The organism is Arthrobacter crystallopoietes (assembly GCF_002849715.1).
Taxonomy (GTDB): Bacteria; Actinomycetota; Actinomycetes; order Actinomycetales; family Micrococcaceae; genus Crystallibacter; species Crystallibacter crystallopoietes.
Window position 1 is genome coordinate 115,343 of sequence record NZ_CP018863.1, and the last position, 226,833, is coordinate 342,175.

The window sequence follows — 226,833 nt, forward strand, 5'->3', positions numbered from 1 at the left end:
TGATGCCGCCGTTGGCGCGGTAGTGATGGGAGACCTCTTCGAGCCGCTCATCGGGGATGCCGCGGCCGCGCGTAACATTGCGCAGGAACGGGATGACGTCTTCCTGGCCCTCGGGGCCGCCGAAGGACGCCAGGATGATGGCATCGTAGTTCTTCGGCGCCATCCTGCCGTTTTCGTCCACGCCCGCGCGCGGATCGAAGTTTGTTTCAGCGGTGGTCACCGCAGTACCTCGGCAATCTCGGCGGGGCTGATGCGGCGGCCGGTGTAGAACGGGATTTCCTCGCGGACGTGGTTGCGGGCATCGGTGTAGCGCAGGTGGCGCATCAGGTCGACCAGGTCGATCAGTTCCGGTGCTTCCAGGCCCAGGATCCATTCCCAGTCGCCCAGCGCGAAGGACGCCACCGTGTTGGCGAGCACCTGCGGGAAATCGCGGCCGAGCATGCCGTGGTCGCGCAGCATCTTGCCGCGCTCCTCGGCCGGGAGCAGGTACCACTCGTAGGACCGTACAAACGGGTAGACGCAGAGCCAGGCTTCCGGCTCCTTGCCCAGCGCGAAGGACGGGGAGTGGCTCTTGGTGAATTCGGCGTCGCGGTGGACGCCCATGGCGGACCAGACGATGTCCGTCTCTTCGAACAGGGCGGTGCGGCGGATGGTGCGCACTGCTGCCTGCAGCTCATCCGGCTTGGGACCGTGGAGCCAGATCATGACATCGGCGTCTTCGCGCATGGCCGAGACGTCGTAGGCGCCGCGCAGGGTCACGCCGGCATCGCCGAGGCGCGCGATGGCGGATTCGAAGTCGGCAACGGCGGAGTCCGCAATGTCAGCACCGGACCGCTTGAACACCGTCCAAAGGGTGTAGAAGAGTTCTTCTTCGCCAGCGGTTTCGACGGCGTTGGCGGATCCGGACGTGGACGTTTCACTCATGCTTACAGTCTGCCTTCTTCAGTAGTTATTAGTCGAAAACGGATCTTCTACCCATTGTAGAAGAAATTCAGTACGACGACGGCGCCGCGGCCTTCAGTTCGGCTGCCAGCTGACGTGCGCGGGTCCGGCTGTCGGCCACCACGGCCACCAGCCCTGTTCCCGCCAGCCAGGCACCGGTCAGCTGCAGGTGGCTGCCGTCGGCAGCGAGCTCGCGCACCCGGGCCACCCGGTCCCGATGTCCCACGGTGGCCGAGGGCAGCGCGCCCACCCACCGGACCACCTTCCAGCCCAGCACGTCCGGTTCGGTGATCGGGGTGCCCATCAGCGCCGTGGCATCGGTGAGCGCCTGACTGTACAGCTTCTCGTCGGGCCAGCCGGTGAAGTCCTCCGGCTTTGCGGTACCCGTCTGGCCTACCGCCCTGCCATAGGACAGGCGCAGCACGTGGCTGCCCGGGCCCGTTTCGTCCGCCAGCCAGGGCCACTTGGCCGTGGCGTGCGTGAGCGCCTTCGCCTTGATCCCTTCGACGCCCTGCGCCACCAGCAGCCCGGTGCCGCGCGGCTTGGCATCCAGCTCCGGCTGGTCCACCACCAGCGTCACCAAGGCCACCGATGGCCCGGGGGCCGGCTTCAGGTCGGCGATCCCGGGGATGCTTTCCTGCAGCAGCGTCACGGCGGAAACACCGTCCGCCGCCATCACCAGACCGTCCGCGTCAAAGGTTCCGTCCGCGGACGCAACCCGCCAGCCGCCGTCGTGCTTTGCAATGGTTCTAACCGGCGAGGAGGCGTGCAGCTGGACTTTGCGCCGCTTCAGATCCGCCAGCAAGGCCTCGGTCAGCCGGCCCATGCCGCCCGCTATTCCGGCCACCGCAGAACCGGCGGGGGCCGCTCTGCGCATGGCGCCCACGGCGGCCTGCAGCGAACCGTGGGTTGCCACGGAAGCACGCAGGCCCGGAGCCACCGAGTCCACATCCAGCACATCGGGATCGGCGGAATAGACGCCGGCCACCACCGGGGCCACCAGCCGCTCGAGCACGGTGCTGCCCATCCGGGTGCGGACCAGCTCGCCCAGGCTCAGCTGGTCTTTGCCCAGCAGGTTTCCCAGCGGCAGCACGCGATCCGCCGCCGCGCGCAGGGAAGCCTTGCGTCCAATCGCGGCCACGATCTGCGGATCGGCAGGGTCCGCCGGAATGCCCAGCAGCCCGGTCTTGGGCAGCCGCTGGGCCGAGCCGGGCAGCTGCACCCAGGCACCGGCCGGGTCAGGGGCCACGATGCTCTCCCCCAGCCCGAGTTCCGCGGCCAGTCCCGAGACGGCTTGCGAGCGTGTTGCGAAGGACTCCGCACCGGCGTCCAGCGTGAACCCTGCCACCTCGTGGCGCGCCACGCAGCCGCCGAAGTCCGCGGCTGCTTCCAGCACAGTGACCTGCACGCCCTGCATGGCAAGTTCGCGCGCGGCGACCAGCCCGGCGATCCCGCCGCCAACAACGACGGCGGTGGGAGCCTTCAGTGCCGGAAGGCGGCCAGTCCATGGGTTGCTGCGGGGGGCAGCGCGGTCCGGGTGGCCGGCATCGGGACGCTGGTGCGGCATGGCTACAGGTCCACCGAATGGATCAGCTTGACCACGCGGGTCAGCACTTCCGGATCCGTCTCCGGCGGGACACCATGCCCCAGATTGACCACGTGGCCCGGAGCCGCGGCACCGGCGGCGAGTACTTCGCGGACGTGTTGCTCCAGCACTTCCCATGGGGCCGACAGCAACGCCGGATCGATGTTGCCCTGCAGCGGGGTCTTGCCGCCCAGCCTGCGGTTGGCCTCGTCCAGCGGCAGACGGTAGTCCACGCCGATCACGTCGACGCCGACATCGCGCATGGCGACCAGCAGTTCGGAAGTCCCGGTGCCGAAGTGGACCAGCGGAACGCCAAGGTCGCGGACGTGGTCCAGGGCGCGGGTGGAAGCCGGCGCCACATGGCGGCGGTAGTCCTCCAGGCCCAGCGAGCCGGCCCAGGAGTCAAAGAGCTGCCCGGCGCTGGCCCCGGCTTCAAGCTGGGCGCGCAGGAACTTTCCGGAGGCGTCCGCCGCCCAGTCGGTGAGGGCCCGCCAGGTTTCCGGTTCGGCATGCATCATGGTCCGCGGACCCAGATGGTCACGCGACGGCTTGCCCTCCACCATGTAGGCCGCGAGAGTGAACGGAGCACCGGCGAAACCGATCAACGGCTTCTTCCCGAGTTCATTGACGGTGAGCCGCACGGCTTCCCGGATGGGCTCCAGCGCTTCATCGGTCAGGGTGGGCAGGTTCGCGACGTCGGCAGCGGTCCGCACCGGGCTGCCCAGCACAGGCCCAACACCGGGAACGATGTCTACGTCCACCCCCGCCAGCTTCAGCGGAATAACGATGTCGGAGAAGAAAATTGCGGCGTCCACATCGTGCCGCCGCACGGGCTGCAGCGTGATTTCGGCGGCCAGTTCCGGGTTCAGGCAGGAATCGAGCATCGCGATCCCCTGCCTCAACTCGCGGTACTCCGGCAGCGAGCGGCCGGCCTGCCGCATGAACCATACCGGCCGCCGGTCGGGCTTCCCGCCGCGGTAAGCGGTAATCAGGGCAGAATCCGAGGTCCGGCCATCCATCAAGGGGTGGGAAGCATTCAACGTCATGCTTATAGATTCTGCTCCACCCGCGCGCTCAAGGCCAACGCGGCCGTTTCAGAACAGGGATGGTGGCAAAAGTCACCCCACCAAATTGGGTAAACCCAAGGTAAACAGGCAATCCTAAGAAGAAGCTGAAGTCCCTACGGGCTAAGATATGAGGCGTTGTGGTTTTATTATCCTTGGTTGCGACCCATTCCGATCTTGATCTGGAAACGGTAGCCCGCCTGAGTGCCGGCTCCTCCCAGGTCGCTTCCAGCGTGCTCAAGGACGGAAGCCCGATCTCCGGCGCCGTGGTCCTTGCCACCTGCAACCGCGTCGAGATCTACTGTGAGACCGGCTCCGAAAACGACGTCGATGCCGCACGCACGGCCGTGATTTCCGAGATCAGCGACCGTTCCGGGCTGGACGAAAACCTGGTTGCCCGCTCCTTCACCACCAATACCGGCCCCGAGGTCTCCCGTCACCTCTTTGCCGTCGGCGCCGGCCTCGATTCAGCCGTTGTGGGCGAGCGCGAAATCGCCGGCCAGGTACGCCGCGCCCTGAACGAAGCCCAGCAGGAAGGCACCGCCAGCGGGGCACTCGTGCGGCTGTTCCAGACTGCTTCCCGCACCGCCAAGGACGTTGGCGCACAGACCGCGCTGGGCGGCCGCGGGCTTTCCATCGTCTCCGTTGCCCTGGACCTGGCCACCGATCTGGCCGAAGACCGCGACTGGGCGTCCAAGAACGTCGTCGTTTTCGGCACCGGGGCGTATGCCGGTGCCACCATGGCGCTGCTGCGCGAACGCGGCTGCACCAGTATTTCCGTCTATTCATCCTCCGGCCGTGCACGGACGTTCACCGAGACCCGCGGTGGATTCCCATTGACGGAAGAGACGTTGGGCGCTGCCGTCGCGGCTGCGGATGTTGTCATCGGTTGCAGCGGCAGCGACCGCCAGATCAGCGCGGCCGAGGTTGCTGCCGGCCGTGAAGCCGATGCCAAACCGCTGACTATCATCGACTTGGCCCTGACCCACGACTTCGATCCCGCTGTTGGCGAACTGGACGGCGTCGAGCTCATCACGCTGGAGTCCGTGCGGCTGGCCGCGCCGGAAGAGCAGGCAGAGTCGGTCAACCAGGCAGCAAAGATCGTGGATCACGCCGCCCGGGCCTTCGAGGAAAGCCAGCAGGCCCGCTCGGTGGATGCCGCCATTGTTGCGCTGCGCCGGCACACCATGGCGGTATTGGAAACGGAGCTGGAAAAAGTCCGTAACCAGCACGGCTGCACCGGCCCTGCGCAGGAAGTGGAATTCGCCATGCGGCGGATGGTCAAGCAGTTGCTTCATCTGCCGACCGTGCGTGCCCGCGAGCTCGCCGCCAGCGGCCAGCAGGACCAGTACATCGCGGCCCTTGACGCACTTTATGGCATCAGCGTCGCAGAACCCGCCGCAGCGCCGGCCAGCTCCGGCAGCGAGGACAGCTGCCCCGTTGACCATACGGCCGGCAGCCGGGACCAGGCCGCCACAGCCTGAGCCTTGCGGCTCAGTACCCTGCGGGCAATGCCTGCGGCTCAATACACCGGCTTTTCCGGCTCCACTTCACGCACCCAACTGAGGATGCCGCCGTCGAGATGGCGCACACGGGTATAGCCATGGTCCAGCAGGTTCTGCAGCACCTCGGCCGACCGCGTCCCCGCCTTGCAGTGGAAGACCAGGTCCCGGTCCCTGGGCAGCTCGCCCAATGCCTCGCCGGACAGGATCCTTCCCTTCGGAATCAGTGTGGCACCGGGAATGCTGACGATCTCGAATTCGCCCGGCTCGCGCACATCGATCAGCTCAAAGTCTCCCAGGCCTTGTCCGCGGGACTCAAGCATGGCCGCCAGCTCGGGCGCCGAGACCGTATGGTCGGCATCCACCGTGGTTCCCTGCGCCACGCCGCAGAACGCTTCGTAGTCCATCAGCTCGGTGATCGGTTCGCCGTCCGGGTCCTTGCGCACACGCAGTTCGCGCCAGCTCATCTGGAGCGAGTTGAAGATCAGGACCCGGCCCAACAGCGTCTGTCCGATGCCGGTGATCAGTTTGATGGCCTCGTTGACCATGACGGAACCGATCTGTGCGCAGAGCACGCCCAGCACGCCGCCCTCGGCGCAGGACGGCACGGAACCGGCCGGCGGTGCTTCCGGGTAGAGGTCGCGGTAATTCGGCCCGTACTTGTCCCAGAAGACGCTGACCTGTCCGTCGAACCGCAGGATCGACCCCCAGACATAGGGCTTGCCCAGGATTGCGGCGGCGTCATTGACCAGATAACGGGTCGCGAAGTTATCCGTGCCGTCCAGAATCACGTCATAGCCGGCAAAGATCTCCAGCGCGTTCGACCTGTCCAGTCGCACTTCATGGAGCACCACGTCCACTCCGGGGTTGAGGTTGAGGATGCTCTCCCGCGCTGACTGCGCCTTGGTGCGGCCCAGATCGGCAACGGTATGGATGACCTGCCGCTGCAGGTTGCTGGTCTCGACCACGTCATCATCAATAATGCCGATCCGGCCCACTCCGGCCGCCGCCAGGTACAGCATGGCCGGAGAACCCAGCCCGCCGGCACCGATGACGAGGACCTTGGCGTTCTTCAGTCGGAGCTGTCCAGCCATGCCGACTTCGGGAATGATCAAGTGCCGGGAGTACCGCTCCATTTCGGCCTGCGTCAGCTCTGCCGCGGGCTCCACCAATGGCGGCAACAACACTGATTCCTGCGTATTCATAGAGCCAATCTACGCCGACGCGCGCGGGTTGGCAGAATAGATGAATTGTTCCGTATTACTGACGCGTAAACTGGCTGGAGAACGATAGTTAAGATTTCCTGCTATATCGGCGCACGGCCACAATCCGGTGCCAGATGAGGTCCGAAGACAGTGAGTACTGATTCCCGGCCGGCCGCCAAGCCTGCCCGCCTGCCCCGTGAGGAGCGCCGGCGCCAGCTGCTCCAGGCAGCGCACGAAGTTTTTGTCGCCAATGGCTACCACGGCGCCGCCATGGACGAGATCGCGGAGACGGCCCGGGTCAGCAAGCCCGTGCTGTACCAGCATTTTCCGGGCAAGCGGGAGCTCTACTTGGCACTGCTGGACCATCATCTGGAATCGCTCACGGCCATGTTGATGGCTGCCCTGAACTCCACTAGCGACAATAAGCTGCGCGTCCATGCCACCATGGACGCCTACTACCGCTTCATTTCCCAGGAGAGCCAGGCACACCGGCTGGTGTTCGAATCGGACCTGAACAATGATCCCGACGTCAGCAAGCGCCTGGAGGACTTCAACGCCCAGCTGGCCAGCGCCATAGCCGCCGTCATCGCCGATGACACGAAGCTTTCGGAAGTGGAGGCAACGCTGCTGGGGCGGGCGCTGGCTGGCATGGCACAGATCAGCGCCCGTTATTGGCTCCAGGCCGATGACGAGCTTGAGCGTGATACCGCCGTGGATTTGATCTACCGTTTAGCTTGGCGCGGAATTTCACGGTTCCCCAAGGAATCCTAAGATAGATTTCGAACCAGACATCGTTCGCACACCAGGAGGCATCAGTAGTGGAAATCAAGATTGGTATTCAGAACGTCGGCCGCGAGATCGTCGTCGAGTCCGACGAGTCCGCGGATGAAGTTGCCGAAATGGTTTCCCGTGCCATGAACGGCGGCGCCGAGCTGCGCCTGAAGGACAGCAAGGGCAATCTGGTCATCGTCCCGACCAATGTCCTCGGCTATGTGGAAATCGGCGCCGAGGAGCCGCGTAAGGTCGGCTTCGGGGCCCTCTAACCCCTAACAGCACCGTGGTCCAGTTCGTACTGATCATTCTGGTGGCAGCCGCCGTGGGCATGAGCGCGTGGGGCATAGACAACAAGCGCCACGCCTACGGCGTCCTGCTGCTGCCGGCATCGGCCATCCTGGCCGCCACCATCTTGTGGCTCATCCTGATGTTCGCAGACCTTGGCTCTCAGCCCGGCGCGGAGCATCTGAGTTGGCTGCTGCCCATGGTGCTGGCCGTTCCCGTGGCCTGGCTGACGGCGCTCCTGGTCGGACGACGTCGCGTCGCCGCGGACGTGGAGCGCCTGACCGAAGCCTTGCGCTGACCCGCCGGAGGGTACCTGGCCGTCAGGCCGGGTACTTGTCCGGTTGGGCCGTGGCTCCCAGCCGGATGGCAAGCTCACTTAACGAAGTGGCTGCAGCGACGTCGCGGGTTGTTACCGCGGACCCTGCATCATGTGACGTCAGCCGGATGAAGACCTTGTTGTAGCGCCAGTCGAGGTCCGGATGGTGATTGGCCTCCTCGGCCAGCTCTCCCGCCCCGGCAATGAAATCGAGCGCAGCCCGCCCGTTCTCGAGCTTGAAGACGGTGACCAGCGCGCCTTCGCTGTGGCGCCAATCCGGCAGCGTCCTGAGCTGTTCATCGATCTGCTTGCTGTCCAGCTTGTCCTCGGCGCCCATTGCTCCTCCTGTGGCTAGAGATCAGGGCGGCCTGCAAACGATGATGAAGCCAAAGCGTGCTCCCGTTTGGGGATCCGGCCGCCTGTTGCCGCCAGCCTACCGGCCATGACCGCATGTTTGAAGGCTTCGGCCATCCGGACCGGATGCTGGGCCCTGGTCACTGCCGTGGCCAGCAGGACGGCGTCGCAGCCCAGCTCCATGGCCAGCGCCGCGTCCGACGCCGTGCCAATGCCGGCGTCCAGCACTACCGGAATCCCGGCGCGCGAGACAATCAACTCGATGTTGTGCGGATTGAGGATCCCCAGTCCGGTACCGATCGGAGCACCCAGCGGCATGACGGCGGCAGCACCCAGCAGCTCGAGCCGGCGGGCCAGCACCGGGTCGTCATTGGTGTACGCGAAGACCTTGAACCCGCGGTTGACCAGTGCCTCGGTTGCTTCCACGAGTTCCACCGCGTCGGGCAGCAGTGTCTCTTCGTCCGCGATGACTTCGAGTTTCACCCAGTTCGTTTCCAGGGCTTCACGCCCCAGCTCGGCGGTCATTACCGCCTCCCGCGCCGTGTAGCAGCCTGCCGTGTTCGGCAGTACCCGGATACCATTGCGTTCCAGCAGGTCGAAGACCGAGGTGCCAGTGCCGGCGGCGTAGCGGCGCATCGCTACCGTCGTGAGTTCCGTTCCGGAAGCCAGCAGGGCCTCGCCCAAACCATCCAGGCTCGGCGCGCCGCCCGTGCCCATGATCAGGCGCGATCCGAGCCTGACTCCGTCGATCATCAGTTCATCCATTATTCAGCCTCCCTGTACTGCGGTCACGAGTTCCACGCCGTCGCCGTCGGCGAGCACGGTCCGGGCCCAACTGCCGCGCGGCGCCACCTCAGAGTTCAGCGCTACAGCCACACCGAGCCGTCCGCCGTCGGCCGGCCGCCCGTCCTCCGTCAATTCGCGGCCGGTGGTCCCGGCCACCAGTTCGAGCAGTGTCGGCGCGGTCGGCAAGGTGTGCGGACTGCCGTTGACGGTGATCTTCATACGTGACTCTCCTTGGTCATATTGCTGAACCTGTCGGGATTGAATTGCAGTAGCTCGGCGGAGATTTGCACCCCGTCGATGAGATCGGCGCAGATCCTGGCCGCAACCGGCGTCAGCAGCACTCCGTGGCGGAAGAATCCGGTAGCAACTACCAGCCCCGGAAGCTCCTCCGCCCCTGCCGCCACCCGCCCAAGCAACGGCGCGTTATCCGGTGTTCCCGGCCGGGCGCGGCAGGTCATCTGTTCGAGCGCGAGTTCCGCAACTGCCGGCACCAGCGTCTGGGCGTCACGGAGCAACTGGTACACCCCGCCCGCCGACACGTCCGCGGAGCCGTCCTCACGCTGGGTGGCTCCGATTACCACCGTGCCGTCCCCGCGCGGGACAAGATAAACAGGGTGCCCGCGTACGATGCCCCGGATTGTGGAGGTGAGGAACGGCTGCAGGCCTGCCGGCACGCGCAGCCGCAGAATGTCCCCGTACACCGGACGCAGCGGCAGCCGCAGCCCTTCGGGCAGGCCGGAGAGTGCGGCGGCCGCAAGCCCGTTCGCCACCACCGTTTCGTCTGCCTCGATGGCCTCGCCGCCTGCCAGCTGCACGCCAGCAACGCTGCCGTCAGCATCCGTGAGGAGTCCGGCCGCCTTTTCACTAACGACGGCGGCGCCTGAGTTCCGCAGCATCTTCAGTAACGCTGCGGCAAGGGCCCGTGGATCCACCTGGTGGTCTCCCGGTGCGTAGAAGGCGCCGGTCAGAGCCGGGCCCAGGCTGGGTTCGAGCCGGCGGGCCTCGCGGCTGGTGATCTCATGAACCTCGAGCCCTTCGGCCAGCTGTGCCTGTTTCAGGTCTGCGAGCGCGGCGCGGTCCGCGGCGTCGAAAGCGGCCACCAAGGTCCCGGTTTCCTGGTAGCCGGTCTCCCCCAGCCCTGCAATGAACCCGGGGTAAAGCCGGGCGGACTCACGGGTCAGCGCGAGCAACCGCTCTTCCTGGTAGTGCAATTCGCTGACCGGGGCCAGCATGCCGGCGGCGGCGTAGGTGGCGCCCGCGCCGGGAGCGGGATCGATGACGGTGACACGGTGGCCGCGGCGGGTGGCTTCTGCGGCGATACCCAGTCCCACTATGCCCGCACCGATGACGGCAATATGTTTGGACAACTTTGAGCTTCCTTCCCTACGCCGGCATGACCCGGATCAGGTTCGACGGTCGGTGCCAGGCACCCTCTCAGCCTGTCGGCCGCCGGCAATTGCCGCACGTGCCGCGTATCAGGCTCCCGCAGTGTTTTCTCCAGTGTAGCCATAGTCGCGGCTTCGCCGTCGTCACATGCTGCCGCAAGCCGGCGTCCCGCCACCGCGGAGTTCCTTGCGCGGTTTGCCTTATGGTTGCAGGTATGGATTTTTCCTCTGCCCAGCTTTACCTTTGCACCGACGCGCGCCGCGACCGTGGGGACTTCGAGCAGTTCCTCGATGCTGCCTACTCCGGCGGCGTGGACATCATCCAGTTGCGGGACAAGACCCTCGACGCCGCCGAGGAGCTGGAGCTGCTCGGCGTGCTCGCCGACGTTGCCGCCCGGCATGCGAAGCCGTGGTCCGTCAATGACAGGGCGGATCTGGCTGCGGTGGCCGGGGCGCCGGTCTTCCACGTCGGCCAGCAGGACCTGCCGCCGGCCGCGGCGCGCTCTTTGCTCGGGCCCGCTGCCGCCATCGGCCGCTCCACGCACACTCCGGAACAGGCAGCAGCCGCCCTGGCCGATGACACCCTGGACTATTTCTGCACCGGTCCGCTCTGGGCCACTCCGACCAAGCCGGGCCGGGCCGCCGTCGGTCTTCAGCTGGTGGAATTTACTGCCGCCCAGCAGGGGCAGACGGGTTCCGGCAAGCCGTGGTTTGCGATCGGCGGCATCGATCTGGACAACATCGACCGGGTGACGGAGGCCGGGGCCAAACGCGTGGTCGTCGTCCGTGCCGTCACCGATGCCGATGATCCCGCGGAGGCCGCCCGGGCGCTGAAGTCCGCGCTGCCGCCGCTGTAGCCGCTGGTTCCACCCGCCGGGCTGCCTGAACGCTTAGGCGGTCAGGCCCAAGGCATTCATCCGGCGGGAATGGTTCCGGGTGAGTTCCGCAAAGAGTTCCGCCGTAACGGTCTGCTGGGCGGCCGGGTCATCCAGCCCCAGCAGGGCGCCCAGGAAGGCGCGCTCGATCCCGATGCGCTGCGCCTGCGTCAACGCCTCGCCGACCAGCCGCCGGCCCCACAGGGCAAGCCTCGAGGCCAGCCGCTCGTCATGTTCCAGCGCCCTGCGCAGCCGGGTGGTGAGCAAGGTCAGCTGGTCTTCGTTTTCTTTGATCCTGGACACCAGCGCGCGTGTATCGGGATCCAGCCGGTCGGCGATCGCCCGGTAGAAATCTCCCGAGACGGCGTCGGTAACATAGGCCTTCATCAACGATTCGTACCAGTCTCCGGGCCGCGTCCGCTCATGGAACGCGTCGATCGAAGCTTGGAAGGGCGCCATGGCAACTTGCACGTCGACGCCGAGGCGGGCCAGCTCGGCGCTGACAAGTTCAAAGTGCCCGAATTCGACAACGGCTAGGCGTCCGAGATCAGCGCGGTCTTTCAAAGTCGGTGAGAACCGGGCGTCCGAGGAGAACCGCTCGAAGGCGGACAGCTCGCCGTAGGCCATGACGCCGTAAAGATCAACGACATGCTGCAGCTGTTCCGCTCCTGTCCCATTGCTGGTGGCCGGACGATCAGCGGGGAAGGATCCTTCGGAACTCATGAGCACTACCCTAACGCCCCACCTGCGGCGCTGTGGCGATAGGCTGAGCCTGTGCCGTATTCACACGTTGACGCCAGAGTTAATGAATCGCAGCATCTGCTCGCCCGTGTGCTGAAGGAACTGCGCACCGAGCTGGAACTTCCTGCGGCGTTCAGCCCTTCGGTCATCGCGGAGGCCGAGAAGGCCGTGGCGCAACTGCCCATGCCTGCCGCGGATCTGACCGCCCTGGACTTTGTCACCATCGATCCACCGAGCTCCACCGACCTGGACCAGGCGATGTACATCGAGCGCGACGGCGGGGGCTACCGGCTCTGGTATGCCATCGCCGATGTTCCCGCTTTTGTTGCTCCCGGCGGTGAACTTGACGCTGAGACGCGACGGCGCGGCCAGACCATCTACGCTCCTGACGGACGCATTCCGCTTCACCCGCCGGTAATCAGCGAAGACGCCGGCAGCCTCCTCCCGGACCAGGACCGCAGCGCCTTCGTGTGGGAATTCGAGCTCGACGCCGCCGCGGTCGTCAGTACGGTCTCGTTGCGCCGGGCCAGAATACGCAGCCGCGCCAAGCTGAACTACGAACAGGTCCAGCAGGACATCGATTCCGGCGAAGCGCCGGTCTATCTGCAGCTGCTCAAAGAAGTAGGGCGGAAGCGCATCGAGCTGGAGCGGCAGCGCGGCGGCGCCAGCCTGAACCTGCCGGACGAGGAAATAGCCCATGACGGCCGCCATTACTTCATCGTGGCGAGGCCCGCACGGCCGGTCGAGGACTGGAACGCCCAGATTTCGCTGATGACCGGCATGGCGGCAGCGGAAATCATGCTCGAGGGCAAGGTAGGGATCCTGCGCACCATGCCCGCTCCGGACGAGGAGTCGGAGGCCCGCTTCCGCCGCCAGACCAAGGCGCTGGGCCACCCCTGGCCGGAGGGAATTGCCTACGGCGAATATCTGCGCGGCCTCAACACCGCGGATCCGAAACAGCTGGCATTGATGAACGCCGCCGGGTCGCTGTTCCGCGGTGCCGGCTACACACCGTTCGATGGCGAGGTGCCGCAGGAACAGACCCAGGCGGCGATCGCCGCGCCATACGCCCACACCACCGCACCGCTGCGCCGGCTGGTGGACCGTTTCGTGCTGGTCATCTGCGAGGCGTTGTGCGCCAAGACCGAGGTGCCCGGCTGGGCCCGGCAGGCCTTGCCCGAACTCCCCCAGCTGATGGCTGCCTCGGACCAGCTGTCCGGACGGTTGGAACGTGCGGCACTGGACGCGGTGGAAGCGGCACTGCTCAGCCACCGGGTGGGCGAGGAATTCGACGCCGTGGTGATCTCGGCCCGCAATTCCAGCAATCACTCGAACCATAATTCCAATGGCAATGGCCGTCAGGACGCCGTCCCGCACGGCACTATCCAGATCAGTGATCCCGCTGTCAGCGCGCGTTGCGACGGGGAACTGCAGGCCGGCACCGCCATCAGGGCCCGTCTGGTCGAGGCGGATATCGTGAAGCGCACTGTACGGTTCGAGCTGATCAGCCCGGCCTGAGCGGTCCGCCTCATCCGCCCCACGGAGCCAACCCGGGAGACGATTTGGTGCCAGCCGGTAGACTGGTCATTGTAGAACTGGATGCCCGGTCGTTGATTGTTAGTAAATTTCATCAACAGATCCGCACCTACGCGATCTTTAACCCGCCGGCATGGCCACGATGGCTTGCACCGGCACGCAGTTGTTAGCCCGCGATCGGCTTCCACTGGCTGCGTCACGCAACCGGACAGTTCCGCACGGCCGTCAGATGACCGTGTCGTTGAGCACCGGGGCCCAGGCGCCTTATTTGAATGGTATTTAATTGAACACTGAGAATTCCCTCGTGGACCAGAACAACCTGCTCCATGCGGAAAACAGCCTTGAAGAGATTGAAGTAGAGGCAAGCCTCGCTTCCGATGAACGTCCGCACGAGATTCCGCAGCAGACCTTCGCCGATTTCAACGTCCGCGCCGACATTGTGCGCTCGCTCTTCGACGCCGGCATCACGCACCCTTTCCCCATCCAGTCCATGACCCTGCCCGTGGCGCTCGACGGCCATGACATCATCGGCCAAGCCAAGACCGGTACCGGCAAGACTCTGGGCTTCGGAATTCCCGCGCTGCAGCGCGTTGTCGGTCCCGAAGACGACGGTTATGACAAACTGCCCGTCCCCGGTGCCCCGCAGGCCCTCGTCATCGTTCCGACCCGCGAGCTTGCCGTACAGGTGGCCAAGGACCTCACCACCGCTTCGCGCTACCGCAATGCGCGCATCGCCACCATCTATGGCGGCCGGGCCTATGAGCCGCAGACTGAGATGCTGGCCAAGGGCGTCGAAGTGGTTGTGGGAACTCCGGGACGTCTGATCGACCTGCACCGGCAGCGGCACCTGAACCTGAAGAACGTGCGCATCGTGGTCCTCGACGAGGCGGATGAAATGCTGGATCTGGGCTTCCTGCCCGATGTGGAAACGCTGATCGCCGCCACCCCTGCCATCCGGCAGACCATGCTCTTCTCTGCAACCATGCCCGGCCCCGTTGTCGCCATGGCGCGTCGCTACATGACGCAACCGACGCACATCCGCGCGGCGGACCCGGACGACGAGGGCATCACCAAGAAGGACATCCGCCAGGTCATCTACCGTGCGCACAACCTGGACAAGACCGAGGTTGTCTCGCGGATCCTGCAGTCCCGCGGCCGCGGCCGGACCATCATTTTCACAAAGACCAAACGCACCGCTGCCAAGGTCTCCGAAGAGCTGATTGACCGTGGGTTCGCCGCCGGCGCCATCCACGGCGACCTGGGCCAGGGCGCCCGTGAACAGGCCCTGCGTGCCTTCCGCAGCGACAAGGTAGACGTGCTCGTCGCCACCGACGTCGCTGCCCGCGGTATCGACGTCGACGACGTCACCCACGTGATCAACTACCAGTGCCCGGAAGACGAGAAGACCTACCTGCACCGTGTGGGCCGTACCGGCCGTGCCGGCAACAAGGGCACCGCGGTCACCTTCGTGGACTGGGACGATGTCCCCCGCTGGGGCCTGATCAACAAGGCTCTGGGCCTGGACCAGCCGGAGCCGGTGGAAACCTACTCCTCATCACCGCACCTGTACACGGATCTGGATATTCCCGAGGGCACCAAGGGCCGTCTGCCCCGCAACCAGCGCAAGCTCGCCGGCATCGACGCCGAGGAGCTGGAAGACCTGGGCGAAACCGGCAAGAAGCACGGCGGGCGTGATTCCGGCCGTCAGGGCGGACGTGGTTCCGAACGCGGTGGCGCCCGTAGCCGCGGCCGCAGCGAAGACCGTTCCGAAGGTGGATCCCGCGCCACAGAGCCGTCGGACGGAAGCCGCCGGCGCCGCCGTCGTTCTTCCGGAACCGAAGAAGCTGCTGGCCGTACGGCCACCGAGCGTCCGGCCCAGGCCGAGAACACCACCAAGACCGAGGGCGAGAGCGTTCGTCCGCGCCGCAGCCGCAGCCGTACCCGGCGGCGCAACGGCGAAGTGGTCAACGCGCCGGATACCTCCGGCGCCGGCAACGCCGAATAACCGGCAGCACCGGACGAGAAAAGGCTACCTCTTCAGTTATGACGGAGACTGTCTGCGGGCATGGGCCCGGTTCTTTGTGGTCGCCGGACGGCAGTAACCTGGTGGTGCACGCGGACAACGCGGAGTTCCTGCCGACGCTGCCGGACGGCGCCTTCACGCTTATCTACGTCGACCCGCCGTTTAACACCGGCCGGTCCCAGCGGCGGCAGCAGCTGTCCATGGTCCGCAGCGCCGACGGCGAGGGCGACCGGGTGGGCTTCCAGGGCCGCTCCTACCAGACCATCAAGGGCATGCTCTCCAGCTACGATGATGCCTTCGACGACTACTGGTCCTTCCTCGAGCCCCGGCTGGCCGAGGCCTGGCGGCTGCTCGCCGACAACGGCACGCTGTATCTGCACCTGGACTACCGCGAGGTGCACTACGCCAAGGTGCTGCTGGATGCCCTGTTCGGCCGCGAGTCCTTCCTGAACGAAATCATCTGGGCCTACGATTACGGCGGCCGGGCGAAGAACCGCTGGCCGGCGAAACACGACAACATCCTGGTCTATGTGAAGAACCCCCGCACGTACCACTTCGACAATGCCGAGGTGGACCGCGAGCCTTATATGGCTCCGGGCCTGGTCACTGCGGAAAAGGCTGCCCGAGGCAAACTTCCCACCGACGTCTGGTGGCATACCATCGTCTCCCCCACTGGCAAGGAAAAGACCGGCTACCCCACGCAGAAGCCCGAGGGGCTGCTCCGGCGTGTTGTCGCCGCCAGCAGCCGCAAGGACGACTGGGTACTGGACTTCTTTGCCGGTTCGGGCACCCTGGGCGCCGTGGCGGGGCAGTTGGGACGGCGCTTTGTCTGCGTGGACCAGAACCCGCAGGCCATCGAGGTTATGGACAAGCGTCTCTCACCCCTGGCTTCTGTGGTTCGCTTCGGAACGACACCTGCACCTGTGCCATAGGGCCTGAACATCCGCTAAGCCCCTGCTGGAGGCATAACAAAGGCGGCCGAACAGTTGGTGAAACTGTCCGGCCGCCTTTGTTGTCAGCGGGTGGCTAAATGATCGAGCGGCCCTCTCTACGGGCCTCGACCCAGTCGCGGAAGAAGCCCTTGCAGATCATGAACAGGGTTCCGCCGACGATCACCGGCCACATCAGTACATAAACGGTCAAAAGGATGGTATCCATTGGTGTCTCCTTTACTTTCCTGCGCCGCTGGCAGCGGCGCCGGTAGCAGTAGCGTCGAGCTGCGGCTCGGTCTCGGCATCCGTGTCGTAATCGCCGATGCGCTGCTTGATCAGCGCGAAGTCGAAGTCCTGCTTGCTGCGCACCGACATGGCGTAGCAGATCACGGTACTGATCGCGTAGGCCACCAGCGAACCGGTCAGGACCGTGTAATCATGCAGGAAACCTATGACGAAAGGCGCCGCAGCCAGCGCGCCGATAGCGCCGATGATCCTGGCCGCCTTGAGTCCGAAGAACCCGAAGGACATCAGGCCCAGCACAACGCCAATACCCACCACGGAGACCACGTCGAAGACGATGCCGGTGGCGCCGTCCATCGGGAACCATTCGAAACGGACCGGGATAAAGACGGCCAGTGCCGCCAGTACCGAAACGGTGAACGCCTTGTTGGTGACCTTGTTCCAGTAGAAGCTGGCGATCACCGGGAAGACCAGCGCGCCCCAGAGTGCACCAACGAAGACCAGCAGGTCGAGGATGTTCATCTGCCCGCTGGCGAAATACAACGCAGCGGCGGTAGCAACGATCATCGAGATGCGGCCGACCATCAGCATGGTCTTCGGGTTGGCCTTGCCCTTGGCAATGTTCTGTCCGTAGACGTCCGCCATCATGATCGAGGACAGGGCGGCCAGATCAGAGTCGGCCGTCGAAGACAGAGCACCGATGATCATGATCAGGAAGACACCCAGCAGGATCGGCCCCAGGAAGGTGGAGGCCATCTGCGGAATCAGGTTGTTGGTGTCGCCGCCGGACGGTGAAATGCCGAGGTACAGCGCCATGACGCCGAGCATGCCGATACCGATGATGGTGGCACCGTAGCCGATCGTCGCGGTGACGAAGGTCTTCTTGATCAGATCCTCACGCACGGCAAAGAGCCGCTGGGCGATGGTCTGGTTGCCGATGGCGTAGGCCAGCACGGCGGCAATGTACGGCGCGCCCTGGTTAAGGAAGGCATCCGAAGAGAAGAAGTTGGACTGCTGCGGCGTCAGATTCGCGGCACCCTGGGCGAACATGTCGGGGCCGCCGGCGGAGAAAAAGACCACCGGGATAATAACGACGACGGCGCCGAGCATGGCGACGACCTGGGCAAAGTCCGTCATGACGGAAGCCCGGAAGCCGGACCACAGCGTGTAGAGCAGTACACCGGCGGCAATCACGATGATGCCCTGGGAGAAGCTGAAGGGCGACAGCAGCGCAATCAGCGCGCCGCCGGCAATGAAGTTCGAGGTGAGGCTGATGAGGCTCCCGACGACGTTCGAACCGGCCAGCATGAGCTGGCTGGAACGACCGTGTCGGGCATGCATAACCTCAGCGAGTGTGTGGGCTTTCGGCGCTACCTTGCGGATGCGCTTGCCGAAGGGGTAGATGAACAGAATCATCAGTGCGCCCCAAAGACCGTAGTGGATCGGCCCCGAAATGCCGTAGGTGTAGCCCGACGTTGCCGAGGCGTACATGGAGGACGCCCAGATCCAGGTCGCCGTCATGCTGGCCGCGGAAATTCCGAAGCCGACTTTGTTGCCTGCGGTCATGTAACCGTCGGCATTTTCCTTCTTTTTCCCGATGAGTGTGGACATCAGGAGTGTGCCGCCGTAAAACAGCACCAACAGCAGGATTACTGTCCAGCCGCTCAGTTGATAGAACTCCGCCTCAGGCGTCATTCGTTTCCTCTCCTCATGACAGGCTCACCGGGCACCTGCCAGATTCAACGCGCGCCGGCCGTCAAGGCTCTATTTCCACGTTTCGTCCGGCGGTTCCTCGTCAAAAGGCCGCGGACATTCTGAATCCGGTGATGGATTCGAGGCGCGCACTCCCGTCCGGCACGATGCCGGACCCAAAACAAGCTGCATTCGCTGCAGCACACAAAAATGCGGCCGGAATCCCTCCGCGCCGCAAGGCAGTGGCTGTTCTTCAGCCGACTACGGGATTAATAATGCTTCCTGCTTGTGCGTTTTCCGGCTCAAAGACATCGGAAGATTGCTACAAGCAAGCATCGTGCTTTCAATACTTTAGCATCATTGTGCCTGATAGCCGCCTTTTGTGTCCCGCTGCGGGAGGTAGGCAGCACTTCCCGTGCCCAGTTCGAGGATCCTTTCGAGCACCTTGACAGAGGTCGTATTCTCCCCCAGCCGGTTGGGTTTCCCCGCCCCGTGGTAGTCGCTGGATCCGGTGACCAGGAGCCCGTTTTCGGCGGCCAGCCGACGGAGCCAGGCCTTGCCTTCCTCCGGATTATCCCGGTGGTCGACCTCCACGCCGTCGAGCCCGGCATCGATCATTTCGCGGAAGACTTCTTCCCCGACAACCCTGCCGCGGCTGGAGGCCACGGGATGGGCGAAGACGGCCACGCCGCCCGCCTGCTTAATCAGTTCGACGGCGCGCGCGGGTTCCGGCGCGTAATGCGTGATGTAATACCGCGATCGGGCCGTCAAAATATGGGCGAACGCCTCGCTGCGGTCGGAAACGATGCCGGCCGCCACCAGGGCATCAGCGATGTGCGGGCGCCCCACCGTCGCGCCGTGGGCGGTATGGGCATTAACGTCCGCCCATGTGATCGGATAGTCCTCTGCCAGCAGTTCGACCATCCGTTCGGCCCTGGTCAGCCGTGCGTCCCGGGCCTTGCCGATTTCCGCCAGCAGCCCTGGGTGGTCCGGGTCGTGCAGGTAGGCCAGGACGTGCACGCTGATCCCCTGCACGGAGTGGCAGGTCACTTCCATGCCGGGCACCAGCCCGACGCCGCACTCACGCGCGGCCGCGAAAGCGGGCTGCCAGCCCGCTGTCGAGTCGTGGTCGGTCAGCGCGACAACGTCCAGGCCTGCGGCGGCAGCCGAACGTACGACGTCGGCGGGCGGTTGCGTGCCGTCCGAGACTGTGGAGTGTGCGTGCAGATCGATTCTCACGCCACCAATCTACCGCGCACCGGCACCGGAATGCTGTGCTGTGCTGGAACGTTTGGCAGGTCTTGGCGCCGGTGAGACGATGGTTCGGTGAGTACAGACGTCAATAACAGCGCCCCGCTGCAGGCTTCCGAAGGGCAGCCGCTCGAAGAGCGCGGAAACAACCGATCGCAGCGCCCGGAATCCGATGCTTTTAAGGACTTCATGGGCAGCAAGTGGGCCCCAAGTACCGCCCAGGCCCCCGCCAAAGCCGAGGTGGCAGTGCACGCCGCGCGCCGCCGTCGTGCCATCTCGGAGAAGTTCCAAGGCGAGCGGCTGGTCATCCCCGCCGGTCCGCTCAAGGTCCGCTCCAATGACACGGACTACCGGTTCCGCCCGCATTCCGGCTTCGCTCATCTGACCGGTCTCGGACTGGACCATGAGCCCGAAGCCGTCCTGGTTCTGGAACCGACGGCAGAAAGCGCAGGCGACGACGGCGGCCACCACCATGCCACGCTCTATTTCCGCCCGCTGTCGGGCCGGGATACGCCGGAGTTCTACGCCAACGCACGCTACGGCGAATTTTGGATCGGCCCGCGGCCCACCCTGCCTGAACTCAACCAGCTGCTGGACCTGGATACCGCGGACCTGAGCGAGCTCGAGGTAGCCATCACCAAGGACGCCGGCGTGGTCGGGGTCGGCGGCATGCGTATCCGGCTGCTGCGCGAAGTGGACATGAACGTGGACGCGCTCGTCGACACCTCGCGCATCAACACCGGGGTGGATCTGGAGGAGTCCGACAAGCTTGACGCCTTGCTGGCCGAAGCGCTGTCCGAGCTGCGCCTGCTCAAGGACGAGTGGGAAATTGCGGAAATCAAAAAGGCAGTAGCCGCCACCATTAACGGCTTCCATGAAGTGGTCAAGGTCCTGCCGCGCGCGATCACCCATGACCGGGGCGAGCGCGTGGTCGAGGGGGCGTTCTTCGCCCGCGCCCGTGAAGAGGGCAATGATCTCGGCTACGACACGATTGCCGCAGCGGGCAACAATGCAACGATCCTGCACTGGATCCGCAACAACGGCCGGGTCAACGCCGGCGATCTGCTGCTGCTCGATGCCGGGGTAGAAGCCGATTCCCTGTACACCGCGGACGTCACCCGTACCCTTCCGGTCAACGGCAGCTTCAGCGAGATCCAGCGCAAGATCTACCAGGCCGTGCTGGACGCGGCGGACGCCGGATTCGCCGCCGCCCAGCCGGGCGCGAAGTTCCGCGATGTGCACACGGCTGCCGTGACGGTACTGGCCGAGCGGCTGGACGAGTGGGGTGTGCTGCCCGTTTCGTTGGACGAGGCGCTGTCGGAGCACGGCCAGCATCACCGGCGCTGGATGCCGCACGGAACCAGCCACCACCTGGGTCTGGACGTCCATGACTGCGCGCAGGCCAAGCGCGAGCTCTACCTGGACGGCATCCTTACGGAAGGCATGGTTTTCACCATCGAACCGGGCCTCTACTTCAAGAACGAAGACCTAGCGGTGCCGGAGGAATACCGCGGCATCGGCATCCGGATCGAGGATGACATCCTGATGACCGCCGACGGCCCTGTCAACCTCAGCGCAGCGCTGCCGCGAAAGCCGGACGAGGTCGAGTCCTGGATGGCCGGCATTTACAGCCCCACCGGGGAATAGCCGGCCCGGGCCTGGGCAGCCGCTGCCCGGCTCCGCGCCGCGGGACCAGACGGCAGAAACAGTTAGGGGACGGATCCGCGATGGATCCGTCCCCTACTGTATGTTTTCTTCGGAGACCGGCGGCCTTACTGGCGCGACTGCTCCGCGGGGCCCTCTGGGTTCTGGTCCTGTTTCGGCCCTTCCGGGTTGCCGGCAGGCTCGCCGCGGTCATCCGGCTGGCCCTGCTCGTGCTCCGGCGTGATCCGGACACCGTATTGGGGACGGCCGTCCGGCAGATCCGGGAAACGTCCCCGCACCGGCATTCCCGTTGTCTCGGCGCCGTTTTCCTCGGCGGCACCTGCCGACGGCTGGCTGTTCGGCTGCGGCGGGATGCCCGGCTGGCCGGACTGGTTCTGGCCGGGCTGCTGGTACGGATCGCCCCACTGCGCCGGACGGTCCGGCATCGGCGGCTGCTGCTGGGGTTGCTGCCCATGGCCCGGCCCTTGTGCACCAGGGTGGAAAGCATGACCGGGCATCGGCAGCTGCGACGCCAGCCGGCGCGCCTCATGCGCCACCTCGGTGGCAACAACGACGTCGTAGCTGGTAGCAACCGTCTGCTGGGTCGAGGTGAAGTCCCGCTTGCCTCGGGTAAACGCGTAGCTGACCACGCCGAACAGGATCCAGAATGCGGCGCCCATCGCCATCGAAGACAGCACCAGCATGTAGCTTCCGCCACCGCCGAACAGCATCAGCAGGAGCCCGACGAACAGACCGAACCATGCACCCGTTGCCGCCCCGGAGAGCGCAACCTTCGGATAACTCAGCCGTCCGGTGACGCGTTCCACGGACTTGAGGTCATTGCCTACAATCGTCACGTGCTGGACGGGGAACTCCTGGTCCGCCAGATAGTCCACCACTTTCTGCGCGTCCAGGTAAGTCCGGTAGTTGCCGAGCAGCTCGCCTTGGGGAAGCCCTGGCTTCAGGTCACGTGATTCGGTACGGCCAAGCATTGACATACCCTCATTGTCTCCCACTTTGTCCCGGCAGTGTGCCCGGTATCGCTTCAGGTGAACGTCTGTGCCCTGTGGCGCGCCCCGGTGCGGCTTCGACGGCATATACCACGTAGCCTAATGGGGTGAGCACAAATCCAACCAGAGTCTTCGTTGCACGCCTGCTCGGCCTGGACGTTTTCGATCCTTTGGGCGACCGTCTGGGTCGGCTGCGTGATGCCGTAGCGCTTGACCGCGGCGGGGCCAAACCGCCCCAGGTCGTGGGCATTGTCGTCGAGGTCCCCGGCAAGAAACGCGTCTTTGTGCCTATGACCAGGATTACCTCGATCAACGCCAGCCAGATCATCTGTACGGGATTGGTCAACCTGCGCCGGTTCGAACAGCGCGGCGCCGAAATGCTGATGGTCGCGGAGATGTTTGACCGCCGGGTCATTTTGGCGGACGGCAGCGGCGACGCCACCATCGAAGACATCGCGATGGAAAAGTCCAGGAACGGCGACTGGTACGTCTCCCAACTGTTTGTCCGGCGCGGCCACTCCAATTCCCCGCTGCGCAGCCTGCGCCGCAATGAGACGCTCATCATTGACTGGAACGAGGCCCAGCAGGGCGCCCGGAACGAGCCGCAGGCCGCGACGGCGTTCGTGGCCAGCCACGAGGACCTCAAAGCAGCGGACTTTGCCGAGGCCCTGCATGAGATGACGGGCAAACGCCGGATCGAGGTAGCCAGCGAGCTGCAGGACCAGCGGCTCGCAGCGGTGTTGCAGGAGCTTCCGGATGACGACCAGGTCCAGATCCTGTCCTCGCTGGACATTGAACGCGCCGCCGATGTCCTGGAAGAAATGGACCCCGACGACGCTGCGGACCTGTTGGCGGAACTGCCCGAAGAGCAGAAAGAAGAACTGCTCCAGCGCATGGAGCCCGAGGAAGCCAAAGATGTCCGACGGCTCATGGAGTATGAGGAGAACACCGCCGGCTCCATCATGACCCCGGTTCCGGTCATCCTGCCTCCGGAAGCCACAGTGGCCCAGGCCCTGGCCCACGTGCGCCGCGAGGAACTGACGCCCGCATTGGCGTCGGCCATTTTTGTCTGTCGGCCGCCGCTGGAAACACCCACAGGTCGCTATCTCGGCGTCGTGCATATCCAGCAGCTGCTGCGCTATCCACCGCCGGAGGCCTTGGGCAACATTGTGGATACGGACCTTGACCCGGTGTCGGATCAGGCGGACGTCAGCGAGGTGGCGCGGATGCTGGCCACCTACAACCTGAACTCGCTCGCGGTGGTGAATGAGGACGACAGGCTTGTTGGTGCGGTTACGGTGGATGATGTGCTCGACCATCTGCTGCCAGATGACTGGAGGGCGCAGGATGATGATGTATCGCTGAGCCGGAAGGTGGGCCGAAATGGCTGAGAAGAAGAATACCGCCGGTGCGCTGGACATCCCCCGTGAAGCGCGCGCCCGTCTGCTCCCGAGGTTGCGGCCCAACCCGGATGCCTTCGGCAGCGCCACCGAGAACTTCGCGCGGTTCATGGGGACACCGCAGTTCCTGGTCTGGATGTCGGTCTTCTGCCTGATCTGGCTCGGCTGGAATACGTGGGGGCCGCCGTCGCTGCGCTTCGACAGTGCGGCGCTCGGTTTCACCGCGCTGACGCTGATGCTTTCCTTGCAGGCGTCCTACGCGGCACCGTTGCTGCTGCTGGCGCAGAACCGCCAGGACGACCGGGACAAGGTCTCGCTCCAGCAGGACCGCCAGCGGGCCGAGCGGAACCTCTCCGATACGGAGTACCTGACGCGTGAGCTGGCCGCGCTGCGCATCGCGCTGCAGGAAGTGGCCACCCGCGACTTCGTCCGCAGCGAACTTCGAAGCGTCCTCGAGGAACTCCTCGAGTCCGACGACGGCGAAGAGCGTCCCGTCCGCAGGGGCAAGAAGAAGGTCTCGGACGCGACTGCCGCCTTGCCCAGAATTTCCGCGCGTCCCCAGAAACAACCCGAAAGCTAGGCCGTGACACCGCATCATCCCCTACCCGACCGGCAGTCCGTCCAGCGGGCCCTGGAAAAAGTCATCGACCCCGAACTGCGCCGGCCGATCACCGAACTGGGCATGTTGAAGGGTTTTTCCATTGACGACGGCGGCGCTGTCACCGTGGAAGTGCTGCTCACCATCGCCGGATGCCCCCTTCGCGACACGATTACCGGCGATGTTGAGAAGTCTCTGGCAGCCTTACCCGGAATCAGCGCGGTTTCGGTGGTGCTGGATGTGATGACCCAGGAACAGCGGACCGCTTTGAAGGAACGGCTCAAGGGCCCCGGCGCGGAGCGCGGCATTCCCTTCAACGACCCGTCCTCGCTGACCAGGGTCTACGCCGTGGCCAGCGGCAAGGGCGGCGTAGGTAAATCCAGCGTCACCGTGAATCTTGCGTGTGCCATGGCTGCCCAGGGGTTGCGCGTGGGGATCATCGATGCGGACGTTTACGGTTTCTCCATCCCCGGCTTGATGGGCATCACCGGTGCCCCCACGCGTGTGGACGAAATGATCCTGCCGCCGGTGGCCTACGGCGTCAAAACCATTTCCATCGGCATGTTTGTTTCGGGAAACCAGCCGGTGGCGTGGCGCGGACCGATGCTCCACCGCGCACTGGAGCAGTTCCTGACCGACGTCTATTTCGGCGACCTTGACGCGTTGTTCCTGGACCTGCCGCCGGGAACCGGGGACATCGCCATTTCCGTGTCGCAGCTGCTGCCCGAGTCCCGGATACTCGTGGTCACAACGCCGCAGAGCGCTGCGGCCGATGTCGCCGAACGCGCCGGGTCCATCGCGGTTCAAACCGGCCAGCAGATCGCGGGCGTCATCGAGAACATGTCCTGGCTTGAACTGGAGGACGGCAGCCGGGTGGAGGTATTCGGTGCCGGCGGCGGGCAGGTGGTGGCCGAGCGCCTGAGCAGCACCCTGGACAAAGACATCAAACTGCTGGGCAGTGTCCCCTTGGATCCGCGGCTTCGCGAAGGCGGCGACCGCGGCGAACCCATCGTCCTGGCGGGCGGCCCGGCAGGGTCTTCACCGGCGGCCAAGGCTTTGCGGAGTATCGCGGCGGAGCTGGCAACCCGTCCACGCGGCCTCGCCGGCCGCCCATTGGGGGTCAGCCCTGCTTAGGTGGCCTCGACGTCGAAAGGTGCAGCCTGGCCCGGCTCGAGCCGCTCGATCCGTCTGGCCCCGGGGCCTGCTCCGGGACCCGCTGCGGCCGTCGAAGTTCCGGCAGTTTTCGTCGCCAGAGCGGCTCCGGCGGCACCAGCGGCTCCGGCCGCCAAGGCAGGAGTTGACTTCGTTGTGCTGCGCTGCGGGCCAAAATCGTCGTCTTCATCGTCGTCAAGCAGAGCTTCCTTGATGATGCGGCGCGGGTCATACTGACGTGGATCGAGCTTTCGCCAGTCCATATCAGCAATTTCGTCGCCTACTTCTTCGCGGAGCTGGTCCTTGGCCCCTGCCGCCATCCTGCGCAGCTGCTTGACCAGCCGGCCCAGCTGGGCGGCGTATTCGGGCAAACGCTCAGGACCGAGCACAATCACGGCAATTACCGCGAGAATGATCAGTTCCGATCCGTTAATTCCGAGCACGTTTGAAGATTACCTGTTCCGGCCCTGTAACAGCCAACTTTGGTCACAGCTCATCGCTCGCCCGCAGGCTCGATCAGCTTGCCCAGGCCCCGGATAATCCGGCTGACCGGATCGTCGGCGGGTTCTTCTTCCGGAAGCATCAGCCGCGACTTCTCAGTCACGATGATCTGGTTGACAGTCTCCGGCAGGGCCGAGAGCGGGATATCGGCCCATACCGTGTAGGTCACGTTCTGCGAGTCCAGCACAACGGTCCAGTCATTGGCCGAGTGCACCCACATCTCCCGGTCCATGCCGTCCACCGGATGGAACCCGTCGGCTGCCACCGTGTTTCCGGTCACGGCATTCACTGCGGCCTCGGCGCGCGTGGCATCAGGCGCCTCGTTCCTGATCCGCTCCGTGCCGCGACGTTGTTCTGTAACGACAACGGTCCCGGTCTCTTCATTCACGAGCTCTATCCGGACGGCCGGTGTACCGGAAATTTCGATTTTTCGTGCGGAGACGAACTCATAACCCATGCCGACAAGCTGCGGGCAGTTCCACCCGTCGCCACGGAGTTCGGCAAGGCCTTCGCGGTCCACTTCTTGGACGCTGCCGGCGAGACTGGACTGCAGTTCCTGTGTTCCCTGCCAGTCCGCGCCGGAGGAACCGGCGCCGCTGGCAACGGAACTGGAGTTTTCACCGCCGAGCACATAGGCCGTCCCCGCAGTCAGGGCCGCGAAGCCGGTCAAGACACTGCACACTGTCAGCGCAGTGCGGTGCCGCGGAGACCCTGCTGATTCACTCTCCGTGTACGGGGTTGCGGCCCCGGGCGAGGCCGGCGCAGCATCGGGCGTACCCGCGGAGACGGTTATGAAGGCGTGGGAACTGCGGCTAAGGATTCTACTGGCCAGGTCGGGGCCGGGCGGCGGCACGTCCAGGGCACGCAGGCGCTCCTGAATGGCGCGCTGTTCCGCAACAGACTCACGGCATCGCGCGCAGCGTTGCAGGTGGCGTTCAAAACCCGGCCGGCGCTCGTCAGCAAGTTCGCCGTCCAGATACTCCGCCAAATCACGTTCGGGGTGGCGCATGGTGGATTCAGTGTGCTCCGGCCACGCGGGGTAGTTTCAGCCGGGAAGGGCGTTTCACAGCCGGGTCGCGGTGCGCCAGCTTCTCACGCAGCATGGTCCGCCCGCGGTGAATGCGCGAACGGACAGTGCCGAGCTTGACGCCCAATGCCGCGGAGACTTCGTCGTAGGAAAGACCCTCCAGATCGCACAGCACAACCGCCGCCCGGAAGTCGGGTGGAAGATCTTCAAGCGCTGCCTGCACATCGACGTCGAGGTTGTTGAATTCGAAGCTGCGTTCCGGCCCCGGATCGCGGCCGGGAATACGTGCTTCGGCGTCATCGGCGAGCCCGTCGAAACGGATCCGGCTCTTCCGCCGGGCCTGGTCCAGAAAGAGGTTGGTGGTGATCCTGTGCAGCCAGCCGTCAAGCGTGCCCGGTTTGAAGTTCTCAAGGGAGCGGAACACCCGGACAAAAACTTCCTGGGTGAGGTCTTCGGCGTCGTACTTATTACCGGTAAGGCGGTAGGCGAGCCGGTAAACCTTGGCCGAGTGGTTGGTCACTACTTCTTCCCAGGTCGGAGCAACCCATGGCGTCTCCGCCCCGGCAGCGGCCGGCTCTTCAGTGGCGTCCTGCTGCAACTTAGTCATAGCTACTCCCCTCGGCGGTTGCCCGTTCGCTTCAGCCCCTTGGCTACGTTCGGGTCTGAGGTACGTCCCCCGGCAACCGTGAAACACATTTGACCTACGGATGTCCATCCTCACCCAGAAAGCTGGGAGAATTCTGTTAGCCACCTGCACGAAGGCGCAACACTGGAGCGTCTCGCTCTCCCGCGGCACGGATACGCGGCAGTAGCAGTAGGCTGGGGCTGGAATATGAAGATTCTTCCTGAGAAAGTGATGGTTCATGAGCGCCGATAAGCAGACCAGCTGGTCCTACACGGAGGGACTGCCCACCGAGGATGAGGTATTGCTCCGCGCACGTGAACGCTCCTACGAACTCGGCGTCGCCACGGTGAGTCCCGGTGTTGCCGCCGCCCTGACGGTATTGGCCGCGGGTTCCAAGGCACATACCGTGGTGGAGATCGGTTCGGGCGCGGGCGTTTCGGGCGTCTGTCTGTTGCGCGGTCTGCCCGCCAATGCCGTGCTGACCACCATCGATTCCGATGTGGACCATTTGCGCGCGGCCCGCGAAGCCTATGCGGAGGCAGGAATTCCGAGCAACCGCACCCGGACCATTTCCGGCCGGGCGGCCGACGTGCTGCCGCGGCTGACCGACGCCGCCTACGACCTGGTCTTTGTGGATGCCGATAAGCCTTCCTACCCCCTCTATGTGGAGCGGGCCGTGCGGCTGCTCAAGAGCGGCGGAATGCTGATCATCAACGACGCGCTGGACAAGGACCGTGTCTCGGACCCGGCCATCCGGGAGGAGACCACCAATACCTTGCGGCAGGTGGGCAAGAGCGTCCGGGAAAACGAGGACCTGATCTCAACCGTCCTGCCCACCGGTGACGGACTGTTGCTGGCCGTCAAACGCTGAGGCTAGCCCCGGTAGCCGGCCAGGAATGACAGGAGCAAGCGTGCGCCGTAGCCGGTAGCGCCCTTGGTGACCTCTGCTTCATCGGCGGTGGACCGGGCCGGACCGGCGATGTCCAGATGCACCCACGGTGTCTGTCCGACAAACTCCCGAAGGAACAGCGCCGCAGTGATCGAGCCGGCCTGTACCTTGGACTTCGGTGACGAAATATGGGACAGATCCGCCACCGTGGAATCCAGCGAGGACCGGTATTCCTCCGCTGCCTCCGCGAGGGGCATATGCCAGACCTGCTCCCCCGACAGCTCGGCTGCACGTTCGAAACCGCTGACCAGATCCTGTCTGGTCCCGTACAACGCGGCGTGCCGCCGGCCCAGTCCTAGTGAAGCCGCGCCCGTCAGTGTTGCAATGTCGATCAACACATCCGGTGCCAGTTCGTCACGGGCAAACGCAAGGGCATCGGCGAGCACCATGCGTCCTTCGGCGTCGGTATTCCCGATTTCAACGGTGGTGCCGTCATAGGTCCTGACGACGTCACCGGGGCGATAGGAGGCGGCTCCGATGGAGTTCTCGGCCAGCGCCAGCAAGCCGGTGACACGGTGTGGAACGCCAAGTTCGGCGGCGGCATTCAGCACGGCCAGTACGACGCCGGCGCCAGCCATGTCCGTTTTCATCGGCACCATTGCTTCACGCGGCTTCAGTGATACCCCGCCGGTGTCAAACGTGATGCCTTTGCCGACCAGGACAATATGCTGCGCATCCGGGGCGGCATCCGCCGGGGTGTAGGACAGCTGGACCAGACGGGATTCATGCTCGGACCCCCGACCCACGGCAAGCAGGCCGCCAAATCCGCCGGCTGCGAGTTCCGCGTCATTCCAAATGCGCACTTCGAGCCCGCTCTCGGCGGCGAGACGTTCGGACTGCCCTGCCATCCACGCCGGGTTCTTGACGTTGGAAGGCATGTTCGCCAGGTTGCGGGCCAGCCAGACGGCCTTGGACATGGCAACGGCCGCAGCCAAAGCCGTCCCGGACGCCCCCGTCAGTTCAAGGGTGCGGGCCATCGGCTTCGGGACAGGCGACGTGCCTGCCCTCGGCGGGCGGTAACCACCGAGCAGGAAACCCTCGACAAAGGCCCTCTGTTCCGGCTCGTCCAGACCGTCGACGACGCTGGCGCGGATGGTTTCCACGCCGAAAGTCGCCTTGGCCAAGGCCGCTCCGGCCTTGCGCAGACTGGCCGGCGATTCGTCTCCGACACCGAGGAACAGCAGCCGTTGGGGCAGGCCAGGTTCGCGGCGAGGCGCAGTGACGGCCAGAATTTCGGCGGCCCTGCCGGTCACCGAGTTCACCTCTGCCAGGACAGCTACGTCGACGTCGTACCTTGCGGCAGCTTCCGCTGCCCCCTGCCGCGGCTGCGGAGTTGCCCGCTCGTCGGAATTCCCGCTTGAGACGCCCGGGACGCCGGAGGTGCCGATAGGAACCACCAACACGCTGACGCCCGTGCCCGATTCCGGTACCACGTGGTCCTTGTCCAGCCCAGTCCCCGCCACGATTGTGGAGAGCCTGGGTGCGACCAGCGCCTCTTCGAGCGTCCTGGTTGTCAGTTCGTCTGATGTAGCTGCAGGGTGGCCCACTCGCTCAGGCCTTAGCTGGCGACGCTGTCGGTGACACCGAGCAGGCAGTCCTTGAGATTGCCGGCCTCTTCGGCGTTGAGTTCCAGTACCAAGCGGCCGCCGCCGTCGATCGGAACCCGCAGAATGAGGCTGCGCCCCTCCTTGGTGACTTCCATGGGTCCGTCACCTGTACGCGGTTTCATCGCAGCCATTTGGTTTTCCCTTTCACCGTGGGCGGACAAGTCGGTGACCTGTTCGCCCGTCAACATGTCAGCACGGCAAGATTTGGCAGTCGGCCGTGCGTCATCCATTCACCATTATCGCGTACATCACAGGCCGGTGCTAATCACCGCGCCACGTGTCAGGCTTCGTGTCGGAACGCTACGGCCAGCGTTACGGCGGGTAGTCTCCTCCACCGGGCAGTTCTGCCCAGGACCACAGCCAGGCCACCCAGACAATCTGTCCGGCAAGGAACATCACGCACAGGCACACCCGGTAGGCGGTACTACGCGAGGCCATCGCGGCCACGAGCGCCAAAGGGAACAGCGGCAGCAGCAAGCGGAACGTGCTGGTTTGCGGATGCAGGAACGCGAAAAGGTAGGCGGCATAGGCAACACACCACAACCGCAGTTCCATCCCGATTCTCCGCGCCGGCCCGCTGCTCAGGCACAACACTGCCGCTGCCACCAGGACCAACGGAGCGAGTACGCCGCCTACGGGACCGAACAGATCCTTGCCCATGTCGAACCACGGCATGAAGAGCACCAGGTCATCCCCGCGCCACGCAGTTTCCGTTGCCGTATACGCGTCCATTTCGCCTGTGACGGCCCAGGCGAGCGCAGGCCAGATGAGCGCACCGGCGCAACTGACAAGCGCCAGCGCTACGATGCGCAGGAATTCGGGCGTCTGCAGTTCGCCCTGTTGCCGGCGCCAAAGCCGCCACAACAGATACGCCCCCATCATCGCTGCGAACGGCACGCCTGTCGGCCGGGACAGGCACATCAAGAGAACCACCGGGACCGCCATCAGATAGCGCCGGCCAATGACCAGATACAGACTGCCGGCCAGCAGCGCGAGGTTCAGTGACTCGGCATAGGGAACCTGCAGTATCGGCGATACCGGAAAGACGGCCACAAACCCCACGGCCCAAAGCGCTGTGCCATGCCCGGTGTACAGCCGGAACAGCCTGTAAATGATCACTGCCGCCACGAAACCGGCCAGCGTCGCCGCAACAGGGGCCAGAACCTCCCAATCCAGACCAGTGGCAGCGTTCAGCCCGCGGATGATCGCCGGAAACAATGCGTAGAACGCCCACGGATTTTCCTGTGCCTGACCATCCCCGGCGCGGGGGATTTCGGATGGATACCCGTCCCGATAGATCTGCTCATACCAGGCGCTGTCCCAGATCCCGATGAAGGACAGGTAGCCGGGATGGGAACCGCCCCAGGGGCTCGGTCCTTGTTGGCGCGCAACCGCGAGGAAGACAAACAGCGAGTAGAGCCGGGCCAGTGCGTAAAGGACGACCACGTGGACCCACCAAGGCCAGGCCGCGACCCGCTTTTTCCAGAACGCCAGTTCGTCCCTGAGAAAGCTGCCGGCTCTGCCCTGGCGCGGCGGACCAGTCATGAGACCGGCGGGAGCGGAGTTCCGTCGTCGTTCTTCCAGTGTCTTTCTCTCCTGAATTCGCTGATGAGTTCGTCCTTCGCCGCCAGCTCCCGGCGCAGCCTGTCCAGGACCTGGTCCACCTGATCCATGCGGTAGCCGCGGAAGGCCACCGAGAACCGAAGCCGGTCGATATCTGAGGCAACCGGGTGTTCGGGCAACAGCACAGCCGGCAGCCGCGGATCGGATTCACTCAAACCGTCCAGCGCCGGAACTTCGCCTCGTTCCCAGCCCTGGCCGGCTTCCGTCCTGGCGCGCCGGCTAACCCGTCCGGAGACGACCAAGGCCACGGCGCCTGCGGCGGCTATGGCGAGGAAGACCAGGAACAGGCTCACGGAACCATCGTGCCAGATGCGGCCATGGCCTTACACGTCCACAATGCTTTCAGAGGGGCGGCCGCGGCTATGCAAGAGTCCCTCCAGAATCCCGTCCACAGCGTCCTCAGCGGTGTCCACCACGCGCACCAGGTCCAGATCGACCTCCGCGATCATGCCCTCCTCCAGCAACGTGCCGCGGACCCATTCGATCAGCGGGCCCCAGAAGGCACTTCCCACCAGCACGATGGGAAACGACGTGACCTTCTGCGTCTGCACCAGCACCATGGCTTCGAACAGCTCGTCCATGGTTCCGAGGCCGCCGGGCAACACGATGAAGCCCTGCGCGTACTTGACGAACATGGTCTTGCGGGCGAAGAAGTAGCGGAAGTTGATTCCCAGATCAACCCAGTCGTTCAGGCCCTGTTCGAAGGGCAGTTCTATCCCCAGTCCCACGGAGAGCCCGCCGGCTTCGCTGGCACCTTTGTTCGCCGCTTCCATCGAACCGGGACCGCCGCCGGTGATGACCGCGAAATTCTTCTCCACCAGCCGTCGTCCGATCTGTTCGGCGATGTCGTAGTGCTTGGTGCCGGGGCGGGTGCGGGCCGACCCGAAAACACTGACGGCAGGCCCCAGCTCCGCGAGCGTGCCGAATCCTTCCACAAATTCACTCTGGATCCGGAGCACTCGCCAGGGGTCGGTATGGGTGAAATCCGCTTTATCCCGCGTGTCCAAAAGATACTGGTCGGCCTGCGGAATATTCGCCTGGGAACGGCGCAGTTCAACGGAACCTTTATGCCGTGAAGGCATCCGAGCCGCGATCTCGGACGGCAGCGGAATTTCATGCTGGTGGTTACTCATTCCCCAAGGCTACCTACCAAACCCGCGCGGCGACGCGGTTTTAGCGACGTTTATCCAACCGATAGCCGAATCGGCCACATTAAACTTCAATCACGATTCGGCCATTCGTTCCCCCAAATGCATTGCTCCATGGGAATCTTTCGCTAGATTCAAGTCATGACCCGTGACGCCCAACACAGTGAATCGATGCCGACGGCTTCCAGCAGCGCGGCTGCCGGCCGTTCTCCACACGCAACCCAGCCCCTGGTCCTGCTCAAAGACGTCAACAAGCACTTCGGTCCGCTGCATGTGCTGCAGAACATCAATCTTGAAGTCACCAAGGGCGAAGTCGTCGTCGTTATTGGTCCTTCGGGGTCGGGTAAGTCCACGCTGTGCCGTGCCATCAACCGCTTGGAAACGATCGACGACGGCGACATCCTCATCGACGGCAGGAAGCTTCCGGCCGAGGGCAAGGAGCTGGCCAATCTGCGCGCCGATGTCGGCATGGTGTTCCAGTCCTTCAATCTGTTCGCGCACAAGTCCATCCTGGAAAACGTCACGCTGGGGCCGCTGAAGGTCAAGAAGATGAAGAACGGCGAGGCAAAGGAACTGGCCATGAGCCTGCTCAAGCGCGTTGGCGTGGCCAACCAGGCTGATAAGTTGCCGGCCCAGCTCTCCGGTGGCCAGCAGCAGCGGGTCGCAATTGCCCGCGCCTTGGCGATGAAGCCCAAGGTCATGCTGTTCGACGAGCCGACGTCCGCGCTGGACCCGGAGATGATCAACGAAGTGCTGGACACCATGGTCCAGCTCGCCAAGGAAGGCATGACCATGATCGTGGTGACCCACGAAATGGGCTTCGCACGCAAGGCGGCGGACCGGGTGATCTTCATGGCCGACGGCCAGATCGTGGAGCAGGCCGCGCCGGAAGAATTCTTCACCAATCCCAAGAGCGACCGCGCCAAGGACTTCCTAGGCAAGATCCTCAACCACTGACCTCCCCGACCGGAAATTTCATCCGAAGTAATCACTAACAAGGAGAAAACATGCGCAAGACCCGCTTTGCAATGGCGGCAATGGGTGCCATTGCCGCACTGACACTGTCCGCCTGTGGCGGCGACGGCGGCGAGGGGGGCGAGACGGCCGGCAGCGGAGAGGGCGAAACGCTCCGAGTCGGCATCAAGTACGACCAGCCGGGCCTCGGCTTCTCCTCCGGCGGCGAGTTCACCGGTTTCGATGTCGACGTCGCCAAATACGTCGCCAACGAACTGGGCTACACCGAGGATCAGATTGAGTTCGTCGAGTCTCCTTCGGCCAACCGTGAGAACATGCTGGCCAATGGCCAGGTCGACATGATCTTCGCGACCTACTCCATCACCGATGAGCGTAAGCAGACCGTGGACTTCGCCGGACCGTACTTCGTCGCCGGCCAGGACCTGCTGGTCCGGGCCGAAGACACCGAGATCCAGGGCCCGGATGACCTCAACGGCAAGAACCTCTGCTCCGTCACCGGCTCCACCTCCGCCCAGCGCATCAAGGACGAACATGCCGAGGAAGTAAACCTTCTCGAACGCCCGGGCTACGCCGAGTGCGTGACCGCTATGCAGAGCGGCCAGATCGACGCCGTGACTACCGACGACATCATCCTGGCCGGTCTGGCCGCCCAGGAGAACTTTGCCGGGAAGTTCAAGGTCGTCGGCAACCCGTTCTCAGAGGAGAACTACGGCGTGGGTCTGCCCAAGGGAAGCGACCAGTGTGCCGCCATCAATGCGGCAATCAACAAGATGGTCGAAGAAGGCGCCTGGGAGGAAGCCCTTGCGGCCAATACCGAAGGTGTTGACTACAAGTTCAACGAGGCGCTCAACCCGCCGAAGCCGGGCGATTCCTGCGCGTAGTTCCAGATGCTGTGGGGCAGGCCTCCTGGCCTGCCCCACAGTCAAGCAAAGTCACTCCCATGAGAGGGGATGGACAGTTTGTCAGAGTATTTCCAGAGCTATCTGACGGCGCTGGAGACCTATGATGTCGTTGCGGCGCTGTGGGTCAATATCCAACTCACCTTCTGGGCCGGCCTGTGCTCGCTGGTACTCGGCACCATTCTGGCCCTGATGCGGATATCGCCGGTGCCGAGTTTCCGCTGGGCCGGCACTGCCTACGTCAACATCTTCCGGAATACGCCGCTGACCATCATCATGGTCTTCTGCATCCTGGTTGCCATCTTCCAGCTCCAGCTGAACCTCTCCAGCGACTTCAATTTCAACTTCTTCCTCTGGGCGATCATCGGTCTGTCGGTGTACCACGCCGCATTCGTCTGCGAAGCCATCCGAAGCGGCGTCAACACCGTGCCCCTGGGACAGGCCGAGGCGGCCCGCGCCATCGGCCTTAGCTTCCTTCCCGCAGCACGTCTGGTGATCCTGCCCCAGGCCTTCCGAGGCGCCGTCGCTCCCCTGGGCAACACTCTGATCGCGTTGACGAAGAATACGACGGTGGCCACTGTGGCATCGGTCGCCGAAGCAGCCGGTCTGATGAAGACCATGATCGAGTTCCGGCCGGACGTCATCATGGCCATCTTCGCTACCTTCGCGCTGGGCTTCGTCATCATCGTCATACCCATCGGCCTTGTGACAACCTGGCTTTCCTCGAAACTGGCGGTGGCACGATGAAAATCCAGCAAAGCGTCCTCTTCGATGCCCCCGGTCCAAAGGCCCAGCGTCGCATCCTGGCCACCAATGTGCTGGGCATCATCATTTTCCTCGGCACCGCAGCCTTCGTACTCAAAGGACTGAACGACCAAGGGCAGCTTGAGGCGGAGCTATGGGCACCGTTCCTGACTGCAGATGTCTGGCAGTTCGCCATTCTTCCCGGGCTCATGAACACCTTCAAGGCAGCGGCTGCCGCCATTGTCACGTCCGTGGTATTCGGCCTGCTCTTCGGCGTCGGGCGGCTCGCAGCCAACCGTGCGGTCCGCTGGATCTGCGGCATCATCGTCGAGTTCTTCCGGGCCGTCCCTGTGCTGCTGATGATGATCTTTTTCTGGCTGCTGCTGGGCCGGATGCAAATCGTAGAACCGGCCGACACTCCGTTTTTCGCCGTCGTAATAGCGCTGACGTTTTACAACGGTTCGGTTATCGCCGAGCTGGTCCGTTCCGGCGTCTATGGGCTGCCAAAGGGACAGCGCGAGGCGGGCATGGCCATCGGCATGACGCGCGGACAGTCGCTGCGGAACATCGAGCTGCCGCAGGCGTTGGTAGCCATGCTGCCCTCGCTGATCAGCCAGTTCGTGGTCATCCTGAAGGACTCGGCACTCGGCTCGATCATCACCTACTCCGAACTGCTGCGTGGCATGCAGATCTACGGCTCGGCCGGGCCCATCCTGCAGGCGCTGACCGTAGCCGCGGTACTGTTCATCATCGTGAACTTTGCGCTTTCGTGGGTGGCGCAGAAACTCTCCGGGCTGCTCAGCAGCCGCACCTCCGGAAAGACACGCCCCGCCAGCGCGCCAACGTTGGTAGCCAAGGTCTGACAAGCGGCTTTTAAACACGCAGGGTTCCGGGCAGCATGGCTGCCGGGAACCCTGCGTGTTTGGCCTTGAGGCTAGGCCGAGAGCCACCTGTCCAAGGCCCGGAAGCATTCGCGGATGGCTTCGGCCGGAACATGTTCATTGTCTGTGTGCGCGAGGAGCGCATCCCCGGGACCGAAGTTAACGGCAGGAATACCCAGCGCGCTGAAACGGGCCACGTCGGTCCAGCCGTATTTAGGCTTCGGCTCCGCACCGACAGCCGCCACGAAATCCGCGGCGGCCGGATGGTTCAGGCCGGGACGGGCACCCGCTGCCGCATCGGTACGGATCACGGAGAAGCCGTCCAGCAGGTTCCGCACGTAGGCCTCGGCATCGTCCGGGGTCTTATCCGGGGCGAAGCGGTAGTTGATTTCAACGACAGTACGGTCCGGAATGACGTTTCCGGCGGTGCCGCCGTGGATTTTCACTGCATTCAGGCTCTCCCGGTATTCAAGGCCGTCCACCGCGACCGTGGCAGGCTCGTGGTCCCGGAGCCGGGTCAGAATCTCCGCCGCCGCATGAATGGCGTTCTGCCCCATCCAGGCGCGGGCGGAATGGGCTGCCTTGCCCACGGTGGTCACCTCGAACCGGCTGGTGCCGTTACAGCCGCCCTCAACCGTGCCGTCTGTCGGCTCCAGCAGGATGGCGAAATCCCCCTGCAGCAACTCCGGGTAGTTAACGACCAACCGGCCCAATCCGCTAAGCGAAGCTTCAACTTCTTCATGGTCATAAAAAACATAAGTCACGTCCCGGGCCGGATCGGCCAGTCGGGCGGCCAGAGCCAGCTGGACAGCGACGCCGCCCTTCATGTCCGTGGTGCCGCGGCCATAGAGAACCTCACCGTCCCAGCTGGACGGGACGGTTCCGCGGGATCCGGCCGTCAACGGCAGCGGAACAGTGTCCAGGTGGCCGGCCAGGATCACGCGCTCGTCGCGGCCCAACTCGGTCCGGGCAACAATGGCATCGCCGTCGCGTGTCACCTGAAGGTGCGGCAGTGAGCGCAGCGCCGCTTCAACGGCATCGGCCAGTTCCCGCTCGTTACCGGAGACACTATTAATATCAATGAGCGCCGCCGTGAGGTCGGCGACATCGGAGGTCAGATCCAGGGCAGTAGTGAAAGCAGTCACTCCCCAAGCGTAACCGTGTCAGGGCGGTCTGCTCCCGTCGGTAGACTTGAGTGCATGCCTGAGAACAACACCGCTGCAACTGTCTCCCGCACCGCCTACGGCACCGGCCTTGCCACCGTCGCCTCCAACGGCATTGTTTTGGATGTCTGGTACCCGGCTCCCGGCCTCGGGCAGGCTCCCGCCGCTGCTGAGACCGATAACGACCTGAAGTCCCTCGCAGAGCAGGGCGAGGACGCCGAGCGTGGTACCCGGCTGGAGCTGGTCAGCCGGAGTATTGAACTTGACGCGGCCCCGGCCGACACGGCCGATGCCTATCTGCGGCTCCACCTGCTCTCGCACCGCCTTGTCACTCCCAACTCGCTGAACATGGACGGCATTTTCGGCCTGCTGGCCAATGTCGTTTGGACCAACTTCGGCCCCTGTTCCGCAGAGAACTTCGAGGCAACGCGTCTGCGGCTGCGCCGCCGCGGCCCGGTCACCGTCTACGGCGTGGACAAGTTCCCGCGCATGGTGGACTACGTCCTGCCCTCCGGCGTGCGCGTTGCCGATGCAGACCGCGTCCGGCTCGGCGCCCACCTCGCTGTCGGCACCACGGTCATGCACGAGGGCTTCGTCAACTTCAACGCCGGCACGCTCGGCACCTCCATGGTCGAGGGCCGGATCTCCGCCGGCGTCATCGTCGCGGACGGCTCCGATGTGGGCGGCGGCGCCTCCATCATGGGCACCCTCTCCGGCGGCGGCAAGGAACGCATCAGCATCGGCGAACGTGTCCTGCTCGGCGCGAACTCCGGCGTCGGCATCAGCATCGGCGATGACTGTGTGGTGGAGGCCGGTCTCTACGTCACCGCCGGCACCCGGGTCAACCTGCTGTCGGCCGACGGCGAAGCCCGTCAGATTAAGGCAGTGGAGCTGTCCGGCGTATCGAACCTGCTTTTCCGCCGCAACTCCATTTCCGGCGTCGTTGAAGTCCTGCCCCGCAAGGGCCAGACCGTTGAGCTCAACGCAGCACTGCACGCCAACTAGAAGGTACGTGTAACCACAATGGCCCGTTCACGGCGGCGCCGTCGCAGTGTTCTCGTGCTGCTGGTGTTGCTTGCCCTGGTAGGTGGCGGCCTCTGGCTGGCCGCCACCTCCATCGACCGTTCCCAACTGCTCGTCCGTGAGCGTTGCACTGCCGTAGTGGGTCCGGAGACCTTTGAACTGGCTCCGGACCAGGCCGCCAACGCGGCACTCATCGCCGGAATCTCCATGCAACGCGGGCTGCCCGCCCGCGCTGCCTCGATTGCCCTGGCCACGGCGATCCAGGAGTCGAAGCTGCGCAACATTGGGCATGGAGACGACGCCGGTCCGGATTCACGTGGATTGTTTCAACAGCGGCCCACGCAGGGCTGGGGCACGGAGGAACAGGTCATGGATCCGGTCTATGCGACCAACCGTTTTTTCTCGGTGCTGGAAGAGATTCCCGATTACGAAAGCCTGCCAATTACCGTGGCGGCGCAGCAGGTTCAGCGCAGCGCTTATCCTGACGCCTACGCGGACCACGAAGGCGAGGGCAAAGCCTTCGCCTCAGCGCTGACCGGCCACTCCCCCGCTGCCCTGAACTGCGTGCTCAAGGAAGCCGAGTCGGCCGGCGATGCTGCCGAGGTTGAAGCGGCCCTGGAACTCTCGCACCCCGGGTTGGAAACGGCGGTCGCGAACGGAACCCTGCGCGTGCAGGCAGGCGACAAAACCGGCTGGGCCGTGGCCCAATGGGCGGTGGCGTCAGCCAAGGAACTCAATATCGACTCGGTGTCCTTCGCCGGCCTGAGCTGGCAGCGTTCCGACGGCGAGTGGCTCGCCGCCGGGTCGGAAACCGGGACAGTGGTCATCACGGTGGCGGGCCAGCCCTGAAGCCGGCCCGCTGCAGCCGTGACTAGACGAGCAGTTCAATGATCGGCTGGATGAAGCTGCGGTACGACCCCTCGTCATCGATCAGGTACTGGTTCAGGAGCACCTTGTCCGGTTCCACATACCAGGCGCGGCGTTCCCGCAGCGGCAGTTCGATGAATTTGAGCTCGAACCCGCGGGCATCGCGGCCCAGCTCCATTTCCCGGTCCTGCACCATCTGCCCGACCAGTTTGGTCTTGCCGCTGGCTTCGCGCTCCTCAGCCAGCAGTCGGTAATCGGCCACGCGTTCACTGGACCAGCTCATTGCCGCTCCGAAGTGGGCCTGCAGGAGCTTCTGCAGCGCCGGGCTGGCGTCGAAGGCCGGGAAGGCAGGCGGTACCAAGGCATCCGCCGCGGCAGCGTCCTCCTGGATCAGGAGCGACCACCATTGTTCCCACTCCCGCCGCAACGCCCGCGTACCGCCGACATGCGCGGTCAGCTGGCGCGGATCGGCTTTCCTGACCGGTGGATCAGCACCGCACACGGCAGGCAAGCCCGCGCCGTCCAGACCGGCCACATCATGCAGGTACAAGGCCAGAAGCAAATGCGCCGAGGTGTCGGTTGTTATCCGCCACCCGGGCCCGCCGGTGTGATGCATAGACCAAGATCCTTTCGAACCGCCCTAAGTTCCACTCTAGACCGTGGTGAGGCAGGCGACCACCGCAAAATATCAGCGCATTAGGCATCAGCTACTAGGCTTGATGCTATGAAGATTCTGGTCACCGGGGGCACCGGCTACATCGGCTCGCATACAACATTGGCCTTGCTTGAGGCGGGACACGACGTGGTAGTCGTGGATAATCTGGCCAACTCCAGCGAGGAATCGCTGCGCCGCGTGCAGGACCTGGCCGGACGGAAGGTCGCATTCCATAAGGCGGATCTTCTCGACGAGGTCCGCCTCGGCGAAGTCTTCGATGCCGAGCGCGTCGATGCCGTGATCCATTTCGCCGGGTTGAAGGCCGTGGGCGAATCCGTGGACCAGCCGCTGCATTACTACCACAACAACGTCGCCGGCACGCTCAACCTGTTGCGCACGATGGAAGCGCACAACGTCCGCACCATCGTTTTCAGCTCATCCGCCACTGTCTACGGGAACTCCGATGAAGTGCCGCTGACGGAGAAGATGCCGCTTGATGCCACCAACCCCTACGGCCGGACCAAGGAACAGATCGAGGACATCCTCTCCGATCTCGGCGCCTCGGATGAGCGCTGGCACGTTGCCCTGCTGCGTTACTTCAACCCCGTGGGCGCGCATGAGTCCGGCCGGATCGGCGAGGATCCCACGGGAATCCCCAACAACCTGCTGCCGTTCGTCGCCCAGGTGGCTGTGGGCCGCCGCGACAAGGTGCGTGTCTTCGGCAGCGACTACCCGACGCCGGACGGCACCGGCGTGCGCGACTACATCCATGTGATGGACCTGGCCTCAGGGCACCTGGCGGCGTTGGACTTCATCGCCGGCAGGCCGGGCGTGCGCCGGTGGAACCTGGGCACCGGCCGCGGCTCCTCGGTCCTGGAAGTCCTCTCGGCGTTCGGCAAGGCCACGGGCTTCGAGATTCCCTACGAGCTCACCGACCGCCGGCCCGGCGATGCCGCCATCAGCTACGCCGACGCCTCCGCTGCCTTGGCGGAACTGGGCTGGTCCGCGCACCGGACGCTGGAGACGATGTGCGAAGACCACTGGCGCTGGCAGAAGAACAACCCCAACGGCTACGCCGGATAAAGCCAACAACGACGCCGGCGGCTGCCTCCCAGCGAAGGATGGCTGCCGCCGTCGTCGTCTTAAATCGCCTGCCACGTGTTAACGAGCCAGGGCCCCGGAAAACCGGAGCCCTGGCTCTTGGCGCAACTGCCCGTTAGCGCATGGGGTACTGGCGCTCGCCCTCGCCCGTGTAGAGCTGGCGCGGACGGCCGATCTTGGTCTGCGGGTCCTTCATCATTTCGCGCCACTGGGCAATCCAGCCCGGCAGGCGGCCGATGGCGAACAGGACCGTGAACATCTTCTCCGGGAAGCCCATGGCCTTGTAGATCAGGCCGGTGTAGAAGTCCACGTTCGGGTACAGCTTGCGCTCGATGAAGTAGTCATCGGCCAGCGCCTTTTCTTCCAGCCGCATGGCGATGTCCAGCAGTTCGTCGTTGCCGCCGAGCTTGCTGAGGATCTCGTGCGCGGTTGCCTTCACGATCCTGGCGCGCGGGTCGTAGTTCTTGTAGACCCGGTGGCCGAAGCCCATGAGCCGGACGCCGGCTTCCTTGTTCTTGACCTTCTCCATGAAGTCCTCGGGCTGCATGTCGGAGGACTGGATCTGGCGCAGCATGTTGAGCACGGCCTCGTTGGCGCCGCCGTGGAGCGGTCCGAAGAGGGCGTTGATGCCGGCGGAGACGGAGGCGAACATGTTCGCGTTCGAGCTGCCCACCAGACGCACGGTGGAGGTCGAGCAGTTCTGCTCGTGGTCCGCGTGCAGGATCAGCAGCAGATCCAGCGCCTTGACCATGGTGGGGTCCATTTCATACGGCTCGGCCGGAAGCCCGAAGCTCAGCCGCATGAAGTTCTCCACGAGGTTCATGGAGTTGTCCGGGTACAGCAGCGCCTGGCCAATGGACTTCTTGTGCGCGTACGCCGCGATCACGGGCATCTTCGCCATCAGGCGGATGGTGGACAGTTCCACCTGCTCGTCGTCGAACGGGTCCAGGGAGTCCTGGTAGAACGTGGACAGTGCGGAAACGGCCGAGGAGAGCACCGGCATCGGGTGCGCGTCACGCGGGAAGCCGCCGAAGAAGCCCTTGAGCTCTTCGTGCAGCAGGGTGTGGCGGCGGATGCGCCGGTCGAAGTTTTCCAGTTCGGAAGGGGTGGGCAGGTTGCCGTAGATCAGCAGGTAGGAAACCTCGAGGAAGCTCGAGTTCTCGGCCAGCTGGTCAATGGGGTACCCGCGGTAGCGCAGGATGCCGGCATCGCCGTCAATGTAGGTGATGGCCGACGTGGTGGCCGCGGTGTTCATGAAACCGGGGTCAAACGTGACGGCACCGGTCTGCTTCAGCAGCTTCGAAACGTCGTAGCCGTCATTGCCTTCGGCCGCTTTGAGCCGCGGGAGGTCGAGTTCGCCGCCATCGTAATGCAGGGTAGCACCGGATTGCTCAGTCATTGAGTCCCCTTCAGGAGGTGTATGGAAACTAGCGCACACACGGCGGTATTGGGGCGCCGAACGTATGCATACTCGGGTAAAACGCTACCCGCATAGTGCCCGGGATAACTAATCGTACGGTCACTTTTTGGTCACTAACGCAGGCAACAGAGGCCCGGATTTGTGCTTATGTGACCGCACGAGTCACTTCATATCAGCTCAGCCGCTCGACGGCGGCGTCGATCCGTTCATCGCTGCCGGTTAGCGCAACCCGGATGAACCCCTTGCCCTGTTCGCCGTAGAAGACCCCAGGCCCGACGACGACGCCAAGCTGGGCCAGGCGGTCCACCGTGGTCCAGGTGTCTTCGCCCGCGGTTCCCCAGAGATACAGGCCGGCCTCAGAATGCTGGATGTCGATCCCGAATTTCCGCAGGGCCGGCAGCAAGCGTTCGCGGCGCCCACGGTAGAGATCCTTCTGCGCCTGCACGTGGCCGTTGTCCGCCAGCGCGGTGCGCATCGCTTCCTGGATGGGGTACGGCACGATCATGCCGGCATGCTTGCGGCTGTTGATCAGGTTCGGCATCAGCACCGGGTCGCCCGCAACGAAAGCGGCGCGGTAGCCGGCCAGGTTCGACTGCTTGCTGAGCGAGTAGATGCTCAAGAGCCCCTCATGGCTGCCCTGGGCCACCAGCGGGTCTAGCACGCTGGGAACGGTTTCCCCGCCGCGTTCCGGGTCCCACTGACCCCAGCCCAGTTCGGCATAGCACTCATCCGACGCAACGACGGCGCCGATGGCACGGGCCTTGTCCACGATCTCGCGCAGCGATTCGCGGCTCCGTACAATGCCGGTGGGATTACCGGGCGAGTTCACCCAGACCAGCTTGACGCGCCGACGGACGTCGGGCTCAAGGTCGTCCAGGTTATCGGCGGCAACCGGAGTGGCACCTGCCAGCAGAGCACCGATGTCGTAAGTCGGGTAGGCCACCATGGGCCGCACAACGACGTCGTTCTTACCCAGTCCCAGCAGCAGCGGCAGCCACGCCACCAGCTCCTTGGAGCCAACCGTGGGCATAATGGCCGCTGGATCCAGCCCGGCAACGTTTCGGCGGCTGGCAAACCAGTCCGCGATCGCTTTCCGCAGCGCCGGCGTACCGTGCGTGGTGGGATAGCCCGGGGCGTCCGAAGCTGCCTTCAGGGCATCCTGCACCAAAGCCGGCGTGGGATCTACCGGCGTACCGATGGAGAGATTGACTGCCCCGTCCGGATGAAGCGAGGCCTTTTCGAGATAAGGCTGCATCGTGTTCCACGGGTACTCGGGCAGGCGGAGACCAAAACCTTCCATGCCTACTCTTGGTTCTGGGGAGGCAGCACGGCGATGATCGGGTGGTCCTTGTGGGTGTTGCCGATCTTGGCGGCACCGCCCGGGGAGCCTAGATCGTCGAAGAACTCCACGTTGGCCTTGTAGTACTCGGCCCACTGCTCGGGAGTGTCATCTTCGTAATAAATGGCCTCGACCGGACACACGGGTTCACACGCGCCGCAGTCCACACACTCGTCGGGGTGGATGTAGAGGGAACGCTCGCCTTCATAGATGCAGTCCACCGGGCATTCTTCAATGCACGCCTTGTCTTTGACATCCACGCACGGCTGTGCGATTACATACGTCACGTCCTTGAGCACCTTTCGTTGTCAGCTACCACCAAGGGTATCGCTTGGTCCATTATCCAACAGCGGCCGAGGTCACACGTACTATGAAGGGGTGAGATCGGCTACGCCCTTGGACTTCCTGCGAGGAGCCGCGCCCGGAACCCGGGTAGTGGTACGCTACCGCATTGACGACGGCGTCACGGACGCGCTCGGCTACCTGATCAGCCTCAGCACCGCCGAGTGCACAGTCCGCACACGCCGCGGCGACGTGGTGGTCCCGCTGGCCCGGGTCGAGGCCGCGAAGGAAGTGCCTCCTCCCCCGGCGCCGAGGGCTCCCCGCTACCCGGCCGGCTAGCGTTATTCACAAATCCGGACTTGTGATTGAGAAACATCAATCATCGGCTCTGCCTCACGTATGCTGGAAACATGCCAACGGACCAGGATCTTCAAGCTACCGGACGCGCGCTCAGCTCCCCCGTCCGCCTCCGCATCCTCCGCCTCTGCCTGCACCGCTCGCGGACCAACAAGGAGATTGCGGAACTGCTGGAGATGAATCCAGCCACCTCGCTGCACCACGTGCGGACCCTGCTCAACACCGGGTTCCTCGAAGCGGAAGAACCGCGCAAGGGCAACCGCGGGGCCAAAGAAGTTCCTTATCGGGCCACCCGGATGTCCTGGGGCGCCAAAATGCCCGACGCCGCACCCGTATTGGTAGAGACGTTCCTGCAGGAAATCGACGGACTCGCCCCGGACGAGATCGAAACCACCCGCATGGGCATCAAGCTCAATGATGCCAACCGCAAGGAAATGATGGACAAGCTCCGCGCCGTGCTGGAAGAGTACGCCCGCCGGCCGGCGGATGAGGACGGCACCGCGACGTCGATCTTCCTGGCCCACCACGTGGACCGTACCGCGAACTAGCGCCGCGGCTTGAGCGCCCAGGCGGCGGCCACGATGGCCAGCACGACGGCGACCGCCAGCCCGATCATCCAGATCTTTCCGGCGAGTTCGATGCCCAGCTGCATCTCGGCCGTGGTCTCGGTCACGATAAGCGGATCTCCGAAGAGACTGGTGGCCATGATGCCCACCAGCAGGTACGTCACCATGCCGGTCAGGCCCGTGGCCAGGACATTATCCGCCCGCATGCCGACCCAGACCATCACCGCGAAAGCGAAAACCAGCGCCAGGACCGCTCCCCAGGGGTAAGCCTGGTCCCCCGCGTAGGCAATCTGGCCGTGCAGATTGGTACCCAGCACAGCGGCGATAACGCCACCAACGACGGCGGTGCCCCACCCTGCGAAGGGATGTGGCCGCCGTCGTACTCTGATCTGCGGTTCCTGGGCATCCGGGGATTTAAACGCCGGAGGCAACCCACTTCCATAGTCCGTGGGTTGCCTCTGCTCAGTCATACGACCAGTTTAGGCCTTGGCGCGGGCGCGGTTTGCCTTGGCCCGTTCGTTGGAGTCCAGAATCACCTTGCGGATCCTGATGGACTCCGGCGTGACCTCGACGCACTCGTCCTCGCGGGCGAATTCGAGGGACTCCTCCAGGGTGAGGATCCGCGGCGGGGTCAGGTTCTCGAAGCTGTCCGAGGAAGCGGCACGCATGTTGGTGAGCTTCTTTTCCTTGGTGATGTTCACGTCCATGTCGTCGGCGCGCGAGTTCTCGCCCACGATCATGCCTTCGTAAACCTCGGAGGTCGGCGGCACGAAGAAGGAACCGCGTTCCTGCAGGTTGATCATGGCGAACGGCGTCACGACACCGGCGCGGTCTGCAACCATGGAGCCATTGGTGCGGTATTCGATCGGGCCGGCCCACGGCTCGTAGCCTTCGGAGATGGACGCGGCGATGCCGGCCCCGCGGGTCTCGGTCATGAACCGGGTGCGGAACCCGATCAGGCCGCGGGCGGGAACGATGAATTCCATCCGGACCCAGCCGGTGCCGTGGTTGGCCATGTTGACCATGCGGCCCTTGCGGGCGGCCATCAGCTGGGTGACGGCGCCGAGGTACTCTTCGGGCACGTCGATGGTCATGTGCTCCATCGGCTCGTGGATCTTGCCGTCGATGGTCTTAGTGACCACCTGCGGCTTGCCGACGGTGAGTTCGAAGCCCTCGCGGCGCATCTGCTCCACCAGGATGGCCAGTGCCAGCTCGCCGCGGCCCTGGACCTCCCAGGAGTCCGGACGCTCGGTCGGCAGGACCTTGAGCGAGACGTTGCCGATCAGTTCCTTGTCCAGACGGTCCTTGACCTGGCGCGCGGTGACCTTGGCGCCCTTGACCTTGCCGGCCAGCGGGGAGGTGTTGATGCCGATGGTCATGGAGATGGCCGGGTCATCAACGGTGATCATCGGCAGCGGCTGCGGGTTATCGGCATCCGTCAGGGTTTCACCGATAGTGATTTCCTCGATGCCGGCGACGGCGACAATCTCGCCCGGACCGGCCTCTTCGGCCGGAACGCGGGTCAGGCCCTTGGTAGCCAGCAGTTCGGAAATACGCACGTTCTTCAGCTCGCCGTTCTGGCGGGCCCAGGCAACGGTCTGGCCCTTCTTCAGGGTGCCGTTGTAGATGCGCAGCAGGGCCAGGCGGCCCAGGAACGGGGAGGCATCCAGGTTGGTCACGTGCGCCTGCAGGACGCCGGCCGGGTTGTAAGTAGGTGCCGGGATGTGTTCCATGATGGTGGCGAAGAGCGGTTCCAGGTCTTCATTGTCGGGAGCGGTGCCGTCCGCCGGCTGCTCCAGCGAGGCGCGTCCGAGCTTTCCGGAGGCGTAAACAACCGGCACATTCAGCACGGCGTCCAGGTCAAGGTCCGGCACTTCGTCGGCGAGGTCCGAGGCGAGGCCGAGCAGCAGATCCATCGATTCGGCAACGACGTCGTCAATGCGGGCATCGGGGCGGTCGGTCTTGTTGACCAGCAGCACGACGGGCAGCTTGGCGGCCAGTGCCTTACGTAGCACGAAGCGGGTCTGCGGCAGCGGGCCCTCGGAAGAGTCAACCAGCAGCACGACGCCGTCCACCATGGACAGACCGCGCTCCACCTCGCCGCCGAAGTCGGCGTGGCCGGGGGTGTCGATGACGTTGATGGTGACGTTCTCACCGTTGGCGGAGGGACCGGAGTAGAACACGGTGGTGTTCTTCGCCAGAATGGTGATGCCCTTTTCGCGCTCCAGGTCACCGGAGTCCATGACGCGCTCTTCGACCTCGCCATGGCTTGAGAATGCCCCGGTCTGCTTCAGCATGGCGTCCACCAGAGTGGTCTTACCGTGGTCAACGTGGGCAACGATAGCGACGTTACGAAGGTCGCTGCGGACGGCGCTCTGCGTCGACGTGGTGGTTTCAGACATGCGAGAAGGCTCAATTCAGGTGGAGAACTAAAGGGACGGCGAAATGCGCAGCCGTGCGCCCTCAAAAGGGGGCATGTACATTCTAGCGGCATAGGCAAATCCTCACCTAATGCAGATTTTCGGACACGCCGAACCGGGGCTGCGGATCACGCGCAGCCCCGGCCACCTATTGGGATCCGGGTCAGGCTACCTGGGGAGGCAGCTCCAGAGTTGATCCCGGAATAGCCGCCAGCAATGCGCGAGTGTATTCCTGCTCAGGCTCGTCGAAGACCGCATCCGTCGTGCCAGCTTCGACCACCCGGCCCTTCTCCATGACGCAAACATGATCCGCAATCTGCCGCACCACCGCGAGGTCATGGGTGATGAACAGGTAGCTCAGCCCCAGCTCGTGCTGCAGGTCGGCCAGCAGGTTCAGGATCTGGTCCTGCACCAGCACGTCCAGGGCCGATACCGCTTCGTCGCAGATCACTACTTCGGGATCGAGGGCCAGCGCACGGGCAATGGCAATCCGCTGCCGCTGGCCGCCCGAGAGCTCGTTCGGGAACCGCCGCATGACCGAGGCAGGCAGAGCCACTTGGTCCAGCAGTTTGCGCACTTTGGCTTCGCGGCTCTTTTTGTCGCCGATGTTGTGGACGCGCAACGGCTCCTCGATGGTGCGGAAAATGTTGTACATCGGATCCAGCGAGCCGTACGGGTCCTGGAAGATCGGCTGGACCCGCCGGCGGAAAGCCAGCAATTCCTTGCCCTTGAGCGAGCCCATGTCGACGCCGTCGAACCGGATTTTCCCGCTCGTCGGATCCTCGAGGTTCAGCACCATCCTTGCGACGGTGGATTTGCCTGAGCCGGACTCCCCCACCACCGCCGTGGTGGTTCCGCGTTTGATCGCGAAGGACACATCGTCCACAGCTGTGAAGTCGGTGGACTTACCGAACCCTCCCCGCAGCTTGAACACCTTGGTCAAGTTGCTGACCTCGATAACGTTGTCGGCTGTTTCCGCGGCTGCCTCTGCCGGCGCGAGCAGCTCCCCGGTCTCGATTCCGGCCGCCTTGGCCGACTGGATTCGGCGGGAAGCGAGCGACGGCGCCGCCTCCACCAACCGCTTGGTATAGGGGTGGCGCGGATTGGTCAGAATCTCCTGGGCGGGGCCGGACTCCACTACGCGGCCCTTGTACATGACCACCACTTTCCGCGCGCGTTCGGCGGCCAGTCCCAGGTCGTGGGTAATCAGCAGCACTGCCGTGCCCAGCTCCGCCGTCATGGTTTCCAAGTGGTCCAGGATCTGCCGCTGCACGGTAACGTCCAAGGCGGACGTCGGTTCATCGGCGATCAGCAGCCGCGGACGGCAGGACAGCCCGATCGCGATCAGCGCCCGCTGACGCATGCCGCCGGAGAACTCATGCGGGAATTGCCTGGCGCGCCGTTCGGCGTCCGGCAGCCCCGCTTCGGCCAGCACCTTGGCGACGTCGGAAGGCCCGGCCGGGAGACCGTTGGCCTTCAGCGTCTCCCGTACCTGGAAACCGATCTTCCAGACCGGGTTCAGATTGGACATGGGATCCTGCGGGACCATGCCGATGGAACTGCCCCGTAGCTCCACAATGCGCTTGCTGCTGGCCCCCGTCAGGTCTTCGCCGGCGAAGGTAATCCGGCCGCCGCTGACCCTGCCGTTTCCCGGCAGCAGTCCGATGGCGGCCAGTGCCGTCGTGGACTTTCCCGACCCGGACTCCCCCACGATGGCTACCGTCTCACCCGGCATGACTGTCAGGTGAGCATCCCTGACCGCCTGCACTTCGCCGGTGGACGTGGCGAAGCTGATGGCCAGGTCCCGGATCTCCAGCAGGGGTTCGTTGCTATTGACTTCGTTGATCACTGTCATCGTTTTCTGGCCTTCGGGTCCAGGGCATCCCGCAGCGCGTCCCCAAGCATGATGAAGCTCAGGACGGTCACGGAGAGTGCGGCAGCGGGCCACAGCAGGGTGGAGGGATTCGAGCGCAGGGAAACCTGCGCCGAGGAGATGTCGTTGCCCCAGCTCATCACGTCCGGCGGCAGCCCGATACCGAGGAAGGACAATGTTGCCTCGGCGACGATAAAGATGCCCAGGTTAACGGTGGCCACAACGATGACCGGCGCCAGCGAGTTCGGGATGACATGCCGCACCAGCGCGGCGGGCCGGGAGACGCCCAATGATCTGGCCGCGGTCACGAAGTCCGCGTTCCGCACGGAAAGGACCGCGCCGCGGGTGATCCGGGCGATCTGAGGCCACCCGAACACCGTCAGCGTGATCACCACTGTCCAGACGTTTCGGTTTTCCCGGAAGAACGGCAACTGCATGATGATGATGGCGCCAAGAATCAGCGGCAGCGCGAAGAACACGTCGCCCAGACGCGCGATTACGGCGTCGAGCCAGCCGCCGTAGAAGCCCGCGATGGCGCCAAGGGTTCCACCGATAATCAGTGCGCCCAACGTGGCGAAAATGCCCACCGTGAGCGACGCCTGCGTACCGTAGACGATCCGGGAAAATACGTCGCAGCCCTGCAGCGTGAAGCCCAGCGGGTGTCCGGGTGCCGGGTCGCCGTCGGAATTCGCCAGCAGGCAGTTCTGGTTGGGCGGCGTCTGGGTGAAGACACCGGGGAACAGGGCCACGAAGACAATCAGGACAATCAACAGGGTGGAAATGATGAACAGCGGTTGCTTGCGCAGATTCCGCCACGCCTCGCCCCAGAGGCTCAGCGGCTGTACGTCCTCGGCCACGTTGTCCGTGGCCTGGAGTGGGGTCTCGTCGAGCGGAGCGACGTAGTGTTCGATCTTTTCAGTGGGTTTCTCAGGCATAACGAATCCTCGGATCAAGCCAGGCGTACAGAACATCGACCAGCAGATTGGCCAGGATGTAGACCATCACCAGCACGCTGACAATGGACACGATGGTCGGCCCTTCGCCGCGGAGAACGGACTGGTAGAGCCGCTGGCCGACGCCGGGCACATTGAAGATTCCTTCCGTTACGATCGCGCCGCCCATGAGGGCGCCGAGATCCGCTCCAAGGAAGGTGACCACGGGAATCATCGAGTTCCGCAGGATATGGACGACGACGACGCGTTGCCTGCTCAAGCCTTTCGCCGTCGCGGTACGCACGTAGTCCGCATGCATATTTTCGATAATCGACGTTCGGGTCAGGCGCAGCACGTAGGCAAAGGACACCAGTCCCAGCACGATCGCCGGCAGGATCAGGTCAAACCAACCGGCATCGCCGCCGACTGTGGGTTTGGCCCAGCCAAGTTTGACTCCGACCACAAACTGCATCACAAAACCCAGCACGAAGATGGGGATGGCAATGACGATCAGCGAGGCCACCAGGACGGTGCCGTCGAACAGCTTTCCCTTGCGCAGGCCGGCGATGACACCGAAGATAATGCCGAATACGGCCTCGAAGATCAGTGCCAGGATCGCCAGCCTGATCGTCACGGGGAAAATCTGGACCAGCACCTCGGCAACGGGCCTGCCGGAAAAATCATTGCCCAGATTAAAGGTGACCAGGTTCTTCAGGTACAGGAAATACTGCACCAGAAACGGCTCATCCAGGTTGTATTGCTCCCTGAGCTGGGCGGCGACAGCTTCATTGACCGGACGGTCGCCGAACAGCGCCTGGATGGGGTCGCCTGGCAGCGAAAATACCAGGAAATATACGAGAAAGGTTGCCCCGAAGAAGACGGGGATCATTTGGAGGAACCGCCGGATGATGTACCACGTCATTGTGTAGCTTCTTCCGACGGAACCAGCAGGAGACTAGTCATTCACATGCCTGTTCTTTGCGAGTCCGGCACAGCACGGGGGCCGGCCAAAGGATGGCCGGCCCCCGAACAGCCGCTAGATAATTCTTACTTCCCGGTGATGTTGTGGTAAATCGGAACTCCGTTCCAGGCGGTGTCAACGTTCTCAACGTTCTCGCTCCAACCCACCTGCCGCACCTGGTACCAGAGCGGGATCGCCGGCAGATCCTGGAGCAGAATCTCCTGGGCCTCGTTGAAGATGGCGTTGCCCTCTTCCGGGGTTTCTGCGTTCAGACCCTCGTTGAGCTTCTTAGCGAAAGCTTCGCTGGAGTATTCGCCGTCGTTGGAACCAGCACCCGTGCCGAACAGCGGGCCGAGGAAGTTGTACAGCGACGGGTAGTCCGCCTGCCAGCCCGTGCGGAACGCTCCGGTCATGTCCTTTGCCGTGATCTTGGTCCGGACTTCGGCGAAGGTTGCGTACGGTTCAAACTGGGCGTCGATGCCCAGATCGTTCTTCAGGCCGTTAACCACGGCTTCGATCCATTCCTTGTGTCCGCCATCGGCATTCGAAGCGATGGTGAACGTCTTGTCTCCCCAGGGATCGATTTCCTCAGCCTGTTCCCAAAGCTTCTTGGCTTCTTCGGGGTTGTATTCAAGGACTTCGCTGCCCGGAATGCTCTCGTCGTATCCGTCGAGCACGGGAGCGGTGAATTCCGTTGCCGGCTGGCGTCCGCCGGAGAAAATGACTTCGGTAATTTCGTCCCGGTTGATGGCCATCGAAATGGCCTTGCGGCGCAGTTCGCCGGCCTCGCCGGTCCACTCATCGAGGTACTGTGGAATGGTGATGGTCTGGTTGCCGGCATAGGCCTTTTCCAGCCAGCGGCCCTCGCCGAGGTCCGTCTTGAAGTTTGCCAGCGAGCTCGGCGGGATCGTGTCGAGCAGATCGAGGTTGTTCGCCAGCAGGTCCTGGTACGCGGCTTCGAAGCCGGAGTAGAACTTGAAGGTGATGCCGCCGTTCTTCGGTGTGCGGGTGCCTTGGTAATCAGGGTTCGGCGTCAACGCGATCTGGACATCGTGCTGCCAGGCATCCTCGCCTGCGAGCATGTACGGGCCGTTGCCCACCGGGTTGTTGCCAAAGGCTTCCATGTCTTCAAACGCAACCTTGGGAAGCGGCGAGAAGGCCGTGTAGCCAAGCCGCAACGGCCAGTCGGATTCCGGCTGGGCCAGTTCGGCGGTGAACGTCAGGTCGTCGACCACCTTCAGGCCGGACATCTCCGTCTGGGTGCTGCCTTCGGCACTGACTTCGTCGTAGCCGGCGATGCTCTCGAAGAAGTACTGGCCCAGCTGTGCGTTCTCAGCTGCGGCGCCGTAGTTCCAGGCATCAACGAAGGAGTTGGCAGTAACGGGCTCGCCGTTCGTGAACGTTTGGTCGGCTTTGAGCTTGATTGTGTAGGTCTTCGAATCCTCGGTCTCGATGGACTCCGCCATCTCGTTGACCGGTTTGCCCTCGGCGTCGTAACTGATCAGTCCCTCGAAGAGGAGGTCCACCACGCGGCCGCCGCCGACCTCGTTCGTGTTCGTTGGGATCAGCGGGTTCTGCGGCTCCGTACTGTTGGCGGTAATAACTGCAGCAGCGTTGCCCTCTCCGCCTTCGGTGCCACCTCCCCCGCCGCATGCACTCAGGGCCAAGGCAGCAGCTGCGGCCAGACCAATCAGTTTCGATGTTCGCGCGAAACGCATGTCGATTCCTCTTTGCAGTCGGAACGCCCGGCATCGGATTGCGCCGGACCAGCCAGTGCGAACTTGAATCTGAGTCCGCCCCAACTCGTGGTCGTGATCAGGATAGTCCCGACCTGTGACCTCGGTAACAGTATTGGGTTTTCGATTGGGTTGCAATTTGCCCTGGAGAGGCGCCAGGCAAGCCCTTTCAGCGCCATTCTCCCGCGTCAGTACGGGAAAGTGGGGGCATTAGCCAAAATCAGGATGTAACGTTTTTGCATCGGAGTACGGAGTGCGCATTCGGGCGTGTCATGCCCTTGGTAATCCAGCTAGGAGAGTTGGCCTAGCGTTGCCTTCCAGAAGGACTTCCAATGATCCAGCTGCTCGGGCGTCTCCAGTTTCTCGTGCTGCAGGGACAGCGCTGACTTACCCGGGGCCTTTTCGTAGATGTTGACGTTAACTCGTGAGCCATCGGCCAGGCCGCAGCGCCAGTAGCGCCACTTGTCGGTTTCACTCAGTTCCGGACCTCTGCTTATGCCCACTCCGGAAAAATCCTCAGCGGTGCCTATCAGGGCCACCCACTTGTCCCTCGCTTCGTCCATCGTGCCTGCCACTGTCTTGCTCGCAGAAGTCTGGAACCTGCCATCACAGTCCTGCCCCGGCACGCGCCGCCCAATCAACTGCTCAAAAGCGACTGTGGCAGATTGCGCCCACCAGTCCTTCGCCAAACCGGCATCCTGCAGGGCTTGGGCAATCTCCTTATGGCTCTTCTCTTTGGCATCGATGGAGGCTAGGAACTTTTCGACTTCGGTCCATGACCGGCCGATGCCGCGTTCGATCGCCTCGATGTTCATGGTGCGGATCATCGGTCACTCCTTCGTTTCGAGCATTCAGTGGGGACCACCGGGGTCCGGACAGCATCTTTTCACGGTCCGGACCCCGGGGCTATGGATGGTGGGAGATCCTAAGACGGCCGCCTAATCCGCCGTGGCCAGCAGTTGGGCGCGCAATTCCCTGCGCTCACGCTGTTTATCCGGATCCGGCAGCGGCACTGCTGCCAGCAGACGCTGCGTATACAGCTCCTGCGGATGGCGGAGTATCTGGTCACGTGTGCCCTGCTCAACGATGTTGCCGTGCCGCATAACGCAGATCCGGTCAGCCAGGACATCGATGACGGCAAGGTCGTGGGTGACGAAGAGACAGGCGAAACCAAGTTCACGCTGAAGATTCTGGAAAAGTTCCAGCACAGTGGCTTGGACGGAGACGTCAAGCGCCGACGTCGGTTCGTCGGCAACCATCAGCTTCGGCTCCAGCGACAAAGCCCGGGCAATGCCTACCCGCTGCTTCTGCCCGCCGGAGAGCTCGTGCGGATAACGGTTCCGGTAGCCACGGGGCAGCTCAACTTGATCGAGCAGTGTCTCGATGTTCCGCTGCAGCGTTGCCCCTTTGGCGACGCCGGCCAAAAACATGGGCTCGCCAATGCTTTCTCCAATAGGGAGCCGCGGGTTCAGCGACGAAGAAGGATCTTGGAAGACCATGCCGACTTGACGCCGGAGTGCGTGCAGTTGCTTGCGGCTGGCACCCGCTATCTCGCGTCCGACAACTTTCAGGGAGCCTTCGGCCACCGGCAGAAGTCCGACGGCGGCACGGCCGATAGTCGTTTTCCCGGAGCCCGATTCGCCGACAAGGCCTACGACCTGGCCCGGATAGATCGCCAGGTTCGCTCCCTCCACCGCCCGGAACGCCGGTACTCTGCCTTGTTTGGGGTATTCGATGGCGACGTTGGTCAGTTCCAGGACCGGCTCGCCGTGTGTGCTTTCTCTGGCAGCCATGTCCAGTGCCGCCTCGTTAGCGGCTTCCCTGCGCTGCAACTCCGTCTCATCAACCTCGTGAAGCGCAATGCCTGTTGCTGCCGCGAGGGCTGCGGTGATATCGATGTCGTCGCTGCCTGTGTTGTGGCCTCCCAGGTGAGGAACGGCAGCCAGCAGTTGCTGGGTGTATTCATGCCGCGGATCGTTGAAGATCTCCTGTGCCGTTCCCGTTTCGACGATCCGGCCGCGACGCATCACGGCGATGCGGTCCGCCAGATCAGCGACCACACCCATGTCGTGGGTAATCAGAACGATGGCGCTATCCAGCTTGTTGCGGAGATTGCGCATCAGGTCCAGGATCTCGGCCTGAACCGTCACGTCGAGAGCGGTGGTCGGTTCGTCGGCGATCAGCAGCTTCGGATCGCAAGACAGCGACTGCGCGATCATCGCACGTTGCCGTTGTCCGCCAGACAACTGGTGGGGATAGGACTTGAACGCCTTCTCCGGATCGGGCAGTTCGACCAGCTCGAGCAGGCGAATGGCCCGGTCCTTGGCCTCCTCGGGAGAAATGGCGTTGTGCAGGCGCAGTGTCTCCACAATCTGAAAGCCGATGGTGTAGACCGGGTTCATCGCCGTCATCGGTTCCTGGAAAATAACGGCCACGTCATTGCCGCGAAGCTGCCGCAGTTTATTGGGGTTGAGTCCCAGGATCTCCTTTCCATTGAGCTTCACGCTGCCGCGCACTCGGCTATTGGCCGGCAGCAGTCCCAGAAGCGCCATGGAACTGGCACTTTTGCCCGAACCGGACTCACCGACAATGGCGAGCACCTCCCCTGCCGAGACCTGGTAGTTCAGATCAATGGCGGCCGGCACCCATTCCTTCTCAACACCAAAATCAACGCTCAGATCCGAAACCTCCAGCACCGGCGGTTCTGAGCCGCCAGCGGGGGTTCCGGTATAGATGGGGATGGCAGGATCGATCATTTCAGTCATTGCGGGTTTGTCCTTCCAACTGCTCGCAGCCGGCTTGTTCCATTAGTGATGTGGCGCACGAGCCTGACACGATGGAAGCATGTCCAGTCATGACACCGACCCTCCTGTTGTTTTCCGGCCGAGAAGTGCCGCTTGGTTGACGGGTGTTGTCTGGCTCATCGTGTTGTTCAGCCTGGTCTCTACAGCCGTAACGCATGGTTTCCCGGCTCTCGTGCAGCTTGCGCCGTTGGTGGCCCTCGGGTATCTGGCGTGGTGGCTGGCCTGGTACCCCGCCGTCGTTGTTTCCGACGCCGGGGTGGCGCTGCGCAATCCGCTGCTGACAGTTCAGGTCCCGTGGCCCGCCCTGATCATGGTTGACACGAAATACGCGCTGACACTGGTCACGCCGAAGGGAAAGTTCGCGGCATGGGCGGCGCCGGCGCCTGGCATCTTCGGCGTCCAACGCGCACAGCCGGGGCATGTCCGCGGGCTGCCGGAGGTGACCTATGGGCCGGGCGAATCCGTGCGTCCCGGTGACCTTTCCAATTCGGATTCCGGTGCCGCGGCCTTCCATGTCCGCTCCCGTTGGGCCGAACTGATCTCGTCCGGCGCGGTGGCGGCCGGCGAGGCCGACACTGCCACAGTCGCGAAAAGGCCGAACTGGCTGGTTCTCATTGCGGCAGCAGCCCTGATTGTAGCCAGCGTGCTGTCGTTGACGGGCTGAGCACGGCGCGATCAAAAGATTTTCAGCCGTCATCTCAAACTTTCGTAGGTCGGGAGCCCTCGGCTCCCTGACCATCATCCGGCGCCGTTGCTGCACCGGCCTTCTTGGCATTGAACTTCTTCTGCCGGGGGTCAAAGGCATCCCGCAGTCCGTCGCCGATGAAGTTGATGCACAAGCAGATGGCCACAATGAAAATGCCCGGCCACCAGAAGAGCCACGGACGGGTGGAAAACGCTTCCTGGTTCTGGCTGATCAGCGAGCCCAGTGAAACGTCGGGTGCCTTCACACCCATACCGATATAGGACAGGCTGGTCTCCAGCAGAATCGCAGCCGACATACTCAGCGTCACGCTGACAATGATGACGCCCACGGCGTTGGGAAGAATGTGCTTAAAGATGATCCGGGCGTTTGAAGCGCCGGCGATGCGGGCTGCATCCACGAATTCGCGCTCGCGCAGGGAGAGAAATTCTGCTCGGACCAGCCGGGCGAGACCGGTCCACGCGACGAGCCCGACAAAGAGGCCCAGGAAATAGGGCTGGATTCCGGCTGGAATCCAGCGTGCAGCGAGTTGACCGAGAACGGCTGCAAGAATAATCAGCGGAATCACGATGACGATGTCCGTCAGTCGCATGAGCACCGCTTCGATCCTGCCGCGGAAGAAGCCGGAGACGGCTCCAACCACGACGCCGATGGCGCCGCCGACGACGCCGATGATGAACATCACTGCTACGGAAATTTGCACGCCCCGCATTGTCTGGGCGAAGGTATCCCGGCCCAGCCGGTCCTGGCCGAACGGGTGCTCGCCCAAGCTGAACGGGAAGAGCTGCAGTGTGGGCTTTCCGCCATTGGCCAAGTCATTGACCTCGTTGTAGGTGAATTTCCACCAGCCCGGCAGGCCGAAGAAACCGCCCGCAGAGTAAGCCAGAACCAGAATGAGCAAGAACAGCACCAGGCTGATCAGCGCCGCAGTGTTGCCCATGAACCTCTTGCGGACAATCTGGCCTTGGCTTAGTCCGGCTTTTTCTTGATGTGCCGCAGGTTCGGTTGAAACAGTACTCGTGGTGGTCATGCCTTGACCCTCACTCTCGGATCCAGGGCGGAGTAGACGAGGTCCGCTATGAGGTTGAAGACGAGCGCCAGGATGCCCGTGACCAGGAAAACTCCCATGACGGGATTCGGGTCAACGCGATCCAGGGCCTGGATAAAGAGTTGCCCCATGCCAGCGAACGCGAAGACCCGCTCCGTGATGACCGCACCGCCAATCAGTCCGCCGATGTCATAGGCCACGATAGTGGCAATGGGAATCAGGGCGTTCCTGAACGCGTGGCGCATAACCACCGTCCGCTCGCCGAGCCCCTTCGCCCGCGCGGTACGGATGTAGTCCATGTTCATGATTTCCAGCATCGAAGAGCGCGAATAACGGCTGTAGGAAGCCAATGAAATCAGCAGCAGTGCAATGGTGGGCAGGAGCAGGTGGGTAAAGGTATCGAGGCCGTGCACCCAGAAGTCACCTTCCAGGTTCGGCGTCTCCGCTCCGATGGTAGCGATGGGCCGACCGTTGACTCTGTTGTTGTTGAAGTAAGCGGGCCATGCCTGCATGTACCGGTCCAGAAGGACCAGTCCCGCGGTCAGGAACGACGTAATGACTGCCGCGCTCATGTTCTGGCGTCGGTCGTAGCCACCCATGAGGTATCCAACTCCCAGCCCTAGCAGGATTGTGGCTACGGCCAGCAGGACAACCATCAGGCCCGTTGCCTGAGCCAGCAGCGGCTGGATGGGGAAATACAGCATGATGCCGACGGCAACCATTATCAGGGACGAATACAGCGCGCGCCGATTCTTCAAGCCAGCGGTCAACAAGGTTGCGCCGAAGGCGACTCCTGCACCTGCGACTGCAATAACCGGCAGCCCAAGCCCTGGCGAGCTGAACCAAGACGTCGCCGACAGCAGCCAGAGCACGCCGCCGGCCAGCACGAACCCGATGCCAGCGGCCTTGAGCCTGGCCGGCACTGTTCCACGGGCGCAGATGTACCAGATCAAGGCGCTGACCACGCTCACCATGATTATGGTTACCAAGGGGATTTGCGGTTCCCGCAGAAAGTTGTTGAACCCGATGGCAACGTATTCCTTGAGCAGAACTGCTACCCAGAAAACCGGCAGCGAGAAGAAGAGGAACGCCATAAAGGTGACGCCATAGTCCAGCGTGCTGTACTGACGCAGCGCTGTCACGATGCCGAGCGAAACGCCGATAAGCACGGCTAGAATTGCGGCCGCGCTAACCAAGAGTATCGTCATGCCCATGGCTCTGCCCAGCGCCTCCGTCACGGGCTGTCCTGTGGTGGAAAACCCGAGATCGCACTGGCCGGCGAACGGCACGAGGCATTTTGCTGCGCCTCCTAACCAGTGGAAGTAACGTATGGGTGCAGGCACATTCAGGTCCAGAAGCTCAATACGCTGCTGGATGAGCTCTTCCTTATTCGGCTGGTTGCTCGTGCGTAGGTCAGCAAGCGGGTCGCCGGACAGTGCGGTTAATTGGTAGACCAAGAATGAGGCACCCAGGAGAATCAGTACGGCTGTGAATAGCCGCCGCACAATATAGGTCACCATTGTTTGTATAAACCTCGTTTTCACTTCCCGGACGACGTAATCCGGTTGCCCGCCTCTTGAACTCCGATCCGCGAGGGGAGATTCATGGCCGCAAATAGGTCAGGTAAGTTTCACAAGACTACAAAGGCGCCGGGACCGTTGTTGCATGTGGTCCCAGCGCCTTGCAGTACCCTGCGCGTTAGAACGTTAGGGACTTACTCACCCTTGACTTTCCAGTCCCAGAAGTTCCAGAAGACACCGGTCTGGTTCGGCTGGTAGACAACGCCTTCAACACGTTCGCTGTTGTAAGCATCGAGCCCCACCGACTGGAAGAGCGGCAATCCATAGAATGAGTCCCACACCAGCTTGTCGATCTTGGTGATGATTTCATCCTGTGCGGCCGCGTCCGTGGTGACCATGAGTTCGTCCATCAGCTTGTCGGCCTCTGGATCGGAGAAGCCGTTGTAGTTTGAGCCGCTGTCCGTACGGAAGATCTGCGGTACGCCGCTGACGCCGACACCGGAGTTGATCCAGCCGTAGATGGACGCATCATAGGTGCCGGTTCCCAAGGCAGCACCCCAGTCAGAGGCGCCCAGACCGCCGTCGACAATTTCGAACCCTGCCTGCTCCGCAGATTCCTGGATCAAGGCAAAGGCATCCACGCGGTTCGGGTTGTCCTTGTTGTACATGATCCGCACTTCGGGAGTCTCGCCGTTGAGCAACTCCTTGGCGCCTTCGATGTCAGCTTCCTGGTATGCCTCCGAGCCGTTGGACGCGGCAGAGGCCCCATAGGCCTCCTGGGCAGGAACGAAGAACTGCGAGTCCAGCGGTGCAGCGTCTTCCTTCAGCGGCTTCACGATGCGGTCCACGATGGTCTGCCGTGGAACAGCTTTCATGAAGGCTTCCCGGACGTTTTCATCGGCGAAAACGCCCGTGTAATTGAGGTCGATGTGGTCGTAGGCCAGCTGGTCGTCGACTTCTACTGTGACGCCATCAATCGATTCGAGCAGCTCGACTGTGTCCGCGGAGGGCTGAGGGGCAATGATGTCCACCTCGCCGTTCTCCAGCGCTTGGACCTGGTCGGGGGCGGCGCCGATGAACCGGACGGTAATTTCGTTCACGTTCGGGGTCGGGCCCCAGTCATAGGACTCATTGCGTACCAGGGTGATTGACTGATCCGGCGTGATGCTGTCCACCATGAAAGGCCCACTGGAGAGATACAGCGATTCGTCGCTGGGCAACGACTTCGTGTCGAATCCAGTGTTATAAACGTCGGCAACTGCTTGCAGCTCGGCATTCGGATCGGCAGGATTCGCCGCGTCACCGCGTTCCAGTCCCTCAATCAGGTCGATAAGAGCTTGCTCGTCAGCCAAGCCGGCCTTTTCTGCAATGACATGCGCAGGCATGCCGATACCGCCGTCGTTTAGTCCGCCGAAGACAATCTCCCAGTCGGCGTACGGCTTGGAGTAGGTCAAGGTGATGGAGCGGCCGTCGTCGCCGATCTCGGGGATCTCGGTCAGTGCGAGGCCGCTCGTGTCGCCGGCGTAATCGAAGTAGTTCGTTCCTTCGGTGACTTCACCGGTTTCCGGGTCGACCGTCGCATCATTGGCGTAGCCGGATTCGGAGACCCAGTTCAGCATGAGGTCGGCCGCGTCGACGGCATTGCCATCAGACCACTGGACGCCCTCGTTGAGGGTGTATTTCACGACCAGTGGGTCATCGGAAAGCTTTTCATATGTTCCGAATTCTTCATTCCGGACGACGTTGAGTTCATTATCGATGTGGTAGAAACCGCCGCGGGTCATGTAGGCGATCTTGCCGTTGATATCAACGTTGCCTGCGGCGGTGTCCGAGTTGAACGAACTGAACGCATTGGTCTCAGCGACACTAATGGTTCCACCGGTAGCCGCGGTATCGCCTGCACCTTCGGATGCGGTATTTCCGCCACCCGTCGACGCGCAGGCACTCAGTGCCATGGCCGCAACAGCAGCAACACCGATTGCTTTGGAAGTACGTCCGAAACGCATTCCGCCTCCTAGTTCCTCAGAGTGATTTGTGTGGCCGGTCCGCCGATCGGGATCCGGCAAAAGCACGGATTGGTTGCCCCTGAATTACTGCCGTGAAAGTGGCGTGCCTCACATGCATAAGAGCGTAAACCGTTACACCTACTCTTGGGTATAAAAAAGTTGCTTCACAACGGGTTGTTATCGAGATGCAACCAAACGACGGCGCAACACAACGTCCCAAACGAGCCTCTTCACTCCGAGCGGAAGATCAGCCGATCCGCGTAAACTCGCGGAAGAAACGGGCAAAAAAAGAGCCAGCGGCCCCGCTCTTGTCGAACCGGAACCGCTGGGTGGGACGATTTTTAGTTATTGGTTGCTAACCGGTTCCACGCATTGCGGCAGCAAGCGGGCAAGCTACATCCACTTCACGCCGTCCTTCTCGTACTCCCGGATGCGATAGGCAATCATCCTGCTGAGCACGTCCGTGGGTACAGGTGCGTCGTACGGCAGCTGTATCGAGCCTTTGCCTGTCTTGTATCCAATGAGCTGGTCACTGAAAGCAGCAAGGGTGGACGGCGTAAAGACGAAATTTGCGTGCTTTTGATGGCCGCTAAAGACGAACAGAATTGTTCCCAGGGAGTAGGCAGGGTGGCCCCATTTGAGTCCTTCGGTGGCGTTGGGAGCGCAGTTGCGGCTTATTTCCCGCAATTCCCGAAGCCGCAACTGGACGTCCTCGGCGAACGAACCGATGTACGCGTCAACGCTCTCGTGCTGTATCGCCATAGGACTACCTTGCCATCATCGACACAGACTCAGGTGGTAAAGCGGAACTCCTCCACATCCTCGCGGTGAGAAACCTCCGTTTGCCGACGCGATGAGGTCTAGATTCTCGGCGTGCGCTACGCCGTCATGATCACACCCAACGTGTGTGTGTTGCTGCCGCACCGCGATCATCCGATCATGTAGGCGAATCCACGCCCCTCCGAGGCCACCGCATCGGCGAAGTCTCTAGCTCGATGTAGGAATTGGGTCGCGTAGGCCAGCTCGGACTCCAACGACTGACTGGACGAGCAGAACCCGCCCAGGCCCGCTTCGATGTCGGCGTCGCTGATCGTCTCAAGGTCCCGGGCGATGGGTTCGACCTCATGAGGCGGGAGTGCGCGCACCCACGGCCGCCAGGTGAAACCACCGTCGGTGTTTGTCACCTGCCCTTCGAACATCCGGTAGGCCGCTCTGGCTCCAGCACCCGAAGAGCGCCGAGCAGTTAGCCGCTGCAGGTGCTGCCATGCCTTGTCGAGGTAGAGAAAGTCACGCTCCGGCAAGGATTGCCGGAAGTCTGTGACACCGTGAGTGAAACCCGGCTCAAGGCCCAATGCGTCCGCGAGCGGGTCGGAGCCAATCACCGTGAGTGGGTCAGCGAGTGCCTTCTCGGTCTGATCGCTGTCGAATGCGTATGCGTAGTATCTGATTCCCATACGACGATTTTGAGACAGCAGTACGCCGCCACGGCCAATATCGTGTCGCCTGTGGATAACGAGGCAGGGGACCGACAGTCGTCCGATATGAAAAGGGACTTGACTGCGCTCCGCCACAGCAAAAACGTGTGGCGGCAAACATCGATGTCGTACGGGGAATACCCGGCCCAAACACGACCGGCCAGCCTCAACGAGGCAGATATCGCAGATACGCGGCGCCTTGTCGAAGATTCTGTATTCAGGAGGGGTCGATCGATCCGCACTCCAGGGTGCGCTTTACCCAGCCCGGCGGTCGCTCCTGCAGTTACGGCAGGAGCGACCGCCAGGCCGAGTTATACATTGAACCTAAACTCCACGACGTCGCCGTCGGACATGACGTATTCCTTGCCTTCGATCCTGACCTTGCCGCGGGACTTAGCCTCTGCCATCGAACCGGCATCTACGAGATCGGCGAAGGAGACCACTTCCGCTTTGATGAAGCCGCGCTGGAAATCGGAGTGGATAACACCGGCTGCCTGCGGAGCGGTATCGCCCTGGTTGATCGTCCAGGCGCGAGCTTCCTTCGGCCCGGCCGTCAAGTAAGTCTGGAGACCCAGTGTATGGAATCCGACCCTGGCCAGCTGATCCAGGCCTGATTCGTCCTGGCCGTTCATCTCCAGCATTTCGCGGGCCTCTTCCGGTTCCAGCTCCACCAGATCCGACTCCAGCTTCGCGTCAAGGAACACGCAGTCCGCCGGAGCAACCAGTTCGCGCAACTCGGCCTGGCGCTCGGCGCTGCCCAAAATAGTGTCATCGACGTTGAAGACATAGATAAAGGGCTTGGCCGTCAACAGGCTCAGCTCCCGCAGGTTCTCGACGTCGAGCTTGTCGCTCTCCACGGACGCGAAGATCGTATCCCCGCGCTCCAGCACCTTCCGGGCTGCCTCCATGGCGGCCAGTTCGGCGGCGTCGCGCTTCTTGATCTTCACTTCCTTCTCAACCCGAGGCAGTGCCTTTTCCAGCGTCTGCAGATCCGCGAGGATCAGTTCGGTGTTGATGGTTTCGAGATCGGAGCGCGGATCCACCTTACCTTCAACGTGGACCACATCGGGGTCGTCGAACACGCGGATGACCTGGGCGATGGCCTGGGCTTCACGGATATTGGCCAGGAACTGGTTGCCCAGCCCTTCGCCTTCGGAGGCGCCCCGGACAATCCCGGCGATATCGACAAAAGACACGGTCGCCGGCAGAATGCGCTGGGAGCCGAAGATTTCGGCCAGCTTATCCAGCCGGGAATCAGGCAAGGGCACCACGCCGACATTCGGCTCGATGGTCGCGAACGGATAATTCGCCGCCAGAACCTGGTTCCGGGTCAGTGCGTTGAAGAGAGTTGATTTGCCGACGTTGGGCAGTCCGACGATGCCAATAGTAAGAGCCACGGTATCCAAGGATACCGGTGAGGTACCCGGCTCAGCGATTCGTCCCGAACGGTGGCGCAAACGACGCCCCGGCTTCGCCTAAATTGTCAGAGCCGGCTGGCATGGTTGAGCTATGGATGCGTTTCAGATTGTGCTCACATTGCTCATGCTGGTTTTAGGGGCAGCGGCCGGGGCTGCGGGAACTGCGGTGGCCTACCGCCGCAGGGTCGCAGTGCTGGCGGAAGAAATTGACGACGCCGGTGCGCGGCTTGGCAACGCGACGGCCCGTTTGGCGGCGGCCGAGGCGGAAAGCCGTTTGCTCGCCCAGCAGAACCGGCAGCTTACCGCCAGCAGCGAGCAGGACAACTCTGTCCTTCGTGCTCTGGTCCCGGTGGGGGAAAAGCTGAAGACGGTCCAGCAGCAGGTCAATGTGCTCGAGCGGGACCGCGTCGAACAATTCGGCCAGCTGGCCGAGCAGCTTCGCGCTGCGCAACTCAACGATGAGCAGTTGCTGCGTTCCACTCAGACCCTGACCGCGGCATTGCAGTCCAACTCCGCCCGCGGACAGTGGGGAGAGGTTCAGCTCCGCCGGGTGGTGGAGGCCGCCGGCATGCTGGCCCACGTGGACTTTAGCGAGCAGGTCCATCTGGTGGGAGCCGAGCGTACCCTTCGACCTGACATGCTGATCCATTTGCCCGGCTCCAAATCGCTCGTGGTGGATGCCAAGGTGCCGCTGCGGGCATATCTGGAAGCCCAGGAACTGCCGTCTTTCGGCTCCGCGGAGGAGCGTCAAAAGCGGGCCGGCCTGCTGACTACGCATGCCAAGGCCGTCAAGGCACACGTGGACGCACTTGCAAACAAGAAATACTGGGACGGAGTGGATGCCTCCCCCGAACTCGTCCTGTGCTTCCTGCCCGCGGAGTCCGTTCTATCAGCGGCCCTGCAGAGTGAACCGGGTCTGTTGGATTACGCCTTCTCCCGCAACGTGGCCCTCGTCTCCCCCGTCTCCCTGCTGGCCACGCTGAAGTCGGTTGCCTTTACCTGGCGCCAGGAAGTCCTCACCGAGAACGCCCGGGAGATCTTCGAGCTGTCGCGCCAGCTCTACGACCGGCTGGGCACCCTTGGTGAGCATGTGACGAAGCTCGGCTCGTCCCTGAAGGGATCGGTGGAAAAGTACAACGCCTTCGTCGGAACACTGGAGTCAAGGGTCCTGCCGACAGCGCGGAGGATCAGTGCCTTTGACCCGTCTTCGCTGAAGGAGCCACCCGCGCCCCAGGCCTTGGAGAGTACACCGCGGCTGTTGGCCGCACCGGAGCTCATCGCCGACCAGGAGCGCAGCGCCTAGCCATAGACGCGCCGGTGCCCGTCCCGCCACGTCTAGTGTGCGGGCCGGGCACCCCTGCCGCCGAGGCCGCGTGAAACGTCGCCCTTTTCCTTCAGAGTGGCGCGCAGTTCCTTGGGCAGCGAGAACAGAATGTCCTCTTCTGCGGTAACCACTTCCTCAACATCGGCATAACCGTAGTCTGCGAGCAGGCTCAGAACTTCGCGCACGAGGACCTCGGGCACGGAGGCTCCCGAGGTCACACCGACAGTGGAGATGCCTTCAAACCAGGATTCGTCGACCTGGTTCGCGAAGTCCACGCGGTAGGAAGCCTTCGCGCCGTATTCCAGAGCCACCTCTACCAGGCGCACGGAGTTGGAGGAATTCGCCGACCCCACCACGATGACCAGTTCCGCCTGCGGGGCGATCTTCTTGATCGCAGCCTGCCGGTTTGAGGTTGCATAGCAAATGTCGTCGCTGGGAGGATCCTGCAGGGTCGGGAAGCGCTCCTTGAGCAGGTTCACGGTCAGCATAGTCTCGTCCACACTCAGCGTGGTCTGCGACAGCCAGATCACCTTGTTCGGATCCCGGACCTCGACCTTGTCGACATCTTCCGGGCCGTTGACGATCTGGATATGCTCGGGAGCCTCTCCGGCCGTGCCCTCGACCTCTTCGTGGCCCTCATGTCCGATAAGCAGGATGTCGAAATCGTCCTTCGCGAAACGGACGGCCTCGCGGTGAACCTTCGTCACCAAGGGGCAGGTCGCATCAATCGTCTGCAGTCCGCGATCTTCGGCAGATTGCACGACGGCGGGTGAAACGCCATGGGCGGAGAAGATAACCAGTGCCCCCTCGGGCACCTCGTCCGTCTCTTCGACGAAGATCGCGCCCTTTTCTTCCAAGGTGCTGACCACATGGAGGTTGTGCACAATCTGCTTACGCACGTAAACCGGCGGGCCGTAATGCTCGAGCGCCTTTTCGACGGCGATAACCGCGCGATCGACGCCGGCGCAGTATCCGCGCGGAGCAGCCAGCAGGACTTTGCGGGGCCCTTCGACCAGTGCGGCCGAGGCAATGTCTTCGGGGCTGCGGCGCCTGCGCGGAATGGTGGGCATCGGAACGGACACAGCAGTGGTACTCATACATCCATGCTAGCCGTTAGGCCCTTCGACCCGAGAGTTGACGGGCTGTTACACCAATCACCGCGGCCGCCAATCCTGCCCCGGCGAGCACGACGGTCCAGGGTTGGAATGACGCTGTCGCGAGTTCAACGAACCGCGCGGTGAAGGCGTCGGCAACAGGACCGGCAGCATCATGTTGCGCAGCCACATCGGGTGCCGCCCCCGCAGCCAACCACAAAGCTGCAGCAAGGATAACCGCGCCGATACCAAGCCAGGCAAGGGCAGTCGACGCTCTCCTCGCTACCATCAGTGTCAGCAGCGCACCGGCAAAAGCCCCCGCCGCGATCCAGCGCCACTCGTTGGCAACACGCTGTACAAGGTCGATGGATTGCTGCTGATCTGCCTGGCCGATATCGACGATGAGCTCCTCTTGCACTGGGATCTCCGTCCCTAACGTGTCCGCTACCCGCTGAATCGCCAAGGCAACAATGGGAGCGATATCAAGCCGGAGCGCACCCTCATCCGGGCCTTCTGCCTCCAGCGTCAGAGTATGGGACTTCGCCAAAGCTTCGTTCCATGCCTGCGGGAACTCTTCCAATCCGGTGACGGCTCCGGCCGCCCTGGCGATAATGGGATCAACCAGCTCCTGGAGCCCCGGCGGCAACTGGCTTTGGTTGCGCACTTCTTCCGCGATCGCCGCCGCCAGGGCGCTGCGGAACTGGGGGGCCTGCCCCATGGGTGCCGCCAATTCGACGAAGCCTTGCTGGTTCGTCAGGTTCTGGCTGGCCCACGCCGCAGGCACGGCGACGGCTGTCATTACCAGTGTGACCAGGCCAAGAACCAAGGCAAGGACGGAACGCATCCGCAGGCTCCTCTCCGCCGGCTACCCGAGAGGCGCAGGATGCCTCTTGGGATAAGTAGAACAGAATCAATAATGTCTGCGATAGCTGATAAGAATGTAAGGATCGCTGTACTCTAGCTGCGCCAAGCTTCGCCGAGAGGGACACTACGTGAACCAGAACCCGGGGCCACCCGCCGGTGGCCAATTGGATGCCCCGGCCAAGCCATCCACTCTGCCTGCCACCGCCTTGGAGACCTCGGCGGAGAATCCCTGGCCGCTGCGGCTGCTGTCGCAGAAGCTCAAGAGCCACATTGACCGTGTCCCGCCCACCTGGATCGAAGGCCAGGTGATTGAGCTCAACAGGCGGAACAATGTCACGTACCTCACCCTGCGGGATACGGAAGCGGAAGCATCGTTCAGCCTCGTGGCCTGGGGCAGTGTCATGGCCCGCCTGGAGTTTCCCCTTGAGCCGGGATCGCGTGTCGTGGCGCAGCTGAAGCCGGATCTGTATGTGAAGACCGGCAGGCTCTCGATGCAGACCCGCGATATCCGCCCCGTTGGTCTCGGTGATCTGCTGGCGCGGCTCGAACGGCTTCGCCATGCCCTTGCCGCCGAGGGCCTCTTCGCGCTAGAACGCAAGAAACCGCTTCCAATGCTGCCGCACCGTATCGGGTTGATTACCGGCCGCGACTCGGATGCCATGAAAGACGTTATCCGCAACGCTTCCCTCCGCTGGCCCGCCGTGGCCTTCGAAGTCCGGGAAGTCGCTGTCCAGGGTGTTAATGCCGTAACCCAGATCCAGCGCGCACTCGTGGAGCTGGACGCCCGCGAGGATGTGGAAGTCATCGTCATCGCCCGCGGCGGCGGATCCCTTGAAGACCTGCTGCCGTTCAGCAGCGAGGATCTGATCCGCGCGGTTTCGGCTGCCCATACGCCGGTGGTCAGCGCCATCGGACACGAAGCGGACCGTCCCCTGCTGGACGAGGTGGCGGATCTGCGCGCTTCCACTCCCACCGATGCCGCAAAGCGCATTGTCCCGGATGTCAACGAGGAGCTCGCCAGGATAGCCCAGGCACGGCAGATGCTGGACCGCAGGGTGGACCAGTTGATCCGGGTCGAGAGCGAGCGGCTGACCGCCATCCGTTCCCGCCCGGTCCTGGCCAATCCAGCCAGCATGGTGGAAGCCCGGCACGAAGACCTGCAGCGTTTGTCCTCTCGGGCTTACAACTGCATCTCGGCCGCCGTCCACCGGGACTCGGACCGGATCGCCCATCTCAGGGCACAGGTTCGTTCCCTCTCGCCGCAGAACACTCTGGACCGTGGCTACGCCGTCGTGCAACTGCCGGACGGCAGCGTCCTGCGTGACAGCTCTGACGCTGCGGCCGGAACGCGGCTGCGTGTGCGTGTTGCCGTGGGCGAACTGTCGGCCGACGTCGCTCCCTAATACTGAACAAGACCATCAATCCGAAAGCGGGAACCAGCGTGGATGCCAAGAATTCCGTCGAAAATGCCGATGTCGCATCGCTGAGCTACGAGCAGGCGCGGGAGGAACTCGTCGCCGTCGTAAGCCAGCTCGAAACCGGCGGGGCCAGTCTCGAACAGTCGTTGGCCTTGTGGGAACGCGGCGAAGCCCTGGCGGCCCGGTGCGAAGCGTGGCTGGAAGGGGCCAGGCAGCGTCTCGACGCAGCCAGGGCCGATGCGGCAGGCGGACCTGCGGCAACGGGAATGGCGGAACAAGGCAGGGACTGAGCTCGCGGGTCAGCTTTCCGCCAGTCGCTTTTTCTCTGCCGCCACGTCGAAATCCGCCGTGGGCCATTGGGGATTGATGTCTTCGAGTACGTCGATCAGCAGCTGCTGGACGGCGATGCGTGCATACCATTTCTTATCTGCCGGGACCACGTACCAGGGAGCGCTGTCTGTGCTGGTACGTTCCAGGGCGATCTGGTAAGCCTGCTGGTACTGGTCCCAGAAGGTGCGGTCATCGACGTCGCCGGGGTTGTACTTCCAGTGCTTATCCGGCCGGTCCAGCCGTTCCTGCAGCCGGTCCTTCTGCTCATCTTTGCTGATGTGCAGCATGACTTTGATGATGCGGGTACCGCCCGCGGCGACCCTGGCCTCAAAGTCCCTGATGAGGCTGTAGCGCTGTTCAATCTCGTTGGCCGGAGATAGCTTGCGGACCCGTTGGACCAGCACATCCTCGTAGTGCGACCGGTCGAAGACCCCGATGATTCCGGGCGCCGGCAGCTCTTTTTCGATCCGCCACAGGAAGCCCTTGGACTGTTCTTCCGCCGTCGGCGCCTTAAACGCCTTGTGGTGGATGCCTTGCGGATCGGCTGCTCCGATGACGTGACGGACGATGCCGCCCTTGCCACCGGTGTCCATGGCCTGCAGGACCAGCAGCACGCTGTCGCGGGCGCCGAACCGGCTCTGCGCGAAGAGTTTCTCCTGCAGTTCCGTGAGCTGCTCGTCCTCCCTGTCCAGCAGCTCTTTGCCTGCGTCTTTATCGCCGGTAAACCCCGGGGTCGATCCGGTGTGGACCTGGCTTAGGTCGAAGCCCTTGTGTACTCGCAGCAGGACGGTCGGACTGTGGCTGAACGCGGTAGTTTCCATTACGGTTTGTACGTACTCAGGAACTCGGCGATCCGTTCCACGGCTTCCTCGAGAATGCCGACATTGGGCAGGGTCACCAGCCGGAAATGATCCGGTTTGTGCCAGTTGAAAGCGCTTCCGTGGGAGACGAGGATTTTCTGCTGCTTGAGCAGATCCAGCGCAAACTTCTCGTCGTCCTTGATCGGGTACACGTCCGGATCCAGCTTGGGAAACAGGTAGAGCGCTCCCCTGGCCTGCTGGGTGCTGACACCGGGAATGGCATTGAGCATCTCATAGGCCTTGTCCCGCTGTTCCAGCAGCCGGCCCCCGGGCAGGATCAGATCGTTGATGCTCTGATAGCCCCCGAGCGCTGTCTGAATGGCATGCTGCGCGGGGACGTTCGCGCACAACCGCATGTTGGTCAGCAGGTTGATGCCTTCGATGTAATCCGTAGCCAGGTGTTTCGGCCCGGAGATGGCCATCCACCCGCTGCGGAATCCGCAGACGCGGTAGGCCTTGGACAGCCCGCTGAAGGTCATGACCAGCACGTCATCGGCCAGCAAGGCAGTATTTACGTGCTGGGCATCTTCATAAAGGATCTTCTCGTAGATCTCGTCCGAGAACACCACCAGATTGTGCTTCCGGGCCAGTTCGAGCATGCCCTCAAGCACCTGTTTCGGGTACACCGCACCGGTGGGGTTGTTCGGGTTGATGATCACGATGCCCTTGGTATTGGGCGTGATTTTCCGTTCCAGATCTTCCAGATCCGGCAGCCACCCTTCTTCCTCCACGCACAGGTAGTGGATGGGATGGCCGCCGGCCAGGCTCACGGAGGCGGTCCAGAGCGGGTAGTCCGGCGCGGGGATCAGCACCTCGTCACCGTTGTTGAGCAATGCCTGCAGGCTCATGGTGATCAGTTCGCTGACCCCGTTGCCCAGGTAGACATCGTCAACGCCGATGTCCTGGATACCGCGGGTCTGGTAATACTGCGATACCGCGGTCCTGGCCGAGAAGATCCCGCGGGAATCGCTGTAGCCCTGGGCATCGGGAAGGTTGCGGATCATGTCCACGAGGATGGCATCCGGCGCCTCGAACCCGAAGGGCGCCGGATTGCCGATGTTCAGCTTCAGGATCCTGTGGCCCTCGGACTCCATGCGGTGGGCATGCTCAAGCAGCGGACCGCGGATATCGTAAAGGACGTTATGAAGCTTATTGGACTGCTTGAACTGGACCATTTAAGCATCTTCGCATATTGGAACCGTTTACTTCGTCAGCCCGTTTTCGCTCAGCCAGTCCGCCGCCGCGTCTGCCGGATTGCGCTTTTCGTCCCCGCTGACCTGACGATTGAGGTCCACCAGGTGTTCCGTGGTCAGCGCGGCCGAAACGTCGTTCAGCACTTCTGCTGCTTCCTCGCCGACCTTGTCCTGATTAACCAGGGGAAGCACCTGCTGGGCGATGAAGTTGTTCTTCGGGTCCTCCAGCACGACCAGGTCGTTATCCTCGATTGACGGGGTGGTCGTGTAGATGTCGGCGATCTGGATCTGGTCGTTAATCAGCGCCTGCAGAGTGGCCGGGCCGCCGCCGTCGTTAATCGGTTCGAAGGACTTCGGCTCGCAGCCGTAATTCTCCTTCAGCCCGGGCAGTCCGTATTCCCGCTCGGCGAATTCAGGGTTGGCGCCGAGCACAAGTTCGTCACACACCGGCCCCAGGTCTGCAATGCTCTCGAGCTGGTACTTCTCGGCGGTGGCTTTAGTGACCACCATGGCATCCTTGCTTTCGGCGGACGCCGGTTCCAGGACGCCCAGGCCCTCCGGCAGGGCGGCGGGCAGGGCATCCGTGATCTCCCCCGCGGAGGCGGCCGTTGCCTCGGGATCCAGGAACAGCAGCAGGTTGCCGCTGTAGTCCGGAATGATGTCCACGGATCCTTCTTCGACCGCCTTGACGTACACCTCGCGGGAGCCGATGCCGGGCTTGGTGGTGACCTCGAATCCCGCAGCGGTGAGCGCGCCGGCATAGATCTCGGCGACGATCTGGCTTTCGGGGAAGTTGGCGGAGCCGACCACCAGCGGACCGGTTGCGCCTGAGCTGGCGGCCGTATCGGATGAACCCTCCAACGGGTTGGAATTGGCGCCGCAGGCCGTCAGCGTGACGGTCAGGGCAGTCATGGCTGCCGCCGCCAACATTGCCCGGCGGGAGGATGTCTGGATCTTCAAGGCTTCTCCTTTACTGGCCGGCACCCGGGGCGCCAACATTCTTCGTTCCCTGCCCCGGCGAGGCCGGGGAAGACTTCAAACCTGGTGAGACCGCGTACTTTTGCACCATCGAGAGGATCAAATCGACCATCAACGCCAGCACCGCAATCAGAATAGCGCCCGCAAACAGCCGGACGGGGTCGCTGACGGCCAATCCGTCGATCAAATACCGGCCCAGCCCGCCCAAATTGATATAAGCAACGACGGCGACGGTGGAGATCACCTGCAATACGGCCGCCCGCACACCACCGAGCATCACCGGCAGCGCGTTGGGCAGTTCCACCCGCACGAGAACCTGCCATTCGGTCATGCCGAGACCGCGGGCAGCGTCCAGCAGCTGCCGGTCCACCGCAGCGATGCCCGAGTAGGTGCCGGCCAGCAACGGCGGGACCGTCAGGATGACAAGCGCGTAAATGGGCGGCATCAGGCCCAGGCCCATCAGGATGACAAACAGCGTCAGCAGGCCCAGCGTGGGCAGTGCCCGCAGTGCGCTGGCCACCGAGACCACGGCGACCTTGCCCTTGCCGGTGTGCCCGACGTACATGCCCGCGGGAATGGCGATCGCCGCGGCGATCAGCAGCGTCAGGACCGTATACCAGAGGTGCTCCCCCAACCGGGCCGGAATACCGGCGGGTCCGGCCCATTGCGCGGGGTCCGCGAACCACAGACCAACCTGCTCAAAGAGATTCATGCAGCACCGCCGTTTCAGCCGCATCAGGACGGCGCGCGGTTCCGGCGCTGTCCCCGCTGCCGGAGTTGTCCGGGCCAGGCATGGCAGTCACCTGTTTGCGTCCGGCCTTGCGGTGCCGGTTCCAGGGCGTGAGCAGGTGCTCCAGGCCCACGAGGACAAAGTCCATCAGCAGCGCCAGGACCAGCGTCATCACGATGCCGACGACAATCTCGGTCAGGAAGTGGCGCAGCAGCCCGTCCGTAAAGAGCACACCCAGATTGCGGATGCCGATCAGAGCGCCCACGCTGGCCAGCGAAATATTGCTGACCGACACCACGCGCAGGCCGGCAAACAGGACAGGCACGGCCAGCGGCAGGTCCACGGCGAAGAACCGCCTCAACGGCCGGTATCCCATGGCCACTGCGGCTTGCCGGACGCCGTCGTCAATGGACTCCAGCGCGTCCACGACGGACCGCACCAGCAAGGCGACCGCATAGACGGTCAGGGCGACAATCAGGTTGGCCGTGTCCAGAATCCTGGTGCCCAGGATGACCGGAAGAATGACGAAGAGGGCCAGGGACGGAATGGTGTAGAGCACCGAACTGGCCGACAGGATGATGCCGCGGACCGCCGGAATGCGCCAGGCCAGGTAGCCCAGGGGTACCGCTATGAGCAATCCCAGCACGAGCGGCAGCACCGACTGGTAGAGATGGTGCCCGGAGAGCTCCAGCACAAAGGGCAGGTTGGCCAGGTACCAGTCCATCAGCCGCGGCGCTCCGCGTCCAGCCGCTGGAGCACCTCGCCGGCGTCCACCAGCCCGGCTACCCTGCCGGTCGCGTCCACTGCCACGCCTTGGCCGGAGGGAGAGGACAGCGCGGCGTCCAGTGCCTGCCGGAGCGAACTGCCCACGGTGAACAGTGAGCCGCCGGTGACCGCGGCTGTGGACGTGCGTTGTCCGGGCGGCAGCCACCCGAGGGGAGCACCGCCGTCGTCGGTTATCAGCAGCCAGCCTTCGGCAGGCGCGGACTCCAGCGTCCCAGCCGTCGCTGTGACCGCGGGCTGCAGCGGCAGGTCCCGGGCGGAGGCAAACGAGAGCGAGCGGAAGCCGCGGTCCCGGCCGACGAACCCGGCCACGAAATCGTCCACCGGCGCGCGCAAAAGCTCCTCCGGCGGCGCGTACTGCGCCAGGCGGCCGCCGGTGGCGAAGACCGCCACTTTGTCCCCGATGACCGTGGCCTCGTCGATGTCGTGGGTGACAAACACGATCGTTTTCGCCAGTTCCTGCTGCAACCGCAGCAGCTCCTGCTGCAGTTCCGCGCGCACCACCGGATCCACTGCGCTGAAGGGCTCGTCCATGAGCAGGATCGGCGGATCCGCGGCGAGCGCCCGGGCCACGCCCACCCGCTGCTGCTGGCCGCCGGAGAGCTGCGCCGGGTAGCGCTTGCCCAGCGCGGGAGAAAGACCGACGACGGCGAGCAGCTCCTCGGCGCGGATTCTCGCCTGCCGCCGCGGGACGCCGTTCAGTCGGGGAACGGTCGCAATGTTGTCCAACACGCTCCGGTGCGGCAGCAGGCCCGAGGACTGCAGCACGTAGCCCATGGAACGCCGCAGCGCCGCGGCGGGCTGCGCGGAAACGTCCTGCCCGTCCACCAGGACGGTTCCCTCCGTGGGCTCCACCATGCGGTTGATCATTCTCAGGGACGTGGTCTTGCCGCAGCCGGACGGCCCGACGAACACGGTGATGGCTCCCCGGTCGATTTCCAGGTTCAGGTCATGCACCGCCGGCTGCCCCGAAGCGTAGCTCTTCGACACGTTGCGGAACTGGACCATGGGCGAGCTGCCCGGGCTGGCCTGCGGGGCCACCGACTGTGCTTCGGTCATCGTGTCTCGCTCCCTGTCCTGGTCGGGGAACCGTTTTGCGCCACGGCCTCGGGACTGCTGACAGCTTGGCTGACGGCTGCCGGCGTCGCAGCAGGTTCAGCAAAGTAAAGGTCCAGGCCGACGTCCACCAGGTCCACGCGGTCGAGTGCGGACACCTCGTCCAGCGGGATCCACTTTGCCTGGTCCGTCGAGCCCTGGAGCTCATGCGCTAAATCACCGCCCGTCACCGTAGCAGCGTAAATGATCCGCAGGGCGTGCAGCGGAACCTTGCCGCCATGCAGCCGCCGTTCCGCCGGGATGAACTTACTGTCGACGCCGAGCAAGCGGCCCAGTTCCACGGTGTAGCCGGTTTCTTCGGTGATTTCCCGCAGGGCCGCCGTGGGAGCATCTTCGCCCGCTTCAAGCCCTCCGCCGGGCAGTGTCCAGCGCGGGATTCCGGATCCGGTCCAGCGTGCCAGCAGCACGGCATTCTCCTGAACGATTACGCCGTAGGCGCCGATGCGGGTATCGAAGGACATGCCGTTCAGTCTATGCGGGCTTGCATCTGCGCCCCAGAAGCGCCGGGCCGCGTTTGGCAATGAACCCCGCAGCTATACTTTCGCCAACGTATCTTTGGCTGCCCGAGCGTTGCGTCCGGGGCCAGCGGGGACTACAACTGAATGCATGGGGATCAGGCCAGCAAGGCATCGCGCGGACCCTGTCCCGCCGGATTGGAGCGTGGCTATGCCCGCCATCGAGCGGCGGCTTCTGGAAGTCCTCGCTGCTGCCGGGCCGGATCCTGCCGCAACGCCGGCGAATCCCCGTGACTGCCTGGACCGGGCCTATGAAGCGGCGTATGCGGAGGACCACTATGGCGCGGTTACCCTGGCACGCCTGGGACTTGAGCAGGCTACCGAATCCGACACCGATACCGTGCTGGCGTTGTATTCGGTCCTGATAGCCGTCGCCCAGATCCAAGACCAGACTTCGGACGCCGAGTACTACCTGGCGCAGCGGGTGGAGCGGCTGCGCACAGCTGGCCGCAAAGTCCAGGCCTCCGTCGAGGCTGACCTCGGGACAGTCCTCTTCCGCGAAGCGACCGCCGCGGAACTGCCCGTGCTGGAAGCCGCGCTGGAGCAGCTTCAGGCGACCAAGGCGCCCGTCGGCGTCCTGGCCGACGTCAAGCTGGCCATCGCCGTCGCACATTCGCAAAAAGGGGTCCGCTCCACGGCGGTCGCCCTGCTTGAGGACGCGGTGGAGGGTTATGCCGCCGGCGAGCGCACCGACAGTCTCGCCGGAGCGCTAATGTATCTCGCGCACACCTACCTGCAGCTGGACCAGCCCGGGCAGGCGGTCGCCGCGGCAGACCGGCTGCTCGCCATTCCGGCCAACCGCGCACTGGCGGCCTCCATGTGGCTACTGAAAGCCAACCTCGCCAACACCGGGGAGCACGACGACGAAGCCATCGAGTATGCCCTGACTGCTCTTGAGCTCTACGCTGCCTGCGGCGTCCGCAAGGGCGCCATCTCCGCCGCGGTCGTCGTGGCACAGCTCTGTGCTGCCGCCGGGGACGCGGAGAGTTCGGTACTGGCCTGGCGCGCGGCCGTGCAGCAGGCCGAACGCGGCGAAGTCCAGGAGGAACTGACGCTGCGCCTGGCGCTGGGCAACCAGCTGCTGGAGGCGGAGGAGTATGAACTCGCTGCCCAGGTGCTGGGCAAGCTGCTGCAGCGCCAGCGGCTGACCGACGCTCCGCACTCGGACAAGGCCCGCACCCTGATGAGCCTGGGACATGCGCACCGCCATGCCGAACGCACCGCCGACACCCTGGACTGCTGGCGCGAGGCCGTGGCCGAGTTCACCGGCGGCGGAGAGTACGGCGAGGCTGCACGGTCGCTGCTGGCCATCGGCACCTTGCTGTCGCGGGAAGACCATGACGCGGACGCGATCGTCTGCTTCGAGGCCGCCGTTGCCGCGGCCCGCAAATCTTCCGACGATGCCGCTGCCCTGCCGCAGGCCCTCCACGCCCTCGGCCATGCGATGTGCGAAGCCGGGGATCAGGACGGCATCGCCCAGCTGGACGAGGCGATCCGGCTGGCGCGGGACTACGGGGCGCACTGGTACGAGGCGGACTACAGCGACACCAGGGCCCGCGGGCTTTGGGCCCTCGACCATGGGCCTGCTGCTGTCTCCGCTGCCCTGCAGGCCGCGGACCTGTACTCCGCGGCGGACGACGCTGCTTCGGCCGGCAATTCCGAGCTTTTCGCCGCGCATGTCCTGGCGGAGCTGGACCGTCCCGCGGACGCGGTGCCGATGTTCCGGATGGTGCTGGCCCAGCCCGAGGTCAGCCGGATGCTGCGGGTTGCCGCCAACCTGGGACTGTCATCGGCGCTGGACTCGCTCGGCCGCAAGGATGAAGCCGAGGAGGCACGCCGCGCGGCGGAAGAGGCAGCCGAGAACTGACGCTTCTCATATTCGTCTCATCTTGCGTCGGAATACTTGAAGCATGCAGCGCTCGACCATCCGTTATGTACTCACGGCCGTTGCCATCGTGCTCGGCATGGGGCTGGCAGGCTATGCCGTGGCGAGCACTCTCCGCAGTCCGGACCCCTCCGATCTGGGGCCGTCGATAGTATTCACCCCCTCCCCTTCGGCCTCCACACCGCCAGCTGAATCGCCGGATCCCGGATCAGGAGACAAGCCTTCGGCAAAACCCGCCCCGGACGCCGGACGTACCTCGAAGCCGGAACCAGCGCCGGATCCCGACCCGGCACCTGATCCTGCGCCGGCCCCGGCTCCTGCCCCCGAGCCACCGCCCGCTCCCGCTCCGCCACCGGCTCCTGCCCCCGTCCCGGTGCCGCCCGCACCACCGGTTGATTACGACGACGGAGACGACGATTTCGATGCTGACGACGGCGATGACGATGACGACTAAAATCGAGACGATGATGACCGGGACGGATGTTTAGGCGCCTGGACGGCCTGTCCGTCCGCACCCGTGTCCTCGCGGCCGTACTCGCACTGTCCACCCTGGGCCTCGCGGTAGCCGGCGCCGTGCTCTTCGGACTGCAGCGCGGCCAGATTAATCAGCGCATCGACGATTCGCTGAGGCGGTCCGTCGAAGAATTCGATACCTTGGCCGACATTGGGATTGATCCCGAGACCGGACAGGAATTCACCCGGGGCAGCCAACTTGTCCGCACCGTCATGGCCCGCACCGCACCGGCCGAGAACGAAGGCATGGTCGGCATCGTTGACGGACAGGTTGCGCTGACCGCCAACAACTCGGTCCAGCTGCGTTTGGAAGACGATCACGAACTCATCGACAAGGTCGTGGCCCAACCGGAGACAGAGCGGATCATCCTCACCTCCATCCAAACCGAGCAGACCACTTACCGGGCCGTGACCGTACCTGTTCAGCTGTCCTCGGATCCCACCCACAGCATATTTTTGCTGGCCTTCGACTACGATGCGGAACTCGAGGAGCTCGGCGACAACTTCCGGACCTATACGCTGATCAGCCTGGCCGCGCTCGTGCTCATTTCCGGAGTGGGCTGGCTGGTGGCCGGGAGGTTGCTGGCTCCGATTCGCCTGGTGCGGGAAACCGCCCAGAAGATCACCGAAACCGACCTGTCCCGCCGTATTCCCGTAAGCGGGCACGATGACCTCTCCGAGCTTTCGCGGACCTTCAACGAGATGCTGGACCGGCTGCAGGGCTCGATGACAGCCCAGCGCCAACTGCTCGACGACGTCGGACATGAGCTGCGCACGCCGATCACCATCGTCCAAGGGCACCTGGAACTGCAGGACTCGCGCGATCCGGAAGATGTTGACTCCGTCCGCGCTATTGCCCTCGACGAACTGGACCGCATGCGGCTGCTGGTTGATGACCTTGTTACGCTCGCGGGCGCGGAGCGCCCCGGATTCGTCAAACCCCGCCCGCTGGAGGTCGGGCAGCTGACGGATGATGTGCTGGACAAAGCCTGCACACTGGGCAACCGGCGGTGGGTCGTCGACTCCCGCGCCGAACACACATGGAGCCTCGACCCGAAACGCATGACCCAGGCCTGGCTGCAACTGGCTGCGAATGCCGTCAAGTTTTCGTCAACAGGTTCAACCATTGCCGTCGGATCCCGGGCCGTCGCCGGCGAACTCCGCCTTTGGGTCCGCGACGAGGGCGTCGGAATCGCCCCCGAGGACCAGACCCGGATCTTCGAACGCTTTGCCCGTGGCACCAACGGGACCAGAGCCGAAGGATCCGGACTGGGACTGACCATCGTCAACGCCATCGTCCATGCCCATGGCGGGATCGTTGAACTGGCCAGCGCGCCAGCACACGGTTCCACCTTCACTATCGTTATCCGAGAACGCCAGCCCGAGCAGGAGGATCCAGTATGAGCCAGATTCTGGTTATCGAAGACGAGGACAGGATCAGTTCGTTTGTCGCCAAGGGCCTGAAATCGGCCGGCTACGTACCTACTGTTGCGGCCACCGGCCGTGAGGGCTATCACCTGGCCATGACAGGTGATTTCGAGCTGATCGTGCTGGATCTCGGTCTGCCGGACCAGGATGGTTTTACGGTGCTCCGCCGAATCCGCGAGGCCAGGAACGACACTCCGGTCATCATCCTGACCGCACGCAGTTCCGTCGACGACACGGTGGCCGGCCTCGAAAACGGTGCCGACGACTACATGGCCAAGCCCTTCCGCTTTGAAGAGCTGCTCGCCCGGGTGCGCTTACGGCTGCGGACCGAAGCACCGACGTCGGATATGAGCACTCTCAGCAGCGGAAACCTGCAGCTCGATCTGCGCACCAGACGTGCCACCATTGACGGCAGAGAGATCGATCTGTCGGCCCGCGAATTCGCGTTGGCTGAAGCCTTCCTGCGCAACCCCGGCCAGGTCCTCAGCCGCGAGCAGCTCCTCTCCCGCGTCTGGGGCTACGATTTCGATCCCGGTTCCAACGTGGTCGACGTATATGTGCGCTACCTTCGCAACAAACTGGGAGCCGAGCGCTTCGCCACCGTACGGGGCATGGGTTACCGGCTGGCCGCGGACAGCTGAACCGCTTCGGCCGCAAGCCGCTCCGCGATGGCCAGACGCTCCAGTGCGTCCTGCTGCCAGCCGCCGCCCTGGCCAAAGGTCTTGGCGCCGGCTACCAGGGACAAAGCCACCCCGGCGGAGCGGCCTCTCAGCCCTGCCGGATCAACAGCTTGGTCAAAGGCGCGCAGATAACGCTCCATAACCTGCGGTACGTGGATGTATCCCTCATGAACAGCGGGCAGTACCGCCAGATGGCCGATGAGGCAGGCGAGATCATCGATCCGGTAGCCGGGCCCCAGCGAGTCCACGTCCAGCACTCCGGTGACCGTGCCGCCGTCGATCAGTAGATTCGCTTCGTAAAAGTCGCCGTGCGTTGGTACCAACGGGCCAGGCTTGGTCACCGCCAGCACCTTCGAGATGTTCTCCTCCAGGCGGAAAATCCGTTCCTGCTCCCGCGGTAGAGCGGCCGCGGCGGCCCGCGCGTAGTCCGCCGCGCGTTCGGCCCACGCCGGGCGGCGGGACAGTTTCATCACCCCGGCGGGCAACCGGTCCAGCAGCGCCAGCAGCGTGTCGGGGGCCAGTTGCGACGCACCGTCATCCATGAGCGCTTGGGCCAGCGGCGTTCCCTGAACCTCACGCAGCAGCACCACGCCGGTAGCCGGGCCGGGTATCAGCGCCGGCGACGGGAGTCCGGCCTCCGTGAGCAGCCGATGGCGCCGCAACAGCGCGTCGGCCTTGTCCGGGCGCACAACTTTAATGAACACGCGCGATGCTCCCTGCGAAGCCTCCAGCACTGCCCGGCGGAGCGGCCGGTAGTTGATCATCCGCAGGTCAACGTCACCGCCTCCGAAGGCGGCGCGTGCCATAGCGGCGGAGTCACAGGCAGTTGCCAACCCGGTTAACACCGGATCCGCGGGATACAGCCAGGCGGTCAACGTAATGTTTCCGTCATCCAGCCGGACCACGGGAACGCCGCTGTCCGGAACCATTGAAGTGGTGATGCAGACGTATTCAGTGCGTACAGTCCCGTCGGGGACCCGCACGTCCACGCTGTAGATCCCGGTCGCTCCGGCACCCGGGCGGTGCTGCAGCTTAGCCAGTTTCCAAGACTGGATACTCGTGCCGAGAGTGCCGACCGCGAGTTCCAGCGGCTGCTGCATCTTCATGCTCTCCAGCAGGTCGATGCCATCGGTCTCGGCCCGCATCAGGTCCCGGCTCGGAGCGTTCATACTCCTTTTCATATCATCCCGCCGCAGGAACGGCTCCCTCCAGCCGGGGAAAGGCAGAAGGCCCGCCCCTTACCGGAGCGGACCCTCTGATCGCCAGTTGCCAGTGCTGCGGCCTTCACGCCCGGCGCCGCTGCAGCACCGCATCCAGATTGATCTTGCCCGGCTGCGGCGCCACTTCCTTGGCAGCAGGAGACGCTCCGTCCTTCGCGGCGACCGGCAGGTCTGTCTTCGGAGCCACGGCGGCCTGTTTGATGGGCGTCTTCGCCGTCGGCTTTTTCACTTCCGGGGCCGGCAGCGGTGCTGGGGCCGGCCGTTCCGCTTTGGCAGAGGCAACATAGGTCGGCTTCGGCACTTCTACGGGCTGCCAGGTGGGACCCGATCCGGGCGCGGAAGCCGCTGCGCTTTTTGAATCGGCTTCCGCTGCAACTTTGAGTGCCTCCGCGCGGAGTTCCTCCGCTGTCAGGCGTTGGGGCGCGGCAACCGGTTCCGGCTTTTCCGAAGCGTTCGCTGCTGCGGCGTCTGCGTCGGCCGCCGCGTCGAAAAGCACCGTTTCCCGCTGCGGAAGTGGTGAGAGATGGTGGACCGGCGGATTCATCGCTTCTTCAAAAGCCCTGTTCACGCGTGCGGCTGCACGGCGGCGCCTGTCACGCCGCACCAGCATACGCAGCATAAGAACGACGGCGGCGACAGCCAGCATTGCGACCCCCGGGACACTGCCCGACACCATGCCGAAGAGCGCCAGTCCCCCACCGATGACGAAAGTCAGCAATGCGCCGGCTCCCACCAGGGCCAGAGCAGTACGGCCGTAGCGGATGTTCAGGGGCGCGGGCGCATGTTGCTCCCGGGCAGCGCCCTCCGGGGCGACGCGCGCAGGCCCGGAGGCGGCGCGGGCTGTTCCGGAATGGGCGTTATTTTCCATGATGATCCCCTGAGCTGCACTGCCTGTGGCCGTGACGGGTCCTGAGTCGAATGATATTCCTTGGCCCGGAAGCGCCTCGGCCAGCGTTGCGGTTCCAAGAAAGCGAAGTAAGTACGGTCCTACCCAGACAAGCCAAAGCCCCACGATCACTACGAAGATCACTGAGCTTTGAATGTCCACAATCAAAACCGTAGAAGCTAAAACATGCCGGATGCGGTATTAGTCACGGTGTGTCGGCGAATGTCACCGGAAATTGATAAACCAGCAGGTCAGCACGAACGTCCGCTGCTTTCGAGCCAACCGGGAAGAAGTCCGTCCGGGACTTCCTCCGCAGTCAGCGCGAAAGACCGGTGATCCGCCCATGAACCGTTGATGTGCAGGTAGCGCGGGCGCAGTCCTTCGTCCCGGAAGCCAAGTTTTTCCACTACCCGCAAGCTGGCGGAATTCTCCGGGCGGATGTTGATTTCCATCCGGTGCAGCCCCAGGGCGCGAAAGCAGTGGTCCGTGGCCATCGCTACTGCCGTAGGTGCGATGCCGCGACCGGCCGAAGCCTGATCCACCCAGTAACCGAGGGTAGCCATCATGGCCGATCCCCAGACGATGCTGGATACGGTCAACTGCCCGACGATCACCGGTGCAGGCCGGCCCGGCTGCAGCTCGGTGATGATCCACGGCAGCGCTGTTGCCAGCTTCGCCTGCCGGTTCAGCGATCGAACCATCTCGGCAAACTGCGGCAAGGAACCGCTGGGATCCGGATTGGAGGCTTCCCAAGGGGCGAGCCACGCCGCGTTCTGCTGGCGCAACTGCAGCCACTCGCGCTTGTCCCGGCGGGAGATCGGGCGCAGCGCCAAATTACCGCATTCAACTCTGACGGGCCAGATGGCCGAATTCAGCACCGCCGCCAGCCTGGTCTCAGCCCTGTGTGCCTTCGGTGAATTCCTTCAGCCAGGAGCGCAGGTCCTCACCGATGTCGGCGCGTTCCGAGGCGATGGTCACTACAGCCTTCAGGTAGCTCAGCTTGTCACCCGTGTCGTACCGCCGTCCACGGAAGACCACACCATAAACGCCCCCGCCCTCTCCTTCACGGGACGCGAGTGTCTCCAGCGCGTCGGTCAGTTGGATTTCGCCGCCCCTGCCGGGACCTGTCTCTTCCAGCACGTCGAAGACCGACGGGTGCAGCACGTACCGACCGATGATGGCCAGGTTCGAGGGAGCCTCTTCGGGCGATGGCTTTTCAACCAGCCGGTTGACCTGCACGCAGTCGATACCGTCCATCTCGCTGACGTCGGCACAGCCGTAGGCACTGATCTGCGCGGGCTCGACTTCCATCAGGGCGACGACGGATCCACCAGTCTTCTCCTGGACGTCGATCATCCGGCGCAGCAGCTCATCGTTTTCGTCGATCAGGTCATCGCCGAGCAGCACGGCAAACGGCTCGTCACCAACGTGCTGGCGGCTGCGCAGCACGGCATGTCCTAGTCCCTTGGGATCGCCTTGGCGCACGTAGTGGATATCAGCCAGGTTCGATGCCTCGCGCACCAAGGCCAGCTTGTCGAGGTCGCCCTTTTCTTCGAGGACGAACTCGATGTTGGGCACACGGTCGAAGTGGTCTTCCAGCGGCCGCTTGTTCCGTCCGGTGATCATCAGGATGTCCGTGATGTCCGCGCGGACCGCTTCCTCAACCACATACTGGATGGCCGGTTTATCCACTACCGGCAGCATCTCTTTGGGCATGGCTTTGGTTGCCGGCAGGAAGCGGGTGCCGAGACCGGCGGCCGGAATAACGGCCTTGCGTACGGTGCGATGAGACTTCATGGAAATAAGATTACCCATCCGCGGCGTCAAAATATGAATTAGCATGACAGCTGCCGCCTCAGTGTATTCGACGGCGGCAACGACCCTTCGAACAAGGATTGCCGTGACACCTCTGGATAAAGCCTCTGCCCGTGCACACTTCCGCAAGCTGCGGCAGGATCTGCCCGAGACCGATCGTCGCGCGGCTGCCGAACAGCTGGCCGACCATGTCATGGCGGGACTCGAAGCGGCCGGCGCGGAACGCGGCAGTACCGTTGCCGGTTATCTCTCAACCGGCGCGGAGCCCTCCACCGAACTGCTGCTGCCTGCCCTGACCCGGGCCGGCTACCGCGTGGTCGTCCCCGTCTGCGAGCCGGAGTACCAGCTCAGCTGGGTGCAGTGGTACGACGGCGTGGAACTGGTCCGCAGTCCGCGGGCCTGGGTCTACGAACCGGTCGGGGAACGGCTGCCGTCAGCCATCATGGCCGATGTCCCGCTGATCCTGGTACCCGGCCTGGCGGTTGACGCCGACGGCAACCGGATAGGTCAGGGCGGCGGTTACTATGACCGGTTCCTGGCAGGCGTCGCCCGGCTGCCCGAGCAGCCAAAAGAAGTCGGGGTCTTTTACCCTCACGAAGTTGTGGCTCCCGGCAGCTTCGAGGTCACTGAACTGGACGCCCCGCTGGACGGTGCCGTGACGGCAGAGGGTTGGATATGGTTCGGCCCCGGGACAGTGTAGAATTAGCACTCGGAACTATCGAGTGCCAACCCAGCGGGTGGCCAGGATCTGTTCCCCCGGGAATTTTCAGGAGGATTCAAGTGCCCACGTACGCCTATGCCTGCAAAGATTGCAGCCACGCTTTCGAGATCCAGCAGTCCTTCAGCGACAACTCGCTGAGCGTTTGCCCTGAGTGCAGCGGCAACCTGCGCAAAAAGTTCAACAGTGTCGGCGTCGTTTTCAAGGGTTCCGGTTTCTACCGGACCGATTCACGCGATACCAAGAGCACCAGCACGGTTCCGGCCGCCGGCAAGTCCGAAAGCCCGGCGTCGACACCGGCAGCAGCCCCCGCACCGGCCGCTGCTGCCTCCGCCACCAGCTAGAAAGCTGCTTTAGCAGTACGCCACCCGGGGACGCCACGGCTCCCCGGGTGTTCTGCGTCCGGTGACGTTCCTTCCTCCACAACAGGAACTACCGCTGGCCCCGTGCACAATCTGCCGCAAGCCCCTGCTCCGCTGGCTCCCGGCGTCCTTACTGTGGCCTTATGCAGCATTCACCCAGGGCGGCCATCCCGCTCCTTGTCCGACGTCTGGTCAGGCGCCATTACCGTCTGATCGCAGCCGCACTGCTTTGTGCAGCAGCCGGACTCACCGTCCACGAGCTCACTCCGGCCCCGCTTGAGACCGTTCCCGTAGTCACTGCGGCCGCGGATCTGCCTGCGGGGACCATCCTGGCCAATTCGGATCTGGTGACCGGCAGCCTTCCCGCATTGGCCGTGCCTTCCGGATCAGCTGCTTCGGTCCAGGACCTGGTGGGACAACGGCTGGCCACGGCGTTGCGGGCCGGTTCCCCTGTCCTGGATACCTCCATCGTTGGCCCAGGGCTCCTGGCCGGCAGCCCGCCGGGCACCGTCGCGGTCCCGGTCAGGCCCGCCGACCAGTCGACGGTGCAATTGCTCAGCCCCGGACAACGGGGGGATATCGTTCTCAGCACCGGCAACGGCTATGAAGAACCGGCTACCTCGGAAGTGCTGGCAAACGACGTGCCAGTGCTGTGGAAGGCAGGGAGTACCGCCGACAGTTCCGGGCTGCTGGGCCGCCAGGACAGCGAAGGACTCGTGGTGGTGGCAGCATCACCGGCCGAGGCCACGGCCCTGGCAAGTGCGTCGAGCCGGGGCAAGGTCTTCCTGGTACTTGTGGGTTAGGCGTCAGCCCCAGTGGGGCGGGCGCTGTTCCTTCAGCCAGGCGTCCCGGTCCTCGCGGTTGTCACCCCAGGCCCTCGGATCGTCTTCTTTGGCCCGGTCCGGGATCGCACTCCCGCGAAGGGCCGCCGCGGCGGCCTTCCGTGTTTGCGGTTGCTGGTCCTTGGGTTCTGCCTGGGCTCCGGCGCCTTCCGTGGCGTCGGCGGAATTGTCAGTGCCGCCTGCCTGCCGGTCCGCGGAACGTTCCGCAGGCTTGTCGTCCTTGGCCACGTGCCTCCCCGTCCCTTCTTGATCCGGATCCTGTAGTCCCAAGTATCCTCCGATCAGCTGCGCGCACTTCTCCGGGTCGGCAAAAACTTCGATGGTCCACAACGTGAGCGGACGCCAACCTAGCCGCTCCAGCAGCTGCGGCCGCAGCCGGCTGCGCTCGCGCACACTCATCTTCCGGTACTGCGGTGTGCCGTCCGACTCCAATGCCACCGGCAGGGTCGGATGATGGTCTCCCGGCAGCTGCAAGGGGTCTGCCGCGGCGACAATGTCGAGGATTCCCCGGTAGTGGTCCTGCACCTGCGCGCCACGGCTGCGGATCCGCTCGACCAGGTCCGCGACGAGCGGGTCATCAATGCCGGCAGAGGCAGCTGCTACGGTTACCCCGCCTGTACCGAGCTTGCGGTTGATCAGTTCGTAGAAATCGATGGCGCCATGGCTCAGACGTTCGGGATCAAGGTCTTCCGGGCGGAAACAGGTGAGCACCCGCAGCGAACGCCGCGCCCGAGTCATAGCCATGGCGAACCTGCTCCGGCCATCCGGCTCCGACAAGGGACCAAAGTTATGCACGGCCCGGCCATGCGGCGTGCGGCCGTAACCGAGTGAAAAGATGATGTCGTCCCGGACCAGCCCGGAGGACCGCTCCACGGGAACCACACGGAAGGAATCCTCCGCCCGCTTGAAGAACTCTGAAGCCGCAGGATAATTGGGCATTTGCAGGCGGATCGCCTCCGCCACGCGTGCCGCATGGCGGACGGTGGAGGTGATGACCGCGAGCGAACGCTGAGGCCGGTGGCGTGCGTGTTCAAAGACCAGGTCCACAACCCGGTTGATTTCCGCGGGGACGCTTTCTACGCCCTCGTGGCCGGCACCGGGCAGGCCTGTTCCGTCCGGCAGGTATTCCACCACCAGTCCGTCGCCGCCCGTGATTTCGCAGGCCGACGGGAGCCGGGTGACGGCGCCGTCGTAAAATTCCTTGCTCAACGACTGCGCCAGTTCCATATCGACCGCGCGGTACAAGGTGGTCAAAGGCAGTACCGGCAGGACGCGCGACAGCGCGTGGTAGCTGCTGATGACAGGATCCGCTTCAATGCCGGGGGCCAGGTCACGCTTCCGGTCCACATTGACTTCAAACGGCTCCGCCGAACCCAGTTGGCCGTCCCCGAAGGCGATGACCTGCTCGGCCCGGGCCATGGCCCCGACCGCCGACTGCAGGCTGGTGGCTTCGGCGTCGAGAATAATGACGGCGTCGAATCGTTTCTCGGCCGGCAGCACCATCGGCAGAACCAGCGGGGAGGCGGCCCAGACCGGCATCAACGACGACACCAACTGGCCCGACTGCTCGCTCAGGGAGCGCAGGGTCGGTTCGGAGGTCTTGAGCATCTCCCGCAGCCGCCCCGCCGCCTTGGGCTGGCTCTTGATGGCGTGCCGCCAGTTCTGGGCCAACTCCCACCGCAGGCGTGACGCGCCGGACGCAATATGGGCGTTGTCGGCCAGCCGGTAGACCGCTTCCAGCTTGCGCAGGTTGTCGCCGTCGGACATGGCCAGGTAATCGTCGCCGCTGATCATGGCTTCCAAGGCGGACTGCCACCAGGCGAGGTCCAGTTCGGCGCCGACATTCTCGGTAGCCACTTCACGCTCGGCCAGATCATCCAGCAGTTCGCCCAGACCGTGCTCGCGCATCTGCTCCAGCAGCAGGGTCCGCTCCGGCAGGTTCACCAGCGTCTCGCGGTCGGCCGCCAGTGCTTCCAGCCGCTCCACCAGCGCGTCCTGGTCCAGGTCGGCCAGCAGCACGCCGTCCGCCGGTTCCGCCAGGAGCGCGGAAAGCTTCTGCAGCTTCTTGTGGATGCCGAGATAGAAACTGTTCAGTTCCGCCAGACCGGACGGCACCGACGGGTGACGCTGCGTGGTGGCGTATTCGGCCCACTTGCTGCGCTGCTGCTGCACGTCTGCCAAGGACTCATGCAGGTCCGAGATGTGAACACCGGGACGTACGTACTCCTTGGCCACCCGCCGCAGCCGGGAGCGCGTCATGGAGCTCATTTCGATGCCGCGCTCGCGCCGCCAGCCGGAAGAGGCCGTTGCGGAAATCAGGTCCGTGACCGGCCGGTCGAAGATGTCCGGGGTGAACTTGTCCAGGCTGCCGCGCACGGCGACCAACAACAGGAGCTGCTGCCCCCATTCGCGGAAGCTGGTGCCGAGGGAAATCTGGGAATGCTCTGCCACCCGGTTCATCTGCTCGCGCAGTTTGGGGATGTCGCGGGCCAAATCCACAGAGAGCTGGTGGGCGTCTTCGGTTTCCTTGCGGTTGAGCAGTTTGGCGCCGAACCAGGGGCTGTTGGTCGAGGACTTGCTGAAGCTGCCCAGTTCCGCCGCGCGGCGCAGCCGGCCGGTCAGTTCGGCCCGGTCGGCGATGCTGTCCAGCACGGAGCGCTTGAGCCGGACGGTGGTGGCCGGGGCCGGATCCAGCGAGGTGAGCTTGGCCAGCGACTGCATGGCCTGGTACGGCGAGCAGTTCCAACGCTTGCGGACATTGTGCAGCGACTGCACATGGTCCATCAGCTGGTGGCGGTGGTCGTTGAGCGTGGTGTGCAGTTTCTCCAGCTGCGGCGCCGTGGCCTGCTCATTGCGCATGATGGCCCGGACCAGCTGGTCCTTGAGCTGCTGGCTGGTGATGTTGGCGTTCAGCTGCAGCACCAGGGAGCCGAGCTTGAGCTCGTCGAGCTGCTTGGCGAACTGGTTCAGCGTGGTGCGCCGCTCCGCGACCACCAGGACGGATTTGCCTTCGAAGGCCAGCGTCGCCGCGGCGTTGATGGCGGTCTGCGTCTGGCCTGTTCCCGGCGGCGCGGAGACGACCACCGAGTGGCCGCTCTGGACCAGATCCAGGACATGCTGCTGGGCCGGGTCCGCGTCAAGCACCAGGAACTCGTCCTGCGGTGCGCGCTCGTCCAGCGGCGGCAGGTCCACCGCGGGCACGGGCACCTGGTAGCCAGTTTCCGGATCCAGATCTGCCGCCATCATGGCGTTCAGCAGCGGGTGCGCGGAATCCAGTGCGGAGGTATCGGCAGTGCTCGCCACATCGGCGAAGGTGGAGACCAGCAGGTGATGCTCGATGGTCATGCTGCGCACGTCCTGGGTCAGCGACCGCAGCCGTTCCAGCACCGGGTGCGGATCGAACCGTGCGGTGCTGTACGCCAGCCGTGCGACGCCTTCGGGGTCAATATCGACGCCCTGCTCGGCTTCAAGGTGCCTCACAAGTGCCGGGTTGAGCCTGGCCTGATCCGTGAGCTGGAGTTCGTAGTCATCCTGGCTGGGCCGGACCGTCAGCGCCACCGGGGTAAGCATGATCGGGGCGTTCAGCGTCTCGGACCGGCCTACCTCGGGAACACGCCAGGAGGCGGTGCCCGCCGCAAGATAGCCGACGTCGATGCCGCGCTCCGTGCCGAGCTCGAAGATTTTGGAACGCAGGCTGCGGGCGGTCTTCATGGCCGCCGAGTACTGGGCCTGGTCCCGCAGCAACGTGGACAGCCGGGTGCGCCGGCCGGTCAGCAGCTGGGCAAGACCGGACGGGTGGGCATGGGTGAGGTCGATGCTGTTCGTCGAGGACGGCGCGAAGTACAGCAGGGTATCTGTTCCCGCGTGCTGGCCCAGCTGTTTCAGCCAGTGCGTCAGAATATCCTCGGCAGCCTCGTCAGTGCGATCGCGCGACACGGCTACTCTCTTTTCTTCACTCTCGGGCACAAGCCTTGACCAAATTGGCATGTGTCTCAAACTAGCGGATAGGTGATGGCAAACGGGTGACCGCAACGCTCCCCGGCAGAATTTGCCGGGGAGTTCACAGCTTTACCAGCTGCGAGGCTGCGGCCACCCGTCGGGGTTACTCCCACTCGATGGTTCCCGGCGGCTTGCTCGTGACGTCGAGGACCACGCGGTTCACACCGTCGACCTCGTTGGTGATGCGGTTCGAAATCCGCGCCAGCAGGTCATAGGGCAGCCGGGACCAGTCCGCGGTCATGGCGTCCTCGCTGGAGACGGGGCGGAGCACAATCGGGTGGCCGTAGGTGCGGCCGTCGCCCTGGACCCCGACACTGCGCACGTCGGCCAGCAGCACCACGGGCATCTGCCAGACTTCGTTATCCAGGCCGGCAGCGGTCAGCTCGGCGCGGGCAATCGCGTCCGCCTTGCGCAGCAGCTCCAGGCGCTCGGCCGTGATGTCGCCGACGATGCGGATGCCCAGCCCCGGGCCGGGGAACGGCTGGCGGCCGACGATTTCGGCGGGCAGGCCCAGCTGGGCGCCAACGGAGCGGACCTCGTCCTTGAACAGGGTGCGCAGCGGCTCCACCAGTTCGAACTGCAGATCCTCGGGCAGGCCGCCGACGTTGTGGTGGCTCTTGATGTTGGCAGCACCCTCGCCGCCGCCGGACTCGACGACGTCCGGGTACAGCGTGCCCTGGACCAGGAATTTGATGCTTTCGCCCTCGGCCGCGGCTTCGGCGATGATGGCGCGTTCGGCCTCTTCGAAGGCGCGGATGAACTCGCGGCCGATGATCTTGCGCTTGGTTTCCGGATCGCTGACCCCGGCCAGCGCGCTCAGGAAGCGCTCCTGCTCGTTTGCCACGTACAGGTTTACGCCGGTGGCGGCGACGAAGTCCCGCTCCACCTGTTCGGCTTCGCCTTCGCGCAGCAGACCGTGGTCCACGAACACGCAGGTCAGCTGGTCCCCCACGGCGCGCTGCACCAGGGCTGCGGCCACGGCGGAGTCAACGCCGCCGGAGAGTCCGCAGATCACGCGCGAGGTGCCGACCTGCTCGCGGATGCGCTCGACCTGTTCTTCGAGGATGTTGCCGGTGGTCCAGTTCGGCTCCACCTTGGCGCCCTTGAACAGGAAGTTCTCCAGCACCTGCTGGCCGTGGACCGAGTGCTTGACCTCTGGGTGCCACTGCACGCCGTAGAGCGCCTTCTCCTCGTTCGCGAAGGCGGCAACCGGTGCGCCAGCCGTGCTGGCGAGGACTTCGAAGCCCTCCGGAGCTTCGTGCACCGAGTCGCCGTGGCTCATCCAGGTGTTCTGCGTTTCCGGCACACCTTCGAGAATGGAGCGCGCCTGGCCCACCATGGTGGTGTCCGTGGCGCCGTATTCGCGGAGTCCGGTCTGGGCGACCTTGCCGCCGAGGGCGTTTGCCATGGCCTGGAAGCCATAGCAGATGCCGAGAACCGGGACACCGGCTTCGAACAGGTCGGCGCCCACGCGCGGGGCGCCGTCGGCGTAGACGCTGGACGGCCCGCCGGAGAGGATGATGGCGGCCGGGTTCTTGGCCAGCAGCTGCTCTGTGGTGTGGGTGTGCGGAACGATTTCGGAATACACGTTGGCCTCGCGTACGCGGCGGGCGATCAGCTGCGCATACTGGGCCCCGTAGTCAACGACAAGTACGGGCCGGTGGTCCGTGGCGGCGGGGGCTGGATTAGTCACCCACTAAGGATAGTCGCCGCGCGCGGCTGCTTGCACATTGGCCTCCGGCGGCGCCGCTGGCGTACGGTTCCGGCTGTTAACGCCAAGCGGACGACGGCGGGTGGGTACCCGCCGTCGTCCGCTTGGGTTTGGTGCGTTTTGGCTTTGGTGCGCCTGGGTTGGCCTGCTGGCTTAGTAGCGCTTGGCCGCTTCGGGATGCTCGGCCAGGTCTTCTTCCACCTGCCGGTGGACACGCTTTTCCAGCAGGATTGAGAGGAACGGGATGACGCCGCCCAGGGCGATCAGGATGAACCGGGTGAATGGCCAGCGCATCAGGGACCACAGTCGGAAGTCGGCGATCAGGTACAGCACGTACAGCCAGCCGTGGGCAATCAGCACGGCGATGGAGAGATTGACGCCTTCCACCACCGACGGTTCCGCCTGCGCCAGGCCAAGCGCGAAGGTCTCCCCGGTGAGCGTATTGGTGGCGCCGGCGAAGAGGAACAGGTTGAAGCCGTAGCGCAGGATCATCTCCGCGCAGAGCAGCAGCAGCATGACGCCGGTGATGTAGGAAGTGACCTTGTAGAACGTCAGTGCCGAGCGGATCTGCGCGTGCGTGCCACCGTAGCGCCGCTTGGCAGGCCGGGCCTTGGCGGGAGCCTGCGGGGCATCCGGGTTCGGCTGGTTCACGTTATCTGTCACTTGCTTACCTCGTTGTTTTTATCGGTGCCGCCCTGAAGGCCGGCCAGATAGCGGGCCTCTTCGGCGGCGAATTCTTCGTCCTCGAGCGTTCGGCGGTAGTCGTCAGCGACGAGCCGCCACCAAAGGAAGATGGCGAAGCCGGCGAAGACTACCCACTCCACCGCGTAGAAGATGTTCATCCAGTTGACCGGCGTCTCCTGCGGCTGCGGGCCCACGACAACCGGCTCCATGGCCGTGCCGGCGGTGGCCGTGTCCAGCTCCTCGCCCGCCACGGTGAAGTCGGTGCCGACCACAAAACCTGCATACGCCGGGGCGTTCCAGACGTTGATCAGTTCCGCTACGGACAGCGTGGCCACTTCCCCCGGAGGGGTCTGCCCCGGCGCTGGTGCTTCGGTCGGCAGCAGGCGTCCGACGACGGTCGCCTCACCTTCCGGTGCTGTCGTCGCGTCCGCCGGATCCGCCACCCAGCCGCGGACTACGGGGATGAAAACGTCTTCGCCGTTCTGTTCGGGAGCGCCGTCAACGGTAAACGCGGTAACTACCCAGTACCCCTCCTCGCCGTCCTGCAGCCGGGTCTGCACCAGCACCTGGTCCGCCGGACGGAACCGGCCGTTGAGGCTGACCATCTGGTCTGCCTGCGAGGCATGCATCGGAGTGCCGGGCTCAAAGACCTCGGTCAGCGGCTGGACGGTTTCGGTCTGGCCGGGCGGCGGCGGGGCCTCGCTTTGGGATGCAGAAAACTGCCACTGGCTCAAGAGTACAAAGACTGTCGAAACGACCAGTGCCAGCACCAACGCCGCGATCCAGCGGGGTTTGAGGGCAGTTTTCAGCACCTATTAACCCTACTTCGTGCCCCTGTAGAAAACGAATCTGCCTGCGCGCCCGGAAGCCTTCCCCAGGACCGGCGGTGCCTCAGGAATCGGAGAAGTCGATGGTGGAGTTGATCAACTCGGCAATGACGCCCGGGTCATAGGCCCGGCGGAGCGACTCACGGAAGTTCTCTTTCATCAAGGACCGTGCCAGCGTGGCCAGCACCTCCAGATGCTCCGAAAACGAGGCGGCCGGCGTCGCCATCAGCAGGACGAGGTTGGCGGGCCCGTCCACGGCACCGAAATCGAGGCTGTGGCCGAATTTCGTTACCCCCACGGCGATGGACGTGTGCTGCACGAACTCGCTGCGTGCGTGCGGCAGGCCCACGCCACCGGGCAGTCCCGTGGCCAGCTGGTGTTCCCGGGCATTGACCTGCGCCAGAAAACCGTCCAGATCCGAGATGCGGCCGGCGGCATGCAGAGTCCCAGCCAACTGCGCGGCGGCGTCCTGCTTGTCCACCGCCACCAGGTCCAGCAGCACCAGGGCCGGCGTGGTGAGATCGAGTTCAGTCATGCGCGTCAGCGCCTCCGTCCGTGCTCGCAGCCGGTGCCTCAGCTGAGTGGAACAATGTCGTCCACACCCATGCGCGCGCTGTCGGCGGTGATATCGTCAGGCTGTTCCTGGCTGAGCCGTTCGGCTTCCACCCGCGCAAGGTAGTGCTTGACTTCCCGCGCTTCCTGCTCGCCGCTCCAGTTCAGCAGCGGCGCCATGAGGGCCGCTACCACGGGGGCGGCTGAGACACCGCGGTCCCAGGCCTCGATGGAGATCCGGGTACGCCGGGTGAGTACGTCGTCGATATGGCGGGCGCCCTCATGCGTGGTGGCGTAGACGATTTCGGCCTGCAGATAGTCGTCCGCGCCCGGCAGCGGCTCGGCCAGCTCGGGGCTGCCGGTGATGATGTCCAGCACTTCATCCGTCATGGACCCGTACCGGTTGAGCAGGTGCTCCACCCGGGCCACATGGATTCCCGCACGGTCGGCCATGCGGCTGCGCTTGTTCCACTTCGCCTTGAACCCGGAGGCTCCGAGCAGCGGAACAATCTCGGTGCAGCTCGGCGGCACGCGCTCGTCCAGGGCACGCGCTGCTTCGTCCACCGCATCCCTGGCCATGACCCGATACGTGGTGTACTTGCCGCCCGCCACCACCACCAGCCCGGGAACGGGATGCGCGACCACGTGTTCGCGCGAGAGCTTGGCCGTGTCGTCGTTCTCGCCCGCCAGCAGCGGCCGGAGTCCGGCGTAAACGCCCTCCACATCCTCGCGGGTCAGCGGGCGGCTGAGCACCTGGTTGACGTGCTCGAGCAGATAGTCGATGTCCTTCGACGACGCCGCGGGGTGGGCCTTGTCCAGGTCCCAGCTGGTATCCGTGGTGCCGATGATCCAATGCCGGCCCCACGGGATGACGAACAGCACCGACTTTTCGGTCCGCAGGATCAGCCCCACGGTGGACTGGAAGCGGTCCCGGGGCACCACCAGGTGGATGCCCTTCGAGGCCCGCACTTTCAGCTGGCCGCGCTCGGTGACCATGGCCTGGGTCTCATCGGTCCAGACCCCTGTGGCGTTGACCACCTGTTTGGCCCGGATGTCGAACTCGGTGCCGTCTTCCTGGTTGCGGACGCGCGCGCCGACCACACGTTCGCCCTCGCGCAGGAAGTTGATGACCTTCAGCCGGTTGGCGGCATGCGCCCCGTACTCCGCAGCCGTCCGGACAAGGTTGACCACCAACCGCGCATCGTCGACCTGCGCGTCGTAATAACGGATGGAACCAACGAAGGCATCCTTCTTCAGGCTCGGCGCCGCCCGCAGGGTGCCGTGCCGCGACAGGTGCTTGTGGAAGGGCACCCCGCGGCCGTGGCCGCTGGCCACCGACAGCGCGTCGTACAGCGCGACGCCGGCACCAACGTAGGGGCGCTCGACGAACCGTTTGGTCAGCGGATAGAGGAAAGGAACCGGGCGGACCAGGTGCGGCGCGATGCGCTGCAGCAGCAGGCCGCGTTCCTGGAGGGCTTCACGGACCAAGGCAAAGTCCAGCATCTCCAGGTAGCGAAGCCCGCCGTGGATGAGCTTGGAGGACCGGGAGGACGTGCCGGAGGACCAGTCCCGGGCCTCCACAATGCCGACATCGAGGCCGCGGGTGACGGCGTCCAGCGCAGCGCCGGCGCCGACCACTCCCCCGCCGACAATCAGTATGTCCAGCTCCCGGTCGTGGTCCTGCGTGGCCCGCAGGGCGGCCAGGGCCTCCTCACGGTTTTCAGGACTCATGGCTCCGGAACTCATACTCAGTCAGCCTCCAAGCATCGGCGGATCACTCGTTTGATATGTACGGCGAGAGGACTACCTCGCACCGCTGGAACTCCTTCAGGTCCGAATAGCCGGTAGTGGCCATGGACCGGCGCAGCGCGCCCACCAGGTTGGACGTGCCGTTGGTGTGGTGTGAAGGCCCGTGGAGCACCTCGGCCAGCGGACCCACCGTGCCGATCTTGACCCGGTCCCCGCGCGGCAATTCGTTGTGGTGGGCTTCCTGGCCCCAATGCCAGCCGCGGCCCGGAGCTTCCTCGGCGCGTGCCAGGGCGGCGCCGAGCATGACGGCGTCGGCGCCCATGGCGATGGCCTTGACGATGTCCCCGCTGGTGCCCAGTCCGCCGTCGGCAATCACGTGGACGTACCGGCCGCCGGACTCGTCCATGTAGTCGCGGCGTGCTGCGGCCACGTCGGAGATCGCCGAGGCGAGGGGCGAATGGATGCCCAGCGCGCGCCGCGTCGTCGTTGTTGCGCCGCCGCCGAAGCCGACCAGCACGCCGGCAGCACCGGTGCGCATCAGGTGCAGGGCGGGGGTGTAGCCCGCGGCGCCGCCGACGATCACGGGGACGTCCAGTTCGTAGATGAACTGCTTGAGGTTCAGCGGCTCGTGCTCGCGGGAAACGTGCTCGGCAGAAACCGTGGTGCCGCGGATCACAAAAATGTCCACGCCGGCGGCGAGCACGGTCTTGTAGAACTCCTGGGTGCGCTGCGGCGTCAGGGAACCGGCCACGGTGACACCGGCTTCGCGGATTTCGGCCAGACGGGAGGTGATCAGGTCGGCCTGGATCGGAGCCTCGTAGATTTCCTGCATCCGCTTGGTGGCGGCGGGGCTGAAGCTCTCCTCGCTCAGTGCGGTGATCTCGTCGAGCATCGGCTCCGGGTCTTCATAGCGGGTCCACAAACCTTCGAGGTTGAGCACCCCCAGGCCGCCGAGCCTGCCGACCGCGATCGCCGTCGCCGGGGACATGACCGAGTCCATCGGGGCGGCGATCACCGGCATGTCGAACTGGTAGGCATCGATCTGCCAGCTGACGGAGACATCCTTGGGGTCACGCGTGCGCCTCGAGGGAACAATCGCTACGTCATCCAGGGAGTAGGCTCTGCGCCCACGCTTGCCACGGCCAATCTCAATCTCGTAAGTCACGGCTCTAGGTTATCCCACCGCGGCGCGCACACCGGGCCGGGGCGCGGACTGTGGACAGCCGGGTCCGTCCACAGTCCGGCGCTTGCGGTCCTCCTGAGCGGACGGCTTACCCGGACAGGGAGTTTGCCGCGGCCTCCTCCGCCGCCTGGATGTCCTCCATCCGGTCGGCCAGAGCGGCGAAGTGCGCGGTCCGCTGTTCTGCAGGGCATTGCGGATCGACGGCGTCGGCCAGCTGCTGCCACCGCTCGCCGACGGCCGCGTACAGCTGCGCGGGCTGCCGCAGCCGGTCCAGGCCGTCCAGCGCGGCCGCCTCGGCCAGGAACCGTGCGTAGAGCGGCCGAAGCGCCGCCGGCCCTCCCCAGGCGGTTCCCGCCAGGCACTCCTTGATCCGTTCCAGCCCGAACCGCAGCCGCTGCTCGTCGGCGAACATCGCCGGCCAGCCTTTCTTGGTCCTGGTATCGCACAGCCGGCCGGTCCAGGTCTGCATCCCGACCAGCCCGAAATTCTTCGCGACAGGTGCGGGGATTCCGGCCGGCGGTACCGTTCCCAGCAGCACGCCGGCCGTTTCCGCCACCGATTCCAGTACGCTCCGGCGCAGCTGCTCCACGGTGGTTTCGCCGGGATCGACCACCGAGGCCTGCCAGTGCTTGTCCTTCTTGCGTTTGCCACGCGCGCCCGCCAGCTCCGCCGCCGTAGCGCCACGCAGCTGCAAGCCGCCGTCGTCAATCAGGTACTCGCCGTTGACCTTGCCGGCCACCACCACATCCACGGAGTCGCTGTGCTCCAGGGCATCCGAGTGGTACCAGGGCAAGGCGCCCTGGGTGACTTTGACGACGACGGCGCGGCCCGCGTCCAGCGCGGCGTCCAGATTGACCTGGGCTGCGTTGGTGCTGGTGGTGGACTTCTCCTCCACAAGGGCGCCGCTGCGGTTGATCAGGTTGCCCACGTAGGGGCCGGGATGGAAGCGGGTGACAATCGTCGCCGTCGTGATTTGTTCGTATTCGAAGGTGAACACCATGAAACCGATGCCACCGGCCAGTCCGGAGAGCATCGCTTCGGTAAAGGGAGTGCCAGTGGCCGGATTTTCGACCCCGGCCTGGGCCAGGACGCGCTGCCACAGCCCTGCGTCGCGCTGCGCCAGCGGGCTGGCGAGCGGGTAACCGGGCAGCAGGCCCGGCACGGACGGCTCCGCCGGCAGCGCCTTGAGCAGCTGCAGGCGGGCTGACGTGTAACTCTCGCCCGTCTTCTGCATGCGTTCGCGGACCCGGGACTTGAAGTGCTTTTGCTGGACCATTAAGTCTCTTTCTGCACGCGCCGACGTCCGGCCCCACGCACCGCTGACGTCAACACGTCACAAAAGGAGTGTCCACCTGATCGCTCACCCGAAGGCTTGACCTCCTTTGCTCCCGCGGTTCCCGGCCGCGTGGGTGCCGGTGAAGGGAGTTAGGCGCTAGGCGTCGCCGATCCCAGCCTAGTAGGGCCTCTGCAGACACACAACAGACACAGTGCTGACGACACAACCGGCGGCACAATACGGCGCGGAAGGAGCGCGGAACACATGCAGTAGCCGGATATGCCTAACGACGGCGAAGGCCCGGACTTGGGTGCCCGGGCCTTCGTCTGACTACCGCTTGTACTGCTATTGGCTACCGCTTGTAGTTCGGAGCCTCGGCCGTAATCATGATGTCGTGCGGGTGGGACTCCTTGAGTCCGGCTCCGGTGATTCGGACGAACTTGCCCTTTTCCTTGAGCTCGGCGATGGTGCGGGCGCCGGTGTAGAACATCGTCTGGCGCAGACCGCCGACCAGCTGGTGCGCGACGGCGGAGAGCGGGCCGCGGTACGGCACCTGGCCTTCAATGCCTTCAGGGATGAGCTTCTCGTCGTCCGGTACATCGGCCTGGAAGTAGCGGTCCTTCGAGTAGGACGTGTTCTTGCCGCGGGTCTGCATGGCACCCAGCGAACCCATGCCGCGGTAGGCCTTGAACTGCTTGCCGTTGACGAACACCAGGTCGCCCGGGCTTTCGGCAGCTCCGGCGAGCAGCGACCCCAACATCACGGTATCGGCACCGGCCACCAGGGCCTTGCCGATGTCGCCCGAGTACTGCAGGCCACCGTCGGCGATCAGCGGCACGCCGGCCGGAATAGCTGCCTTGGCGGACTCGTAGATCGCGGTCACCTGCGGCACACCGACGCCAGCCACCACACGCGTGGTGCAGATGGAGCCGGGGCCCACCCCTACCTTGATGGCATCGGCGCCAGCGTCGATCAGGGCCTGGGCACCCTCGCGGGTGGCGGCCTGTCCGCCGATAATGTCCACATGGGCCGCGGCCGGATCCTTCTTCAGCCGGGCGATCATGTCCAGCACGCCACTGCTGTGGCCGTTGGCCGTATCGACGACGAGGAGGTCGGCGCCGGCGTCGATCATGGCCATGCCGCGTTCGTAACCGTCACCGAAGAAGCCGATAGCGGCGCCGACACGCAGTCGGCCCTCATCGTCCTTGGTGGCCAGCGGGTACTGCTCGGCCTTATCGAAGTCCTTGACCGTAATCAGGCCCTGCAGCATTCCGGCGTCGTCGACCAGCGGCAGCTTCTCGATCCGGTTCTTGCCCAGCAGTTCGATCACCTCGGGCCGGCTGATGCCGACCTTGCCGGTGATCAGCGGCATTGCGGTCATCACCTCGTGCACCTTGGTGGTCGGGTAGTCGGCGCGGGGCACAAAGCGGGTATCGCGGTTGGTGCAGATGCCCAGCAGCTTCCCGTCCGTGTCCACCACGGGCAGTCCCGACACCCGGTAGTTGAAGCAGAGCTCGTCCAGTTCGGCCAGTGTCGCGTCCGGGGAGATGGTCACCGGGTTCGTGATCATGCCCGATTCGCTCCGCTTGACCCGGTCCACGTGCTCGGCCTGGTCCTGGATGGAGAGGTTGCGGTGGATTACCCCGAGACCGCCCTGGCGTGCCATCGCGATGGCCATCCGGGACTCGGTCACAGTGTCCATGGCCGCCGAGAGCAGCGGGGTCTGGACCGTGATGCGCTTGGACAACCGGGAGCTGGTGTCGGCCTCGGAGGGGATGACATCTGTTGGGCCGGGCAGCAGCAGCACGTCGTCGTAGGTCAAGCCCTCGAAGGCGAACGGGTTAAATTCTTGAGTCACTGTGCGGCCTTTCGGAGATACACCGGAATGGGAAGCGGCCAATGTCGCGGGGGTTACCGGTACAGAGGTGGATAGTTACATCCTAAAACCATTTGCCACCCGGCTCTATTTCGTTCCCGCACCCATGTGGTGGAACTAACTCAAGCCGCGTCTTCTTCCGGTGCCCTTATACGCCGTAAGCCTCCCCTCATATGCGATCAGGAAGGCTCCGTCGGCGCCCACTCCTGCATCCCGGACAGCGGCCTGGGAAGGCCGCAAGCCTTCTCCGCCGGCGCAGGAGGTTGCCAGGTAACCGCCGCTTCGTTCGGTAGGGGCCTCGCCCCCAGGATGGGCCGCCCGCCAGAATTCGTAGGTGCCCTCGCTAAAACAGACGTGTTGCACTGCCTCTTCATCCGCTGCGTCAGGCGCCGGTGAGGTTTTGCCCGATGCCACGTCGAGGAGCACCGGCTTGCCGTTCAGCTCAATGCGCTGCGACAGGTCTTCTCCCGAATTTGCCGCAGCCGGGCCGGTGACCAGATCCTCATCCGCACCCGCGTCCAGTTGCCATTTCGACTTGCCAGTCAACAGGCCGTAGCCCTCAATAACGACATCCAGACCCTCGAAAGAAGCAATCTCGCCATCGTCAAAGATCGCTTTACCTCGGGTCAGGCAACGGATTCCCAACAAGGCGCCGTCCTCTAGTTTGTGCGGGCCCGTGTCGAACTGGTCGTTGCAATCCGTGCCCGGCGCCGACCACAGCCGGGTCCCGGTTCCACCTTCCAAGGCCGTTATGCGGTTTGTCGCCAGATCGAGCGATCCCGACTCACCGTCCGGCTTAAGGTCCGAATGCAGCAAGTAGGACTCTTCGTCTTCCAGATAGCGGCTGTAGACCGCAGAGCCAATGGTAATGCCGGGTCCGAAGGCAGCGGCTGCCTCGAGCTGCCATACTGATTCTCCGTCCCGGACTTCACCGATCCCGAAATCCCCCGCGTCCTCGCCGTAGAAGTACAGGCGTCCGCCGGGCATCGGCTGCGCGCCCGCAGGCAAGCCGGCCCACAACGGGTCCGGCACAAGGCCCGCGGCTCCGGCTTCGAGGCGCATTCCCGGCCCGGCCCGCTCGCTCGTTGAGCTGAGGCACAGGGCGGCGGGATCGTCCCGGCACACTTCCGGGGCCCGGTCCACCACCATTCCTCCGGTGTCGCGGACGATGTCGCCGGTGTCGATGTTCCGGAGCTGGACACGGTCCAGCCACGGCCACCACGCTTCGTTGATAGTGCGATACCTGAAGTCGCCCGGCGCAATGAACGCCACCAGGTTCTTACCGTCAACCTGTTCCAGGAACGCGACGTACGGCGGATTGCCCACGTAATCGTTTCCGGGGCTTGCCGCATGCTTCCACCGGACCTTGCCGGTCGCCACATCAACTGCGGCCAGCTCCAGCTTCCTGCCCTCGCTCACATAAACGAAGGCCGTGCCGTCCTTGACCTGTGGCTGGCCAACAACATTGAGTTTGGTGCTCCACAGCTCCTCGGCCGGCCTGCTGTTTTGGTCGGCCTGAGCGGCGGCGCTGCCTGCTGCTGAGGAAGCGTCCGCATCGGCGCTGCAGCCCGCGAGGAGCGCTCCTGCCAATGTCGGTGCCATCAGTGCTGTCAGCGTGGTTTTGAGACTGTATCTGGTTCTTCCCATGGGCACAGTCAACAGAACGGGACGCGGACTCCGCCATCACGGCGCGTCAGCCTGTGGATAACTTAGACTCCCACGGATTAAACGCGAAAGGGATCCGGCCAGTGTGAACTGGGCGGATCCCTTTCTGCTGCTACTGGAACCGAAGCGCGGGCGCTGCGGTCTTAGTGGCTGTGCCCTGCGTGCGCGTCCTCGTCCTCGGCCGGCTTGTCGACGACCAGAGTTTCGGTGGTCAGGACCAGCGCGGCGATGGATGCGGCGTTGAGCAGTGCCGAGCGGGTGACCTTGACCGGGTCGATGACGCCGGCGGCAACCAGGTCCTCGTACTTCCCGGTGGCGGCGTTGAAGCCGTTGTTGACCTCAAGCTCGCCCACCTTGGACACGACGACGAAGCCTTCGTGGCCGGCGTTCTCGGCGATCCAGCGCAGCGGCTGGACCAGCGCGCGGCGGACAAGTCCGACGGCGGTGGCGGCGTCGCCTTCGAGTGCCAGAACGTTCGGATCGGTGTCCAGGGCCTGGGCAGCATGGACCAGTGCGGAACCGCCGCCGGCCACGATGCCCTCTTCCAGGGCAGCACGCGTGGAGGACACTGCGTCCTCGATACGGTGCTTCTTTTCCTTCATCTCAACTTCGGTGGCTGCGCCGACCTTGATAACGCCGATGCCGCCGGCCAGCTTGGCCAGGCGTTCCTGCAGCTTCTCGCGGTCCCAATCGGAATCGGTGCGCTCGACCTCGGCGCGGATCTGCGCGACGCGGTCTGCAACATCGGACTCGGAGCCAGCACCGTCAACGATGGTGGTGGCGTCCTTGGTCACGGTGATGCGGCGTGCCGAACCCAGAACTTCCAGGCCGACCTGGTCCAGCTTCAGACCGAGGTCCGGGGAAACGACCTGGGCGCCGGTCAGGGTGGCGATGTCCTGCAGCATGGCCTTGCGGCGGTCGCCGAAGCCGGGAGCCTTGACGGCAACCACGTTCAGGGTGCCGCGGATCTTGTTAACCACGAGAGTGGACAGCGCTTCACCGTCGATGTCTTCGGCGATGATGAACAGCGGCTTGCCGGCCTGCAGCGCCTTCTCCAGCAGCGGCAGGAATTCCTGAACCGTGGAGATCTTCCCCTGGTTGATCAGGATCAGGGCGTCTTCCAGGACAGCTTCCTGGCGTTCAGCATCGGTGACGAAGTACGGCGACAGGTAGCCCTTGTCGAACTGCATGCCTTCGGTGAGGACCAGCTCGGTCTGCAGACCGGAGGCCTCCTCGATGGTGATGACACCGTCCTTGCCAACCTGCTCGAAAGCCTTGGCCAGCAGCTCGCCGACCTCAGGGCTCTGGGCCGAAATGGTCGCCACTTCGGCAACCTTGCCCTCAACCTCGCGGGCGTTCTCCAGCAGGCGTGCGGAGACTGCCTCGACAGCCACCTCGATGCCCCGCTTGAGGGCGCCGGGAGCTGCACCCGCGGCTACGTTGCGCAGGCCCTCCTTGACCAGGGCCTGGGCCAGGACGGTAGCCGTGGTGGTTCCGTCACCGGCTACGTCGTTGGTCTTGGTGGCAACTTCCTTTGCCAGCTGTGCGCCAAGGTTCTCGTAGGCGTCCTCGAGTTCGACCTCGCGGGCGATGGTCACACCGTCGTTGGTGATAGTGGGTGCGCCCCACTTCTTGTCCAGCACAACGTTGCGTCCGCGCGGACCCAGGGTCACCTTGACGGTGTTGGCCAGCTTGTCGACGCCGGCTTCCAGAGCTTTGCGGGCGGCATCGTCAAACTTCAACTGCTTTGCCATTTATTAATTCTCCTTATTGAACCAAAAACCCCGGCCAGTTGCCTGGCCGGGGTCATCGGAAACTACTTGACGACGATCGCCAGCACGTCGCGGGCGGAGAGTACGAGGTACTCCTGGCCGCTGTGCTTGACTTCGGTTCCGCCGTACTTGGAGTAGATAACGACGTCGCCCTCGGCTACATCAACCGGGACGCGGTTTCCGTTGTCATCAACGCGGCCGGGGCCCACTGCGACAACTTCACCTTCCTGCGGCTTTTCCTTGGCGGTGTCCGGGATGACCAGGCCTGAAGCCGTGGTCTGCTCTGCTTCGAGCGGGCGGACAACAATACGATCCTCAAGAGGCTTAATAGAGACCGACACTCGGCTCTCTCCTTTGCATGAGCTACGAATAGGTTCTTTGGCCAAGGACTTTTCTGCCGTCGTCGCGGTGCCGGCAGGAGGTTCCTTGAGTAATTAGCACCCGCACGGGGAGAGTGCTAATAAGACTCTATGTGCCGGATTAGCACTCGGTCAAGGTGAGTGCCAAAAGCGTCGCAATGTCCCACTGCACGAGCCCCAATGTCAGCTGGAATCACCGGTCCCGCCGCCGGTTCCAACGCCAGCCAGAACGCACCCGGATGGCACCGTCCGCCGTCGTTGTTTGGCGCTGTTGTTGCTTAAGGACATTTTTCTGCAGGAAAGTTGCCTAAGGCTAACCTAACCCGATACGGTTCGAAGGCGCGCAAGAATTAGCCAATGATTTTGTGATCTATTGCGGCGGGTACCGGGAGGTGCCCGACCACCGATTTTCCTGGAGCCATTTATGAATAAGTCCGTAAAGTCCCGCCTCCTGGCAGTCTCGGCCGTTGCCTCGCTGCTGGCGCTGAGCGCCTGCGGCCAGGACGCAGGGGCAGCCGACGCCGATGCCAACGCGGAGACCATCACGGTTGAGCATGCGCAGGGTTCCACCGAGGTGCCAGCCAACCCGGAAACCGTCTACAGCTTTGACCTTGGCGCGCTGGATAGCCTGGATTCCCTCGGCGTAGAGGCTGACGGTGCTCCGACCGCGCAGTACCCGGAGTCGCTGGCCAAGTACGGCGAGGATGCCGTCACCAAGATCGGCTCCATGAAGGAACCGGACTTCGAAGCGATCAGCGAAGGCGCTCCGGATCTGATCATCATTTCGGGCCGCACTGCCGGTGCCTACGAGGAACTGAGCAAGATCGCACCGACCATCGACCTCAGTGTTGATGCCGCCGCACCGGTGGAGAGCTTTAAGGAAGTTTCCACCACGCTCGGCGAGATCTTCGGCAAGGAAGCCGAGGTCGAGGAGCAGCTGGCCGCGATGGATACCAAGATCGAGGAGACCAAGGCCGCCGCTGCCGACGCCGGCACCGGTCTCGTAGTGATGACCAGCGGCGGTGAGCTCACCGCCTATGGCGCCGGTTCGCGCTTCGGCATCGTCCACGACGTCCTGGGCGTGCAGACCGCGGCCGACGTCAAGTCGGAGGGCTCGCACGGCGAGGCCATCTCCTTCGAGTACATCGCCGAGAAGAACCCGGCCCATCTCTTCGTGATCGACCGCGATGCGGCCATCGGCGAGGCGGCAGGCAAGGCCGCCGCCGCGGTCCTGGACAACGAACTGGTCGCCGGCACCGACGCCGCCAAGAACGACAACATCACCTACCTGGATTCCGCTTCCTGGTACCTGGTGGGCTACGGCCTGAACAACGTCGACTCCATGGTCGGCGCCGTACAGGCAGCACTGGTCAAGTAGTCAATGCCGCTGCGGGCCGGCGCATCCGGCCCGCAGCGGAAGACAACTACCATGGCTTCCTCGACGATGACCCTCTCCACCCCGGCAGTCTCCGGCCGGGTAGCTCCGGCACGCCCGCGCGGTTCCGGCGGCCAGTTGGCGGTGGCCGGTGCCGCCGTGATCGCCCTCGCGATTGCCAGCATGTTTGTGGGGGTCAGCGACGTTTCACTGCCCGCGCTGCTCGCGGGCGACCAGACGGCGTGGGATATTTTCTGGATCAGCCGGATGCCGCGGACCATCTCCGTCGTCCTGGCCGGTATGGCCATGAGCGTTGCAGGCCTGATCATGCAGCTCATGGCGCGCAACAAGTTCGTGGAACCCTCCACCGTGGGCACGGTCGAATCCGCGTCGCTGGGCATCCTCGTGGTCACCGTGGCCGTCCCCGGCGCCTCCCTGCTGGCAAAGATGTCCACCGCCACCGTTTTCGCGGCCGCCGGCACCGCGCTCTTCCTGCTGGTACTGCGCCGGATACCGCTGCGCAACACGCTGCTGGTGCCCTTGGTGGGCATCATGCTGGGCGGAGTGATTGCCGCCGTCACCACCTTTTTTGCCTACCGCTATGACCTGCTGCAGACGCTCAACAGCTGGATGATCGGAGACTTCTCCGGGGTGCTGCGCGGCCGCTACGAACTGCTCTGGATCGTCGCCGTGCTGACGTTGGTCGGCTACCTCTGCGCCGACCGCTTCACCATGGCCGGCATGGGCCAGGAGTTCTCCACCAACCTCGGGCTGAACTACAAGCGGGTGATGACCCTGGGCCTGATCATTGTCTCGCTGATCAGCGCCGTCGTCGTCGTCAATATCGGATCGATTCCGTTCCTCGGCCTGATCGTGCCGAACCTGGTGTCCATTATTTTTGGCGACAATGTCCGCCGGGCCGTGCCGTGGGTTGCCGTGTTCGGCGCGGGCTTTGTCCTGATCTGCGACATCATCGGGCGGACCATCCGCTTCCCGTACGAAATTCCCGTCGGCGTCATTGTCTCGGCCATCGGCAGCGCCATGTTCCTGTACCTGCTCCTTCGAAAGCGTGAACGCCGTGGTTAGCACCGGCCTCCCCACGGCACTGACCCAGCATCAGCGCCGGCCCATCAAGGGCATCTCCCCGAAGACCTGGATCATTGCCCTGGCGGTGCTGGCCGTGGCCCTGGTGGCGGCCTTCATGCTGATCGACCTGCGCGGCAACATCGGCTACATCCTTCCCCGCCGCGCCATCAAAGTGGGTTCGATGATCCTGGTGGCCTACGCCGTCGGGGTCTCCACCGTGCTGTTCCAGACCGTCACGTCCAACCGGATCCTGACGCCGTCGATCATGGGTTTTGACGCCCTCTACATGCTGATCCAGACCGGGCTGACCTTCGCCATCGGCGGCCAGGCGCTGCTGACCATGGGCGCCCCGGTCCGCTTTGTCATCGAAGTGGCCCTCATGGTGGCTTTCTCCTTCCTGCTCTACCGCTGGCTGTTCACCGGCGGGGGCAAGAGCCTGCACCTGATGCTGCTGGTGGGCATCGTCTTCGGCACGATGTTCCGCGGCATCTCCTCCCTGCTGCAGCGGCTGATCGATCCGAGCGAGTTCATCATCCTGCAGGACCTCTTCTTCGCCAGCTTCAACAATGTGGACGGGCTGCTGCTGGCGGTTTCGGCGCTGGCCGTCGCCGCCGTCAGCACGCTGGCCTGGCGCATGCGCCACCAGCTGGACGTGCTCTCGCTGGGCCGCGAAACCGCGATCAACCTGGGCGTGGACCACAAACGTGCGGTGATCTCCGTTTTGATCATCTGCTCGGTGCTGGTGGCCGTGTCCACGGCATTGGTCGGCCCGATCACGTTCTTCGGCCTGCTGGTGGCCAGCCTGGCCTACCAGCTGTGCTCGCACTTCCGGCACACCTCGGTGCTGGCCATCGCCGTCCTGCTTGGCATCATCGCGCTGGTGGGCGGCCAGCTGGTGCTGGAGCAGGTCTTCGCCTTCGACACAGCGCTGAGCATCGTTATTGAGTTTGTGGGCGGAATCGTCTTTATCGCCCTGCTGCTGAAAGGCAAAGTCAAATGATCCACGTCTCCGGCGTCTCCAAGCGGTACGGCGCCCAGACCGTCGTCGACGACGTCAGCTGCTATATCAAGGACGGCGGCATCACCTCGATCATCGGCCCTAACGGCGCCGGCAAATCCACGCTGCTGTCCATGATGAGCCGGCTGCTGGACATGGACGCAGGCTCCGTCACCATCGACGGGCTCGATGTCAGCGACACTCCCGGCCGGGAACTCGCGCGGAAAATGGCCATTCTGCGCCAGGACAACCAGCTGACGGTGCGGCTGACGGTGCGCGATTTGGTGGGTTTCGGGCGCTTCCCGCACCATGGCGGGCGGCCCCGCATCGAGGACAAGGCCTACATTGACCAGGCGCTGGAATACCTGGATCTGGCCGCCCTGGCGGACAAGTTCGTGGACGAACTCTCCGGCGGCCAGCGCCAGCGCGCGTTCATTGCCATGGTGCTAGCGCAGGACACGGACTACCTGCTGCTCGACGAACCGCTGAACAACCTGGATATGAAGCACGCGGTGGAGATGATGCGCCTGCTGCGGCGGTTGACGGACGAGCTGGGCAAGACGGTAGTTCTGGTTATCCACGACATCAACTTCGCCTCCTGCTACTCGGACAACATTGTGGCCATGCGTGATGGCCGCCTAGTGCATCAGGGCGCGCCCGCGCAGATTATGCAGCCGGAGGTGCTGCGCGATGTCTACGAGATCGACATCCGCATCGAGGAGATCGAGGGTAACCGGATCGGCGTCTACTTCTCTTAAGGGCTGTCGGCTAAGGACAGCCGTCCGCCGTCGTTATTTCAGGCTTTGAGCACTGACAAGACGTTTCCTGCCGGGTCTTTGAACCAGGCGATGTCCGGACCGTTGCCGCGCATGATCCCCTTGGCATCCGTGGGAAGATCCGGACTGTCATAGATGTCGGTCTTTACCCCGGCCTGGTTGAGTTCGTCCACGGCGGCTTCCACATCGTCCACGACGAAGTTCAGGACGGTAAACGAAGCAGGCTCATGATTCTCTTTGGGGTAAATCATGACGGTGGCCCCGCCGGGAATGGTCAAGTCGAGCGTGCCCATGTCCCCGTCCTGGACGGAAAGGCCGAGGGTCTGGCCATAAAAGTCTTTCGCTGCGGCTGTGTCATTAACGCTGAAACTGCTGACCGCTTGCTTGGCAGTGAACACGGTGTTCTCCCTTGAGGACGGATAGCTGGACAGTACCCAGCTTGGCACCGTGGCGTCGCGTTTGCCATACCACCGGCGGCGCTATTCGGCCCGGCGCCGTCCGGCCACATGGTGCCCCTCGATCTTCGCCCTGAAGGCTCCTACCATGGAACGAGGAGACGCCGCGGGTTGTCTCCCCTTGACACGGAGGCCAGCATGGTCAGGTTGGAATCGGCCACTGCGGATGCCGCCATGGCCAGGGCCATAGCTGATTCCCGTCTGCGCCCGCTCCCGCCCCAACTGCTCGAAGAACTGCTGACCGGCAGCTCGCTGGCAACGGTGAGTGCCGGTGCCGTAATCCATCATGAAGGCGATACCGCCGCACACTTCGAGCTCGTTGTGTCCGGGCTGGCAAAGATCTTCGTGACCGCCCCCGAGGGGAAAACGGCCACGGTCCGGTACTGCCGGAGGGGATCGCTGATCGGCGTCGTCTCGTTGTTCAGTGACGACTTCAGCATGCCTGCAACGGTGCTTGCCCTCACCGACATGAAACTGCTGCAGTTCTCGCCGGCAATGGTCCGCCAGGCGACGGCGCGCGACAGCCGCGTGGCGGTGGCCCTCATCCGTGAGCTCAGCGACCGGGTGCTTCATTTCATCGCGGAAATTCCGGGAGCTGCCTTCACCTCCGTCCGCCAACGGGTGGCACGGCACCTGCTGGATCTTGCCGGGCCCGATGGCCCGCCCGGCCGGCTGGCCCTTTCCCCGCACGAAACCGGAAACCAGGGAGCCGGAAACCGCCAGTTCGCAGTGACGACCAGCCAGCGGGAGCTTGCCGAGGCCGTGGGATCCGCCCGGGAAGTGGTCGTGCGGATCCTCCGCGAACTTCGTGAAAGCGGGACGGTCCGTACTGAACGGGACCGAATCGTGATTCTTGAACCGGAAAGGCTCATCGAACTGAGCAAATGGAACCCAGGTTGCTGACATGCGGACAGAAGAAGCGCACCATCAAAGCATGACGACAACAGCAGGTCCGGCGCATGCAGCGGAACCCACAGCCAGCAGCACGCCACGGCCGCACGCTGCGGAGCCCACTACCGGCGAGTTCGGCCGGGAAGAGGTGCTGCTGGCCTCCCGTAACCACGCGATGCCGCTGGAGCTGCTGCGCTGGGAGCGGACGCCGGCAGGCATGCACTTTCTGGTCATGCACTGGGATGTCCCGATGGTCGATCCGGTGGCCTGGCGCCTGAAGATCGGCGGAGCGGTTGTCGAGCCAGCAGAGTTCTCGCTGGCTGATCTGCGCGCCCGGGACAGGATGTCCATGGGTGTCACCCTTGAGTGCGCAGGCAACGGCCGGAGCTTGTTGCAACCGCGCCCGGTATCGCAGCCCTGGGTCCATGGGGGTGTTAGCACGGCGGAGTGGACGGGTATCCCGCTCGTAGCCCTGATGGACGAAACCGGGCTGCGGCCGGACGCGGTGGAGCTGGTCTTCAGCGGAGCGGACCGCGGATTTCAGGGCGGGGTGGCACACGCATATGAACGCAGTCTGCCCGTCCGCGCCGCCGTCTCCGGTGACGTTCTGCTCGCCTATGAGATGAACGGCCAACCGCTCCTGCCGCAGCATGGTTTTCCCCTCCGTCTGGTGGTACCTGGTTGGTACGGCATGGCGAGTGTGAAATGGCTTGACCGCATCGACGCCGTCACCCAAGCCTTCGAGGGGTTCCAGCAGCGCTTTGCCTACCGTTTGCAGCAGGACGCCGACGATCCGGGCGAACCGGTTACGCGGATACGTGTCCGCTCGCTCATGGCTCCCCCGGGCATTCCCGATTTCTTTTCCCGCCGGCCTATCGTACCCGCCGGCGCGACCAAACTGAGGGGCCGCGCCTGGTCCGGCTACGGCCTCATCAAGTCTGTCCAGGTGGGAATCGATGGCCGGTGGTTGCCAGCGCAATTGGACGAACAGGATGGCAGGCACGCTTGGCGAGGCTGGTCCTGCGTCTGGCAGGCCGAAGAGGGCGATCATGAATTGATCTGCCGCGCCGAAGACGACGCAGGGAACATCCAGCCGCTGGAACCGGAGTGGAACTACCAGGGCATGGCCAACAACGCGGTCCAGCGGTTGCAAGTCACCGTGCTGCCCTCGGTTTCGGACGGGACGGCATTGCCTTAGCCTTCTTTCACACGACGGAAAAACCGGGTGGCAGAGCCGTTCGCCCGGTCATTGCCAGCAACAGCAGGCTGCCCTCGCCCCGCGCGGCGGCAATTTCCACCGCCACGTTCATCGCCGCCTTCTCCACGTCTGAAGACAACGACGCCGGAACGCTGCAGGCGGCAGCCAGATCCAAGCTGTGTACCGCGAGTTCAAAAATTCTTGTCGGCAAGTAGTCGCTGAACCGCCTCCCGCCTGCAATCGTCTCGATGACGCGGTCCGAGACTAGCGGCACCACATTCTCCAACTGCGCCAGCAGCCGGTCCACGGTCTCAAGGGGCTTCGCTCCCAGATCCTCCCCGGCCGCGACCGCCCTGGCGGTAATGTCCGGCGAGGAGGTGAAGTCCAGCCCAGAGTAGTATTCGGCGGTGGATCCGACGTCGATATTTAGAGCCGGCCGGTCCAAATAGGTCAGGACCGTAATCAGCGCACGGCTGGTATGTCCGGCCAACGTTCGCACTGTCCAGTCGCCCAGCCCCGGCTCGTCCCAGGCACTGTCCGGGATCCCGGCGAGCACCTCGCGGAAATTCCGTGCCGCCTCGAGGTATGTTGCCGCTCCCTGAATCATGACCTCATAATGCCATCGTACGGGAGCCTCCGGGCAGCTGGAGATTGGAATCCTACTGTCCCATGCCGTCCACTGCCTGTTCGGGGGCAGTCACTGCCTGGTGGATGAAACGGACCAAGGTATCCCAAACGACGGCAGACGGTTCGGGTTCCAGCGTGATGTCGCCGGCTTTGGTTCCTACTCGGTAATGCCCGGCAGATCCGGCGTTCAACCAGCTGTGGCCCGACTGGGAGCCAGAACGCCGGATATTCCATGCTGTCCAGGGTTGGTGCCACATCCGCAGCCAGGCTCCATCGGCATCGGCCGGGGCAGGTTCCGCCGCCGAGGCAAGCCGGGCATAAAACTGCTTCTGCTGCAGGGAGCGCAGATCGCCATGCGTAGTCCAGGCGGGCCCGATTGAGCACCACGAGGCGATGGCCATCGGCAACTGCGCAACCGTGACGAGATCAAGCGCCAGCTGGTTGGGGGCGATACCCATAGTCTCCGCGGCGAACGGAGAGGGGCCGGCCGCTAGTATCGCCAGTCCGCCTCCCGCCCAGATCTGCATGCCCGTATTCATCTCTTCCCGCTGGGCCGCGATGGATAGACCGAATTCGAACTCGCGCCAAGGCGTTGCGAACGCTTTTCCCGAGGAAGTCAGTTGCCCCTTCTCATTGGTGTAACCAGAAGCGGACAGCTCGGCGATCTCGTACTTCTTACCGCCCCGCTGGAACCGGCCGACCGCCCCACTATCCGCAATGGATTCGAACAGCTGGACCGTCCTGGTGTCCAGCACCGGGCCATTCGAGTGGTAGGGCTGTGCCTGCGAAACTCGAGACAAATCTTCGAGTTTGGCCCCGATGCGCGCCGAAGCGAACTCATCAAGCCGCGGTTCGCGGGGAGCAATACTGTTCAAGCTGTCCACTGCGCTATGACTCCTTCTCGATTCTTCCCCGAAATTCGAGGGCACCGATCATGTAGTCGAACAAGGGCGCCATGCCCACTAGTTGCTCCACCGCGTAGCTTGCAGTAAGCTCCACCGCGTCGCCGGCTACGAGCCACAGCCACCGGTCCACACAGACGGTTTGGTCCTGTAATTGGTAAACGAACTTCTGTTTTCGCCCCCGGAGGTCTTCTTTAAGCGCCTCATCATTAGCGATGATGTGAACGTCTTCCCAAACCTTCATGGTCGAGGCCATAGCCGCCGTTGCAAGTTTGGTTAGCGTTGCAACCCCTGCAGGTTCAACCCGCACTACGAGGTTCGGGCGGAAGACTCCATGCGGAACAGGCGGATGGGCCAGGACCAAGGCTGCTTGCGGGTCTTCCAGCCGTTCCCAACTGCCCAGACGCGGCAGTGACAAGCGGCCGACGGATTCTGTGGTCCATTCGCCGTCGATCATGGTTTTTCCTCTTTGAACGCGGAGGCGTCGCCGCCGCCGTCCGGCTGGCGCCGGTACTCCAGCGAATAGGCGTCTTCACCTCGTTTGATTTCGTCCTCGGTTTCCTTGAGCCATGCGGGCTGCATGAACCGCGGCATCCAGAAACAGCCCACCAAACCGATGACCATGCATACGGTGCTCAGCAGCGAGAGTACGCCGGGAAGCACCGGAACGTTCCAGGACAGCCACCAGGAGCCGAACGGAAGGGTGGCCATCCAGGCCCCGATGTACGTTGCGGCGAGTCCTGGGTGCCCGGGAAGAAAAGCGTCGGCGAAAATCAGTATCGGCCATTTCTTCGTGTACATCCCGAGACCACACACCAGCAGAAAAAGCCCAAGTGGCAGGACGAACAGAAGTAGCGCAGGTGAAAACACAGGTTCCTAACTCATCGGAGCGGGGGATGAACAGCTACTGGACGGAATCACCGTACCGTCCAGCAGGTGGGCAAGGTTAGCCGAAAACCGCTTCCCATCCGCCGGAAATCATATCTTTAGCACCGTCGTAGAGTTCTACGGCTCCGTCCGCTGCCTGATCCTTTATGCTCTTTTCACCCAGCCAATCCGGCAGTTCGACATCTGTTGCATAGGCGACGAACATGCCAACGCCGAATCCCACAATGGTTCCGACCGGACCGCCAATCGCCGTTCCCACCGCTGCGCCGGTCAAGCCGGCGGCAAAATCGACTGTTGTCTTTGTCGCCGTCTTGACCGTGGCGACTTCATTGGCGCGGAAATCGCGGTCGTCCTCCGACAGGGAAGGGTTCTGCTGCAGCAGATCGTTGTACTCTTTCGCCCGTTCATCCGCAAAAGTGACTCCGGCCATGGCCACGCTCAGCGCAGTACCGCCAGCTTTGATGCCTTTTAGACCGTCAGGCAACTGGTACCACGAGGGCGTCTGCGAAGCCGGAACGTCTGGCTTCCAGTTATTCCGGTTGGCTTTCACCCTCTCTTGATACGCCGGAATGTTCCGGTAGGCTGTTTGATTGACTTCCGGGCGCCAGTCCATTTTGGTTCCGTATGTCGTCCGCCAGTATCTCTCTTGCTGGGTGCGGCCGAAGTCCGGGTGCTCCGGATCATGAATACTGATTTCACGCCCATCGATGCGCAGGAATCTGCTGCCCGCTCTTTCCGCTGCAGTCAATTTGCCCGGGTCGAACGGGGTGAACCGGTATTCCTGCCACGGAACCGGCACTGTCCGGTAGGCCTCTACCTCAACGGATTTGAACGTGTACAGACTGCCGTAGTTCCCGGCGGCTGCCGGAATCAGCGCGAAATTCGGCCCGGCGAGAGCCCCCATATCGGACTTCGGGCCGCCGTTGATGGCCATAATGGCAGAGGCACAGGCTATCTCCAGTTCCTGATACTGGTAGACCAGATCCTGGATCCGAAAGTCCAACTGTGCCTCGGCCAGCGGCAGAACCTCCGAATCAGGGTCCGACGGATCCACGCGGGGCGGGTCGTTCCGGAACGCCTGGACATCCGCCAACAATGTTCGTCGGGTTTCCAGCAGCCTCTCCACACCGGACGAAAAAGCCTCCAATGCCTTCTTGGCGTCCTCGGCGGCTGTCTTGACGGCCTCCCCGTGCGGAGTGATGTTCCGGAACACTGTCAGAACGTCATTTTGCTCAGGCGCTTCGTAATGGCGCTCCAGGAACGACCACGTTGTGGCAACGCTTCCCACCGCGGTGTCGACAGCCGCCCCCTGTTTCGCGATGGCTCCGGCTGCCGCGTCAATAGCGGAGGGGGCAGGCCAGTCCTGCAGCGGGCTCGTATCCAGTGCCATGCTACTTTTTCGCGTCCTCGATGCTGATGTCCGGCAAATCCGTGACCTGTTTCCGACTGTTCTCCGCCATGTCCTCATCACCGATGACGTAGGCGTTGACGGCTCCCCGCACACCGCCTGCCGCGTTCTCGATCCTCGTGGTGGCGGCCTCGCACTGAATGGCCAGCACATTATTCCAAAGATCGATCAGGGCACTGCCGATCTGGCGGCTCTTGCAGGCCTCGACGGCGTTATCTACCTCGTCGCTCAGATTGGATCTCTTGGTTGCAATGTCCTCGGCCTCGGTCTCGACGTTGGTCAGGATGCCCTGGCACGCTGCCGGGTTGATGTCGTATCCATTCAATGCCATGAAATCTCCCCGTCGGTGCTTCTCCCGCTGATAGACATTAGCGGAGCTGTTGTACTGCCGCGATGGGGAGAACTACCCGTGTCCGACCGACGGCACGCGCTGGTCTAGGCTTGAAAGCATGGCATCCGAGACCTCCGCCGAGAATATTGCTCCCATCCTCACGCCGGAAGGCTGGGAACTGCTGAACTCCTTGGAGCCTTATTCGGAAGCGGACAGCCTCAAGACCAGCACGGCCCTGCGCAAGGCCGGCCACTCCCCCGAAGTGGTCGCAGCCGCGCTGACCCAGTCGAAGCTGAGGGCCAAGGCCGCCGCGAAGTTCGGTCCGTTTGCCGAGCAGATGCTGTTTACCAAGGCGGGACTGGAACAGGCAACCCGGCTCAACATCGCGGCGCTGCATGCACAGCGGTTCGTCCAGGCCGGCGTCGAGCACGTTGCGGACCTTGGCTGCGGTATCGGCGCGGACGCACTCGCGCTGGCCACGCTGGAACGCAAGGTCACCGCCGTCGAACGTGATGAAACCACGGCCGCGGTGGCCACCATCAACCTCATGCCCTGGGCCAACGCCACCGTCGTTAACGCCGATGCGGAGCAGGTGGACCTGAACGGCGTCGACGGTGTCTGGCTGGATCCTGCCAGAAGAACGACGACGACGTCCGGCACCACCCGCTTGTTCGATCCGGAGGCTTTCTCGCCGCCGCTGTCCTTTGTCGAGAAACTGGCGGACCAGGGACTTCCGGTCGGCGTCAAGATGGGCCCGGGCATTCCGCATGACGCGCTGCCGGCGGGCTGCGAGGCGCAGTGGGTTTCGGTGGACGGCGACGTGACCGAGGCGACCTTGTGGTTCAACAGCCTGGCCCGGCCGGGTGTGCGGCGGGCCGCCCTGGTCATCTCGAACGGCGGTTCGGCGGAGCTGACCAGCGACGTGGGCTACGTACCCGCAGAGCAGGATGTGTCCGTTGGACCGGCCGAGGGCTACCTGTATGAACCGGACGGCGCGGTGATCCGTGCCGGGCTGGTCGCCGACGTGGCACAGCAGCTCGGCGGGCATCTGCTCGATGAGCACATCGCCTACATCTGCGCGCCCGACCTGTTGGAGACCCCGTTCGCCCGCGCCTACAAGGTGCTGGAGGTCCGCCCGTACAACGTCAAGAAGCTCAAGGCGTGGGTGAAGGCCAGCAGGATCGGCACGCTGGAAATCAAGAAGCGGGGCACCTCGGTCACTCCGGAGGAACTGCGCAAGACCCTGCTCACCGGTTCCGGCAAGGGGCCGAACAAGGCCACGCTGGTGCTGACCCGCATGGGCGAGGAGCGCGTGGCCATTGTTGTCGAGCCCATCCCGGCAGCCGGCCACCGCAGCCGAAGCCGCAGCGCCCGGCCGTAGCCTGCGAGTCTCGCCTCTCGCCCGACCGTAACCTGGGGCCAGCCCCAGCCGGCGGCCTGCGGCCGGTGTTACCCGCAGCCGGCGCCGGTTTCGTATTCGCCGACGTCCACCGGCAGAGTGCCGGGTGCGCCGGCCTCGCCGGTGAGGTAATCCAGCAGCGCCTCGAACGCTGCGGGAGTGTCTCCGTAGAGCGCCGCCTTCACCTCGGCCGAGGACAGCTCCAACCCCCACGGTGCATCCAGCGAAACAACGAAGTCCCCGGTTCCGCTCTCGGGCCCGGCCAGCAGGGTAACCGTGGGTCCCGAGCCTACCGTCAGCCCGCGTGCCTCGGCGGCATCCGCCAGCCGCTGGTTGGCCGCCGGGTCTGCACCCTGGATGGTCAGCGAGCCGTCCAACTGGTCCTCGCGGGAACACTGTCCGGTCAGGACGGTCAGCGCGGCGGCCGAGGCTTCCTGCGAGTCCTGCGCATGGGTACCGATCTCCGCGAGCGACGGCGTCTGCGCGATGGACTTCTGCCACAGCTGCATGGTGACTACCCGGGTAGCGGCTTCATCCAGCCGCTCCTCGGCCAATGTGCCATCCTCCACCGCGGCCAGAATCGCGGCATGCGCGGCATACGGATCGGCCGGCATCAGCAGCAGATCGGCACCGGCGGCGAGCGCCATCGGGGCAGCCTGGCCGCCCGGGTACTGGTTCTCCACCGCGCCCATGTTCAGCGCATCCGTGATGATGACGCCTTCAAACCCCAGGTCCCGCAACGCCTGGTAACTCGGTGCCGACAGCGACGACGGAACACTCGGTTCCAGCGCGGGGACGGCAATGTGGCCCATCATCATCACCGGTGCCCCGGCGTCGATCGCAGCTTTGAACGGCTTCCAGTCCCGCGCCTGCAGTTCCGCCACGGAGGCGTCCTGCACCGGCAGAGCCAGATGCGAGTCGGTGGTTACGGAGCCATGGCCCGGGAAGTGCTTCACGCTGGGCATGAACCCGGCCTTCTCGAAGCCCTCCAGCAGCGCCGGGGCCTGCGCCGAGGCCCGCTCCGGGTCGCTGCCCAGTGACCGGGCGCCGATAGTCGGATCCGCCGGTCCGATGGTCAGGTCCAGTCCCGGCGCGTAGTCCATGGTGAAGCCGAGCGCGGCCAGTTCGGTGGCCATTGCCGCCATGGAGTCCCGCGAGACAGCCTCATCCGCCGCGGCACCGTAGGTCATGGGCGTGGGCCACTCGGTCAGCGGCGCGCCCAGCCGGGCCACCATGCCGCCTTCCTGGTCCACCGAGATGATTCCGGGCCAGTCCCGCGCGTTGAACATTGCATCCTGCAGCGCCTTGTTAATCTGCGCCATGGCCGCCACGTCCACCGCGCCGTCCGCGGTCAGCGGGACGTTGTCGCCCATAATAATGCTGCCGCCCAGATGCAGTTCATCAATGGCGGCCAACTGCGGTGCCGGATCGGTTCCGGAGTAGAAGGACACCATGACCTGCCCGGCCTTTTCCTCAAGGCTCATCGCCTCGACGGCGACAGCGGCGTCGTCGGAATGATCTTGGTTCGGCCCCCAGGAAAGCGCGGGCGCTTCGGTGGGCGCGGCAACGGACGACGGCGGCGCGGAACTGCTGCCTTCGGGTGCGGGGCCGGGGGCGGTACAGGAGGAAATGAGGAGTGCGGACGTGGCCGCCAACACACCCAGCGCCAGACGCCGGGAACCGAACTTTTTCACGTCTTTGACGGTACCACTGCCGTAGAATCTGACTTGGGTTCTCTGCCGCAAGCCGCGTGACGGGAGCACCGCCGGGCACACCCGGCAAGCCGCGCAGATCAGGAGTCAGTTTGAATATCGAGTTCGCACCGTCCGCCCAGTCCACCCTCGGCGTCGAGTGGGAACTGGCGCTGGTGGACGGCCGGAGCGGCGAGCTGGTGTCCGCGGCCTCCGAGGTGCTGCGCAACGTCGCGGCCAGGCATCCCGAGCTCAAGGACGACGACGAGCACCCCCATATCAAGCAGGAGCTGCTGCTGAACACGGTGGAACTGGTGACGGGCATCTGCACGTCGGTGGAACAGGCCAAGGGGGAACTGGATGATGCCCTGACCGCGGTGCGCGATGTGACGGATCCGATGGGCGTGGAGCTGTTCTGCGCCGGCAGCCACCCCTTTGCCGCGCCGCGGTCCCAGCCGGTAACGGACAAGGAGCGCTACGCGAAACTGATCGACCGGACCCAGTGGTGGGGCCAGCAGATGGTGATCTACGGCGTGCACGTCCACGTGGGCCTGGACCACCGGGACAAGGCTCTGCCCGTGCTGGACGGCCTGGTCAACTACTTCCCGCACTTCCAGGCGCTGTCCGCATCGTCCCCCTTCTGGGGCGGTGAGGATACCGGTTATGCGTCGCAGCGCGCGCTGATGTTCCAGCAGCTGCCGACGGCCGGCCTGCCGTTCCAGTTCCCCGCCTGGGCGAACTACGAGGACTATGTGCAGGACATGTTCAACACCGGAGTGATCGATACGCTCAGCGAGATCCGCTGGGACGTCCGCCCGGTCGCCGCGCTGGGCACCATCGAGATGCGCATCTGCGACGGCATGTCCTCGCTGCAGGATGTCGGCGCCATCGCCGCGCTGACGCAGTGCCTGGTTGACGAGTTCTCCACCGTGCTGGACGACGGCTGGGCCATCCCCACCATGCCGCCGTGGCACGTGCAGGAGAACAAGTGGCGCGCGGCCCGGTATGGCATGGAAGCGATTGTCATCCTCGACGGCGCGGGCAAGGAAAAGCTGGTCACCGAGCACCTGCGCGAAGACGTGCTCAACCGGCTGGAACCGGTGGCGAAGAAGCTCGGCTGCAGCAACGAGCTGGCCGACGTGGAGAAGATCATCGAGCGCGGTGCCGGCTACCAGCGCCAGCGCCGGATTGCAGCAGAGAACGACGGCGACCTGCGCGCCGTCGTGCTCGATGTTGTCCGGCAGATGCGCGGCGAAGCCTGACTACCCCCGCCTGCTCATCGAGGAAGCAGATAGCGCCCTTCCCAGGGGCTGGAAAGGGCGTTATCTGCTTCCTCAATTGAGTCGATTGAGGGGGGTGCGTTGCTACAGGTGGACGCTGGTGACCGGCATGGAGGAGTCCGGGGCGAAGGCAATGCCGGATGGCTCTCCCCCGGCCATGACAATCTGCGAGCCGAGTGCCGCGACCATGGCGCCGTTGTCCGTACAAAGGTTGATCGGCGGGACGCGGAGCGTGATCCCGTTGGCCGCGCAGCGTTCCGCGGTCAGCTCGCGCAGCCTGGAGTTGGCGGCCACTCCCCCGCCGAGCAGCAGGTTGGTGATGCCGTGTTCAGTGCAGGCAAGCATCGCCTTGGCCGTGATCACGTCTACCACCGCTTCCTGGAAGGACGCGGCGATGTCAGCCACCGGAACCTCCTGGCCGGCCGCCTCGAACTGCTCCACCGCGCGGGCCACGGCGGTCTTCAGCCCGGAAAAGGACCAGTCGTACCGGTGGCGCCCGGGCTCCTCGGCCGAACCCATGTATTTGGGCTGGCTCAGGCCGCGTGGGAAACGGATGGCCTTGGGGTTGCCCTCCTTGGCCAGCTTGTCGATCACCGGCCCGCCCGGGTAGCCCAGGCCGAGGATGCGGGCCACCTTGTCATAGGCTTCGCCGGCGGCGTCGTCGATGGTGGAGCCGAGCAGTTCGACGTCGTCGGTAATGGACTTCACCCGCAGGATCTCCGTGTGGCCGCCGGACACCAGCAGCGCGCCGAGGTTTTCGGGCAGTTCGCCGCCGTCCAGCAGGCCCACGCCGACGTGCGCCACGAGGTGGTTGATCGCGTAGAGCGGTTTGCCCGTTGCGACGGCGAGCGCCTTGGCCGCGCAGACACCCACCATGAGCGCGCCGGCCAAGCCCGGACCGGAGGTCACGGCCAAAGCGTCGACTTCGTCCAGCGTCACGCCGGCGTCATCCAATGCCTGCTGGAGCGTGGGGACAAACGCATCCAGGTGGGCGCGCGAGGCGATCTCCGGGATCACGCCGCCGAAACGCACGTGTTCCTCCATCGAGGAGGAGACGGTGTTGGTCAGCAGCGTGTCGCCGCGGACTATGCCTACACCGGTTTCGTCGCAGGAGGACTCGATGCCCAGTACCAGCGGTTCGCTGCGGTTCATCGGGTCTCCTCCGGGGGGTTCGTAGTGGTCGCGGTGGTGCTCGTCGTCGTGCTCGAGGTCGTCGTCGTGGTCGTGGTTGTGCCGGGCGCTCCGGTCCAGCCGGCGAGTTCCAGCCGCATGATCAGCGCGTCCGCGCCGTCGCGGTAATAGCGCGGGCGGCGGTGGATCTGTTCGAACCCGAACCACTGGTACAGCCGCTGCGCCCTCGGGTTGTCCGCCCGGACCTCGAGCAGCACGTCCTTGGCCTTGCGCCGCGTGGCCTCCTCGATCAGGCGAGTCAGCATCAGGCTGCCGATCCCCTGCCCTTCGCGCTCCGGAGCCACGGCGATGGTCTGCACGTCCGCGATCGGCTCGATGCACATCAGTCCGGCGTACGCGATCACCGTTCCCACGGCGTCGACGGCGACATAGTAACTGCGGGTTTCGGACTGGGACAGCTCGTCGAAGAACATCTGGGTGGGCCAGGCATCCATCGGAAACAGGCTCTGTTCCAGGGCGTCGACCTCGGGAATGTCGGCCTCGGTCATCGCCCGGATGCCACCGCGCTGCACGGCCCTGTCCACCGCCTTCACAGCGCACGCTTCCGCGGCCCGGGGACCTTCGCATCGGATTCGCGCAGGTACAGCGGCGTGGTTTCCAGCAAGGGCAGACCCCGGGTCAGCTTGACGACGGCGGTGCGGCCGAGCGCTTCGGCGGTCGGTTGGGTGCCGCTGAAGTCCGCGACGGCGTGCAACTGGTCAGGATAGATCCCCGCCCCCTTGCCGTAGGCCGGCAGCTCCGGCACGTCCGCCGGAGCGGAGACGTGCGGACCGTCCAGCAGTTCGGGAGTTCCGCCGGTGCTGCGGTACCGCGCCCAGTAGACTTCCTTGCGGCGCGCGTCCGTGGCCACGATGAACTCGTCGATCCCCAGCCGCCAGGCATCCAATGCTGCCTCCACGGCGATGGCATCCAGGCTCATCACCCCATGCAGCGGCTTATTCCAGGCGAACGCCAGCGACCGGGCCGTGGCGATGCCAGAGCGCAGCCCGGTGAACGGCCCGGGACCTACGCCGACGACCAAGGCGTCGATATCGGTGGCGGTGACGTCCGCCGTCGTAAGTATTTCCTGGATGCCGGGGGCCAGTACTTCCGCGTGGGTCCGGGTGTCCTCGGTGGCAAAAGCCTGCAGGGTCTCTCCGTCTCCGGTGATGAGAGCCGCGCTGGCAATGGCGGAGGTATCGATGGAGAGAATGAGCACCAGACCATTTTACGCGGTTCAGACATCGCCCCGGTGCCGCGCGTACAATTCTTCGTTCTGCTCGGTTGCCCGCACCCATTCCGGCCGCATAAAGCGCGGAAGCCACGCATGGCTCAGCAGCCAAATCAGCATTCCGGCAATGGCGGGAAGAACCAGCGCGGCCACGGCTGCCTTGGGTGCACCGGCTCCAGCTGCCCAGACGGCCGCGGGCGCAAGCAGGAAACTGATTCCGCCGTAAAGCAAGCCCAGTCCGGGATAGCTGCGTACCTTCGGGATCAGACCGCCGTAGGCGAGCCATCGGCGCCATCGGCCCGAGTACGCGCGCCAGCCGGCAAACGCCATCGCAGCACCCGCCGCGATGGCAACTGATCCCACTGAGAGTTCCACGCGCCCTTGATCCCTTCCCCCTGCTTGCTTAGTAATGCCGTTCCTGGAACCGCGCGTCTTCCACCGCATCGCGCAGAGTGTGCCAAAGCAGGGAGGAGGACTGTTGCGCAAGCTGCACATCGCCGTCGTTATTGACGCCGAACAGGAAATGCCCGGCGGTCCCGGCGTTGATGAAGCCACGACGGAACCTGCCCCGGCCGATGCTGGCCAACCAGACGAACCACGGCTCCCGCCACAGCCGGAGCAGCGGGCCCTCCGCGTTGGCGGGTGCGGGTACCCTCGCGTCCTGGAGCCTGCGCTCAAACAGGCTCCGGTTGATGGTGTCGATGGTGCCCGCAGTTCCGGCCACGGACCATGCAGGGGCGAGCCCGGACCACGCAGCCATGACGGAAGCCGCGTCGTCCACTCCGGCGACATCCAATTGGACCATGGTTCCGCGGTTGCCCGACTCGTAGCCGTGCAGCAACGCACCTGCCGAAGTTCCGGCAACGACGGCGGTCCAGCGGCCGCCGATCCACAGCCGCAGGCTTGTCCGCTTCCCCAGATACCAGCCATCGATGCGTGCCCTTGTTTGTGCGGCCCGGACGGCATGGCGGAAGAATTCGGTGTCGGCCGTGTAGCTGCCGCGCGGATTGGTGAAGCCCCAGCTGGTGAACTCGTGGGCAATGTCCGGCCGGCGCAGTGCCGCGGTCCGGCCGAATCTGGCCGAGGCGCGGGAGGCGCTGTCAAGCAAGACTTCCGCCGCGTCCGCCGACAGCCAGGGACCGCTGGAAAAGTAGCCCTGGCCTCCGGCGAGGGAACCAAGGTCCTCGAGCGGCGGCACCAATGGATCCGAGCCCTGCACGCCCGTTGCATGGGCCGGAGACTCCGGCTGCATCAACACGCTCATGCCGCAGCGCTTTCCCACGCCAGCGAGCTGAACATCGCGTCGAAGGCGCCCCTGACCAGCGGCACCTGCCCGACCGTGCTGCTGGCAATGACATCCAGGCAGCGGCTCTCAAGCTTCAGGATCCAGCGGCGCACGAAAACCGTCGTCTCACCGATCCGGTAGGTGAATTCGATTCGGCGGCCCGCCCGGCCAAAATGCTCCAGATACTCGCTGGAGATCAGCAGCGGGTCCTCGTACTCCTGTTGGGCTTCCTCGGCGGCGCGCAGCGCGATCTGCGGCAGCGGTTCTTCGGAGAAGTAGCTCACCACCACGAAGCTGGGGCGGAACACACCGGCGGGCATGCCGGCCAGCGCCAGGACCAGTTCGGTATGTTCGACGTCGACCCGTTCCCAACCTGCAGGGGCTCTTACGGCAACTTCGAGGGGCGGACGGATAGTCCTTGTTACCCATCCGGCCACGCTGGAGCTCCTCGATCAACCGTTCAAATTGTGCTCTCCAGCCTAGGCAGATCCGCGAGTCCGCGCGATGGGGAGGACTGCCCATGCCTGCTCGTTGACACGGCCGTGGCGCGCCGCGGGCAGCGGCAGCGGCCAGGTCATTCCTTCGACGGCGTTACTAGAACGGATTGCCCCCGGCCCAGCGCGGGCCGTAGGCGGCAATGCGGATCTGCCGGTCTTCAGCGTCGTCCGGTTCATCAAAATCAAGTACGACGGCGGGGCTGCCGCCGGCTTCCGCAGTATCCGTTGAGCCGGCTGAGTTGGCTGAGTTCACGGTGCTCGGTGTGCTCCCGGTGTTCGCGGTGCTCCCGGTGCTCCCGGTGTTCGCGGTGTGCGTTCCGCCCGCAGCCAGATCAGCTCCGGTGGCACGCACCAGCGTGATGTCCAGCCGGCTCTCCGCCAGGTGTTCCACCCGGTCGCGGCCCCATTCGACCACGGTCACGGCACTGTCCATGGTGTTTTCCAGGTCAATATCGTCGATCTCGCCGGCCGACTCCAGCCGGTAGGCGTCCACGTGCACCAGATCGGGCCCGTCCCCCAGACTGGGGTGGACCCGCACCAGCACAAAAGTGGGCGAGATGATGCCGGGGCGTACGCCCATGCCTTCGCCCAGCCCCTGGGTGAAAGTGGTCTTGCCTGCCCCGAGTTCCCCGGTCAGGACGATCAGGTCCCCGGCCTGCAACTCTGCACCGATCCGGGCAGCCAGGGTCTGGGTTTCTTCCGCGCTGGCTACCGAATACTCCGCTGCCCACACCGGTGTCGGTTCCTCCGGGTCAGTCACTCGCGGTCCCCCGCGCCATTGCTGCCGTCCGCAGCGGCGGAGGCCCCGCCGTCGTAATTTGCCGTGTTGTGGTTCCCCGAAGTGTGGTTCGCGCCGTCGTAATTCGCGGTGAAGTCCACGGAAGGCTCCATGCCGGCGGCCGCACCGGTCTCGAGGTCCCGGCCAATGTACACGCGGGGCACGCGCGGACTGACCCTCGTGACGATCTCGTAGTTGATGGTGCCGGCCGCCGCGGCCCAGTCCTCCGCCCCCGGCGCATCCTCGCTGGGACCGAACAGAATGACTTCCGCGCCGACAAGGTCCTCCGTCTCGGAGGTGCGCAGGTCCACCACGAACTGGTCCATGGCTACCCGGCCCACCACGTCATAGCGCTTGCCGCCGATGGCAACCTGGGCGCCGTTTGCGCTGCGGGGAATGCCGTCGCCGTAGCCCATCGGCACCAGGACCAGGGTGGTGGGCTCCTCGGTGTGGTAGCGCAGGCCGTAGGAAACGCCCTGGTGCTCCGGAACGAGTTTGCAGTTGGCCACCCGGGCACGCAGGGTCATCGCCGGCTTGAGTTTGAGGTCCTCCGGCACCTGCCCCTCAAACGGTGAAAGACCGTACAGGCCAAGGCCAACGCGAACCAGGTCGAAGTGCGCGTCCGGGCGGGTCAGGGTCCCGGGCGTGTTGGCCAGATGGCGCACCTCAAGGTCCAGGCCTGCGTTCTCGGCCACCGCCACCGCCTCGCGGAACCGGTCAATCTGCTCATCCGTTTCCGGCCGGTGCGGCTCGTCGGCGACGGCCAGGTGCGAGAAGACCCCGACCACGCGCAGCAGCCCTTCCTCCTGGAACTCCACGGCCCGGCTGACCAGCGGCTCCCACTGCGCAGGCGCGCAGCCGTTGCGGCCCAGGCCGGTATCGATCTTGAGCTGCACGCGCGCCGGCCGTTCCTGCCGCTTGGCCGCCGCCGCCACGTATTCCAGCTCCCAGCCGGAAATGCCAAGATCCACGTTGGCGTTGATGGCGGCGTCGAAATCGCTGTCGGGAGTGTGCAGCCAGGCCAGGATCGGCGCGTCGAAACCGGCCGACCGCAGTTTGAGCGCTTCGGAAATGTGCGCGGTGCCAAGCCAGCTTGCCCCGGCTTCCAACGCCGCGCGGGCAACCTCGACGGCGCCGTGCCCGTAGCCGTCCGCCTTGACCACGGCCATGACCCGGGCGGGGGCGGCGATCTCGAGGAAGTGCCGGACGTTTGCCCGGATGGCGTCCAGGTCAATCACTGCCTGGCGGTCATAACTCATGCCTGCTTCAGAACTCACCCGTTCATTCTTTCATCAGCAGCCTGAAAACCGGGTCAAGCCCGCCCTCGGGCCCGCGCTGAGCCCGCCCTCAGCCCCGTCTCAGACGTCCGAATGCCGCGCCACGGTGGCGGTGGCCCGGCGGACGGCCAGCGGCGGAATCTCGGGAATGATCTTCTCCAGGAAGGCATACCGGCGCAGCCACTGCCCGCGCACTCCCTCGCGCGTATCGTTCACCTGCTGCCACCAGTCCGCCACGTCGCCCCAGCCCGGTGCCGCCAGCGAGCCACCGAATTGCTGGACGGACAGCGCAGCACACAGATTCGCAAACGCGAGCCGGTCGGCCAGCTTCCAGCCGGCCAATGTGCCCATCAGGAACGCCGCACTGAAACAGTCCCCGGCGCCGGTGGAATCGTAGGCCTTCACCGGCAGCGCGGGCACCCAGTCCTCTTCGCCCGTGATCGAATCGATGGCAATCGCCCCGCGCGAGCCCAGGGTCACCACCGCCACCGGCACCCGGTCCGCGAGGGCATACAGTGCCGCCCACGGATCGTCGGTTCCGGTGTAGCGCATGGCCTCCGCATCGTTCGGCAGGAAGGCGTGGAATCTTTCGAGATTGGCCAAGGTGGACTCGGACCACTGCCCGGTGGGGTCCCAGCCAACATCGCCAAAGAGTTTTGTCCCGTTTCCGGCAGCAGCCAGTGCCCACGGTTCCAGTTCCGGCGCCAGCGACGTGATGGCGGCCCTGCATGGTGGCGGATCGCCAACCAGTTCGGATGCGCTGAGCGGGGCGGCGTGGCCGTGAGTAATAAACGACCGGTCCCTGTCGGTGGAGAGGGAGACCGTCACCGGCGAATGCCATCCCGGGAAGTTCCGCGACAGGGACAGGTCTACGTACTCCTGCGCGCCGATGATGTTGCGGTTGAATTCGCCGTACGCGTCGTCCCCGAACGCCGCGGCCAGCGTGGTGTTCAAGCCCAGCCTGCTGGCGGCAATGGCTTGGTTTGCCACACCCCCGGGGCAGGATCCCATTCCCTCGCTCCACAGTTCTTCCCCCGGCTCCGGCAGGGAGCTGAGACCGGTGAAGATAATGTCCAGAAAGACCGGCCCCGTCAGCAGCAGGTCGAAAGCCGGGCTCTCCGGTGTCCGGCCTGCAGCCAGCGGGTCATATCCGTGTGGTTGGTTGAGGATGTTGGTCATACTGGCACAATACAAGCAGGGGGCTGGCTGTCATTTTGATCCAGCCGGGCAAATCGTCAAAGGGGTGCTGTGGTCAAGCTGGTAATTCTGGGCGGCGGAGGTTTCCGGGTGCCGTTGGTCTACCGGGCCCTTTCCACCGGACCCTATGCGGGGCTCATAGATGAACTCGTGCTGCAGGATACGGACGGCAGCCGGCTTCAGGCCATCGCACGCGTACTCGGCGATCTTCCCCTGCCCGAGGGCGCCCAGCCTCCCCGGTTCACGCTGACCGAAAACCTCCAGGACGCTCTTGCCGGAGCTGATGTGGTTTTTTGCGCCATCCGACCCGGCGGCACTGCCGGCCGAACCGTCGACGAAAGCGTTGCGGCGCGGCTGAACATCCTGGGCCAGGAAACCACCGGCGCCGGCGGCATTGCCTATGCGCTTCGCTCCATCCCCGCTGTCTTGGAAATCGGCCGGCAAATGCAGGTCCATTGTCCGGACGCGTGGCTCATCAACTTCACCAATCCTGCAGGCATGGTCACCGAGGCACTGCACAAGGTCCTCGGGCGGAAGGTCATTGGCATCTGCGACTCCCCCGTCGCATTGGTCCGGCGCGCGGCCCAGGCTGTCGGAGTTCCGCTTCAGGAAGGGCGGCTAACCGGCGTCGATTACGTGGGCCTGAACCACTTGGGCTGGCTGCGCGCCCTGAATTACGACGGCGAGGATCGGCTTCCCAAGTTATTGGCCGACGAGCGGGCGCTTGCTTCCTTCGAAGAGGGCCGGGTGTTCGGCGCGCCGATGCTTCGGGTACTCGGAACCGTTCCCAATGAGTACTTGTTCTACTACTACTTCCGGCGGGAAGCGACGCTGGCCATGGCCGGTGCGGCCCGGACCCGCGGCGAATCCATCCACGATCAGCAGCAGGAACTCTACGCCAAGCTGCACTCTTCGCCGACGCCGTTCCAGGACTGGGATGCCGTCCGACGGTCGCGCGAAGAGGGCTATCTGGCCGAAGCCCGGCCCGAAGGCGGGTCGCGGGATGAGTGCGATGTGACCGGCGGCGGGTATGAACGAGTGGCGCTCCAGACCATGCGGGGACTGCTCTCCGGAGAACGGACCGAGCTGATCCTGAACGTCCGCAACGGAACTACCCTTCCCCAGCTTCCTGAGGACGCCGTCATTGAGGTCCCTTCGGAGGTGACGGCCGATGGCGCCCGGCCGCTGCCGGTCAGGCAGCCGCTGACTCTGCACCAGGCCGGCCTCATGGCGCAGCTGAAGGCGGTGGAACAGGAGACAATCAAGGCAGCCCATGGAGACCGCGATGCAGCCCTGCGGGCCTTCATGATCCACCCGTTGATCCTGTCGGGCCATGTGGCGCACCGGTTGCTGGAGGCCTACGAACAGGCCCACGGCTACAAGTGGGCGTAAGCACGATGTCCCGCCCGCGAAAGGATTCGCGCCCGCAAAGATGACTGGGAAACGACGCCGGCCGGTCGCACCTGGTGCGACCGGCCGGCGTCGTTGTTATTGCTTCTGCGGTAGGTTTCCCTCGATGGGCATCGCCCGGCTAGCGCGTGTGGTGGGACTCCTGCAGTTCGTACACCGGCGTGTCCAGACCCTCCATCCGGGCCTTGAGCTGGAGGGCCAGGTAGGTGGAGTAGTGCCGGCTCTGGTGCAGGTTGCCGCCGTGGATCCAAAGGTTCTCCACATTGGTGGGCTTCCACATGTTGCGCAGTTCGCCCTCCCACGGACCCGGATCCTTCGGCGTGTCGGAGCCGTACCCCCAGCACTTGCCCACCTGGCTGGCCACTTCCGGCGACACCAGGTCCGCCAGCCAACCGTTCATTGAGCCGAAGCCGGTGGCGTAGACAATCAGGTCCGCCTCCAGCTCCGTGCCGTCGTCGAGCACCACGGCGTTGCCGGTGATCTTGTCCACCTGCCCGTTGGCCAGCTTGACCCGGCCGTCAATGATCAGCTGGGAGGCGCCTACGTCGATGTAGTAACCGGAGCCCCTCCGCAGGTACTTCACGAACAAGCCGGAACCGTCCTCGCCGAAGTCCAAGTCGAACCCCGCGGCCTCGAGCTGGGAGTAGAACTCCGCATCGCGTTCCGCCATCTGCTCGTAGACCGGTTTCTGCGCGTCCGGCAGGATCCGGTACGGCAGCGAGGCGAAAAGCATGTCGGCCTTCTCCGTGGTCACGCCGTTGGCCAGCGCCTTCTCCGAATACAGGTCCCCGAGGCCCAGATCCATCAGCGATTCGCTGCGGGAGATGTGCGTGGAGGACCGCTGCACCATCGTCACGTCCGCGCCGTGCTCCCACAGGTCGGCGCAGATGTCATGCGCGGAGTTGTTGGACCCGATGACCACGGCCTTCTTGCCGGTCCAGTCCCCACCGCCGGGGTGCTGGGAGGAATGGTGCTGCTGGCCCAGGAAGGAGTCCGCGCCGTCGAACTTCGGGATGTTGGGGTAGCCGGAAACGCCGAGGGCGAAGACCAGCTGCTTCGGGCGCAAGGTGACCGGTTCGCCGTCGCGTACAACGTCCACGATCCACTCGCCTGCGGCCTCATCGAACCGGGCCTTGGTGCACTCGGTGCCGGACCAGTAGTTCAGCTCCATAATCCGGGTGTAGTATTCCAGCCAGTCGCCGATCTTGTCCTTGGCGGCGAAGACGGGCCAGTCATCCGGGAACTTCATGTACGGGAGGTGGTCGTACCACACCGGATCGTGCAGATGCAGGGACTTGTAACGGTTCCGCCAGGAGTCCCCCGGCCGCTGGTTCTTCTCGATGATGATGGTGGGCACGCCGAGCCGCCGCAGCCGCGCCGCCAGCCCGATCCCGCCCTGCCCGCCGCCGACAATCACGGTATAGGGCTGCTCCTCATAGCCGAGCCGGGCCTCCTGCTCTTCCTTCAGTTCCAGCCAGGACTTCCGGCCCTTGGTAATGCGATGCGCCACGCCCTTGTCCCGGTTAGGCCCCTTTTTCTCCTCGAACCCCTTGAGCTCCTGCATGGTGGTCAGCAAGGTCCAGCACTTGCCGTTACGTAGCCGTAAGTGGGCCCAGCCCCTCGCGGCACCGGTCTCGAAATTGACCCAGGCCTCGGTCGCCGCCGCGTCCCCGGTGGCGTCCTCGGCCAGCTTCCAGCCGGAGGGCTGCACATCGGCCAGCCTGGCTTCGAGCATCCGCCGGATCGCCGCCTTGCCTTCCAGGGTCTTCAGGTTCCAGGTGAAGGAAACAAAGTCCCGCCAGAAGCACTCGTCGTCGAAGAGTTCCAGTGCGCCGTCGATATTTCCGGCCTGCAGCGCTTCGTCCAGGTTGTCCAGCCACGCCTGCGCGACGTCGTTCGGTGAATCCGCCATGTCCACTCCTTTGTGTCAATTGCTCGTGTCCTGAGGGTCGCAACAGCTTCGGCGGTACGCGTATGCTGGTGCGAACGTGATCGACATCACCAGTGTTAGCCCGCGGGGGTTGCAACGGCGTTACACGGCCGTCTGCACCCGTTCACTCCGGCTGGCATCGAACGAAGGAGCCACGGTTGCCTGCAAGCCCGCCCTATCCGAATACGGGTGCTGCCTTGGAGCCGGGACTGCGTTTCACTGCGCCGCGTGAGTACGCCCGGCTGCTGCGCACCGCGCACGAGCAGGTCATCGGCGGGGTCCACCGCCCCGAAATTCCAGCCGCTTTGGTCGACTCGTGGCGGCGTTCCATGGCTTTAGGCATCGACCCGGATCAGCACAGCCCCAGACGCCTGCATGACACGGCCGACGTTGCCGAGCTTCGCCGCGGCCACCGTCTCCAGGCAACGCTACCCGCGCTCACCGACCTGCTGGCCGAAGACGGTACTGAGGGCCGGCACCTGCTCATCATCACGGATGCCCAGGGCGAGGTGCTGTGGCGGATCGGCAGTGCCTCGGTGCTGTGCAGGGCTGACTCGCTGGAGTTTATCGAGGGCGCGGACTGGTCCGAGGCCGGCATCGGCACCAACGCCATCAGCCAAGCCCTGACCACAGGCGCTCCGGTGCAGCTGTTCTCCGCCGAGCACCTGGTCCGTACCCACCACGAGTGGGCTTGCACGGCGGCGCCGATCCGCGATCCGCGCACTGGCCACGTCCTTGGAGTGCTGGATGTGTCCGGACCTCTGGACACGCTGACCGCCGACAGCCTGCGCATGGTGCGCTGCGGGGTGCGGGTGGCCGAGGAACTGCTGGCAAAGCACGACGACGGCGCCCGGGCTGCCGCTTCCGCTGCCCCAGAACGCCGCAAGACTTCCCGTGGGGTGGCCACGGCCCGATCGTCCGAGGGGGTGCGGTTGGAACTATTGGGCGACAAGCCTGCCGCAGTGCTGGCCGATGGCTCGCAGGTTCCGTTGACATTGCGACGGGCCGAAATCCTGGCACTGATGGATTCCCGCAGCCAAGGCTGGAGCGCGGACGAGCTCGCCTTCGAGCTCTACGGCGATACAGGCACACCCTCGACTGTCCGCATAGAAATGCACCGGATCCGAGCTGCCCTCGGCGATGTCGTCGCTTCGTCGCCGTACCGACTGACCGGGCTGGCGGAACGGGGATCGGATGCCCGCCAGGTGATGGAACTGCTGCGCCAAGGCAAGGTACGTGAGGCGCTCGATGCCTACAGTGCGCCATTGTTGACCCGTTCAAGTCTGCTCTGCGTGGAACTCCTGCGGGAGGAACTGAACCTCGCCGTCGGCGCCGCCGTACGCACCAGCGGCTCCGCCGAACTGATCAGCCGGTGGCTCGCCACGGACATGGGCTCGAGCGATGCCGGCGCCGTGGACGCCCTGGAGCGACTGCTCGGCCCTTCGCACCCCAGATGCTCTGCCTTCCGCGCCCGGATCGATTTACTGGACCGGACTCTCCGCAACTGACCGGTGAGATCGCTAAAGGCTTCGATGAGGAGACCGCACGAGACAATATCTGACAGATTCTGTCCCGCGCCAACTCCCGCCATTTCAGAATCGGTCAGAATGGTGGGTCCTTGTCGGCTTCGTCATCCGCGTCCGTCTCGGGTGGTGGTTTTTTGCGTTTGAGGCGGCGGCGGAAGTTGTCGGGCAGTGCGTTGAGGACCCGGTCGGTGAAGGACGGCGGCCCGGCGCCGGTGTCGCCGGGTTTGGTGGTGTAGGTCTGGTTCCCCGGCGTGGTGGTAGTGAACTCGCCGTGCCTGGTCTGGGTGACTTTCCACCCGGCGAGCGACTTAAGCCGGTGGTCCGACCCGCAGCGCGGACCAAGGTTGCCGAAATCCGTCCGTCCGTGCCCGCCGTTGGCATGGAAATCGATCGTATGGTCCAGGTCGCAGTCCTTCGCCGGGATATGGCAGCCCGGCGCCGTGCACGTGGTGTCGCGGTGCCGGACCGCGCGGGCCAGGTCCGCCGGCGGCCGGTAAGTGGTTTTGCCGTAGGAGAGGATGGTCCCGGTCTCGGGATGCGTCAGGATCCGGTAGAACGACGTGGCGCCTTCGCAGAGCTTCCGGGCGGCGCCGGCGGGGATCGGACCGTACCCGTCGAGGGTGGCCGGTTCCTCGTCCAGGCCCATCAGCGTGAACACCGGCACGGTCAGCGCGACTTCGGGCCGGATCCCGGCCGCGGGCCCGGCCTCCATCCCCGCGTTCAGGAGCAACTCGATAAACACGTCCGCGCGCAGCTGCCCCGCGGTGCGGGTTTCCGTCCCGGTTTGCAGGCCCCGCGCCGATTGGGTGAGCCGGTCATACGCGGCATAGGCTTCCTCGGCCGTCACATACGCGCCCAGGAACGCCATCCCGTCATCCGCCGGCTCCACATACACCCCACGGCACTTTACCTGGCGTTCGCGGCGCACCTCGATGGTTTCCGGATTGCATTTCTCCCGCTGCTTCCGCGCGGCGTACAGCAGCTCGCCCGGCGTTTTATCCGGCGCCTCCCCCAGCAGGGCTGCTTCGAACCCGGGTTTCGCGTCGTCCGGGAGGATGTCGCCCTGCCGGGTGATCACCCCCGCGTGCTCCAGGTCCAGGTCCCCGGCGGTGAGCGCGGCCAGCGTGCCCGGGTAGTGCTCGCACAAATCCTGCGCGGTCTCGTACCGGCTACGGGCCTGCTTCTCCGTGATCCGGTACAGGCAGGCCAGTTCCTTCACCACGGACTGCTCCGCCAACTCCTCCAGCCCGGCCCGGCTGGCCGGCGGCGTACCCGGCTCCCGCGGCGGCAGCTCCTCGACGGCGGTCTGCCCGATCCGGTGCGTCAGGCGCACCAGGCCCGCGTCCAGCCACGCCGCCAGCCTCTTGCCCGCGGCCAGCTGCTCCACCGCCGACCGGTAATCCAACTCCGCAAACCCCCGCACCCCCGCCCCGGCAACCACAACGGCATCACCGGGATTGGTGTTGCTGGCGGTGGCGGCCTCGGCGTTGCCGGCAGCACCGGCAGCGTTCACAGCGTTGCTGCTGCCGTCGCTGGCGGTGGCGGTGGCGGCCTCACCGCCGCCGGCCGCATCAGCGGTATCAGCGGCATCACCGGGGTTGGTGTTGCTGGCGGTGGCGGTGGCATGGAAGAGTCTGAACCAGTCGGCGGGGGTGCCGGCGGTGACCCGGGCCAGGCGTTCGGCGTAGTACCCCGCGTGGGTTTCGGTGAACAGCTCCCCGGGCAGCCCCTCGAGGTCCTCGGCCGGGCCCCAGCTGGCGGGGAACGGGCCGGACGGCGGCCAGCAGGCCCAGGATTCCTCGCGCTCCCAGGCCGCGAAGTCATCGATCCCGGCGGAGGCACCGAGATGCTCCGGCTCCCCGACCCGGCCGGGGATCTCCTGCCCGGCCAGCGGGTCCTCGCCGTAGGACTCCAGCGTCGGCGGATCCAGCACCGGGCCGCGGGCCTCGGCGTAGATCTCCTCCATGTAACCGGCCATCGTGGCATGCTTCGCCGGTTTGCCGGCCGCAATGTATTCGCGGGCGTGTGCCAGGCCGCGCTTGCGGTCCTGCGCAGCATGCAGATCCAGCCGCTCCAGGGCCTTGCGCAGCGCTTCCTGCCGCTGCCCGGCAGTCGTGGGCCGGCCCTGCTGAAGGCAGCGCAGCGAGAACCCGTGCTCCACAAGCCCCTGCGCCCCGGACTCCGTCCCCGCGGACTCCTGTCCGGGGGCCGGGGAACCGGAAACCGGTGCCGACTGCTCTTCCGCTGCCATAGCCTCAGTCCATCATCCGGCTGTGACAATACAGACGCTTATTCACAGCGTCTGACGGATTCCCCGGATATTCTTCAAAATTCTTTTCCGCACCGGTTTCCAAGAGCCCGGCAGGAGGCACACCGGCAGGAACCATGCAATCGCGTAGAAGTGCAGTTTGCAGCTAAAGACCGCTGAGATCGCGGAAGGCTTCGCGGACAGCTACTTCGTGGGCGACGGCGTTGAACCTGAACATCGTTTCAGTGTCCGCGATCAGCCGTTCATTGCACTCTCGAAAGAGTTCCTCATTAACACGCCTCTGCAAAACCTCCAGATCAGGCTCGGACAGGCTTGAAAGATCTTTCGGAAACTCGTCCGATGGTTTCAAAGCAGAGAACGGCATGTCAGATCCCTTCTCCAGCTACCCCAAGCTGGGCCTCCTAATGAATTCGGCGAGACGGCTGCTACCGCGTCGACTTCTCCATTTGACCGCCGTTCCGCCAAACTGGCAATAGTTGCCGCATGGGAAATATTCAGGGCCGCGGACAAAGCCGGCGGTAGCTGAAAAGTCACCGCCCGGAACGTCTAGCGGACAGATTCGTAGACGTTCCCACATCCGGCGTGCAAGGGTGGTGCCATGCAAACCGAGGACGACGTCCGACACATCTGCCTGTCATTTCCGGGAGTCACCGAGAGGCTCAGCTGGGGCAATCCGGCCTGGTTTGCGCGAACGTTGATGGCCCGCATGTGGGAGGATGGCGTGCTCACGGTCAAGACCCGGGAACGGGACGCCCTCGCCGGCACGTCCCCGGATATCTTCTTCTGGACGCCGCACCATGAACGCTCCCCCGAACTGGTGCTGGTGCGGCTTGATCAGATCTCCGCTGAGGAGCTGGCCGAACTGCTGGATGATTCCTACCGCATCGCAGGCACGGTCAGGAAAGCCCGTTAATCCAGCTTCCGGTGCATGACATGCAGCCCCACCAGCCCCTCAACCGGATGGTCGAACGCTTCCGGAATGGTCGCTAGGATTTCGAAGCCCAGTGACTCCCACAGCCGCACAGCCCTGACGTTGGAAGCAACGACGGCGTTGAATACCATCGCGCGGTAGCCGTCTGCCCGTGCCTGCTCCAGGACGTGGTCGGCCAAGGCCCTCGCGATACCTTTGCCGCCGCGGTCCGGGTGCACCATGAACCCGGCGTTCGCCACCCTGGCCGCAGCCCCGCCGTAGTTCGGGTGGAGCTCGGCAGTTCCGGTGACTGCACCGCCGTCGTCAATTGCTACAAAGGTACGGCCCTGGCCGGACAAATGCAGCCACTTCGCGCGAAGCGACTCTTCCGAGCTCTCGGGGTCCAGCGTGTAGGTCTCCCCCGCCCGGATGATCGGTTCCATGACGGACCAGATGCCGGGCCAGTCGGCGGCCGTGGCGTCGCGAATGTACATAGTGCTCCTCGTGTCCAGGCCAGCCCGCCGGAGGGTTGCACGGCGGGCGGCAATTCCCGTCCGCCGTGCAAGCGTTATCAGCTTGAGGTCAGCGGACGGCTGCTTCCTCAAGCGTATCCGTGGCGCCGTCCGCAGGCGTGGCGGCAGAACCAGTAGGGACAAGCTTCGCCCCTTCGACATCGACGTCCGGCAGGATCTTGTCCAGCCAGTTCGGCATCCACCATGCGGACTTGCCCAGCAAATGCATGGCCGCGGGGATCAGCGTCATACGCACCACGAAGGCATCCAGCAGCACACCCAGCGCCAGCGCGAAGCCAATGGGCCGGACCATGGTCAGGTGGGAGAAGATGAAGCCGGCAAACACGGAAACCATGATGATCGCGGCGGCCGTGACCACCTTGGCGCCGTGGTTGAAGCCGCTGACCACCGCGGCACGTGCGTCCTCGCCATGGGCAAAGGATTCGCGCATGCCCGAGACCAGGAACATCTGGTAATCCATCGCCAGGCCGAAGAGCACGCCGATCAGGATCATCGGCAGGAAGCTCAGGATCGGGCCCGGATGGTGGACGCCGAAGACCTCGCTCAGCCAGCCCCACTGGTAGATCGCCACGACGGCGCCGAAGCTCGCGCCGAGCGACAGCAGGAAACCGGCGGTAGCCAGCAGCGGCACCAGGATGGAGCGGAAAACCAGCAGCAGCAGGATCAGCGAGAGCCCGATGACAATGGCCAGATAGACCGGCATGGCATCGGCCAGCTTGTCCGAGACGTCGATCTGCATGGCGGGCTGGCCCGTCAACGAAACCCCGACGCCGGTGCTCGCCTCGAGTGCGTCGGCTTCGGCCCGAAGGTTGTGGACCAGGTCTTCGGTGCTCTGTGCCGCCGGGCCTTCCTCCGGAATGACCTGCAGGACTGCGGTGCGGCCGTCCTCGCTGGTGCCGGTGGGCACCGCGGCGGAGACGTGGTCCATGGCGCGCAGTTCCTGCGACAGCTCCAGCAGTGCCTCGTCCTTGGCTGTGCCTTCGAGGCCTTCGGGCAGGTCCGCCACGATGATCAGCGGACCGTTGATGCCTTCACCGAAGTTCTCGCCGAGCTGAGTGTAGGCCTGGTAGGCCGTGGAGTCCGCGGGTTCGGAGCTGCCGTCGGGCAGGCCCAGCCGCAGTTCGGCGGCGGGAACCGCCATGAGTCCAAGAACCGCCACGCCGGCTACCAAGGACAGCCACGAATGACGGGTGACGGCCTTGCCCCAGCTGCGCTTGGGATCGTTGTAGAACTCTCCACCCGCCGTCGTTGTTTGAACGGTATTTTCACTAACCGGGCCGCTCATTCCGGCCCTGGCCCAGGCCCGCGTGGACAGGATCCGCTTGCCCATGATCGAGAGCATGGCCGGGGTCAACGTCAAAGCAACGACGACGGCGACCGCCACCGTTGCGGCACCGGCGAGGCCCAGCACGGTCAGGAACGGGATGCCCGGGACCGCGAGCGCGGCGAGGGCGATGATCACGGTCAGGCCCGCGAAGAGCACCGCGTTGCCGGAGGTGCCGGTGGCGCGGCCAATGGATTCGACCAGCGGCACGCCGGAGAGCAGCTGCGTGCGGTGTCGGTTGACGATGAAGAGCGAGTAGTCGATGCCCACGGCCAGGCCGAGCATCAGGGCCAGGACCGGCGAGATGGAGCTCATTTCGACGACGCCGCTGAGGGCCATGGTGCCGCCGACGCCTACGCCGACGCCGATGACCGCCATCAGCAGCGGCAGTCCGGCTGCGATGAGCGTGCCGAGCATGAGGATCAGGACGGCTGCCGCGACCGCGATACCGATAATCTCCGCGGCGCCGAAGAGCTGGGAGATGTCCTCGACGATGTCCTTGCTGTACTCCGCCTGCAGGCCGGGAACGAGGCCCGCCTCGGTGATCTGCTGGACTTGGTCGCGGTCTGCCTTGGCGACCTCCATCATGGGCTGTTCGAACTGGACCTGCACAAAGGCGGCCGAGCCGTCCTCGGAAACGAAGCGCAGGCCTTCGGAGGATTGCTGCTGCAGCTTCGCTGCTTCAAGCTCGGCGACGCCGGACTCGTACTCCGCGCGGCCGTCTTCAAGCTGCTGCTCGGCTTCGGCCAGCTGGGCCTGGGCCGCTTCCAGCTGGGCGCGCTGCGGCTCCAGCTGTGCGCGGGCCTGCTCCGCCATAGCGGTTTGGCCGGCCGCCTCGAGCTGCTGGATCTGCGCCTCGGCGGTTTCGAGCTGCTGCTGGGCCGGTGCAAGCTGGGCCTTGCCGGCGTCCAGCTCGGCCTGGCCTGCCTCCAGTTGCTGCTTGGCGGATTCCAGTTCGGCTTCGCCGTCGTCAATCATTTCCGGTGCATCGTCCAGGGAGCGCTGCAGTTCGAGCGGATCGGTGGCGCTCTTGACGGCGTCGTTGTCCGTCAGTTGTTGGGAGATCGCGGTGATCGCGTCTTCCTGCTCGGCGGTGAAGGCCGTGCCGTCCTCGGTGGTGAAGACAATGGTGCCCAGGCCGCCTGAGGCCTCCGGCATCTTCTCCTTCAGCTCATCCAGCACGCCCTGTGCAGGCGTGCCGGGGATGGTGAAGGTATTGGACAACGTCCCGCTGAACGCAACGAGGGAACCGCCGACGGCCACCATGATGGCCAGCCAGGCGGAGACGAACCACCACCGCTTGCGGGCGGCGAACTTGCCAAGGGAATACAGCAGCGAGGCCATGCGTCAGGAGTCCTTCGAAAGTGAGTTGAAGCCGGTGCGGAGCATGCCGATGCTCACCAGCAGATGCTTTTGGAACGAGCCTGCGTCCGGTGAGCGGCCGGCAGTTTCGGCGGCGGCTTCCCGCATGGCGGCCTGGCCACAGGCGATCAGTGCACCGGCGAGCGAATTGATCAGCAGGTCGCTCTCGGACTGGGGCAAGCGGACGCGCAGGCCCTCTTCGAGTTTCTGCTGGGCCTTGTTCCAGACCTGCAGCTGCATGCGCTCCAGCTGGGGATCGTCCTCCCCCATCGCGTAGATCTCGCAGAGCAGCGCCATCTGTTCCTGGGAAACGTCCCCGCCCAAGGTGGCGAGCACGGCGTCCATGATCGGCTCGTCGGCCGGCCGGTTATAGAGCTGCGCGAAGGCGCCTTCTAGGAACTCCTCCACCGGACGCGTGAGTGCGGCCTCGATGGACGGGAAATAGTTGAAGAAGGTGCGGCGGGAGATTGCAGCCTCTTCGGCCAGTTGGTCAACGGTGAAGCCGCCGGGCCCATGGGCACGGGCGAGGCTAAGCGCCGCCGTCGATATGGCAGTCCGGGTGGCGCGCTTGTTCAGCTCGCGGCGGCCGCCGGAGTCGGCTGATGGGGATTGTTCCGATGTCACTCATCTACGATAAACCCAAACTTGCACACCATGCAAAATTGCACACGAGGCATTGTCTATCGTGAGTTCTGGTAGTTCACGAACCGCTTGACATCGTCGAGCTCCTGCTGGAGATCTTCGATGGTCTGCCTGTAGCTTGCGGACTCTGCTTTTTGCCACTTCTTGCGGACAACGAGGGCGAAAAGTGCCAACGGAATCACCGCAAGGCATCCCCATCCGGCCGCAGCGAAGAAGTCGAGAGCAACGGGAATCGCCTGCTGAATATCCCGGACAACGTTGATCCTCGCCACGATGTCGTCCATGACGGAGTCGAGCGGTTGCAGATGTTGTCCGATCATCGGAGTGCCCGACAATGACGGGGCGGACAGCGGAGCATCATCAGACCAGCGTGGATCTCCCGGATGCGCAACCACATAGATTCCGGAAGCGATGTTGGCAGCGATGAAGGTCGCAACGGCCCCAAGGGCCCCCGCAAGCAGTTTTCGCGCCTGCCGCAGGCCTCTTGGCGGATGCGCCAGACGCTTAGGTGAATGCCATAGATACGCCACCACCCCCATCACGATTGTCAGTATCCAAATGCCCGCGCTAAATTGCTCGATACTGATTTCAGCCAGTGCCACGGGAATGACCGCTCCTAGGAAGTACAAGGTAGATTCTCAGCCTTGACGCTGCCGATTCTTGCGGACACGTAGCGTCTGCAGGTTATCGACTCGCATGATGGCGGACAAAGGCCAAGCATCAAGAACACGGTGAATGACCTTAGAAGAATAGGGGACGCGTCACCTACGACGCGTCTGGACTGCGACTATTACGGTCACGATTGAGATGCGATGTCGGCAGGCATGCGTTGAGACGGTTTCCTCGCTGTATGGGCGCGCGCTGGCCCACGAGCATCACGAACTGTCAGGATGGGTTCATGCCATCAGTTCACGGCAGGCAAAAGGACCAAGGACAGGCAGCACACCAGGAGCCTCCTGCCGACTGGTTTACGCTGCTGGAGCGAATCACCGCTGAAATCACAGAGCTGCTGGAAAACCGGCGGATCTGGTTGAAGATGACTGCACGTTCTGCAGGACAGGAAACCGATAGCCACTTCCAGAGTGCCGATGGATGGGGCAGTGCTGCGGCTTCACCGGACGGGCAAAGCTGGCTGGCCATGCTCTACTACCGCGACGCAGGGTTGGGAATCCGGCGGATGGTCGACGGCGACCGGCGGACCGGCTCGTTCAAGCGGCTACTGCAAAAGATGGCGGAGGAGCCTAGGTTGTTGGCCGCTGATTGGTTCCTCGGTGACGCAACCGGAGAACGCCGTCGTGAATTGGATCTTGCTTTCAAGACGGAGGCAGACACGCTGAAGTTCGGGCACCTGAATCCTGCGGTGCCCCGCGCGGACCTTGCCGCGCTGACCGAGAAGACCGCGGGGATCAAGTGCTATGTGGACCAGCACATCACCCATGCCCAGCTTGACCCGCACTCAACCATGCCTACGCCGTCGGACATAAATGAGGCACTGGACCTGCTGGCGCGGTTGCTGGACAAGTACACGTTCCTGCTGCGTCCACCGCGGGACGATTCAGGATCCGACGATTCCGGTCCCGGGGAGGCCGGTGCCGCCGTGCCTGACGCTACTGCTGGGCCCAGAGGTTAATGCCGGATTCCACTGCATACTGGTCGATCATGTCGATCTCCTCCAGGGAGAAATCCAGGTTCTCGACGGCAGCGAGATTGTCCTCGAGCTGCTTCACGCTGGAGGCGCCGATAAGCGCCGAGGTGACCTGGCCGCCCTTGCGCTGCTCGCGGAGCACCCAGGCGATCGCGAGCTGGGCCAGCGACTGACCTCGGCCGGCGGCAATCTGGTTCAAGGCGCGGACGCGCGAAAGCCGGTCTTCATTCAGCCAGTCCGCCGCGAAGGACTTGTTCTGGGCAACCCGCGAGTCCTGCGGGATCCCGCCGAGATAGCGGTCCGTCAGCAGGCCCTGGGCCAGCGGGGAGAAAGCGATCGAGCCCAGGCCCTCTTCCTCGAGGACTTCGAGCAGGTTGGGGCTGCCGTCTTCGACCCAGCGGTTGAGCATGGAGTAGGACGGCTGGTGGATCAGCAGCGGCGTGCCGAGTTTTCGCATGATCCGTGCGGCGTCGCGGGTCTGCTCCGGTGTGTAGGAGGAGATACCGGCGTACAACGCCTTGCCGGAACGCACGGCCTGGTCCAGGGCACCCATGGTCTCTTCGAGCGGGGTCTGCGGATCCGGACGGTGGCTGTAGAAGATGTCGACGTAGTCCAGCTCCATCCGCTTCAGGGACTGGTCGAGGCTGGAGAGCAGGTACTTCCGCGATCCCCATTCGCCGTACGGGCCCGGCCACATCAGGTAGCCGGCTTTCGTGGAGATGATGAGTTCATCGCGGTACGGCAGGAAGTCCTCCCGCATATGCCGACCAAAGTTGGTCTCGGCGCTGCCGGCGGGCGGGCCGTAGTTGTTGGCGAGGTCGAAATGGGTGACACCCAGATCGAAGGCGCGGCGCAGGATGGCGCGCTGGGTTTCGAACGGTTTGTCGTCGCCGAAGTTGTGCCACAGGCCCAGAGAAACCGCCGGGAGCCGCAGTCCACTGCGTCCTACCCGGCGGTATGGAATCTTCTCGTAGCGGTTGCCCGCAGCCTCAAACGTCATTCGTCCATCATGCGTTTACCTTCCGGTCGCTTTCAAATCGAAAATTCAGTGCTTGTCGCCCGAGGACAGGCGGTTAAGGGCCAGAGCGCCGACGAGGAGTCCGAAATCACGCAGGGCGACATCGAAGTAACCGGGCACCAACAACAGGTTGATGATGATGCCGGCGAGCCAGGCAGCGACGACCAGCGAGCCGATCCGCGGCTTCCATGCCACGAGAATGCCGGCGAGGATCTCTATAACGCCGACGGCATACATGAATGCTTGCGGGGAAACCGGGATGATGTCGGTCGCGATGGGAGCCAGGTAGGTGGTCCAGTCGACCATCACGTTGAAGAACTTATCGAGGCCGAAGAGAATCGGCGCGATGGTGAAGACGGTACGCAGCAGCAAAAAGGCCTGGTGCGTATGGCTGCGCAGACCAGGGCGGTCTGCTAGGCGGGGCTGGTGGGTGACCATGACCGTTCCTTTCTAAAAGTAGTGATACTTGACTTTAGAAAGACGCGGCTGTTATGTCAATGGTCATTGTTTTTAGAGTAAAATCGCAGGTATGAAAGCACGCACGGAGTCCGATTCGGTCAGCGCAGTTGCCGCTTTAGCGGATTCCTCCCGGCGTGGCGTCTACGAATACATCCTCGAAGCGGACGGGCCGGTGAGCCGGGACGACGTCGCCGGCGCCCTAGGCATGGTGCGCGGCACGGCGGCCTTCCATCTGGACCGGCTGGCGCGGGAAGAACTGCTGACCGTCAGCTACCGGCGCCTCACCGGGCGCAGCGGACCCGGGTCAGGCCGGCCGACCAAACTGTACGCCCCGGCGGTCCGGGAAGTCTCGGTCAGCCTGCCCCAGCGCCATTATGATCTGGCCGCCGAACTCCTCGCGGCCGCCGTCGAGAATTCGCACCGGACCGGAACGCCGGTGGAAGAGTCCCTGCGCCGGGTGGCCGCCGAGGCCGGGAACTCCATCGGCAAGGACGCGGACAGCTTGGAGCAGGCGTTGGAGAAGTACGGGTTCAAGCCCGAGACCGAGGAGGACGGCAGCATCGTCCTGCAGAACTGTCCGTTCCACCGCCTGTCGCAACGCCACACGGCCACTATCTGCGGGCTGAACCTGGATCTGTTGTCGGCGGTGACCGGCAAGACCGGACCCGAGGGCTGCACGGCGGTGCTGGATCCCGCGCCCGGGCGCTGCTGCGTCAGGATCCTGCCGCCCGATCGCGACTGAAACCTCGCACTCCGCCTGAGGTCCAGCCGGCAGTGGGAGCTTCAGCCATCCTGCCGGAGTTCCAGCAACGCCCGCACGGTTTCGGGCACGGCCCGGCTGATGTCCGATGCGGCGACCGGTCCCCCGGCAGCGGCCTCGGTTCCGGCGATCCCGTGCACAGCGGCGGCCATGGCCGCTACCGCCGCCCAATGGTCCGGCTCCGCAATGCCTGCTTCGGCCAGGAGGTCGCGCTGGACAGTGGCGGCGAGCGCGCCGAGGATCCCGGCGAGCGTGTCACCCGATCCTGCCGCCGCCAGCCAGGGCGTGGCGTTGTCCTGGGTAAAGAGGGCACCGGATGGTGAAGAGATGACGGTTGTTGCGCCCTTCAGCAGCACGGTAGCACCGGTGAGCCCGGCGCCAAGGCGTGCAAAGTCCGACGGCGCTGCCTCCACCTGCTCGCGCGTCACCTCCACGTCCTGCTCGGCCAGGATACGGACGAGTTCACCGGCGTGCGGCGTCAGGATGACCTGCGGGCCCAGATCGGAAGGCAGACTGTCCAGCGCGCCGGCATCCGCCACCACCGGCAGCCCGGAAGCGAGTGCGTCGCGGACGCGGGCCTGCTGGTCCCGATCACCGGTGGCGCCGGGTCCCACCAGCCAGGCCTGCACGCGGCTCTCCCCCACGCTGCCCTGGCTGCAGACGGCTTCCGGCGTCGAAAGGTTGACCAGGCGGCAGATCTCCTGCGGTCCCAGGTAGCGGATCATGCCCACGCCGGTGGCCGCGGCCGCCTGCGTGCACAGCAGCGCGGCTCCCGGATACTGGGCCGACCCTGCGACGATGCCGAGCACGCCGCGCGTGTACTTGTGGCTGGTTCTCTGCGGCACCGGCCACCAGTCGGCCAGATCCGCCGGTTCCAGCCGCCGTAGTTCCGGTGCCGGCAGATGCGGACCGAGTCCGATATCCACGGTCAGCACTCTGCCTGCGAGCCCGGCGGCGGGATCCGTGAGCAGTCCGGCTTTGGTGCCACCGAAGGTCACGGTGAGGTCTGCCGGCATGACGGGCCCGGAGACTTCCCCGGTCTCGGCGGAGACTCCGCTGGGCAGGTCGCAGGCGACGGTCAGCGCCGGGGCATCCAGCCCAATGATGCGCTCCACCAGTTCCTTCGCCGGGCTGCGCAGGCCCCCGGAAGCGCCGGTTCCGAGAATCCCGTCAATCAGCGCATCCGCACGGGAGCAGAGAGCTGCGGCTTCGTCCGGGGTGACGAAGGGACCGGCTGCCGCAGCGGCGGAATCATCGGCACCCGCGCCGGCACCGTCACCACCAGCGGCCAGCCGCAGCACGGTCCCGCCGGCTTTCTCAAACGCGGCCAGCGCCTGCGGGTGGCTGCGCGCCGAGGTGAGCACCGCCGTCGTACTCATCCCTTTGCGTGCAAGGGTGGCCGCGGCGAAGAGCGCGTCTCCCCCGTTGTTGCCGCTGCCGGCGATCACCGCCAGCCTCGCGCCGTAAACCCGTCCGCGGGTTTCCCGTACTGCGCGGAGCACGGCGTTGGCCAGGCCGTGGGCGGCGGTGGCCATGAGCCGGTCGCCGTGGCCGGCGTCGAGCAGCGGCTGCTCGGCGGCGCGGATCTGGCGACCGGTCCAGGCGCTGATCATGCTCCTAGCCCTGACCGCGGATGATCGCGGCGGAGTTGGCCGGCAGCGTCAGCACGCCGTCGAGGTTCACTTCGTCCGCGGTGGCGAGCAGCAGCCGGCCGGTGCCCGCATCCATAGTGCAGGTCCGGTCCGCAAAGTTGAAGCACACGCTGATCCGGCCGCGGCGCAGGATGAACCAGCCGTGGTCCTGGTCGAATTCCACGTGGACGGAGGCGAAGTCAGGGTCCGTGAGTTCCGGGGTCTGCCGGCGCAGCGCGATCAGGTCCTTGTAGAGGGCGAGCAGCCGGGCGTGGTCCCCGCGCTCCGGCTCGGACCAGTCCAGCTTGGAATTGGTGAAGGTGGACCCGGCCTGAGGGTCCGGCACGAGGTCCGGGTCCCAGCCCATCCGCTCGAACTCCCGAAGCCGGCCGGCCGACGTGGCCTCGCCCAGTTCCGGCTCCGGATGGGAGGTGAAGAACTGCCAAGGGGTCGACGCCGCGAACTCCTCGCCCATAAAGAGCATCGGCGTGAACGGCGACGTCAGGTTCAGCACCGCGGCCATCGCCAGCCGGCCATAGCCCAGTGTGGAGGACAGCCGGTCCCCCGCCGCGCGGTTGCCGATCTGGTCATGGTTCTGCGTGCACACCACCAGCTGGCGCGCGTTCACCCGTTCCTTGTTGATCGGCCGGCCGTGGTGCCGGTGCCGGAAGGAGGAGTAGGTGCCGTTGTGGAAGAAGCCTTCCGTGAACACCTTCGCCAGCACGTCCAGGCCCTCGAAGTCCGCGTAGTAGCCGGCGGTTTCGCCGGTCAGGTTCACATGGACGGCATGGTGGAAATCGTCGCTCCACTGCCCGGTGAGTCCGTAACCGTTCACGTTCCGGGACTCCAGCAGCCGCGGATTGTTCAGATCCGATTCCGCGATCAGGAACAGCGGCTTGTCCAGCTCCCGGGAGCATTCATCCGTGGCGGCCGAGAACTCTTCGAGGATGTGTACCGCGCGCTCGTCCTGCAGTGCGTGGACGGCATCCAGCCGCAGCCCGTCCACATGGTAGTCGCGGAACCACATCAGCACGTTGTCCAAAATGTAGCGGCGGACCTCGTCCGAATCGGGGCCGTCCAGGTTCACCGAGTCGCCCCAGCTGTTACCGCCCGCAGCGCTCAGGTAGGGGCCGAAGCGCGGCAGGTAGTTCCCGCTGGGTCCCAGATGGTTGTAGACCACATCCTGGATCACGCCGATGCCGTGCCGGTGCGCGGCGTCCACAAACCGCTGGTACGCCGCGGGGCCGCCGTAGGTTTCCTGCACCGCGTACCAGTGCACGCCGTCGTAGCCCCAGTTGTGCGTGCCGTTGAACGCGTTGACCGGCAGCAGTTCCACGAAGTCGATGCCGAGTCCGGCGAGGTAGTCCAGCTTGGCAGTGGCGGCGTCCAGCGTCCCTTCCGGGGTGAAGGTGCCCAGGTGCAGCTCGTAGATCACGCCGCCGTTCAGCCCCGGTGACTGCCAGCCGCCGTCCGCCCACTGGTGGGCGCCGGCGTCGAACGTGCGGGACAGCCCGTGCACTCCGTCCGGCTGGCGGCGCGATCGCGGATCCGGCAGCGGCGTGGTTTCCCCGTCCAGCAGGTAGCCGTAGTCTGTGTCCCCCGCGGGCGCAGCTGACGGGTCGGCCAGCGACCACCAGCCGTCCTGGCTCTGAACCATGGACAGCAGTTGGCCGGCCGCCTTCAGCTCGACGGTTTTGGCCAGCGGCGCCCAGACGTCAAAGCGTGCTGGGGCTATTCCGGTACTCACTGTTCTTCCTCCTTGACCAGCAGGGCCACGGGCAGGCCGGCGAAAACGTCACCCACCGGGAGCGCCCCGGTGCTGCTGAAGACCAGCCCGGTGAGCATGTCCTGGTAGCGTCCGGCCGGAATAACGACGGCGGTGTCCCGCCATCCGCCGGCGCGCTGCAGTCCCAGCGGCAAACGGGTGACCAGGGTGATGGCTCCGCCGCGGTCGAAACCGAAAACGTGCTCCGCTGCGGCACCCTCGGCGTTGACTGCTTCGTAACCGTTGAACAGGTTCGGCCGGTCGCGGCGCAGCCGCAAAGCCCGGGCCACCACGAGCATCTTGGCCTGCGCACCCTCGTCGATCGCGGGGATGGTCCCCTCGCCGAGGCGGGCGAGGGCCTTGTGCCGGGCATCGAAGTCCACCGGCCGCCGGTTGTCCGGATCCACCAGCGAATGGTCCCAGAACTCGGTGCCCTGGTAGACATCGGGAACACCGGGCATGGTCAGCTGCACCAGCTTGGCCGAGAGCGAGTTGGTCCAGCCGGGCAGCTTGGTCTCTTCCGCCAGCGTGCTCAGGATCCGGTTGACTTCGGGGTTGTCGAAGGCGGCATCCACGGCAGCGTGCAGCTGTTCTTCGAACTGCTCGTCCGGGTCCAGCCAGGAGGTGCTGTTACCCGCTTCCCGCGCCGCCTTTTCGGCGTAGGCGTGGGCGCGCTTGCGGCTGAACGGCCACGCGCCCAGCGCCGCCTGCCACAGCAGGTCCGCGAACGGCACATCACCCAGCGGCGCGGCCGCATCCAGCTCCGCGAACTTCGCGGACCACTCGCCGGCCATCTCGGAGAGGACGCTGATCCGGGCGCGGGTGTCCTCGCTCCGCTTGGTGTCGTGCGTGCTCAGCGCGGTCATGGCCAGCGGTTGTTCCAGCTGTCGGCGGACCAGCTTGGTGTGCAGGTCGAACGGCTCGATGGCGAAGATGGACGGGTCCGCGCCGACCTCGTTCAGCGAGGTCAGCCGCGAGTAGCGGTAGAACGCGGTGTCCTCCACCCCCTTGGCCATCACCATGCCCGAGGTCTGCTGGAAGCGGACGGCCAGTGCCGTCAGCTCGCCTTCGGGATTCAGCAGCGGCTGCAGGGCGACGATCGTTTCGGCCAGGTCCGGGCGGCGCACCTGCGCGGCGATCACCGCTTCCTCCAGGTACTCCGCGCCCTGCGGCAGGTAGCTGCGGTAGACCGGGAAGCAGGCCAGCAGTTCGGCGAGCGCGTCTGCGGCAATGTCCTGCTCCAGGTCCGCTGATGCGGGGATGAGCCGGGTCAGCCGGAGCACCTCGGAGCGCAGGATGCCGTCCGTGATGGCACGCTTGGTGTCGTGGATCATGTGCCGGTAGGGCTCCACGGGGGCCACATCGGTCAGCTGCTCCCGGCCCTCCGGGTCCACGAACAGCCGGTCCACGTCCGCCAGCGCGTCGTACCCGGTGGTGCCGTGGCAGAACCAGCCCGAAGGCAGGCTCTCCCCCGGTTCCAGGATCTTCTCCACCAGCACGTACGCCCCGCCGGTCAGCTCGTGCAGCTGGCGCAAGTAGCCGCCGGGGTCCGCGAGACCGTCCGGGTGGTCGATGCGCAGCCCGTCCACCAGTCCCTCGGTGAACCAGCGCCGAATTTCGGCGTGCGATTCCTCAAACACCCACGGTACTTCCACGCGCACCCCGGCGAGCGAGTTCACACCGAAGAACCGGCGGTAGTTCAGCTCGCTGTCCGCCCGGCGCCAGTTCACCAGCTGGTAGTGCTGCCGCTCATGGACAGTGCGGGCGTCCGCGCCGTCATCCGCTGTTCCGGCGGCCACGGGGAAGCGGTTCTCGTAGTACCGCAGCTCGCCGTCCACCAGCTCCAACGAGTCCAGTTCCGCGCCGCCGTCGCCCAGGACCGGCAGCCGGAGCTTCCCGCCCGCGGCGTCCCAGTCGACGTCGAACGCCTCCGCATACCGCGAGCCGCGCCCCTCGGCCAGCAGCGACCACCACCACCGGTTGTTCACCGGTGTGGCCACGCCCATGTGGTTGGGCACGATGTCCACCAACACGCCCATTCCGGCGGCGTGCGCGGCTTCGGAGAGCGCCTTCAGCCCCTCGGCTCCGCCGCGCGCCGGGTCCACTACGGTGAAGTCGACGACGTCGTACCCATGGTCCGAGCCGGGCTCTGCCGTAAGGATCGGCGAGAGGTACACCCAGTCCGCGCCGAGCTCGCGCAGGTACGGCACCAGCCGAGCCGCGTCGAACAGGTTGAAGGACTCGCGGATCTGCAGGCGGTAGGTGGAGAGCGGGGTTTTCATACGGATCCCTTGCCCGTGCCCTTGGCATCCGCCATGGCCGCCAGCGACGCCGCCACGGAGTGGTCAGGCTCGTCGGCCGGCGGCGTGTATGCCCGCAGCACCACCATCGCCTTGGCCTGCACAGTCATGGGCTTCCCTGCCGCGATCGGTTCGGAATCGGCGTACTCGCCGGCGGTGTCGATCACTTGGTCCCACTTGGCCGCGTACTCCTTCGGTGGCAGAACGAACTCCACATCATGGTCATCCGCGTTGAAGTAGATCAGGAAGTTCTCGTCCGTGATCCGCTGCCCGCGCTCGTCCCGGCCCGGGATGCCCTGGCCGTTGAGGAAGACCCCGATGCACCGGCCCAGCGCCGCGTCCCAGTCCTCGGGCTCCATCAGGGTTCCGTCCGCGGTCAGCCAGACAATGTCCGGCAGCGCCTCGCCCTCGCCCCGGCGGACCGGCCGCCCATCGAAGAAACGACGACGGCGGAACGTGGGGTGTTCGGTGCGCAGCTTGTTCACCGCGGCGACGAACTCCAGCAGCGGCTGGTCAACCTTGTCCCAGTCCACCCAGGACAGCTCGGAATCCTGGCAGTACACGTTGTTGTTGCCCTGCTGGGTGCGGCCCAGCTCGTCGCCGTGCGCGATCATCGGCACGCCCTGGCTCAGCAGCAGCGTGGCCAGGAAGTTCCGCTGCTGCCGGGCGCGCAGGCCCTGCACCTTCGGATCGTCCGTCTCCCCCTCCACCCCGCAGTTCCACGAGCGGTTGTGGGATTCGCCGTCGTTATTGTCTTCGCCGTTGGCCTCATTGTGCTTCTCGTTGTAGGAGACCAGGTCCCGCAGCGTGAAGCCGTCATGGGCGGTGACGAAGTTGATCGAGGCCACCGGGCGGCGGCCGGAACTCTCGTACAAATCCGCCGAACCAGTGATGCGCGAGGCGAACTCGCCCAGGGTGGAGGGCTCGCCGCGCCAGAAGTCCCGGACCGTGTCCCGGTAGAGCCCGTTCCACTCCGTCCACAGCGGCGGGAAGTTGCCCACCTGGTAGCCGCCGGGGCCTACGTCCCACGGCTCGGCGATGAGTTTGCTCTGCGAAACTACCGGATCCTGCTGGCAAAGTTCGAAGAAGGTGGACAGCCGGTCCACATCGTAGAACTCGCGCGCCAGTGTGGAGGCCAGGTCGAACCGGAAACCGTCCACGTGCATCTCCGTGGCCCAGTACCGCAGCGAGTCCATCAGCAGCTGCAGCGAGTGCGGGTGGCGCACGTTGAGCGAGTTTCCGGTGCCGGTGTAGTCCATGTAGTACTGCTTCTCATCTTCCATGAGGCGGTAGTACGCGGAGTTGTCGATGCCCCGGAAGGACAATGTGGGGCCCATATGGTTGCCCTCGGCGGTGTGGTTGTAGACCACGTCCAGGATGACCTCGATGCCGGCCAGATGCAGCTCGCGCACCATGGCCTTGAACTCCTGCACCTGCTGCCCGGCGTCCCCGGTGGAGCAATAGGTGTTCTGCGGGGCAAAGAAGCCGATGGTGTTGTAGCCCCAGTAGTTGGACAGGCCCTTTTCCTGCAGCGTGCTGTCATTGACGAACTGGTGCACCGGCATCAGCTCGATCGCGGTGACGCCCAGCTTCTGCAGGTGCGCGATCACCGACGGATGCGCAATGGCGGCATAGGTGCCGCGCTGCTCCTCGGGGATGTCCGGGTGCAGCTGCGTCAGGCCCTTCACATGCGCCTCGTAGATGACCGAACGGTGGTACGGAATGCGCGGCTTGCGGTCCCCGTCCCAGTCGAAGAACGGGCTGACCACCACGCCCATCATCATGTGCGCGGCGGAGTCCTCGTCGTTGCGCGAGTTCTCGTCGCCGAAGTTGTAGCCGAACAGGGACTGGTCCCAGTCGATCTCCCCGTGCACGGCCTTGGCGTACGGATCCAGCAGCAGCTTGTTGACGTTACAGCGCTGCCCGTTCGCCGGATCATACGGTCCGTCAACACGGAAGCCGTACTTCTGGCCTGGCAAAACATGCGGGAGGTAGCAATGCCAGACGTAGCCGTCCACATCCTTAAGTTCAACCCTGGTTTCCTCGCCGTCGTCGTCAAACAGGCAGAGGTAAACGCGCTCGCCTGCTTCACTGAACAAGGCAAAGTTCGTTCCATTGCCGTCGTAGGTGGCACCCAGCGGATAGGCTTCTCCGGGCCAAACTTCCATGTACTGCTCCTGACGTTAGACGCTCTTGTATCTTTCATACAGTATGCGAAAGACAGTTTGATGATGATTCGGCAACATCGGACCAATTACGACGGCGGGAAGCGGCTATCGCTCGAATCCCACCGATGCAGGAAGGAAGGACCGGAACATGACGGACCGGCACCGGCCAGGCAACGAGGCCTCGTTTGCCCTCCTGGATACGCTCGCGCTCCGGTTTTCCGAGGACCCTCTGGTCGAACGCGGCACCATGTTCCGCAGCCCCGGCATGAAAGTGGGCGGGAAGGTCTTCGCCTTCCTGGGTGGCGGCGACAGGCTGATCGTGAAGATCCCGCGGCACCGGGCGGAGGCCGTCGTTTCCGCCGGCGAGGCAGAGCCGGTCATCATGGGGACGCGGACCATGAAGGAATGGGTGGCCTACCCGGCCCTCCCGGACGATCCCCGGGAGACCGAGCAACGCTGGTCCCGCGCCGTCGACGAGGCGTATGCCTACGTGAAAAGCCTCAGGCCCGAGTGAGCGCGCGAGGGAAACAGTCTCTTAGTCGTCGGCTTCGCCGCCTTCTTCACCGCCGCCTTCGCGGCCCTGTTCGTTGCCGCCTTCTTCACCGCCGCCGTCGTTTTCTTGCACTTCGCCGTTGTTCTCGTTCTGTTCCTGCTGGACGTCCTGGTTGTTTCCTTCGTCCTCGTTGGGGTTGTCGCAGCCGGTCAGGAGCAGCGCGCACAGCGCCACCAGCGTGGCGATGCCCTTGGAAATCTTGGTCGTCATAAGCGTGCCTTTCGATAGTCGTTTGCGGAGTCAGGGCCGTTGGGCGGATTCGAACAGTTCGATGAGGTTTCCCGCGGGATCGGCGAGCAGGATCTGGCGCCCGCCGGGCCCGGCCACGTCGGTGCGGAAAGACAGTCCGGCGCTGCGCAACCGCTCGATCTCGGCGTCGAGGTCATCAAAGATGAGATGGATGCGGTTGGCTCCGGGAGCGGCGTAATCCGCCGGGGTGGCGCGGGCGCCGGAGCTCGCAGGCCCGGAGAGCAGCACCCGCAGCGGGCCGCGGATGACATCGGCAAAGGCCGGTGCTTGCATGTTGACGGTGAAGCCGAGGTGGGTGGTGTAGAAGTCGACGGCGGCCTGAACGTCGTCGACGAGGTAGCGGACACTCGCGTATTCATTCGGTGCTGTCATGGCTTATTCTCCTTCGAAGACGTCTTAAACCCTCCCCTGTTGCGGTGCTGATCGCAAGCGTATCGTTGAGCTAGCAGCATTCTTTATCGAGGTGAGCTGGCCATGACTGGCAGCGATTTGGGGTCTACATTCTCGCGGCGGCAGTTCAATACTGCGGCGGCCTTGACCGTGCTCGGCGCCGCAGGTCTGCTCGGCGGCAGCCTGTCCAGAGCGGTGACGGCGGCAGGTCCGCGGCCGCTCGAGGTAAGCCTCGCCGCGGCCGTTCCCAACCGGGTCTACCGCATCACCGCGCGGGAGCGTGCCCGCGTCGCGGACGCGCCGAAGCACGAGTTCCGTGGTTTCTGGCTCTCCAGCGTGGTCAATATCGACTGGCCGTCGCGTTCCGGCCTGACCGCCGCAGTCCAACAGGCCGAGCTCCGCGGCTGGCTGGATCTGGCCCGCAGCCGGAACCTGAATGCCGTGATGCTGCAGGTCCGCCCGGCCGGCGATGTCTTCTGGCCGTCCAAAGTCGGTGAACCGTGGTCCCGCTACCTGACCGGCACCCAAGGCAGGAACCCCGGCTACGATCCGCTGCCCTACGCGGTCAGCCAGGCCCATGCCAGGAACCTGCATCTGCACGCCTGGTTCAACCCGTTCCGTGCCGGCATGACGGCGAACCTGGCCGACCTGATCTCCTGGCACCCCGCGCGGAAGAATCCCAGCTGGACGTTCGCCTACGGCGGCCGCCGCTACTACAACCCCGGCATTCCCGCTGTGCGCAGCTTCATCATCAAGGTGATTGCCGAGGTCGTGGCGAAGTACGACGTCGACGGCGTGCATCTGGACGACTACTTCTATCCCTATCCGGTGACCGGCCAAAGCATCCCGGACTCGGCTGCCTACAACGCCTACCGGCTGCCCGGCGAGAGCCTGGCGAACTTCCGGCGGCGCAGCGTGAACGTCTTTGTCCGCGACCTGAGCGCCAGGATCGCCGCCACCAAACCACGGATGCTGTTCGGCATCAGCCCGTTCGGAATCTGGCGCAACCAGTCGACGGACAGCCGCGGCTCCGCGACCTCCGGGTTCCAGAGCTACGACGGCATCTTCGCCGACTCGCGGCTCTGGGTGAAGCAGGGCTGGTTGGACTATGTGGTGCCGCAGCTCTACTGGCACCAAGGTAATCCGGCCGCCGACTACAACACGCTGGTCAACTGGTGGTCAGCCCAGGTCAGCGGCACCAGCTGCAAGCTCTACATCGGCGAGGCCGCCTACAAGGTCGGCGACCCAGCCCAGGGCGCCGATTGGCAGGACCGGCGGGAGCTGTACAACCACACCGCCAAGTGCCGGGCGACGGCAAGGGTCAGCGGCCAGGTGTACTTCTCAGCCAAGTCCGTGCGGGCCAACAAGCTGGGCAGCATCACCCTGGTGAAGGACAAGTACTACAAGCGGGTGGCCATGACGCCGGTCATGTCCCATCTGGGCACCCAGCGTCCCTACACGCCCGTGATCAGCAGCGCGCGCTGGAACGGCTCCGGCGTCGAGCTGATTTGGCGCGGTTCAAACAGCGGGACCTTGCCGCGGCATTACGCCATCTACCGCTGGGAAGCCAAGGCGGATTCCAGTGCCTTCATCCCCTCCCAGGCAGGGGCTCTGCGCCGTGTGCACCGCCGCCGCGGCAATCCCGAAAAGTTCCTGGATACCGGAGCGGTGCGGGGACGGACATACTGGTACGTCCTCGTCGGACACAGCGACCTGATGGTTGAATCCGCCGCCGCCTCCGCGATCTTCATCCGCGCCTGAGAAGGCCTAAGCGTCAGCTGTTCCGCAACGGCCAAGGACGCCAGCCCTCCGGAACTTCCTGCAGCTTCAGCTCGGCCTCGCGGAGCCGGGTCCCTGCGACGGCATCGGGCTCTCCCCTGCCGCCTTCCGACCAGGAACCGTCCGCCGCCGTCAACGCATATTCGCTCCACCCACGCCGGCCCACCGGATACCGCTCACCGTAGCCGCCGGCCGCTACCGCAAGCACCAGCCGCTCCAGCCGGTCGGCCTCCGATTCGGCGGTCTCGTCACAGGCATCGCAGCCGCAGGACGGGAAGATGAACTCGTGCAGCAGCCCGGCATGGACCACCACGCCGGGGTAACTGGTAAACCCGAAAGTCAGGACCGCGGCGCCAGGGTCGCGGGGAGTTAACCGGACCGCTTCCCGCACCTCCTCGGAGTGCACCAGCAGTTCCGGCACGCGCTCAGGGTCAGGTTCTGCATCGACGTCGTACACCTCGCGAAGGTGCTCGATCAGTGCGCGGGCCACGGTGTGCAGTCCGGCGAAGCGCTCCGTATGGCTGTCCACACTGTAGGCCTCCAGCGGCGGACCGTCCACGCCCCACCGGCTTCCGTACGGAATGGGCTGCCCGTCCGGGGACCTGAACTCTTCCACCGGGAGCGCCGGCCGGACGTACGGAGGTTGGCCCGGTGCAGCCGGCACCGGCCGCGGTTGCATGGCGGGCAGGCTTTCAGCCTCTTCGCTCTGCCACTCCTGGATGACGGAGATGAAGCCCTCCAGCCACTCCACATCGGCCTCACGGATCCGGCCGGGGAGGCCCTCGATCTCAAACTGCAGGTCATCGTTTCCGACGGCCGGTGAACTGCCCTCGAAGGTCCGCCACTGCGCGTCCGGCCGCAGGTGAGCCAGCACGTTTCCGGCGAACACTCCCGCCGCGGCTTCGAGCGCACTGTCAGCGGCGATCCGGGCACCCGACGAGTGCAGGAACTCCACGAGCCGGGCCGGATCCGATCCCAGCTGTGCTGCGTCCACGTCCTGTTCGCTGCAGAAGGCGACGAACCGCTCGTATCCACGCGCGTGCCGTACCGGCCGCTGGACTTCGGACTCCGGCCGGTAGAGCGCCCGCGAGCGCTGCATCGGTTCAGGCAGTTCTACCGCGGGTCCCTCGAAAACATCCTCAGCATCTCCCATGACCAGATCCTAGCCGGTAGCCTCCGGTGCCGCAGTGGCGGGGGTTAGCGCGCGTGGTGGGCACCGCCGTCGGTCTTCCTCACGAATCGTTTAAATAAATCCGGCATGAGTACCAATCCGGCACCGTGGCCAGCGCCGACACCGGGTATGACACCGAAAACCAGTTGGATGAGACGATCACCCAGGTGACCGGCAACGGCACCGAAGACACGGGCAACATCTCGCTGGGTGACTTCCTCAACGGCAACCTCAGGGCAACACCGCAGGCGTGGACGTTGATCCCAACGTGAACAGCGACGTCGATGCGGACGCCTCTGCGGACAGCATTACCGACGGCGGCGAGGACAACGAGCTGGGCCTGCTGGGCGGGCTGCTCTAACAACTCCCGCGCCAGCCGTGGCACCCGCTCCAATCGGGGCGGGTGCCATCATGGATGGCCGAAGGGTAAGACCAGCAGAACCGTTGCGTCCACTCGCGCGGCGTCGACCGCCCCGAACTGCCGGGAGTCCACGGATTCAAGCCTGTTGTCTCCCATCAGGAAGACTTGCCCGTCGGGTACCGTCACCGGCCCGAAAAATATGCCGCCCAGCTGGTCCCTGTTGACGTGGGGCTCGTCCACGGCGTTCCCATCGACGATTAGCTCCCCGCTATACAATCCGACGCTCTGTCCGCCGGTCGCCACCACGCGCTTGATGAGCCTCCCGTTTCCGTCCGGGCTCGGCAGCGTGACGATATCGCCGCTATGCACGCCGGATACTGAGGGGCCCAGCTTGTTGGCGATGACCACATCGCCCGGCACAAGCGTCGGCGCCATGCTGGCCGAGGAGATCAGGTGCGGCTCCAGGACAAACATCCGCGTGGCCAGAATGAGCAGGACCAGGACCCCACTGTAAACCACCCCCGGCCGGACCGCCCCTCTGCGGGCGCCGCCGGGCGCTCCCGCACTTGTGGCACGCTCAACGGACACGGGGCCTGTTTCCATTCCGGACGGAAAGCTTATCCGCCGCGGCCTGTGCGGGTTCGCTCCGACGCTCCTCCCGTGATCGGAAAAGTACGACGACGGCGAGGGCTGCGAGCGAGACGGCTGCCAGGATCAGCAGAAACTGCCCGCCCGTCTCGGGGGTCGCCGCCCAACTGGCGGGCCAAGGGTTGCCGGCGGCGGTCTCCCACGGCTGACCAAGGACGGGGGCCTGTGCTTGAAGGGCCTGCCCGTAGACCGCGTACAGGACGGCGGTACCGGCCAGAACCGAGAACCTTGCCGCCCGGTCCTTCGGATGTGACGGTCCCAGTGGGCGGGTCAGGACAGCGGTAAAAAGGCAGCCGCTGGACAGCGCCACCAGCGTCATCAGGCCGTAGCCCGGCTGGGTCCGCGCGGAGTACTCGAGCAACGGAGAGTAGTAGAAGGCGAGGAGCGTAGCGGCCAGGACGAGAGCAGGAATAACCGGTTTTGCCGCAGCAGCGTTCAGCAGCGGCCGGACGATATTCCGGATGAAGCCGCCGGCGCTCGGGGTCCCACCCGTTTCGGGCCGGATGGTGAGCTCCGCCAGGGTCAAGGGCGCCGCTGGAACGAGGAGCAGCGGGATGACCGCGGTCAGCAGCATCTGGGTCAGGACATGGACGCTGAGCAGTTCGGCCTGATAAACGTGGAGTCCGCCGTTTGTGACGGTGAAGAGGACAGCGATGCCGAGAAGCCAGAGGCCCGTCCGCCGGACCGGCCACCGTTCTCCGGAGTGTCGGAGCCGCCGCACACCGGCCAGATACAGCACGACGGCGAAGCCGCACAGCAGCGTCCAGAGCGGATCCAGTTCCCAGCGGGTAACTGCCTCGCGGATGCCCGGGCCAGGCAGCACCGAAGCCGAAGAGGCGGACGAAGCGCCGGTGGGCGGGCTGGTCCGGCCGAGCGCTGCAGCCAAGCCGGAGGCGGCTGCCATAACAACAAGTTCCAGCACAACCAGCATGGCAAACGGCCTTGTCCCCCGGCCCGGGTCCCGATGCAGCCGCGCAATCGCTGCACGACGCTGCACCGCACCGAAGGCCCCCAGCACAACAAGCGCCGCCGTCTTGGCAAGGACTATCGAGCCGTAAGGCGAGGCCAGCTGGCCCAGGCTGCCGATCGCAGCCCACGCGCTCAGCAGCCCGGAAACCGCCAGCACCATGAAGGATGCCAGCGCCAGTGTCGAATAGCGGCGCACCACTGTCCCCAAGCCGACGTCCGTCAGCGTCCTGCGCAGGACGAACAGGGTGAGCAGTCCGCCCATCCACACGGCGGCCGCGGCCACATGCAAGGCCAGGGACACGGTGCTGTCCGCGTGGTCCACACCGCCTGCCGCATGGGAGCTCAGAACCGGTGGAACCAGGCCGGCCACCGCAACCAACGCCGTCGCAAACGCCTCCCTGCGGGAACGGATGCTGAAGCACAGGACAACGACGACGGCGGCCATCAGAACGCTCGCGGCGGCGGTCCGGCCCGGACCAGGAGCCACCAGGAAGGAAACCAGCAGCGCGCCGGATCCTGCGGAAAACGGCGCCGTATTGGCCACCGCATGGAAGCCCAGAACGCACAGCGCTGCCGCGGAGACAACCCACAGGACAGCCGCTCGCCCAGCGAACCTGACAACCCTTGCAAATGCAGGTCCCCGGGACGGTATCGCGTAGGCGCCCAGCGCGAGGGCGCCGATCGTGCCGGCGGCTGCAGCATTGAAGCACAGCTTCGCCACCGGCAGTCCCCACAGCACCAACGGCCCCGATTTGTCCAAGAGCCCTGGCTCAGAGCCGCCGCCGTGGACGTAAGCCCACACGAGCGAGAGCAGCGCGGCCGCTACCAGGACGACGCTTGCCGCAGGACGTATTCCGATTGCCATACCCACAGCCCTCCTCTTGAGAGTGCCCATGATGTCGGCCGTTTCTTAGAGAATCCTGAAAAATCGCAAAGCGCCCAAGCTTTCTACAAGTTCCGCCGGTTCACTGATTTCTGCAAGGCAGTCAAGTCAGCTAAGAGGTACAGCCATGTCACTAACACGCCGAAACGTTCTCCAGATCGGCGGGGCAGGGATCCTCGGGGCGGTTGCATTGGGAGCACCGCTGTCATCCCTACAGGCAAAGTCAGCCAGCACTCTCGCGGCTAGGAACATGCCCAAGCCCTACCAGCGGGCCCTCACCATCCCGCCGGTCCTCGGACCAAAACGAACAGTTATCGATGCCGATGGACAGAAGCACCACTTCTACCACATCGTGCAGAAAGAGGGCACGGGGAACATCGTTCCCGGCCTGAGCACGCCGCTGTTGACCTACAACGGATCGTTCCCCGGGCCCACCATCCATGTCGAACAAGGGGAAAAGATCAGCCTGCGCATGGACAATCTCCTGCCACTGACCCATCCGCAGCTGGGCCACGTCCTCTCCACGTCGACCCACCTGCACGGATCGGCCTCGTTGCCGCAGTACGACGGGTACGCCAGCGACGTGACTAGCAAGGGACTCTGCAAGGACTACGAGTACCCGAACTTCCAACCCGCGCGGACGCTTTGGTACCACGATCACGCTGTCCACACCACGGCCCAGAACGTCTATTCCGGTCTTGCCGGGCACTACCACATGCATGACCCGGTGGAGCGGGACCTCCTGCCCCAGGGGCAATTCGACGTTCCCCTGACCATCTCGGATGCCATGTTCGCCCAGAACGGCAGGCTGGCGTACGACGACCACACCCGCTCCGGGCTCTGGGGAGACATCATCCTGGTGAACGGCGTGCCGTGGCCGGTGATGAAAGTCCAGCGCCGCATCTACCGCTTCCGTGTTCTGAACGCATCCATCTCCCGTTCCTACAACCTCAGGCTCAGCACCGGCGACCCGGTGACCATGGTCGCTACCGACGGTGGCCTGATGCCCGTCGCCCAACGTGTAGCGTCATGGCGCCACGCCAGTGCGGAAAGGTACGAGGTTCTCATCGATTTTTCCAAGTATCGGGCGGGACAGCGGGTCGAACTGCGCAACGCGTCCAACAAGAACAACATCGACTATGACTACACGAACCGCGTCATGGCTTTCGATGTCACCGACGCCCCGGTAGACACCAGCGGTCCGGCCGCACGAACCATGCCCACCGCGCTCGCATCCAGCACGGCGATGGAATTGAAAGCGGCCGATTCGGTCAAGACCCGGCGGATGCGGCTCAAGAGGGACGGCGATATCTGGACCGTAGATGGCCACACTTGGCAGGAAGTGGTCGATAGCGGTTATCAAAAAGTCTTCGCCGACCCGGACCTTGGCGACGTGGAAATCTGGGAGATGGAGAACAGCTCCGGCGGCTGGTTCCATCCGGTCCACATCCACCTTGTGGACTTCCAGATCCTCAGCCGAAACGGCCGAGCGCCATTCCCCTATGAGAAAGGACCCAAGGACGTCGTGTACCTCGGCGAAGGTGAAACGGTGCGCGTGCTGATGAAATTCGAGCACCACCGCGGCCGCTACATGATCCACTGCCACAATCTCCCCCACGAGGATCACGACATGATGGCCCAGTTCTCCGTCGGGTATAAATCAGGCGACCCCGATCCCAACGACCCGATCAACGCGGCACCTGCCCACGTACCAACAGAGGATTGACCCACGTATCCCGTTGCCAGGCGGCCTTGAACGCTTGGCAACGGGATAACTCCTGCCACTGCCACGGCACCCAAGATCGCTTCAAGAACCACCAGTAACATCTGCCCATGCGTTCTTCCCCGTTCAGGACGGACCGCTGATGCCTCGAACACCTGCAGATCAGCGCCATGAGTACGGCTCGCCGGCTACGAATATCAATATCCTGGAGTACTGCAACGGATTGTTAGCGGATGCCCCTGAGAGTGCCCAAGTGCGTCTGGATCTGCTTCTGGAGCGGACCTACCGCATGATTACCGCGCAGGCAGAGCGAAGTTTTGACGCTGCCAGGAATCACGACGACGCCGCCGCCTTTCGGGAGTTGCTCAGCAGGCCGGATTTCCGTGGGCCGTTGGCATGGGACTTCTTGGCCGGCTCACCGTCCAGAACCGCGGTCAGAAGGCGAATCACCCACCTACTGCAGTCGGAATGGGTGCGTGACGCGCTACTTAAGAACGCAGCTATCGATGCAGCCACCATTCACGAGCTAGTGAACTCGTACCGCTCACGTGCCCAGACTCCGAATCTTGTCCCCAATATTCCTCCGGCGCAGCACGGATAACACTACTAGCACCGTCATGCGTTTTCTTTTCCGGACGCTCCTCGGGGCAGGCTCGGCCACGAGTGTCCGTCCAGGAGAGCCGCTCGATACTGAGCGTGAGGAGGGCACACTGCCGCGCGGCTACCGCTCCGCGACGACCATCGCGGTAGCCAGGTCGCCGTCGTGGCTCATGGACAGGTGCCAGAACTTCACACCCTTGGCCTCCGCCGCGGCCGCCACGGTACCGGTGAACTCCGGGTACGGGTCTCCGCCGTCGTCAACGCAGATGGTGCAGTCCTGCCAGTTCATCCCCACAGGTGCGCCGAGAGCCTTGGCAATCGCTTCCTTGGCGGCGAACCGCGCGGCCAAGGAGCGCGTGTTCAGGACCCGCTCGGCCGGCGTGAACAGCCGGTCCACCAATCCCGGCGTCCGCTCTAGCTGCTTCCGGAAGCGCGACACCTCCACCACATCAACGCCGATTCCCACAATCATGTTTCATACCTATCCACACAGCGGCCGCTCAGGCCTTGAATGAACAATAGCTGCCCGTTGGGAAATCCCATCGGACAGCTATTGTCTACGTCAGTTATGGCTGGAAGCCTCTACTCGACGGTGACGCTCTTGGCCAGGTTGCGCGGCTGGTCCACGTCGTAGCCCTTGGCATTGGCCAGTTCGCACGCGAAGATCTGCAGCGGCACGGTGGCCAGCAGCGGTGCGAGCAGGGTCGGGGTCTCCGGGATGTAGAAGACGTGCTCGGCGTAGGCCTTGACCGCTTCATCGCCCTCTTCAGCGATGACGATGGTCTTGGCGCCGCGGGCGCGGATCTCCTGGATGTTGGAGACCACCTTGGAGTGCAGCGAATGGCGTCCGCGCGGCGAAGGCACGACGACGAATACCGGCTGGCCTTCCTCGATCAGCGCGATCGGGCCGTGCTTGAGCTCGCCGGCAGCGAAGCCTTCGGCATGGATGTAGGCCAGTTCTTTCAGCTTCAGCGCGCCTTCCATGGCTACCGGGAAGCCGACGTGGCGGCCCAGGAACAGCACGGAGCGGGTCTCGGCCATTTCGCGGGCCAGCTTCTTGATCTGGTCCGCGTTGTCCAGGACGGACTGGATCTTGGCCGGGATAGCACCCAGGTCGGAGAGGATGTCCTTGATCTCGCCCTGGAACTTGTTCCCGCGCAGCTGCGCCAGGTACAGGCCTAGCAGGTACGCGGCGGTGATCTGGGCCAGGAACGCCTTGGTGGAGGCGACGGCGATCTCCGGACCGGCGTGCGTGTAGAGCACGGCGTCGGATTCACGCGGGATGGTGGAGCCGTTGGTGTTGCAGATCGCCAGGGTCTTGGCGCCCTGTTCCTTGGCGTAGCGCACGGCCATCAGCGTGTCCATGGTCTCGCCGGACTGGGACATCGAGACGATCAGGGTGCGCTCGTCCACGATCGGGTCGCGGTAGCGGAACTCGTGGCTGAGCTCCACCTCGGTGGGGATGCGGACCCAGTGCTCGATCGCGTACTTGGCCACTTGACCGGCATACGCGGAGGTACCGCAGGCGAGCACGATGATCTTGTTGACGTTCTTCAGCTCGGCCGGGTCGATCCGGACCTCGTCCAGCGTGAGCCGGCCGTCGGCATCGGAACGGCCCAGCAGGGTCTGGCCCACGGCCTCGGGCTGGTCGTTGATTTCCTTCTCCATGAAGGAGGGGAAGCCGCCCTTTTCCGCGGCGGCAGCGTCCCAGTCCACGTGGAACTCGGTGCCTTCGGCCGGCTTGCCGAAGAAGTCGGTGATCTCAAAGCTGTCCGGGGTGATGGTGACAATCTGGTCCTGGCCCAGTTCCACCGCGCGGCGGGTGAAGTCGATGAAGCCGGAGACGTCGGAGCCGAGGAAGTTCTCGTTCTCGCCCAGGCCGACCACCAGCGGCGAGTTGCGGCGGGCGGCGACGACGACGTCGGGCTCATCGGCGTGGATGGCCAGCAACGTGAACGCGCCTTCGAGCTTCTGGCAGGCCTGCTGCATGGACTCGGCCAGGACGGCCTTGCCGCCGCTGGCCTTGACCAGCGAGCGGTAGATGTCGCCGAGCAGTACGGCGGCTACCTCGGTGTCTGTTTCGGAGAGGAAGGTGTGGCCCTTGGCCAGCAGCGATCCCTTGACCTCGGCGAAGTTTTCGATGATGCCGTTGTGGATGACGGCGAGCTTGCCGTCATCGGCCAGGTGCGGGTGCGCGTTCTGGTCGGTGGGGCCGCCGTGCGTGGCCCACCGGGTGTGCCCGATGCCGGTCAGCGACACCGGCAGGGGACGCTCTTCCAGCTCGGTGACCAGGTTGCTCAGCTTGCCGGACTTCTTACGGGACTCAATGCCGCCGTCTGCAATAACGGCCACGCCGGCAGAGTCATACCCGCGGTACTCCAGGCGCCGCAGCCCTTCCAGCACCACGTCGAGGGCGCTGTGGCTGTCAATTCCAGGAGCAAGATCAGCACTGCTGCTTACGGCCGGCAAGTCGCGGCGGCCTACATAACCTACGATTCCACACATGCCATAAAGCGTACCTGCCCCACCGCTTCAGAGCCGCACCGGGCGGGCATGAAACGCGGCACCACCAGCTAGCACCCGATTCCGGCCGCCGGGTATACGTCGTCTTGATTTTGGGTAATGTGCCGCCCAACAGGCACAATTCGTTAAGTGAGTGAAGAGACACCGAAGACGGCGTCATCCAATGGTGAGAGTAACGTCACACCTTTTGTCGAGCTGGACCGGCAGACATGGTCCCGGCTTTCCAACGAGATTGAACAGCCCCTCAACCAGGAAGACATCGAGCGGCTGCGCGGTCTGGGCGAACAACTGAACATGGACGAGGTGCGCGAGGTCTACCTCCCGCTGTCCCGGCTGCTTAACCTCTACGTGGGCGCGGCCGGCGAGCTCCATAAAGCCACCACCACCTTCCTGGGCGAACAGACCCGCCGCACTCCCTTTGTCATCGGCGTCGCCGGTTCGGTCGCCGTCGGAAAATCCACCACCGCCCGTGTGCTGCGCGAGATGCTGCGCCGCTGGGAGGGCACCCCCAACGTCGAGCTGATCACCACGGACGGTTTCCTCTACCCGAACGAGGAACTGCAGCGCCGCGGCCTGATGGACCGCAAGGGCTTCCCCGAGTCCTATAACCGCCGCGCCCTGCTGCGTTTTGTCAGCGAGGTCAAGTCCGGTGCCGAGGAAGTCCGCGCGCCCTGGTACTCGCACCTGACCTACAACATCGTCCCGGGCAAGGAAATTGTGGTCCGCCGTCCCGACGTGCTGATTGTCGAGGGGTTGAACGTGCTGCAGCCGGCCCGGCCCCGCGCGGACGGCCGCTCCGGCCTGGCGCTGAGCGATTTCTTCGACTTCTCCATTTATGTGGACGCCAAGACCTCGTATATTGAACAGTGGTATGTCAACCGGTTCCAGAAGCTGCGCACCTCCGCGTTCGCCAATCCGGAATCCTACTTCCACCGCTACGCGTCACTGACGGACGAAGAAGCTGTGGAAACGGCGCTGAGCATCTGGCGCCGCATCAACGAGCCGAACCTGGAGCAGAACGTGCTTCCCACCCGGGGCCGGGCACAACTGGTGCTCACCAAAGACGCGGACCACTCGGTTCGCCGGATGCTGCTGCGGAAGACCTGAGATGAACCGCAGGACTGCCATCACACTGGCCCGATCCGTCGCCGCTGCCTCCGTCGTAGCCGTGCTTGTCGGCTGCGCTGGTCCTTCCCCCGAATCTTCCAACCAAAGTACGACGGCGTCATCCGCCGTTGCGTCGTCACCGTCACCTTCGGGAGCGGGGCGCGACGAGGGAACAGCAGCCCCGGAACCGGGAGAAACCAGCGTGCCCGAGACGGAAGAGCCTCAGGCCCCTGCCGCGCCGGAGCAGACCAGCCCACCCGAACAGCCGGAGGAACCGGAGGAGCAAGCCGACCAGCCCGGCACGGAGAGCCACGACGATCCGGCGAGCATCGACGTCGTTGTTAATAAGGCCAGGCCGCTGGAACCGGCAGATTACTATCCGGCCGACCTCCGCTCCCCCAACGTGACAACCGGTCCGGGCGGCGCCGGCGCCCAGTTGCGCGCCGCCGCCGCGGGTGCCGCCGAGGAAATGTTCGCCGCCGCCGCTGCCGAGGGCGTGAGCATGACCATCGTGAGCGGCTTCCGCTCCTACGACACGCAGGTCTCCACTTACCAGCACTGGGTCAACGTCAACGGCAAGGCCGGCGCCGACGAAGTCTCGGCCCGCCCGGGCTACTCGGAACACCAGACCGGCCTGGCCCTGGACATCGGGGACAGCAGCGGTGCCTGCAACCTCAGCGCCTGTTTCGCGGACACCGCCGCCGGCAGCTGGGCCGCGCAGAACGCCCACCGCTTCGGTTTCGTGGTCCGCTACCAGCCCGGGCAGCAAGACGTTACGGGATATTCGCCCGAGCCGTGGCACCTGCGTTTTATCGGCAAAGCCGACGCGGCCGACATGTACAACAGCGGCGCGAAGGCGCTGGAAACCTATTACGGATTGCCCGCTGCACCTGATTATCTTTGAGCTGTTTACCCGAAAGCCGCTAAAGATCCATTGCAATCGGTACGACAAGCGGTACATTGGGGCGCATGTTACAAGGATTCAAGGAATTCATCATGAAGGGCAACGTCATTGACCTTGCCGTCGCTGTGGTCATCGGCACCGCTTTTGCCGCCGTGGTCAACGCTCTTGTTAACAACGTCCTGATGCCGTTCATCGCCGGACTTGTTGGCTCCCCCAATTTCGACAGCTTCGCTGCCTGGGACTTCAACGGCAACCTGGTCCAGTTCGGCGTTCTGCTGACCGCCATCGTCAACTTCCTGCTCGTAGCCGCCGCCATCTACTTCGTCGTCGTCGTTCCCATGAACCACATGATTGAACGCCGCAACCGCCGCCTGGGCATCACCCCGGTAGCAGAAGAAGCCGACCCGCAGGTCGTGCTGCTGACCGAAATCCGCGATTCCCTGCGCAGCCGGCAGTAAGAACCCCGGTCCACCTACTGAATCGAAGAAGTCCCCATCCTGTTAGGACGGGGACTTCTTTTCCTTGTCTGGCTTTGCTACCGGTTCGATACTGTTCCGGTTGCAGATCCGCCACGAGTGGACTGAACCAGAACCGAGCTCACTGCCTGGCTGGGCGGCGGCCGCATCCGCAGGCTCCAGTTACCGAGCGTGTCGACCTGTGCCGTCCCGAGCTTCTTGACTGCCCGGCCGGGCGTGGTGTCGTAAATGACAACCGAAGTCGCCGGCGTGAGGATCGCAGTGTTGGCCGCTAGCGTCGACGTCCCGTTGACACGGAACTCCTTGCCCTGCCGGTAACGAGCACCGGCATCGATGGTTACCGCGTCCGTTTGGAGCTCCAGTTCCACGGTGGCCGGAGCACTCTGGGTTCCATCCTCGCCAGTGACAATCAACTGCAACTTGATGGGCTCATTGTTAATCGTTGCCGGCGCAGTATCGGAGGTCTTCACTGCATACGGTACGGTGACCGTCGGTTTCGCGGTGGTTTCATCCTTCCATGTCACGTCCGGTCCGCTGATCTGGGACCAGGTGAAGGCGGTGGCGCCGGTGGAGGCGCTGCCATCGAGCACCGCACTGGATCCGCGGGCGAGGCTCGTCGATGCTGCCGATGCCACGGCTTCCGGCGCTGCCGGTGTCTCGGGATCGGTCGGAGCCGGCTCAACTGGATCGGTCGGGGTGACAGGGTCAGTCCCCGGATCCGATGGGTCCCCTGGGTCCGTCCCCGGACCCGTCGGGTCTACAGGATCTGTTCCCGGATCTGTCGGGTCGGTAGGCGTTGTACCGTCCCCCGTGTCGGTGACGGGTCCGGGATCGGGAGCCGGATCGACCGGATCTAGACCAATCGGCGTCGCGGCTCCCGCAGTGACCATGACCGGCAGGCTCGCCGTGTCGCCGTTCGCAGCTGTCACAGTGACCTTGGACGGCGGCGCTTTCACCGGCCACGAGACCGCTTGGGTGTCAGGCAGGTCTCCCAGCCCGGTCACGGTCAGCGGCCACCCAACGGCGGAGTTAGCGGCTACCGTCAGCTGGGTGCCGTCGTAGGTTGCCTGGGTGACGCTGATTCCGGTCGGCTTGGTAACGTCAACGATGTTGCTGCTGGCGGGCTGATCACTAATGTTGGTGATCTTGACCTGCGTCGGTACGGTATCGCCCGTCAACTGGATCCGGGCGTAGAAGCGGTTGGATCCGTCATCGGTGACCATAGGGGTCGCCGCGAACATGCCCTCCTGCCCCTCGACATGCAACTGTGTGCCGCCACTGGTGGCGAAAACGTCAATCATGTTGCCGTTGACCATGGCTTGGTCAGCCTGTACACCGTGGTTGGTGGCGATTTTGCCCTGGACGGTGAAGAGATCGGTCGACAGATTGATGCCTTCGCCGGTGACTGCGAACTGGTTAAAGTTGGACGGGCTGCCGGTCACCTTGTGTTCCACATCGGGGTTGCCCAGATAGCCCTCCGGGGCACCCGTATCCCATTTCAGGAAGGGCCCGATGTTGCTCTTCAGGGCAGTAGTGAAGTTGCCGTTGGCTGGCGAAATGTCCTCCACCAGCCGGCCGTCACCGCTGGCATCCGTATCCACGGTCACCTTGCCGTAGGGGTGCTGGAAGGCCAGCGTGGTGTTGGCGGGGCCCTCCTTGACGACAATGCGCTGGCGTCCGAAGACGACCTGGTCGCCAGCGGTGACCGCATTGGAGAACGCGGCTTCCAGTCCGAGGGTCAGTGTTGCCGAGCCGCCGCCCGGTAGGTCGAGCTCGGATCCTGCGAGCATGTAGAACGCTTCCTCCGGGAAGTTTTCCGGGAACGAAATCGGCGATTCCGGAGCCGGTATTTCCTCGGGTAGGAGTCCGCACAAGGGGTTCTGGAGATCGAGGCACAGCTCCACGCGAGTACCTGTGCTGTCGCCGTACCAAGCGGGGAATCCGTGCTCGGCATTGACAGGTCCCACGGCCGTGAGGTGATCAAGGTTTTTCTCAGTGACTTCCGTTGCGGCGATTGCCGCACCTGCCCCGGTCGCCGTTAGTGCCACCGCTGCGAGGGTGGCGACACTGCGTCGCCCTGGTCTGCGCCGGGCCGCCACCGGCTCACGAGGTTGTAGCAAACGTGCTTTTAACATGACTTGCTCCTGCAATGGTTTGGTTAGGAGGAGGCCATCGTGGCTGTTAAAAGTTGAAAAAAGCCTGAGGTCTCGGCTGCGGCGTCCGCATTGAGCCGCGAGGCTATGCAGTGGAAGCCCCTTAGAATAGGTGTCCCGGACCTCGTTGCAGGTCGAGGTCCGGGACACTGTCTACCGAGGTGCTCCTATGCTGAAAAGTTTCAGCCACCCCGGCATTTGTCGTCTTCGTCCGTATGCGAGTGAACGGTGACGACGGTCTAAGGCCGCTGCAGCTTGCGGCCTAGAAAGGTCAACCGCCGGAACCGGAGGTTGATGGTTTAAATGCTAAGACCACGCTCCTGTGGAAACCTTGGAGCCAATCCCCCTGTCAAGAACCAGCATTTGGGGAGACCTCGACCCCCGAGCTTTGGGCTTGCCTACGCCGCTGACTCCATCTTTCGGACCGGGCAACCGGCTTCAGTGAGCGTGCTGCTTGTACGGATGTCCAGGTGTGCCCACGGGCTCCGTCCCGGTGTAGCCGTGATCCTCATCCATGGTGGTCTCATCAAAGGGATCGGCTCCGGCCAGCACCCTATCCACCTGCTCCGGATCCATTTCCTGGGTCCACTTGCCGATCAGGACCGTGGCCACAGCGTTACCGGTGAAGTTGGTCAAGGCCCGGGCCTCCGACATGAACCGGTCAATGCCGACGATCAGGCCAACGCCCTCCACCAGATCCGGCCGGTGGGACTGCAGACCGCCGGCCAACGTTGCGAGTCCGGCTCCGGTGACGCCTGCCGCGCCCTTCGAGGCGATGATCATGAAGACCAGTAGCGAGATCTGCTCCCCCAGCTGGAGGGGCTTGCCCAGCGCCTCGGCGACAAACAGGGCAGCCATGGTCAGGTAGATCGCCGTCCCGTCCAGGTTGAAGGAGTAGCCGGTAGGTACGGTGACACCGACCACCGGCTTGGCAACGCCCAGGTGTTCCATCTTCGCGATCAACCGCGGCAGGGCAACCTCGGAGGACGAGGTGGACACGATCAGCAAGTACTCCCGCGCCAGGTAGCGCATGAGCTTGAAGATGTTTATGCCCGTCACCAGCTTCAGCAGGCCGCCGAGAATAACGACGATGAAGAGGGCGCAGGTGATGTAGAAGGCGATCATCAGGGTGCCCAGGCTGATAATCGCGTCCAGTCCTGTTTCACCGACGACGGCGGCGATGGCGCCGAAGGCGCCGATCGGAGCGAGCCACATGATCATCACGAGGATACGGAACACCAGGGTCTGCAGGTAGCCAATACCCCTCAGGACCGGTACACCGCTGGGTCCCATTTTCTGCAGCGCGAAGCCCACCAGCAGCGCGATGAACAGCGTTTGCAGAATGCTGCCGGCTGTCAACGCGGAGAACAGCGTGGTCGGAATGATGCTCAACAGGAACCCGACTGTCCCGGCTGCTTCTTCCTCGCCAGCTTCGGCTTCAAAGTCGGTGGCGCCGAGGTCCAGGCCCGCACCCGGCTGGATGATGTTGCCCACGACCAGGCCGATAGCCAGCGCGAAGGTGGACATGATGATGAAATAGCCGAGCGCCAGGCCGCCCACTTTGCCCACCGTGGCCGCCTTGGCGATCGACCCGACGCCGAGCACAATCGTGCAGAAGATTACCGGGGCGATCATCATCTTGATCAGCCCGATGAAGGCGGTGCCCAGGGGTTTGAGCTGCTGAGCGAAGTCTGGCGCTATGAAGCCGATGATGATGCCGAGCACCACGGCCACGATGACGGACACGTAGAGCAGATGGGTACGGTCCTTCTTTTTAGTGGGTCCGCCGCCTGCCGCTGGCGGTTCTTGCGACGGATGTTCAGCCGGGGAAGACATGGCTTTCTCCTTTGTCACCGCTGGTCCTGCTGATGTAATAACTGTCCCACCGGCCATGTTCCAGCACCATAGAAAAGGGCCAATTACAAGGGCCAAACGCGTTCTTTCGCGCGTAGCATTGGAGAAGACACTGGGAGCCCGCTCCGGTGACTCCCGGACTTCTTTCCGCACGGAGACACCCATGCGCAACAGCCCAGCCCCAATTCCCTCCCGGCGCCCGCGGCTCGGCAAGACCGCCGCAGGGCTTCTCGGCATAGCCGCCCTGATCGCCTCAGCCGGCCCCGTCTCGGCCCACCCCCGCCATCATGACGGTCCGGACAATCCGCCGGACAGCATCGAACTTCCCGACGCCTCCTCGGCCGAGGGAATCACCGCCGGCAGGGGGAGCTCCTTCTACGCGGGTGACCTCTTCGAGGGTGACATCTACCGCGGCAGCTTGCGCAGCGGAACGGCCAAGGAAATCATTGACGCTCCGGACGGCCGAAAGGCAGTCGGTATGGACTTCAGCAAACGGCATGATCTGCTCGCCGTTGCCGGCGGGGATACCGGGCAGGCCTACTTCTACGACACGGACACGGGCGAAACCGTGGCCAAGTACCAGCTGGCCAAAGCGGGGACATCGTTCATCAATGACGTCACCCTGACCAGACGCGGTGCTTGGTTCACCAACTCACTCCAGGGCGAGTTGTACTTCGTCCCCATTGACCGCCACGACGGCGACCTTGGGAAGGCGAGAACATTGGATTTGAAGGGGCCGGCCAGCGAGACACCCGGAGACTTCAACCTCAACGGCATTGCCGTAGCCGACGACGGCCGCACCCTGGTAGTCGCGCACTCGGCCAAGGCATCGCTCTTCACGGTGAACACCCGGAGCGGGGAAAGCAGGCTCATCCGCAGTCTGGACCTGCCCCACGTGGACGGCATCGTGGTCGAAGGCCGAAATGTATGGGCCGTTCAGAACATGATCAACCAGGTGAGCCGGATCAGAGTCTCCGATGACCTGCGCCGCGGCGAAGTAAGGGAAGTCATCACCGACAAACTCTTCCAGATACCGACGACGGCGGCACTCATCGGGGATGATCTGGCCGTGGTCAACGCCAAGTTCGACACCGGCCTCCCGCCGACGGCCGACACTTACGAGGTGATCATCGTCGATGCCTTCGGCGAAGACTGATGCCCTACTGCGCCGCCGCTAGTCCGCGGCGACCGGCTGCTGCAGTCCGAGGTGCTGCTTGACCGCTGCTGCGAGCTGGTCTGCGGTGGATTGGGCGGTGGACATGTCGGCTGCCTCGACCATCACGCGGACTACGGGCTCGGTCCCCGACGGGCGCAGCAGCACCCGGCCGGTTTCGCCCAGCACTGCGCTGGCGGCGGCGATAGCGGCCTGCAGTTCGGCGTTGGTCTTCACTGCGGCCTTGTCCACGTCCTTGACATTGATCAGCACCTGCGGCAGGTGGTTCATGGCCTTGGCCAGTTCCGAGAGCGGTTTGCCGGTCTTGGCGACCTGGGCAGCGATCTGCAGGCCGGTGAGGACGCCGTCGCCGGTGGTGGCGTAGTCGGAGAAGATCACGTGGCCGGACTGCTCGCCGCCCAGGGAGTAGCCGTGGGCGCGCATGCTTTCGAGCACGTAGCGGTCCCCCACCGCGGTCTCTTCGATCCTGATGCCGGCTTCCTGCAGGGCCAGCTTCATGCCCAGGTTGCTCATCACCGTGGCCACCAGGACATTGTCCTTGAGCCGGCCGGAGTCCTTCATGGCGAGGGCCAGGATGGTCATGATCTGGTCACCGTCGATCACGGTGCCGTTCTCATCCACCGCCAGGCATCGGTCCGCGTCGCCGTCGTGCGCGATGCCGAGGTTCGCGCCGTGGGCCAGCACGGCTTTCTGCAGCTCCTCCAGGTGGGTGGAGCCCACGCCGTCGTTAATATTCAGGCCATCGGGCTCGGCGCCGATGACCACGATCTCGGCACCGGCGTCGGAGAAGACCTGCGGGGAGCAGCCGCTGGCCGCACCGTGCGCACAGTCCAGAACGACTTTGAGGCCGTCCAGGCGCGCCGGGAGGGTCTGCAGCAGGTGGACGATGTAGCGGTCCTCGGCATCGGCGAAACGCTGGATGCGCCCGACCTCGGCGCCCGTGGGCCGGTGGCGGGGGTTCTTCATCTCGGCCTCGATGGCGTCCTCGACCTCGTCCGGCAGCTTGTGGCCGCCGCGGGCGAAGAACTTGATGCCGTTATCCGGCGCCGGGTTGTGGGAGGCGGAGATCATCACGCCGAAGTCCGCGCCCAGGTCCGCGACCAGGTAGGCGGCAGCAGGGGTGGGCAGCACGCCGGCGTCGTAAACATCCACGCCGGCACTGGCGAGCCCTGCGGACACGGCAGCGCTGATGAACTCGCCGCTGGCACGGGGATCCCGTGCGACGACGGCGGTGGGCCGCTTTCCGTCTTGAACCTGCCGGTGGCCAAGGACTACCGCAGCGGCCTGGGAAACTTCCATCGCCAGTTCTGCAGTGATCAGTCCGTTGGCCAATCCACGGACACCGTCGGTACCAAATAATCTAGACACAGGAGACCATTTTACGGGAGGGAAACAGAGCAGCATGACATGTTGCTCCCAAAGCCCATATTAACGCCAGAACCCCGCCCAGTGGATTGCACTGTGCGGGGTTCTGAAGCAGTCCGGGCAACGCTGGTAGCGCTGGTAGCGCTGGTTCCGGAAAGCGCAGATTTAGCGCTTCGAGTACTGCGGTGCCTTACGGGCCTTCTTCAGACCAGCCTTCTTACGCTCGATGATACGGGCGTCGCGGGTCAAGAAGCCGGCCTTCTTCAGGGCCGGACGGTTGTTCTCGCGGTCAACCTCGTTCAGCGCACGGGCGATGCCCAGGCGCAGCGCACCGGCCTGGCCGGAGGGGCCGCCACCATTGATGCGTGCAACGACGTCGTAAGCGCCATCCAGATCAAGCAGCTTGAACGGATCGTTGACTTCCTGCTGGTGCAGCTTGTTCGGGAAGTAGTTGGCCAGTTCGCGGCCGTTGATGGTCCAGTTGCCGGAACCCGGAACGATGCGCACGCGGGCAACAGCTTCCTTGCGGCGGCCAACAGCGGAACCGGAAACGGTCAGGGCCGGGCGTTCCTTGGCAACGGCCTGCGTTGCTTCGGAGCTGCTTTCCGAGGTGTAGCTGGTGAGGTTCTCGCCAGCGTTGTTCAGCTCTTCAGTATTCTGAGCCACGATTCTCCTTGAATAAATTCTTTAGTTTGGTGGCCAGGACTACTGGGCGACCTGGGTGATTTCGAAGGTCTTCGGCTGCTGGGCAGCGTGCGGGTGCTCGGCACCTGCGTAGACCTTCAACTTGCCCAGCTGCTGGGCAGCCAGGGAGTTCTTGGGCAGCATGCCGCGGATTGCCTTCTCGACTGCGCGAACCGGGTTCTTCTCCAGCAGTTCGGCGTAGTTGACGGAGGACAGGCCACCCGGGTAACCGGAGTGGCGGTAGGCACGCTTCTGTTCGAGCTTGGCGCCGGTCAGGGCAACCTTCTCAGCGTTGATGATGATGACGAAATCGCCCATGTCCATATGCGGAGCAAAGGTCGGCTTGTGCTTTCCGCGCAGCAGTGTTGCGGTCTGGCTGGCAAGACGACCCAGGACAACGTCGGTGGCGTCAATGACGTGCCACTGGCGGTTGATATCGCCGGGCTTCGGGGTGTACGTACGCACGGTTTTTGCCTTCGTTTGTTGTTCTCAGGGTAGCGGCGCATCCGTAACGGACACGCACGCAAGTTCATCTATGCGCTACCGGAACTTCAGGTGAGGACTGAAATGTAACCAGTGGTCCAGAGAATCTCGGCTATTTCCATGGACCAGGTGACTCTGCAACTGAGCCGTCTCACGGACATAGACGTATCGAGGTTGGACACGCACAACGACTACCAAGGTTACCGTGTTTGAGTGGATCAGGTCAAAAGGACCCGCATGTTGTTCCCCCGGGCTTCGGGCAGAGCAGCTGCGGGACCCAAACGCGTCCGCCGTTATGGCGGGAATACGACCGGAAACCAGCCGTATTCGAACCAAAACTGCGGACGCGTTGGGTACTACTAAAGACGTGAGTTCTTAGCGCTCGATGTCGCCGCGGATGAAGGCTTCGACCTTGTCGCGGGCGATGTCGTCGTTGTACTGCTCCGGCGGGGACTTCATGAAATAGCTCGACGCCGAGAGGATCGGGCCGCCCACCCCGCGGTCCAGGGCGATCTTCGCCGCGCGCACCGCGTCGATGATCACGCCGGCGGAGTTCGGGGAGTCCCAGACCTCCAGCTTGTACTCCAGCGACACCGGGGCGTCGCCGAAGTTCCGGCCCTCCAAGCGGACGAACGCCCACTTGCGGTCATCGAGCCACGCCACATAGTCGGACGGGCCGATATGCACATCGTCCGCGTGCAGCTCGGCCTCGACGTTGGAGGTCACGGCCTGGGTCTTGGAGATCTTCTTCGACTCCAGCCGGTCCCGCTCCAACATGTTCTTGAAGTCCATGTTCCCGCCGACGTTCAGCTGGTACGTCCTATCCAGGGTCACGCCGCGGTCCTCGAACAGCTTCGCCATCACCCGGTGCGTGATGGTCGCACCGATCTGGCTCTTGATGTCATCGCCGACAATCGGGACACCGGCAGCGGTGAACTTATCCGCCCACTCCTTGGTCCCCGCAATGAACACCGGCAGCGCGTTGACGAAGCCCACGCCGGCGTCGATCGCGCACTGCGCATAGAACTTCGCCGCGGCCTCGGAACCGACCGGCAGGTAGCAGACCATGACATCGACCTTCGCCGCGCGCAGCTCCGCCACGATGTCCACCGGCTCGTCCGGGGCCTCGACGATGGTTTCGCGGTAGTACTTGCCCAGCCCGTCCAGGGTGTGGCCGCGCTGCACCGTCACGCCCGTGGCCGGGACATCGGCGATCTTGATCGTGTTGTTCTCGCTGGCACCGATGGCGTCCGCCAGGTCCAGCCCGACCTTCTTGCTGTCCACATCAAACGCGGCAACGAACTCGACGTCGTTCACGTGGTACTTGCCGAACTGCACATGCATCAGGCCGGGAATGGTCGAATCCGGATCCGCGTCCCGGTAGTACTGGACGCCCTGCACCAGCGAGGCCGCACAGTTACCAACGCCAACGATCGCGACCCTGATGGGGTTCTCTGCCACGGTTCTCCTTTGACAAACACTGCGATTGGGGCCGCGTCCGATGGAAGCGGCCTGTCCATTCTAGCGGCACGAAAATAGTGCCCTCGTGCACCATCTCCATGCCTGCGAGCGCGACTATCGTTGGCTAAAGCTCCTTGGCTGCCGGCTACATCGCGGCCTGGCGGGCTTCGATCAATTTCTGCACCTGCGGGAAAAGCGGGTGCTCCGCGGTCAGCCCCGTGATCAGTTCCGCGGCCTTGGCCGGTTCAGAGTCGGCCAGGATCCGTGCCAGCTCCTTGGCTTCCGCGTCCGCGGCGTCGTCGAAACGCAGGGCAGCGGCCATCGCCTCGAGCAGCGCCACGGGCACGACGCCGCGCTCGGCGAGTTCGGCCGCCGGACCAACGAAGCGCTCATGCCGGCTTAGCTTGCGCAGCGGGGCCCTGCCCACCCGGTTCACCGTGTCCGGAAGGTACGGATTGGTGAAGCGGGAGAGGATTTTCTGTACATAGGCTTCTTGCTCCGCCTCGGCGAAATCATGCTTGGCCACCAGCAGCTGCTTGGTCTCGTCCAGCACCGCGCGCACCTTTTCCGCCACGGCTGCGTCGGCCATAGCGTCGGAGATCTTCTCAATTCCCGCGGCGTAGCCGAAGTAGGCGGCGGAGGCATGGCCGGTGTTGACCGTGAACAGCTTCCGCTCGATATACGGCCCCAGCTCGTCCACGAACGTTGCTCCCGGGATTTCCGGCGTGGCCGTGCCGAAGGGTGCGCGCTCGATGACCCACTCGAAGAACGTCTCCACGGTCACGTCCAGGCCCTGGCCCTCCGCCTGGTTGGGCACAATCCGATCCACCGCAGTGTTGGCGAACACCGCCACGGCGGACAGCTCCCCCGCCGACGCGTCCCAGACAGACACAATCTCCTGGCGCAGGATGTCGGTGGCGTTGATTGCGTTCTCGCAGGCCATCACCTGCAGCGGCGGCAGCTCCGGCCCGCGTCCGGCCAGTCCGCGCGCAATCACCGGCGCCACGAACTTGAGGATGTGCGGGCCCACCGCGGTGGTGACCACGTCCGCCGTCGTTATTTCCGCGACGACGTCCGCTTCCTGTTTGCCGGAGTTCAGCGCACGGAAGTTGTCCACGGTCTTGACCGAGGGGTTCTCCCCCACTTGGTGGACGTCGTACGAGGACGCTGCGGAGAGCTGGTCGATCAGGGCGTCCGCCACGTCGGCGAACACCACTTCATATCCGGCTTCGTGGAGCAGCAGCCCCACGAAGCCGCGGCCGATATTGCCGGCTCCAAAGTGCACTGCCTTCACTATGCGTTCACCTTTCCGAAGAGTTCCATGACTTCCTCCACCGTGGTGGCCTGCTCAAGCTCGGCCACCTGCGCCTTGTTGGTGAAGATCTTGGCGATCGAGGCCAGGATCTTCAGGTGCTCGTTGTTGACGCCGGCGACGCCGACTACAAACTTGACCTGCTTGCCGTTCCAGTCGATGCCCTCGGGGTAACGGACCAGCGAGACCGCGGAGTGCATGATGTGGTCCTTGGCGGCGTTGGTGCCGTGCGGGATGGCCAGGAAACTGCCCATGTAGGTGGAGACGGATTCCTCGCGCTCATGCATCGAGTGCACGTAGCTCATATCGACGGCGCCGCGGTCCAGCAGGAGCTGGCCTGCCTCGTCGATCGCGGAGTCGCGGTCCTTCGCGGTGCCGTTGAGGACAATGCTCTCCTCCAACAGGACTCCCCTGCCGGTGGCTGGCTCCGCGGCGTGTGCCCCCGCGGCAACCTCGGCGGCTGGAGCTGCGGCCACAGCGGCGGGATCCTTGCCGGCCGCGGCAACGCCATCTGCGGTCAGCTCTTCGGCTGCTGCTTCGGCGGCGGGCACGCCACTCTTGCTTTCGGCGCTGTCCTTGACCAGTTCCACGATCTCGTCGTACCGCGGGCTGTTCATGAAGTTGTCCACGGAGACGTGCACTGCGCTGGAGGTGACAGGGCGGGCACGCTCAGTCAGGTCCTGGTGCGTCACGACGACGTCGTACGTGTCGCTCAGGTTGGCGATGGCCGAGTTGGTGACCTTCACGTCCGGGAAGCCGGCCGCCTTGATCTTGTTGCGCAGCACCGACGCGCCCATGGCGCTGGAGCCCATACCGGCGTCGCAGGCGAACACAATGTTCCGGATGGGACCGGCCAGGACTGCAGTACCGCCGGCGCCGCCGAGGGCGGACGCCACCGAGCTCTTCTTGCCCTTGAGCCCTTCCATCTTGGCGGTTGCTTCGCCGAGTCCGTCCACGTCCGTGGTCTTGCTGGCCTTGAGGATGACGGAGGCGATCAGGAAGGAAACGGCCGCCGCGAGCACCACGGACAGTGTCACGCCGAAGTAGCTGTCGCTTGCCGTTGCCGCATAGACCGCAATGATGCTGCCGGGGGCTGCGGGCGAACGCAGGCCGGCGCCGGTGAGCACCAAGGTGAAGATGCCGGTCATGCCGCCCGCGATAGCCGCGAGGATGATGATCGGCTTCATCAGGACGTACGGGAAGTAGATCTCGTGGATACCGCCGACGAACTGGATCAAGGCGGCACCGGGAGCCGACGCGCGGGCCAGGCCCTTGCCGAAGACCATGTAGGCGAGCAGGATGCCCACGCCCGGGCCGGGGTTGGCCTCGAGCAGGAACAGGATGGACTTGCCTTCGACGAGCGCCTGTTCGGTGGCGAGCGGGGTCAGGATGCCATGGTTGATGGCGTTGTTAAGGAACAGCACCTTCGCGGGCTCGATGAGGATGCTGGTCAGCGGCAGGAGGCCGTTATTGACCAGGAATTCGACGACGGCGGCAGCAGCGTTGCTGAAAACCGTCACCACCGGGCCAATCACCAGCATGCCGACAATGGCCATGATGGAGGCGAGAATGCCGGCCGAGAAGTTGTCGATCAGCATCTCGAAGCCCGGCTTGACCCGGCCTTCCCAAACCTTGTCCAGCTTCTTCATGATCCAGGCCGTCAGCGGTCCCATGATCATGGCGCCGATGAACATCGGGATATCGGTTCCCACGATGACACCCATGGTGGCTGCAGCACCCACCACGCCGCCGCGGATGCCGTGAACCATGCGGCCGCCGGTGTAGCCGATGAGCAGCGGCAGCAGGAAGCTAATCATCGGCCCGACCAGTGCGGCCAGAGTCTCGTTGGGCAGGAACCCGTCCGGGATAAAGAGGGCCGTGATGATGCCCCAGGCGATGAAGGCCCCGATGTTGGGCATGATCATGCCGGAGAGGAAGGTGCCGAACTTTTGGACACCCACCCGCAAGCTTGTTTTGGGCTTCGCAGCGGTCTCTGTTGCCATGTGAATTCCTAACGTGAGTCCCGCAGTGATGCGGGGTCAGCCGATACGTGACGAAGGAGTGAGCTCATGACGAGCTGCTCGATATTCTGTGGAGCCATTCGAGGAAGAGCCTCAATTCCGAGCCGGATAGTTGGTCCGAATGCGAGGCCTGGAGGGCCGCATTCAGGGCGATGGCTGCAACGACGACGGACGACTTGCCGGAGTCTTCCGCTACAGCCGCATGGGCCTGATCGGCCGAGATAGCGGAGATCATGGAGTCCCGGGTCATCGTGGACAGCTCCAGATTCCGATCCTCGGCAGGTTCCGAAATGAGCATGAGGGTCACGCCCACATTGGCCGCGAGGATGCTCCTTGCTGCCTCCCGGGGCGGCACATTGAGCTTCCCCGCGATCGCCGCCTTATTGAGCATCTCCTCCATGAGTGCCTCGGCATCGGCCACGAGGGCCGGACGGCTCTCGGGACGGATGTTGCCGAACATCACCAGGTAGAGGTGCGGCTGGCTCAGACCGAACTGGACGTGGTTGTCCCACATCCTCTTGATGTCCTCCAGGGAATCCCCCGTCGGCGCAAATTTCCGCTCCCGCGCCACATACTCCTCGAAACCGCCGGCAACGACGGCGTCGAAAAGACCTTCCTTGGTGCCGAAGTGGTGATACAACGTTGGCGCAGTGACGCCCGCCAGTTTGGTGATCTGGCGAGTAGAGACCCCTGAACCGTGCGAACTCGCCAAAAGCTCGGCAGCCGCCCGAAGCAACCGGATTTTGGCCGGAAGCTGGTCATCGACACTCATAGCCGCTACCCTAGCACCTATAGCAACGCTATATGAAGTGAATCACAAAAATCGTACTTCCCGGAGTAGGTGTCAGTCCCGGCCGCATCGCCACTGTCGGCCAGACGCCCAAGCCGGTGAGCGAGCACCCCGTAGCTTCTGCGACCCGAAAAGGTGACGACATTTTCATAACAGTTTGATAACGGTCTTTATAAGCGGTGGTGAAACCTTCCAATTAGCGGTTAGGATATTCTCGGTTGGGGGCAATCAAACAACTCCTTTCGAGACTTCTCTCTCGAATTAGTTGGGGGCAATTTCTGCAAAACCTCCTGCCATTGGCCTACATCCGTCCAATGGCCTATATGGTCATTTGCTTTTCAGGAGTTGAATCTCATGCTGGCTATCTACGCTACGCTTCACACTTTCATTACGACTCGCTTTACCCGCGAAGAAAAGGGCGCAACCGCCGTTGAATACGGCCTGATTGTCGCGCTGGTCGCGGTAGCAGTTGCGGCGGCTTTCGTCTTCTTGCAGCCCATGCTCGTAGGTGTTTTCGACAAGGTCGAGACCACTGTCGGCGTTACTGTACCGAATCAGTAGCACACTTCCGGCTGGCGAGGCATATCTCGCCAGCCGGAACACGTAGCGCGAGAAGGGCAGTCAGGATGCGAAGACAGTCCGAGCGTGGCGCTGTTGCCATTGAATTCGCGATTGTTCTGCCGGTACTCTTAATCCTCCTTATCGGGATGATCGAATTCGGCAGGATCTTCAGCGCTCAAATCATTCTTACGAATGCCGCCCGTGAAGGTGCCAGGACAATGGCCATCACCGATGATCTCAATCGAGCAGAATCAGCTGTACTGACTACTGCCGCAGGCCTCGTCCCATCTCTTCTTGATTCTGATATATCCGTATCTGCAGACTGCGCTTCGCTTGATCCTGCTTTTCCCACTGCCAAATTCAGCAGCGTAGTCATTTCTTACAGCGTACCGCCATTGACCGGAATAGTGGGCCCGATCGACGTTGGTGCTCGTGGAGTAAGTCGATGCGAAAAATAGTTCCAGGTGACGGAGTTCAAAAGCACATCGACAACTCTGAAGATCGAGGAACCACAGCAGTCATCGTCGCCATTCTTCTCGTGATTCTCCTTGGGTTTGCCGCAATTGTGATAGATATCGGTCGCATTTTTGCTGAAAGGTCACAACTCCAAAATGGTGCTGATTCTGCCGCATTGAGCGTTGCTTATAGTTGTGGTGACGACTCCGACTCGTTGGATTGCAATCCCTCATCTCACTCAGCCGTAGACGTAGCCAATGCGAATGCTTTGGACGGTCTCAGTAACCTCGTCGTGAATGTCGATAAGTCTTCGGGCGTCGTAAAAGTTGAAGCCCGGGCGCGAGAAGTCGGACAAACTCCAGGCTTCATTTCGATGACATTCGCGAGGGTCATCGGTCAGGATGCAGTCGCTGTCACGGCCAGCGCCACCGCAATGTGGGGAAACCCCGTCAAAGGACTCCCACCGTTCCCTGTCGTATTTTCAAAGTGCGAGATCCAAAGTGTCGAATCCCTGCAGCTAGTTCGTTTTCGGCAGCAAGGGACGTTCAGTCCAGGCTGTGCCGGAGGACCGCCAGGCGGCTTTGGGAACCTTGACCAGTTGGATGGTCGCTGCGAGGCGAATGTAGATATCTCCCAACTCGCCGCAGGCAGCAGTACGGGCAATGGTGTTCCTGCCAACTGTAGCGACTTGCTGAAATCATGGGCGACGTCCATTCAAGGCGGGGAATACCCAATCGGGCTTTTCCCCGTGTATGATTCGGTGTCCGAAAGCGGAAGTAAGGCTATCTATAACCTTACTGGATTCGCAGCATTTGAAATTCATGGTTGGAAGCTCAAGCAGGGCGGAAGCGAAAAGTACCCGGAATTATTCAGGGCAGATTACTACACCGGTTTGAAGTGTGACAAAGACTGCATCGGTGTAATCGGAAAATTCGTTCGTCACGTTTCACTGGATGAGAATTTTACAGTGGGTACGGGCGGAAAAGATATGGGCGCATACCTCGTGCGCTTGACGGACTAGGAAAAGAATGAAGTCTCGTCTATTTGCTGGCACGGCCGCAGTCATACTCGCCCTTGTCGGGGCCATGCTCGTCTTTACATACGCAGGCAATGCTGACGATAGAGCAATAGCCAAGCTGGATCCAGTCGGCGTCTTGGTTGTTCAAAAATCAGTTCCGGTCGGCACCCCGTCCGAGGAGTTGGGTGAGTATTTGGCCGTAGAGGCCTTGCCAACCAAGGCTGTGGCGGGATCTGCGCTAAGAAACTTGAATGACACTGCGGGGAAAGTAACCGCAACGGAATTGGTTCCTGGGGAGCAACTGATTTCTGAACGACTCGTCGCTCCGGAAGAACTTGAGTCTTCGGGAGCCGTCGAAGTGCCTAAGGGGCTGCACGAAGTATCTTTCCAACTTGAACCCCAAAGAGTTGCAGGAGGACAAATTGTTCCTGGAGACCATGTCGGGGTGTTCATTTCAATGGAAGACGGACCCTCGGCTTCGCCGGGCCCAATCACTCAACTGGCCCTTCGTAAAATTCTGGTCATCTCAATCCAACGCGCTCCACAGCCCGTGAACGAAGCAGGGGAGACTGACACTCAGACGTTGCCCGAAGGCTCCATGTTGGTAACTGTTGCTGTCGACGATCATGCTGCCCAGAAGATCGTCTTCGCATCAGAGTTCGGGCGGATCTGGCTGAGCAAAGAGCCGCACGACGCGAAGAAGAACAAGCCCGCTGTTCTCCAAAGTGATGAGGTCTACCGATGAGCCGCTTCCTGCTGATCGGATCGGATGCGTCGTTCGAGCAGAAACTTAGACTCGCCGTCGCCGGAGGACTGCCCGGCGACGTAGTAGCGGTGAGCCCAGAATCAGTCATGGTGCACGCTGAAGAGTTCCTGTCCATGATCAGCGAAAATCGGCCGGAAGTCATTGTGCTTGGGCCTGGACTCGCCGTCGAAGATGCTCTGCGTCTGGCAACAGTTGTGGACGTCCGGTTCCCGGGACTTAGCGTTGTGCTAGTCGCGGAGACCACTCCAGAATTAGTCCTCCAAGCGATGCGTTCCGGCGTCCGTGACGTCATGAGCCCGCTAACAGATATCCCGTCGATCCGAATCCTGTTGGAGCGGGCAGGCCAAGTTTTTGCAAATAGGTATCGGACAGCTTCTCCGGGTTTGTCAACCCCTGCTGAACAAGGCCTCGTCATTGGGATTTTTTCTCCGAAGGGTGGGGTAGGCAAGACTACAATCGCCGCCAACCTCGCCGTTGGACTGGGCAAGATAGCTCCGATGAACGTCGCTGTCGTCGATTTGGATCTTCAGTTCGGTGACATATCGTCTGCACTTTATCTGGACCCCGAGCACACAATGGTGGATGCCGTGTCCAATCCAGCAAGCCAGGATTCGATGGTCCTGAAAGCATTCCTGACCGTACATCCCGCGAATATATACGCATTGTGCGCACCAAAGGATCCAGTCTCCGCCGATCTGATCACGGCCGATCAGGTAACACATGTGCTACAGCAATTGACAGCCCAGTTCAAGTACGTTGTTGTCGATACTGGACCGGGACTGACAGAACATACGTTGGCCGCTCTTGAACAGTGCACGGACGCCGTCTGGGTTGCCGGGATGGATGTTTCAAGCGTTCGGAGTTTACGGACGGGCTTGGACGTGCTTCGAAAACTCGAGTTGACTCCGGACACCCGTCATGTCGTCCTAAACTTCGCCGATGCGAAATCTGGACTGAGCGTACAAGACATTGAAGCGAGCCTAGCTGCCCCAATCGACATCGCCATCCCGCGGTCCAAGGCACTGTCATACTCAGCGAATCGTGGCATCCCGATACTACAGGAAGATGTCAAAGACCATGCGACCAAGGGCTTGAAAGCTCTAGTTGAGCGATTCGATCCGCAACTGCGGGACAAGCCTCGCAAGCTGCACAGAAGGACGGTAATCCAGTGAAGCTTTCCGAACGCATGAGTGTTGTGCGCAATCATGCGCCTTCCGGCGAGTATGTGAGTGCGAGTTCAAACACGCAGGTACCTGGCGCGCTGCTCGAGGAAGACGTCCACACTGTGCCAGTTCATGTTCCCCGAGCACCCGCGGCTTCCACGGTACCGATCGACGCACTCGCAGGACTCAAACACCGAACTGCGAACGCATTGTTTGATCGGATGGGAGCACGTTTTAACGACTCCACGCTAACGGAGGAGGACTTACGCTCCGTCGCCCGCGAAGAACTCGGTCAGATCATCGACGAAGAGCAAGTTCCGCTTTCTGCCGAGGAACGGCGGCGCCTGATCCGAGATGTCGCGGACGACGTCATGGGGTATGGTCCGCTACAACGTTTCTTGGATGATCCGAGCGTGACCGAAATTATGGTGAACCGCATGGACCAGATTTATGTGGAACGCAAAGGGCTCGTGACGTTGACTGATGGCCGATTCAGCTCGGAAGAGCACCTGCGGAAAGTGATCGAGCGCATCGTCTCGAAGGTAGGCCGAAGAATTGACGAGTCCTCGCCGCTTGTCGACGCGCGGCTCGAGGACGGCTCGCGCGTTAACGCAGTTATCCCGCCTCTCGCCGTGAACGGGTCGTCTTTGACCATCCGGAAATTCAGCAAGGTCCCTTTGACGGTCCAAAACCTCATTAGCTACGGCACTATGACCCCTGAGATGGCTGAACTACTCGATGCATGCGTCAAAGCGAAGCTAAATATCCTTGTCTCCGGCGGTACGGGCACGGGCAAGACCACTCTCCTGAATGTCCTGTCCTCTTTCTTACCGGAAACGGACCGCATCGTTACGATCGAAGATGCCGTCGAGCTGCAGATCCAGCAGCAGCATGTGGTCCGTTTGGAGAGCCGGCCCCCGAATACAGAAGGCAAGGGCGCTGTGACCATTCGCGATCTGCTGCGCAACTCGCTTCGTATGCGCCCGGACCGCATTGTAGTCGGCGAGGTCCGTGGAGGAGAATCTTTGGACATGCTCCAGGCTATGAATACAGGCCACGACGGCTCGCTCTCCACCGTGCACTCGAATTCGCCCCGCGACGCCGTCGCCCGTCTGGAAACTCTGGTCCTCATGGCTGGTATGGATCTCCCATTACGCGCCATACGGGAGCAAATCGCTTCCGCAGTGGACTTGATTATCCAGATTGCTCGACTGCGTGATGGCACACGACGGATCACTCACGTCACGGAAGTCCAAGGAATGGAAGGCGACGTGGTCACACTTCAGGACGCCTTCGTTTTCGATTATTCCGCTGGCGTGGGCAGCGATGGCAGGTTCCTCGGCAAGCCGATACCGACGGGTATTCGCCCCCGTTTCATTGAGCGCTTCGAAGATATGGCCATCAAAGTTTCTCCGGCTGTCTTCGGACTTGGCGCAAACGCGACAGGTCGTCGATGACTATGGGCTCGCTCTTGGTCATTGGCACCGCACTAATCCTAAGTGCGGCACTCCTAAGTGTCTTTGCTCTTCAGCCACACGGCGGTGGCATTCCGAGGGATCGTCGTCGACCATTCGAAGAGGAATCGACTTCCCAGCTTTCGCGGTTTGCAGGGTCCGCCGTCCGGTTTGTTGAAGGGCTGTTGACTCACTATCCCATCCGGCTCTACCGCCGGGAACTACTGGAGCTCGCGGGCCTCAAGCTGAGCCAAGCGGATTACATCATCCTTGTAGGTTCCGGCACTTTGGTCTTGGGTCTGATGTGCATGCTCTTAGGAGGAGTAGGTCTCGCGCTCTTGATTGCCATACTGACGCCGTTTGCAGCACATGTGCTCGTGACGGTGCTCATTAATCAACGTCGTACCAAGTTCAATGCCCAGTTGAGTGATACGTTACAGCTACTGACCGGAGGCCTGCGGGCGGGCCACAGCATCCTCCGGGCAATTGATGCAGCTGCCGCCGAAGCTGACAGTCCTACTTCCGAGGAGATGCACCGCATCGTAACGGAGACCAGCTTGGGCAAGGACCTCCTCCATTCGTTGAACGACACCTCCACACGAATGGCTAGCGAGGACTTTATGTGGATCGCTCAGGCTATCCAGATCAACCGAGAGGTCGGTGGAGATCTGGCAGAGGTACTCGATCAGGTAAGCGGCACTATCCGCGAGCGTACTGAGATCAAGGGACAGATCAAAGCCTTAGCGGCTGAGGGAAAAATGTCCGCCTACATTCTGATGGCGCTCCCCATTGGCATTGTCACCCTGCTTAGCGTCGTCAATCCCGCTTACATCGGTGTCCTGTTTACCGAGCCGCTTGGCTGGCTGTTGATAGGCGTATCAATCGTTCTGATGATTATCGGCGCTCTATGGTTGCGCAAGATCATCGACCTGAAGTTCTGACGGCGGCGTGAAATGAATCTACTCGTTGTGACAGGCGCACTACTCATTTGCTGCTCCGTGACGTATGTCGCGTGGGCCCTCTTGGCTCACGACAAGAAGGGGTTGCATGCGGTACGAGCCAATCTTAGGCGTGGTTTCGAAGCCGAGGGCCCCTCAAGCCGCCGTGATCTGGGACCTCTGTATCAGCTCGGCGAACGACTAACACCTTCCGGTTATGCCAAGAAGCTGGACCAGTTTTTGGCCCTGGCAGGCCGCCCCGCGACGATGCCGTTGAATAGACTGCTGGCGGCGAAGCCCGCATTGGCTGGTTTGGGTGCACTTCTGGCGTTCCTCATGATCAAGACCAGCCCTACGTCAACCACGGTCTTTCTTGGGATCTTCCTGACTCTGTTGGGCTACTTCGCTCCGGATCTGATGCTCTACAGCAAAGGCCTTGAACGCCAGCAGTCCATACAGATGCAACTAGCGAATACCCTCGACCAAATGCTTATCTCAGTAGAAGCCGGGCTCGGATTTGAAGCTGCTATGGCCCGCGCCGGCGCCAACGGTAAAGGGCCGTTGGCCGAAGAACTGGTGCGAACGTTGCAAGACATGCAAGTAGGTCGAAGCCGTCGTGAATCTTATCTTGCCTTGGCGGACAGAACCAATGTCCCTGAACTGCGCAGTTTTGTTAAGACTATTGTGCAGGCCGATGCCTACGGGATTGCACTTAGTGGCGTACTGAGGACGCAGGCAAAGGTCATGCGCGTCAAGCGGCGCCAGCGAGCTGAAGAAAAGGCAATGAAGCTGCCCGTCAAGGTCCTCTTTCCTCTACTCTTCTTCATATTCCCGGTGCTGTTCATAGTCGTTATGGGCCCCGCAGTCCTGAATCTCATGGATACGTTCTCGGGGTCTTGACCTATGAATTTGATGCTCATATCTGGCTCTGTCGTGGCGTGCACGGTCGCAGGCTGGCTCGTTTTCCTTCTTGCTCAGCGAGAGGACAGGACGTTCCTGCCTGAGGGGTGGCGAATGCCGCTGGCATTGCTGTCCGGGTTCTTGTGCGGGCTGCTGGTGTGGATTTTCGACGTTGCCCCAATACTGCCGGCGCTTTTGTACCTTGCGGTGCTGGGAGTGCTGCTTGGTGCGATCGATGCCCGGCATAAGTTGCTGCCGAACCGGCTTGTCTTGCCGTTCTTGCTCGGAGCACTCTGTCTGCTCGGGATCGCCAGCCTGATAAGCGGTACATGGCTGCTGTTCCTCGGCGGCGTGCTGGGTGGGGCGGCCATGTTCGTCGTCTACCTGATCATGGCGCTGATCAAACCGGGCGGAATGGGGATGGGGGACGTGAAGTTGGCAGCCGTCGTCGGGCTTTATGCGGGCTACCTTGGGCTGAACGCTTGGTTGCTGGTGCTGGTCGGGGCGTTTATATTGAACGCGGTGGCCATACTGGTCCTCATGCTTGGCAAGGTGCTGACTCGGAAATTAGAGATCCCGTTCGGCCCTTCGATGATTGCGGCAACGCTGATGGTGCCGCTGGTTTCAGGAGTCGGTTGAGCGGCGGACTTCGATCCCGCCGTCGATGACGCGCGCTTCATAGACCGGCTGCGGATTGCTCGCCGGGCCGCGGACGATGCCGCCGTCGGACAACCGGAACGTGCTGCCATGCCAGGGACAGGTGACACAGCCGTCGCTGACAGTTCCCTCTTCCAGCGGGCCGCCCATGTGGCTGCATACGCTATCCAGGGCATGAATCTGACCGCCGTCACGGTAGAGCACCACGGACACCCCGTCCAGATCCACCTTTCGCAGATCTCCCTCCCTTAGTTCCGCCTCCGCAAGCACGGCCTGCCAATCGGTTGGCCCATCGCGCCAGGCGGTGCGGTTGACGTTGACGCCCTTGGAGTAGGACAGGTGGCCTCCGAGGTAGCCTCCGGCCATTAGGACCCCGAAGCCGGCCAATCCGAGAACCTTGCCTGCTCGGCGGTTTCCCTTCTTGCGGGCAATGAGTGATGCTGTGTAAAGGCTCACAGCTGTCGAGTTCGACAGTGCATGCAACAGTCCGATCCGGCGCTCCTTGCCCTGCGTATCGGACCAGTCGTTAGAACCGGATGCAGCAGTCGGAATAGCTGTGGCAATCCCGGCCATGACCAACAGATCAGCCGCCGGTTCGGAAGACTCTCCGCCGACACCATCAAGCAGGGTGGCCATAGTCCACGCGCCGATGGGGAGGTCGGTCAGTAGCGGATGCAAGGCGTGCCCCACGTAGGTACCGCTGAGCACATTTCGCAGGATTTGCGGCTTCAATACCCGGTGAACGATCGCAGCATACGGTTCAGCAATCTTGTCCAGGAATTCGAGGCCTTCCACCGTGTCCACTACCTGATGCAGCATCTTCATTGCAGCCTCCTGGTGCCGTTACCTGATGGGTCGGGTTTGGAACGACGCCAGCACAACGGGCATCATCCCCGGTTCACCAGAGTCTGCCATCGAGCGAGAGGGCTGGCAAGAGAAACCGAGGGTTTGGCTGGGCGGCAGCGCTGGCGGGGAAGGAATGGTCAGCCGGGAAGATTTTGCGGCCTCGCGGACTGAAGATCAGTCTTCGGAAGTGCGAAGGGCCCGGGTCTGCTCGGCGCGGCCGGAGAGCGCGGCGTCGTCCGGGTATTTCACTTCTTCGAGGATGAGCGGATGCGGCGGGGCCAGTATGGTTTTGGAGTCCCGGACCTTGGCGACGAGGCGCTCGTGCAGCCACTCCGGGCGCTCCTCCCCTGCCCCGACCGTCAGCGAGGCACCGATCAGGGCCCGGACCATGTTGTGGCAGAAGGCGTCGGCGCGCACGGTGGCGACGACTACGCCGTCGTTATTCCGGGTGAAACTGAAGTCCTGAAGTTCGCGGATGGTGGTGGAGAACTGGCGCGGCTTGCAGAAGGACAAGTAGTCGTTCACCCCCAGAATGCGCTCCGCCGCGGAGTTCAGCGCGTCGACGTCGAGGGCGTGCTTGTGCCAGAGGGTAATGTTGCGGGTCAGCGGATCCCAGCTCTCGGCGCGGTCAGCAATGCGGTAGCTGTACCGGCGCCAGAGGGCGGAGAACCGCGCGTCGAATCCGATCGGGGCCAGCTCGGCGGTGTGGACTTCGATGGCGCCGGCGAGATCGCGGTACGGCACCGGCGCACCGACGCGGCCGCCGAGGACCTTGGTAACGACGCCGCGCAGCCGGCGCAGCAGGGAGGCCGACGGATCGATCATCTTGCCCCGGGCCAGTGACTCCCACTCCCCCGGTTCCAGGTCGAAGTGCACCACCTGGCCGCGGGCGTGGACGCCGGCGTCGGTGCGGCCGGCCACGGTCAGCCGGATGGGCCGGCGCAGCAGCGTGGCAAGCGCTTCTTCCAGCGCCCCCTGGACGGTCAGCAATCCCGGTTGGATTGCCCACCCGCTGAAGGGACCGCCGTCGTACGCCAAATTCATCCGGACACGCAGAAGCCCGCTGTCCGGTTGCGGGACAACGGGCTTCTGGGAATGCATGCTCTAAATGCTAGCCGGATTCAGACGGGAAGAATTACTTCTTCTCGTCGGCTTCCGAAGCCTCAGCAGCTTCTTCGGCGGAAGGAGCCGAGGGAGCGGAAGCCGGCGAGTCAGCCGACTCAGCCGAAGCGGAGGATGCGGATTCGGCCGAGACGGCCTCTTCCTCAACCGGAGCGGGAGCGGACTTGGCGGCAGCCTTCTCAGCTTCGGCCACGACGGCCTGCTTCGGGGAAACCGGATCCAGGACCAGTTCGATGACAGCCATGGGAGCGTTATCGCCCTTGCGGTTGCCGATCTTGGTGATGCGGGTGTAGCCACCATCACGGTTCTCGACGGCGGTAGCGATGTCGGTGAACAGCTCGTGGACGATGCCCTTGTTGCTGATCAGGGACAGCACGCGACGGCGCGAGGCCAGGTCTCCGCGCTTGGCGAAGGTGACCAGGCGCTCGGCGTACGGACGCAGACGCTTTGCCTTGGTAACGGTGGTGGTGATGCGCTTGTGCTCGAACAGAGCAGCGGCCAGGTTGGCGAGCATCAGTCGCTCGTGAGCCGGACCGCCTCCGAGGCGCGGACCCTTAGCGGGGGTAGGCATTATGTTTTCTCCTCAAATGGTGCCGCTCGTGGCGCTACAGAGCACCATGACGGCAGAATTCTTGCGATTTAGAGTTCGTCCTCGCCGAAGGCTTCTTCGTCCTCTTCGATGGCTGCGGCACGTGCGGCAAGGTCGAATCCTGGAGGGGAATCCTTCAGGGACAGACCAAGCTCAACAAGCTTTGCCTTGACCTCATCGATGGACTTCGCACCGAAGTTGCGGATGTCCATGAGGTCAGCCTCGGAGCGGGCAACGAGCTCACCCACGGTGTGGATGCCCTCACGCTTGAGGCAGTTGTAGGACCGCACGGTCAGCTCAAGGTCCTCGATCGGCAGAGCCATGTCAGCTGCCAGCGCGGCATCTGTGGGGCTCGGGCCGATTTCAATACCTTCAGCCTGGGTGTTCAGCTCGCGTGCCAGGCCGAACAGCTCAACCAGGGTGGTTCCGGCAGAGGCGACGGCGTCGCGCGGTGCAATGGAATCCTTGGTTTCGACGTCGACGATCAGGCGGTCGAAGTCGGTGCGCTGCTCAACACGGGTTGCCTCAACCTTGAAGGTAACCTTCAGGACCGGCGAGTAGATGGAGTCAACCGGGATGCGGCCGATCTCCGAGTCGCCGGACTTGTTCTGGCTCGCCGAAACGTAGCCACGGCCGCGTTCGATGGTCAGTTCGAGCTCGAACTTGCCCTTCTCGTTCAGCGTGGCGATGTGCAGATCCGGGTTGTGGAATTCCACGCCGGCCGGCGGTGCAATATCCGCAGCGGTGACTACACCGGGTCCCTGCTTGCGCAGGTAGGCGACCACGGGCTCGTCATGCTCGGAGGAGACAGCCAGGTTCTTGATGTTCAGGATGATCTCGGTGACATCTTCCTTCACACCCTGAACGGTGGTGAACTCATGCAGCACACCGTCGATCCGGATGCTGGTTACAGCAGCACCGGGGATCGAGGACAGCAGGGTGCGGCGAAGAGAGTTTCCCAGGGTGTAGCCAAAGCCCGGCTCAAGCGGTTCGATAACGAACCGTGAGCGGTTGTCGGCCACTACTTCTTCGGTAAGGGTGGGGCGCTGTGCAATGAGCACTTAGATTTCCTTTCAGCGAGCGTCCGCTATATGACGCAGCACGAATTGGTGGAAAAGAACGGCTAGACAGCCGGGAGCGGAACCTTCAGCCGCCGTCGTAATTCCCATATACATGGGGACCGACGGCGGCCGAAGGAACCAAAAGGCGGCTGGTTAGACGCGGCGGCGCTTCGGGGGACGGCAACCGTTGTGGGCGCTGGGGGTGACATCCGAGATGGAGCCAACCTCGAGGCCAGCGGCCTGCAGCGAACGGATTGCAGTCTCGCGTCCGGATCCCGGACCCTTTACGAAAACGTCGACCTTCTTCAGGCCATGCTCCTGGGCACGCTTTGCAGCGGACTCAGCAGCCATCTGCGCTGCGAACGGGGTGGACTTACGCGAACCCTTGAAGCCAACCTCGCCGGCCGAAGCCCACGAGATGACAGCACCGTTCGGGTCCGTAATGGACACGATGGTGTTGTTAAAGGTGCTCTTGATGTGCGCCTGTCCGAGCGCAATATTCTTTTTATCCTTGCGACGCGGCTTACGTACCGCTCCACGAGTCTTGGGGGGCATATATTTCTCCTACAAAGTTGGTTGGTAGCTAGCAGACCCGCTGTTTAGCGAGTCTTCTTCTTACCGGCGACGGTGCGCTTCGGGCCCTTACGGGTGCGAGCGTTGGTCTTGGTGCGCTGACCGCGAACGGGCAGGCCACGACGGTGGCGAATACCTTCGTAGCTACCGATCTCAACCTTGCGGCGGATGTCGGCGGCAACCTCACGGCGGAGGTCACCTTCCACCTTGTAGTTGCCCTCGATGTAATCACGCAGCTGCACGAGCTCTGCATCGGTGAGGTCCTTGACGCGGGTGTCCGGGCTGATGCCGGTCTCCGCGACGATCTGCTCTGCACGGGTCTTACCCACGCCGTAGATGTAAGTCAGGGCGATGATTACCCGCTTTTCGCGGGGAATATCTACGCCAGCGAGACGAGCCATATGGCGGTTCTCCTTGTTGTATCCGGAGGTCTGAAGCAATGCATCCCTGTTACCAGGTCCCCGGCCTCCGAGCCCGGGGGTGTGCAGGAAATCCTGCTGCACTGCCTATTGAATTACTACGCGCGGGTAGTTCCTGCTTGGAAGCAGGAAGCTTAGCCCTGGCGCTGCTTGTGGCGCGGGTTCTCGCAGATCACAATGACGTTGCCCTTGCGACGAATCACCTGGCACTTATCACAGATCCGCTTGACGCTCGGCTGGACCTTCATGGTTATCCTTTGCGTTTGCAGTTGTCGCTTGCGTAACTACCTATTACCGCGGTGGCCCGCGGAGCTAAGTCTTTACTTGTAGCGGTAGACGATACGGCCCCGTGAGAGGTCGTACGGGCTGAGTTCCACTACAACACGGTCCTCTGGGAGGATCCTGATGTAGTGCTGACGCATCTTTCCAGAGATGTGAGCAAGCACAACGTGTCCGTTAGTCAGCTCAACGCGGAACATCGCGTTGGGCAGAGCTTCCTGCACAGTGCCTTCAATCTCTATGACACCGTCTTTCTTAGCCATATCCTCCGCTAACGTCAGTAACCACCACTTGCGTGGGGCTAGTTTTTGGGTTTTGCTTGCCGCTAGACTTCCGGTGGAATGCGCTCAAAGAGCGGCCCCGGGCCCGGCAACGGGCACGAAAGTAGAGACAACCAACAGATAACTGTACTCCGCGCGCCGCCTTAAGTTAAATCGGGATGCTTTGCAAGTACGACGGCGGGAGTTTCCACAGTCTCGGCACTCGCCACCGCGTCAAGGATGGCAAGGCGGACGGCTTCCGCCGCCAAAATCTGCAGTTCCAGGACCGGGGTGACGGGGCCCTCTTGCACCAGCTGCTTCTCGCCGGTGGCTAGGCCGAAGACCACATCGCCGTCGCCGAGTGTGTGGGAGGGATTGAGCGCTCTGGCCAGTCCCGCATGCGAGGCCGAAGCAGTGCGCTTGACCTGGGCGGGATCCAGCACGGCGTTGGTGGCGACGACGCAAAGCGTAGTGTTCAGCGGCGCATGGGTGGGTGGCGGCGCTTGGCTGGGGAGCGGCGGCAGCGCGGGGGCCGCGGGCAAGACCTGTTCCCTGCCGAGCCCAACGGGCGCGCCAGCGGCGTTGACTACCGCGATTGCACCGATGACCACCTCGGTGTTGCTCCCGCTCATCCGCAGCGAAGCACTGCCCACTCCCCCTTTATAGCGCTGGTAATCCAGCGCAGCTCCGGCGCCGGCGCCCGCGTTGCCCCGCTGTACCGGCGCAAAGTCTGGAGAGGCACCTGCAGCAGCAGCGGCGTCGTACCCCATTTGCTCGGTTGGCCGGGCCTTGGCATCGCCGCCGCGGCCGAGGTCGAAGATTGCTGCCGCGGGCACGATTGGAACTACGCCGGCGTCTGTGCGGAAGCCTCTGTCCTGCTCCTCAAGCCAGCGCTGTGCGCCGTGGGCGGTGATCAACCCGAAGGCGCTGCCGCCGGTGAGGACCACCGCGTCCACCGTGGGGACCAGCGTGGTCGGGTCGAGTGCGTCGGTTTCGTGGGTGGCCGGGCCTCCCCCGCCCACGTGCACGGAACCGATGGTTCCCGGCGGCGGCAGCACCACGGTCACGCCGGACAGCCAGCCCTCGCCGATCCGCTGGATCTGGCCGACCTTGATTCCGGGGACATCGGTGATGGAGGAAGTCATGCCTTCACTCTAGAGGGCGGTACGGATCAGATCCGCGTTGTCGGTGAGCCAGGCTTCGGCCCTGGGCAGCCGGTCCTTCACACCCTCGTCCCACCAGCGCCGGAAGACCGGGTCGGCGTCGGCGGCAGCTTTAGCAGTGATCGCTGCGTTGCGGCCGCGCCGGATGGCGACATCGACCAGACTGCTTCTTTGCTCGGAGTTCATTCCGTAGGTGTCGGCGAACAGCCGCACCCGAGCCGGAATGTCTGCGTCAGCCAGGGCCGGGGCCCGGTCTGACGGGTGCAGAAGCGGCGCCCACCAATAGAGGGCGTTGACGACGTCGGCGACCCGGGTTGTCGGCCTGGCGAGGTCGAAGTCGACCAGGGCAGCCGGAAGGCCGTTGCGGAAGACGACATTACCCGGGCAGTAGTCCTGATGGGAGACGAGTTCAGGCTTGGCGAACAGTGGCTTAACGCCTGAGGGACGGATACCGGGAAGGCTGCCGAACACCGCGCCTTCCGGCGGCACCCACCCCTGCGCGGCGTCGTGCAGCCGGCGGACGAGCTTGGCCAGCGCGGCCAGCACCTCCGGACCCGCTACTTCGGCGGGTAACGGCTCCACCGGGATGTCGCCCGAGACGTAGGAGAGGACTTCCCGTCCGGCGTCGTCGTAGCCGAGCGGGAGCGGAGCGGCATCGAAGCCCTGGGCATGCAGGTGCGCCAGATACTGCTGGACGGTGGCGGTGAACGGTCGGACCGGCCGGCGTACTGTGTCCCCGATTTTGACCACCTCGGTCCAGCCGCCCTCGCCCAACTGCTGCCCGCCGTCGTCGTTCATTGGATGCTCCTTATAAACTCGCATGTCATTGCGCGGCGGCGAGTTCTGCCCGCAACTCCTCCTCGAGAGCGGCGAGGGCCGCGGCCGCGGCGACGATGGCTTGGACCTGCTCGGCCGGAAGCTTCAGCAGGGCGGTGCTGATGGACCCGGACCACGCCTCCTCGATGAGCTTCTTGTTCTTTTGCGCGACTTCAGTCGGATAGAGCAAGGCCAGCCTGCGGTCCGACGGGCTGGTTTTCCGCTCCACCAGTCCGCGGCCAACCAGCGCCTTCACTGCGGCACTGGCATTACTCTGGCGCAACCCCAGTTGCACGGCAAGCTCCGAAACGGTCAGACCCGGTTGCGCGTGGATGCGCATGAGCACCACCAGTTCGGAGGTGGGCAGCGGATCAAGGCCGGCCGCCGAGGGAAGAATGCGGTGGATGGTCCAGGACAGAGAGTGCAGCAGCGATCCCAATTCGTGGGAGGGAACACTGGTTGTGGTCGACGACATAGTCCCATCCTAGTCCATATTTTGACATATATATAAAGTTATAACTAGATTCAATGCAGCCCCCATTCTCTTCCTGGTTAGGAAACCGCTGTGACTTCAACTCCCCCGCGCGATGCCACCCGCCTGACGGGCACGGTGATCGGGGTTCTGGCCCTGCTGACCGCGGTGAGCCCGCTGGCCACGGACATGTACCTGCCCGCCTTCCCGCAGATGGCGATCGATCTGGGTGTCTCGGCCACCAGCATCCAGCTGACGCTCACGACGTTTCTGATCGGGCTGGCACTCGGCCAACTCATCATCGGTCCTTTGTCCGACGGGACGGGACGGCGTAAGCCGCTGCTGATCGGCACCGCCATCTGCCTGCTGGCCAGCATCGGAACGGCCGTTGCGCCCAACGTTGAACTCCTCATCGCGGCGCGCTTCGTCCAGGGCTTGAGCGGCGCCGCCGGCGTAGTGCTAGCCCGCGCCATCATCTCCGACTCCGCCAAGGGGGTCCAGGCCGCCAAGGTGCTGGGTGTCATGATGATCATCCTTGGCATCGCCCCGGTGCTGGCCCCGGTGCTCGGCGGCGCCATCATCGCCGGCCTGGGTTGGCGTGGTGTCTTCTGGGTAGTGGCGTTCCTGGTTGCACTGATGTTCATCGCCGCGCTGTGCTTCATCAAGGAAACGCTCCCGGCGTCCGGACGTCAGGGCGGCGGCCTCAAGGCCATGCTCCGCAGCGGCAGGACCGTGCTTTCCAACCGGAACTACGTTGGGTACCTGGTCACGTTCTGTTTCGCCTTCGGTGCGATGTTCGCCTACATTTCGGCGTCGCCATTTGTCCTGCAGAATGTTCTGGGCCTGTCCACAACCACGTATTCGCTGGTCTTCGGGCTTAATGCCCTGGCCATCATGATCTCCGCGATCATCGCTACCAAGCTGGCCGGGCGCGTGGACTTCCGCAAGATGCTCGGCGGCGGTGTGATCGCTCTCGTGCTTGCGACCTTGGCCCTGCTGACGGTGGTGTTCACCGGCGTTGCGATGATCCCCACCCTGCTGCTGCTCTTCGTCTTCCAAGGCTCGTTGGGGTTCATCTACGGCAACGCCACAGCCCTTGCCCTAGGTGAAGCGCGGCAGCACGCCGGCACCGCCTCCGCCTTCCTCGGCGCTTTCCAGTTCATCCTTGCCGGCGCGGTTTCGCCACTCGTCGGTCTGGCGGGCGAGCACGATGCCCTGCCCATGGCGATCGCCATGGCGTTGGCTGCGCTCATTTCCGCAGCGGGCTTCTTCCTGCTGACCCGCAACCGCTCCGCCGAGGCGATCGACGGGGAAGCAGAGCCTGCGCGGCCCGAAATGAGCGAAGCGGCAACTCGCTGAACACCCTCAGAGCTTCGTGACGTCGATCGTCCCGGGCTTCATGTCGATGGCTTCGCAGAACTGCTCGACGTTGGCGGGCAGCCCGTCCGGCGTCGCGAAAACCGCGTAGCGCCAGTCATCCCGGATACAGGTCACCATGGCCGGCGGTTCGCTTCCCGGGGCCTGCTGGTCCTGTCCCTCCTGGGACCGGCCCTCCCCCGGCGCCGCTTCTTCCGGCGATGACTGTCCCGGCTCCGGCAGCGGTGCTTCCCGCCAGAGCGCGCCGCAGAGTTCCTGCGGGTCGATGCGCTGCGGGACGCCGGACAGATCCACCATGACGCTGCCGTCCGGATTGGTGCCCACGATCTCGCCGCCGCTGGCGAAACCCGCCTCCTGTTGCGGGGCATCGGGCGTGGAGCCCATGTAGCAGATGGCGGTGAAGCGCTTCTGGTCGTCCGTGAGGTTCAGAATGGCAAAGCCCGCAGTGGCGGAACCGGCCAGCACCGGCACGGCGACCGCAGCGGTGACCACCCGCCGTCGTCGTTTGTGGCGGGCGATGTCCTGCGTAATCCGGGCATTCAGCGCCGAGCGCACGCGCGCTTTACTGAGCTGGAGTTCGTCCATTCCTATTCACCTTCTTCCGCTGTGAGCACGTCCGAAAACTGGTTCTTCAGCCGGTTGCGCAGACGCAGCACCCGGTTCTTGACGGCGGCCTTGGTCAGGCCGAGTTCCTTGGCAATGTCGCCGTGCGGGCGGCCGCCGACGAAGTGGACCAGGAAGATCCGCTGGTCGGCTTCGGGCATGGCCGACACCGCGCGGTGGACCCGGTTGAGGGTGTCCTGCGCGATGACCTTCTCTTCGGTCGAGACTTCGGCAAGCACCCGCCCGATATCCATCCGGTCGATGTCCAGCATGTGCTGGTTGCCCTTCTTGCGCAGATGGTTCGCCGCCAGATATTTAGCTGTGGTGTAGAGCCATGGGAACACGGAGCCGTTGACGCACTTGACCCGCTTCGCCTTCTCCCACATGAGGAAGAAGGTTTCCTGCGCAAGCTCCTCCGCGGCTCCGACGTCGCCGGTGATCCTGCCCAGGTACCGCAGCACGCCATCAGCGTGGCGCTCGTAGAGCACGCCGAACGCGTCTTCGTCCCTGCGTCCGCAGCGCCGGAGCAGCGCGGACTCATCCGGCGGCCCCTCGGCCGCCGGCTCGTCATCGACTGCCATCTAGCCGAAGAAACTGGCTGACGAAGCCTCGTCATTGAAAGCACCGATCCAGCTCGAGAACTGGTAGTCACCATAGATAGCCCCTTCGCCGTCGCGGTCTTCGTGCAGCCGCACGTTGCAGCCGTTGTACCCGCGGAAGGACGTGACCCGGTCATTCCAGCCGACGTCGGCCAGATTGATGAAGGCCGAGCCGCCCGCGGAGCAGCCCCCGTAGTTCAGGATCCGGTACGAGGCCCCGGAGTACCCGGCGTTCGCGTACACAATGCCAGCTGTAACCAACGACGACGACGGCGCCTCTTCGGTCACGGGCGCCGGCTCAACTGTCGGCTGGGTTGCCATCGCGGGCACTGCTGTTGCCGGCGTTGCCATCGCGGGCTCCGCTGTCATTGGTGTTGCCGCGGCCGGTTCCACGGTTCGCTGCGTGGCCATGGCGGGCTCAGCCACCTGGGTCGCCATGGCCGGCTCAATCGTCTGCGTGGTTGTGGCGGGTTTAATCGTCTGCGCGGTTGACGCCGGTTCAGCCAACTGCTCGGTTACGGTTTGCTCGACCGTTCCGGCCAACTGGTCCACACCCAACTGCTCCAGTGCCGTGTCCAAGGCGGCCTCAGTTTCGTAGCATGCGGACGCAGAAGTAACGGCGTTGAACCAACAATGCGCGCCGGTGGACGCCTTAGTCGAGGTTGTCTCCGAGGTTCCAAAGGGCGCTGGGCTGGCGGCGGCGACCGCCGGAACGGCGCCTATTCCGATCAGTCCTGCGGTGATTACTGCCGCGAAGACGGCATGCTTGCGCTGTTTCAGTACTTTGCGGCCCATGTTTCCACCATATAAGAGCCCCTTCCCGGGCTCCTAAAGCCCTGTGGATCGGAAGGAAAGATGTGGCGGCCAACGGAGCGGTGAGCCGTTCGCTCCCACCGCCCCGCGGCCATACCCTCGATGACCCTCTCTCCATGCAATGCATCCTGACGGGCCGAAGCCGTTCGTTCCTCAGCCGGAGTCAGGTCCCTTGCGGGCCATCTACTTAGTAAATGTGCCGGGGATGCAAAAGGTCTCGCCTGGAATGAAAGTTTTTTCATCCCGGGCGAGACCGGCGGAAGGTGACGCTCAAAGGTTAAGCCAAGAGCCGCCGTCGTCCGCTTGAAAATGAGGGCCGATCAGTCCAGCGGAACCGGCGTGACGCCCAGCGGCGCCAGCTTGGCTACGCCGCCGTCTTCGGCAGTGAGGACCCAGATGCCCTTGTCGTGCACGGCGACCGTGTGTTCCCACTGGCACGAGCGCGAGCCGTCGGTGGTCACGACGGTCCAGTCATCGTCCAGGGTTTTGGTCTCGATGTCGCCGCGGACCAGCATCGGTTCGATGGCCAGGCACAGGCCCGAACGGATCTTCGGGCCGCGGTGGCTGGTGCGGTAGTTCAGCACGTCCGGCGCCTGGTGCATGGCAGTACCGATACCGTGGCCCACGTAGTCCTCGAGGATGCCCAGCGGCTTGCCCTCAACGCTGCTGACGTAGTCATCGATGGCGTTGCCGATGTCGCCGACGCGCGAGCCGTTCGCCAGCGCAGCGATCCCCCGCCACATGGCTTCCTCGGTCACGTCGGAGAGCCGCTGGTCTTCGGGATCGGCCGTACCCACAATGACTCCCCGCGCGGAGTCGCCGTGCCAGCCGTCGATGCTGCAGCCGCCGTCGATGGAGAGGATGTCCCCGTCCTGGAGCACCTTCGTGCCGGGGATGCCATGCACCACTTCCTCGTTCACGGAAACGCAGACGGTGGCAGGGAAGCCGTGGTAGCCCTTGAAGTTACTCTTCGCGCCCGCCTCGTTGAGCACGGCTTCGAAGGCAGCGTCCACGTCGCTGGTGGTGGCACCAACGACGGCGGCGGCCACGGCAGCGTCGAGGGCGCGGCTGACCACCAGACCCGCTTTGCGCATTTTGCGGATCTGGTCCTTGGTCTTGTACTCGATGCTGGGCTGGCCGAATGCCATGGTTTCTGTTTTCCTTCTGTTCTGTGATATGCCGCAGGCCCCGTCCAACGATTTCGATGGATCAGGGCCTGGGCTTAGGTTGGAGCGGCAGCTCCGTTGGCTAAGCGGTGACGCTCTTGAGCGCTTCCATAATGCGGTTGGTGACATCGTCGATGGCGCCCAGTCCGTCCACCTTGGTCACGATGCCGCGTTCCTCGTAGCGGGAGACGACTGCCTCGGTCTGCTCGTGGTACAGGTCCAGGCGGTGCCGGATGACGGTTTCGTTGTCATCGGCGCGGCCTTCCTGCTGCGCGCGGCCCAGCAGGCGCTTGACCAGTTCCTCGTCGTCGGCGGTCAGCTGCAGGACAACGTCCAGCTGATCCTCGCTCTCGGCCAGGATGCTGTCCAGCTCATCCACCTGCGCCGTGGTGCGAGGGTAGCCATCGAGGAGGAAACCCGGTTCGACGTCGTCCTTGGAAAGGCGGTCGCGCACCATGTTGTTGGTGACGCTGTCCGGAACGAAGTCGCCGTTGTCGATGTACTTCTTCGCCTCGAGGCCCAGCGGGGTCTCTTCCTTGACGTTGGCGCGGAAGATATCACCGGTGGATATGGCGACGATGCCCAGCCGCTCGGAGATACGTGATGCCTGGGTTCCTTTGCCGGATCCGGGCGGGCCGATAATGAGCATCTTTGTCATCGCAGTAGTCCTTCATAGTGAAGTTGCTGTAGCTGGGCATTTATCTGTTTCACGGTTTCCAGACCAACACCAACCATGATGAGGATCGAGACGCCGCCAAACGGGAAGTTCTGGTTCGCGTTGATCAGCACCAGGGCGATCAGCGGAATCAGAGAAATCACGCCGAGGTAAAGCGCGCCCGGAAGGGTGATCCGGGACAGCACGTAGGAGAGGTATTCCTCGGTGGGGCGGCCGGCCCGGATCCCCGGGATGAAACCGCCGTACTTCTTCATGTTGTCCGCCACCTCTTCGGGATTGAAGGTGATGGCCACATAGAAGTAGGTGAAGAAAACGATCAGGCCGAAGTACACGGCCATGTAGACCGGGTGGTCGCCGCTGACCAGGAAGGTGTTGATCCAGTTGACCCATTCCGGCGGCGGAGTGGTGCCGTCCGTCGGGGTGTTGAACTGGGCTACCAGGGAGGGCAGGTAGAGCATCGACGAGGCGAAGATGACTGGGATAACACCGGCCATGTTCACCTTGATCGGGATGTAGGTGCTAGTGCCGCCGAGTGTGCGGCGGCCGATCATACGCTTGGCATACTGGACCGGGATGCGGCGCTGCGACTGCTCCACGAAGATGACAGCGGCCACGGTGAACAGGCCGATGATGATCACACCGATGAAGATGTTGACGCCCTGTGCGCGCAGGATTTCACCCAGCGAGCTCGGGAAGCCGGCGGCGATAGAAACGAAGATCAGCAGCGACATGCCGTTGCCGACGCCCTTTTCGGTGACCAGTTCGCCCATCCACATGATCAGGCCGGTACCGGCCGTCAGGGTCAGGATGAGCAGCACGATCACTATCAAGCTGTCGTCCGGGATGATCGGCACCGGGCAGTCGCCCAGCAGTGCGCCGGAGCGGGCCAGCGAGACGAGCGTGGTGCCGTTGAGCAGGCCGAGGGCAATGGTCAGATAGCGGGTGTACTGGGTCAGCTTGGACTGGCCCTGCGCGCCTTCCTGATGCAGCTCCTGGAAGCGGGGAATAACCACCCGCAGCAACTGCACGATGATGCTCGCCGTAATGTACGGCATGATGCCCAAGGCAAAGATGGACACCTGCAGCAGGGCGCCACCGCTGAAGAGGTTGACGAACTGGTACAGCCCGCCGCTGGTGTTGCCGAGCGCCAAGCATTGCTGCACGTTTCCGTAATCAACACCGGGGGCAGGGATGAAGGCACCCAGGCGGTAGATGGTGATGATGCCGAGGGTGAACAACAACTTGCGCCGCAGGTCCGGCGTCCGGAAAACCCGGCCAATTGCGCTGAGCAAGCGTCCTCCTGAAAAGTCTTTGATGCCGCCGAGCGGCGATGCACAAGAACCGAGTCTATCTGCTCGGCCGCGTCCGGAATAACTCGCGGACTAAAAAGTAAACTGCCTTTAACCCAATGAAACTCTTGGTGGCCGGAATACACCGACCACCAAGAGTTTAGTCATTGGTTGTGAGAGATCACTACCGAAGCCGTTTGGCTACAGCTCCGTGACGGAACCGCCGGCGGCGGCAATCTTCTCAGCAGCACTGGCGGAGAAGGCGTGAGCCTTCACATCAACCTTGACGGTGATGTCGCCGGTGCCCAGAACCTTGACGAGCTGGTTCTTGCGAACCGCGCCCTTTTCGACCAGGTTATCCACGGTGACCTCGCCACCCTCGGGGAACAGCTCGTTGAGCTTGTCCAGGTTCACAACCTGGAATTCCACCTTGTTCGGGTTCTTGAAGCCACGCAGCTTCGGCAGGCGCATGTGCAGGGGCAGCTGGCCGCCCGCAAATCCTGCCTTGACCTGGTAGCGCGCCTTAGTACCCTTGGTACCACGGCCTGCAGTCTTACCCTTGGAGCCTTCACCACGACCAACACGGGTCTTGGCGGTCTTGGCACCGGGGGCAGGACGCAGGTGGTGGACCTTCAGAGTGTTGTTCTCTTCTGCCATCTCTACTTCGCCTCCTCAACCTTTACCAGGTGAGAAACAGTGTTGAGCATGCCCACGGTCACGGCATCGGCGTTACGGACAACAGTCTGTCCGATACGCTTCAGGCCCAATGAACGCAGCGTGTCGCGCTGATTCTGCTTGCCGCCAATGACGGACTTAATCTGGGTGATTTCCAACTGTGCATCAGACGCAACCAAGTTGTTACGAGTCGTCTGGATCATTACGCACCTGCCTTCTGCTGCTGCATTGCGCGGAGCAGGATCGGAGGAACAACCTCGTCCAGCGGCAGGCCACGACGGGCTGCTACTGCCTGAGGCTCTTCGAGACGGCGCAGTGCGTCCACCGTGGCATGCACAATGTTGATCGCGTTGGCCGAACCGAGCGACTTCGAGAGCACATCGTGGACACCGGCGCACTCGAGTACGGCGCGGACCGGCCCACCGGCGATAACACCGGTACCGGCAGCGGCCGGACGGAGCATGACGACGCCTGCAGCGGCCTCACCCTGGACACGGTGAGGCACCGTGCCGCCGATGATCGGGACGCGGAAGAAGGACTTCTTGGCTTCTTCAACACCCTTGGCGATAGCTGCGGGAACTTCCTTCGCCTTGCCGTAACCAACGCCGACCAGGCCGTTGCCGTCGCCGACAACTACCAGAGCGGTGAAGCTGAAGCGACGACCACCCTTGACGACCTTGGAAACACGGTTGATGGTGACGACGCGCTCGAGGTACTTGTCCTTCTCGGCGTCGCGTGCGTTGTCGCGGCCACCACGGCCACCACGCTCGCCACGGCCACCGCGGTCGCCACGCTCTCCACGACGCCCGCCGCGGCGGTCATCCTGGGAAGAAGCAGCTTTATCGGCGGTACCCGCGGTAGCGGTGGTCTCAGTTGCTTCAGTCACCTGAGTATCCTTTTCGTTATTCTCTGCGGTCACAGTGCCAGCCCACCTTCACGTGCGCCTTCGGCAACAGCTGCGACACGGCCGTGGTACTTGTTACCACCACGGTCGAAGACAACGGCCTCGATGCCGGCAGCCTTGGCGCGCTCGGCTACGAGCTCGCCAACGCGCTTGGACTTAGCGGTCTTGTCACCTTCGAATCCGCGCAGATCGGCTTCCATGGTGGAAGCCGAAGCCACGGTGATGCCCTTGCTGTCATCGACAACCTGGACGAATACGTGGCGTGCGGAGCGGTTGACTACCAGACGCGGACGGACCGCGCTGCCGGTGATGCGCTTACGGACGCGCAGGTGGCGGCGGCCGCGTGCAGCGGACTTGCTCTTACCCTTAATTCCGAGAGCCATGGTTACTTACCAGCCTTTCCGACCTTGCGGCGGATCTGCTCGCCTACGTAACGGATGCCCTTGCCCTTGTAGGGGTCCGGCTTCCGCAGCTTGCGGATGTTGGCAGCAACCTCGCCGACCTGCTGCTTGTTGATTCCCGATACAGAGAGTTTGGTCGGACCCTCTACTGCAAAGGTGATGCCGTCGGGGGCCTTGATGGCAACCGGGTGGCTGTAGCCCAGGGCGAACTCGAGGTCCGAGCCCTTGGCCTGAACGCGGTAACCGGTTCCAACGATCTCGAGGTTCTTCTTGTAGCCTTCGGTCACACCGATGATCATGTTGTTGATCAGGGTGCGGGTCAGGCCGTGGAGGGACCGGGATTCGCGCTCGTCGTTCGGGCGGGACACGGTCAGCGTGCTCTCGTCCAGGGCCACCTGAATCGGGGAAGCAACCGCGTGGGTCAGTTCTCCCTTGGTGCCCTTGACGGAGACAACGTTGCCGTCGACCTTAACCTCTACGCCGGCGGGAACGGTGATGGGGAGACGTCCAATACGTGACATTTTATCTCTTCCTTTCCGTTACCAGACGTAAGCGAGGACTTCGCCGCCCACGCCCTTCTTGCCGGCCTGACGATCAGTCATCAGCCCGGAAGAGGTGGACAGGATTGCGATACCCAGGCCACCCAGCACGTGCGGCAGGTTGGTGGACTTCGCGTAAACACGGAGACCGGGCTTGGAAATGCGGCGGATACCGGCGATAGAACGCTCGCGGCTCGGGCCGAACTTCAGTTCGATGGTCAGCTTCTTGCCAACCTCAGCTTCCTCTTCCTTCCAGCCGGCGATGTAGCCTTGCTCCTTCAGGATGTCGGCAACGCGTGCCTTGAGTTTGCTGTACGGCATGGACACGGATTCGTGGTAAGCCGAGTTTGCATTGCGCAGACGAGTCAGCATGTCTGCGACAGGATCTGTCATAGTCATTGTGGGCTCTTGCCCTTCCTCGTAACGGTTTCCTTGTTCCGGCAGGCTCAACCAGCGGAACGGGACCTTTTACGTAGTTGAATTAATCTTCGGTCTTGAACGGGAAGCCAAGCGCCTTGAGCAGCGCACGACCCTCGTCGTCGGTCTTTGCGGTAGTCACTACAGTGATATCCATACCGCGGACGCGATCGATCTTGTCCTGATCGATCTCGTGGAACATCGCCTGTTCGGTCAGACCGAAGGTGTAGTTACCATTGCCATCGAACTGCTTGCCGTTGAGGCCGCGGAAGTCGCGGATACGGGGCAGAGCCAGGCTGACCAGACGGTCAACGAATTCCCACATGCGGTCGCCACGCAGTGTTGCGTGCGCGCCGATCGGCATGCCTTCGCGCAGCTTGAACTGTGCGATGGACTTGCGGGCCTTGGTGACCTGGGGCTTCTGACCGGTGATCTGGGTCAGATCGCGTACAGCACCGTCGATGAGCTTGGAGTCCTTGGCGGCATCTCCAACACCCATGTTCACAACAACCTTGACAAGGCGGGGAACCTGGTTGACGTTGACGTAATTGAACTCGTCGCGCAGAGTCTGCTTGATCTCTTCTGCGTAACGGGTCTTCAGACGGGGGACGATCTTGGTGACGGTCTCAGTCATTAGAGATCCTTCCCGGAGCTCTTGGCAACGCGGATACGCACAGTGCGCTCACGGCCATCACGCTCGACGGTCTCGGTGCGGTAGCCAACACGGGTCGGCTTTTTGGTCTCGGGGTCAACAACGGCAACGTTGGAGATGTGCAGCGGGGCCTCTACGGTCTCGATGCCACCGGTCTTCGTGCCGCGCTGCGACTGACCGACCTTGGTGTGCTTGGTGACGGTGTTGACGCCTTCAACCAATACGCGGTTGGTCTCCGGGAAAACCTTGAGGACCTTGCCCTGCTTGCCGCGGTCGCCGCCGCGTTCCTGCTTGGCACCGGTGATGACCTGAACCAGGTCACCCTTCTTGATCTTGAACTTTGCAGCCATGAACTACAGCACCTCCGGAGCAAGCGAGATGATCTTCATGAACTTCTTATCGCGAAGCTCACGGCCAACCGGGCCGAAGATACGGGTACCGCGGGGGTCACCGTCATTCTTCAGGATCACTGCAGCGTTTTCATCGAACTTGATGTAGGAACCGTCCACACGGCGGCGTTCCTTCTTGGTACGAACGATGACAGCTTTGACGATGTCACCCTTCTTGACGTTGCCGCCGGGAATTGCATCCTTAACGGTGGCAACGATGACGTCGCCAATGCCTGCGTAGCGACGTCCGGATCCACCGAGAACGCGGATGGTCAAGATTTCCTTGGCACCCGTGTTGTCGGCGACCTTAAGCCGCGACTCCTGCTGAATCACTTATTACTCCTGTCGTCGCGCTGGTTCTCATCATGTGAGCCTTGCGGAACGGATATGGGATACCCCCACCCCGAGCTCCCCCTGCCCGCGCGCAAGCGTGGACCGAAGGCGGAAGTGGGAATTTGCCTATTCTGTCCATACGGAAAGGTGGATAGTCTTTCCAAACGGCACAGGCAAGATTACTAGTTTATTACTAAGACACCCCAGACGCGAAATTCACCGGATTTTCCCGAGAACTAAGCGGCCAGGGGCTCGTATTTTTCAAGAGGATCGCTCCCCTTCAAACCCGGTCCCGACTGGTTTGCGGCAACTGCCGGAAACCAGCTATGGGGCGGGAAATCTAAGGGGTTGGGCCCGCCCGTCGAAACGGACGGGCCCAACCGTAAACCCTAGGGTCTACTTGGCCTTTTCGACGATCTCGACCAGACGCCACCGCTTGGTAGCGGACAGCGGGCGAGTCTCGGCGACGACGACCAGGTCGCCGATGCCGGCGGTGTTCTGCTCATCATGGGCCTTGATCTTGGAATTCCGACGAAGAACCTTCCCGTAAAGGGCGTGCTTCTTGCGGTCTTCGATCTCGACGACGATGGTCTTATCCATCTTGTCCGAGACAACGTAGCCGCGGGCGGTCTTCCGGTTGCCACGAGCCTGTGCTGCTTCAGTCACAGATGCTTCCTTCTCACTCATTTGGCATCATCCTCGGCGGCCGGAGTCTCTGCTTCTTCTGCAGACTCAGCCTTCTTGGACTTCTTTGCCTTCTTCTCGGTCTTAGCTTCCTCAACGGGAGCTACGACCTCGGGGCGGATGCCCAGCTCGCGCTCACGCAGCACCGTGTAGATGCGGGCGATGTCGCGCTTGACTGCCTTGAGGCGGCCGTGGTTCTCCAGCTGACCGGTGGCGGACTGGAAACGGAGGTTGAACAGTTCCTCCTTGGCCTTGCGCAGCTCTTCTACGAGACGGTCCTTATCGAAAGTCTCGAGCTGGTCAGTTGCCAATTCTTTTGAACCAATTGCCATTTCTATTCACCACCTTCGCGACGCACAATGCGTGCCTTCAACGGGAGCTTGTGGATCGCCAGGCGCAGTGCCTCGCGAGCTACCTCTTCACTGACACCGGAGAGTTCGAACAGAACCCGCCCCGGCTTGACGTTGGCAACCCACCACTCCGGCGAACCCTTACCGGAACCCATACGGGTTTCGGCCGGCTTCTTCGTCAGGGGGCGGTCCGGATAAATGTTGATCCAGACCTTACCGCCACGCTTGATGTGGCGGGTCATAGCGATACGGGCTGCTTCGATCTGCCGGTTGGTGACGTATGCAGGCGTGAGCGCCTGGATACCCCACTCGCCGAAGCTGACCTGGGTGCCGCCCGTTGCAGCGCCGGAACGACCCGGGTGGTGCTGCTTACGGTGCTTGACTCGACGTGGGATAAGCATTTAAGCCTGTCCTCCTTCGGCAGCCGGAGCGGCAGCTGCTTCAGCAGCCGGAGCCTCGGCCTTGGGAGCTGCGTCGGCCGAAGCCTGTGCAGGACGGTCATTACGACGACGGCGTTCGCCACCGCGGTCGGCCGGGCCGCGGCCCGGACGGTCTCCGCCACGGCCACGGGACGGAGCTGCAGCCTGCTGCGCAGCCAGTTCCTTGGCAGTAACGTCGCCCTTGTAGATCCAGACCTTCACACCGATGCGGCCGAAGGTGGTCTTGGCTTCGAAGAAGCCGTAGTCGATGTTCGCGCGGAGGGTGTGCAGGGGCACACGGCCTTCGCGGTAGAACTCCGAACGGCTCATTTCGGCGCCACCCAGGCGGCCGGAGCACTGAACGCGGATACCCTTGGCGCCGGCCCGCTGTGCGGACTGCATGGCCTTCTTCATCGCGCGGCGGAAAGCCACGCGGGAAGTCAGCTGCTCGGCGATGCCCTGGGCAACGAGCTGTGCTTCGATCTCGGGGTTCTTGACCTCAAGGATGTTCAGCTGAACCTGCTTGCCGGTCAGCTTTTCGAGCTCGCCGCGGATGCGGTCAGCTTCTGCACCGCGGCGGCCGATAACAATACCGGGGCGTGCGGTGTGGATGTCCACGCGGACACGGTCACGGGTGCGCTCGATCTCAACCTTGGCAATACCTGCCCGCTCCATGCCCGTGGACATAAGCTGGCGGATCTTGACGTCTTCGCGAACGAAGTCCTTGTAACGCTGGCCGGCCTTGTTGCTGTCAGCGAACCAGTGGGAAACGTGGTCGGTGGTGATACCGAGTCGGAATCCGTGCGGGTTTACTTTCTGTCCCACTTACTGGTCCTCCTCTTTCTCCGGGGTAGCGACAACAAGTGTGATGTGGCTGGTCCGCTTGTTGATGCGGTAGGCGCGGCCCTGGGCACGCGGCTGAAACCGCTTCATGGTCGGGCCTTCATCGACAAATGCTTCGCTGATGTACAGGTCGCTCTCGTCAAAGGCGACGCCGTCACGGTCCGCGAGAACGCGGGCGTTGGCGACTGCCGATGCGAGTACCTTGCTGACCGGCTCCGAAGCTGCCTGCGGGGCAAACTTCAGAATTGCCAGAGCCTCATTCGCCTGCTTGCCACGAACAAGGTTGACGACGCGCCGGGCCTTCATAGGCGTCACGCGAATATGGCGCGCAATAGCCTTGGCTTCCATTGCTTTCCTTCTCTCGTCTTCTGCCGTACGAGCGAGCGCCTAGCGGCGCTTGCCCTTACGGTCGTCCTTCACATGGCCGCGGAAGGTCCGCGTCGGGGCGAATTCGCCGAGCTTGTGCCCGACCATCGACTCGGTGACAAACACCGGAATGTGCTTGCGTCCGTCGTGTACGGCGATCGTGTGCCCGAGCATGTCGGGGACGATCATCGAACGGCGGGACCACGTCTTAATGACGTTCTTGGTGCCCTTTTCGTTCTCTGCAGCTACCTTGACAAAGAGGTGCTGATCGACGAAGGGGCCTTTCTTCAGGCTGCGTGGCATGTCTCCAGGCTCCTATCGCTTGTTCTTGCCAGTACGACGGCGACGCACAATGAGCTTGTCGCTTTCCTTGTTGGGACGGCGGGTGCGGCCCTCAGGCTTACCGTTCGGGTTGACCGGGTGGCGTCCACCGGAGGTCTTACCTTCACCACCACCGTGCGGGTGGTCGACCGGGTTCATGGCCACACCGCGGACGGTCGGGCGAACGCCCTTCCAGCGCATACGGCCGGCCTTGCCCCAGTTGATGTTGGACTGCTCGGCGTTGCCGACCTCACCGATGGATGCGCGGCAGCGCACGTCAACGTTGCGGATTTCGCCGGAGGGCAGACGGACCTGGCCGTACTTGCCTTCCTTGGCAACGAGCTGTACCGAGGCACCGGCGGAGCGGGCCATCTTGGCACCGCCGCCGGGACGCAGTTCAACGGCGTGGATAACAGTACCCACGGGGATGTTGCGCAGCGGCAGGTTGTTGCCGGGCTTGATGTCGGCGCTGGCGCCGGCCTCAACAACGTCGCCCTGCTTCAGCTTGGCCGGAGCAAGGATGTAACGCTTGGTGCCATCAACGTAGTGCAGCAGTGCGATACGAGCGGTGCGGTTCGGATCATATTCGATCTCGGCAACCTTGGCCGGCACGCCGTCCTTGTCGTGACGACGGAAGTCGATCAGACGGTAGGCGCGCTTGTGGCCACCACCCTTATGGCGGGTAGTGATCTTACCGGAGTTGTTACGGCCGCCCGACTTGGTCAGGGGACGAACCAACGACTTTTCCGGCGTCGATCGCGTGATTTCAGCGAAGTCGGCAACGCTAGAGCCTCGGCGGCCCGGCGTAGTCGGCTTATGTTTACGGATTCCCATAGTTTATTTCCTCGTTAAAGTGGTCTCCGCTTAAGAAAGCGGACCGCCGAAGATGTCGATTGTGCCTTCCTTCAGGGTGACAATTGCGCGCTTGGTATTCTTGCGCTGTCCCCATCCGAAACGGGTGCGCTTGCGCTTCCCGGCACGGTTGATGGTGTTGATCGAGTCGACCTTGACGGAGAAGATTTTCTCCACGGCCAGCTTGATCTCGGTCTTGTTCGAGCGCGGGTCGACCAGGAAGGTGTACTTACCTTCGTCGATCAGGCCGTAGCTCTTCTCCGAAACGACGGGTGCAATGACGACGTCGCGGGGGTCCTTTACGGTGGTCGCGCTCACTTGGCGTCCTCCTTGTTGACGAAAGCCTCGTAGGCTGCCTTGGTGAAGACCACGTCGTCGGAAACCAGCACGTCGTAGGTGTTCAGCTGATCTACGTAGATCGTGTGAACTTCCGTGATGTTGCGCAGGCTCAGGGCCGCAACATCGTTGGCGCGCTCGATAACAACGAGCAGGTTCTTACGGTCAGAGACGGACCGCAGGGACTCGAGGGCACCCTTGGTGTTCGGCTTCTCGCCGGCAACCAGAGACTCGAGAACGTGGATGCGGCCGTTGCGTGCCCGGTCAGACAGGGCGCCGCGCAGGGCAGCAGCCTTCATCTTCTTGGGGGTGCGCTGGCTGTAATCGCGCGGGGTCGGACCGTGGACAACGCCACCGCCGGTCATGTGAGGTGCACGGATGGAACCCTGACGGGCGCGGCCGGTGCCCTTCTGCTTGAACGGCTTGCGGCCTGCACCCGAAACCTCGGCGCGGGTCTTGGTCTTATGCGTGCCCTGGCGGGCGGCAGCGAGCTGCGCGACGACAACCTGGTGCAGCAGCGGCACGTTGGTCTGTACGTCGAAGATCTCTGCAGGCAGATCGACATTTACAGTGTTAGCCATTGAACTAGGCTCCCTTCACAGCGGAACGGACGAGAACGACCGAGCCGCGGGCACCGGGAACGGCACCCTTGATCAAGAGCAGCGACTTCTCAGTGTCCACAGCGTGAACGGTCAGGTTCAGTGTGGTGTGGCGGACGGCGCCCATACGGCCGGCCATCCGCAGGCCCTTGAAGACACGGCCCGGGGTGGACGCGCCACCGATGGAACCGGGCTTACGGTGGTTCTTGTGGGCACCGTGGGAGGCACCAACACCATGGAAGCCGTGACGCTTCATGACACCGGCGAAGCCCTTACCCTTGGAGGTTCCGACGACGTCGACCTTCTGGCCGGCTTCGAAGGTCTCCACGGAGAGCTCCTGGCCCAGCTCGTAGGTGTCTGCATCTGAGGTGCGCAGTTCAACTACGTGGCGGCGGGGGGTGACACCGGCCTTGTCAAAGTGGCCAGCCAGCGGCTTGGACACCTTGCGGGGGTCGATCTGGCCGAAGCCGATCTGAACGGCGGTGTAACCATCAACATCTGCATTGCGCAGCTGAGTGATGACGTTGGAGTCAGCCTGGACGACAGTTACCGGCACAAGGCGGTTGTTCTCGTCCCAGACCTGGGTCATGCCGAGCTTGGTGCCCAGCAGTCCCTTTACCTGGCGTGTAGTGGTAGACATATTTATCCGCACTCCCCTACAGCTTGATTTCGATGTTCACGTCAGCAGGCAGGTCAAGACGCATGAGCGAGTCAACGGCCTTCGGCGTGGGGTCAATAATGTCGATCAGACGCTTGTGAGTACGCATTTCAAAGTGCTCACGGCTGTCCTTGTACTTGTGCGGCGAACGAATAACGCAGTACACGTTCTTCTCGGTGGGCAGCGGCACGGGGCCGACTACCGTTGCGCCTGCACGCGTGACCGTCTCAACGATCTTCCGTGCTGAAACATCAATGACCTCATGGTCATATGACTTCAGACGGATGCGGATTTTCTGTCCCGCCATGGCGTCTCCGCTCTCTTTCTCAGTGCTGCTCTTTTAATTTCCGGTCTGCGCCCCTCCGGCCGGATCAAATCCATGCCTGGCGCTCCTCCAACAGACTGAATCCGGAAATTTCCGGGTTCCTCACCCTGCCGAGGCTCCGACCCCCGCGCTCGGGCGTGTCGCGAATATTCTGCGCACGAACCCATGCAAGATTGGGGCGGGTTATATTTGGGCTTCTCCGCCTAGGTGGAACCTGACCCTGGCCCCGGGCATTATCCCGGGCGGGACGCGGTTTCGCACGACGACATAAGGAAGCGCTTGAACAACTCATCTAGTGTGGCAGATATCGGCATGAAACGCCAATCTGCGCCGGGTTGCCGGGCATCTGCACCGGCCGGGTATACACTCCGGCCCGACGGGAACAACAATGTGTTCCTTCCCAACCATAGCCATTTAGTTGCGAACGCCACAAATTGCCGTGACGCAGCCGTCTTGAAGTGAGATGCTTCTGATTATCGACGGCTCTTCCGGCCGCCGGCGGCTTGATCTAAGGACTTGATCATGGGCATGACACCGCAGAGCCTGGCAGCACTGATCCCGCCCGACTTCACGCTGGGAGTTGCCACGGCCGCCTTTCAGATTGAAGGTGCCGTGGCCGAAGACGGCCGCGGGCCCTCGGGCTGGGACGCCTTCTCCCAGCAGGAAGGCCACATCGTTAACGGTGACCGGGCCGACATCGCCTGCGACCACTATCACCGGATGCCCGAAGACGTCGAGCTGCTGCACGCGCTCGGCGTCGACTCGTACCGTTTCTCGCTTTCCTGGCCGCGTATCCAGCCCGACGGCCGCGGTCAGGTCAACCAGGCAGGCATCGATTTCTATGACCGGCTCCTCGACCAGCTGCTCGAGCGCGGCATCTCCCCCATGTGCACGCTCTATCACTGGGACACCCCGCTGCCACTCGAGCAGGCCGGCGGATGGCTCAACCGCGAGACCGCATATCGGCTGGCTGACTTCGCCGGGCTCGCCGCGGAGGCCTTCGGTGACCGGGTCCACCGCTGGGTCACTATCAATGAACCCACCACTGTAGCCCTCAACGGCTATGCCCTGGGCATCCATGCCCCGGGTTATCCGGGCCTGTTCGAAGCCTTGCCTGCAGCGCACCATATGATCCTGGCCCACGGGCTGAGCATCCAGGCGCTACGCAGTGCCAACGTCCCCGGCGAACTGGGCATCACCAACGTGTACTCCCCGGTGGTCTCCGCCCGCGGCGGCTTTGCCAACGATCTGATGGTGGAACTCTTCGACATCCTGCACAACGCGATGTTCTCCGACCCCGTCCTGCTCGGCCGCTATTCGGACTTCAATCCGCTCCTGACACCGTTCCTGCATTACCTCACGGATGTTTCCCCGGAAGATCTGGCGATCATGAGCCAGCCGCTGGATTTCTACGGGTTCAATTACTACTTCCCGACCAGGATTGCGCCCGGTTCGGGACCCAACACCGGTCCGCATGCCATTCCGGAGGGAGTGCCGGAGCATATGCTTGAGGACAGTCCAGACCTGCCCTTCCACATCACCGGTTGGCCGCAGTACGACCGCACGGCTTTCGGCTGGCCCATCGCACCCGAGTATCTCGCCGTGGCCCTGACGGAAATGGCGAACAGGTATCCAGGGTTGCCGCCGGTCTTCATCACCGAGGGCGGCGCCAGCTTCCCCGATGTGGTGGTCCAGGATGCCCTCACGATGGAGCCGCACGTTGCGGATGTAAACCGCATTAACTATCTCGGTGACCATCTGGCGGCGGCCCTGAATGCCACCGCTCCCGGCGGGCCTGCCGAATCAATCGACCTGCGGGGCTATTACGTCTGGACGCTGATGGACAACTTCGAGTGGGCCGCCGGCTACAGCCAGCGCTTCGGGCTGGTTTACGTGGATTTCGAAACCCAGCAGCGCATTCCGAAGTCCTCCTACAACTGGTTGCAGGAAATCACCTCGCTACGGGCTGCCGACACCAGCAGCCTCCGGCGCTGAGGTGCCGGCGACGGCATCCTGCAGCCTCCAGCCCAGCACCGACCCGCGCTTTGCGCCTTAAGCCGGTACGCGCTTAACGTTCGCCGTCCTGGTTGGCGCGACGGATCCGCTTGGCCCGGTCGATTTCATGCCGGAAGTACTTGCGGCCCCACACGACGGCCCCGGCCACGGCGACCACAATGCCGATTACGATCCAAAAGACTATCCACTCCATGGTCCGATCCTACTGCCGCTCCGCGTCCTGCTTGGCGTGCCGCATCAATTTCCAGACTGCGAAGGCCAGCAGAGCCAGTGCGGCGACGGCCAGCAGCAGGAACGTAAAGCCGCGCATAAACCACAACAGCGCAAGGGCAATACCCACCGCTCCCCACACGGTGAACAGTTTGCGAGACAGCATGACTCCCGCTACCAGCAGCCCGCCATGGCCCAGCAATGCCCAGACCTGCTTGCCGGCATCGCTCAGAATGATCGTTCCGAAGCCGGACAGCGACAGCCCGCCGGCTGCCACGGCCAGCACAACCGTGCCGCGTTGATCCCGACCGCGGACGAACTCGTCGGCAGCCACCAGAGCGCCGGCAACCACCCACCATTGCAACGCCCAGAACGGATCGATCCAGCCCGCGGCAACCGCATAGAGACGTTGCACAGCGAGGACGAACACTAAGAAGGCGCCCTCAGCCGCCGTCTCGCGCGCCCGCTCCGGAGTTTCGATCACGGCAAGCGCGGCTGCGACGATGATGGACAAGGACGCCGCAATAGCAGTGGGTCCGGGGAAAATGGCAAGCAATGAAACCAGGCCGAGCACACCAAGAGCCACACCGGTCAGGATGACCGCCCGCACCGGATCCGCATCTTCCCGTTCACGCAGCGTGAGCCGGAAGCCGTATAGCAGCACAGCCGCCAGCCAGGCTGCGGCCAGCCATTGTGCAGGCCCGCTGGCAAAGTCCAGCAATGCCGATTCCTGCAGTCGCTGCATCAATGCGAGCGCGGCTCCGAGGACTGAAACGGCACCACCGGCGTAAAGCCAAGGCAGCTCCTCGCGGTGCGAAAGTATGAAGAACAGCACCGCTGCCCCGAGCAAGGCCACGGGCGTCATCCAGGCATCTTCCACCAGCGACAACGCCAATGCCTCCAGGGTGAAAACAGCCGTGCCGGCAAGGAGTAGATAGCGCAGCCGCTCCCCCGGCCTGAACACGCGCAGAACTGCAGCAACGGTCCCGAACAGGAGTGCTGCCACCGAGCCGCCGTCCGCCGACAGCAGCGCCGGCAGCCATCCCGTGTCTGCCAGCGGGGCCGCATCGGTGACCACGGCAACGAGCGCAGCCAGACCGTACACGCTGACGTACCCGCTGGATCCGGCGCCCTGCCGCTGTCCGAAGTGGGCGGCGGCAACGGCGATCAACAGGAGCAACTGCAGTACGACGACGTCGCGCTGCGGCGCAGCAACTGCCGCGGCATATACCCATGGCAGAACCGTGAGCAGCGCAAGCCCCAGCCACGCAGAAGCTCTTTGCATCCCGTACTCCCCCAGCCACCGCCGGACGAGCAGCCGCGCGGTTTCCTGGAGTGCAGTTGTGCAGGCGACGAGGACGAAGATCACATGGATGCTAGCGTCCAGATCCTGCCCGATCAGTGCCACCAGTCCGGTCAGCGACAACTGGGCCGCGAGCAGATACACGCCCTTACGCCCACGGTTGCGCAAGACCGCGGCCATGGCCGCAGCATAAACCAAGGCAACGCCGACCAGGATCTCGTATCCCCGGATGCCGAGGAATGATGTTCCAAGTAACGCCCCTGCGGCCAGGACCACGGGGGCCAGCGGTTCCATCAGTCCGACCGGAGCATCAAGCGTGGTCTCTGCCCGTCTTTCGGACTTGGCGGGATCGTGCCGGACCCGCGGCGTCAGCATAAAGGAAGACGCCACACCGGCGGCAGTCCAGGCCCAGAATGCCACGTACCCCAACTGGACGCCGCTGTCTTGAAGGCCCGGGTCTGAGGAGAGTTCCGCAGCTATGAGCCCGCATGTGGACCCGAAGCCCAGTGCCGCGGAGACGAGCACGGTCAGCCGGGGTGCAGCACTGCCGACGCCGCGGTCCAGCAGCACGGTGCTGGCGACCTGGTTCATCACGAAGCCCAGCGACAGGACGAGCAGGGCCGCTCGTCCTGTTAGGTCCTGCTCCATGCCCAGCTGGGGCAGATGGGTCAGGGCCGTGATCGGCAATAGCAGCGTGGCCGCGCCACGTGCCGCAGACACTGCCCAAAGCCGCTCCTGGCCGGCCGACACCCGGATGCGGGCCAAGAGATAGGCCAGGGCCAGACCCAGTAGCAGTTCCTGCCGCCACGGGTTATGCCACTCCAGCAGGACCACGGCTGAAAGGACAGGCAGCACTATCAACGGCTCTGTCCAGCCACGGATTTTCCACGCGATCGTGAAAACGGAAGCGGCAAGGACCAGCAGCATGAGCACCGGCTCCGGCCCTGGCCTGCCTGCCGCGCCGATGCCATCAAGGATCTGGAGCAAGGTCAGCAGTATCTGGAGGACGAAGACCGTTCCCAGATCAATACGGAAGATCGATTCGGCCGAACCGGAACCGTCCGATGTCCGGTGCCGCACCCACGGTTGGTCCTTGAGGAACCGAAGCCAGACCGGGCCGAAAACCGCCATCGCCGCAGCCTGAAGGGCCAGCGCTGTGGCCACTGTGAACAACGCCCAGGGCCAGCTGCCGCCGGCGGCCACAACTAGATACATGGCAGCCAAAGTCACCGCGATGCGGAGCCCGTAGGTGTTGGCCAGTTTGTCCTGCCCGCCGCCTGTGAACAGCATGGTCCCGTAATACCCCGTAGCCATGGCGAGCAGCAGCGCGTAGTCTCCCGCCTGCAACTGGTCCCCTACGAAGAACGCGGCCAGCACGGCCAGGGGTGTGAGGTAACGGTGCACCTCTACCAGGGCCGCGGCATACACCCCGGGCATCCACCGTGGGCGGAAATAGGAGACGAGGCTGAACCCAACCGCCAGGGCAATGGAAAAGGTGAAATACCAGACCAGTGCACCGCCCAGCACGGCCACGGCTGACCAAGCGATGGAGATAAAGAATGGCAAGCTCAGGTACGCCACAACCCGGCTTTGCATCCGCACGGCGGCGTAGGCGTAGGCCGCCGTGCCCACAAGTGCCGTAATCAGCCAGCTGCTGGCGGCGTCGGCGAGGACGAAGTTGTACAGCGTCAGGCCTGCTACGGGCAGCAGCGCCAGTCCGGTACCGGTGAAGGCCATGCCGGCCGGGCGCAGCCGTGGTGCTCGCGAATAAACGCCCAAGCCGGCAGTGTAAAACAGCAGGGTCACGGCAAATATCGTTACCGCCCGGGCACCGGCAGGCACTGCGGAGCCGATGAACAGCGCCGCCGCCGCCACGAGCAGCAGGCTCGCCGAGTAGAGGGTGATGTTGATATTGCGCAGGTCCCGCCGCTGCTTAGCCCGCACCCGTTTTCGTTCCTCCTCTTCGCGGTGAAGCGCGGCCACTGCAGGATCCAGGACGGGAGTCTGCTCCGCCCATTCAGGCGTGCCGATATCCGGCCCCGAAGTATTCGGCACGGGGAGTTGCCCTGGCATAAGACCATATCCAGACAGAGGTTGTCCCCGATGAACGCCGCGCTGTTGCCCTGCCAGAGGCACCTGCGGCATGTCCTGCGAAGGCGGGCTAAAAGCGGGACTGGGCTGCGCCGTCGTAGTCTGCGGCGAAGGTTCCGGTTGCGTGGGAACCGGTGGCGCCGGAGCCCCGCCAGCGGATGCCGCCTGGACGCCGGCAGGCTCCATTGCTGCCTGTGCATCTAGGAATCCCTGACGGTAGCCCTCCTCATACACCTGGGCCGGCGGAGGCAGCTTGGCCGCCCAATGTCCCGGGGCTTCTCTGGCACCGGCACTACGAAGGCTGATGAACCAGCCCGCAATAAACGCCACGCCGGCCAGCACGATGACCGCGAATAGCTCCATATCCCCCGGACCTCTTCATTTTTTTTGAGACTGTTCCGCCCAGTATATGAGCCGTTAGGCGCGGCACCGCAGCCGCACTCCATGGCTGTGGATAAGCAGCAGCACGTCCGCCACCAGGGGCGATTCGGGCAGTCCGGTGCATGCTCAAATTTGTCGCTGTTGGGCCGGTCCGAAGAGCTCAGGGAAGACTATTCTGTAGATGTCCGCACGCCGATTGCACGAAGGGAGTTGGACGCAGTGCTCAGCACTACCAAAATGACCGCGGTCCTGCCCGTGAAAGATCTGGACCGCGCACGCGATTTCTACGAGAAGTCCCTAGGCCTCGAACCCCAGGGCCTCATGGATGACGACACCTTCATTTTCTCCGCCGACGGAGCCACCGCGCTCGAACTGCTGCGGCGGCCGGATGCCACTCCGTCGCAGAACACTGCCGTCAGTTTCGAAGTAGCCGATCTGGAAGCAGAGATGAAGGATCTTGAGAGCCGGGGCATCAGGTTCGAAGACTACGACCTGCCGGGTCTGAAGACCGTCAACCACATCGCAACCAGCGACAATCTCCGCTGCGCGTGGTTTGCCGATCCGGAAGGCAACGTTCTCTGCCTCCACCAACCCGTCTGAGAGGAGTTCAGCCTGCACGAACTGCCCGACCAGCCCGGAGCAGCGAGAGCCGGCCAATGAGAGTTAAGACAGAAAACCCCCGCTGCGTGAACAGCGGGGGTTTTCCTGGTCTCATTCCGGTGCAGCTGCACCGGGCCGATTACCCAAGAACCAAGTAATTACTTGATGATCTTGGTAACGCGACCGGATCCAACGGTGCGGCCACCCTCACGGATAGCGAAGCCGAGGCCCTCTTCCATAGCGATCGGCTGGATGAGCTCAACGGTCATCTCAGTGTTGTCGCCGGGCATAACCATTTCCGTGCCTTCCGGCAGGGTGATAACGCCGGTTACGTCCGTGGTACGGAAGTAGAACTGCGGGCGGTAGTTCGAGTAGAACGGGTTGTGGCGTCCGCCTTCATCCTTGGACAGGATGTAGACGTTGGCTTCGAAGTCGGTGTGCGGGGTGATGGAACCCGGCTTCACGACAACCTGGCCACGCTCTACGTCTTCGCGCTTGATACCGCGGAGCAGCAGACCACAGTTCTCGCCGGCCCATGCCTCGTCGAGCTGCTTGTGGAACATCTCGATACCGGTAACCGTGGTCTTCTGGACCGGACGGATACCGACGATCTCGACCTCGGAGTTGATGGCGAGGGTACCACGCTCGGCGCGGCCGGTAACAACGGTACCGCGGCCGGTGATGGTGAAGACGTCCTCGATCGGCATCAGGAACGGCTTGTCCTTGTCGCGGATCGGGTCCGGAACGTTTTCGTCAACGGCTTCCATCAGGTCCTCAACGGACTTGACCCACTGCGGATCGCCTTCCAGAGCCTTCAGGCCGGAAACGCGCACGACGGGAGCGTTGTCGCCGTCGAACTCCTGGGAGCTCAGCAGTTCGCGAACTTCCATTTCCACGAGGTCGAGGAGCTCTTCGTCTTCAACCATGTCGGACTTGTTCAGCGCGACCAGCAGGTAGGGAACACCAACCTGGCGGGCCAGCAGAACGTGCTCACGGGTCTGAGCCATCGGGCCATCGGTAGCGGCAACCACGAGGATTGCGCCGTCCATCTGAGCTGCACCAGTGATCATGTTCTTGATGTAGTCAGCGTGACCGGGGGCGTCTACGTGTGCGTAGTGGCGCTTCTCGGTCTGGTATTCGATGTGCGAGATGTTGATGGTGATACCGCGCTGGCGCTCTTCCGGGGCAGAGTCGATAGCTGCGAAGTCACGCTGCTCGTTGAGATCGGGGTACTTGTCAGCAAGTACCTTGGAAATAGCAGCGGTCAACGTGGTCTTACCGTGGTCAACGTGACCGATGGTGCCAATGTTGACGTGCGGCTTAGTCCGCTCGAACTTTGCCTTCGCCACGGGTTCCTCCTAGAACGTTTTGAGAAGAATTGCTCTTCGGTAACGCTTTTCGTTACCGAAACCTGAACAAGTCTACTTCGGGCTTTTGTATTTGGTGAAATTACAGATTTCTTCAGGTACCGGCAACTTGCCGTTACCCTCGGCCTGCGGTGCAGCGGGCCGCCCACCGGAGTGACCGGCCCACTGCGTTTGGTGTTGCCCCGGCGAACCGGGACACTACCGGAACTTACTCGCCGCGCGTCTTCTGGATGATCTCGTCGGCAACTGCCTTCGGGACCTCAGAGTAGCTCTCGAACTGCATCGAGTACACAGCACGGCCCTGCGTCTTGGAACGCAGGTCGCCGATGTAGCCGAACATCTCGGACAGCGGCACGTTGGCGCGGACAACCTTCACACCCGAGGCATCTTCCATGGACTGGATCATGCCACGGCGGGAATTCAGGTCACCGATGACGTCGCCCATGTATTCCTCAGGGGTACGTACTTCAACGGCCATCAGCGGTTCGAGCAGGACCGGGTTGGCGCGCTTGACGCCTTCCTTCAGTACCTGGGAACCGGCGATCTTGAACGCCATTTCCGAAGAGTCGACGTCGTGGTAGGCGCCGTCAAGCAGAGTGGCCTTCACGCCGACCAGCGGGTAGCCAGCCAGCACACCGAGCTGCAGGGCACTCTGGATACCTTGGTCCACCGAGGGAATGTACTCGCGGGGGATACGGCCACCAGTGACCTTGTTCTCGAATTCGTAGAAGACGCCTTCGGAAGTGTCCAGCGGCTCGAAGGCCACCTGGACCTTTGCGAACTGGCCGGATCCACCCGTCTGCTTCTTGTGGGTGTAGTCGACCTTGTCGACAGCCTTCTTGATCGTTTCCCGGTACGCCACCTGCGGCTTACCAACGTTGGCCTCGACCTTGAACTCGCGGCGCATGCGGTCCACCAGGATGTCCAGGTGGAGCTCGCCCATGCCGCCGATTTCGGTCTGGCCGGTGTCTTCGTTGAGGCTGACGGTGAACGTCGGGTCCTCAGCGGAGAGCTTCTGGATGGCTGTGGACAGCTTCTCCTGGTCGCCCTTGGTCTTCGGCTCGATGGCCACGAAGATCACCGGCTCCGGGAAGGACATCGATTCGAGGACGATCGGGGCATCGGGTGCACACAGGGTGTCGCCTGTGGTGGTGTCCTTGAGGCCGATGACGGCGTAGATGTGGCCGGCATGCAGCTCGTCGACCGGCATTTCCTTGTTGGCGTGCATCTGGAACAGCTTGCCCAGGCGCTCCTTCTTGCCCTTGGTGGAGTTCAGCAGCTGCTGACCCGCCACGGCCTTACCGGAGTAGACGCGGATGAAGTTCAGCTGACCGAAGAACGGGTGCGCGGCAATCTTGAACGCAAGCGCGGAGAACGGCTCGTCCTCGCTCGGCTTGCGCGTCAGTTCCTTTTCTTCGTTCTGCGGGTCGTGGCCGATCATCGACGCAACGTCCAGCGGGGAAGGCAGGTAATCGATGACGGCGTCCAGCATCGGCTGCACACCGCGGTTCTTGAACGCGGAGCCACAGAAGACCGGGTAGATCTCCGAGTTGACAACCATCTTGCGGATACCGGCCTTGAGCTCCTCGATGGAAGGCTCTTCGCCTTCGAGGAACTTGTTCATCAGCTCGTCGGAAGATTCTGCAACATCCTCGACCAGCTTGGCGCGGTATTCCTCGGCCTTGGCCTGCAGCTCCGCCGGAATCGGGCCGGTCTCGTAGGCAGCACCCATGGTGACGTCACCCTTGGCATCGCCGGGCCAGGTCAGTGCCTTCATGGTCAGCAGGTCCACAACACCGACGAACTCGCTCTCGGAGCCGATCGGCAGCTGCATGACCAGCGGCTTGGCACCCAGGCGGTTGATGATGGTGTCAACGGTGTAGTAGAAGTCCGCACCGAGCTTGTCCATCTTGTTGACGAAGCAGATACGCGGCACTTCGTACTTGTCGGCCTGGCGCCACACAGTCTCGGACTGCGGCTCGACGCCTTCCTTGCCGTCGAAGACTGCAACGGCACCGTCGAGGACCCGCAGGGAGCGCTCGACCTCAACCGTGAAGTCCACGTGGCCCGGGGTGTCGATGATGTTGATCTGGTTCTGGTCCCAGAAGCAGGTCACCGCGGCAGAGGTGATGGTGATGCCGCGTTCCTTTTCCTGCTCCATCCAGTCCGTCGTCGAAGCACCGTCGTGCGTTTCGCCGATCTTGTGGCTCACACCCGTGTAGAACAGGATGCGCTCCGTAGTGGTGGTCTTGCCGGCATCGATGTGGGCCATGATGCCGATATTGCGGACCTTATTAAGGTCGGTAAGCACGTCGAGTGCCACAGTTTCTCCCTTTTTAGGTGAGCCCCAACCAACGACGGCGGTGGGCAGCTGAGCCAGCCAGCCGCCGTCGTCGGTAGAGGTTTTTTACCAGCGGTAGTGGGCGAAGGCCTTGTTGGACTCGGCCATCTTGTGGGTGTCTTCGCGACGCTTCACAGCGGCACCGAGACCGTTCGAGGCGTCCAGAATCTCGTTCATGAGGCGCTCGGTCATGGTCTTCTCGCGGCGGGCCTTGGAGTAGCCAACCAGCCAGCGCAGGGCCAGAGCCGTGGCGCGGCCCGGCTTGACCTCAACGGGAACCTGGTACGTGGCGCCACCGACGCGGCGGGAGCGGACCTCGAGGGTAGGCCGGACGTTGTCCATGGCCTTCTTCAGAGCGGCAACGGGATCGCCACCGGTCTTGGTCTGGACACCTTCAAGGGCACCGTAAACGATGCGCTCCGCGGTGGACTTCTTGCCGTCGACCAGAACCTTGTTGATCAGCTGGGTGACCATGGGGGAACCGTGGACGGGATCTACAACTAGCGGCCGCTTGGGGGCCGGACCCTTGCGGGGCATATTACTTCTTCTCCATCTTCGCGCCGTAGCGGCTACGAGCCTGCTTGCGGTTCTTCACGCCCTGGGTATCGAGTGCACCACGGACGATCTTGTAACGGACACCCGGAAGGTCCTTAACACGGCCGCCGCGAACAAGCACGATGGAGTGTTCCTGCAGGTTGTGGCCTACACCGGGGATGTATGCGGTAACTTCGATGCCACCGTTGAGGCGGACACGGGCTACCTTACGAAGAGCGGAGTTCGGCTTCTTCGGGGTGGTGGTGTAAACGCGGGTGCAGACGCCGCGCTTCATGGGGCTGCCCTTAAGCGCGGGCGCCTTGGTCTTATTGACCTTGGGTGAGCGGCCCTTGCGGACCAGCTGGTTAATCGTAGGCACTTACGTGATCTCCGTTTATCTAGGCTTTGCCCCGCCACTTTTGCGAGGCCAGGCACTTTCCAGTCGTCTCCACGCCTACTGCGGATTGAAACGACCGTAGGCATGCAAAGGTGTGGCATTCACCGCGCAAGAACCCCGCGGACCGGAAACAGGCTCCATCCCAAATTCCCAACCTGCGGAAACTTCGGAACGGCCTTCATCCACTGCCACACAAAACAATCGGGTAATAGTCTATCAGAGATTAACGAAGCATCTGACAGCAGGCTCACTGCGCCTCTTCCATGGCCGCGAGCATCTCTTCCTCGAGCCGCGGCGCCAGCGTCTTCATGTAGGTCCTGGTGATGTGGTTCTTGTCCGCGTAGAGCAGCACGTTGCCGATCACGGCCGGGCAGGAATCCTCCCCGCAGAAGGCGTCCGAGAGGTCCAGCACCCGCGCCCGGGGCGCCAGTTCCGCGGCTTCGCGCGTGAGGTCCTGGCCGTCGAACCCTTCGCTGCGCGGCTGGTTGCACTCCTGCGGTTCCTCGTAGGATTGCGCGACACAGTCCGGGGCGATGGCCCCTTCGCGCGGCCGCGGCGTGTCCATCAGGGGAAAAACGTCGATTCCGGCGTCGGCCAGCGCGTTCCAGTTCTCGGCAAAGCCGGCAGCTCCCGGGCGGTGTCCGGTGCCGGAATCCACGAAGTTCACGTTGGCGTAGTAGGAAGTGACGACGGCGTCCACGTCTCCCCTGTCGATGATCCGGTCCAGGGTTTCGCGGTTCGGCTCGGTGCACTGCAGGTCGTCGTCCCGTTCGGCCACCCGCATTTCCGTGGTGAAGGGGCACGAGTTGTGCAGGTACGTCACCAGCCGCCAGTCCTGTTTTTCGGCAACCGGCTCCAGCGCGGCAAACCATTGCGCGGCGTGCGAGTCTCCCACCAGTGCCACGGTCTTCTCCGCATCCTCGTCCCCGAATTCGCATTCCTTCGTGTCCGGATCCGAAGCCAGCGAGGCACAGTCGCCGACGTCGAAATTATCTTCCTTCGCCAGACTGGGGTCCGGCACGATTACATCGGAATCAGCGGCGAACGCGCGGTCCGCGGCGGGTGACATTGCCTCTGCTCCGAAGTCCTCCGGAGGTGCGGCCAGCAGCGCCGATGTCTGGACTGCGCGTTCCGCCAGGATCCGCTCCTGCTGGTTGCCCGGAACGAAGGCCAGCGTGCCCACCAGCGCGGTGGCGGCGGCTCCGGCGGCCAGCGGGCGCCAGGCCTGGGAATTGAGCCAGCCGAACCGCCGCACCGGGGTTTCCACATAGTAGTAGCTCAGCGCGGCGAGGCCGAAGGACGCCGCCAGGAGCGCCAGGCTGGCCACTGGCCGGGCTCGCTGCCGGCCACCGTCTTGTAGAAGACGATCAGCGGCCAGTGCCACAGGTACAGGGAGTAGGAGATGTTGCCGGTCCACTGCACGGGTTTCAGGTCAACCAGCCGGTGCAGCGAAAGCTCTCCGCCGGTGCGGCCGGCGGCAATGATCGCCATGGTGCCCAGGACCGGGAGCAGTGCGGCGGTGCCGGGGAAGGGCGTCGAACCATCCAGCAGGAAAGCCGCGGCCAGGATCGCGGCCAGGCCTGCGGCCGCCAGGATGCTGCGCAGGTGGGGCAGGCGGTCCGTGTAGGTCAGGGTGAGTGCCAGCAGTCCGCCAAGCCCGAGTTCCCAGATCCGGGTTGGCGTAATGAAGTACGCAGCCGGGCTGCCGCTGGCGGTGTACCAGATACCGAAAACCAGCGAGGCCGCGGTGACCAGCGCGAAGAGCAGGCCCGCGCAGCGGGTGACCGAGTAACTTGCACGGCGCAGCTGCCCGCCGGCCTGCAGCCGCGCGTTGGACCTGCGGACCAGGTAGGCCGCCAGCAGGACCAGGAGCGGCCAGAACACATAGAACTGCTCCTCCACAGCAAGCGACCAGAAGTGCTGAAGGGCGGTGGCAGACTCCGTGGCGGCCAAGTAGTCCACCGAATTGGAGGCCAGCGCCCAGTTCTGCACGTAGAACGTGGAGGCCAGCGCCTGGATGCCGATCTGCGGCCACTGCGTCATCGGAGCGATCATCAGCGTGACCACCAGGACAACGACGACGGTGAGCAGCGCTGCGGGCAGGATGCGCCGGATGCGTGCGGCCCAGAAGTGGCGCAGCGATATGGTGCCGGTTTTGGCCACCTCGCGCAGCATGTGCCCGGTGATCAGGAAGCCGGAAATGACGAAGAAAACGTCGACGCCGACAAACCCGCCGGGCAGCCAGCCCGGCTGAAGGTGGTAGACCACCACCATCAGGACTGCCAACGCCCGCAAGGCCTGGATTTCGGGCAGGAACTTGCGTACTTTTCCTTCCGCCTGTTTGGTCTCCATGGCTGCTAAGTCAGTCATGCCCAGGTAAACAAACGGTGCATTCGACATGAACGCGGCATACTTCTGCTGCGTTTCACTCCGCCTTGGCGGCCTCGAGCTCCTCCCCCAGACGGTCGACCAGGGTCAGCATGTAGGTCCGGGTGACGTGGTTGAAGTCCCGGTAAAGCATGACATTCCCGATGACCATCGGGCAGGAATCCGCGCCGCAGAACTTGTCCGAGAGGTCGACTACCCGGGCCCGCGGTGCCAGAGCGGCTGACTCGCGGGTGATGTCTTGGCCGTCGAAGCCCTCGGACCGCGGCTGGCTGCAGCGCTCGGGCTCGCCGTAGTGCAGATCCACGCAGTCCCGTGGGTCCGCTCCCGGCCGCGGTGCAGGCGTGTCCACGATCGGATAGACATCGATGCCGGCATCGGCCAGCGTGTTCCAGTACTCGGCCATGCCTGCGACTCCCGGACGGTGGCCGGTGTCCGTGTCCTCGAAGACAGAGGAGGAGAAGTAGGACGTGATGACAGCATCCACATCGCCCCGGTCGACCAAACGCTCCAGTGTCTGCGCGTTGGGTTCGGTGCAGACGGATTTACCCTCGGCCTCGAGCACCCGCCGCTCCGGCGTGAACGGGCACGAGTTGTGGATGTAGGTGACGAGGTTCCAGCCACGCTCCTTGGCCAGGACGTCCAGTGCGGGCGCCCACTGCCCCGCATGGGAGTCTCCCACCAGCGCAACGGTTGGTCCGCCGTCGTTCTTGCGGTAGTCGTATTCGCACTCCGGCGTCTCGGCGTCGCGCTGCTGCGCCACGCAGTCGCCGAAGTCGAACTCGTCCTCCACCGCCTTGTTCGGATCCGGCACGATGGCTTCATTCGCGCCGGCGAAGCTCTTGTCGGCGCTGGCGTCCATCGCCTTCGCACCGAATTGCGACGGCGGGGCCTCCAGCAGCTGCTGCGTCTGCACCGCGCGCTCGGCCACCAGCTGCTCGCGCTGCTGCCCGGGGGCCAGCGCGAGCGTCCCGATCAGCCCCATGGCCACAATGCCGGCGCCGATGGGACGCCACGGATGCGCCGACAGCCAGCCGGCTTTGCGGACCGGGGTCTCGATGAAGTAGTAGCTCGCCGCCGCCGGTCCCAGCGAGGCCGCCAGCAGGAGCAGGCTCTCCCACGGGCTCGGGGGCCGGTCCGCGAGGGTGCGGTAGTACACCACCAGCGGCCAGTGCCAGAGGTAAAGGGAGTAGGACACGTTGCCCAGCCACTGCACGGGCTTGCGGTCGATGACGGCGTGCAGCGAAGCGGCGCCGGTGGTGCGGCCGGCGGCGATGACCGCCATGGTCCCGAGCACGGGCAGCAGCGCGGCCGCGCCGGGGAAGGGTGTGGCGCCACTGAAGGCCAGGGCTGCGGTGAGAATGGCGGCCGCCCCGGCCAGCGCCAGGACCTTGCGGATGCGCAGCCAGCGGTCTGTATAGGTCAACGTCGCCGCGAGCAGGCCGCCGAGGGCGAGTTCCCAGATCCGGGTGGGGGTGATGAAGTATGCGGCCGGATTGCCTGTGGCCGTGAACCAGATGCTGAAGACCAGCGACGCCGCCGCCACCACGGCGAAGACCGGCACCACGGCAGGCAGCTGTCGCCCGTGCTTACCCCGCCAGCGCCGGCCGAGCGCCACGGCGAGGAGCATCAGCAGCGGCCAGAACAGGTAGAACTGTTCCTCCACAGCCAGCGACCAGAAGTGCTGCAGCGGGGTGGCGCTGTTGCCGGCCGCCATGTAGTCGGTGGAGTCGGCGGCGAGCACCCAGTTCTGCGTGTAGAACGTGGAGGCCAGCGCCTGCGAACCGATCCTGCCCCACTGGGTCGCCGGGCTCAGCAGGAAAGTGGCAAGGCAGACCGCGGCGATGGTCACCAGGGCTGCGGGCAGGATGCGCCGGGCCCGCGCCGCCCAGAACGCGGACAATGAGAGTCTGCCCGTCCGCTTGACCTCGCGCAGCATGTGCCCGGTGATCAGGAACCCGGAGATGACGAAAAAGACATCCACGCCGACAAAGCCGCCGGGCAGCCACCCGGGCTGCAGGTGGTAGATCACCACGAGCAGCACGGCGAGGGCACGCAGCGCCTGGACTTCGGGCAGGAATTTGCGCCGCTGCGGCTTGGCAGCGGGCAGCTCTCCCCCGGCTTCGGCGGCTTGTCTGGTCAATTCAGGCATAGACAGCCAATATAACAAAAAGATAACAGGCTGCAGCCGGGAGCTGGCTGGATCGCCCGCGGAACGCCACCGGATTCCGCCGCCGGCAGAAAACCGCCGGGAAAAGTGGCGGCAGAAAGCTAGTGCTGGGCGCGCAGGGCGTCGGTGATCTTGGCGGAGACCGCCTGGAGTTTGGGCAGCGCCTCGAAAACAGCCTGGTCCAGGTCCGTGCCGTCGGCCAGCGAGGCCTGCATGGACATGTTCAGCGCGGCGACCACCGTGCCGTCCGGCTGGAGGATCGGGACGGCCACGGAACGCAGGCCGTTTTCGAGTTCCTGGTCCACCAGTGCCCAGCCCTGGCCGCGGACCTTGTCCAGTTCGGTGCGGAGCCGCCCGGGGTCGCTGATGGTCCGCGGAGTAAGTGGCTTCAGCTCCGCCCGGGCCAGGTACTCGTCCAGCTGGTCGGCCGGCAGCCCGGCGAGCAGCACCCGTCCCATCGACGTGGCGTAGGCCGGGAACCGTGTGCCTACGGTAATGCCGACCGTCATGATCCGCCGAGTATGGATGCGCGCGATGTAGACGATGTCGTCGCCGTCGAGAATCGAAGCCGAGGTGGATTCGTGCAGTTCCTCGGAGAGCTCTTCGAGCAGCGGCTGCACCAATTGGGGAAGGGACTGCCCGGCCAGGTAGGAGTATCCGAGCTGCAGCACCAGGGCTGTCAGTTCGAATACCCGCCCGTCCGTCCGCACGTACCCCAGGTCAACCAGGGTGTGCAGGAAACGGCGGGCGGTGGCGCGGGTCAGTCCCGTTCGTTTGGAGACCTCACTGAGGGTCATGCTGATGTGATCGGCGTCGAAGGCACGGATCACGGCAAGGCCGCGGGCGAGCGACTGGACGAACTGGTCGCCCGGCAGTTTGGTCTCGGTCATCATTCCCTACTGCGCAGCGCGCAGGTCAGTTGCGGTTATTCGGCGGGAAGCAGCTTCACTTCCATCTTGGCCTGCAGTTCCTCGATGGTGGTTCCGAAGGTTTCGCGCACGCGGACGCCGTCCTTCGTAATCAGGAATACAGCCTCATTAGTGTATATCCGGGTCACGCAGTTCACGCCCGTCACCGGGTAGGTGCATTCCGGCACCAGCTTGGACTGGCCGTCCTTGGTGAACAGGGACATCATTACGTAGACGTCCTTGGCGCCGGTGGCCAGGTCCATGGCGCCGCCCACGGCCGGGATGGCGTCCGGGGCGCCGGTGTGCCAGTTGGCCAGGTCGCCGGTGGCGGAGACCTGGAAGGCCCCGAGCACGCAGACGTCCAGGTGGCCGCCGCGCATGATGGCGAAGGAGTCAGCGTGGTGGAAGTAGGACGCCCCGGGCAGTTCCGTGACCGGAATCTTGCCGGCGTTGATCAGGTCTTCGTCGATCTCGTCGCCCTGGGCTACCGGGCCCATGCCCAGCATGCCGTTCTCGGTGTGCAGGGTGATGTCCTGCTCCGGGGTCAGGTAGTTCGAGACCAGCGTCGGCTGGCCGATGCCCAGGTTCACGAAGGATCCGGGCTTGATGTCCTTGGCTACAAGTTGGGCCAGCTCGTCGCGGCCGATTTTCTCGCTCACTTGCTTACCTTCTGTTCTGCCGCGGCGGTTGCGGGCGCCGCAATCTTGACGACGGTGTCCACGTAAATGCCCGGGGTGACGACCACCTCGGGATCCAGCTGCCCGGTTTCCACGATCTCGGAAACCTGCACGATGGACTTCTTGGCGGCTGCTGCCATGATCGGACCGAAGTTGCGGGCGGTCTTGCGGTACACCAGG

General features: G+C 63.9%; 227 protein-coding genes and 1 riboswitch (2 of these 228 only partly in view). Of the genes, 66 read left to right on the forward strand and 161 right to left on the reverse strand.

The genetic code is table 11. The features are described from left to right. The 4 genes from AC20117_RS00510 to hemE form a co-directional block, all read right to left on the reverse strand. On the reverse strand, nt 1-163 hold the 5' end (the start) of the coding sequence (locus AC20117_RS00510) for a ferrochelatase (protein ID WP_083339992.1). It extends 980 nt beyond the left edge of the window; the window shows 163 of its 1,143 coding nt (coding positions 1-163); the start codon lies at nt 161-163; the stop codon falls past the left edge of the window. A gap of 53 nt (nt 164-216) precedes the next feature. Further along, nucleotides 217-924, reverse strand: a complete 708-nt coding sequence (gene hemQ, locus AC20117_RS00515; protein ID WP_074701513.1) for a hydrogen peroxide-dependent heme synthase — start codon at nt 922-924, stop codon at nt 217-219. Nucleotides 925-991: 67 nt separating this feature from the next. Further along, on the reverse strand, nt 992-2,509 hold the full coding sequence (hemG, locus tag AC20117_RS00520; RefSeq protein ID WP_101632497.1) for a protoporphyrinogen oxidase: 1,518 nt from the start codon (nt 2,507-2,509) through the stop codon (nt 992-994). Between the two features lie 2 nt (nt 2,510-2,511). After that, the gene (hemE, locus tag AC20117_RS00525) at nt 2,512-3,573 is read right to left on the reverse strand and encodes a uroporphyrinogen decarboxylase (RefSeq protein ID WP_074701511.1); all 1,062 of its coding nucleotides are present in this window, start codon (nt 3,571-3,573) and stop codon (nt 2,512-2,514) included. Nucleotides 3,574-3,731: 158 nt separating this feature from the next. On the opposite strand from hemE, the gene AC20117_RS00530 reads away from it, so the two are divergent. Beyond that, a complete protein-coding gene (locus AC20117_RS00530; RefSeq protein ID WP_074701510.1) occupies nt 3,732-5,075 on the forward strand; it encodes a glutamyl-tRNA reductase in 1,344 nt (447 codons plus the stop codon). 38 nt (nt 5,076-5,113) lie between these two features. Here the strand turns inward: AC20117_RS00530 and moeB are convergent, their stop codons facing one another. Continuing rightward, complete coding sequence (moeB, locus tag AC20117_RS00535) at nt 5,114-6,298, reverse strand: molybdopterin-synthase adenylyltransferase MoeB (RefSeq protein ID WP_211482313.1); 1,185 nt, start codon at nt 6,296-6,298, stop codon at nt 5,114-5,116. A gap of 150 nt (nt 6,299-6,448) precedes the next feature. Between moeB and AC20117_RS00540 the strand changes: the two genes are divergently transcribed. Genes AC20117_RS00540 through AC20117_RS00550 form a run of 3 tightly spaced genes read left to right on the forward strand, consistent with a single transcriptional unit; the run spans nt 6,449 to nt 7,655 of the window. Continuing rightward, a complete protein-coding gene (locus AC20117_RS00540; RefSeq protein WP_074701507.1) occupies nt 6,449-7,069 on the forward strand; it encodes a TetR/AcrR family transcriptional regulator in 621 nt (206 codons plus the stop codon). Between the two features lie 47 nt (nt 7,070-7,116). Continuing rightward, nucleotides 7,117-7,341, forward strand: coding sequence for a DUF3107 domain-containing protein (locus tag AC20117_RS00545; protein WP_074701505.1), 225 nt, complete (start codon nt 7,117-7,119; stop codon nt 7,339-7,341). 14 nt (nt 7,342-7,355) lie between these two features. After that, the gene (locus AC20117_RS00550; RefSeq protein WP_074701504.1) at nt 7,356-7,655 is read left to right on the forward strand and encodes a hypothetical protein; all 300 of its coding nucleotides are present in this window, start codon (nt 7,356-7,358) and stop codon (nt 7,653-7,655) included. Nucleotides 7,656-7,677: 22 nt separating this feature from the next. Here AC20117_RS00550 and AC20117_RS00555 read toward each other — a convergent pair whose 3' ends face one another. The 4 genes from AC20117_RS00555 to thiO form a co-directional block, all read right to left on the reverse strand. Further along, on the reverse strand, nt 7,678-8,010 hold the full coding sequence (locus AC20117_RS00555) for a 4a-hydroxytetrahydrobiopterin dehydratase (protein ID WP_074701502.1): 333 nt from the start codon (nt 8,008-8,010) through the stop codon (nt 7,678-7,680). 14 nt (nt 8,011-8,024) lie between these two features. Next, the gene (locus AC20117_RS00560; RefSeq protein WP_074701500.1) at nt 8,025-8,792 is read right to left on the reverse strand and encodes a thiazole synthase; all 768 of its coding nucleotides are present in this window, start codon (nt 8,790-8,792) and stop codon (nt 8,025-8,027) included. A gap of 3 nt (nt 8,793-8,795) precedes the next feature. Further along, the gene (gene thiS / locus AC20117_RS00565; RefSeq protein WP_074701499.1) at nt 8,796-9,032 is read right to left on the reverse strand and encodes a sulfur carrier protein ThiS; all 237 of its coding nucleotides are present in this window, start codon (nt 9,030-9,032) and stop codon (nt 8,796-8,798) included. Then, a complete protein-coding gene (gene thiO, locus AC20117_RS00570) occupies nt 9,029-10,180 on the reverse strand; it encodes a glycine oxidase ThiO (protein ID WP_074701497.1) in 1,152 nt (383 codons plus the stop codon). Before thiO ends, thiS begins: the two co-directional genes overlap by 4 nt. Continuing rightward, nucleotides 10,177-10,310, reverse strand: a riboswitch (TPP riboswitch). It overlaps the preceding gene by 4 nt. A gap of 103 nt (nt 10,311-10,413) precedes the next feature. Between thiO and thiE the strand changes: the two genes are divergently transcribed. Further along, nucleotides 10,414-11,055 carry a thiamine phosphate synthase gene (gene thiE, locus AC20117_RS00575; RefSeq protein WP_074701495.1) on the forward strand — a complete coding sequence of 214 codons (642 nt, stop codon included), beginning with the start codon at nt 10,414-10,416 and terminating at the stop codon, nt 11,053-11,055. A gap of 33 nt (nt 11,056-11,088) precedes the next feature. On the opposite strand, the gene AC20117_RS00580 is transcribed toward thiE, so the two are convergent. Further along, nucleotides 11,089-11,796, reverse strand: a complete 708-nt coding sequence (locus AC20117_RS00580; RefSeq protein WP_083339798.1) for a ferritin-like fold-containing protein — start codon at nt 11,794-11,796, stop codon at nt 11,089-11,091. 51 nt (nt 11,797-11,847) lie between these two features. Here AC20117_RS00580 and AC20117_RS00585 point away from each other — a divergent pair, with 51 nt between their 5' ends. The 3 genes from AC20117_RS00585 to AC20117_RS00595 all read left to right on the forward strand — a co-directional run bounded on the left by AC20117_RS00585 (nt 11,848) and on the right by AC20117_RS00595 (nt 16,305). After that, complete coding sequence (locus AC20117_RS00585; protein ID WP_074701494.1) at nt 11,848-13,332, forward strand: RNB domain-containing ribonuclease; 1,485 nt, start codon at nt 11,848-11,850, stop codon at nt 13,330-13,332. Between the two features lie 301 nt (nt 13,333-13,633). After that, on the forward strand, nt 13,634-15,355 hold the full coding sequence (locus AC20117_RS00590; RefSeq protein ID WP_236777406.1) for a DEAD/DEAH box helicase: 1,722 nt from the start codon (nt 13,634-13,636) through the stop codon (nt 15,353-15,355). Between the two features lie 38 nt (nt 15,356-15,393). Further along, the gene (locus AC20117_RS00595) at nt 15,394-16,305 is read left to right on the forward strand and encodes a DNA-methyltransferase (protein ID WP_074701492.1); all 912 of its coding nucleotides are present in this window, start codon (nt 15,394-15,396) and stop codon (nt 16,303-16,305) included. A 94-nt stretch (nt 16,306-16,399) separates the two neighbouring features. Here the strand turns inward: AC20117_RS00595 and AC20117_RS23665 are convergent, their stop codons facing one another. From AC20117_RS23665 to AC20117_RS00605, 3 genes are all read right to left on the reverse strand, one after another. Beyond that, nucleotides 16,400-16,531: a putative transporter small subunit gene (locus AC20117_RS23665; RefSeq protein WP_211482312.1), complete on the reverse strand. Its 132-nt coding sequence runs from the start codon at nt 16,529-16,531 to the stop codon at nt 16,400-16,402. Nucleotides 16,532-16,542: 11 nt separating this feature from the next. Next, a complete protein-coding gene (locus tag AC20117_RS00600; RefSeq protein WP_074701491.1) occupies nt 16,543-18,243 on the reverse strand; it encodes a sodium:solute symporter family protein in 1,701 nt (566 codons plus the stop codon). A 354-nt stretch (nt 18,244-18,597) separates the two neighbouring features. Next, complete coding sequence (locus AC20117_RS00605; RefSeq protein WP_074701489.1) at nt 18,598-19,479, reverse strand: PHP domain-containing protein; 882 nt, start codon at nt 19,477-19,479, stop codon at nt 18,598-18,600. Nucleotides 19,480-19,680: 201 nt separating this feature from the next. Here AC20117_RS00605 and AC20117_RS00610 point away from each other — a divergent pair, with 201 nt between their 5' ends. Beyond that, on the forward strand, nt 19,681-21,138 hold the full coding sequence (locus AC20117_RS00610) for an aminopeptidase P family protein (RefSeq protein ID WP_418202249.1): 1,458 nt from the start codon (nt 19,681-19,683) through the stop codon (nt 21,136-21,138). Nucleotides 21,139-21,263: 125 nt separating this feature from the next. Here the strand turns inward: AC20117_RS00610 and AC20117_RS00615 are convergent, their stop codons facing one another. Continuing rightward, nucleotides 21,264-22,133, reverse strand: a complete 870-nt coding sequence (locus AC20117_RS00615; RefSeq protein WP_074701487.1) for a YflT domain-containing protein — start codon at nt 22,131-22,133, stop codon at nt 21,264-21,266. Nucleotides 22,134-22,252: 119 nt separating this feature from the next. Between AC20117_RS00615 and AC20117_RS00620 the strand changes: the two genes are divergently transcribed. The 3 genes from AC20117_RS00620 to AC20117_RS00630 are packed head-to-tail and all read left to right on the forward strand — an operon-like array spanning nt 22,253 to nt 25,277. Beyond that, complete coding sequence (locus AC20117_RS00620; protein ID WP_074701486.1) at nt 22,253-23,536, forward strand: magnesium transporter MgtE N-terminal domain-containing protein; 1,284 nt, start codon at nt 22,253-22,255, stop codon at nt 23,534-23,536. Next, nucleotides 23,529-24,125, forward strand: coding sequence for a DUF1003 domain-containing protein (locus AC20117_RS00625; protein ID WP_074701484.1), 597 nt, complete (start codon nt 23,529-23,531; stop codon nt 24,123-24,125). Before AC20117_RS00620 ends, AC20117_RS00625 begins: the two co-directional genes overlap by 8 nt. A gap of 3 nt (nt 24,126-24,128) precedes the next feature. Continuing rightward, nucleotides 24,129-25,277, forward strand: coding sequence for an Mrp/NBP35 family ATP-binding protein (locus tag AC20117_RS00630; protein ID WP_074701483.1), 1,149 nt, complete (start codon nt 24,129-24,131; stop codon nt 25,275-25,277). Here AC20117_RS00630 and AC20117_RS00635 read toward each other — a convergent pair. Genes AC20117_RS00635 through sigE form a run of 3 tightly spaced genes read right to left on the reverse strand, consistent with a single transcriptional unit; the run spans nt 25,274 to nt 27,430 of the window. After that, on the reverse strand, nt 25,274-25,738 hold the full coding sequence (locus tag AC20117_RS00635) for a twin-arginine translocase TatA/TatE family subunit (RefSeq protein WP_074701481.1): 465 nt from the start codon (nt 25,736-25,738) through the stop codon (nt 25,274-25,276). The genes AC20117_RS00630 and AC20117_RS00635 overlap by 4 nt on opposite strands. A 50-nt stretch (nt 25,739-25,788) precedes the next feature. Then, nucleotides 25,789-26,805 (reverse strand): zf-HC2 domain-containing protein, encoded by a 1,017-nt coding sequence (locus tag AC20117_RS00640; protein ID WP_074701479.1) that lies wholly within the window; start codon nt 26,803-26,805, stop codon nt 25,789-25,791. 7 nt (nt 26,806-26,812) lie between these two features. After that, on the reverse strand, nt 26,813-27,430 hold the full coding sequence (gene sigE, locus AC20117_RS00645) for an RNA polymerase sigma factor SigE (protein WP_074701477.1): 618 nt from the start codon (nt 27,428-27,430) through the stop codon (nt 26,813-26,815). Nucleotides 27,431-27,686: 256 nt separating this feature from the next. Between sigE and AC20117_RS00650 the strand changes: the two genes are divergently transcribed. Beyond that, on the forward strand, nt 27,687-28,319 hold the full coding sequence (locus AC20117_RS00650; protein ID WP_074701476.1) for an O-methyltransferase: 633 nt from the start codon (nt 27,687-27,689) through the stop codon (nt 28,317-28,319). Between the two features lie 2 nt (nt 28,320-28,321). Here the strand turns inward: AC20117_RS00650 and AC20117_RS00655 are convergent, their stop codons facing one another. From AC20117_RS00655 to AC20117_RS00675, 5 genes are all read right to left on the reverse strand, one after another. Next, nucleotides 28,322-29,944 (reverse strand): leucyl aminopeptidase family protein, encoded by a 1,623-nt coding sequence (locus tag AC20117_RS00655; RefSeq protein WP_101632498.1) that lies wholly within the window; start codon nt 29,942-29,944, stop codon nt 28,322-28,324. Nucleotides 29,945-29,955: 11 nt separating this feature from the next. Beyond that, nucleotides 29,956-30,135 carry a DUF3117 domain-containing protein gene (locus AC20117_RS00660; protein WP_074703315.1) on the reverse strand — a complete coding sequence of 60 codons (180 nt, stop codon included), beginning with the start codon at nt 30,133-30,135 and terminating at the stop codon, nt 29,956-29,958. 181 nt (nt 30,136-30,316) lie between these two features. Further along, nucleotides 30,317-31,549: a putative hexosyltransferase gene (locus tag AC20117_RS00665; RefSeq protein ID WP_083339797.1), complete on the reverse strand. Its 1,233-nt coding sequence runs from the start codon at nt 31,547-31,549 to the stop codon at nt 30,317-30,319. After that, nucleotides 31,546-31,920, reverse strand: coding sequence for a DivIVA domain-containing protein (locus AC20117_RS00670; protein ID WP_074701474.1), 375 nt, complete (start codon nt 31,918-31,920; stop codon nt 31,546-31,548). The genes AC20117_RS00665 and AC20117_RS00670 overlap by 4 nt, the downstream gene beginning before the upstream one ends. Nucleotides 31,921-31,950: 30 nt before the next feature. Beyond that, on the reverse strand, nt 31,951-32,760 hold the full coding sequence (locus tag AC20117_RS00675) for an LOG family protein (RefSeq protein ID WP_074701473.1): 810 nt from the start codon (nt 32,758-32,760) through the stop codon (nt 31,951-31,953). 186 nt (nt 32,761-32,946) lie between these two features. Here AC20117_RS00675 and AC20117_RS00680 point away from each other — a divergent pair, with 186 nt between their 5' ends. From AC20117_RS00680 to AC20117_RS00695, 4 genes are all read left to right on the forward strand, one after another. Continuing rightward, complete coding sequence (locus AC20117_RS00680) at nt 32,947-33,732, forward strand: amino acid ABC transporter ATP-binding protein (protein ID WP_074701471.1); 786 nt, start codon at nt 32,947-32,949, stop codon at nt 33,730-33,732. A 50-nt stretch (nt 33,733-33,782) separates the two neighbouring features. Further along, entirely contained in the window at nt 33,783-34,631 is an 849-nt protein-coding gene (locus AC20117_RS00685; protein WP_074701470.1) for a glutamate ABC transporter substrate-binding protein, read from the forward strand. 69 nt (nt 34,632-34,700) lie between these two features. After that, complete coding sequence (locus AC20117_RS00690; protein WP_074701468.1) at nt 34,701-35,396, forward strand: amino acid ABC transporter permease; 696 nt, start codon at nt 34,701-34,703, stop codon at nt 35,394-35,396. Then, the gene (locus AC20117_RS00695; protein ID WP_074701467.1) at nt 35,393-36,256 is read left to right on the forward strand and encodes an amino acid ABC transporter permease; all 864 of its coding nucleotides are present in this window, start codon (nt 35,393-35,395) and stop codon (nt 36,254-36,256) included. Before AC20117_RS00690 ends, AC20117_RS00695 begins: the two co-directional genes overlap by 4 nt. 71 nt (nt 36,257-36,327) lie before the next feature. On the opposite strand, the gene dapE is transcribed toward AC20117_RS00695, so the two are convergent. Continuing rightward, on the reverse strand, nt 36,328-37,419 hold the full coding sequence (gene dapE, locus AC20117_RS00700) for a succinyl-diaminopimelate desuccinylase (protein WP_074701465.1): 1,092 nt from the start codon (nt 37,417-37,419) through the stop codon (nt 36,328-36,330). A gap of 54 nt (nt 37,420-37,473) precedes the next feature. Between dapE and dapD the strand changes: the two genes are divergently transcribed. Together dapD and AC20117_RS00710 are read left to right on the forward strand one after the other, a co-directional pair. Beyond that, entirely contained in the window at nt 37,474-38,442 is a 969-nt protein-coding gene (gene dapD, locus AC20117_RS00705; RefSeq protein WP_074701463.1) for a 2,3,4,5-tetrahydropyridine-2,6-dicarboxylate N-succinyltransferase, read from the forward strand. An 18-nt stretch (nt 38,443-38,460) separates the two neighbouring features. Next, entirely contained in the window at nt 38,461-39,309 is an 849-nt protein-coding gene (locus AC20117_RS00710) for a hypothetical protein (RefSeq protein WP_074701462.1), read from the forward strand. A gap of 22 nt (nt 39,310-39,331) precedes the next feature. On the opposite strand, the gene AC20117_RS00715 is transcribed toward AC20117_RS00710, so the two are convergent. Further along, nucleotides 39,332-39,943: a hypothetical protein gene (locus AC20117_RS00715; protein ID WP_074701460.1), complete on the reverse strand. Its 612-nt coding sequence runs from the start codon at nt 39,941-39,943 to the stop codon at nt 39,332-39,334. A gap of 108 nt (nt 39,944-40,051) precedes the next feature. On the opposite strand from AC20117_RS00715, the gene galE reads away from it, so the two are divergent. Then, nucleotides 40,052-41,065: a UDP-glucose 4-epimerase GalE gene (gene galE / locus AC20117_RS00720; protein WP_074701459.1), complete on the forward strand. Its 1,014-nt coding sequence runs from the start codon at nt 40,052-40,054 to the stop codon at nt 41,063-41,065. Between the two features lie 133 nt (nt 41,066-41,198). Here galE and AC20117_RS00725 read toward each other — a convergent pair whose 3' ends face one another. The 3 genes from AC20117_RS00725 to fdxA form a co-directional block, all read right to left on the reverse strand. Then, nucleotides 41,199-42,482: a citrate synthase gene (locus tag AC20117_RS00725; protein WP_074701458.1), complete on the reverse strand. Its 1,284-nt coding sequence runs from the start codon at nt 42,480-42,482 to the stop codon at nt 41,199-41,201. A 193-nt stretch (nt 42,483-42,675) separates the two neighbouring features. Then, nucleotides 42,676-43,803, reverse strand: a complete 1,128-nt coding sequence (gene dapC / locus AC20117_RS00730) for a succinyldiaminopimelate transaminase (RefSeq protein ID WP_074701457.1) — start codon at nt 43,801-43,803, stop codon at nt 42,676-42,678. 2 nt (nt 43,804-43,805) lie between these two features. Next, on the reverse strand, nt 43,806-44,129 hold the full coding sequence (fdxA, locus tag AC20117_RS00735) for a ferredoxin (protein ID WP_074703313.1): 324 nt from the start codon (nt 44,127-44,129) through the stop codon (nt 43,806-43,808). A 91-nt stretch (nt 44,130-44,220) separates the two neighbouring features. Here fdxA and AC20117_RS00740 point away from each other — a divergent pair, with 91 nt between their 5' ends. Together AC20117_RS00740 and AC20117_RS00745 are read left to right on the forward strand one after the other, a co-directional pair. Then, the gene (locus AC20117_RS00740) at nt 44,221-44,463 is read left to right on the forward strand and encodes a putative acetyltransferase (protein ID WP_074701456.1); all 243 of its coding nucleotides are present in this window, start codon (nt 44,221-44,223) and stop codon (nt 44,461-44,463) included. A gap of 71 nt (nt 44,464-44,534) precedes the next feature. After that, the gene (locus AC20117_RS00745) at nt 44,535-45,029 is read left to right on the forward strand and encodes an ArsR/SmtB family transcription factor (RefSeq protein WP_074701454.1); all 495 of its coding nucleotides are present in this window, start codon (nt 44,535-44,537) and stop codon (nt 45,027-45,029) included. Here the strand turns inward: AC20117_RS00745 and AC20117_RS00750 are convergent. The 8 genes from AC20117_RS00750 to AC20117_RS00785 all read right to left on the reverse strand — a co-directional run bounded on the left by AC20117_RS00750 (nt 45,026) and on the right by AC20117_RS00785 (nt 55,725). Next, on the reverse strand, nt 45,026-45,517 hold the full coding sequence (locus AC20117_RS00750; protein ID WP_139186805.1) for a hypothetical protein: 492 nt from the start codon (nt 45,515-45,517) through the stop codon (nt 45,026-45,028). The two genes, AC20117_RS00745 and AC20117_RS00750, sit on opposite strands and share 4 nt — an antisense overlap. A 9-nt stretch (nt 45,518-45,526) precedes the next feature. Next, entirely contained in the window at nt 45,527-47,449 is a 1,923-nt protein-coding gene (typA, locus tag AC20117_RS00755; RefSeq protein ID WP_074701451.1) for a translational GTPase TypA, read from the reverse strand. 181 nt (nt 47,450-47,630) lie between these two features. Continuing rightward, a complete protein-coding gene (locus AC20117_RS00760) occupies nt 47,631-49,322 on the reverse strand; it encodes a dipeptide ABC transporter ATP-binding protein (protein WP_074701450.1) in 1,692 nt (563 codons plus the stop codon). Continuing rightward, nucleotides 49,319-50,275, reverse strand: coding sequence for an ABC transporter permease (locus AC20117_RS00765; RefSeq protein ID WP_074701448.1), 957 nt, complete (start codon nt 50,273-50,275; stop codon nt 49,319-49,321). Before AC20117_RS00765 ends, AC20117_RS00760 begins: the two co-directional genes overlap by 4 nt. Further along, on the reverse strand, nt 50,268-51,194 hold the full coding sequence (locus tag AC20117_RS00770) for an ABC transporter permease (protein WP_074701447.1): 927 nt from the start codon (nt 51,192-51,194) through the stop codon (nt 50,268-50,270). The genes AC20117_RS00765 and AC20117_RS00770 overlap by 8 nt, the downstream gene beginning before the upstream one ends. A 125-nt stretch (nt 51,195-51,319) precedes the next feature. Further along, nucleotides 51,320-52,951 (reverse strand): peptide ABC transporter substrate-binding protein, encoded by a 1,632-nt coding sequence (locus AC20117_RS00775; protein ID WP_074701445.1) that lies wholly within the window; start codon nt 52,949-52,951, stop codon nt 51,320-51,322. 308 nt (nt 52,952-53,259) lie between these two features. Beyond that, the gene (locus AC20117_RS00780; RefSeq protein ID WP_074701444.1) at nt 53,260-53,796 is read right to left on the reverse strand and encodes a hypothetical protein; all 537 of its coding nucleotides are present in this window, start codon (nt 53,794-53,796) and stop codon (nt 53,260-53,262) included. A gap of 111 nt (nt 53,797-53,907) precedes the next feature. Next, nucleotides 53,908-55,725, reverse strand: a complete 1,818-nt coding sequence (locus tag AC20117_RS00785) for an ABC transporter ATP-binding protein (RefSeq protein WP_074703312.1) — start codon at nt 55,723-55,725, stop codon at nt 53,908-53,910. Between the two features lie 88 nt (nt 55,726-55,813). On the opposite strand from AC20117_RS00785, the gene AC20117_RS00790 reads away from it, so the two are divergent. Then, entirely contained in the window at nt 55,814-56,437 is a 624-nt protein-coding gene (locus AC20117_RS00790; protein WP_074701442.1) for a PH domain-containing protein, read from the forward strand. 34 nt (nt 56,438-56,471) lie between these two features. On the opposite strand, the gene AC20117_RS00795 is transcribed toward AC20117_RS00790, so the two are convergent. The 6 genes from AC20117_RS00795 to ychF all read right to left on the reverse strand — a co-directional run bounded on the left by AC20117_RS00795 (nt 56,472) and on the right by ychF (nt 63,922). Next, on the reverse strand, nt 56,472-57,506 hold the full coding sequence (locus AC20117_RS00795; protein ID WP_074701441.1) for an ABC transporter permease: 1,035 nt from the start codon (nt 57,504-57,506) through the stop codon (nt 56,472-56,474). Next, nucleotides 57,503-59,044: an ABC transporter permease gene (locus AC20117_RS00800; protein WP_074701439.1), complete on the reverse strand. Its 1,542-nt coding sequence runs from the start codon at nt 59,042-59,044 to the stop codon at nt 57,503-57,505. Before AC20117_RS00800 ends, AC20117_RS00795 begins: the two co-directional genes overlap by 4 nt. A gap of 194 nt (nt 59,045-59,238) precedes the next feature. Next, nucleotides 59,239-61,050, reverse strand: a complete 1,812-nt coding sequence (locus AC20117_RS00805) for an ABC transporter family substrate-binding protein (RefSeq protein WP_074701438.1) — start codon at nt 61,048-61,050, stop codon at nt 59,239-59,241. 393 nt (nt 61,051-61,443) lie between these two features. Continuing rightward, nucleotides 61,444-61,812 (reverse strand): iron chaperone, encoded by a 369-nt coding sequence (locus AC20117_RS00810; RefSeq protein ID WP_074701436.1) that lies wholly within the window; start codon nt 61,810-61,812, stop codon nt 61,444-61,446. 167 nt (nt 61,813-61,979) lie between these two features. Then, nucleotides 61,980-62,504 (reverse strand): DUF1877 family protein, encoded by a 525-nt coding sequence (locus tag AC20117_RS00815; protein ID WP_074701435.1) that lies wholly within the window; start codon nt 62,502-62,504, stop codon nt 61,980-61,982. A gap of 332 nt (nt 62,505-62,836) precedes the next feature. Continuing rightward, nucleotides 62,837-63,922: a redox-regulated ATPase YchF gene (ychF, locus tag AC20117_RS00820; RefSeq protein WP_074701433.1), complete on the reverse strand. Its 1,086-nt coding sequence runs from the start codon at nt 63,920-63,922 to the stop codon at nt 62,837-62,839. A gap of 112 nt (nt 63,923-64,034) precedes the next feature. Between ychF and AC20117_RS00825 the strand changes: the two genes are divergently transcribed. Further along, nucleotides 64,035-65,246, forward strand: a complete 1,212-nt coding sequence (locus AC20117_RS00825; RefSeq protein ID WP_074701432.1) for a DNA recombination protein RmuC — start codon at nt 64,035-64,037, stop codon at nt 65,244-65,246. A gap of 32 nt (nt 65,247-65,278) precedes the next feature. Here the strand turns inward: AC20117_RS00825 and AC20117_RS00830 are convergent, their stop codons facing one another. Both AC20117_RS00830 and AC20117_RS00835 read right to left on the reverse strand, forming a co-directional pair. After that, nucleotides 65,279-66,364: a 4-hydroxy-3-methylbut-2-enyl diphosphate reductase gene (locus tag AC20117_RS00830; RefSeq protein WP_074701430.1), complete on the reverse strand. Its 1,086-nt coding sequence runs from the start codon at nt 66,362-66,364 to the stop codon at nt 65,279-65,281. A 16-nt stretch (nt 66,365-66,380) separates the two neighbouring features. Continuing rightward, nucleotides 66,381-67,160, reverse strand: a complete 780-nt coding sequence (locus AC20117_RS00835) for a hypothetical protein (RefSeq protein WP_139186804.1) — start codon at nt 67,158-67,160, stop codon at nt 66,381-66,383. A gap of 193 nt (nt 67,161-67,353) precedes the next feature. Here AC20117_RS00835 and xseA point away from each other — a divergent pair, with 193 nt between their 5' ends. Both xseA and AC20117_RS00845 read left to right on the forward strand, forming a co-directional pair. Then, a complete protein-coding gene (gene xseA / locus AC20117_RS00840) occupies nt 67,354-68,628 on the forward strand; it encodes an exodeoxyribonuclease VII large subunit (protein ID WP_074701427.1) in 1,275 nt (424 codons plus the stop codon). 38 nt (nt 68,629-68,666) lie between these two features. Then, a complete protein-coding gene (locus AC20117_RS00845) occupies nt 68,667-68,933 on the forward strand; it encodes an exodeoxyribonuclease VII small subunit (RefSeq protein WP_083339795.1) in 267 nt (88 codons plus the stop codon). A gap of 9 nt (nt 68,934-68,942) precedes the next feature. Here the strand turns inward: AC20117_RS00845 and AC20117_RS00850 are convergent, their stop codons facing one another. The 7 genes from AC20117_RS00850 to AC20117_RS00880 are packed head-to-tail and all read right to left on the reverse strand — an operon-like array spanning nt 68,943 to nt 75,094. Continuing rightward, a complete protein-coding gene (locus AC20117_RS00850; RefSeq protein ID WP_074701425.1) occupies nt 68,943-69,794 on the reverse strand; it encodes a PPK2 family polyphosphate kinase in 852 nt (283 codons plus the stop codon). Continuing rightward, a complete protein-coding gene (locus tag AC20117_RS00855; RefSeq protein WP_074701423.1) occupies nt 69,794-71,008 on the reverse strand; it encodes a pyridoxal phosphate-dependent aminotransferase in 1,215 nt (404 codons plus the stop codon). The genes AC20117_RS00850 and AC20117_RS00855 overlap by 1 nt, the downstream gene beginning before the upstream one ends. 27 nt (nt 71,009-71,035) lie before the next feature. Further along, nucleotides 71,036-71,956: an ABC transporter substrate-binding protein gene (locus tag AC20117_RS00860; RefSeq protein WP_101632677.1), complete on the reverse strand. Its 921-nt coding sequence runs from the start codon at nt 71,954-71,956 to the stop codon at nt 71,036-71,038. Between the two features lie 40 nt (nt 71,957-71,996). Further along, nucleotides 71,997-72,716: an ABC transporter permease gene (locus AC20117_RS00865; protein WP_083339794.1), complete on the reverse strand. Its 720-nt coding sequence runs from the start codon at nt 72,714-72,716 to the stop codon at nt 71,997-71,999. After that, entirely contained in the window at nt 72,703-73,458 is a 756-nt protein-coding gene (locus tag AC20117_RS00870; protein ID WP_074701420.1) for an ABC transporter permease, read from the reverse strand. The genes AC20117_RS00865 and AC20117_RS00870 overlap by 14 nt, the downstream gene beginning before the upstream one ends. After that, nucleotides 73,458-74,525 carry an ABC transporter ATP-binding protein gene (locus AC20117_RS00875; RefSeq protein WP_074703311.1) on the reverse strand — a complete coding sequence of 356 codons (1,068 nt, stop codon included), beginning with the start codon at nt 74,523-74,525 and terminating at the stop codon, nt 73,458-73,460. The genes AC20117_RS00870 and AC20117_RS00875 overlap by 1 nt, the downstream gene beginning before the upstream one ends. Before the next feature lie 47 nt (nt 74,526-74,572). Further along, the gene (locus AC20117_RS00880) at nt 74,573-75,094 is read right to left on the reverse strand and encodes an NUDIX hydrolase (protein WP_170837958.1); all 522 of its coding nucleotides are present in this window, start codon (nt 75,092-75,094) and stop codon (nt 74,573-74,575) included. A 205-nt stretch (nt 75,095-75,299) separates the two neighbouring features. Between AC20117_RS00880 and AC20117_RS00885 the strand changes: the two genes are divergently transcribed. The 4 genes from AC20117_RS00885 to AC20117_RS00900 are packed head-to-tail and all read left to right on the forward strand — an operon-like array spanning nt 75,300 to nt 79,615. Next, nucleotides 75,300-77,015 (forward strand): tetratricopeptide repeat protein, encoded by a 1,716-nt coding sequence (locus AC20117_RS00885; RefSeq protein ID WP_074701418.1) that lies wholly within the window; start codon nt 75,300-75,302, stop codon nt 77,013-77,015. A gap of 43 nt (nt 77,016-77,058) precedes the next feature. Continuing rightward, the gene (locus AC20117_RS23180) at nt 77,059-77,487 is read left to right on the forward strand and encodes a hypothetical protein (protein ID WP_074701417.1); all 429 of its coding nucleotides are present in this window, start codon (nt 77,059-77,061) and stop codon (nt 77,485-77,487) included. Nucleotides 77,488-77,513: 26 nt separating this feature from the next. Further along, nucleotides 77,514-78,950, forward strand: coding sequence for a sensor histidine kinase (locus tag AC20117_RS00895; RefSeq protein ID WP_074701415.1), 1,437 nt, complete (start codon nt 77,514-77,516; stop codon nt 78,948-78,950). Then, entirely contained in the window at nt 78,947-79,615 is a 669-nt protein-coding gene (locus AC20117_RS00900) for a response regulator transcription factor (protein WP_074701414.1), read from the forward strand. Before AC20117_RS00895 ends, AC20117_RS00900 begins: the two co-directional genes overlap by 4 nt. On the opposite strand, the gene AC20117_RS00905 is transcribed toward AC20117_RS00900, so the two are convergent. The 4 genes from AC20117_RS00905 to galU all read right to left on the reverse strand — a co-directional run bounded on the left by AC20117_RS00905 (nt 79,591) and on the right by galU (nt 83,557). Beyond that, nucleotides 79,591-80,823 (reverse strand): aminoglycoside phosphotransferase family protein, encoded by a 1,233-nt coding sequence (locus AC20117_RS00905; protein WP_074701412.1) that lies wholly within the window; start codon nt 80,821-80,823, stop codon nt 79,591-79,593. The two genes, AC20117_RS00900 and AC20117_RS00905, sit on opposite strands and share 25 nt — an antisense overlap. Before the next feature lie 115 nt (nt 80,824-80,938). Next, nucleotides 80,939-81,742: a hypothetical protein gene (locus tag AC20117_RS00910; protein ID WP_083339793.1), complete on the reverse strand. Its 804-nt coding sequence runs from the start codon at nt 81,740-81,742 to the stop codon at nt 80,939-80,941. Nucleotides 81,743-82,011: 269 nt separating this feature from the next. Then, nucleotides 82,012-82,635: a GNAT family N-acetyltransferase gene (locus AC20117_RS00915; protein ID WP_074703310.1), complete on the reverse strand. Its 624-nt coding sequence runs from the start codon at nt 82,633-82,635 to the stop codon at nt 82,012-82,014. Nucleotides 82,636-82,654: 19 nt separating this feature from the next. Continuing rightward, a complete protein-coding gene (gene galU, locus AC20117_RS00920; protein ID WP_074701409.1) occupies nt 82,655-83,557 on the reverse strand; it encodes a UTP--glucose-1-phosphate uridylyltransferase GalU in 903 nt (300 codons plus the stop codon). A 103-nt stretch (nt 83,558-83,660) separates the two neighbouring features. Between galU and AC20117_RS00925 the strand changes: the two genes are divergently transcribed. The 3 genes from AC20117_RS00925 to cpaB (AC20117_RS00935) all read left to right on the forward strand — a co-directional run bounded on the left by AC20117_RS00925 (nt 83,661) and on the right by cpaB (AC20117_RS00935) (nt 85,458). Beyond that, complete coding sequence (locus AC20117_RS00925) at nt 83,661-84,275, forward strand: 5-formyltetrahydrofolate cyclo-ligase (RefSeq protein WP_158300421.1); 615 nt, start codon at nt 83,661-83,663, stop codon at nt 84,273-84,275. Between the two features lie 80 nt (nt 84,276-84,355). Beyond that, on the forward strand, nt 84,356-84,637 hold the full coding sequence (locus AC20117_RS00930) for an FmdB family zinc ribbon protein (protein ID WP_074701408.1): 282 nt from the start codon (nt 84,356-84,358) through the stop codon (nt 84,635-84,637). 161 nt (nt 84,638-84,798) lie between these two features. Continuing rightward, on the forward strand, nt 84,799-85,458 hold the full coding sequence (gene cpaB / locus AC20117_RS00935; RefSeq protein ID WP_074701406.1) for a Flp pilus assembly protein CpaB: 660 nt from the start codon (nt 84,799-84,801) through the stop codon (nt 85,456-85,458). Between the two features lie 3 nt (nt 85,459-85,461). On the opposite strand, the gene AC20117_RS00940 is transcribed toward cpaB (AC20117_RS00935), so the two are convergent. The 12 genes from AC20117_RS00940 to groES form a co-directional block, all read right to left on the reverse strand. After that, nucleotides 85,462-89,484: a DUF4011 domain-containing protein gene (locus AC20117_RS00940; RefSeq protein WP_074701405.1), complete on the reverse strand. Its 4,023-nt coding sequence runs from the start codon at nt 89,482-89,484 to the stop codon at nt 85,462-85,464. 115 nt (nt 89,485-89,599) lie between these two features. Then, nucleotides 89,600-91,189: a glutamine-hydrolyzing GMP synthase gene (guaA, locus tag AC20117_RS00945; protein ID WP_074701403.1), complete on the reverse strand. Its 1,590-nt coding sequence runs from the start codon at nt 91,187-91,189 to the stop codon at nt 89,600-89,602. A 171-nt stretch (nt 91,190-91,360) separates the two neighbouring features. Next, nucleotides 91,361-91,858: a DUF3817 domain-containing protein gene (locus tag AC20117_RS00950; protein ID WP_074703308.1), complete on the reverse strand. Its 498-nt coding sequence runs from the start codon at nt 91,856-91,858 to the stop codon at nt 91,361-91,363. Between the two features lie 8 nt (nt 91,859-91,866). Then, on the reverse strand, nt 91,867-92,703 hold the full coding sequence (locus AC20117_RS00955; protein ID WP_236777408.1) for an SURF1 family protein: 837 nt from the start codon (nt 92,701-92,703) through the stop codon (nt 91,867-91,869). A 79-nt stretch (nt 92,704-92,782) separates the two neighbouring features. After that, a complete protein-coding gene (locus tag AC20117_RS00960) occupies nt 92,783-93,253 on the reverse strand; it encodes a PTS sugar transporter subunit IIA (RefSeq protein WP_074701402.1) in 471 nt (156 codons plus the stop codon). 38 nt (nt 93,254-93,291) lie between these two features. Continuing rightward, nucleotides 93,292-95,016 carry a glycerol-3-phosphate dehydrogenase/oxidase gene (locus AC20117_RS00965; protein WP_074701400.1) on the reverse strand — a complete coding sequence of 575 codons (1,725 nt, stop codon included), beginning with the start codon at nt 95,014-95,016 and terminating at the stop codon, nt 93,292-93,294. 28 nt (nt 95,017-95,044) lie between these two features. After that, on the reverse strand, nt 95,045-96,184 hold the full coding sequence (locus AC20117_RS00970) for a GuaB3 family IMP dehydrogenase-related protein (protein ID WP_074701399.1): 1,140 nt from the start codon (nt 96,182-96,184) through the stop codon (nt 95,045-95,047). 106 nt (nt 96,185-96,290) lie between these two features. After that, nucleotides 96,291-97,478: a BtrH N-terminal domain-containing protein gene (locus tag AC20117_RS00975; protein ID WP_074701397.1), complete on the reverse strand. Its 1,188-nt coding sequence runs from the start codon at nt 97,476-97,478 to the stop codon at nt 96,291-96,293. A 352-nt stretch (nt 97,479-97,830) separates the two neighbouring features. Beyond that, nucleotides 97,831-99,336: an IMP dehydrogenase gene (gene guaB, locus AC20117_RS00980; RefSeq protein ID WP_074701396.1), complete on the reverse strand. Its 1,506-nt coding sequence runs from the start codon at nt 99,334-99,336 to the stop codon at nt 97,831-97,833. A 135-nt stretch (nt 99,337-99,471) separates the two neighbouring features. Then, a complete protein-coding gene (locus AC20117_RS00985) occupies nt 99,472-101,001 on the reverse strand; it encodes a PQQ-binding-like beta-propeller repeat protein (RefSeq protein ID WP_139186803.1) in 1,530 nt (509 codons plus the stop codon). A 161-nt stretch (nt 101,002-101,162) separates the two neighbouring features. After that, on the reverse strand, nt 101,163-102,773 hold the full coding sequence (groL, locus tag AC20117_RS00990) for a chaperonin GroEL (RefSeq protein WP_074701393.1): 1,611 nt from the start codon (nt 102,771-102,773) through the stop codon (nt 101,163-101,165). A 62-nt stretch (nt 102,774-102,835) separates the two neighbouring features. Continuing rightward, nucleotides 102,836-103,132 (reverse strand): co-chaperone GroES, encoded by a 297-nt coding sequence (gene groES, locus AC20117_RS00995; RefSeq protein ID WP_074701392.1) that lies wholly within the window; start codon nt 103,130-103,132, stop codon nt 102,836-102,838. Nucleotides 103,133-103,574: 442 nt separating this feature from the next. On the opposite strand from groES, the gene AC20117_RS01000 reads away from it, so the two are divergent. Genes AC20117_RS01000 through AC20117_RS01015 form a run of 4 tightly spaced genes read left to right on the forward strand, consistent with a single transcriptional unit; the run spans nt 103,575 to nt 107,366 of the window. Then, nucleotides 103,575-104,528: a siderophore ABC transporter substrate-binding protein gene (locus AC20117_RS01000; RefSeq protein WP_074701390.1), complete on the forward strand. Its 954-nt coding sequence runs from the start codon at nt 103,575-103,577 to the stop codon at nt 104,526-104,528. A 51-nt stretch (nt 104,529-104,579) separates the two neighbouring features. Further along, nucleotides 104,580-105,611, forward strand: coding sequence for an ABC transporter permease (locus tag AC20117_RS01005; protein ID WP_257790776.1), 1,032 nt, complete (start codon nt 104,580-104,582; stop codon nt 105,609-105,611). Beyond that, entirely contained in the window at nt 105,604-106,611 is a 1,008-nt protein-coding gene (locus AC20117_RS01010) for an iron chelate uptake ABC transporter family permease subunit (RefSeq protein ID WP_418202233.1), read from the forward strand. The genes AC20117_RS01005 and AC20117_RS01010 overlap by 8 nt, the downstream gene beginning before the upstream one ends. After that, nucleotides 106,608-107,366: an iron ABC transporter ATP-binding protein gene (locus tag AC20117_RS01015; RefSeq protein ID WP_074701389.1), complete on the forward strand. Its 759-nt coding sequence runs from the start codon at nt 106,608-106,610 to the stop codon at nt 107,364-107,366. Before AC20117_RS01010 ends, AC20117_RS01015 begins: the two co-directional genes overlap by 4 nt. Before the next feature lie 38 nt (nt 107,367-107,404). Here the strand turns inward: AC20117_RS01015 and AC20117_RS01020 are convergent, their stop codons facing one another. After that, nucleotides 107,405-107,782, reverse strand: a complete 378-nt coding sequence (locus AC20117_RS01020) for a VOC family protein (RefSeq protein WP_074701387.1) — start codon at nt 107,780-107,782, stop codon at nt 107,405-107,407. A 195-nt stretch (nt 107,783-107,977) separates the two neighbouring features. Here AC20117_RS01020 and AC20117_RS01025 point away from each other — a divergent pair, with 195 nt between their 5' ends. Together AC20117_RS01025 and AC20117_RS01030 are read left to right on the forward strand one after the other, a co-directional pair. Beyond that, the gene (locus tag AC20117_RS01025; protein WP_074701386.1) at nt 107,978-108,742 is read left to right on the forward strand and encodes a Crp/Fnr family transcriptional regulator; all 765 of its coding nucleotides are present in this window, start codon (nt 107,978-107,980) and stop codon (nt 108,740-108,742) included. Between the two features lie 31 nt (nt 108,743-108,773). After that, nucleotides 108,774-109,928: a sulfite oxidase gene (locus tag AC20117_RS01030; RefSeq protein WP_074703304.1), complete on the forward strand. Its 1,155-nt coding sequence runs from the start codon at nt 108,774-108,776 to the stop codon at nt 109,926-109,928. Nucleotides 109,929-109,935: 7 nt separating this feature from the next. Here the strand turns inward: AC20117_RS01030 and AC20117_RS01035 are convergent, their stop codons facing one another. The 6 genes from AC20117_RS01035 to AC20117_RS01060 form a co-directional block, all read right to left on the reverse strand. After that, nucleotides 109,936-110,535 (reverse strand): maleylpyruvate isomerase N-terminal domain-containing protein, encoded by a 600-nt coding sequence (locus tag AC20117_RS01035; protein ID WP_074701384.1) that lies wholly within the window; start codon nt 110,533-110,535, stop codon nt 109,936-109,938. A gap of 52 nt (nt 110,536-110,587) precedes the next feature. After that, complete coding sequence (locus AC20117_RS01040) at nt 110,588-111,439, reverse strand: hypothetical protein (protein WP_074701383.1); 852 nt, start codon at nt 111,437-111,439, stop codon at nt 110,588-110,590. A gap of 4 nt (nt 111,440-111,443) precedes the next feature. Further along, a complete protein-coding gene (locus AC20117_RS01045) occupies nt 111,444-111,914 on the reverse strand; it encodes a hypothetical protein (RefSeq protein ID WP_074701381.1) in 471 nt (156 codons plus the stop codon). After that, nucleotides 111,911-112,258, reverse strand: coding sequence for a hypothetical protein (locus tag AC20117_RS01050; protein WP_074701380.1), 348 nt, complete (start codon nt 112,256-112,258; stop codon nt 111,911-111,913). The genes AC20117_RS01045 and AC20117_RS01050 overlap by 4 nt, the downstream gene beginning before the upstream one ends. Nucleotides 112,259-112,403: 145 nt before the next feature. Further along, nucleotides 112,404-113,348 (reverse strand): hypothetical protein, encoded by a 945-nt coding sequence (locus AC20117_RS01055; RefSeq protein WP_158300422.1) that lies wholly within the window; start codon nt 113,346-113,348, stop codon nt 112,404-112,406. A 388-nt stretch (nt 113,349-113,736) separates the two neighbouring features. After that, a complete protein-coding gene (locus tag AC20117_RS01060; RefSeq protein WP_074701377.1) occupies nt 113,737-114,084 on the reverse strand; it encodes a DUF6507 family protein in 348 nt (115 codons plus the stop codon). A 118-nt stretch (nt 114,085-114,202) separates the two neighbouring features. On the opposite strand from AC20117_RS01060, the gene AC20117_RS01065 reads away from it, so the two are divergent. After that, nucleotides 114,203-115,465, forward strand: a complete 1,263-nt coding sequence (locus AC20117_RS01065) for a THUMP-like domain-containing protein (RefSeq protein WP_074701375.1) — start codon at nt 114,203-114,205, stop codon at nt 115,463-115,465. A 68-nt stretch (nt 115,466-115,533) separates the two neighbouring features. Here the strand turns inward: AC20117_RS01065 and AC20117_RS01070 are convergent, their stop codons facing one another. Continuing rightward, entirely contained in the window at nt 115,534-117,177 is a 1,644-nt protein-coding gene (locus tag AC20117_RS01070) for a glycoside hydrolase family 3 N-terminal domain-containing protein (protein WP_083339790.1), read from the reverse strand. A 110-nt stretch (nt 117,178-117,287) separates the two neighbouring features. On the opposite strand from AC20117_RS01070, the gene AC20117_RS01075 reads away from it, so the two are divergent. Continuing rightward, nucleotides 117,288-118,436: a glutamate--cysteine ligase gene (locus tag AC20117_RS01075; RefSeq protein ID WP_074701374.1), complete on the forward strand. Its 1,149-nt coding sequence runs from the start codon at nt 117,288-117,290 to the stop codon at nt 118,434-118,436. 102 nt (nt 118,437-118,538) lie between these two features. Here AC20117_RS01075 and tsaD read toward each other — a convergent pair whose 3' ends face one another. The 9 genes from tsaD to AC20117_RS01120 all read right to left on the reverse strand — a co-directional run bounded on the left by tsaD (nt 118,539) and on the right by AC20117_RS01120 (nt 125,871). Continuing rightward, nucleotides 118,539-119,606, reverse strand: coding sequence for a tRNA (adenosine(37)-N6)-threonylcarbamoyltransferase complex transferase subunit TsaD (gene tsaD / locus AC20117_RS01080; RefSeq protein ID WP_074701372.1), 1,068 nt, complete (start codon nt 119,604-119,606; stop codon nt 118,539-118,541). Beyond that, the gene (gene rimI, locus AC20117_RS01085; RefSeq protein WP_074703302.1) at nt 119,603-120,133 is read right to left on the reverse strand and encodes a ribosomal protein S18-alanine N-acetyltransferase; all 531 of its coding nucleotides are present in this window, start codon (nt 120,131-120,133) and stop codon (nt 119,603-119,605) included. Before rimI ends, tsaD begins: the two co-directional genes overlap by 4 nt. Before the next feature lie 41 nt (nt 120,134-120,174). Beyond that, nucleotides 120,175-120,843 carry a tRNA (adenosine(37)-N6)-threonylcarbamoyltransferase complex dimerization subunit type 1 TsaB gene (tsaB, locus tag AC20117_RS01090; RefSeq protein ID WP_074701371.1) on the reverse strand — a complete coding sequence of 223 codons (669 nt, stop codon included), beginning with the start codon at nt 120,841-120,843 and terminating at the stop codon, nt 120,175-120,177. A gap of 18 nt (nt 120,844-120,861) precedes the next feature. Beyond that, nucleotides 120,862-121,218, reverse strand: a complete 357-nt coding sequence (locus AC20117_RS01095) for a hypothetical protein (protein WP_074701370.1) — start codon at nt 121,216-121,218, stop codon at nt 120,862-120,864. Nucleotides 121,219-121,258: 40 nt separating this feature from the next. After that, nucleotides 121,259-122,119, reverse strand: coding sequence for a hypothetical protein (locus AC20117_RS01100; protein ID WP_074701369.1), 861 nt, complete (start codon nt 122,117-122,119; stop codon nt 121,259-121,261). Beyond that, nucleotides 122,116-122,577 carry a hypothetical protein gene (locus AC20117_RS01105; RefSeq protein WP_074701368.1) on the reverse strand — a complete coding sequence of 154 codons (462 nt, stop codon included), beginning with the start codon at nt 122,575-122,577 and terminating at the stop codon, nt 122,116-122,118. Before AC20117_RS01105 ends, AC20117_RS01100 begins: the two co-directional genes overlap by 4 nt. A 157-nt stretch (nt 122,578-122,734) precedes the next feature. After that, complete coding sequence (gene tsaE / locus AC20117_RS01110; protein WP_083339789.1) at nt 122,735-123,397, reverse strand: tRNA (adenosine(37)-N6)-threonylcarbamoyltransferase complex ATPase subunit type 1 TsaE; 663 nt, start codon at nt 123,395-123,397, stop codon at nt 122,735-122,737. Next, nucleotides 123,394-124,674, reverse strand: a complete 1,281-nt coding sequence (gene alr / locus AC20117_RS01115; protein WP_083339788.1) for an alanine racemase — start codon at nt 124,672-124,674, stop codon at nt 123,394-123,396. The genes tsaE and alr overlap by 4 nt, the downstream gene beginning before the upstream one ends. A gap of 99 nt (nt 124,675-124,773) precedes the next feature. Beyond that, the gene (locus AC20117_RS01120) at nt 124,774-125,871 is read right to left on the reverse strand and encodes a carbohydrate kinase family protein (protein WP_074701366.1); all 1,098 of its coding nucleotides are present in this window, start codon (nt 125,869-125,871) and stop codon (nt 124,774-124,776) included. Nucleotides 125,872-125,940: 69 nt separating this feature from the next. Between AC20117_RS01120 and AC20117_RS01125 the strand changes: the two genes are divergently transcribed. Next, nucleotides 125,941-127,281, forward strand: a complete 1,341-nt coding sequence (locus tag AC20117_RS01125) for a family 4 glycosyl hydrolase (protein ID WP_074701365.1) — start codon at nt 125,941-125,943, stop codon at nt 127,279-127,281. Nucleotides 127,282-127,420: 139 nt separating this feature from the next. Here AC20117_RS01125 and AC20117_RS01130 read toward each other — a convergent pair whose 3' ends face one another. Next, nucleotides 127,421-129,211 carry an NAD(P)/FAD-dependent oxidoreductase gene (locus AC20117_RS01130; RefSeq protein ID WP_074701364.1) on the reverse strand — a complete coding sequence of 597 codons (1,791 nt, stop codon included), beginning with the start codon at nt 129,209-129,211 and terminating at the stop codon, nt 127,421-127,423. Nucleotides 129,212-129,387: 176 nt separating this feature from the next. On the opposite strand from AC20117_RS01130, the gene AC20117_RS01135 reads away from it, so the two are divergent. Beyond that, entirely contained in the window at nt 129,388-130,737 is a 1,350-nt protein-coding gene (locus AC20117_RS01135) for a helix-turn-helix domain-containing protein (protein ID WP_236777409.1), read from the forward strand. A 94-nt stretch (nt 130,738-130,831) separates the two neighbouring features. Here AC20117_RS01135 and AC20117_RS01140 read toward each other — a convergent pair whose 3' ends face one another. Both AC20117_RS01140 and AC20117_RS23185 read right to left on the reverse strand, forming a co-directional pair. Beyond that, nucleotides 130,832-133,006, reverse strand: coding sequence for an HNH endonuclease signature motif containing protein (locus tag AC20117_RS01140; protein ID WP_074701363.1), 2,175 nt, complete (start codon nt 133,004-133,006; stop codon nt 130,832-130,834). A 163-nt stretch (nt 133,007-133,169) separates the two neighbouring features. Beyond that, on the reverse strand, nt 133,170-133,388 hold the full coding sequence (locus AC20117_RS23185) for a hypothetical protein (protein ID WP_139186801.1): 219 nt from the start codon (nt 133,386-133,388) through the stop codon (nt 133,170-133,172). A 234-nt stretch (nt 133,389-133,622) separates the two neighbouring features. Here AC20117_RS23185 and AC20117_RS01145 point away from each other — a divergent pair, with 234 nt between their 5' ends. Next, nucleotides 133,623-133,937, forward strand: coding sequence for an MmcQ/YjbR family DNA-binding protein (locus tag AC20117_RS01145; protein WP_074701362.1), 315 nt, complete (start codon nt 133,623-133,625; stop codon nt 133,935-133,937). Here AC20117_RS01145 and AC20117_RS01150 read toward each other — a convergent pair. From AC20117_RS01150 to AC20117_RS01165, 4 genes are all read right to left on the reverse strand, one after another. Further along, a complete protein-coding gene (locus AC20117_RS01150) occupies nt 133,934-134,428 on the reverse strand; it encodes a GNAT family N-acetyltransferase (protein ID WP_074701361.1) in 495 nt (164 codons plus the stop codon). The two genes, AC20117_RS01145 and AC20117_RS01150, sit on opposite strands and share 4 nt — an antisense overlap. Nucleotides 134,429-134,516: 88 nt before the next feature. Continuing rightward, entirely contained in the window at nt 134,517-137,135 is a 2,619-nt protein-coding gene (locus AC20117_RS01155; protein WP_074701360.1) for an MMPL family transporter, read from the reverse strand. Nucleotides 137,136-137,138: 3 nt separating this feature from the next. Continuing rightward, nucleotides 137,139-137,777, reverse strand: coding sequence for a TetR/AcrR family transcriptional regulator (locus tag AC20117_RS01160; protein ID WP_074701359.1), 639 nt, complete (start codon nt 137,775-137,777; stop codon nt 137,139-137,141). A 56-nt stretch (nt 137,778-137,833) separates the two neighbouring features. Continuing rightward, complete coding sequence (locus tag AC20117_RS01165) at nt 137,834-138,397, reverse strand: hypothetical protein (protein WP_083339787.1); 564 nt, start codon at nt 138,395-138,397, stop codon at nt 137,834-137,836. Between the two features lie 296 nt (nt 138,398-138,693). Between AC20117_RS01165 and AC20117_RS01170 the strand changes: the two genes are divergently transcribed. Further along, nucleotides 138,694-139,425: a hypothetical protein gene (locus AC20117_RS01170; RefSeq protein WP_074701358.1), complete on the forward strand. Its 732-nt coding sequence runs from the start codon at nt 138,694-138,696 to the stop codon at nt 139,423-139,425. On the opposite strand, the gene mgrA is transcribed toward AC20117_RS01170, so the two are convergent. After that, entirely contained in the window at nt 139,403-140,440 is a 1,038-nt protein-coding gene (gene mgrA, locus AC20117_RS01175) for an L-glyceraldehyde 3-phosphate reductase (protein WP_074701357.1), read from the reverse strand. The genes AC20117_RS01170 and mgrA overlap by 23 nt on opposite strands. 45 nt (nt 140,441-140,485) lie before the next feature. Continuing rightward, entirely contained in the window at nt 140,486-140,896 is a 411-nt protein-coding gene (locus AC20117_RS01180; RefSeq protein WP_074701356.1) for a hypothetical protein, read from the reverse strand. A 91-nt stretch (nt 140,897-140,987) separates the two neighbouring features. On the opposite strand from AC20117_RS01180, the gene AC20117_RS01185 reads away from it, so the two are divergent. Beyond that, on the forward strand, nt 140,988-141,659 hold the full coding sequence (locus AC20117_RS01185; RefSeq protein ID WP_074701355.1) for a helix-turn-helix transcriptional regulator: 672 nt from the start codon (nt 140,988-140,990) through the stop codon (nt 141,657-141,659). Between the two features lie 41 nt (nt 141,660-141,700). On the opposite strand, the gene AC20117_RS01190 is transcribed toward AC20117_RS01185, so the two are convergent. Genes AC20117_RS01190 through glgX form a run of 4 tightly spaced genes read right to left on the reverse strand, consistent with a single transcriptional unit; the run spans nt 141,701 to nt 149,541 of the window. Then, complete coding sequence (locus tag AC20117_RS01190) at nt 141,701-143,290, reverse strand: NAD(P)H-hydrate epimerase (protein WP_074701354.1); 1,590 nt, start codon at nt 143,288-143,290, stop codon at nt 141,701-141,703. Nucleotides 143,291-143,294: 4 nt separating this feature from the next. Then, nucleotides 143,295-145,055 carry a malto-oligosyltrehalose trehalohydrolase gene (gene treZ / locus AC20117_RS01195; protein ID WP_074701353.1) on the reverse strand — a complete coding sequence of 587 codons (1,761 nt, stop codon included), beginning with the start codon at nt 145,053-145,055 and terminating at the stop codon, nt 143,295-143,297. After that, entirely contained in the window at nt 145,052-147,355 is a 2,304-nt protein-coding gene (gene treY, locus AC20117_RS01200; RefSeq protein ID WP_074701352.1) for a malto-oligosyltrehalose synthase, read from the reverse strand. Before treY ends, treZ begins: the two co-directional genes overlap by 4 nt. Further along, nucleotides 147,352-149,541, reverse strand: a complete 2,190-nt coding sequence (glgX, locus tag AC20117_RS01205) for a glycogen debranching protein GlgX (protein ID WP_074701351.1) — start codon at nt 149,539-149,541, stop codon at nt 147,352-147,354. The genes treY and glgX overlap by 4 nt, the downstream gene beginning before the upstream one ends. A gap of 148 nt (nt 149,542-149,689) precedes the next feature. Here glgX and AC20117_RS01210 point away from each other — a divergent pair, with 148 nt between their 5' ends. Continuing rightward, nucleotides 149,690-150,055, forward strand: a complete 366-nt coding sequence (locus tag AC20117_RS01210; protein WP_074701350.1) for a TfoX/Sxy family protein — start codon at nt 149,690-149,692, stop codon at nt 150,053-150,055. 21 nt (nt 150,056-150,076) lie between these two features. On the opposite strand, the gene AC20117_RS01215 is transcribed toward AC20117_RS01210, so the two are convergent. Beyond that, entirely contained in the window at nt 150,077-150,304 is a 228-nt protein-coding gene (locus AC20117_RS01215) for a hypothetical protein (protein WP_074701349.1), read from the reverse strand. Between the two features lie 30 nt (nt 150,305-150,334). Then, entirely contained in the window at nt 150,335-150,715 is a 381-nt protein-coding gene (locus tag AC20117_RS01220) for a VOC family protein (protein WP_074701348.1), read from the reverse strand. A gap of 102 nt (nt 150,716-150,817) precedes the next feature. Between AC20117_RS01220 and AC20117_RS01225 the strand changes: the two genes are divergently transcribed. After that, nucleotides 150,818-152,494: a glycoside hydrolase family 10-like protein gene (locus tag AC20117_RS01225; protein WP_074701347.1), complete on the forward strand. Its 1,677-nt coding sequence runs from the start codon at nt 150,818-150,820 to the stop codon at nt 152,492-152,494. 13 nt (nt 152,495-152,507) lie between these two features. Here AC20117_RS01225 and AC20117_RS23755 read toward each other — a convergent pair whose 3' ends face one another. Beyond that, complete coding sequence (locus AC20117_RS23755) at nt 152,508-153,665, reverse strand: DUF6226 family protein (RefSeq protein ID WP_236777410.1); 1,158 nt, start codon at nt 153,663-153,665, stop codon at nt 152,508-152,510. Between the two features lie 125 nt (nt 153,666-153,790). Between AC20117_RS23755 and AC20117_RS23190 the strand changes: the two genes are divergently transcribed. Next, complete coding sequence (locus AC20117_RS23190) at nt 153,791-153,955, forward strand: hypothetical protein (protein ID WP_158300423.1); 165 nt, start codon at nt 153,791-153,793, stop codon at nt 153,953-153,955. Between the two features lie 137 nt (nt 153,956-154,092). On the opposite strand, the gene lepB is transcribed toward AC20117_RS23190, so the two are convergent. After that, nucleotides 154,093-154,632, reverse strand: a complete 540-nt coding sequence (lepB, locus tag AC20117_RS01235; protein ID WP_158300424.1) for a signal peptidase I — start codon at nt 154,630-154,632, stop codon at nt 154,093-154,095. Next, complete coding sequence (locus AC20117_RS01240; RefSeq protein WP_074701345.1) at nt 154,622-156,526, reverse strand: bifunctional copper resistance protein CopD/cytochrome c oxidase assembly protein; 1,905 nt, start codon at nt 156,524-156,526, stop codon at nt 154,622-154,624. The genes lepB and AC20117_RS01240 overlap by 11 nt, the downstream gene beginning before the upstream one ends. A 268-nt stretch (nt 156,527-156,794) precedes the next feature. Between AC20117_RS01240 and AC20117_RS01245 the strand changes: the two genes are divergently transcribed. After that, on the forward strand, nt 156,795-158,270 hold the full coding sequence (locus AC20117_RS01245; RefSeq protein WP_236777411.1) for a multicopper oxidase family protein: 1,476 nt from the start codon (nt 156,795-156,797) through the stop codon (nt 158,268-158,270). Nucleotides 158,271-158,988: 718 nt separating this feature from the next. On the opposite strand, the gene AC20117_RS01255 is transcribed toward AC20117_RS01245, so the two are convergent. Both AC20117_RS01255 and glmS read right to left on the reverse strand, forming a co-directional pair. Next, the gene (locus AC20117_RS01255) at nt 158,989-159,339 is read right to left on the reverse strand and encodes a holo-ACP synthase (protein ID WP_074701342.1); all 351 of its coding nucleotides are present in this window, start codon (nt 159,337-159,339) and stop codon (nt 158,989-158,991) included. A gap of 110 nt (nt 159,340-159,449) precedes the next feature. After that, nucleotides 159,450-161,372, reverse strand: coding sequence for a glutamine--fructose-6-phosphate transaminase (isomerizing) (gene glmS / locus AC20117_RS01260; protein ID WP_074701341.1), 1,923 nt, complete (start codon nt 161,370-161,372; stop codon nt 159,450-159,452). 147 nt (nt 161,373-161,519) lie between these two features. On the opposite strand from glmS, the gene coaA reads away from it, so the two are divergent. The 3 genes from coaA to mscL all read left to right on the forward strand — a co-directional run bounded on the left by coaA (nt 161,520) and on the right by mscL (nt 163,859). Beyond that, a complete protein-coding gene (gene coaA / locus AC20117_RS01265) occupies nt 161,520-162,497 on the forward strand; it encodes a type I pantothenate kinase (RefSeq protein ID WP_074701340.1) in 978 nt (325 codons plus the stop codon). A gap of 1 nt (nt 162,498) precedes the next feature. After that, a complete protein-coding gene (locus AC20117_RS23760; RefSeq protein ID WP_074701339.1) occupies nt 162,499-163,401 on the forward strand; it encodes a M15 family metallopeptidase in 903 nt (300 codons plus the stop codon). Nucleotides 163,402-163,466: 65 nt separating this feature from the next. After that, nucleotides 163,467-163,859 carry a large conductance mechanosensitive channel protein MscL gene (mscL, locus tag AC20117_RS01275; protein ID WP_074701338.1) on the forward strand — a complete coding sequence of 131 codons (393 nt, stop codon included), beginning with the start codon at nt 163,467-163,469 and terminating at the stop codon, nt 163,857-163,859. 77 nt (nt 163,860-163,936) lie between these two features. Here the strand turns inward: mscL and AC20117_RS01280 are convergent, their stop codons facing one another. Continuing rightward, nucleotides 163,937-165,844, reverse strand: a complete 1,908-nt coding sequence (locus AC20117_RS01280) for a hypothetical protein (protein ID WP_218928477.1) — start codon at nt 165,842-165,844, stop codon at nt 163,937-163,939. Nucleotides 165,845-166,468: 624 nt separating this feature from the next. After that, nucleotides 166,469-167,866: a cation:dicarboxylate symporter family transporter gene (locus tag AC20117_RS01285; protein WP_083339785.1), complete on the reverse strand. Its 1,398-nt coding sequence runs from the start codon at nt 167,864-167,866 to the stop codon at nt 166,469-166,471. A 181-nt stretch (nt 167,867-168,047) separates the two neighbouring features. Here AC20117_RS01285 and AC20117_RS01290 point away from each other — a divergent pair, with 181 nt between their 5' ends. Further along, a complete protein-coding gene (locus tag AC20117_RS01290; protein ID WP_074701336.1) occupies nt 168,048-169,040 on the forward strand; it encodes an SMP-30/gluconolactonase/LRE family protein in 993 nt (330 codons plus the stop codon). Between the two features lie 18 nt (nt 169,041-169,058). Here the strand turns inward: AC20117_RS01290 and glmM are convergent, their stop codons facing one another. From glmM to AC20117_RS01325, 7 genes are all read right to left on the reverse strand, one after another. Next, the gene (gene glmM, locus AC20117_RS01295; protein ID WP_074701335.1) at nt 169,059-170,426 is read right to left on the reverse strand and encodes a phosphoglucosamine mutase; all 1,368 of its coding nucleotides are present in this window, start codon (nt 170,424-170,426) and stop codon (nt 169,059-169,061) included. Between the two features lie 162 nt (nt 170,427-170,588). Next, a complete protein-coding gene (gene rpsI / locus AC20117_RS01300; RefSeq protein WP_074701334.1) occupies nt 170,589-171,089 on the reverse strand; it encodes a 30S ribosomal protein S9 in 501 nt (166 codons plus the stop codon). 39 nt (nt 171,090-171,128) lie between these two features. Further along, complete coding sequence (rplM, locus tag AC20117_RS01305; protein ID WP_074701333.1) at nt 171,129-171,572, reverse strand: 50S ribosomal protein L13; 444 nt, start codon at nt 171,570-171,572, stop codon at nt 171,129-171,131. 393 nt (nt 171,573-171,965) lie between these two features. Next, entirely contained in the window at nt 171,966-173,051 is a 1,086-nt protein-coding gene (locus AC20117_RS01310; RefSeq protein ID WP_074701332.1) for an inositol-3-phosphate synthase, read from the reverse strand. A 145-nt stretch (nt 173,052-173,196) separates the two neighbouring features. Then, the gene (locus tag AC20117_RS01315) at nt 173,197-174,345 is read right to left on the reverse strand and encodes a mannitol-1-phosphate 5-dehydrogenase (protein ID WP_074701331.1); all 1,149 of its coding nucleotides are present in this window, start codon (nt 174,343-174,345) and stop codon (nt 173,197-173,199) included. Beyond that, nucleotides 174,345-176,366 (reverse strand): PTS mannitol transporter subunit IICBA, encoded by a 2,022-nt coding sequence (locus tag AC20117_RS01320; protein WP_074701330.1) that lies wholly within the window; start codon nt 176,364-176,366, stop codon nt 174,345-174,347. Before AC20117_RS01320 ends, AC20117_RS01315 begins: the two co-directional genes overlap by 1 nt. Before the next feature lie 64 nt (nt 176,367-176,430). After that, the gene (locus tag AC20117_RS01325) at nt 176,431-177,156 is read right to left on the reverse strand and encodes a TetR/AcrR family transcriptional regulator (protein ID WP_074701329.1); all 726 of its coding nucleotides are present in this window, start codon (nt 177,154-177,156) and stop codon (nt 176,431-176,433) included. Nucleotides 177,157-177,528: 372 nt separating this feature from the next. Here AC20117_RS01325 and AC20117_RS01330 point away from each other — a divergent pair, with 372 nt between their 5' ends. From AC20117_RS01330 to AC20117_RS01370, 9 genes are all read left to right on the forward strand, one after another. Beyond that, nucleotides 177,529-177,735, forward strand: a complete 207-nt coding sequence (locus AC20117_RS01330; RefSeq protein WP_074701328.1) for a Flp family type IVb pilin — start codon at nt 177,529-177,531, stop codon at nt 177,733-177,735. A 65-nt stretch (nt 177,736-177,800) separates the two neighbouring features. After that, on the forward strand, nt 177,801-178,193 hold the full coding sequence (locus AC20117_RS01335) for a TadE/TadG family type IV pilus assembly protein (protein ID WP_074701327.1): 393 nt from the start codon (nt 177,801-177,803) through the stop codon (nt 178,191-178,193). Continuing rightward, nucleotides 178,181-179,212: a TadE/TadG family type IV pilus assembly protein gene (locus tag AC20117_RS01340; protein ID WP_074701326.1), complete on the forward strand. Its 1,032-nt coding sequence runs from the start codon at nt 178,181-178,183 to the stop codon at nt 179,210-179,212. The genes AC20117_RS01335 and AC20117_RS01340 overlap by 13 nt, the downstream gene beginning before the upstream one ends. Nucleotides 179,213-179,219: 7 nt before the next feature. Then, on the forward strand, nt 179,220-179,954 hold the full coding sequence (gene cpaB, locus AC20117_RS01345) for a Flp pilus assembly protein CpaB (protein WP_074701325.1): 735 nt from the start codon (nt 179,220-179,222) through the stop codon (nt 179,952-179,954). Continuing rightward, on the forward strand, nt 179,951-181,147 hold the full coding sequence (locus tag AC20117_RS01350) for a CpaE/TadZ family protein (RefSeq protein WP_074701324.1): 1,197 nt from the start codon (nt 179,951-179,953) through the stop codon (nt 181,145-181,147). The genes cpaB (AC20117_RS01345) and AC20117_RS01350 overlap by 4 nt, the downstream gene beginning before the upstream one ends. Next, on the forward strand, nt 181,144-182,595 hold the full coding sequence (locus AC20117_RS01355) for a TadA family conjugal transfer-associated ATPase (protein ID WP_074701323.1): 1,452 nt from the start codon (nt 181,144-181,146) through the stop codon (nt 182,593-182,595). The genes AC20117_RS01350 and AC20117_RS01355 overlap by 4 nt, the downstream gene beginning before the upstream one ends. Continuing rightward, entirely contained in the window at nt 182,592-183,533 is a 942-nt protein-coding gene (locus AC20117_RS01360) for a type II secretion system F family protein (RefSeq protein ID WP_236777412.1), read from the forward strand. The genes AC20117_RS01355 and AC20117_RS01360 overlap by 4 nt, the downstream gene beginning before the upstream one ends. A 12-nt stretch (nt 183,534-183,545) precedes the next feature. Then, nucleotides 183,546-184,430: a type II secretion system F family protein gene (locus AC20117_RS01365; protein WP_074701321.1), complete on the forward strand. Its 885-nt coding sequence runs from the start codon at nt 183,546-183,548 to the stop codon at nt 184,428-184,430. A gap of 114 nt (nt 184,431-184,544) precedes the next feature. Continuing rightward, on the forward strand, nt 184,545-185,069 hold the full coding sequence (locus AC20117_RS01370) for a prepilin peptidase (RefSeq protein WP_158300425.1): 525 nt from the start codon (nt 184,545-184,547) through the stop codon (nt 185,067-185,069). Here the strand turns inward: AC20117_RS01370 and AC20117_RS01375 are convergent. The 11 genes from AC20117_RS01375 to AC20117_RS01425 form a co-directional block, all read right to left on the reverse strand. Beyond that, nucleotides 185,055-185,912 carry a Rieske (2Fe-2S) protein gene (locus AC20117_RS01375; protein WP_074701319.1) on the reverse strand — a complete coding sequence of 286 codons (858 nt, stop codon included), beginning with the start codon at nt 185,910-185,912 and terminating at the stop codon, nt 185,055-185,057. The two genes, AC20117_RS01370 and AC20117_RS01375, sit on opposite strands and share 15 nt — an antisense overlap. Before the next feature lie 195 nt (nt 185,913-186,107). Beyond that, nucleotides 186,108-187,034: a tRNA pseudouridine synthase A gene (locus AC20117_RS01380; protein ID WP_074701318.1), complete on the reverse strand. Its 927-nt coding sequence runs from the start codon at nt 187,032-187,034 to the stop codon at nt 186,108-186,110. A 34-nt stretch (nt 187,035-187,068) separates the two neighbouring features. Next, nucleotides 187,069-187,626, reverse strand: a complete 558-nt coding sequence (gene rplQ / locus AC20117_RS01385; RefSeq protein WP_074701317.1) for a 50S ribosomal protein L17 — start codon at nt 187,624-187,626, stop codon at nt 187,069-187,071. Nucleotides 187,627-187,694: 68 nt separating this feature from the next. Next, a complete protein-coding gene (locus tag AC20117_RS01390) occupies nt 187,695-188,705 on the reverse strand; it encodes a DNA-directed RNA polymerase subunit alpha (protein ID WP_074701316.1) in 1,011 nt (336 codons plus the stop codon). A gap of 153 nt (nt 188,706-188,858) precedes the next feature. After that, nucleotides 188,859-189,260: a 30S ribosomal protein S11 gene (gene rpsK, locus AC20117_RS01395; RefSeq protein WP_074701315.1), complete on the reverse strand. Its 402-nt coding sequence runs from the start codon at nt 189,258-189,260 to the stop codon at nt 188,859-188,861. Between the two features lie 44 nt (nt 189,261-189,304). Then, entirely contained in the window at nt 189,305-189,679 is a 375-nt protein-coding gene (gene rpsM / locus AC20117_RS01400) for a 30S ribosomal protein S13 (RefSeq protein WP_074701314.1), read from the reverse strand. 152 nt (nt 189,680-189,831) lie between these two features. Further along, nucleotides 189,832-189,945 (reverse strand): 50S ribosomal protein L36, encoded by a 114-nt coding sequence (gene rpmJ / locus AC20117_RS01405; RefSeq protein ID WP_005267758.1) that lies wholly within the window; start codon nt 189,943-189,945, stop codon nt 189,832-189,834. A gap of 72 nt (nt 189,946-190,017) precedes the next feature. After that, complete coding sequence (infA, locus tag AC20117_RS01410; protein WP_005267757.1) at nt 190,018-190,239, reverse strand: translation initiation factor IF-1; 222 nt, start codon at nt 190,237-190,239, stop codon at nt 190,018-190,020. Nucleotides 190,240-190,400: 161 nt separating this feature from the next. Next, complete coding sequence (locus AC20117_RS01415; RefSeq protein ID WP_074701312.1) at nt 190,401-191,381, reverse strand: P1 family peptidase; 981 nt, start codon at nt 191,379-191,381, stop codon at nt 190,401-190,403. A 9-nt stretch (nt 191,382-191,390) separates the two neighbouring features. Beyond that, nucleotides 191,391-192,197 (reverse strand): phosphotransferase, encoded by an 807-nt coding sequence (locus AC20117_RS01420; RefSeq protein WP_236777413.1) that lies wholly within the window; start codon nt 192,195-192,197, stop codon nt 191,391-191,393. A gap of 25 nt (nt 192,198-192,222) precedes the next feature. Beyond that, entirely contained in the window at nt 192,223-192,690 is a 468-nt protein-coding gene (locus tag AC20117_RS01425; protein ID WP_074701310.1) for a MarR family winged helix-turn-helix transcriptional regulator, read from the reverse strand. Nucleotides 192,691-192,780: 90 nt separating this feature from the next. Here AC20117_RS01425 and AC20117_RS01430 point away from each other — a divergent pair, with 90 nt between their 5' ends. After that, the gene (locus AC20117_RS01430; RefSeq protein WP_083339784.1) at nt 192,781-194,046 is read left to right on the forward strand and encodes a multidrug effflux MFS transporter; all 1,266 of its coding nucleotides are present in this window, start codon (nt 192,781-192,783) and stop codon (nt 194,044-194,046) included. 6 nt (nt 194,047-194,052) lie between these two features. Here AC20117_RS01430 and AC20117_RS01435 read toward each other — a convergent pair whose 3' ends face one another. The 26 genes from AC20117_RS01435 to rpsJ all read right to left on the reverse strand — a co-directional run bounded on the left by AC20117_RS01435 (nt 194,053) and on the right by rpsJ (nt 209,255). Continuing rightward, nucleotides 194,053-194,649: a hypothetical protein gene (locus AC20117_RS01435; protein WP_074701309.1), complete on the reverse strand. Its 597-nt coding sequence runs from the start codon at nt 194,647-194,649 to the stop codon at nt 194,053-194,055. A gap of 2 nt (nt 194,650-194,651) precedes the next feature. Then, complete coding sequence (locus AC20117_RS01440) at nt 194,652-195,248, reverse strand: RNA polymerase sigma factor (RefSeq protein WP_074701308.1); 597 nt, start codon at nt 195,246-195,248, stop codon at nt 194,652-194,654. After that, nucleotides 195,249-196,061, reverse strand: coding sequence for a hypothetical protein (locus AC20117_RS01445; RefSeq protein WP_074701307.1), 813 nt, complete (start codon nt 196,059-196,061; stop codon nt 195,249-195,251). It abuts the gene before it with no gap. Between the two features lie 338 nt (nt 196,062-196,399). After that, nucleotides 196,400-197,227, reverse strand: coding sequence for a type I methionyl aminopeptidase (gene map / locus AC20117_RS01450; RefSeq protein WP_074701306.1), 828 nt, complete (start codon nt 197,225-197,227; stop codon nt 196,400-196,402). 100 nt (nt 197,228-197,327) lie between these two features. Then, entirely contained in the window at nt 197,328-197,903 is a 576-nt protein-coding gene (locus tag AC20117_RS01455) for an adenylate kinase (RefSeq protein WP_074701305.1), read from the reverse strand. Next, complete coding sequence (secY, locus tag AC20117_RS01460; protein ID WP_074701304.1) at nt 197,900-199,213, reverse strand: preprotein translocase subunit SecY; 1,314 nt, start codon at nt 199,211-199,213, stop codon at nt 197,900-197,902. The genes AC20117_RS01455 and secY overlap by 4 nt, the downstream gene beginning before the upstream one ends. A gap of 198 nt (nt 199,214-199,411) precedes the next feature. After that, nucleotides 199,412-199,867 carry a 50S ribosomal protein L15 gene (rplO, locus tag AC20117_RS01465; RefSeq protein ID WP_074701303.1) on the reverse strand — a complete coding sequence of 152 codons (456 nt, stop codon included), beginning with the start codon at nt 199,865-199,867 and terminating at the stop codon, nt 199,412-199,414. Between the two features lie 2 nt (nt 199,868-199,869). Further along, a complete protein-coding gene (gene rpmD, locus AC20117_RS01470) occupies nt 199,870-200,088 on the reverse strand; it encodes a 50S ribosomal protein L30 (RefSeq protein ID WP_074701302.1) in 219 nt (72 codons plus the stop codon). Beyond that, nucleotides 200,088-200,804: a 30S ribosomal protein S5 gene (gene rpsE / locus AC20117_RS01475; protein ID WP_074701301.1), complete on the reverse strand. Its 717-nt coding sequence runs from the start codon at nt 200,802-200,804 to the stop codon at nt 200,088-200,090. The genes rpmD and rpsE overlap by 1 nt, the downstream gene beginning before the upstream one ends. Further along, complete coding sequence (rplR, locus tag AC20117_RS01480; RefSeq protein WP_074701300.1) at nt 200,801-201,172, reverse strand: 50S ribosomal protein L18; 372 nt, start codon at nt 201,170-201,172, stop codon at nt 200,801-200,803. The genes rpsE and rplR overlap by 4 nt, the downstream gene beginning before the upstream one ends. A 2-nt stretch (nt 201,173-201,174) precedes the next feature. After that, nucleotides 201,175-201,711, reverse strand: coding sequence for a 50S ribosomal protein L6 (gene rplF / locus AC20117_RS01485; RefSeq protein WP_074701299.1), 537 nt, complete (start codon nt 201,709-201,711; stop codon nt 201,175-201,177). 18 nt (nt 201,712-201,729) lie between these two features. Continuing rightward, entirely contained in the window at nt 201,730-202,128 is a 399-nt protein-coding gene (gene rpsH, locus AC20117_RS01490; protein ID WP_074701298.1) for a 30S ribosomal protein S8, read from the reverse strand. An 82-nt stretch (nt 202,129-202,210) separates the two neighbouring features. Continuing rightward, nucleotides 202,211-202,780, reverse strand: a complete 570-nt coding sequence (gene rplE / locus AC20117_RS01495) for a 50S ribosomal protein L5 (RefSeq protein ID WP_074701297.1) — start codon at nt 202,778-202,780, stop codon at nt 202,211-202,213. Then, the gene (gene rplX / locus AC20117_RS01500; protein ID WP_074701296.1) at nt 202,780-203,148 is read right to left on the reverse strand and encodes a 50S ribosomal protein L24; all 369 of its coding nucleotides are present in this window, start codon (nt 203,146-203,148) and stop codon (nt 202,780-202,782) included. Before rplX ends, rplE begins: the two co-directional genes overlap by 1 nt. Before the next feature lie 3 nt (nt 203,149-203,151). Further along, nucleotides 203,152-203,520, reverse strand: coding sequence for a 50S ribosomal protein L14 (gene rplN / locus AC20117_RS01505; RefSeq protein WP_074701295.1), 369 nt, complete (start codon nt 203,518-203,520; stop codon nt 203,152-203,154). Nucleotides 203,521-203,916: 396 nt separating this feature from the next. Next, the gene (gene rpsQ, locus AC20117_RS01510; protein WP_074701294.1) at nt 203,917-204,207 is read right to left on the reverse strand and encodes a 30S ribosomal protein S17; all 291 of its coding nucleotides are present in this window, start codon (nt 204,205-204,207) and stop codon (nt 203,917-203,919) included. Beyond that, nucleotides 204,204-204,536 carry a 50S ribosomal protein L29 gene (gene rpmC / locus AC20117_RS01515; protein WP_074701293.1) on the reverse strand — a complete coding sequence of 111 codons (333 nt, stop codon included), beginning with the start codon at nt 204,534-204,536 and terminating at the stop codon, nt 204,204-204,206. Before rpmC ends, rpsQ begins: the two co-directional genes overlap by 4 nt. Nucleotides 204,537-204,538: 2 nt before the next feature. Further along, on the reverse strand, nt 204,539-204,955 hold the full coding sequence (rplP, locus tag AC20117_RS01520) for a 50S ribosomal protein L16 (RefSeq protein WP_074701292.1): 417 nt from the start codon (nt 204,953-204,955) through the stop codon (nt 204,539-204,541). Further along, the gene (gene rpsC, locus AC20117_RS01525; RefSeq protein ID WP_074701291.1) at nt 204,956-205,798 is read right to left on the reverse strand and encodes a 30S ribosomal protein S3; all 843 of its coding nucleotides are present in this window, start codon (nt 205,796-205,798) and stop codon (nt 204,956-204,958) included. Further along, a complete protein-coding gene (rplV, locus tag AC20117_RS01530; protein WP_074701290.1) occupies nt 205,799-206,164 on the reverse strand; it encodes a 50S ribosomal protein L22 in 366 nt (121 codons plus the stop codon). A gap of 39 nt (nt 206,165-206,203) precedes the next feature. Beyond that, nucleotides 206,204-206,485 (reverse strand): 30S ribosomal protein S19, encoded by a 282-nt coding sequence (gene rpsS, locus AC20117_RS01535; RefSeq protein ID WP_074701289.1) that lies wholly within the window; start codon nt 206,483-206,485, stop codon nt 206,204-206,206. A gap of 12 nt (nt 206,486-206,497) precedes the next feature. After that, nucleotides 206,498-207,337, reverse strand: coding sequence for a 50S ribosomal protein L2 (gene rplB / locus AC20117_RS01540; RefSeq protein WP_074701288.1), 840 nt, complete (start codon nt 207,335-207,337; stop codon nt 206,498-206,500). A 30-nt stretch (nt 207,338-207,367) separates the two neighbouring features. Then, entirely contained in the window at nt 207,368-207,673 is a 306-nt protein-coding gene (gene rplW / locus AC20117_RS01545) for a 50S ribosomal protein L23 (protein WP_074701287.1), read from the reverse strand. Next, nucleotides 207,670-208,272, reverse strand: coding sequence for a 50S ribosomal protein L4 (gene rplD, locus AC20117_RS01550; RefSeq protein WP_074701286.1), 603 nt, complete (start codon nt 208,270-208,272; stop codon nt 207,670-207,672). The genes rplW and rplD overlap by 4 nt, the downstream gene beginning before the upstream one ends. Before the next feature lie 4 nt (nt 208,273-208,276). Continuing rightward, the gene (gene rplC, locus AC20117_RS01555) at nt 208,277-208,930 is read right to left on the reverse strand and encodes a 50S ribosomal protein L3 (RefSeq protein ID WP_074701285.1); all 654 of its coding nucleotides are present in this window, start codon (nt 208,928-208,930) and stop codon (nt 208,277-208,279) included. A gap of 16 nt (nt 208,931-208,946) precedes the next feature. Next, a complete protein-coding gene (rpsJ, locus tag AC20117_RS01560) occupies nt 208,947-209,255 on the reverse strand; it encodes a 30S ribosomal protein S10 (protein WP_003803825.1) in 309 nt (102 codons plus the stop codon). Between the two features lie 540 nt (nt 209,256-209,795). On the opposite strand from rpsJ, the gene AC20117_RS01565 reads away from it, so the two are divergent. Further along, the gene (locus AC20117_RS01565) at nt 209,796-211,268 is read left to right on the forward strand and encodes a GH1 family beta-glucosidase (protein ID WP_170064956.1); all 1,473 of its coding nucleotides are present in this window, start codon (nt 209,796-209,798) and stop codon (nt 211,266-211,268) included. 73 nt (nt 211,269-211,341) lie between these two features. Here the strand turns inward: AC20117_RS01565 and AC20117_RS23505 are convergent, their stop codons facing one another. After that, complete coding sequence (locus tag AC20117_RS23505) at nt 211,342-211,482, reverse strand: hypothetical protein (RefSeq protein WP_170064957.1); 141 nt, start codon at nt 211,480-211,482, stop codon at nt 211,342-211,344. Between the two features lie 9 nt (nt 211,483-211,491). Further along, nucleotides 211,492-214,857, reverse strand: coding sequence for a hypothetical protein (locus AC20117_RS01570; RefSeq protein ID WP_074701284.1), 3,366 nt, complete (start codon nt 214,855-214,857; stop codon nt 211,492-211,494). A gap of 636 nt (nt 214,858-215,493) precedes the next feature. On the opposite strand from AC20117_RS01570, the gene AC20117_RS01575 reads away from it, so the two are divergent. Next, the gene (locus AC20117_RS01575) at nt 215,494-215,874 is read left to right on the forward strand and encodes a VOC family protein (protein ID WP_074701283.1); all 381 of its coding nucleotides are present in this window, start codon (nt 215,494-215,496) and stop codon (nt 215,872-215,874) included. A gap of 158 nt (nt 215,875-216,032) precedes the next feature. Here AC20117_RS01575 and tuf read toward each other — a convergent pair whose 3' ends face one another. From tuf to AC20117_RS01620, 10 genes are all read right to left on the reverse strand, one after another. Continuing rightward, nucleotides 216,033-217,223 carry an elongation factor Tu gene (gene tuf, locus AC20117_RS01580; RefSeq protein WP_074701282.1) on the reverse strand — a complete coding sequence of 397 codons (1,191 nt, stop codon included), beginning with the start codon at nt 217,221-217,223 and terminating at the stop codon, nt 216,033-216,035. Nucleotides 217,224-217,449: 226 nt separating this feature from the next. After that, a complete protein-coding gene (gene fusA / locus AC20117_RS01585; protein ID WP_074701281.1) occupies nt 217,450-219,564 on the reverse strand; it encodes an elongation factor G in 2,115 nt (704 codons plus the stop codon). 84 nt (nt 219,565-219,648) lie between these two features. Beyond that, nucleotides 219,649-220,119 carry a 30S ribosomal protein S7 gene (gene rpsG, locus AC20117_RS01590; protein WP_074701280.1) on the reverse strand — a complete coding sequence of 157 codons (471 nt, stop codon included), beginning with the start codon at nt 220,117-220,119 and terminating at the stop codon, nt 219,649-219,651. A 1-nt stretch (nt 220,120) separates the two neighbouring features. Continuing rightward, nucleotides 220,121-220,495 carry a 30S ribosomal protein S12 gene (gene rpsL / locus AC20117_RS01595; RefSeq protein ID WP_074701279.1) on the reverse strand — a complete coding sequence of 125 codons (375 nt, stop codon included), beginning with the start codon at nt 220,493-220,495 and terminating at the stop codon, nt 220,121-220,123. Between the two features lie 265 nt (nt 220,496-220,760). Further along, nucleotides 220,761-221,840, reverse strand: a complete 1,080-nt coding sequence (locus AC20117_RS23765) for an SGNH hydrolase domain-containing protein (protein ID WP_236777414.1) — start codon at nt 221,838-221,840, stop codon at nt 220,761-220,763. After that, a complete protein-coding gene (locus tag AC20117_RS23770; protein WP_236777415.1) occupies nt 221,792-222,883 on the reverse strand; it encodes an acyltransferase family protein in 1,092 nt (363 codons plus the stop codon). The genes AC20117_RS23765 and AC20117_RS23770 overlap by 49 nt, the downstream gene beginning before the upstream one ends. 55 nt (nt 222,884-222,938) lie before the next feature. Further along, nucleotides 222,939-225,050: an acyltransferase family protein gene (locus tag AC20117_RS01605; RefSeq protein WP_083339783.1), complete on the reverse strand. Its 2,112-nt coding sequence runs from the start codon at nt 225,048-225,050 to the stop codon at nt 222,939-222,941. A 119-nt stretch (nt 225,051-225,169) separates the two neighbouring features. Further along, the gene (locus tag AC20117_RS01610; protein WP_074701278.1) at nt 225,170-225,958 is read right to left on the reverse strand and encodes an IclR family transcriptional regulator domain-containing protein; all 789 of its coding nucleotides are present in this window, start codon (nt 225,956-225,958) and stop codon (nt 225,170-225,172) included. A gap of 35 nt (nt 225,959-225,993) precedes the next feature. Continuing rightward, nucleotides 225,994-226,635: a 3-oxoacid CoA-transferase subunit B gene (locus AC20117_RS01615; protein ID WP_074701277.1), complete on the reverse strand. Its 642-nt coding sequence runs from the start codon at nt 226,633-226,635 to the stop codon at nt 225,994-225,996. After that, a protein-coding gene (locus AC20117_RS01620; RefSeq protein ID WP_074701276.1) for a 3-oxoacid CoA-transferase subunit A crosses the window boundary here: on the reverse strand, nt 226,632-226,833 show its 3' end. It continues 497 nt past the right edge of the window; only the last 202 of its 699 coding nucleotides appear in the window; its start codon lies beyond the right edge, outside the window; the stop codon is at nt 226,632-226,634. The genes AC20117_RS01615 and AC20117_RS01620 overlap by 4 nt, the downstream gene beginning before the upstream one ends.

Excerpts from the sequence above, each read along its gene's own strand:
- hemQ (WP_074701513.1), bottom strand. The coding sequence starts at position 924 with ATGAGTGAAACGTCCACGTCCGGATCCGCCAACGCCGTCGAAACCGCT.
- hemG (WP_101632497.1), bottom strand. The coding sequence starts at position 2,509 with ATGCCGCACCAGCGTCCCGATGCCGGCCACCCGGACCGCGCTGCCCCC.
- hemE (WP_074701511.1), bottom strand. The coding sequence starts at position 3,573 with ATGACGTTGAATGCTTCCCACCCCTTGATGGATGGCCGGACCTCGGAT.
- moeB (WP_211482313.1), bottom strand. The coding sequence starts at position 6,298 with ATGAATACGCAGGAATCAGTGTTGTTGCCGCCATTGGTGGAGCCCGCG.
- AC20117_RS00555 (WP_074701502.1), bottom strand. The coding sequence starts at position 8,010 with ATGGGCGCCGAGGACAAGCTGGACAGCAAGCAGATCGATGAACAGCTC.
- AC20117_RS00560 (WP_074701500.1), bottom strand. The coding sequence starts at position 8,792 with ATGGATGAACTGATGATCGACGGAGTCAGGCTCGGATCGCGCCTGATC.
- thiS (WP_074701499.1), bottom strand. The coding sequence starts at position 9,032 with ATGAAGATCACCGTCAACGGCAGTCCGCACACCTTGCCGACCGCGCCG.
- thiE (WP_074701495.1), top strand. The coding sequence starts at position 10,414 with ATGGATTTTTCCTCTGCCCAGCTTTACCTTTGCACCGACGCGCGCCGC.
- AC20117_RS00580 (WP_083339798.1), bottom strand. The coding sequence starts at position 11,796 with ATGAGTTCCGAAGGATCCTTCCCCGCTGATCGTCCGGCCACCAGCAAT.
- AC20117_RS00595 (WP_074701492.1), top strand. The coding sequence starts at position 15,394 with ATGACGGAGACTGTCTGCGGGCATGGGCCCGGTTCTTTGTGGTCGCCG.
- AC20117_RS23665 (WP_211482312.1), bottom strand. The coding sequence starts at position 16,531 with ATGGATACCATCCTTTTGACCGTTTATGTACTGATGTGGCCGGTGATC.
- AC20117_RS00600 (WP_074701491.1), bottom strand. The coding sequence starts at position 18,243 with ATGACGCCTGAGGCGGAGTTCTATCAACTGAGCGGCTGGACAGTAATC.
- AC20117_RS00610 (WP_418202249.1), top strand. The coding sequence starts at position 19,681 with ATGGGCAGCAAGTGGGCCCCAAGTACCGCCCAGGCCCCCGCCAAAGCC.
- AC20117_RS00615 (WP_074701487.1), bottom strand. The coding sequence starts at position 22,133 with ATGTCAATGCTTGGCCGTACCGAATCACGTGACCTGAAGCCAGGGCTT.
- AC20117_RS00625 (WP_074701484.1), top strand. The coding sequence starts at position 23,529 with ATGGCTGAGAAGAAGAATACCGCCGGTGCGCTGGACATCCCCCGTGAA.
- AC20117_RS00640 (WP_074701479.1), bottom strand. The coding sequence starts at position 26,805 with ATGCGCCACCCCGAACGTGATTTGGCGGAGTATCTGGACGGCGAACTT.
- sigE (WP_074701477.1), bottom strand. The coding sequence starts at position 27,430 with ATGACTAAGTTGCAGCAGGACGCCACTGAAGAGCCGGCCGCTGCCGGG.
- AC20117_RS00650 (WP_074701476.1), top strand. The coding sequence starts at position 27,687 with ATGAGCGCCGATAAGCAGACCAGCTGGTCCTACACGGAGGGACTGCCC.
- AC20117_RS00660 (WP_074703315.1), bottom strand. The coding sequence starts at position 30,135 with ATGGCTGCGATGAAACCGCGTACAGGTGACGGACCCATGGAAGTCACC.
- AC20117_RS00665 (WP_083339797.1), bottom strand. The coding sequence starts at position 31,549 with ATGACTGGTCCGCCGCGCCAGGGCAGAGCCGGCAGCTTTCTCAGGGAC.
- AC20117_RS00675 (WP_074701473.1), bottom strand. The coding sequence starts at position 32,760 with ATGAGTAACCACCAGCATGAAATTCCGCTGCCGTCCGAGATCGCGGCT.
- AC20117_RS00680 (WP_074701471.1), top strand. The coding sequence starts at position 32,947 with ATGCCGACGGCTTCCAGCAGCGCGGCTGCCGGCCGTTCTCCACACGCA.
- AC20117_RS00685 (WP_074701470.1), top strand. The coding sequence starts at position 33,783 with ATGCGCAAGACCCGCTTTGCAATGGCGGCAATGGGTGCCATTGCCGCA.
- AC20117_RS00690 (WP_074701468.1), top strand. The coding sequence starts at position 34,701 with ATGGACAGTTTGTCAGAGTATTTCCAGAGCTATCTGACGGCGCTGGAG.
- AC20117_RS00695 (WP_074701467.1), top strand. The coding sequence starts at position 35,393 with ATGAAAATCCAGCAAAGCGTCCTCTTCGATGCCCCCGGTCCAAAGGCC.
- dapD (WP_074701463.1), top strand. The coding sequence starts at position 37,474 with ATGCCTGAGAACAACACCGCTGCAACTGTCTCCCGCACCGCCTACGGC.
- AC20117_RS00710 (WP_074701462.1), top strand. The coding sequence starts at position 38,461 with ATGGCCCGTTCACGGCGGCGCCGTCGCAGTGTTCTCGTGCTGCTGGTG.
- AC20117_RS00715 (WP_074701460.1), bottom strand. The coding sequence starts at position 39,943 with ATGCATCACACCGGCGGGCCCGGGTGGCGGATAACAACCGACACCTCG.
- galE (WP_074701459.1), top strand. The coding sequence starts at position 40,052 with ATGAAGATTCTGGTCACCGGGGGCACCGGCTACATCGGCTCGCATACA.
- AC20117_RS00725 (WP_074701458.1), bottom strand. The coding sequence starts at position 42,482 with ATGACTGAGCAATCCGGTGCTACCCTGCATTACGATGGCGGCGAACTC.
- dapC (WP_074701457.1), bottom strand. The coding sequence starts at position 43,803 with ATGGAAGGTTTTGGTCTCCGCCTGCCCGAGTACCCGTGGAACACGATG.
- AC20117_RS00745 (WP_074701454.1), top strand. The coding sequence starts at position 44,535 with ATGCCAACGGACCAGGATCTTCAAGCTACCGGACGCGCGCTCAGCTCC.
- AC20117_RS00750 (WP_139186805.1), bottom strand. The coding sequence starts at position 45,517 with ATGACTGAGCAGAGGCAACCCACGGACTATGGAAGTGGGTTGCCTCCG.
- typA (WP_074701451.1), bottom strand. The coding sequence starts at position 47,449 with ATGTCTGAAACCACCACGTCGACGCAGAGCGCCGTCCGCAGCGACCTT.
- AC20117_RS00760 (WP_074701450.1), bottom strand. The coding sequence starts at position 49,322 with ATGACAGTGATCAACGAAGTCAATAGCAACGAACCCCTGCTGGAGATC.
- AC20117_RS00765 (WP_074701448.1), bottom strand. The coding sequence starts at position 50,275 with ATGCCTGAGAAACCCACTGAAAAGATCGAACACTACGTCGCTCCGCTC.
- AC20117_RS00770 (WP_074701447.1), bottom strand. The coding sequence starts at position 51,194 with ATGACGTGGTACATCATCCGGCGGTTCCTCCAAATGATCCCCGTCTTC.
- AC20117_RS00775 (WP_074701445.1), bottom strand. The coding sequence starts at position 52,951 with ATGCGTTTCGCGCGAACATCGAAACTGATTGGTCTGGCCGCAGCTGCT.
- AC20117_RS00780 (WP_074701444.1), bottom strand. The coding sequence starts at position 53,796 with ATGATCCGCACCATGAACATCGAGGCGATCGAACGCGGCATCGGCCGG.
- AC20117_RS00785 (WP_074703312.1), bottom strand. The coding sequence starts at position 55,725 with ATGATCGATCCTGCCATCCCCATCTATACCGGAACCCCCGCTGGCGGC.
- AC20117_RS00790 (WP_074701442.1), top strand. The coding sequence starts at position 55,814 with ATGTCCAGTCATGACACCGACCCTCCTGTTGTTTTCCGGCCGAGAAGT.
- AC20117_RS00795 (WP_074701441.1), bottom strand. The coding sequence starts at position 57,506 with ATGACCACCACGAGTACTGTTTCAACCGAACCTGCGGCACATCAAGAA.
- AC20117_RS00800 (WP_074701439.1), bottom strand. The coding sequence starts at position 59,044 with ATGGTGACCTATATTGTGCGGCGGCTATTCACAGCCGTACTGATTCTC.
- AC20117_RS00805 (WP_074701438.1), bottom strand. The coding sequence starts at position 61,050 with ATGCGTTTCGGACGTACTTCCAAAGCAATCGGTGTTGCTGCTGTTGCG.
- AC20117_RS00810 (WP_074701436.1), bottom strand. The coding sequence starts at position 61,812 with ATGGCGATACAGCACGAGAGCGTTGACGCGTACATCGGTTCGTTCGCC.
- AC20117_RS00815 (WP_074701435.1), bottom strand. The coding sequence starts at position 62,504 with ATGGGAATCAGATACTACGCATACGCATTCGACAGCGATCAGACCGAG.
- AC20117_RS00825 (WP_074701432.1), top strand. The coding sequence starts at position 64,035 with ATGGATGCGTTTCAGATTGTGCTCACATTGCTCATGCTGGTTTTAGGG.
- AC20117_RS00830 (WP_074701430.1), bottom strand. The coding sequence starts at position 66,364 with ATGAGTACCACTGCTGTGTCCGTTCCGATGCCCACCATTCCGCGCAGG.
- AC20117_RS00835 (WP_139186804.1), bottom strand. The coding sequence starts at position 67,160 with ATGACAGCCGTCGCCGTGCCTGCGGCGTGGGCCAGCCAGAACCTGACG.
- AC20117_RS00850 (WP_074701425.1), bottom strand. The coding sequence starts at position 69,794 with ATGGAAACTACCGCGTTCAGCCACAGTCCGACCGTCCTGCTGCGAGTA.
- AC20117_RS00855 (WP_074701423.1), bottom strand. The coding sequence starts at position 71,008 with ATGGTCCAGTTCAAGCAGTCCAATAAGCTTCATAACGTCCTTTACGAT.
- AC20117_RS00860 (WP_101632677.1), bottom strand. The coding sequence starts at position 71,956 with ATGTTGGCGGCGGCAGCCATGACTGCCCTGACCGTCACGCTGACGGCC.
- AC20117_RS00865 (WP_083339794.1), bottom strand. The coding sequence starts at position 72,716 with ATGAATCTCTTTGAGCAGGTTGGTCTGTGGTTCGCGGACCCCGCGCAA.
- AC20117_RS00870 (WP_074701420.1), bottom strand. The coding sequence starts at position 73,458 with ATGGACTGGTACCTGGCCAACCTGCCCTTTGTGCTGGAGCTCTCCGGG.
- AC20117_RS00875 (WP_074703311.1), bottom strand. The coding sequence starts at position 74,525 with ATGGTCCAGTTCCGCAACGTGTCGAAGAGCTACGCTTCGGGGCAGCCG.
- AC20117_RS00880 (WP_170837958.1), bottom strand. The coding sequence starts at position 75,094 with ATGTCCTTCGATACCCGCATCGGCGCCTACGGCGTAATCGTTCAGGAG.
- AC20117_RS00885 (WP_074701418.1), top strand. The coding sequence starts at position 75,300 with ATGCCCGCCATCGAGCGGCGGCTTCTGGAAGTCCTCGCTGCTGCCGGG.
- AC20117_RS23180 (WP_074701417.1), top strand. The coding sequence starts at position 77,059 with ATGCAGCGCTCGACCATCCGTTATGTACTCACGGCCGTTGCCATCGTG.
- AC20117_RS00895 (WP_074701415.1), top strand. The coding sequence starts at position 77,514 with ATGTTTAGGCGCCTGGACGGCCTGTCCGTCCGCACCCGTGTCCTCGCG.
- AC20117_RS00900 (WP_074701414.1), top strand. The coding sequence starts at position 78,947 with ATGAGCCAGATTCTGGTTATCGAAGACGAGGACAGGATCAGTTCGTTT.
- AC20117_RS00905 (WP_074701412.1), bottom strand. The coding sequence starts at position 80,823 with ATGAACGCTCCGAGCCGGGACCTGATGCGGGCCGAGACCGATGGCATC.
- AC20117_RS00910 (WP_083339793.1), bottom strand. The coding sequence starts at position 81,742 with ATGGAAAATAACGCCCATTCCGGAACAGCCCGCGCCGCCTCCGGGCCT.
- galU (WP_074701409.1), bottom strand. The coding sequence starts at position 83,557 with ATGAAGTCTCATCGCACCGTACGCAAGGCCGTTATTCCGGCCGCCGGT.
- cpaB (WP_074701406.1), top strand. The coding sequence starts at position 84,799 with ATGCAGCATTCACCCAGGGCGGCCATCCCGCTCCTTGTCCGACGTCTG.
- AC20117_RS00940 (WP_074701405.1), bottom strand. The coding sequence starts at position 89,484 with ATGCCAATTTGGTCAAGGCTTGTGCCCGAGAGTGAAGAAAAGAGAGTA.
- AC20117_RS00960 (WP_074701402.1), bottom strand. The coding sequence starts at position 93,253 with ATGACTGAACTCGATCTCACCACGCCGGCCCTGGTGCTGCTGGACCTG.
- AC20117_RS00965 (WP_074701400.1), bottom strand. The coding sequence starts at position 95,016 with ATGAGTTCCGGAGCCATGAGTCCTGAAAACCGTGAGGAGGCCCTGGCC.
- AC20117_RS00975 (WP_074701397.1), bottom strand. The coding sequence starts at position 97,478 with ATGGTCCAGCAAAAGCACTTCAAGTCCCGGGTCCGCGAACGCATGCAG.
- AC20117_RS00985 (WP_139186803.1), bottom strand. The coding sequence starts at position 101,001 with ATGGGAAGAACCAGATACAGTCTCAAAACCACGCTGACAGCACTGATG.
- groL (WP_074701393.1), bottom strand. The coding sequence starts at position 102,773 with ATGGCAAAGCAGTTGAAGTTTGACGATGCCGCCCGCAAAGCTCTGGAA.
- AC20117_RS01000 (WP_074701390.1), top strand. The coding sequence starts at position 103,575 with ATGAATAAGTCCGTAAAGTCCCGCCTCCTGGCAGTCTCGGCCGTTGCC.
- AC20117_RS01005 (WP_257790776.1), top strand. The coding sequence starts at position 104,580 with ATGGCTTCCTCGACGATGACCCTCTCCACCCCGGCAGTCTCCGGCCGG.
- AC20117_RS01015 (WP_074701389.1), top strand. The coding sequence starts at position 106,608 with ATGATCCACGTCTCCGGCGTCTCCAAGCGGTACGGCGCCCAGACCGTC.
- AC20117_RS01025 (WP_074701386.1), top strand. The coding sequence starts at position 107,978 with ATGGTCAGGTTGGAATCGGCCACTGCGGATGCCGCCATGGCCAGGGCC.
- AC20117_RS01030 (WP_074703304.1), top strand. The coding sequence starts at position 108,774 with ATGACGACAACAGCAGGTCCGGCGCATGCAGCGGAACCCACAGCCAGC.
- AC20117_RS01035 (WP_074701384.1), bottom strand. The coding sequence starts at position 110,535 with ATGATTCAGGGAGCGGCAACATACCTCGAGGCGGCACGGAATTTCCGC.
- AC20117_RS01045 (WP_074701381.1), bottom strand. The coding sequence starts at position 111,914 with ATGATCGACGGCGAATGGACCACAGAATCCGTCGGCCGCTTGTCACTG.
- AC20117_RS01050 (WP_074701380.1), bottom strand. The coding sequence starts at position 112,258 with ATGTACACGAAGAAATGGCCGATACTGATTTTCGCCGACGCTTTTCTT.
- AC20117_RS01060 (WP_074701377.1), bottom strand. The coding sequence starts at position 114,084 with ATGGCATTGAATGGATACGACATCAACCCGGCAGCGTGCCAGGGCATC.
- AC20117_RS01065 (WP_074701375.1), top strand. The coding sequence starts at position 114,203 with ATGGCATCCGAGACCTCCGCCGAGAATATTGCTCCCATCCTCACGCCG.
- tsaD (WP_074701372.1), bottom strand. The coding sequence starts at position 119,606 with ATGAACCGCAGCGAACCGCTGGTACTGGGCATCGAGTCCTCCTGCGAC.
- rimI (WP_074703302.1), bottom strand. The coding sequence starts at position 120,133 with ATGACCGAGGCCGACATTCCCGAGGTCGACGCCCTGGAACAGAGCCTG.
- AC20117_RS01100 (WP_074701369.1), bottom strand. The coding sequence starts at position 122,119 with ATGAGCGTGTTGATGCAGCCGGAGTCTCCGGCCCATGCAACGGGCGTG.
- alr (WP_083339788.1), bottom strand. The coding sequence starts at position 124,674 with ATGAGTTATGACCGCCAGGCAGTGATTGACCTGGACGCCATCCGGGCA.
- AC20117_RS01120 (WP_074701366.1), bottom strand. The coding sequence starts at position 125,871 with ATGACCAACATCCTCAACCAACCACACGGATATGACCCGCTGGCTGCA.
- AC20117_RS01130 (WP_074701364.1), bottom strand. The coding sequence starts at position 129,211 with ATGGCGGATTCACCGAACGACGTCGCGCAGGCGTGGCTGGACAACCTG.
- AC20117_RS01140 (WP_074701363.1), bottom strand. The coding sequence starts at position 133,006 with ATGGCAGCGGAAGAGCAGTCGGCACCGGTTTCCGGTTCCCCGGCCCCC.
- AC20117_RS23185 (WP_139186801.1), bottom strand. The coding sequence starts at position 133,388 with ATGCCGTTCTCTGCTTTGAAACCATCGGACGAGTTTCCGAAAGATCTT.
- AC20117_RS01145 (WP_074701362.1), top strand. The coding sequence starts at position 133,623 with ATGCAAACCGAGGACGACGTCCGACACATCTGCCTGTCATTTCCGGGA.
- AC20117_RS01150 (WP_074701361.1), bottom strand. The coding sequence starts at position 134,428 with ATGTACATTCGCGACGCCACGGCCGCCGACTGGCCCGGCATCTGGTCC.
- AC20117_RS01155 (WP_074701360.1), bottom strand. The coding sequence starts at position 137,135 with ATGGCCTCGCTGCTGTATTCCCTTGGCAAGTTCGCCGCCCGCAAGCGG.
- AC20117_RS01170 (WP_074701358.1), top strand. The coding sequence starts at position 138,694 with ATGCCATCAGTTCACGGCAGGCAAAAGGACCAAGGACAGGCAGCACAC.
- mgrA (WP_074701357.1), bottom strand. The coding sequence starts at position 140,440 with ATGACGTTTGAGGCTGCGGGCAACCGCTACGAGAAGATTCCATACCGC.
- AC20117_RS01180 (WP_074701356.1), bottom strand. The coding sequence starts at position 140,896 with ATGGTCACCCACCAGCCCCGCCTAGCAGACCGCCCTGGTCTGCGCAGC.
- AC20117_RS01185 (WP_074701355.1), top strand. The coding sequence starts at position 140,988 with ATGAAAGCACGCACGGAGTCCGATTCGGTCAGCGCAGTTGCCGCTTTA.
- AC20117_RS01190 (WP_074701354.1), bottom strand. The coding sequence starts at position 143,290 with ATGATCAGCGCCTGGACCGGTCGCCAGATCCGCGCCGCCGAGCAGCCG.
- treY (WP_074701352.1), bottom strand. The coding sequence starts at position 147,355 with ATGAAAACCCCGCTCTCCACCTACCGCCTGCAGATCCGCGAGTCCTTC.
- glgX (WP_074701351.1), bottom strand. The coding sequence starts at position 149,541 with ATGGAAGTTTGGCCCGGAGAAGCCTATCCGCTGGGTGCCACCTACGAC.
- AC20117_RS01210 (WP_074701350.1), top strand. The coding sequence starts at position 149,690 with ATGACGGACCGGCACCGGCCAGGCAACGAGGCCTCGTTTGCCCTCCTG.
- AC20117_RS01215 (WP_074701349.1), bottom strand. The coding sequence starts at position 150,304 with ATGACGACCAAGATTTCCAAGGGCATCGCCACGCTGGTGGCGCTGTGC.
- AC20117_RS01220 (WP_074701348.1), bottom strand. The coding sequence starts at position 150,715 with ATGACAGCACCGAATGAATACGCGAGTGTCCGCTACCTCGTCGACGAC.
- AC20117_RS01225 (WP_074701347.1), top strand. The coding sequence starts at position 150,818 with ATGACTGGCAGCGATTTGGGGTCTACATTCTCGCGGCGGCAGTTCAAT.
- AC20117_RS23755 (WP_236777410.1), bottom strand. The coding sequence starts at position 153,665 with ATGGGAGATGCTGAGGATGTTTTCGAGGGACCCGCGGTAGAACTGCCT.
- AC20117_RS01240 (WP_074701345.1), bottom strand. The coding sequence starts at position 156,526 with ATGGCAATCGGAATACGTCCTGCGGCAAGCGTCGTCCTGGTAGCGGCC.
- AC20117_RS01245 (WP_236777411.1), top strand. The coding sequence starts at position 156,795 with ATGCCCAAGCCCTACCAGCGGGCCCTCACCATCCCGCCGGTCCTCGGA.
- AC20117_RS01255 (WP_074701342.1), bottom strand. The coding sequence starts at position 159,339 with ATGATTGTGGGAATCGGCGTTGATGTGGTGGAGGTGTCGCGCTTCCGG.
- glmS (WP_074701341.1), bottom strand. The coding sequence starts at position 161,372 with ATGTGTGGAATCGTAGGTTATGTAGGCCGCCGCGACTTGCCGGCCGTA.
- AC20117_RS23760 (WP_074701339.1), top strand. The coding sequence starts at position 162,499 with ATGAACCGCAGGACTGCCATCACACTGGCCCGATCCGTCGCCGCTGCC.
- mscL (WP_074701338.1), top strand. The coding sequence starts at position 163,467 with ATGTTACAAGGATTCAAGGAATTCATCATGAAGGGCAACGTCATTGAC.
- AC20117_RS01285 (WP_083339785.1), bottom strand. The coding sequence starts at position 167,866 with ATGTCTTCCCCGGCTGAACATCCGTCGCAAGAACCGCCAGCGGCAGGC.
- AC20117_RS01290 (WP_074701336.1), top strand. The coding sequence starts at position 168,048 with ATGCGCAACAGCCCAGCCCCAATTCCCTCCCGGCGCCCGCGGCTCGGC.
- AC20117_RS01320 (WP_074701330.1), bottom strand. The coding sequence starts at position 176,366 with ATGGCAACAGAGACCGCTGCGAAGCCCAAAACAAGCTTGCGGGTGGGT.
- AC20117_RS01325 (WP_074701329.1), bottom strand. The coding sequence starts at position 177,156 with ATGAGTGTCGATGACCAGCTTCCGGCCAAAATCCGGTTGCTTCGGGCG.
- AC20117_RS01330 (WP_074701328.1), top strand. The coding sequence starts at position 177,529 with ATGCTGGCTATCTACGCTACGCTTCACACTTTCATTACGACTCGCTTT.
- AC20117_RS01335 (WP_074701327.1), top strand. The coding sequence starts at position 177,801 with ATGCGAAGACAGTCCGAGCGTGGCGCTGTTGCCATTGAATTCGCGATT.
- AC20117_RS01340 (WP_074701326.1), top strand. The coding sequence starts at position 178,181 with ATGCGAAAAATAGTTCCAGGTGACGGAGTTCAAAAGCACATCGACAAC.
- cpaB (WP_074701325.1), top strand. The coding sequence starts at position 179,220 with ATGAAGTCTCGTCTATTTGCTGGCACGGCCGCAGTCATACTCGCCCTT.
- AC20117_RS01350 (WP_074701324.1), top strand. The coding sequence starts at position 179,951 with ATGAGCCGCTTCCTGCTGATCGGATCGGATGCGTCGTTCGAGCAGAAA.
- AC20117_RS01360 (WP_236777412.1), top strand. The coding sequence starts at position 182,592 with ATGACTATGGGCTCGCTCTTGGTCATTGGCACCGCACTAATCCTAAGT.
- AC20117_RS01365 (WP_074701321.1), top strand. The coding sequence starts at position 183,546 with ATGAATCTACTCGTTGTGACAGGCGCACTACTCATTTGCTGCTCCGTG.
- AC20117_RS01370 (WP_158300425.1), top strand. The coding sequence starts at position 184,545 with ATGCCGCTGGCATTGCTGTCCGGGTTCTTGTGCGGGCTGCTGGTGTGG.
- AC20117_RS01375 (WP_074701319.1), bottom strand. The coding sequence starts at position 185,912 with ATGAAGATGCTGCATCAGGTAGTGGACACGGTGGAAGGCCTCGAATTC.
- AC20117_RS01380 (WP_074701318.1), bottom strand. The coding sequence starts at position 187,034 with ATGCATTCCCAGAAGCCCGTTGTCCCGCAACCGGACAGCGGGCTTCTG.
- rplQ (WP_074701317.1), bottom strand. The coding sequence starts at position 187,626 with ATGCCTACCCCCGCTAAGGGTCCGCGCCTCGGAGGCGGTCCGGCTCAC.
- rpsK (WP_074701315.1), bottom strand. The coding sequence starts at position 189,260 with ATGCCCCCCAAGACTCGTGGAGCGGTACGTAAGCCGCGTCGCAAGGAT.
- rpsM (WP_074701314.1), bottom strand. The coding sequence starts at position 189,679 with ATGGCTCGTCTCGCTGGCGTAGATATTCCCCGCGAAAAGCGGGTAATC.
- rpmJ (WP_005267758.1), bottom strand. The coding sequence starts at position 189,945 with ATGAAGGTCCAGCCGAGCGTCAAGCGGATCTGTGATAAGTGCCAGGTG.
- infA (WP_005267757.1), bottom strand. The coding sequence starts at position 190,239 with ATGGCTAAGAAAGACGGTGTCATAGAGATTGAAGGCACTGTGCAGGAA.
- AC20117_RS01415 (WP_074701312.1), bottom strand. The coding sequence starts at position 191,381 with ATGACTTCCTCCATCACCGATGTCCCCGGAATCAAGGTCGGCCAGATC.
- AC20117_RS01420 (WP_236777413.1), bottom strand. The coding sequence starts at position 192,197 with ATGAACGACGACGGCGGGCAGCAGTTGGGCGAGGGCGGCTGGACCGAG.
- AC20117_RS01425 (WP_074701310.1), bottom strand. The coding sequence starts at position 192,690 with ATGTCGTCGACCACAACCAGTGTTCCCTCCCACGAATTGGGATCGCTG.
- AC20117_RS01435 (WP_074701309.1), bottom strand. The coding sequence starts at position 194,649 with ATGGACGAACTCCAGCTCAGTAAAGCGCGCGTGCGCTCGGCGCTGAAT.
- AC20117_RS01440 (WP_074701308.1), bottom strand. The coding sequence starts at position 195,248 with ATGGCAGTCGATGACGAGCCGGCGGCCGAGGGGCCGCCGGATGAGTCC.
- AC20117_RS01445 (WP_074701307.1), bottom strand. The coding sequence starts at position 196,061 with ATGGGCCGCAAAGTACTGAAACAGCGCAAGCATGCCGTCTTCGCGGCA.
- map (WP_074701306.1), bottom strand. The coding sequence starts at position 197,227 with ATGGCATTCGGCCAGCCCAGCATCGAGTACAAGACCAAGGACCAGATC.
- AC20117_RS01455 (WP_074701305.1), bottom strand. The coding sequence starts at position 197,903 with ATGACAAAGATGCTCATTATCGGCCCGCCCGGATCCGGCAAAGGAACC.
- rplO (WP_074701303.1), bottom strand. The coding sequence starts at position 199,867 with ATGGCAGAAGAGAACAACACTCTGAAGGTCCACCACCTGCGTCCTGCC.
- rpmD (WP_074701302.1), bottom strand. The coding sequence starts at position 200,088 with ATGATCCAGACGACTCGTAACAACTTGGTTGCGTCTGATGCACAGTTG.
- rplR (WP_074701300.1), bottom strand. The coding sequence starts at position 201,172 with ATGGCTCTCGGAATTAAGGGTAAGAGCAAGTCCGCTGCACGCGGCCGC.
- rplF (WP_074701299.1), bottom strand. The coding sequence starts at position 201,711 with ATGTCACGTATTGGACGTCTCCCCATCACCGTTCCCGCCGGCGTAGAG.
- rpsH (WP_074701298.1), bottom strand. The coding sequence starts at position 202,128 with ATGACTATGACAGATCCTGTCGCAGACATGCTGACTCGTCTGCGCAAT.
- rplE (WP_074701297.1), bottom strand. The coding sequence starts at position 202,780 with ATGACTGAGACCGTCACCAAGATCGTCCCCCGTCTGAAGACCCGTTAC.
- rplX (WP_074701296.1), bottom strand. The coding sequence starts at position 203,148 with ATGGCTGCAAAGTTCAAGATCAAGAAGGGTGACCTGGTTCAGGTCATC.
- rpsQ (WP_074701294.1), bottom strand. The coding sequence starts at position 204,207 with ATGAGTGAGAAGGAAGCATCTGTGACTGAAGCAGCACAGGCTCGTGGC.
- rpmC (WP_074701293.1), bottom strand. The coding sequence starts at position 204,536 with ATGGCAATTGGTTCAAAAGAATTGGCAACTGACCAGCTCGAGACTTTC.
- rplP (WP_074701292.1), bottom strand. The coding sequence starts at position 204,955 with ATGCTTATCCCACGTCGAGTCAAGCACCGTAAGCAGCACCACCCGGGT.
- rplV (WP_074701290.1), bottom strand. The coding sequence starts at position 206,164 with ATGGAAGCCAAGGCTATTGCGCGCCATATTCGCGTGACGCCTATGAAG.
- rpsS (WP_074701289.1), bottom strand. The coding sequence starts at position 206,485 with ATGCCACGCAGCCTGAAGAAAGGCCCCTTCGTCGATCAGCACCTCTTT.
- rplB (WP_074701288.1), bottom strand. The coding sequence starts at position 207,337 with ATGGGAATCCGTAAACATAAGCCGACTACGCCGGGCCGCCGAGGCTCT.
- rplD (WP_074701286.1), bottom strand. The coding sequence starts at position 208,272 with ATGGCTAACACTGTAAATGTCGATCTGCCTGCAGAGATCTTCGACGTA.
- rplC (WP_074701285.1), bottom strand. The coding sequence starts at position 208,930 with ATGTCTACCACTACACGCCAGGTAAAGGGACTGCTGGGCACCAAGCTC.
- rpsJ (WP_003803825.1), bottom strand. The coding sequence starts at position 209,255 with ATGGCGGGACAGAAAATCCGCATCCGTCTGAAGTCATATGACCATGAG.
- AC20117_RS01565 (WP_170064956.1), top strand. The coding sequence starts at position 209,796 with ATGGGCATGACACCGCAGAGCCTGGCAGCACTGATCCCGCCCGACTTC.
- AC20117_RS23505 (WP_170064957.1), bottom strand. The coding sequence starts at position 211,482 with ATGGAGTGGATAGTCTTTTGGATCGTAATCGGCATTGTGGTCGCCGTG.
- rpsG (WP_074701280.1), bottom strand. The coding sequence starts at position 220,119 with ATGCCCCGCAAGGGTCCGGCCCCCAAGCGGCCGCTAGTTGTAGATCCC.
- AC20117_RS23770 (WP_236777415.1), bottom strand. The coding sequence starts at position 222,883 with ATGACTGACTTAGCAGCCATGGAGACCAAACAGGCGGAAGGAAAAGTA.
- AC20117_RS01605 (WP_083339783.1), bottom strand. The coding sequence starts at position 225,050 with ATGCCTGAATTGACCAGACAAGCCGCCGAAGCCGGGGGAGAGCTGCCC.
- AC20117_RS01610 (WP_074701278.1), bottom strand. The coding sequence starts at position 225,958 with ATGACCGAGACCAAACTGCCGGGCGACCAGTTCGTCCAGTCGCTCGCC.